The sequence below is a fragment of the Devosia ginsengisoli genome (assembly GCF_007859655.1).
Taxonomy (GTDB): Bacteria; Pseudomonadota; Alphaproteobacteria; order Rhizobiales; family Devosiaceae; genus Devosia; species Devosia ginsengisoli.
Window position 1 is genome coordinate 224,679 of sequence record NZ_CP042304.1, and the last position, 224,987, is coordinate 449,665.

General features: G+C 64.4%; 217 protein-coding genes, 2 tRNA genes and 8 pseudogenes (2 of these 227 cut by a window edge). 162 read left to right on the forward strand and 65 right to left on the reverse strand.

What is annotated here, in order from left to right:
- Positions 1–943: the 5' portion of a DnaJ C-terminal domain-containing protein gene (locus FPZ08_RS01195; RefSeq protein ID WP_146288290.1), read on the reverse strand. It extends 11 nt beyond the left edge of the window; 943 of the gene's 954 nt are visible here — the first part of the coding sequence; its start codon is at positions 941–943; its stop codon lies beyond the left edge, outside the window.
- A gap of 106 nt (positions 944–1,049) precedes the next feature.
- Here FPZ08_RS01195 and pdxH point away from each other — a divergent pair.
- The 4 genes and pseudogenes from pdxH to FPZ08_RS22950 form a co-directional block, all read left to right on the forward strand.
- Positions 1,050–1,674 (forward strand): annotated as a pseudogene (gene pdxH, locus FPZ08_RS01200) (pyridoxamine 5'-phosphate oxidase).
- A gap of 252 nt (positions 1,675–1,926) precedes the next feature.
- On the forward strand, positions 1,927–3,135 hold the full coding sequence (locus tag FPZ08_RS01205) for a DUF898 family protein (protein WP_146288291.1): 1,209 nt from the start codon (positions 1,927–1,929) through the stop codon (positions 3,133–3,135).
- Positions 3,135–4,259, forward strand: coding sequence for a M48 family metallopeptidase (locus FPZ08_RS01210; protein WP_146288292.1), 1,125 nt, complete (start codon positions 3,135–3,137; stop codon positions 4,257–4,259). Before FPZ08_RS01205 ends, FPZ08_RS01210 begins: the two co-directional genes overlap by 1 nt.
- A gap of 593 nt (positions 4,260–4,852) precedes the next feature.
- Positions 4,853–5,044: pseudogene (locus tag FPZ08_RS22950) on the forward strand (DUF1499 domain-containing protein); the annotation flags it as partial.
- Positions 5,045–5,248: 204 nt separating this feature from the next.
- Here the strand turns inward: FPZ08_RS22950 and FPZ08_RS22955 are convergent.
- Positions 5,249–6,160, reverse strand: a complete 912-nt coding sequence (locus tag FPZ08_RS22955) for an MBL fold metallo-hydrolase (protein WP_425457588.1) — start codon at positions 6,158–6,160, stop codon at positions 5,249–5,251.
- A gap of 96 nt (positions 6,161–6,256) precedes the next feature.
- Here FPZ08_RS22955 and FPZ08_RS01220 point away from each other — a divergent pair, with 96 nt between their 5' ends.
- Together FPZ08_RS01220 and FPZ08_RS01225 are read left to right on the forward strand one after the other, a co-directional pair.
- Positions 6,257–6,868 carry a biotin transporter BioY gene (locus FPZ08_RS01220; RefSeq protein ID WP_146288294.1) on the forward strand — a complete coding sequence of 204 codons (612 nt, stop codon included), beginning with the start codon at positions 6,257–6,259 and terminating at the stop codon, positions 6,866–6,868.
- A 107-nt stretch (positions 6,869–6,975) separates the two neighbouring features.
- Complete coding sequence (locus FPZ08_RS01225; RefSeq protein WP_146288295.1) at positions 6,976–7,365, forward strand: response regulator; 390 nt, start codon at positions 6,976–6,978, stop codon at positions 7,363–7,365.
- Here the strand turns inward: FPZ08_RS01225 and FPZ08_RS01230 are convergent.
- The gene (locus FPZ08_RS01230) at positions 7,362–7,727 is read right to left on the reverse strand and encodes a MarR family winged helix-turn-helix transcriptional regulator (protein ID WP_186767157.1); all 366 of its coding nucleotides are present in this window, start codon (positions 7,725–7,727) and stop codon (positions 7,362–7,364) included. The genes FPZ08_RS01225 and FPZ08_RS01230 overlap by 4 nt on opposite strands.
- A 446-nt stretch (positions 7,728–8,173) precedes the next feature.
- Between FPZ08_RS01230 and FPZ08_RS01235 the strand changes: the two genes are divergently transcribed.
- The gene (locus tag FPZ08_RS01235) at positions 8,174–9,127 is read left to right on the forward strand and encodes a nucleoside hydrolase (protein ID WP_146288297.1); all 954 of its coding nucleotides are present in this window, start codon (positions 8,174–8,176) and stop codon (positions 9,125–9,127) included.
- A 44-nt stretch (positions 9,128–9,171) separates the two neighbouring features.
- Here the strand turns inward: FPZ08_RS01235 and pcaQ are convergent, their stop codons facing one another.
- The gene (gene pcaQ / locus FPZ08_RS01240; RefSeq protein ID WP_146288298.1) at positions 9,172–10,095 is read right to left on the reverse strand and encodes a pca operon transcription factor PcaQ; all 924 of its coding nucleotides are present in this window, start codon (positions 10,093–10,095) and stop codon (positions 9,172–9,174) included.
- Between the two features lie 146 nt (positions 10,096–10,241).
- On the opposite strand from pcaQ, the gene pcaD reads away from it, so the two are divergent.
- From pcaD to FPZ08_RS01265, 5 genes are read left to right on the forward strand one after another with little or no spacing between them, the layout of a single operon-like run.
- On the forward strand, positions 10,242–11,036 hold the full coding sequence (gene pcaD, locus FPZ08_RS01245) for a 3-oxoadipate enol-lactonase (RefSeq protein ID WP_146288299.1): 795 nt from the start codon (positions 10,242–10,244) through the stop codon (positions 11,034–11,036).
- Positions 11,029–11,415, forward strand: a complete 387-nt coding sequence (pcaC, locus tag FPZ08_RS01250) for a 4-carboxymuconolactone decarboxylase (RefSeq protein WP_146288300.1) — start codon at positions 11,029–11,031, stop codon at positions 11,413–11,415. The genes pcaD and pcaC overlap by 8 nt, the downstream gene beginning before the upstream one ends.
- Positions 11,412–12,158, forward strand: a complete 747-nt coding sequence (gene pcaH / locus FPZ08_RS01255) for a protocatechuate 3,4-dioxygenase subunit beta (RefSeq protein WP_146288301.1) — start codon at positions 11,412–11,414, stop codon at positions 12,156–12,158. The genes pcaC and pcaH overlap by 4 nt, the downstream gene beginning before the upstream one ends.
- Positions 12,158–12,778 carry a protocatechuate 3,4-dioxygenase subunit alpha gene (gene pcaG, locus FPZ08_RS01260; protein WP_146288302.1) on the forward strand — a complete coding sequence of 207 codons (621 nt, stop codon included), beginning with the start codon at positions 12,158–12,160 and terminating at the stop codon, positions 12,776–12,778. The genes pcaH and pcaG overlap by 1 nt, the downstream gene beginning before the upstream one ends.
- Before the next feature lie 18 nt (positions 12,779–12,796).
- Positions 12,797–13,831: a 3-carboxy-cis,cis-muconate cycloisomerase gene (locus tag FPZ08_RS01265; protein WP_146288303.1), complete on the forward strand. Its 1,035-nt coding sequence runs from the start codon at positions 12,797–12,799 to the stop codon at positions 13,829–13,831.
- A gap of 134 nt (positions 13,832–13,965) precedes the next feature.
- Here the strand turns inward: FPZ08_RS01265 and FPZ08_RS01270 are convergent, their stop codons facing one another.
- The 3 genes from FPZ08_RS01270 to FPZ08_RS01280 all read right to left on the reverse strand — a co-directional run bounded on the left by FPZ08_RS01270 (position 13,966) and on the right by FPZ08_RS01280 (position 18,068).
- Positions 13,966–15,984: a TRAP transporter large permease gene (locus FPZ08_RS01270; RefSeq protein WP_146288304.1), complete on the reverse strand. Its 2,019-nt coding sequence runs from the start codon at positions 15,982–15,984 to the stop codon at positions 13,966–13,968.
- Between the two features lie 5 nt (positions 15,985–15,989).
- A complete protein-coding gene (locus FPZ08_RS01275) occupies positions 15,990–17,249 on the reverse strand; it encodes a type 2 periplasmic-binding domain-containing protein (protein ID WP_146288305.1) in 1,260 nt (419 codons plus the stop codon).
- 180 nt (positions 17,250–17,429) lie between these two features.
- On the reverse strand, positions 17,430–18,068 hold the full coding sequence (locus FPZ08_RS01280) for a TetR/AcrR family transcriptional regulator (protein ID WP_146288306.1): 639 nt from the start codon (positions 18,066–18,068) through the stop codon (positions 17,430–17,432).
- A gap of 85 nt (positions 18,069–18,153) precedes the next feature.
- On the opposite strand from FPZ08_RS01280, the gene FPZ08_RS01285 reads away from it, so the two are divergent.
- From FPZ08_RS01285 to FPZ08_RS01350, 15 genes are all read left to right on the forward strand, one after another.
- On the forward strand, positions 18,154–20,520 hold the full coding sequence (locus FPZ08_RS01285) for a CaiB/BaiF CoA-transferase family protein (protein ID WP_146288307.1): 2,367 nt from the start codon (positions 18,154–18,156) through the stop codon (positions 20,518–20,520).
- Between the two features lie 12 nt (positions 20,521–20,532).
- Positions 20,533–20,715, forward strand: a complete 183-nt coding sequence (locus FPZ08_RS22130) for a hypothetical protein (protein WP_210246841.1) — start codon at positions 20,533–20,535, stop codon at positions 20,713–20,715.
- Complete coding sequence (locus FPZ08_RS01290; protein WP_210246842.1) at positions 20,636–21,334, forward strand: enoyl-CoA hydratase-related protein; 699 nt, start codon at positions 20,636–20,638, stop codon at positions 21,332–21,334. The genes FPZ08_RS22130 and FPZ08_RS01290 overlap by 80 nt, the downstream gene beginning before the upstream one ends.
- Positions 21,335–21,336: 2 nt before the next feature.
- Positions 21,337–22,830 carry an acetyl-CoA acetyltransferase gene (locus FPZ08_RS01295; RefSeq protein WP_146288308.1) on the forward strand — a complete coding sequence of 498 codons (1,494 nt, stop codon included), beginning with the start codon at positions 21,337–21,339 and terminating at the stop codon, positions 22,828–22,830.
- A gap of 9 nt (positions 22,831–22,839) precedes the next feature.
- Positions 22,840–24,087, forward strand: a complete 1,248-nt coding sequence (locus tag FPZ08_RS01300; RefSeq protein ID WP_146288309.1) for a multidrug effflux MFS transporter — start codon at positions 22,840–22,842, stop codon at positions 24,085–24,087.
- 91 nt (positions 24,088–24,178) lie between these two features.
- On the forward strand, positions 24,179–25,195 hold the full coding sequence (locus FPZ08_RS01305) for an MBL fold metallo-hydrolase (protein WP_146288310.1): 1,017 nt from the start codon (positions 24,179–24,181) through the stop codon (positions 25,193–25,195).
- Positions 25,196–25,618: 423 nt separating this feature from the next.
- Positions 25,619–27,628 (forward strand): bifunctional aldolase/short-chain dehydrogenase, encoded by a 2,010-nt coding sequence (locus FPZ08_RS01310; protein ID WP_146288311.1) that lies wholly within the window; start codon positions 25,619–25,621, stop codon positions 27,626–27,628.
- A 124-nt stretch (positions 27,629–27,752) separates the two neighbouring features.
- The gene (locus FPZ08_RS01315; protein ID WP_186767158.1) at positions 27,753–28,763 is read left to right on the forward strand and encodes a Gfo/Idh/MocA family protein; all 1,011 of its coding nucleotides are present in this window, start codon (positions 27,753–27,755) and stop codon (positions 28,761–28,763) included.
- 60 nt (positions 28,764–28,823) lie between these two features.
- Positions 28,824–29,795: a TRAP transporter substrate-binding protein gene (locus FPZ08_RS01320; RefSeq protein WP_186767159.1), complete on the forward strand. Its 972-nt coding sequence runs from the start codon at positions 28,824–28,826 to the stop codon at positions 29,793–29,795.
- A gap of 64 nt (positions 29,796–29,859) precedes the next feature.
- On the forward strand, positions 29,860–30,351 hold the full coding sequence (locus FPZ08_RS01325) for a TRAP transporter small permease (protein WP_146288314.1): 492 nt from the start codon (positions 29,860–29,862) through the stop codon (positions 30,349–30,351).
- The gene (locus FPZ08_RS01330) at positions 30,348–31,634 is read left to right on the forward strand and encodes a TRAP transporter large permease (RefSeq protein WP_146288315.1); all 1,287 of its coding nucleotides are present in this window, start codon (positions 30,348–30,350) and stop codon (positions 31,632–31,634) included. The genes FPZ08_RS01325 and FPZ08_RS01330 overlap by 4 nt, the downstream gene beginning before the upstream one ends.
- A gap of 65 nt (positions 31,635–31,699) precedes the next feature.
- Positions 31,700–32,593 carry an isocitrate lyase/PEP mutase family protein gene (locus FPZ08_RS01335; RefSeq protein ID WP_186767160.1) on the forward strand — a complete coding sequence of 298 codons (894 nt, stop codon included), beginning with the start codon at positions 31,700–31,702 and terminating at the stop codon, positions 32,591–32,593.
- Positions 32,594–32,623: 30 nt separating this feature from the next.
- Entirely contained in the window at positions 32,624–33,577 is a 954-nt protein-coding gene (locus FPZ08_RS01340) for a sugar-binding transcriptional regulator (RefSeq protein ID WP_146288317.1), read from the forward strand.
- Between the two features lie 217 nt (positions 33,578–33,794).
- The gene (locus FPZ08_RS01345) at positions 33,795–34,832 is read left to right on the forward strand and encodes a 2-hydroxyacid dehydrogenase (protein WP_210246843.1); all 1,038 of its coding nucleotides are present in this window, start codon (positions 33,795–33,797) and stop codon (positions 34,830–34,832) included.
- Between the two features lie 59 nt (positions 34,833–34,891).
- On the forward strand, positions 34,892–36,466 hold the full coding sequence (locus tag FPZ08_RS01350) for an FGGY family carbohydrate kinase (protein ID WP_281285687.1): 1,575 nt from the start codon (positions 34,892–34,894) through the stop codon (positions 36,464–36,466).
- A gap of 146 nt (positions 36,467–36,612) precedes the next feature.
- Here the strand turns inward: FPZ08_RS01350 and FPZ08_RS01355 are convergent.
- Positions 36,613–36,689: transfer RNA gene (locus tag FPZ08_RS01355), tRNA-Pro, on the reverse strand.
- A gap of 174 nt (positions 36,690–36,863) precedes the next feature.
- Here FPZ08_RS01355 and FPZ08_RS01360 point away from each other — a divergent pair.
- The 4 genes from FPZ08_RS01360 to FPZ08_RS01375 all read left to right on the forward strand — a co-directional run bounded on the left by FPZ08_RS01360 (position 36,864) and on the right by FPZ08_RS01375 (position 39,351).
- Positions 36,864–36,938: transfer RNA gene (locus FPZ08_RS01360), tRNA-Gln, on the forward strand.
- Positions 36,939–37,123: 185 nt separating this feature from the next.
- Positions 37,124–37,942, forward strand: coding sequence for an SDR family oxidoreductase (locus FPZ08_RS01365; RefSeq protein WP_146288320.1), 819 nt, complete (start codon positions 37,124–37,126; stop codon positions 37,940–37,942).
- The gene (locus FPZ08_RS01370; protein ID WP_146288321.1) at positions 37,936–38,670 is read left to right on the forward strand and encodes a FadR/GntR family transcriptional regulator; all 735 of its coding nucleotides are present in this window, start codon (positions 37,936–37,938) and stop codon (positions 38,668–38,670) included. The genes FPZ08_RS01365 and FPZ08_RS01370 overlap by 7 nt, the downstream gene beginning before the upstream one ends.
- The gene (locus FPZ08_RS01375; protein ID WP_146288322.1) at positions 38,671–39,351 is read left to right on the forward strand and encodes an RraA family protein; all 681 of its coding nucleotides are present in this window, start codon (positions 38,671–38,673) and stop codon (positions 39,349–39,351) included.
- 70 nt (positions 39,352–39,421) lie between these two features.
- On the opposite strand, the gene FPZ08_RS01380 is transcribed toward FPZ08_RS01375, so the two are convergent.
- The 4 genes from FPZ08_RS01380 to FPZ08_RS01395 form a co-directional block, all read right to left on the reverse strand.
- Positions 39,422–40,219, reverse strand: a complete 798-nt coding sequence (locus tag FPZ08_RS01380) for an IclR family transcriptional regulator (RefSeq protein WP_146288323.1) — start codon at positions 40,217–40,219, stop codon at positions 39,422–39,424.
- A gap of 81 nt (positions 40,220–40,300) precedes the next feature.
- Positions 40,301–40,930, reverse strand: a complete 630-nt coding sequence (locus FPZ08_RS01385) for a DAK2 domain-containing protein (protein WP_146288324.1) — start codon at positions 40,928–40,930, stop codon at positions 40,301–40,303.
- A 3-nt stretch (positions 40,931–40,933) separates the two neighbouring features.
- On the reverse strand, positions 40,934–41,929 hold the full coding sequence (locus FPZ08_RS01390) for a dihydroxyacetone kinase subunit DhaK (protein ID WP_146288325.1): 996 nt from the start codon (positions 41,927–41,929) through the stop codon (positions 40,934–40,936).
- 63 nt (positions 41,930–41,992) lie between these two features.
- Positions 41,993–42,928, reverse strand: coding sequence for a dihydrodipicolinate synthase family protein (locus FPZ08_RS01395; RefSeq protein WP_146288326.1), 936 nt, complete (start codon positions 42,926–42,928; stop codon positions 41,993–41,995).
- Between the two features lie 302 nt (positions 42,929–43,230).
- Here FPZ08_RS01395 and FPZ08_RS01400 point away from each other — a divergent pair, with 302 nt between their 5' ends.
- From FPZ08_RS01400 to FPZ08_RS01420, 5 genes are all read left to right on the forward strand, one after another.
- Complete coding sequence (locus FPZ08_RS01400; protein ID WP_146288327.1) at positions 43,231–44,190, forward strand: Bug family tripartite tricarboxylate transporter substrate binding protein; 960 nt, start codon at positions 43,231–43,233, stop codon at positions 44,188–44,190.
- A 68-nt stretch (positions 44,191–44,258) separates the two neighbouring features.
- Positions 44,259–44,711, forward strand: a complete 453-nt coding sequence (locus FPZ08_RS01405; RefSeq protein ID WP_146288328.1) for a tripartite tricarboxylate transporter TctB family protein — start codon at positions 44,259–44,261, stop codon at positions 44,709–44,711.
- Between the two features lie 6 nt (positions 44,712–44,717).
- The gene (locus tag FPZ08_RS01410; RefSeq protein ID WP_146288329.1) at positions 44,718–46,223 is read left to right on the forward strand and encodes a tripartite tricarboxylate transporter permease; all 1,506 of its coding nucleotides are present in this window, start codon (positions 44,718–44,720) and stop codon (positions 46,221–46,223) included.
- A 114-nt stretch (positions 46,224–46,337) separates the two neighbouring features.
- Positions 46,338–47,138 (forward strand): HpcH/HpaI aldolase family protein, encoded by an 801-nt coding sequence (locus FPZ08_RS01415; protein WP_146288330.1) that lies wholly within the window; start codon positions 46,338–46,340, stop codon positions 47,136–47,138.
- On the forward strand, positions 47,128–47,589 hold the full coding sequence (locus tag FPZ08_RS01420; protein WP_146288331.1) for a nuclear transport factor 2 family protein: 462 nt from the start codon (positions 47,128–47,130) through the stop codon (positions 47,587–47,589). Before FPZ08_RS01415 ends, FPZ08_RS01420 begins: the two co-directional genes overlap by 11 nt.
- A 9-nt stretch (positions 47,590–47,598) precedes the next feature.
- Here the strand turns inward: FPZ08_RS01420 and FPZ08_RS01425 are convergent, their stop codons facing one another.
- Positions 47,599–48,528 (reverse strand): helix-turn-helix domain-containing protein, encoded by a 930-nt coding sequence (locus FPZ08_RS01425; RefSeq protein WP_146288332.1) that lies wholly within the window; start codon positions 48,526–48,528, stop codon positions 47,599–47,601.
- Between the two features lie 232 nt (positions 48,529–48,760).
- Between FPZ08_RS01425 and FPZ08_RS01430 the strand changes: the two genes are divergently transcribed.
- Complete coding sequence (locus FPZ08_RS01430) at positions 48,761–49,690, forward strand: hypothetical protein (RefSeq protein WP_146288333.1); 930 nt, start codon at positions 48,761–48,763, stop codon at positions 49,688–49,690.
- A 32-nt stretch (positions 49,691–49,722) separates the two neighbouring features.
- On the opposite strand, the gene kce is transcribed toward FPZ08_RS01430, so the two are convergent.
- Positions 49,723–50,655, reverse strand: a complete 933-nt coding sequence (gene kce, locus FPZ08_RS01435; RefSeq protein WP_146288334.1) for a 3,5-dioxohexanoate:acetyl-CoA acetone transferase — start codon at positions 50,653–50,655, stop codon at positions 49,723–49,725.
- 253 nt (positions 50,656–50,908) lie between these two features.
- On the opposite strand from kce, the gene FPZ08_RS01440 reads away from it, so the two are divergent.
- From FPZ08_RS01440 to phnN, 14 genes are all read left to right on the forward strand, one after another.
- On the forward strand, positions 50,909–51,661 hold the full coding sequence (locus FPZ08_RS01440) for an SDR family oxidoreductase (RefSeq protein WP_146288335.1): 753 nt from the start codon (positions 50,909–50,911) through the stop codon (positions 51,659–51,661).
- A gap of 245 nt (positions 51,662–51,906) precedes the next feature.
- The gene (locus tag FPZ08_RS01445; RefSeq protein ID WP_186767161.1) at positions 51,907–52,857 is read left to right on the forward strand and encodes a Bug family tripartite tricarboxylate transporter substrate binding protein; all 951 of its coding nucleotides are present in this window, start codon (positions 51,907–51,909) and stop codon (positions 52,855–52,857) included.
- 90 nt (positions 52,858–52,947) lie between these two features.
- On the forward strand, positions 52,948–53,595 hold the full coding sequence (locus FPZ08_RS01450; protein ID WP_146288337.1) for a tripartite tricarboxylate transporter TctB family protein: 648 nt from the start codon (positions 52,948–52,950) through the stop codon (positions 53,593–53,595).
- Positions 53,588–55,093: a tripartite tricarboxylate transporter permease gene (locus tag FPZ08_RS01455; RefSeq protein WP_146288338.1), complete on the forward strand. Its 1,506-nt coding sequence runs from the start codon at positions 53,588–53,590 to the stop codon at positions 55,091–55,093. Before FPZ08_RS01450 ends, FPZ08_RS01455 begins: the two co-directional genes overlap by 8 nt.
- A 93-nt stretch (positions 55,094–55,186) precedes the next feature.
- Positions 55,187–56,437 (forward strand): iron-containing alcohol dehydrogenase, encoded by a 1,251-nt coding sequence (locus FPZ08_RS01460; protein WP_146288339.1) that lies wholly within the window; start codon positions 55,187–55,189, stop codon positions 56,435–56,437.
- Between the two features lie 12 nt (positions 56,438–56,449).
- The gene (locus tag FPZ08_RS01465; RefSeq protein WP_186767162.1) at positions 56,450–57,922 is read left to right on the forward strand and encodes an NAD-dependent succinate-semialdehyde dehydrogenase; all 1,473 of its coding nucleotides are present in this window, start codon (positions 56,450–56,452) and stop codon (positions 57,920–57,922) included.
- Positions 57,923–58,009: 87 nt separating this feature from the next.
- Entirely contained in the window at positions 58,010–58,318 is a 309-nt protein-coding gene (locus FPZ08_RS01470; protein WP_146288341.1) for a hypothetical protein, read from the forward strand.
- Between the two features lie 28 nt (positions 58,319–58,346).
- Positions 58,347–60,074, forward strand: coding sequence for an ABC transporter ATP-binding protein (locus FPZ08_RS01475; RefSeq protein ID WP_146288342.1), 1,728 nt, complete (start codon positions 58,347–58,349; stop codon positions 60,072–60,074).
- Positions 60,075–60,300: 226 nt separating this feature from the next.
- Complete coding sequence (gene ugpB / locus FPZ08_RS01480) at positions 60,301–61,629, forward strand: sn-glycerol-3-phosphate ABC transporter substrate-binding protein UgpB (RefSeq protein WP_146288343.1); 1,329 nt, start codon at positions 60,301–60,303, stop codon at positions 61,627–61,629.
- 56 nt (positions 61,630–61,685) lie between these two features.
- Positions 61,686–62,570 carry a sn-glycerol-3-phosphate ABC transporter permease UgpA gene (gene ugpA, locus FPZ08_RS01485; protein ID WP_146288344.1) on the forward strand — a complete coding sequence of 295 codons (885 nt, stop codon included), beginning with the start codon at positions 61,686–61,688 and terminating at the stop codon, positions 62,568–62,570.
- 9 nt (positions 62,571–62,579) lie between these two features.
- On the forward strand, positions 62,580–63,428 hold the full coding sequence (gene ugpE / locus FPZ08_RS01490; RefSeq protein ID WP_146288345.1) for a sn-glycerol-3-phosphate ABC transporter permease UgpE: 849 nt from the start codon (positions 62,580–62,582) through the stop codon (positions 63,426–63,428).
- Between the two features lies 1 nt (position 63,429).
- Positions 63,430–64,479: a sn-glycerol-3-phosphate import ATP-binding protein UgpC gene (locus tag FPZ08_RS01495; protein ID WP_146288346.1), complete on the forward strand. Its 1,050-nt coding sequence runs from the start codon at positions 63,430–63,432 to the stop codon at positions 64,477–64,479.
- A gap of 79 nt (positions 64,480–64,558) precedes the next feature.
- Positions 64,559–65,707 (forward strand): alpha-D-ribose 1-methylphosphonate 5-triphosphate diphosphatase, encoded by a 1,149-nt coding sequence (locus tag FPZ08_RS01500; protein WP_146288347.1) that lies wholly within the window; start codon positions 64,559–64,561, stop codon positions 65,705–65,707.
- Positions 65,704–66,264: a phosphonate metabolism protein/1,5-bisphosphokinase (PRPP-forming) PhnN gene (gene phnN, locus FPZ08_RS01505; RefSeq protein WP_146288348.1), complete on the forward strand. Its 561-nt coding sequence runs from the start codon at positions 65,704–65,706 to the stop codon at positions 66,262–66,264. The genes FPZ08_RS01500 and phnN overlap by 4 nt, the downstream gene beginning before the upstream one ends.
- A gap of 150 nt (positions 66,265–66,414) precedes the next feature.
- Here the strand turns inward: phnN and phnF are convergent, their stop codons facing one another.
- Positions 66,415–67,140 carry a phosphonate metabolism transcriptional regulator PhnF gene (gene phnF / locus FPZ08_RS01510; RefSeq protein WP_146288349.1) on the reverse strand — a complete coding sequence of 242 codons (726 nt, stop codon included), beginning with the start codon at positions 67,138–67,140 and terminating at the stop codon, positions 66,415–66,417.
- A 76-nt stretch (positions 67,141–67,216) separates the two neighbouring features.
- Here phnF and phnG point away from each other — a divergent pair, with 76 nt between their 5' ends.
- The 12 genes from phnG (at position 67,217) to FPZ08_RS01570 (ending at position 78,297) form a co-directional block, all read left to right on the forward strand.
- Entirely contained in the window at positions 67,217–67,672 is a 456-nt protein-coding gene (phnG, locus tag FPZ08_RS01515) for a phosphonate C-P lyase system protein PhnG (protein ID WP_146288350.1), read from the forward strand.
- A gap of 1 nt (position 67,673) precedes the next feature.
- Positions 67,674–68,273: a phosphonate C-P lyase system protein PhnH gene (gene phnH, locus FPZ08_RS01520; protein WP_146288351.1), complete on the forward strand. Its 600-nt coding sequence runs from the start codon at positions 67,674–67,676 to the stop codon at positions 68,271–68,273.
- Between the two features lies 1 nt (position 68,274).
- A complete protein-coding gene (locus tag FPZ08_RS01525) occupies positions 68,275–69,363 on the forward strand; it encodes a carbon-phosphorus lyase complex subunit (protein WP_146288352.1) in 1,089 nt (362 codons plus the stop codon).
- The gene (locus FPZ08_RS01530; protein WP_146288353.1) at positions 69,360–70,232 is read left to right on the forward strand and encodes an alpha-D-ribose 1-methylphosphonate 5-phosphate C-P-lyase PhnJ; all 873 of its coding nucleotides are present in this window, start codon (positions 69,360–69,362) and stop codon (positions 70,230–70,232) included. Before FPZ08_RS01525 ends, FPZ08_RS01530 begins: the two co-directional genes overlap by 4 nt.
- A 160-nt stretch (positions 70,233–70,392) precedes the next feature.
- Positions 70,393–71,169, forward strand: coding sequence for a phosphonate C-P lyase system protein PhnK (gene phnK / locus FPZ08_RS01535; protein WP_146288354.1), 777 nt, complete (start codon positions 70,393–70,395; stop codon positions 71,167–71,169).
- A 169-nt stretch (positions 71,170–71,338) separates the two neighbouring features.
- Positions 71,339–72,040 (forward strand): phosphonate C-P lyase system protein PhnL, encoded by a 702-nt coding sequence (gene phnL, locus FPZ08_RS01540; RefSeq protein ID WP_146288355.1) that lies wholly within the window; start codon positions 71,339–71,341, stop codon positions 72,038–72,040.
- Positions 72,037–72,651, forward strand: a complete 615-nt coding sequence (locus FPZ08_RS01545; RefSeq protein ID WP_146288356.1) for a DapH/DapD/GlmU-related protein — start codon at positions 72,037–72,039, stop codon at positions 72,649–72,651. Before phnL ends, FPZ08_RS01545 begins: the two co-directional genes overlap by 4 nt.
- Before the next feature lie 290 nt (positions 72,652–72,941).
- A complete protein-coding gene (gene phnC, locus FPZ08_RS01550; protein ID WP_146288357.1) occupies positions 72,942–73,775 on the forward strand; it encodes a phosphonate ABC transporter ATP-binding protein in 834 nt (277 codons plus the stop codon).
- A 69-nt stretch (positions 73,776–73,844) separates the two neighbouring features.
- Entirely contained in the window at positions 73,845–74,753 is a 909-nt protein-coding gene (phnD, locus tag FPZ08_RS01555; RefSeq protein WP_146288358.1) for a phosphonate ABC transporter substrate-binding protein, read from the forward strand.
- 165 nt (positions 74,754–74,918) lie between these two features.
- Positions 74,919–75,878 (forward strand): phosphonate ABC transporter, permease protein PhnE, encoded by a 960-nt coding sequence (gene phnE / locus FPZ08_RS01560; protein ID WP_146288359.1) that lies wholly within the window; start codon positions 74,919–74,921, stop codon positions 75,876–75,878.
- A complete protein-coding gene (gene phnE / locus FPZ08_RS01565; RefSeq protein ID WP_425457565.1) occupies positions 75,878–77,194 on the forward strand; it encodes a phosphonate ABC transporter, permease protein PhnE in 1,317 nt (438 codons plus the stop codon). Before phnE (FPZ08_RS01560) ends, phnE (FPZ08_RS01565) begins: the two co-directional genes overlap by 1 nt.
- A gap of 77 nt (positions 77,195–77,271) precedes the next feature.
- Positions 77,272–78,297, forward strand: a complete 1,026-nt coding sequence (locus FPZ08_RS01570) for a LacI family DNA-binding transcriptional regulator (protein WP_146288361.1) — start codon at positions 77,272–77,274, stop codon at positions 78,295–78,297.
- Here the strand turns inward: FPZ08_RS01570 and cobM are convergent.
- From cobM to cobF, 7 genes are all read right to left on the reverse strand, one after another.
- Positions 78,281–79,039: a precorrin-4 C(11)-methyltransferase gene (gene cobM, locus FPZ08_RS01575; RefSeq protein WP_146288362.1), complete on the reverse strand. Its 759-nt coding sequence runs from the start codon at positions 79,037–79,039 to the stop codon at positions 78,281–78,283. The genes FPZ08_RS01570 and cobM overlap by 17 nt on opposite strands.
- A gap of 185 nt (positions 79,040–79,224) precedes the next feature.
- Positions 79,225–80,430, reverse strand: a complete 1,206-nt coding sequence (cbiE, locus tag FPZ08_RS01580; protein WP_146288363.1) for a precorrin-6y C5,15-methyltransferase (decarboxylating) subunit CbiE — start codon at positions 80,428–80,430, stop codon at positions 79,225–79,227.
- A gap of 160 nt (positions 80,431–80,590) precedes the next feature.
- Positions 80,591–81,346 (reverse strand): precorrin-3B C(17)-methyltransferase, encoded by a 756-nt coding sequence (locus tag FPZ08_RS01585; RefSeq protein ID WP_146288364.1) that lies wholly within the window; start codon positions 81,344–81,346, stop codon positions 80,591–80,593.
- Positions 81,343–82,065, reverse strand: coding sequence for a precorrin-2 C(20)-methyltransferase (locus tag FPZ08_RS01590; protein ID WP_146288365.1), 723 nt, complete (start codon positions 82,063–82,065; stop codon positions 81,343–81,345). Before FPZ08_RS01590 ends, FPZ08_RS01585 begins: the two co-directional genes overlap by 4 nt.
- Complete coding sequence (locus FPZ08_RS01595) at positions 82,062–82,694, reverse strand: precorrin-8X methylmutase (protein WP_146288366.1); 633 nt, start codon at positions 82,692–82,694, stop codon at positions 82,062–82,064. The genes FPZ08_RS01590 and FPZ08_RS01595 overlap by 4 nt, the downstream gene beginning before the upstream one ends.
- Before the next feature lie 2 nt (positions 82,695–82,696).
- The gene (cobG, locus tag FPZ08_RS01600; protein ID WP_146288367.1) at positions 82,697–83,851 is read right to left on the reverse strand and encodes a precorrin-3B synthase; all 1,155 of its coding nucleotides are present in this window, start codon (positions 83,849–83,851) and stop codon (positions 82,697–82,699) included.
- A 439-nt stretch (positions 83,852–84,290) separates the two neighbouring features.
- Complete coding sequence (gene cobF / locus FPZ08_RS01605; RefSeq protein WP_146288368.1) at positions 84,291–85,019, reverse strand: precorrin-6A synthase (deacetylating); 729 nt, start codon at positions 85,017–85,019, stop codon at positions 84,291–84,293.
- A gap of 92 nt (positions 85,020–85,111) precedes the next feature.
- Here cobF and FPZ08_RS01610 point away from each other — a divergent pair, with 92 nt between their 5' ends.
- Both FPZ08_RS01610 and FPZ08_RS01615 read left to right on the forward strand, forming a co-directional pair.
- Complete coding sequence (locus tag FPZ08_RS01610; RefSeq protein WP_146288369.1) at positions 85,112–85,453, forward strand: ArsR/SmtB family transcription factor; 342 nt, start codon at positions 85,112–85,114, stop codon at positions 85,451–85,453.
- Positions 85,454–85,464: 11 nt separating this feature from the next.
- Positions 85,465–85,968 (forward strand): SRPBCC domain-containing protein, encoded by a 504-nt coding sequence (locus tag FPZ08_RS01615; RefSeq protein ID WP_146288370.1) that lies wholly within the window; start codon positions 85,465–85,467, stop codon positions 85,966–85,968.
- Positions 85,969–86,094: 126 nt separating this feature from the next.
- On the opposite strand, the gene FPZ08_RS01620 is transcribed toward FPZ08_RS01615, so the two are convergent.
- Positions 86,095–86,568, reverse strand: a complete 474-nt coding sequence (locus FPZ08_RS01620) for an SRPBCC family protein (RefSeq protein ID WP_146288371.1) — start codon at positions 86,566–86,568, stop codon at positions 86,095–86,097.
- Complete coding sequence (locus tag FPZ08_RS01625; protein WP_146288372.1) at positions 86,565–86,912, reverse strand: ArsR/SmtB family transcription factor; 348 nt, start codon at positions 86,910–86,912, stop codon at positions 86,565–86,567. Before FPZ08_RS01625 ends, FPZ08_RS01620 begins: the two co-directional genes overlap by 4 nt.
- 98 nt (positions 86,913–87,010) lie before the next feature.
- Here FPZ08_RS01625 and copM point away from each other — a divergent pair, with 98 nt between their 5' ends.
- Positions 87,011–87,367: a CopM family metallochaperone gene (gene copM, locus FPZ08_RS01630; protein WP_146288373.1), complete on the forward strand. Its 357-nt coding sequence runs from the start codon at positions 87,011–87,013 to the stop codon at positions 87,365–87,367.
- Between the two features lie 281 nt (positions 87,368–87,648).
- Here the strand turns inward: copM and FPZ08_RS01635 are convergent, their stop codons facing one another.
- The 3 genes from FPZ08_RS01635 to FPZ08_RS01645 are packed head-to-tail and all read right to left on the reverse strand — an operon-like array spanning position 87,649 to position 90,508.
- Positions 87,649–87,849 carry a heavy-metal-associated domain-containing protein gene (locus FPZ08_RS01635; RefSeq protein WP_146288374.1) on the reverse strand — a complete coding sequence of 67 codons (201 nt, stop codon included), beginning with the start codon at positions 87,847–87,849 and terminating at the stop codon, positions 87,649–87,651.
- Between the two features lie 2 nt (positions 87,850–87,851).
- Entirely contained in the window at positions 87,852–88,262 is a 411-nt protein-coding gene (gene cueR, locus FPZ08_RS01640; protein WP_146288375.1) for a Cu(I)-responsive transcriptional regulator, read from the reverse strand.
- On the reverse strand, positions 88,259–90,508 hold the full coding sequence (locus FPZ08_RS01645) for a heavy metal translocating P-type ATPase (protein WP_146288376.1): 2,250 nt from the start codon (positions 90,506–90,508) through the stop codon (positions 88,259–88,261). Before FPZ08_RS01645 ends, cueR begins: the two co-directional genes overlap by 4 nt.
- A gap of 351 nt (positions 90,509–90,859) precedes the next feature.
- On the opposite strand from FPZ08_RS01645, the gene FPZ08_RS01650 reads away from it, so the two are divergent.
- A complete protein-coding gene (locus FPZ08_RS01650; RefSeq protein WP_146292858.1) occupies positions 90,860–91,579 on the forward strand; it encodes a Crp/Fnr family transcriptional regulator in 720 nt (239 codons plus the stop codon).
- Between the two features lie 143 nt (positions 91,580–91,722).
- On the opposite strand, the gene cydC is transcribed toward FPZ08_RS01650, so the two are convergent.
- Together cydC and cydD are read right to left on the reverse strand one after the other, a co-directional pair.
- On the reverse strand, positions 91,723–93,369 hold the full coding sequence (gene cydC / locus FPZ08_RS01655) for a thiol reductant ABC exporter subunit CydC (protein WP_146288377.1): 1,647 nt from the start codon (positions 93,367–93,369) through the stop codon (positions 91,723–91,725).
- Complete coding sequence (cydD, locus tag FPZ08_RS01660) at positions 93,366–95,093, reverse strand: thiol reductant ABC exporter subunit CydD (RefSeq protein WP_146288378.1); 1,728 nt, start codon at positions 95,091–95,093, stop codon at positions 93,366–93,368. The genes cydC and cydD overlap by 4 nt, the downstream gene beginning before the upstream one ends.
- A gap of 376 nt (positions 95,094–95,469) precedes the next feature.
- Here cydD and FPZ08_RS01665 point away from each other — a divergent pair, with 376 nt between their 5' ends.
- From FPZ08_RS01665 to FPZ08_RS01680, 4 genes are all read left to right on the forward strand, one after another.
- Complete coding sequence (locus tag FPZ08_RS01665) at positions 95,470–97,074, forward strand: cytochrome ubiquinol oxidase subunit I (RefSeq protein ID WP_146288379.1); 1,605 nt, start codon at positions 95,470–95,472, stop codon at positions 97,072–97,074.
- On the forward strand, positions 97,071–98,219 hold the full coding sequence (gene cydB, locus FPZ08_RS01670) for a cytochrome d ubiquinol oxidase subunit II (protein ID WP_146288380.1): 1,149 nt from the start codon (positions 97,071–97,073) through the stop codon (positions 98,217–98,219). Before FPZ08_RS01665 ends, cydB begins: the two co-directional genes overlap by 4 nt.
- 9 nt (positions 98,220–98,228) lie before the next feature.
- The gene (gene cydX / locus FPZ08_RS01675) at positions 98,229–98,354 is read left to right on the forward strand and encodes a cytochrome bd-I oxidase subunit CydX (protein ID WP_146288381.1); all 126 of its coding nucleotides are present in this window, start codon (positions 98,229–98,231) and stop codon (positions 98,352–98,354) included.
- Positions 98,355–98,622: 268 nt separating this feature from the next.
- Positions 98,623–98,769 (forward strand): DUF1127 domain-containing protein, encoded by a 147-nt coding sequence (locus FPZ08_RS01680; RefSeq protein WP_082554951.1) that lies wholly within the window; start codon positions 98,623–98,625, stop codon positions 98,767–98,769.
- A 156-nt stretch (positions 98,770–98,925) separates the two neighbouring features.
- On the opposite strand, the gene FPZ08_RS01685 is transcribed toward FPZ08_RS01680, so the two are convergent.
- From FPZ08_RS01685 to FPZ08_RS01695, 3 genes are all read right to left on the reverse strand, one after another.
- A complete protein-coding gene (locus tag FPZ08_RS01685) occupies positions 98,926–99,276 on the reverse strand; it encodes a hypothetical protein (protein ID WP_146288382.1) in 351 nt (116 codons plus the stop codon).
- A gap of 71 nt (positions 99,277–99,347) precedes the next feature.
- Positions 99,348–99,821, reverse strand: a complete 474-nt coding sequence (gene ybaK / locus FPZ08_RS01690; protein ID WP_146288383.1) for a Cys-tRNA(Pro) deacylase — start codon at positions 99,819–99,821, stop codon at positions 99,348–99,350.
- Between the two features lie 121 nt (positions 99,822–99,942).
- Positions 99,943–100,122, reverse strand: a complete 180-nt coding sequence (locus FPZ08_RS01695) for a hypothetical protein (protein WP_146288384.1) — start codon at positions 100,120–100,122, stop codon at positions 99,943–99,945.
- 118 nt (positions 100,123–100,240) lie between these two features.
- On the opposite strand from FPZ08_RS01695, the gene FPZ08_RS01700 reads away from it, so the two are divergent.
- The gene (locus FPZ08_RS01700) at positions 100,241–101,128 is read left to right on the forward strand and encodes a LysR substrate-binding domain-containing protein (protein ID WP_146288385.1); all 888 of its coding nucleotides are present in this window, start codon (positions 100,241–100,243) and stop codon (positions 101,126–101,128) included.
- On the opposite strand, the pseudogene FPZ08_RS01705 reads toward FPZ08_RS01700, so the two are convergent.
- A pseudogene (locus FPZ08_RS01705) lies at positions 101,125–102,001 on the reverse strand (LysR family transcriptional regulator). The gene FPZ08_RS01700 and the pseudogene FPZ08_RS01705 overlap by 4 nt on opposite strands.
- Positions 102,002–102,223: 222 nt before the next feature.
- On the opposite strand from FPZ08_RS01705, the pseudogene FPZ08_RS01710 reads away from it, so the two are divergent.
- Positions 102,224–103,719, forward strand: a pseudogene (locus FPZ08_RS01710) (CoA-acylating methylmalonate-semialdehyde dehydrogenase).
- A gap of 304 nt (positions 103,720–104,023) precedes the next feature.
- Here the strand turns inward: FPZ08_RS01710 and rhaI are convergent.
- Both rhaI and FPZ08_RS01720 read right to left on the reverse strand, forming a co-directional pair.
- On the reverse strand, positions 104,024–105,313 hold the full coding sequence (gene rhaI / locus FPZ08_RS01715) for an L-rhamnose catabolism isomerase (RefSeq protein WP_146288386.1): 1,290 nt from the start codon (positions 105,311–105,313) through the stop codon (positions 104,024–104,026).
- 156 nt (positions 105,314–105,469) lie between these two features.
- Positions 105,470–107,570 (reverse strand): annotated as a pseudogene (locus tag FPZ08_RS01720) (bifunctional rhamnulose-1-phosphate aldolase/short-chain dehydrogenase).
- A 319-nt stretch (positions 107,571–107,889) separates the two neighbouring features.
- Between FPZ08_RS01720 and FPZ08_RS01725 the strand changes: the two are divergent.
- The 7 genes from FPZ08_RS01725 (at position 107,890) to rhaM (ending at position 114,336) form a co-directional block, all read left to right on the forward strand.
- Complete coding sequence (locus tag FPZ08_RS01725) at positions 107,890–108,696, forward strand: DeoR/GlpR family DNA-binding transcription regulator (protein ID WP_146288387.1); 807 nt, start codon at positions 107,890–107,892, stop codon at positions 108,694–108,696.
- 44 nt (positions 108,697–108,740) lie between these two features.
- Positions 108,741–109,727, forward strand: coding sequence for a rhamnose ABC transporter substrate-binding protein (gene rhaS, locus FPZ08_RS01730; RefSeq protein ID WP_146288388.1), 987 nt, complete (start codon positions 108,741–108,743; stop codon positions 109,725–109,727).
- A 232-nt stretch (positions 109,728–109,959) separates the two neighbouring features.
- Entirely contained in the window at positions 109,960–111,465 is a 1,506-nt protein-coding gene (locus FPZ08_RS01735; protein ID WP_146288389.1) for a sugar ABC transporter ATP-binding protein, read from the forward strand.
- Positions 111,462–112,439 carry an ABC transporter permease gene (locus FPZ08_RS01740; RefSeq protein WP_146288390.1) on the forward strand — a complete coding sequence of 326 codons (978 nt, stop codon included), beginning with the start codon at positions 111,462–111,464 and terminating at the stop codon, positions 112,437–112,439. The genes FPZ08_RS01735 and FPZ08_RS01740 overlap by 4 nt, the downstream gene beginning before the upstream one ends.
- 171 nt (positions 112,440–112,610) lie before the next feature.
- Positions 112,611–113,015, forward strand: a complete 405-nt coding sequence (locus tag FPZ08_RS01745; protein ID WP_246132774.1) for an endonuclease domain-containing protein — start codon at positions 112,611–112,613, stop codon at positions 113,013–113,015.
- Complete coding sequence (locus tag FPZ08_RS01750; protein ID WP_146288391.1) at positions 113,012–114,007, forward strand: ABC transporter permease; 996 nt, start codon at positions 113,012–113,014, stop codon at positions 114,005–114,007. Before FPZ08_RS01745 ends, FPZ08_RS01750 begins: the two co-directional genes overlap by 4 nt.
- Entirely contained in the window at positions 114,004–114,336 is a 333-nt protein-coding gene (rhaM, locus tag FPZ08_RS01755; protein ID WP_146288392.1) for an L-rhamnose mutarotase, read from the forward strand. The genes FPZ08_RS01750 and rhaM overlap by 4 nt, the downstream gene beginning before the upstream one ends.
- Positions 114,337–114,340: 4 nt before the next feature.
- Here rhaM and FPZ08_RS01760 read toward each other — a convergent pair whose 3' ends face one another.
- Positions 114,341–115,600: a DUF3422 domain-containing protein gene (locus FPZ08_RS01760; protein ID WP_146288393.1), complete on the reverse strand. Its 1,260-nt coding sequence runs from the start codon at positions 115,598–115,600 to the stop codon at positions 114,341–114,343.
- Between the two features lie 103 nt (positions 115,601–115,703).
- A complete protein-coding gene (locus FPZ08_RS01765) occupies positions 115,704–116,828 on the reverse strand; it encodes a LysR family transcriptional regulator (protein ID WP_186767163.1) in 1,125 nt (374 codons plus the stop codon).
- A 103-nt stretch (positions 116,829–116,931) separates the two neighbouring features.
- On the opposite strand from FPZ08_RS01765, the gene FPZ08_RS01770 reads away from it, so the two are divergent.
- The 9 genes and pseudogenes from FPZ08_RS01770 (at position 116,932) to FPZ08_RS01810 (ending at position 128,462) form a co-directional block, all read left to right on the forward strand.
- A complete protein-coding gene (locus FPZ08_RS01770) occupies positions 116,932–118,491 on the forward strand; it encodes an aromatic amino acid lyase (protein ID WP_146288395.1) in 1,560 nt (519 codons plus the stop codon).
- A 135-nt stretch (positions 118,492–118,626) separates the two neighbouring features.
- The gene (osmF, locus tag FPZ08_RS01775) at positions 118,627–119,538 is read left to right on the forward strand and encodes a glycine betaine ABC transporter substrate-binding protein OsmF (RefSeq protein ID WP_146288396.1); all 912 of its coding nucleotides are present in this window, start codon (positions 118,627–118,629) and stop codon (positions 119,536–119,538) included.
- A gap of 182 nt (positions 119,539–119,720) precedes the next feature.
- Positions 119,721–120,914: an ABC transporter permease gene (locus tag FPZ08_RS01780; protein ID WP_146288397.1), complete on the forward strand. Its 1,194-nt coding sequence runs from the start codon at positions 119,721–119,723 to the stop codon at positions 120,912–120,914.
- A complete protein-coding gene (locus FPZ08_RS01785) occupies positions 120,911–121,846 on the forward strand; it encodes an ABC transporter ATP-binding protein (RefSeq protein WP_146288398.1) in 936 nt (311 codons plus the stop codon). The genes FPZ08_RS01780 and FPZ08_RS01785 overlap by 4 nt, the downstream gene beginning before the upstream one ends.
- The gene (locus FPZ08_RS01790; RefSeq protein WP_146288399.1) at positions 121,843–122,595 is read left to right on the forward strand and encodes an ABC transporter permease; all 753 of its coding nucleotides are present in this window, start codon (positions 121,843–121,845) and stop codon (positions 122,593–122,595) included. The genes FPZ08_RS01785 and FPZ08_RS01790 overlap by 4 nt, the downstream gene beginning before the upstream one ends.
- Before the next feature lie 164 nt (positions 122,596–122,759).
- Positions 122,760–124,118 (forward strand): dihydroorotase, encoded by a 1,359-nt coding sequence (locus FPZ08_RS01795; protein ID WP_146288400.1) that lies wholly within the window; start codon positions 122,760–122,762, stop codon positions 124,116–124,118.
- A gap of 151 nt (positions 124,119–124,269) precedes the next feature.
- On the forward strand, positions 124,270–125,523 hold the full coding sequence (locus FPZ08_RS01800; protein ID WP_146288401.1) for a Zn-dependent hydrolase: 1,254 nt from the start codon (positions 124,270–124,272) through the stop codon (positions 125,521–125,523).
- Positions 125,523–126,656, forward strand: a complete 1,134-nt coding sequence (locus FPZ08_RS01805) for a thiohydantoin desulfurase (protein ID WP_146288402.1) — start codon at positions 125,523–125,525, stop codon at positions 126,654–126,656. The genes FPZ08_RS01800 and FPZ08_RS01805 overlap by 1 nt, the downstream gene beginning before the upstream one ends.
- Positions 126,657–126,800: 144 nt before the next feature.
- Positions 126,801–128,462: pseudogene (locus FPZ08_RS01810) on the forward strand (urocanate hydratase).
- A gap of 170 nt (positions 128,463–128,632) precedes the next feature.
- Here the strand turns inward: FPZ08_RS01810 and FPZ08_RS01815 are convergent.
- The 3 genes from FPZ08_RS01815 to FPZ08_RS01825 all read right to left on the reverse strand — a co-directional run bounded on the left by FPZ08_RS01815 (position 128,633) and on the right by FPZ08_RS01825 (position 132,233).
- Positions 128,633–129,178, reverse strand: a complete 546-nt coding sequence (locus FPZ08_RS01815; RefSeq protein WP_186767164.1) for a response regulator — start codon at positions 129,176–129,178, stop codon at positions 128,633–128,635.
- Between the two features lie 277 nt (positions 129,179–129,455).
- A complete protein-coding gene (locus FPZ08_RS01820; protein WP_146288404.1) occupies positions 129,456–130,064 on the reverse strand; it encodes a superoxide dismutase in 609 nt (202 codons plus the stop codon).
- A gap of 72 nt (positions 130,065–130,136) precedes the next feature.
- A complete protein-coding gene (locus FPZ08_RS01825; protein ID WP_146288405.1) occupies positions 130,137–132,233 on the reverse strand; it encodes a S9 family peptidase in 2,097 nt (698 codons plus the stop codon).
- Between the two features lie 404 nt (positions 132,234–132,637).
- On the opposite strand from FPZ08_RS01825, the gene mbhE reads away from it, so the two are divergent.
- From mbhE to FPZ08_RS01880, 12 genes are all read left to right on the forward strand, one after another.
- Complete coding sequence (gene mbhE / locus FPZ08_RS01830) at positions 132,638–135,025, forward strand: hydrogen gas-evolving membrane-bound hydrogenase subunit E (RefSeq protein WP_146288406.1); 2,388 nt, start codon at positions 132,638–132,640, stop codon at positions 135,023–135,025.
- Positions 135,022–135,447: an MnhB domain-containing protein gene (locus FPZ08_RS01835; RefSeq protein WP_146288407.1), complete on the forward strand. Its 426-nt coding sequence runs from the start codon at positions 135,022–135,024 to the stop codon at positions 135,445–135,447. Before mbhE ends, FPZ08_RS01835 begins: the two co-directional genes overlap by 4 nt.
- Positions 135,447–135,824 carry a Na+/H+ antiporter subunit C gene (locus FPZ08_RS01840; protein WP_146288408.1) on the forward strand — a complete coding sequence of 126 codons (378 nt, stop codon included), beginning with the start codon at positions 135,447–135,449 and terminating at the stop codon, positions 135,822–135,824. Before FPZ08_RS01835 ends, FPZ08_RS01840 begins: the two co-directional genes overlap by 1 nt.
- Before the next feature lies 1 nt (position 135,825).
- Positions 135,826–136,401: a proton-conducting transporter membrane subunit gene (locus FPZ08_RS22230; protein ID WP_246132775.1), complete on the forward strand. Its 576-nt coding sequence runs from the start codon at positions 135,826–135,828 to the stop codon at positions 136,399–136,401.
- Between the two features lie 38 nt (positions 136,402–136,439).
- Positions 136,440–137,384 carry a proton-conducting transporter transmembrane domain-containing protein gene (locus tag FPZ08_RS01845; RefSeq protein WP_246132776.1) on the forward strand — a complete coding sequence of 315 codons (945 nt, stop codon included), beginning with the start codon at positions 136,440–136,442 and terminating at the stop codon, positions 137,382–137,384.
- Positions 137,381–137,860 (forward strand): Na+/H+ antiporter subunit E, encoded by a 480-nt coding sequence (locus FPZ08_RS01850; RefSeq protein ID WP_146288410.1) that lies wholly within the window; start codon positions 137,381–137,383, stop codon positions 137,858–137,860. Before FPZ08_RS01845 ends, FPZ08_RS01850 begins: the two co-directional genes overlap by 4 nt.
- Positions 137,857–138,153 (forward strand): cation:proton antiporter, encoded by a 297-nt coding sequence (locus FPZ08_RS01855; RefSeq protein WP_146288411.1) that lies wholly within the window; start codon positions 137,857–137,859, stop codon positions 138,151–138,153. The genes FPZ08_RS01850 and FPZ08_RS01855 overlap by 4 nt, the downstream gene beginning before the upstream one ends.
- Positions 138,150–138,503: a monovalent cation/H(+) antiporter subunit G gene (gene mnhG, locus FPZ08_RS01860; RefSeq protein WP_146288412.1), complete on the forward strand. Its 354-nt coding sequence runs from the start codon at positions 138,150–138,152 to the stop codon at positions 138,501–138,503. The genes FPZ08_RS01855 and mnhG overlap by 4 nt, the downstream gene beginning before the upstream one ends.
- A 129-nt stretch (positions 138,504–138,632) precedes the next feature.
- Positions 138,633–139,055 carry a Ros/MucR family transcriptional regulator gene (locus FPZ08_RS01865; protein ID WP_146288413.1) on the forward strand — a complete coding sequence of 141 codons (423 nt, stop codon included), beginning with the start codon at positions 138,633–138,635 and terminating at the stop codon, positions 139,053–139,055.
- Positions 139,056–139,225: 170 nt separating this feature from the next.
- Positions 139,226–139,600, forward strand: a complete 375-nt coding sequence (locus FPZ08_RS01870) for a helix-turn-helix domain-containing protein (RefSeq protein ID WP_246132777.1) — start codon at positions 139,226–139,228, stop codon at positions 139,598–139,600.
- Positions 139,593–140,087 carry a DUF6456 domain-containing protein gene (locus tag FPZ08_RS01875; RefSeq protein WP_146288414.1) on the forward strand — a complete coding sequence of 165 codons (495 nt, stop codon included), beginning with the start codon at positions 139,593–139,595 and terminating at the stop codon, positions 140,085–140,087. The genes FPZ08_RS01870 and FPZ08_RS01875 overlap by 8 nt, the downstream gene beginning before the upstream one ends.
- 52 nt (positions 140,088–140,139) lie before the next feature.
- Positions 140,140–141,207, forward strand: a complete 1,068-nt coding sequence (locus FPZ08_RS01880; RefSeq protein ID WP_186767166.1) for an acyltransferase family protein — start codon at positions 140,140–140,142, stop codon at positions 141,205–141,207.
- Positions 141,208–141,303: 96 nt separating this feature from the next.
- On the opposite strand, the gene FPZ08_RS01885 is transcribed toward FPZ08_RS01880, so the two are convergent.
- The 4 genes from FPZ08_RS01885 to FPZ08_RS01900 all read right to left on the reverse strand — a co-directional run bounded on the left by FPZ08_RS01885 (position 141,304) and on the right by FPZ08_RS01900 (position 143,062).
- A complete protein-coding gene (locus FPZ08_RS01885) occupies positions 141,304–141,729 on the reverse strand; it encodes a SufE family protein (protein WP_146288416.1) in 426 nt (141 codons plus the stop codon).
- A gap of 69 nt (positions 141,730–141,798) precedes the next feature.
- Positions 141,799–142,137, reverse strand: a complete 339-nt coding sequence (locus tag FPZ08_RS01890) for a hypothetical protein (protein WP_146288417.1) — start codon at positions 142,135–142,137, stop codon at positions 141,799–141,801.
- A 99-nt stretch (positions 142,138–142,236) separates the two neighbouring features.
- Positions 142,237–142,446 (reverse strand): cold-shock protein, encoded by a 210-nt coding sequence (locus FPZ08_RS01895; RefSeq protein WP_056227426.1) that lies wholly within the window; start codon positions 142,444–142,446, stop codon positions 142,237–142,239.
- 139 nt (positions 142,447–142,585) lie between these two features.
- The gene (locus FPZ08_RS01900) at positions 142,586–143,062 is read right to left on the reverse strand and encodes a hypothetical protein (RefSeq protein ID WP_146288418.1); all 477 of its coding nucleotides are present in this window, start codon (positions 143,060–143,062) and stop codon (positions 142,586–142,588) included.
- A gap of 334 nt (positions 143,063–143,396) precedes the next feature.
- On the opposite strand from FPZ08_RS01900, the gene FPZ08_RS01905 reads away from it, so the two are divergent.
- Genes FPZ08_RS01905 through FPZ08_RS01915 form a run of 3 tightly spaced genes read left to right on the forward strand, consistent with a single transcriptional unit; the run spans position 143,397 to position 146,688 of the window.
- A complete protein-coding gene (locus tag FPZ08_RS01905) occupies positions 143,397–145,214 on the forward strand; it encodes a sensor histidine kinase (RefSeq protein WP_146288419.1) in 1,818 nt (605 codons plus the stop codon).
- A complete protein-coding gene (locus tag FPZ08_RS01910) occupies positions 145,211–146,314 on the forward strand; it encodes a peptidoglycan-binding domain-containing protein (RefSeq protein ID WP_146288420.1) in 1,104 nt (367 codons plus the stop codon). The genes FPZ08_RS01905 and FPZ08_RS01910 overlap by 4 nt, the downstream gene beginning before the upstream one ends.
- Positions 146,315–146,361: 47 nt before the next feature.
- Positions 146,362–146,688: a DUF1491 family protein gene (locus FPZ08_RS01915; protein WP_186767167.1), complete on the forward strand. Its 327-nt coding sequence runs from the start codon at positions 146,362–146,364 to the stop codon at positions 146,686–146,688.
- A gap of 98 nt (positions 146,689–146,786) precedes the next feature.
- Here FPZ08_RS01915 and FPZ08_RS01920 read toward each other — a convergent pair whose 3' ends face one another.
- The gene (locus tag FPZ08_RS01920; RefSeq protein WP_186767168.1) at positions 146,787–147,938 is read right to left on the reverse strand and encodes a DUF2336 domain-containing protein; all 1,152 of its coding nucleotides are present in this window, start codon (positions 147,936–147,938) and stop codon (positions 146,787–146,789) included.
- 190 nt (positions 147,939–148,128) lie between these two features.
- Between FPZ08_RS01920 and FPZ08_RS21805 the strand changes: the two genes are divergently transcribed.
- From FPZ08_RS21805 to FPZ08_RS01945, 6 genes are all read left to right on the forward strand, one after another.
- Positions 148,129–148,299 (forward strand): hypothetical protein, encoded by a 171-nt coding sequence (locus FPZ08_RS21805; protein ID WP_186767169.1) that lies wholly within the window; start codon positions 148,129–148,131, stop codon positions 148,297–148,299.
- The gene (locus FPZ08_RS01925) at positions 148,292–149,107 is read left to right on the forward strand and encodes a hypothetical protein (protein ID WP_146288423.1); all 816 of its coding nucleotides are present in this window, start codon (positions 148,292–148,294) and stop codon (positions 149,105–149,107) included. The genes FPZ08_RS21805 and FPZ08_RS01925 overlap by 8 nt, the downstream gene beginning before the upstream one ends.
- A gap of 21 nt (positions 149,108–149,128) precedes the next feature.
- A complete protein-coding gene (chrA, locus tag FPZ08_RS01930; RefSeq protein WP_246132778.1) occupies positions 149,129–150,331 on the forward strand; it encodes a chromate efflux transporter in 1,203 nt (400 codons plus the stop codon).
- A 38-nt stretch (positions 150,332–150,369) separates the two neighbouring features.
- Positions 150,370–151,428 (forward strand): D-alanine--D-alanine ligase family protein, encoded by a 1,059-nt coding sequence (locus FPZ08_RS01935; protein WP_425457566.1) that lies wholly within the window; start codon positions 150,370–150,372, stop codon positions 151,426–151,428.
- Between the two features lie 65 nt (positions 151,429–151,493).
- Entirely contained in the window at positions 151,494–151,874 is a 381-nt protein-coding gene (locus tag FPZ08_RS01940) for a GFA family protein (protein WP_146288426.1), read from the forward strand.
- A gap of 19 nt (positions 151,875–151,893) precedes the next feature.
- Positions 151,894–152,625 carry a hypothetical protein gene (locus FPZ08_RS01945; RefSeq protein WP_146288427.1) on the forward strand — a complete coding sequence of 244 codons (732 nt, stop codon included), beginning with the start codon at positions 151,894–151,896 and terminating at the stop codon, positions 152,623–152,625.
- A gap of 236 nt (positions 152,626–152,861) precedes the next feature.
- Here FPZ08_RS01945 and FPZ08_RS01950 read toward each other — a convergent pair whose 3' ends face one another.
- The 3 genes from FPZ08_RS01950 to FPZ08_RS01960 all read right to left on the reverse strand — a co-directional run bounded on the left by FPZ08_RS01950 (position 152,862) and on the right by FPZ08_RS01960 (position 156,681).
- Entirely contained in the window at positions 152,862–153,431 is a 570-nt protein-coding gene (locus FPZ08_RS01950; RefSeq protein WP_146288428.1) for a DUF1254 domain-containing protein, read from the reverse strand.
- On the reverse strand, positions 153,422–153,994 hold the full coding sequence (locus FPZ08_RS01955; RefSeq protein WP_146288429.1) for a DUF1214 domain-containing protein: 573 nt from the start codon (positions 153,992–153,994) through the stop codon (positions 153,422–153,424). The genes FPZ08_RS01950 and FPZ08_RS01955 overlap by 10 nt, the downstream gene beginning before the upstream one ends.
- A gap of 464 nt (positions 153,995–154,458) precedes the next feature.
- Positions 154,459–156,681 (reverse strand): transglycosylase domain-containing protein, encoded by a 2,223-nt coding sequence (locus FPZ08_RS01960; RefSeq protein WP_246132779.1) that lies wholly within the window; start codon positions 156,679–156,681, stop codon positions 154,459–154,461.
- A gap of 134 nt (positions 156,682–156,815) precedes the next feature.
- Between FPZ08_RS01960 and FPZ08_RS01965 the strand changes: the two genes are divergently transcribed.
- The 11 genes from FPZ08_RS01965 to FPZ08_RS21810 all read left to right on the forward strand — a co-directional run bounded on the left by FPZ08_RS01965 (position 156,816) and on the right by FPZ08_RS21810 (position 165,874).
- On the forward strand, positions 156,816–157,271 hold the full coding sequence (locus tag FPZ08_RS01965; RefSeq protein ID WP_146288430.1) for a YcgN family cysteine cluster protein: 456 nt from the start codon (positions 156,816–156,818) through the stop codon (positions 157,269–157,271).
- 282 nt (positions 157,272–157,553) lie between these two features.
- Positions 157,554–158,216, forward strand: coding sequence for a diguanylate cyclase domain-containing protein (locus FPZ08_RS01970; RefSeq protein ID WP_186767170.1), 663 nt, complete (start codon positions 157,554–157,556; stop codon positions 158,214–158,216).
- 346 nt (positions 158,217–158,562) lie between these two features.
- Positions 158,563–159,819 carry an Hsp70 family protein gene (locus FPZ08_RS01975; protein WP_146288432.1) on the forward strand — a complete coding sequence of 419 codons (1,257 nt, stop codon included), beginning with the start codon at positions 158,563–158,565 and terminating at the stop codon, positions 159,817–159,819.
- 277 nt (positions 159,820–160,096) lie between these two features.
- Positions 160,097–160,483, forward strand: a complete 387-nt coding sequence (locus FPZ08_RS01980) for a DUF2147 domain-containing protein (RefSeq protein ID WP_146288433.1) — start codon at positions 160,097–160,099, stop codon at positions 160,481–160,483.
- Between the two features lie 277 nt (positions 160,484–160,760).
- Positions 160,761–161,189 (forward strand): hypothetical protein, encoded by a 429-nt coding sequence (locus FPZ08_RS01985; protein WP_146288434.1) that lies wholly within the window; start codon positions 160,761–160,763, stop codon positions 161,187–161,189.
- A gap of 79 nt (positions 161,190–161,268) precedes the next feature.
- A complete protein-coding gene (locus FPZ08_RS01990) occupies positions 161,269–162,456 on the forward strand; it encodes a DNA-packaging protein (protein WP_146292865.1) in 1,188 nt (395 codons plus the stop codon).
- 346 nt (positions 162,457–162,802) lie between these two features.
- A complete protein-coding gene (locus FPZ08_RS01995; protein ID WP_146288435.1) occupies positions 162,803–162,991 on the forward strand; it encodes a hypothetical protein in 189 nt (62 codons plus the stop codon).
- Between the two features lie 487 nt (positions 162,992–163,478).
- On the forward strand, positions 163,479–164,639 hold the full coding sequence (locus FPZ08_RS02000; RefSeq protein WP_146288436.1) for a phage portal protein: 1,161 nt from the start codon (positions 163,479–163,481) through the stop codon (positions 164,637–164,639).
- A gap of 3 nt (positions 164,640–164,642) precedes the next feature.
- Positions 164,643–165,053, forward strand: a complete 411-nt coding sequence (locus FPZ08_RS02005; protein ID WP_146288437.1) for a hypothetical protein — start codon at positions 164,643–164,645, stop codon at positions 165,051–165,053.
- Positions 165,053–165,700, forward strand: coding sequence for a hypothetical protein (locus tag FPZ08_RS02010; RefSeq protein ID WP_146288438.1), 648 nt, complete (start codon positions 165,053–165,055; stop codon positions 165,698–165,700). Before FPZ08_RS02005 ends, FPZ08_RS02010 begins: the two co-directional genes overlap by 1 nt.
- 6 nt (positions 165,701–165,706) lie before the next feature.
- A complete protein-coding gene (locus tag FPZ08_RS21810; protein ID WP_186767171.1) occupies positions 165,707–165,874 on the forward strand; it encodes a hypothetical protein in 168 nt (55 codons plus the stop codon).
- A gap of 177 nt (positions 165,875–166,051) precedes the next feature.
- Here FPZ08_RS21810 and FPZ08_RS02015 read toward each other — a convergent pair whose 3' ends face one another.
- Both FPZ08_RS02015 and FPZ08_RS22235 read right to left on the reverse strand, forming a co-directional pair.
- Complete coding sequence (locus FPZ08_RS02015) at positions 166,052–166,234, reverse strand: DUF2442 domain-containing protein (protein WP_246132780.1); 183 nt, start codon at positions 166,232–166,234, stop codon at positions 166,052–166,054.
- Complete coding sequence (locus FPZ08_RS22235; RefSeq protein ID WP_246132943.1) at positions 166,182–166,313, reverse strand: DUF2442 domain-containing protein; 132 nt, start codon at positions 166,311–166,313, stop codon at positions 166,182–166,184. The genes FPZ08_RS02015 and FPZ08_RS22235 overlap by 53 nt, the downstream gene beginning before the upstream one ends.
- Before the next feature lie 185 nt (positions 166,314–166,498).
- Between FPZ08_RS22235 and FPZ08_RS02020 the strand changes: the two genes are divergently transcribed.
- From FPZ08_RS02020 to FPZ08_RS02065, 11 genes are all read left to right on the forward strand, one after another.
- The gene (locus tag FPZ08_RS02020) at positions 166,499–166,687 is read left to right on the forward strand and encodes a hypothetical protein (protein ID WP_146288439.1); all 189 of its coding nucleotides are present in this window, start codon (positions 166,499–166,501) and stop codon (positions 166,685–166,687) included.
- 4 nt (positions 166,688–166,691) lie between these two features.
- A complete protein-coding gene (locus FPZ08_RS22560; RefSeq protein WP_281285659.1) occupies positions 166,692–166,820 on the forward strand; it encodes a hypothetical protein in 129 nt (42 codons plus the stop codon).
- Entirely contained in the window at positions 166,820–167,308 is a 489-nt protein-coding gene (locus FPZ08_RS02025; RefSeq protein WP_146288440.1) for an HK97 family phage prohead protease, read from the forward strand. Before FPZ08_RS22560 ends, FPZ08_RS02025 begins: the two co-directional genes overlap by 1 nt.
- An 11-nt stretch (positions 167,309–167,319) precedes the next feature.
- Positions 167,320–168,540, forward strand: a complete 1,221-nt coding sequence (locus FPZ08_RS02030) for a phage major capsid protein (RefSeq protein ID WP_146288441.1) — start codon at positions 167,320–167,322, stop codon at positions 168,538–168,540.
- Between the two features lie 174 nt (positions 168,541–168,714).
- Positions 168,715–169,281 (forward strand): head-tail connector protein, encoded by a 567-nt coding sequence (locus FPZ08_RS02035; protein ID WP_146288442.1) that lies wholly within the window; start codon positions 168,715–168,717, stop codon positions 169,279–169,281.
- Positions 169,278–169,619: a phage head closure protein gene (locus FPZ08_RS02040; RefSeq protein WP_146288443.1), complete on the forward strand. Its 342-nt coding sequence runs from the start codon at positions 169,278–169,280 to the stop codon at positions 169,617–169,619. Before FPZ08_RS02035 ends, FPZ08_RS02040 begins: the two co-directional genes overlap by 4 nt.
- A 4-nt stretch (positions 169,620–169,623) precedes the next feature.
- Positions 169,624–170,022, forward strand: a complete 399-nt coding sequence (locus tag FPZ08_RS02045) for a DUF3168 domain-containing protein (protein WP_146288444.1) — start codon at positions 169,624–169,626, stop codon at positions 170,020–170,022.
- A gap of 193 nt (positions 170,023–170,215) precedes the next feature.
- Entirely contained in the window at positions 170,216–170,629 is a 414-nt protein-coding gene (locus FPZ08_RS02050) for a phage major tail protein, TP901-1 family (protein WP_146288445.1), read from the forward strand.
- A 9-nt stretch (positions 170,630–170,638) separates the two neighbouring features.
- Positions 170,639–170,953 (forward strand): gene transfer agent family protein, encoded by a 315-nt coding sequence (locus tag FPZ08_RS02055; protein ID WP_146288446.1) that lies wholly within the window; start codon positions 170,639–170,641, stop codon positions 170,951–170,953.
- On the forward strand, positions 170,950–171,141 hold the full coding sequence (locus FPZ08_RS02060) for a rcc01693 family protein (RefSeq protein ID WP_146288447.1): 192 nt from the start codon (positions 170,950–170,952) through the stop codon (positions 171,139–171,141). The genes FPZ08_RS02055 and FPZ08_RS02060 overlap by 4 nt, the downstream gene beginning before the upstream one ends.
- Positions 171,131–171,679 carry a phage tail tape measure protein gene (locus tag FPZ08_RS02065; RefSeq protein ID WP_146288448.1) on the forward strand — a complete coding sequence of 183 codons (549 nt, stop codon included), beginning with the start codon at positions 171,131–171,133 and terminating at the stop codon, positions 171,677–171,679. Before FPZ08_RS02060 ends, FPZ08_RS02065 begins: the two co-directional genes overlap by 11 nt.
- Here FPZ08_RS02065 and FPZ08_RS02070 read toward each other — a convergent pair.
- Positions 171,676–172,092: a hypothetical protein gene (locus tag FPZ08_RS02070; RefSeq protein ID WP_146288449.1), complete on the reverse strand. Its 417-nt coding sequence runs from the start codon at positions 172,090–172,092 to the stop codon at positions 171,676–171,678. The two genes, FPZ08_RS02065 and FPZ08_RS02070, sit on opposite strands and share 4 nt — an antisense overlap.
- On the opposite strand from FPZ08_RS02070, the gene FPZ08_RS02075 reads away from it, so the two are divergent.
- The 10 genes from FPZ08_RS02075 (at position 172,076) to FPZ08_RS02120 (ending at position 183,009) form a co-directional block, all read left to right on the forward strand.
- Positions 172,076–172,696, forward strand: a complete 621-nt coding sequence (locus tag FPZ08_RS02075; protein ID WP_146288450.1) for a DUF2460 domain-containing protein — start codon at positions 172,076–172,078, stop codon at positions 172,694–172,696. The genes FPZ08_RS02070 and FPZ08_RS02075 overlap by 17 nt on opposite strands.
- Positions 172,693–173,583, forward strand: coding sequence for a DUF2163 domain-containing protein (locus tag FPZ08_RS02080; RefSeq protein WP_146288451.1), 891 nt, complete (start codon positions 172,693–172,695; stop codon positions 173,581–173,583). The genes FPZ08_RS02075 and FPZ08_RS02080 overlap by 4 nt, the downstream gene beginning before the upstream one ends.
- Positions 173,580–174,002, forward strand: coding sequence for an NlpC/P60 family protein (locus FPZ08_RS02085; RefSeq protein ID WP_146288452.1), 423 nt, complete (start codon positions 173,580–173,582; stop codon positions 174,000–174,002). The genes FPZ08_RS02080 and FPZ08_RS02085 overlap by 4 nt, the downstream gene beginning before the upstream one ends.
- 100 nt (positions 174,003–174,102) lie before the next feature.
- Positions 174,103–177,831, forward strand: coding sequence for a baseplate multidomain protein megatron (locus FPZ08_RS02090; protein WP_146288453.1), 3,729 nt, complete (start codon positions 174,103–174,105; stop codon positions 177,829–177,831).
- Positions 177,824–178,588 (forward strand): glycoside hydrolase family 108 protein, encoded by a 765-nt coding sequence (locus FPZ08_RS02095; RefSeq protein ID WP_146288454.1) that lies wholly within the window; start codon positions 177,824–177,826, stop codon positions 178,586–178,588. The genes FPZ08_RS02090 and FPZ08_RS02095 overlap by 8 nt, the downstream gene beginning before the upstream one ends.
- 39 nt (positions 178,589–178,627) lie before the next feature.
- On the forward strand, positions 178,628–178,957 hold the full coding sequence (locus tag FPZ08_RS02100; RefSeq protein ID WP_186767172.1) for a hypothetical protein: 330 nt from the start codon (positions 178,628–178,630) through the stop codon (positions 178,955–178,957).
- Positions 178,958–178,982: 25 nt separating this feature from the next.
- Positions 178,983–179,642 (forward strand): response regulator transcription factor, encoded by a 660-nt coding sequence (locus FPZ08_RS02105; RefSeq protein ID WP_146288456.1) that lies wholly within the window; start codon positions 178,983–178,985, stop codon positions 179,640–179,642.
- A gap of 146 nt (positions 179,643–179,788) precedes the next feature.
- Complete coding sequence (locus FPZ08_RS02110) at positions 179,789–181,165, forward strand: sensor histidine kinase (protein WP_146288457.1); 1,377 nt, start codon at positions 179,789–179,791, stop codon at positions 181,163–181,165.
- A gap of 60 nt (positions 181,166–181,225) precedes the next feature.
- A complete protein-coding gene (locus FPZ08_RS02115) occupies positions 181,226–181,699 on the forward strand; it encodes an RT0821/Lpp0805 family surface protein (protein WP_146288458.1) in 474 nt (157 codons plus the stop codon).
- A gap of 164 nt (positions 181,700–181,863) precedes the next feature.
- The gene (locus tag FPZ08_RS02120; protein WP_146288459.1) at positions 181,864–183,009 is read left to right on the forward strand and encodes a hypothetical protein; all 1,146 of its coding nucleotides are present in this window, start codon (positions 181,864–181,866) and stop codon (positions 183,007–183,009) included.
- 42 nt (positions 183,010–183,051) lie between these two features.
- On the opposite strand, the gene FPZ08_RS02125 is transcribed toward FPZ08_RS02120, so the two are convergent.
- Positions 183,052–185,040 (reverse strand): FAD-dependent oxidoreductase, encoded by a 1,989-nt coding sequence (locus tag FPZ08_RS02125; RefSeq protein WP_146288460.1) that lies wholly within the window; start codon positions 185,038–185,040, stop codon positions 183,052–183,054.
- Complete coding sequence (locus FPZ08_RS02130) at positions 185,037–186,101, reverse strand: hypothetical protein (RefSeq protein ID WP_186767173.1); 1,065 nt, start codon at positions 186,099–186,101, stop codon at positions 185,037–185,039. The genes FPZ08_RS02125 and FPZ08_RS02130 overlap by 4 nt, the downstream gene beginning before the upstream one ends.
- 153 nt (positions 186,102–186,254) lie before the next feature.
- Between FPZ08_RS02130 and ccmI the strand changes: the two genes are divergently transcribed.
- The 8 genes and pseudogenes from ccmI to FPZ08_RS02170 all read left to right on the forward strand — a co-directional run bounded on the left by ccmI (position 186,255) and on the right by FPZ08_RS02170 (position 197,466).
- Positions 186,255–187,340: a c-type cytochrome biogenesis protein CcmI gene (gene ccmI / locus FPZ08_RS02135; RefSeq protein ID WP_186767174.1), complete on the forward strand. Its 1,086-nt coding sequence runs from the start codon at positions 186,255–186,257 to the stop codon at positions 187,338–187,340.
- Entirely contained in the window at positions 187,337–187,810 is a 474-nt protein-coding gene (gene ccmE / locus FPZ08_RS02140) for a cytochrome c maturation protein CcmE (protein WP_146288463.1), read from the forward strand. The genes ccmI and ccmE overlap by 4 nt, the downstream gene beginning before the upstream one ends.
- A gap of 181 nt (positions 187,811–187,991) precedes the next feature.
- Positions 187,992–189,965 (forward strand): heme lyase CcmF/NrfE family subunit, encoded by a 1,974-nt coding sequence (locus FPZ08_RS02145; RefSeq protein ID WP_146288464.1) that lies wholly within the window; start codon positions 187,992–187,994, stop codon positions 189,963–189,965.
- The gene (locus FPZ08_RS02150; protein WP_146288465.1) at positions 189,962–190,402 is read left to right on the forward strand and encodes a cytochrome c-type biogenesis protein; all 441 of its coding nucleotides are present in this window, start codon (positions 189,962–189,964) and stop codon (positions 190,400–190,402) included. The genes FPZ08_RS02145 and FPZ08_RS02150 overlap by 4 nt, the downstream gene beginning before the upstream one ends.
- A gap of 282 nt (positions 190,403–190,684) precedes the next feature.
- On the forward strand, positions 190,685–192,217 hold the full coding sequence (locus tag FPZ08_RS02155; RefSeq protein ID WP_146288466.1) for a Do family serine endopeptidase: 1,533 nt from the start codon (positions 190,685–190,687) through the stop codon (positions 192,215–192,217).
- Between the two features lie 63 nt (positions 192,218–192,280).
- Positions 192,281–192,953, forward strand: a pseudogene (locus FPZ08_RS02160) (winged helix-turn-helix domain-containing protein).
- 3 nt (positions 192,954–192,956) lie between these two features.
- A complete protein-coding gene (locus FPZ08_RS02165; protein WP_146288467.1) occupies positions 192,957–194,372 on the forward strand; it encodes a sensor histidine kinase in 1,416 nt (471 codons plus the stop codon).
- 217 nt (positions 194,373–194,589) lie between these two features.
- Positions 194,590–197,466, forward strand: a complete 2,877-nt coding sequence (locus FPZ08_RS02170) for a bifunctional [glutamine synthetase] adenylyltransferase/[glutamine synthetase]-adenylyl-L-tyrosine phosphorylase (protein WP_146288468.1) — start codon at positions 194,590–194,592, stop codon at positions 197,464–197,466.
- 193 nt (positions 197,467–197,659) lie between these two features.
- Here the strand turns inward: FPZ08_RS02170 and FPZ08_RS21815 are convergent, their stop codons facing one another.
- The 3 genes from FPZ08_RS21815 to pepN all read right to left on the reverse strand — a co-directional run bounded on the left by FPZ08_RS21815 (position 197,660) and on the right by pepN (position 202,327).
- A complete protein-coding gene (locus tag FPZ08_RS21815) occupies positions 197,660–197,803 on the reverse strand; it encodes a hypothetical protein (RefSeq protein ID WP_186767338.1) in 144 nt (47 codons plus the stop codon).
- Positions 197,804–197,837: 34 nt separating this feature from the next.
- Entirely contained in the window at positions 197,838–199,397 is a 1,560-nt protein-coding gene (locus tag FPZ08_RS02175; protein WP_186767175.1) for a sensor histidine kinase, read from the reverse strand.
- Between the two features lie 290 nt (positions 199,398–199,687).
- Positions 199,688–202,327, reverse strand: coding sequence for an aminopeptidase N (pepN, locus tag FPZ08_RS02180; protein WP_146288470.1), 2,640 nt, complete (start codon positions 202,325–202,327; stop codon positions 199,688–199,690).
- Between the two features lie 307 nt (positions 202,328–202,634).
- Here pepN and FPZ08_RS02185 point away from each other — a divergent pair, with 307 nt between their 5' ends.
- Positions 202,635–204,485 (forward strand): ABC transporter ATP-binding protein, encoded by a 1,851-nt coding sequence (locus FPZ08_RS02185; protein WP_146288471.1) that lies wholly within the window; start codon positions 202,635–202,637, stop codon positions 204,483–204,485.
- 53 nt (positions 204,486–204,538) lie between these two features.
- Here the strand turns inward: FPZ08_RS02185 and FPZ08_RS02190 are convergent, their stop codons facing one another.
- The 3 genes from FPZ08_RS02190 to FPZ08_RS02200 form a co-directional block, all read right to left on the reverse strand.
- Complete coding sequence (locus tag FPZ08_RS02190) at positions 204,539–205,261, reverse strand: ArsR/SmtB family transcription factor (protein ID WP_146288472.1); 723 nt, start codon at positions 205,259–205,261, stop codon at positions 204,539–204,541.
- A gap of 76 nt (positions 205,262–205,337) precedes the next feature.
- Entirely contained in the window at positions 205,338–207,293 is a 1,956-nt protein-coding gene (locus FPZ08_RS02195; RefSeq protein WP_186767176.1) for a putative bifunctional diguanylate cyclase/phosphodiesterase, read from the reverse strand.
- 155 nt (positions 207,294–207,448) lie between these two features.
- Positions 207,449–208,012 (reverse strand): TetR/AcrR family transcriptional regulator, encoded by a 564-nt coding sequence (locus FPZ08_RS02200; RefSeq protein WP_146288474.1) that lies wholly within the window; start codon positions 208,010–208,012, stop codon positions 207,449–207,451.
- Positions 208,013–208,186: 174 nt separating this feature from the next.
- Between FPZ08_RS02200 and FPZ08_RS02205 the strand changes: the two genes are divergently transcribed.
- The 3 genes from FPZ08_RS02205 to FPZ08_RS02215 all read left to right on the forward strand — a co-directional run bounded on the left by FPZ08_RS02205 (position 208,187) and on the right by FPZ08_RS02215 (position 213,097).
- Positions 208,187–209,359 (forward strand): FAD-dependent monooxygenase, encoded by a 1,173-nt coding sequence (locus FPZ08_RS02205; protein ID WP_146288475.1) that lies wholly within the window; start codon positions 208,187–208,189, stop codon positions 209,357–209,359.
- 117 nt (positions 209,360–209,476) lie between these two features.
- A complete protein-coding gene (locus tag FPZ08_RS02210; protein ID WP_186767177.1) occupies positions 209,477–211,948 on the forward strand; it encodes a beta-mannosidase in 2,472 nt (823 codons plus the stop codon).
- 231 nt (positions 211,949–212,179) lie between these two features.
- Positions 212,180–213,097, forward strand: a complete 918-nt coding sequence (locus tag FPZ08_RS02215; protein WP_146288477.1) for a DMT family transporter — start codon at positions 212,180–212,182, stop codon at positions 213,095–213,097.
- On the opposite strand, the gene FPZ08_RS02220 is transcribed toward FPZ08_RS02215, so the two are convergent.
- From FPZ08_RS02220 to FPZ08_RS02240, 5 genes are all read right to left on the reverse strand, one after another.
- Positions 213,094–213,390: a CcdB family protein gene (locus tag FPZ08_RS02220; protein ID WP_146288478.1), complete on the reverse strand. Its 297-nt coding sequence runs from the start codon at positions 213,388–213,390 to the stop codon at positions 213,094–213,096. The two genes, FPZ08_RS02215 and FPZ08_RS02220, sit on opposite strands and share 4 nt — an antisense overlap.
- Positions 213,390–213,620, reverse strand: coding sequence for a type II toxin-antitoxin system CcdA family antitoxin (locus FPZ08_RS02225; RefSeq protein WP_146292867.1), 231 nt, complete (start codon positions 213,618–213,620; stop codon positions 213,390–213,392). Before FPZ08_RS02225 ends, FPZ08_RS02220 begins: the two co-directional genes overlap by 1 nt.
- Positions 213,621–213,672: 52 nt before the next feature.
- On the reverse strand, positions 213,673–214,956 hold the full coding sequence (locus FPZ08_RS02230; protein WP_146288479.1) for an NAD(P)/FAD-dependent oxidoreductase: 1,284 nt from the start codon (positions 214,954–214,956) through the stop codon (positions 213,673–213,675).
- A gap of 71 nt (positions 214,957–215,027) precedes the next feature.
- On the reverse strand, positions 215,028–216,386 hold the full coding sequence (locus FPZ08_RS02235; RefSeq protein ID WP_146288480.1) for an FGGY-family carbohydrate kinase: 1,359 nt from the start codon (positions 216,384–216,386) through the stop codon (positions 215,028–215,030).
- A gap of 88 nt (positions 216,387–216,474) precedes the next feature.
- Positions 216,475–216,924 (reverse strand): universal stress protein, encoded by a 450-nt coding sequence (locus FPZ08_RS02240; RefSeq protein WP_186767178.1) that lies wholly within the window; start codon positions 216,922–216,924, stop codon positions 216,475–216,477.
- Positions 216,925–217,189: 265 nt separating this feature from the next.
- Here FPZ08_RS02240 and FPZ08_RS02245 point away from each other — a divergent pair, with 265 nt between their 5' ends.
- The 3 genes and pseudogenes from FPZ08_RS02245 (at position 217,190) to FPZ08_RS02255 (ending at position 219,625) form a co-directional block, all read left to right on the forward strand.
- Positions 217,190–217,819, forward strand: a complete 630-nt coding sequence (locus tag FPZ08_RS02245; protein WP_146288482.1) for a Tim44/TimA family putative adaptor protein — start codon at positions 217,190–217,192, stop codon at positions 217,817–217,819.
- Positions 217,812–218,178 (forward strand): annotated as a pseudogene (locus FPZ08_RS02250) (DUF488 domain-containing protein). The gene FPZ08_RS02245 and the pseudogene FPZ08_RS02250 overlap by 8 nt, the downstream one beginning before the upstream one ends.
- A 1-nt stretch (position 218,179) precedes the next feature.
- Entirely contained in the window at positions 218,180–219,625 is a 1,446-nt protein-coding gene (locus tag FPZ08_RS02255) for an NAD(P)H-dependent flavin oxidoreductase (RefSeq protein ID WP_146288483.1), read from the forward strand.
- Positions 219,626–219,883: 258 nt separating this feature from the next.
- Here FPZ08_RS02255 and FPZ08_RS02260 read toward each other — a convergent pair whose 3' ends face one another.
- Entirely contained in the window at positions 219,884–220,726 is an 843-nt protein-coding gene (locus tag FPZ08_RS02260; protein WP_146288484.1) for a LysR family transcriptional regulator, read from the reverse strand.
- Positions 220,727–220,912: 186 nt separating this feature from the next.
- Between FPZ08_RS02260 and FPZ08_RS02265 the strand changes: the two genes are divergently transcribed.
- From FPZ08_RS02265 to FPZ08_RS02285, 5 genes are all read left to right on the forward strand, one after another.
- A complete protein-coding gene (locus tag FPZ08_RS02265; RefSeq protein ID WP_146288485.1) occupies positions 220,913–222,184 on the forward strand; it encodes an O-acetylhomoserine aminocarboxypropyltransferase/cysteine synthase family protein in 1,272 nt (423 codons plus the stop codon).
- 430 nt (positions 222,185–222,614) lie between these two features.
- The gene (locus FPZ08_RS02270) at positions 222,615–223,073 is read left to right on the forward strand and encodes an NUDIX hydrolase (protein ID WP_146288486.1); all 459 of its coding nucleotides are present in this window, start codon (positions 222,615–222,617) and stop codon (positions 223,071–223,073) included.
- A 287-nt stretch (positions 223,074–223,360) separates the two neighbouring features.
- Positions 223,361–223,750 (forward strand): DUF5602 domain-containing protein, encoded by a 390-nt coding sequence (locus tag FPZ08_RS02275; protein WP_146292870.1) that lies wholly within the window; start codon positions 223,361–223,363, stop codon positions 223,748–223,750.
- Positions 223,750–224,277, forward strand: a complete 528-nt coding sequence (locus FPZ08_RS02280; protein ID WP_146288487.1) for a plastocyanin/azurin family copper-binding protein — start codon at positions 223,750–223,752, stop codon at positions 224,275–224,277. Before FPZ08_RS02275 ends, FPZ08_RS02280 begins: the two co-directional genes overlap by 1 nt.
- A 13-nt stretch (positions 224,278–224,290) precedes the next feature.
- Positions 224,291–224,987 carry the 5' portion of an RNA polymerase sigma factor gene (locus tag FPZ08_RS02285; RefSeq protein WP_246132781.1) on the forward strand. It continues 20 nt past the right edge of the window, so the window shows 697 of its 717 coding nt (coding positions 1–697); it begins with the start codon at positions 224,291–224,293; the stop codon falls past the right edge of the window.

Here is a 224,987-nt window from a genome sequence, read left to right on the forward strand (position 1 = left end):
CTTTATACGGCTTCTGATCCCGCATGAATCTGGCCAGCGCTTCGAGGTCCGGGTCCCCACCCGGGGGCAGGACGACGCGGAGGTTTACGTACAGGTCGCCATCGCCATAGAGGCCCTTGCCTTTGAGGCGCAGGGCTTTTGAGGTATCGACGCCGGGGGGCAGGTTGAGTTCGACCGAACCGTCGAGCGTGGGCACGCGGACCTTGGCGCCGAGCACGGCTTCGTAGAGTGTCAGCGCGACATCGGTGCGCAGGTCGGCGCCGTCGCGGCGGAATTGCCTGGACTTTTCGAAGCGGATGGTGACGAGCGCATCGCCGGGTTCGCCGAGGCCGGGCGAACCCTGGCCCTTGAGGCGGATCTGCTGGCCTTCCTCGACCTTGGCTGGAATCTTGACCGAGAGCACCTTGCCCGAGGGCATCCGCACGTCGATCGGCTTGGCCTGGTGGGCATCTTCCAGCGAGATGGTGGCGTTGACCACGACATCCTCGCCTTTCATGCTGCGGCCACCGCCTGCCGTCGCGCCGGCAAAGGGGTCCCACTGGGCGCCGCCGGTTGGGCCACGGCCGCCGCCCATTCCTGCGCCCATGCCGCCGCGCGGCTGGCCGCCGAAGCCGCTCATGAATTCCTTGAGGATGTCCTCGGCCGAAAAGCCGCCTGCTGCGCCAGCGCCGCCACGGGCGCCGCGCGAGGCGGCGCCGGGATTGAAACCGGCAAATTTCGGATTGCCGTCGGCGTCGATTTCGCCACGGTCGAACTGGCCTCGTTTGTCCTTGTCGTTCAACAGGTCATAGGCATTCGTCGCCTCGGCAAATTTGCCGTGCGCCGCTGGATCTTCCGGGTTCTGGTCGGGGTGATACTTCTTGGCCAGCTTGCGATAGGCGGACTTGATGTCCTTCTCGCTCGCCGATCTTGGCACCCCAAGCACGGTATAGGGATCGCGCATTTGGTCCGTTCAATGTCGAGGGCGTTGCTTCGCCCAAGGTTCGAGTCCTATATGGCCATGCCCTCCCGGCTTGTAAAGTTATGCGCGACGAAGGGATGATTCCACCATGCTCCAGACGCTGACCGAGCGCCTGTTCGACGACAGCGACCGCACCGACCTCGACCCTTTCGCCCTGTTCGAGGAGTGGTTTGCTTTGGCCAAGGAGGCTGAGGCCAACGATCCGCATGCCATGGCGCTGGCCAGCGTCGATGGCGAGGGCATGCCCGATGTGCGCATGGTGCTGCTCAACAGCCGCGATTCCCAGGGGCTTCTGCTTTTTCACCAATTTTGAGAGCGAGAAGGGCAAGCAATTGCTGGCCCAACCCAAGGCGGCCATGGTGATGCACTGGAAATCCCTGCGCCGGCAGGTGCGAATGCGCGGGCCGGTGCAAGTGGTGTCGCCGGAGGAAGCCGACGCCTATTTTGCCAGCCGGCCCAAGGGCAGCCAGATCGCGTCATCGGCCTCGGAGCAATCGCGGCCGGTGGCGAGCCGGGAGGCTTTGTTGACGCGGGTGGCTGAGGTTAGTGCGGAGATCGGTGACGACGCGGTAGTGCGGCCGATGCATTGGTCGGGGTTCCGGCTGGTGCCTGACAGCATCGAGTTCTGGAAGGATGGGGAGTTCCGGCTGCATGACCGGGTGAGGTTCGTGCGGGATGGGGATGGGTGGAGCAGCGCGCGGCTTTATCCTTAGGGGGATACCCCCTCCTAGCCTCCCCCTGACAGGGGGAGGAACGGATTGGAGATGTAGCGCGGTGGGCGGATGAGGGGGGCTTCCACAGGCATCGGATGTGCGGAGAGAACCCCTCACCCGTAATTTCTTCTGGACGAAGAAATTACCCCCTCTCCCGCAAGGGGCGAGGGGTGGCTCCACTCCTGGGGCCGGCACACCTTCCCAATCCCCGCTTGCTCGCCTAAAACCCTCACCATGGCTTGAGGGTGGATCATGGTCTGGGGACAGGAGCGGCCGGTGCCGGTCAAGTTTACCGGAACGCGGGGCGAATTGGGGTTCATGCTGCTGCGCGGCTATGTGCTGCTCATTCCCACGATCGGGCTCTATCGCTTCTGGCTCACGACGTGGAAGCGGCGCTTTTACTGGTCCAATACCGAGATCGACGGCGATCCGCTGGAATATACCGGCAATGCCATCCAGTTGCTGCTCGGCTTCCTGATGGCGCTGGCGGTGTTCGTGCCGCTCTATGGCTTGTTCTTCTACCTCTCCACGCAATCGTCGGAAGCGGCCGTCATCGGCTATGCCGGCGTCGGCGTGTTGCTGTGGTTCCTCATGGGCTATGCGATCTATCGGGCGCGCGATTTTCGCCTGTCGCGCACTTTGTGGCGCGGCATTCGCTGCGACCAGGGCGGCAGTGCCTGGAATTATGCCTTCCGGCGCTTCTTCTGGTCGCTGCTGGTGCTGGTGACGGCGGGGCTGGCCTATCCCTTCATGGCGGCGAACCTGTGGAGCTACCGCTATCGCCATAGCTGGTATGGCGACCGGCAATTCGGCTTTGCCGGTGGCTGGAAGCAATTGGCCGGTCCCTTCTATCTCTCCTATATCGCCATCGTGCTGCTCGGCGCGGTTGGATTGGGCCTGGGCTGGGCCACGGGTGCCATGCCGACGGCCGGAGTGCCACGGCCAGGCGGCGTGCTGGTCACGCTCGGGGCGGCGGTGCTGATCGGGCTGGTGGTGCTGTATTACCAGTCGCGGGAGCTGAGCCGCATGTTCTCGGCCGTGCGGCTGGGGCAGGCGGCGCTGAGCGTGCATGTGCGGGCCAGGGGTCTGCTCGGGCGCTATGTGCTGTTCGGGCTGGCGCTGCTGGGGAGCTATGTGGTGCTGGCCATTGGCGGCGTCGTGGTGGTGGGCGCCCTGGCGAGCGACGCCTTTGCCGGGGGCGAATTCGATCCGGCGGTGTTCATGCAGCATTTGCAGGGCAGTTTCGCCGTGCTGGTTGCCATCATCTTTGGCTACCTGCTGTTACTGGCGGCCTTCAGCCTGATGGCCGAACTGTTCCTGGGGCTGGGCTATTGGAAACTGGTGGCGCAGGGCGCCAGCATTACCGGGCTCGAGAGCCTGGGTGACGTCAAGGCGCGCGGCGAAGACACCAGGCTCGGGGGCGAGGGCCTGGCCGATGCGCTCAATGTCGGGGCCTATTGATGAGCATTGCCGGGCGTTTCCATGACGGATTGACGGCCCAGGTTCATGCCGTGGGGCTGGACCATGAGGCCGGCACGCTGGTGATCCGCAGTGGGGACGGCGCCGAACTGGCGCGCTGGCCGACGGCGGAGCTTTTCGCCGTGCCCAGCCGCAAGCATGAATTGCGATTGGGCGCCAATGGGCAACCGTCCGGCGCGCGCGTCGTGGTGAGCGGACGCGAGGATGTGGGCCGCGTGTTGGCGACGCTGCCGGTGCTGACCGAGAAGCGGCGCCAGCAGACGGGACGGGAAATCCGGCTTGCGGTGACGGCCACGGTGGCGCTGGCCGCTGTCATCGTGGCCTATCTCTATGGCGTGCCGCTGCTGGCGGGCCGCATTGCCGGGCTGGTGCCGCCGGCCTGGGAGCAGAGCCTGGGCGAGACGGTGGCACGGCAGATGGAGGCCAGCCTGAGCGAGAGTGGCGGCCTTGCGGTGTGCGATCCCGATCCGGACAGTCTCGCCAACCGGGCCATTACGCGTTTTGCCAACGCGGCAATTGAGGGCTCGGGCTCGCCGTTCCAGCTCGATGTCAGAGTGGTCAAGTCGGACATTCCCAATGCCTTCGCACTGCCGGGCGGACAGGTCTTCTTCTTTTCGGCGCTGCTGGACCAGGCCGAGACGCCGGACGAATTTGCCGGCGTGCTGGCGCATGAAGTGGGGCATGTGGCCTATCGCCATGGCATGGAGCAGTTGATTTCGACCGCCGGAACCGGCGCGCTGATCGGTTTCATCCTGGGCGACATGACCGGCATTTCGGTGGCGGCGGGCCTGGGCGCGACCATTATCGATGCCCGTTTTTCGCGCGATGCCGAGCGGCAGGCCGATGCCTTTGCCGCCCAGGTCGCCGAGCGCATGGATTTCAACCCGGCCGGCTTGGCCGACCTGATCAATCGCGTCGGGGCGGATGATGATTTTGCCCGAGCGCTGGCTTTGCTCAGCACGCATCCGCTGACCGAGGATCGCAAGGCGGCGTTGGAAGTGCTGAGCCAGCAGCGGCCAACCGGGCTGGAGCCACCCTTTACCACGGCGGAATGGACCGCGATCCAGGCCATGTGCGGGGCGCCGGGCAAGATCAAGCGCAAATGAGCGTTGGGCGGGGAAATCTTCAAATTCGCGCAATACCTTGCGGTTAGTCTTGCGGCGCATGTGAAGGGGCGGCATTGCGCATACTGATCCGGACATCGAAATGGGCGATTGCGGCGCGCCGGCTGGGCAGCGTTGCGGTGCCGCTCGTCATCATTTCGGTGCTGCTGCATCGCTTCGGGCTGATCACCAGCGACCTGTTTCTGGTGGCGATCCTGGCGGCGGGGCTGGTGGCGCTGGTGGCTGTGCTGGCCGCGGTGATCGCGCTGGCGCGGTTGTGGCAGACCGGCGACCGGGGCTGGGACAAGGCGTTGGCCGGGCTGCTGTTCGGCACGCTGAGCCTGCTGCCCTTCGCGTGGTACGGCAATTTGATGCTGACCTATCCTGCCGTAACCGATATCGCCACGACGGACCGGGCGCTGCTGCCGCTAGTCTTCGAGCCCGGCATGCAGGCCATGCCGGCGCCGAAAATGCTGTCGGCGGAAGAGATGGCGTCGGTTTTCCCCAATGTCGAGACGCGCACCTATCCGCTGGGGCTGGTGCCGACCTTTGGGCTGGTCGAGGCGCTGGTGGCCGGCAATGGCTGGGATATCCGCATGTCGCGCGAGCCGACATCGGGGCTCGATGCCGGGCAGATCAATGCGCGGATCATGACTTTGCCCGGCTGGCGCGAAGAGGTGGTGATCAGGGTGACCGGGACGCTGACCGATTCCACGGTCGACATGCGCTCGGCCTCGCTCAACGCACTGCATGATTTTGGCGCCAACGGCACGCGGATCGAGGATTTTCTCGCGGCGCTGGATGAGGCGGTGACCAACCTGCTGCGCGACAACCCCAATGCCAACCTGCCGATGGAAGCGGGGGGCGGAAGAGACGCCGGAGACGGAATAAGCGTCGGCAGACCTCATGGTGAGCTTGTCGAACCATGGGGGCGTGGCACCTGGGCCTCCACTCACTCGACCTCGTGGTTCGACAAGCTCACCATGAGGTCTTCATGGCATCTGGATGCGCGTTCCCAGCAATCCGCGCGATACCTTGAGCAATCCCAAATCCTCCAGATATTCGACATGGGCGGTGATGGTGAGGCCGGCGGCGCGGCGCACGGGGAGGGGCTGGGCCGGATAGATGGCGGCGACGATGGCCGTGATGGTGCGGGCGCCGGCCTTGACGGACGCGATGACCTGTTCGTTGCGCATCTGGCGGTGGGCCTTGAGGGCGGTGGCATAGGCCGGGCCATCGGCGATGGGGCCGCCATGGGCGGGAATATACTGGCGGCAGGGCAGGGCGATGACCTTGTCGAGCGAGGCGAAATAATCGGCCATCGAGCCGTCGGGCACCGAGACCAGCGTCGAATTCCAGCCCATGACATGATCGCCGCTGAGCAGAATATCCCCCACGCTGAAAGCCAGGTGGTTGGCGCAATGGCCGGGCGTGGTGTGGACGGTGATCGGCAGGTCGCCGGCCATGATGGATTCGTTGTCGACCAGGGTGCGGTCGGGGACCAGGTCCCAGTTGCAGGATTTGCGGATGGGATTGCGTTCGAATCGCCGCAGCGGACGCGACAGGCGATGTCGGCCCCCGAACCAGAGTGGAACATCGAGGTCTCGTGCCAGTCGCGCAGCCGATGCGCTGTGATCGCGGTGGGTATGCGAAAGAATGATGGCTTCGAGCGGCCGCCCGCCAATGGCATCGATGAGCGCGACGAGATGGACCGGATCGTCCGGCCCCGGATCGACCAGCGCCAGCCGCTCATGGCCCAGCAGAAAGCTGTTTGTGCCGGTGAAGGTATAGGCGCTGGCATTGGGCGCGGTGATGCGGGTAATGCCATCAGCAACGGCTACGGGCTGGCCGGTCTGGGGGTCGAAGTCCCTGTCGAAGGACAGGGTGGGGGCGGGCGATGCCATTGCACTCACTTTGCCGAGAGACTAAAGAAGTCGTGATTTGAACGACAGCGCGGCCCGGGAGGGGACGCCGGTTCAGACAAGCATGGAAGGTATGAAATGGCCGTGACTTTGACCACGCCCAATACGCTGCTCGGTGTATTCCAGCCCAAGGGCGACGCCGCGCGCCTCGTGTCCAATCTCGCAACCGTCGTGCTCGGCACGCTGCTCATCACCATCTGCGCCAAGATCAACGTGCCGGTCTGGCCGGTGCCGGTGACGCTGCAGGGCTTTGCCATTGCGGCGCTCGCGGCGGCCTTCGGCCTGCGCATCGGCGTTGCCACCGTCGCGCTCTACCTGCTTGAAGGCGCGCTCGGCCTGCCGGTCTTCGCCACTGGCGGCGGTCTCGCCTATCTCGTCGGCCCCACCGGCGGCTTCCTGCTCGGGTTCCTGGTGATGGCCGCCATCATCGGCTACGCCACCGACAAGGGCGCCTCGGGCAAGCCGCTGACCCTGTTTGCCGCCATGGTCGCCGCCGATGCGGTGCTGCTGGTGCTGGGCTTTGTCTGGCTGCTGGCTTTGTCCGGCAATGCCGGCTGGATCGACCAGAACAATGTGGTCGCCTCCGCCTTTGCCGGCGCCATCCAGCCCTTCATCGTCTGGGATATTCTCAAGATGGCCTTGGCCGCGCTGACTGTTACCGGCGCGTGGAATATTCTGGCCAAGCGCTAAACCGCTGCAAAAGACTGAAAAAGGCCGGCCTTGTGCCGGCCTTTTGCTTGACATTCTACTGCTCACTGAGCAACGGATTGGGTGAAGACCGGGTTCTGGGGGAACCGATGAATAACGCGTCGACCCGAACGGTGCTGCTCGCCGATGCCAGTGCCGACAACCGCCTGCCGCTGCGGCAGGCGCTGAGCGCGGTCGGCTTCACCGTGGCCGAGGTCGGCAATGGCAAGGACGCCATCGAGGCCCTGCGCCGTGACAGGTTCGACGTGGTGGTGACCGATCTGTGGATGCCGGGCGCCGACGGGATAGAGGTGATCCAGTCGATTCGTACCGTATCGCCGCTCTCGACGATTTTCGTGGTGACCGGGGGCGGGCCGGGCCTCTCCATTGCCTCAGCCGCGGCGCTGGCTCGGGTCTGGGGCGCCCGCAAGGTCTATGTAAAGCCCTTCGAGATCAGCGAACTGATCCAGGAAATCGTGATCCTGTTTCCGCCGCTTTAGCGCAGCACCGACAGGCGCCGGACGATGAGTTCGAGCGAGCGGGCAAAGCATTCCTGCTCGGGGATACCCAGTTCGCTGATCACTTCCTCAAGCGCCAGCGTGGGATCCTGTTCGAGCATGGTGCGGCCGGCACTGGTGAGTTCGAGCAGTTCGGCACGTCCCTTGGGCTGTTCGGCGGCCTTGGCCAGCAGGCCCTTCTGCACCAGCGTGCGCACGGTGCGGCTCACCGGCCCATTGGCAAGACCCTGGAAACGCGCCAGTTCGCTAGCGGTACGCTGGCTCACCGGAGCGCGGGAAAAGTACCGCAAGGCGGCCCATTGCGCCGGAAACAGGTCCGCGGCATAGCCACGCGAATGCAACATTCGGGCCGTAAGCTCGAGTAGTTCGGCGAGCGCAGATGTCGAAAGGGACCGCAAAGCCAACTCCGCCGCAACACTTCGGCCCCGACGCGCTGGCGTCCGGGCCGATTGGATCATTTTCCTGCCCCGCATTCATACAAACCCTTTTACACGACGAACAACGCCGCGTCACAGCATCGTTAAAAATGTTATTTGCTCACTGATTCATGTGTACAAAAGTGTGGATTTCCAATGGTCAGGCGGGCGTTGCGTCGGCGCGGCGATATCGATTTCACACCGAAATTCGGCCCGTAAAATGGCAAACGGCCGGGAGGGCTGTCCCGGCATCTTGACGGCAACGATCGGCTGTGATTGCTCGCCGCCTTCGGTGGAGCAATGCGCTCCTCTTCCCCTTTCCCTCACGCGTCGGGGCCCGCAAGGCAGGGCGCGATACAGCATTGGACATTTAGATGAAGGTCATCTTCGATACCGATCCGGGCATCGACGACGCCATGGCGCTGCTCTACCTGAGCAAGCTGCCTGAAATCGAACTGCTGGGCATCACCACGGTCGTGGGCAATGCCGACATTGCCACCACGACGCGCAACGCCCTGTTCCTGCGCCAGCGCTTCGGTCTTGCCGCGCCTGTCATCCAAGGGGCCGGCGAAACGCTGGACGGCAAGGTCAAGCCGGAACCGGTGGCCGTGCATGGCCATAACGGGCTGGGCGATATCGAGATTCCCGCGCATGTGGACGAGACCGGCCTGCGGGCCGGCACGGCGGCGCAGTTCATCATCGACACGCTGCGCGCCCATCCCGGCGAGGTGACGATCATCGCCGTGGGACGCATGACCAACCTGGCGCTCGCCCTACGGCAGGACCCCGCCATTGCCGGGCTGGCCAAGCAGGTGGTGATCATGGGCGGTGCCTTCGGCTACGAGGGCCGCAGCGGCAATATCACCCCGGCGGCCGAGGCCAATATCTATGGCGATCCCGTCGCGGCCGACGAGATTTTCGCTGCCGGCTGGCCCGTCGTGGTAGTGGGGCTCGATGTGACGCATGACATCATCCTCAGCGAAGACTATCTGGCGGCGCTCTCGGCCGAGGTCGGCGAGAATGGCGAATTGCTGCGCCAGATGTCGGACCACTATGCCCGCTTCTACAAGGAAATCATGGGACTGGCCGGCGTGGTGGGGCATGACCTGCTGGCGGTGACCTATACCCTTCGCCCCGATTGGTTCGAAACGCGCTCCGGCCCGATCTGCGTGGTGCGCGACGGCATTGCCGCGGGCCAGACCATCCAGATGCCGGCCGCGCGCAAGGGCGGACACCCTGATTGGGCCAACCGCCCGGCCCAACTGGTCTGCACCGCAGTCCATGCCGATGCCGTGTTGCGGCATTACCGCGAGACGGTCGCCGGCTGAGCATGTCCTGGAAAGCCGGCGCCCGGGGGCGTCGGCTTCCGCCATCAACGCAGCCTGGCGGCGATGTCGCGGACGGCCTGTTTCAAACTGTCCGCCGCCAGGGTGGATGCGGTATCGGTTCGCATGGTGAGGCCGACAGGGCCGATGGTTTCGCTGGTATCGACCGGCAGCAAAGCCAGCCGGCCCTGCTCCAGGTCGCGGGCGACCACGCCCTCCGAAATGATCCATACCGCGTCGGTCTGGCCCAGATAGGCGCGGCCGAAGGCGTCGGAAATGGTTTCCACCTCGTCGCGCAGTTTGGTTATGCCATGGGTCAGCAGCATCCGGTCCACCAGCCGGCGGATGAGCGAATTGGGTGTGGGCATCAGCGTCTGGTAGGGCTCGATCATCGACAGGTCGAACCGGCGTTCGCTGAGCAGCGGGTGGCCGGCGCGAACCACCATGACCACGCGTTCGGAATAGAGATGCTCGAAGGACAGCCCGACCATGGCGTCGGGCTCGGCCATGCGGCCGATGACGAAATCGACATCGCCGGTGCGCAGCAGGGTCAGCAGGTGATCGTTCGGCCCGGTAATGACCCGCGTATGCACGCCCGAACCGGTGGCGGTGAAGGCCTTGACCGCATCGGGCAGCAGACGGGCGGATACGGTCGGTAGCGCCCCGACGCGGACGATAGTGGCCTCATGCGTGTCGCGGGCCGCATCCATGCCCTGCCGCAACGCCGCCAGGCTCGTTGACGCGTAGCGGTAGAACACCTCGCCGAAGGGCGTGAGGAACAGGTTGCGCTTGCTGCGGTCGAACAGGTTGCCGCCCAGCACCTGCTCGAGCTCCTGAATGGTCTTGGATGCTGCAGGCTGGCTGATATGCAGCACCTGGGCGGCGTTGACGACGCTTTTGAGCCGGGCCACCTCGATGAAACAGACGAGGTGCCGCAGCTTGATACGAGGGTCGATGAGGGGCGCGACCAACGGTTTCTCCGGTTATGAGCTGGGCCCTGTGATGCGATCTGGCGGCAAACTCGGCCCGTTTGCATAATCGTCAGGTTATCGTTTGGAGTGTCTTAGTCATTTTACTTCTGCGGCGATAGCACCTTATATCGAGGCAGGGAGGCGGGATGGACTGCGTTCGGATCAATGACGTGCTGCTGCATTACCGACTGGCCGGCTCTGCCGATGCGCCGGTGTTGGCGCTGGCCAATTCGCTGGGCACCGATGCGCGCATCTGGGACGGGGTGATCGAGGCGCTCTCTTCCCGTTACCGCGTGCTCTCCTACGACAAGCGTGGCCACGGGCTGAGCGATACGCCGCCGGGCGACTATGTGCTTGACGATCATATCAATGACCTCGCGGGCCTGCTCGACTATCTTGATGTCGAGCAACTGGCGCTGGCCGGAGTTTCCGTCGGCGGGCTGATCGCCCAGGGTTTTGCCTTGCGTGATCCGGAACGGCTGACGGCTTTGATCCTGTGCGACACGGCGCCCAAAGTGGGCGATGCTTCCGGCTGGAACGCCCGGATCGACACCGTGCGCAAAGACGGGCTTGGTGCCATTGCCGACATGGTGATGGACCGCTGGTTCAGCCCCGGTTTCCAGCAGCAGCGCCCGGACGAGCTGGCCATGTGGCGCAATCTGTTCCTGCGGAGTAATGCCGAGGGCTATGCGGCGACCTGTGCGACATTGCGCGATACCGACCTCACGGCGCAGATCGGCGCTATTGCCGTGCCGACGCTGGTCGTGGCCGGCGCGGCGGACCGTTCGACTCCGGTGGACCTTGTGCGCACCTGCGCCGAGGCCATTGCCGGTGCGCGTTTCGAGATCCTTGATGGTGTCGGACATATTCCATCCATCGAGCAGCCCGCGGCTCTGGCGGCGCTCATGGAACAATTTCTGAAGGAGAACCGCCATGGCTGAAACCACGCGTTTCGAACAGGGCATGGCGACGCGCCGCGCGGTGCTCGGCAATGCCCATGTCGACGCCGCCACGGCCCGCAAATCGGCATTCGACGACGATTTCCAGACCTTCATCACCGAGGGTGCCTGGGGCTCGGTCTGGTCACGGCCGGGGCTCAGCAAGCGCGAACGCTCCATGCTGACCATCGCATTGCTGGCCGCGCTGGGGCATGATGAAGAAGTGGCCATGCATGTGCGAGCCACCGCCAATACCGGCTGTTCGCCGGATGACATCAAGGAAGCCCTGCTGCATGTGGCGGTCTATGCCGGGGTGCCGGCGGCGAACCGGGCCTTCAGGGTGGCGAAGGAAGAGCTGGCCAAGCGGGAGGCGGGGCAATGAGCGGCATAATTCTACCGGGCGCGGACGGGGCGCTCTATCAGCGCAACCGCGACTGGCATCCGCCGGCCGATACGCCCGGCTATAAGAGCACGACGTTCCGCGCGCCAAAGCATGCGCTGCTGTCGCTGGGTGGCACGGCTTCGGAGCTGACCGGGCCGACTTTCGGTCATTCCTCCATCAACCCGCTCGATAACGACCTGATCCGCAATTACAGCCAGGATGGCAGCGAGGCCATCGGCCAGCGCATGATCGTCTATGGCCAGGTGCTCGACGAGAATGCCCGGCCGGTGCCCGATACGCTGGTGGAGTTCTGGCAGGCCAATGCCGGCGGGCGCTACCGCCACAAGAAGGAAGCCTATCTCGCCGCGCTCGACCCCAATTTCGGCGGCTGCGGCCGGACCATTACCGACGAAAACGGTTTCTACTCCTTCCGCACCATCAAGCCCGGCGCCTATCCCTGGCCCAATGGCGGCAATGACTGGCGGCCGGCCCATATCCACTTCTCGGTCTTCGGCCATGCCTTTGCGCAAAGGCTCATCACCCAGATGTATTTCGAGGGCGACCCGATGATCTGGCAATGCCCGATCGTGGGCTCCATCGCCGACAAGTCGGCCATCGACCAGCTCATCGCCCGGCTCGACCGCCACAACACCACGCCCATGGACGCGCTGGCCTATCGCTTCGATATCGTGCTGCGCGGCCGCCGCTCGACCATGTTCGAGAACAAACTGGAGGGCAATTGATGCTGCACCCGGTTCCCACGCTGAAAGAGACGCCGTCGCAGACGGCTGGTCCCTATGTCCATATCGGGCTGACGCCCAATTTCGCCGACATCAAGGGTGTCTACGAGGCCGATCCCGGTAGCACCATGCTGACACCGGACACCAAGGGCGAGCGCATCACCATTGCCGGCCGGATTTTCGATGGCGCGGGCGCGCTGGTCAACGACGCGCTGGTCGAGTTGTGGCAGGCCGATGGCGATGGTTCCTATGTGGCGCCCATGGGGCCGAATTCCAATTCGGCGCCGGCCTTTACCGGCTGGGGCCGCCAGCCCACCAATGCCGAGGGCGTTTTCACCTTCGAGACCATCAAACCCGGCCCGGTGCCGGGTCCCGATGGCAAGCCCATGGCCCCGCATGTGAATCTGTGGATCGTGGCCCGCGGCATCAATATCGGCCTGCAGACGCGGCTCTATTTCGAGGACGAGGCCGAGGCCAATGCCGGCGATTTCGTGCTCAACAAAATCATGGACCCGCGCCGCCGCCTGACCCTGATCGCCCGCAAGGAGCCCGGCGAGGTGCCGCGCTACGTGCTGGACATTCATCTGCAGGGCGACAAGGAAACGGTGTTCTTCGATATGTGAGCAGGCCATACTGGCCCCATGAACCCGCTGCTCTCCGCCCTTGCCGGCGATGCCGAAATCGAAGCGCTGCTCTCCGACGATGCGCAACTGACGTCCATGCTGGCCGTCGAGGCCGCCCTGGCCGAGGCCAGCGCCGATTGCGGCTGGATCGATGAGGATGCGGCAGACGCCATCCGTTCGGCCATCGCCACTTTCGTGCCCGACCGGCCCGGTCTCGCCGCCGGCATGGCGCAGGATGGCGTCGTGGTGCCGGCTCTGGTGCGACAATTGCGGGCCGACGTGGCCGAGCCGTATCGCGCCGCTTTGCACAAGGGCGCCACCAGCCAGGACGTGATCGACACCGCGCTGATGCTGCAGCTGGCCAAGGCCTTCGACATCTACGAGACGCGGCTGACGGCACTGCTGGACCGGCTGGAGGCATTGGCTGTGGCGGCCGGGTCTCGCCCGCTGATGGCCCATACACGCATGCAGGTGGCCCTGCCTACGACCTGGAACGCCAAGATCGGCAGCTGGAACGAGCCCCTGCAGCGCTATCTGCGGGCACTGGCCGGCATGCGCCGGACTTTGCTGGTGGTGCAACTGGGCGGGCCGGTGGGTGATCGCGGCAGTTTCGGGGCTCATGGCGACGCGATTGCCGCCGGCATGGCGCGGCGACTCGATCTCGGCATTGCCGGCCCCTGGCAGGCCACGCGCGACCCCATCGTGGCGCTGGGCAATCTGCTGGCGCTGATCAGCGGTTCGCTCGGCAAGCTTGGCGCCGACATCGCCTTGCTGGCGCAGAACGAGGTCGGGACCGTGCGGCTCGAAGGGGCAGGGGGCTCGTCGGCCATGGCGCACAAGGCCAACCCCGTCAATGCCGAGGTGCTGGTGGCGCTGGCCCGTCACAATGCCGGCCTGTCGGGCATCCTCGGCCAGTCCATAGTGCACGAATACGAACGCTCCGGCGCCGCCTGGACCCTGGAATGGCTGACCCTGCCACCCATGCTGGTCACCACAGGCGCCAGCCTGCGCCTGGCCGACAAGCTGCTGGGCCAACTGAACATAAGCAACTAGTTAGCGGCCTTTGCGGCAAGACCGGATGGCGTGAAAACCCCGACCTCGCGAGAGGCCGGGGCTGATTGGTCGAACACCTGGTCATGCTCCCGAAGCAGATTCTGAAATCTGCCACCGGGGGCCACACTGCAGGATTACCGGATCGACATCTGGTCCGGCAGCCAGGTCACGAGATCGGGGAAGAAGATCAGCAGCACGGCCACCAGGACCGCTATGGGCATGAGGTACCACACGGACGACATGACGTCGTTCAGCGTGATCTTCTGGCCGAGATTGATCTCCTTCTCCTGGCATAAGGCGTGGATCACGAAGGACAGGATGCCGACCGGCGGTGTCAGGATGGCCAGCTCGCCCATGAACACGCAGAAGACGCCGAACCACAGGAGCGACACGTCGAGTTCGCCCAGGATCGGGATCAGCAGCGGCACTGTGAGCAGCATGATCGGCAGGTTTTCCATGAAAGTGCCGAGCAGCAGGTAAACCGCCAACACGATCAGCAGGAACGTGACCCGGTCAAAGCCGGCATGGCTCACCCAATCGGCGAAGCCGTCTGCCAGGCCTGATAGTGTCAGCAGGCTGGACAGGATCTGGGCACCGATCAGCAACAGGAAGATGGCGCCCGAGGTGATGATCGTGTCGACACCGGCATCGACAATGGTTCTCCACGATGTCTTGCCCTTGACGATGATGGTCAGGATCAGCGCACCGAGTGCCCCCGCCGCTCCGGCCTCGGTTGCCGTCAGCACGCCGGCAAACATGCCGCCGAGCACGATGCCGATCAGCACGGGCATGGGCCAGATGCCGGCCAGCGATGTCCAGCGCTGCGACCAGGTGATGACCTCGCCGTCATTCTTGCTGCGACCGCCGACCAGGCTTGGCCAGATCGTCGCCGCCAGAATGAGCGCCATGCTGAAGACGAAGGCCACGAACAGGCCGGGGATGATACCGGCCATCAGTTGCGGCCCGATGGGAACCTCGGCAATACCGGCATAGATGACCAGCGCCGTGCTGGGCGGGATCAGCTGCCCCGGCAGGCCCGAAATCATGATCGAGGCGATGGCCATGCGGCGGTCATAGCCGGCCCGCAACATTTCCGGTATGCCGATCCGTCCAAGCGCATATGTGGTGGCGAGCGTGGAGCCGCTCACCGCCGCCAGGCCGGTGCCTGCAGCATTGGTGCTGACGGCGAGACCCCCGGGCAGCCATTTCAGCCAGACCCGCGCTGCCACATACATCTGGGCGGTGAGCCCCGACTTCCAGAGCAGAATGCCCATGAAGATGAACATGGGCAGCACGCTGAAGGTCCAGTTCGCGACCGCATCGAACGGCTGGTTCTCCAGCATGGTGAACACGGCACGCGGGCGAATGGCCCACAGGCCGAGCAGGCCCGGTCCGGCGAGGGAGAAGGCCACCGGCACCTTGAGGAACAACAGCACCAGCATCAGGCCGACGGCGCCCAGGGCAATGACCTGCTTGGCCTCGAAGGCGAACATGGCGACCAGGCAGATAGCGATGGCGCCGATAATTGCGGCCCGGACCAGCCAGCGCTGGCCCTTGGTGGCCTCGGCGGGCTTCGCCTCTTCCTCGGCGATGCCGAGCCTTTCCAGCTCCAGTTGCTCCTGGTCCTTCTGGATTGCCCGTCCCATGATGAGGTTGGCCATTTCCATGAGGAACAGCACGCAAAGCGAACCGAAGGCGATCGGCGGCAGGAAGGTCGTCGGCCAGACGATCACGGCGCTGGTGCCGACCACATGCCGTCCCTGCGCCATGCTGTGTAGCGCTTCCTGGAACGTGTAGTAGGCGAAAGTCCCGCATAGAGCCGCCCCGATCAGCGCGATGCCAATGGCAACCTCGCGCTGGTTTTTCTTGGGCAGCATATCGAACAGGATATTCGCGGAGATATGCCGATTGAGAACCTGCGCCGCCACGAAGCCGGGAAAGGCAATCAGCGGTAGGTACCAGAAGGCCACAATTTCATTGGTGCCGCGCAAGGGCGTGTTGAAGAAGTAGCGCCCTGCCACATTGGCCAGCGTGTGCGCCATCAGCAGCAACACGCCGAACACGGCAGCAACCTGGATGAGCGTCACGAGAGTTTCGAGATACCAGCGTCGGGAATCGACGACGGTCACCTGCGAGCTTGCTGCCGTGTTCATTGCGCTCACTCCGGTCGATTGGGCAGCAGGATTTCTTCGAACAGGCGATCGACGAACGGGTCGATGTCAACCTTGCCCGGCTCGTACCACGCGCCGAAACTGGCCCAGCCGGGGTCCAGTTCGGTGTATCCGAGCTCGGCGACGATCGCTTCCCACTTGCTGGAGGCCGTCAGAAAGCCCTCCACAACGGCGTTGGCGTCGCCGAAATACTGGAAGGACCGCATCTCCTCGAGAACCTTGTCGTTTTCGGCCACCAACCGCTCGGCGGCGTCAGGCGACAGCTCGAGCACTTCACCGCCGGCATCGGCAATGTCCTGCAACCCGACCTGGGTCTGCTTCCAGCTCGCCAGGATGGTCTGCCGGATATAGGCCTTGGACAGGTCCCACAGCAGCTGGCGCGCCTCGAGCGGAATTTCCTCCCAGAAGACAATGTCGAACGCCATGTTGGTCGTGGTCAGCCCGAAGCCGGTATTTGCCGGCGCCAGCGCATGATAGGGCGCCAGCGGAATGATGCCGGCGACCTTGGCGGTGGTAATGGAGGTGAGGGCGCAACCGATAATGCCGCGCTGCAGGCCTTCGAACATCTCGCTATAGGGCAGCGAGACGGCAGAGGCGCCCAGCGCGTCCACCTCGCGGCCGTGGATCAGTCCACCGGCGCGGGTCTGTACGCCGGCCAGCTTTGCCACATCGTTGCGAGGCTCGCTGCAAAACAGGCCGCTGGCCGTTGTGCCGCCCTGGATGAAGAGCGGCTCGACCCCGTAGTCGCGCTGCTCCTCGATGGCTTCTTCGGTGCCGGAAGCCTCCATCAGGGTGCCCCAGGTCTGCAATGCACCGGCAATCGGCGAGGAATTCGAGACGAAGCTGAGATCGACCAGACCGGCGCTGATGGGGAAGTTCGAGGGGTCGTATTGGGCGATGACGCCGCCGAAGGTGATGCGCCCATCGGCCACCGCCGGCGCGGTATTGCCGGCCAGAATGGCGTTTCCGTAGACGACCTTGCCCTGGATTTTGCCGCCGGACCACTCGGTCACGGCCGCAACATATTGTTCCGAGGCCAGGCTGTTTTCGTCACCCGGGCTGCCGGTGACCTGCATCACCAGCTCCACCGGATCCATGTCGGCCAGCGCCGCGATGAACTCTTCCTTGGCCGCCCCATAGGGCAGCCCGGCGGCATGGCTGAGCGCGGTGGTCGACAGCAAAAGGGCAAAAGAAGTCGTTATGGCGGGCAGCACATGCTGCGACCGCCGTTTGAATTCGGCAAACATTCGGGTCTCCTCCCCGGTAGGCGCGACAGGGCTATGTCCTGTTTTGACCGTCCTTCTTCGTGGCGATCTTTTACGGACGAATAGCGTCTATAATACTCCGGAGCGAGCGGATGGCAAGAGTGTGCGCCATCCGAACAGGGAAGTATCGACGAATGTCGTAATCGGGGCAGGGCAGGAAACCTAGGGCTTGGGCGGTGCGCCCGAAGCTGTCAGCAGAAACCGGGCAAGCGACTTGGCGAACTCGTCGGCATTGAAATTATCCAGTGGCATCAGGCCATTGCCGGCTCGCACGATGCGGTTCAGGACCGTGCCTGATAGCGCCATCTCCAGCATCTGCGAATCCACCCCGGCCGGCAATTCGCCGCGGTCGATTGCCCGCTGGAAAATCTTGGCCTGGCGCGAGGCCGTGACGGCGCCGAGGTTGAACGCGACTTCCCGAACCTCGGAATAACGGCGGGTATCGGCATGCAGATTGAGCACGATCCCGCCCCGGGTTCCCAGGAAGCGATCGAGCATCAGCTTGATCATCGCGATCAGGTCCGCCTCGATCGATCCCTCATCGATCAGCGCGATCGGGTCCCAGCGCAGGGCGAAGGTTTCGCGCAGCAAGTCTTCGCGAGTCGCCCATCGGCGGTAGATCGCGGCCTTGCCGACACCCGATTGTTTGGCGATTGCATCGAAATTGAATCCCGCCCAGCCGGCTTCCGAATAGATCGCGATCGCGGCATCGAAGACTTTGTCTTCGATATTGGTGTCGCGAGGGCGTCCTCGACGGCGCGGTTCATCCGATGCGCGCAATTCTTCAGATGCCTCTTGCATCAAACCTCCAACTGCGTATTTTAGACGGTAATCGTCCGTAATAAAAACCTGGACGAAACTTTACGTGAGGGATGGAGGATCCGCAATGCAGCGGACTGAGCGGCCGCTTGCCGGCCTGATCGTTGTCGACCTGATGAATGGTTCATTGGCCGCGATCGGCCGGACCCTCGCTGAGCTCGGGGCAGAGGTGGTGTTGGTGGAAACTGCCAGCTCGGCACGCCCGGGCGCTGAAGATCGCCGCCGGCAGATCGAGTTTGCAGTTGGCAATGTCGGCAAGCAGAGCGTGGTGGTGGATCTCGATACACCCCGCGGCCGCGCCAGCCTCGATGCGCTGATTGCCCGCGCCGATATCCTGATCGAGGATGCGTCTCCCGCCGCCGAGGTGCAGCTGGACCTCAATGATATCCGCGACCGCTACCAGACGCTGACGGTGCTCTCGGTCAGCGATTTCGGCAGGGACAACGTGTTCAGCGGCTACCAGGCCACCGATCCGGTGCTGCATGCCCTGTCGAGCGAACTGGCGCGCTCCGGCATCAAGGGGCGCATACCCCTGCTGCCCCCCGGCCAGCTGGCCTATGCCACGGCCGCCACGCAGGCCACTTTTGCCGTCCTGCTGGCCTACTACAACCGCCTTCGCACCGGCTGGGGCGATTGGCTCGACTTCTCGGCGCTCGATGGCGTCTCGCAGGCGCTCGATCCCGGTTTCGGTATCGGCGGCAGCGCCACGCAAGGCGGCCGGCCGAGCGATATGCCGCGTGACCGCCCACCCAGGGGACAGCTCTATCCCATCATCGACTGCGCCGACGGCAAGGTGCGCATCTGCGTCCTCTCGCCTCGCCAGTGGCAATCGCTGCACAGGCTCATGGGAAGCCCCGAAGCATTTGCCGATCCCGCCTTCGGCAACACGAAGGTGCGGCGTGAATCGGAGGCGTTGAACGAGGCTATCGCCGCCCATTTCGCCACCATGACCCGCAAGGAACTCGAGATTGCTGGCGAGACATTCGGTGTGCCGATCGGTGCGGTGCTCTCGCTGGAAGAGGCTGTCGTCACCGAGCATATGCAAGCCCGCGAGACACTGACAACGGTTGCCGACGGTTTCGGCGGTACGATCCAGCTCACCAACGGCGCGCTGGAAATCAACGGCGTGCGCATGGGGCCACCAAAGCATGTCTCAGCGCGTGGCGCCGACAGCGTCAAGATCGGTGGCAAGCCGCTCGGTGCCCATCGCCAGGGTCCAAAACCCGGCAAGCGTCCGCTGGAAGGCATTCGCGTACTCGATCTCGGCGTCATCGTCGTGGGCGCCGAGCAGGGTCGCCTGCTTGCCGACTACGGCGCCGATGTCATCAAGGTCGAGGCCAAGGCCTTCCCGGACGGCGGTCGCCAGACCCTGAATGGCGAGCCGCTGTCCATGGGCTTTGCCGCCGGCCATCGCAACAAGCGGAGCCTCGGGCTCAACCTGAAGAGCGAGGAGGGCAGAAAGCTATTCCTGCGGCTCGCCGAGAAGGCGGATGTCATTCTCTCCAACTTCAAGGCGGGAACGCTGGAATCGCTGGGCCTGGGCTATGACGTCGTCAGCCAGATCAACCCGGAAATCATCATGGTCGACAGCTCCGCCTTCGGCCCGACAGGGCCGTGGAGCCGCCGCATGGGCTATGGCCCGCTGGTCCGGGCCAATGCCGGCCTGACCGACCTCTGGCGCTACCCCGACGATCCGGAAAGCTATTCGGACTCGGTGACGATCTACCCTGATCACACCGCCGCACGGGTCGGCGTGGTTGCCATTCTCGCCATGCTGATCGCCCGTCTCGGGCATGGCAGGGGCGGGCGGGTCAGCATCGCCCAGGCCGAAATCATGCTCAACCAGATGAGCGAGCAGATCGCCCTGGTCGGCGAGGGCCTGCCGCTTGAGCCCGCCGATGCGCCCTGGGGCGTCTTTCCCTGCAAGGGCGACGACGAATGGTGCGTGATAACGGTCCGCAATGATGCCGACTGGCAGGCGCTGAATGCCGTCACAGGATGGTCCAAGGTCTTGGGCGACACGCGTCTTGCGACCCGTGAAGGGCGCCATGTCCACCGGGAGCATATCGAGGCCGCCCTGCGACAGTGGCTTGCCGACAAGACACCGCACGAGGCCATGGCCATCCTGCAGCAGGCCGGTGTGCCGGCTGCGGCGATGTTCCGGGTTCATGACCTGATGGAGCAGTTCTATTTCGGCCAGCGCTCTTTCCTGCGCAGCGAAACCCACCCCCACATCCCCGGAAGCTACCTCGTGGAACGGCATTCCATTGTCAGCCACGACCTGGCCGAACCCCCAATGGGTGCCGCGCCGCTGATGGGGCAGCACACGACCGAAGTGGTGCGCGACTGGTTGCGCCTGACCGGTGCCGAGACCGACCGATTGGTCGCTGCCGGGGTCCTTGAGCCAATTGAACAGCCGGTCGCGGCGGAATGAGAGGAGAGCAATATGTCTGAAGAAAAGCCGGCGGTGCTGGTTGAGCGCCGCGAACACGTGATGATCATCACGCTGAACCGTCCCGAAGCCCGTAATGCCATCAACAAGGCAGTCCATGTCGGCGTCGGTACGGCGCTGGAGGAGGCCGAGCACGATCTCGGAAATCCGGGCCGTCATCCTGACCGGCGCGGGTGACCGCGCTTTCTGCGCCGGCGCCGATCTGGTCGCCGTATCGCGCGGGGAAAATCTGCGGCCCGATGACCCGGCCCAGCAGGCCTGGGGCTTTGCCGGCTTCGTCTCACACCCGATCAGCAAGCCTGTCATCGCGGCCGTGAACGGCTTTGCCCTGGGCGGCGGCACCGAGATATCGCTGGCTGCCGACCTGATCGTCGCCGCCGATAGCGCCAGCTTCGGCTTGCCCGAGGTCAAGCGTGGCATCTATGCCGGTGCGGGCGGCACGTTTCGCATCGTCGAGCAACTGCCCAGGAAAGTCGGCATGGAATTGCTGCTGACCGGCGAGCCGATCACGGCCCAGCGCGCCAAGGAACTCGGCTTCGTCAACGTCGTCGTGCCGCTGCCCGAACTGCTGGATGCGGCATTGGCTCTTGCGGCGCGCATCACCGTCAACGCCCCCATCTCGGTCCAGGCCAGCAAGCGGATCGCGCTGGGCATTATCGATGGGCGCATTCCGGCCGACAACGACGCCTGGGCCCGCAGCGCCGCCGAGGCCAAGGTCGTCATGGCGTCCGAGGATGCCAAGGAAGGCCCGCGCGCCTTCGCCGAAAAACGTACGCCAGTCTGGAAGGGACGCTGATCATGACCATGGATGCAGAACATACCCCCGTCATCGTCGGGGTCGGGCAATATAATGACCGCCCCGAAAACCCCGATGACGGTCTCGACTCATTGGGCCTCATGGAGCAGGCGCTGCGTCGCGCTGACTCTGATGCCGGCGGTGGTTGGCTTGGGGATATCGACTGGCTGGGAACGGTGGACCAGATATCCTGGCCGCAACTGGGCGAAATCACCGCGCCATTGAGCGAGCGCCTCGGCGCCAACCCCAAGCACCGCACCACAACCTCGATGGCCAGCGGCGACAGCCCGATCTTCCTGCTCAACGAGGCAGCCAATGCGATTGGCGCCGGGGAGGCCAAGGTGGCCGCCGTCGTCGGCGGCGAGGCCCTGCGGACGGCGGCGCATTTTGCCAAAAAGGGGAACGGCGGCTTCAGCTCGGTTCGTGAATCATCGATGCAGCGCGCACCGAGCTTCCGCAAGCGTTATGGCCTGGCGGGTCCGGTCGACCTCTACCCGCTCTATGAGAATGCCAGCCGCGCCGCTTACGGCCAGACCCTGGCTGAAGGGCAGGACGAAAGCGCCGCCATCTGGTCGCGCTTCGCGCAGGTCGCGGCGGAGAATGACGGCGCCTGGATTCGACGCGGTGCTACGCCGGACGAGATCAAGACGCCGTCCGAGAATAATCGGCCGATTTCGCACCCCTATAACAAGCTGATGGTGGCCAACAGCTCGGTCAACCAGGGTGCCGGCTATATCGTCACCAGCCTGGCCGAGGCCCGCCGTCGTGGCGTGCCGGAAAAGAACATCGTCTATATCGGCCTCGGCGCCTCCGGCCACGAGCCGGACGATCCGCTTGGCCGCGACCGCTACGACCGCTCGCCATCCATGGCCGTATCCATCAATCGCGCGCTCGAGCTCAATCGGCTCAAGACCGAAGACCTGGACTATGTCGAGCTCTATAGCTGCTTCCCCACCGTGCCCAAAATGGCCCGTCGCATCCTGAACTGGCCGCTGGAGAAGCCGGCCACGGTGTTTGGCGGCCTCACCTTCGGGGGCGGACCGATCGGCAACTACATGGCGCATGCCGTGGTCAGCATGGTCCAGAAGCTCCGTCAGGACGGACGTTTCGGCCTGTTGTTTGCCAATGGCGGCATCGCCACGCACAACCACACGATCGCCCTGTCCACCGAGCCATTCCCGCAGGCCCGGTTCCCGCAGGACTTCCACTTCCAGGCCGAGGCCGACAGTGCTCGCGGCGCGGTGCCGCCCACCGTCGAGAGCTACCAGGGCCCGGCAACGGTCGAGACCTATACCGTACTCTACGAGCGCGACGGCTCGCCCCGTTTCGGCGTCGTGGTGGCGCGAACGCCGGGCGGCGAGCGGACCCTGGCCAAGATCCTGCCCGATGACAGCGAGGGCATCGCCTTCCTGATCAGCGGAGCGGCAGAGCCGGTCGGAACCTCCGGCACCATCGTGCCCGGTCCCGATGGCGACCAGATCTGGCAGCGCGCCTAGGGGGCATAAATGGTGGACGTCGTCGCGGCGCCACGGCCGGTCATGAGCATCGGGCGCGTCAGCTTCTTTGGCGCGCTCCTGATCGCGATCGGCCCGATCTCGATGACCCTCTATTCCCCGGCGATGACCAGCATCGTCGAGGCAATGGGGACGACGGAGGCCATGGTGAAACTCACCATGACCTCCTACTACGCCGGTTTCGCCTTCGCCCAACTGCTGGCCGGGCCAATCTCGGATGCGCTGGGCCGGCGTGGTGTCACGGCGGGTTTTATCGGCCTGTTCCTGTTCGGCACCCTCATCTGCCTGGTGGCGCCCTCAGTCGAGATACTCATCGCCGGACGGGTGCTGCAGGGCCTAGGGGCTTCGGCCGGCGCGGTCATTTCGCGGGCTGTTATCCGCGATGTGTTCGAGGGCGACGATTCCTCGCGCATCATGAACCTCATCGGCATCATCCTGGCGGTCGGCCCCGCCTTTGCCCCCACCCTTGGCGCCCTCATCCTGTCATTCTGGGGCTGGCAATCGACCTTCGTCTTCATGTTCCTGATGGGGACTGCGGTGCTTGTCGCCATGCTGGTCGGAATGCGGGAAACCGCGCCGCCCGATCGGCCCAGCTTCCGGCTCGCGCCGCTCCTCACCAATTACGGCGTGCTGATCCGCAATCGTTCCTTCCTCGCCACCACCACCGTGGTGGCCGGCGCGGTGGGCATCTTCTATGCGCAGTCCACGCTGCTGCCCTTCGTGCTCATGGGCCGGATCGGCATGTCGGCGGGTGAATTCGGCATCGGCATGCTGCTGCAATGGGGCGGTTATTTTGCCGGGGCAATCGTGGTGCGGCGGCTGATGGATCGCGTCGGCGCCATGGCTTTGGTGCTGCCCGGTCTGCTGATCGTTTCGCTGGCGAGCGTGCTGCTGCTCAATACGCTCATCTTCACGCCCTCCTATCTCACTGTCATGCTGCCGATCGCGCTGCTGACCTTCGGCAATGCCTTTGTCGGCCCCGCCATGACCACGGCCACGCTGGCCCCCTTTCCCAGGATGGCCGGCACCGCCTCCTCGCTTATGGGGTTCCTGCAGATGGCGGCCGGCCTGCTGGTCAGCACCTTTGCCAGCCTGGCATCCGATCCTGTGCTGGCTCTGGTCGCCGCCAGTGTCGGCATGTCGGCAATGTCATGCCTTGCCTTCACCTACTACCGGTTGAAATTCCGTCGCGTTGAGGTCAATCCGCCATTGATCCTGCGGTCGCCCGCGGATGACTAGCTGCGATGGATTTGCCGGGTCGGTTGACGATTGCGGACGAATGGCGTCTAGAACGTCCGTCTTTTCCAGCCTGTCTGCCTGATCATGCTCAATGATGCTGCTCCCGCCCTCAATTCCCGTTGCCCCCTCGGGGCCGGCCCGGGGCGAGGGGGAATATATCGCCATAGGCGAACATGTGCGGTGGTACCGCCTTGTTTCGCCCATGGCGCCGATGGGTGGCGTCAATATATGGGCGCTCAGGGACGGCGATGGCTGGGCTGTCGTCGATACCGGCTTTGCCGATCCGGACAGTACTGCACAATGGCAGGTGATCCTGGACGACCTCGCGCTGCCCGTGACGCGCATCATCTGCACCCACTTTCACCCCGACCATATCGGGCAGGTGGGCATGCTGCAGCAGCGCTTCGATGCCCCTCTGTTCATGACGGATGTGGAGTGGCATTTGGCCAGGCGGATCAACGCGGCCGAGAGCAGCCCCTTTACCGAGCTGCTGCGGCGTTGCGGCCTCGCCGAGGAAGCCCTGGCCGCCCTGGCCGCCGGCAGGTCGGGCCGTTTCAGTTCGGGACTTCCCGAGCACTGCGAGATATTGACGCCGGGCGAGACCATCGTCATCGGAGAATTGCGCTGGCGGATCGAAACCGGCGCCGGCCATTCACCGCGGCCCGCCATTCTCGTCAGCGACGAAGCCCGGCTGGCACTGGTGGGCGACCAGTTGCTGATGCGGATCACCCCGCATGTCGGCGTGGACGCCGAGAACCCCGAGGGCGACCCTCTTGGCGCCTATCTCGAATACCTCCATGGCGCTGCCGTGATGCCAGGTGACCTGCTCGCGCTGCCCGGGCACGGCCCGGCCTTTCGGCAGGCCGGCTTGCGCGCAACCGAGATCGCGGACCACCATCACAAGGCGCTGGACTCGATCAGCCGCGCGCTTGGCACACCAAGCCTGGCCTCCGACATCCTTGTGCCGCTGTTCGGCCGCATCCCATCGGGCATGGGCCTGGTCCTGGCCCTCACGGAAGCCCTTGCCCATCTCAACCGCCTCGTGGCCGAAGGAAGAGCCCGGCGCTTTCTCGACGAGGCCGGCCACTACCGCTTCAGCCGCGACTGAAGCGGCGGAACCCCTGTCGGTGCAAAAAGACCCCGCGAGAGGCCGGGGTGATTGGTTGCTAAAGTCACCCGATGATCTGTCGGTGGAATAGGGCCGCCACCTTTGGCATTCAGATGGATATGCGCCCATCTCCGCCGCCCAAACAACCGCTGCCGCTTCCTAAAAGCGGACCTGGGCTACCCTTCTGGCGAAACCGGTCAGCATCGGTCGTAAGCATGCAGGCTGCGGCTCGAAGGGCTGCGCCTTGCATGTATCCGCCTCAGGGCAGCGTGTGATCCAGGAACCCCCTCATGCCGGCCAGCCAGAGCTGTCGCGGGGTGACTTGCAATTAATCACAACGATGATACAAATAACATTACGGATCGCGGCTTGACCGCCGAACTGAACCGCAAGGCCTATTGAACGAAGAGCAAAGAAGTCACGATGACTGTTTCAACCTGGTCCGATGAAGAGGCAAATCGGCTTGTCGCCACCCTTCACGCGCAAGGCGTGAACCGCGACATAGCGCTCGAGATTTATGCGACCCGTCAGCTCGGCCTCGATCCTTCACTGGTGCTCCATGGCGGGGGCAATACCTCGGTCAAGACGGCCTGGACCGATATCGATGGCCGTGAGGTCGACGTGCTCTGTGTCAAAGGCAGCGGTGCCGATATGGGCACGATCGGGCTGGGCGGAATGCCGCTGATGCGGATCGCCGAGCTCGTCCGCTTGATCGATATCGCGCAACTTTCCGATGACCATCTGGTCATGCTGCAGCGGCGCATGTTGCTGGACCCGGCGGCGCCTTCGCCTTCGATCGAAGCGCTGCTGCACGGCATCATCCCACAGAAATTTGTCAACCACACGCACGCTAACGCCATCGTGTCACTAACCAATCAGCCGCGTGGCGAGGACCTCGTCCGCGAACTGTTTCCAGACGCCTTGATCGTCCCCTATGTGATGCCGGGTTTTGATCTGGCCAAGGCTACGTATTCAGCACTGGCCGGCCAGCCCGACGCCGATGGTATCATCCTGCTGAAGCACGGCATTTTCACTTTTTCGGACGACGCGCGGGACGCCTATGAGCGGATGATCGCCATGGTCGACAAGGCCGAGCGTCGGCTGTCGCAGGGGCGGTCCAAGCCGTTTGCCTCGATCACGCTGCCCCATGCACTGGCCGATGCCAGCCAGATTGCACCCATCTTGCGCGGTGCCATTGCTATTCCTGGCGAGATCGATGACGTGTCGCGTCGATTTGTCCTTGAGCATCGCGCCAGCCCGGAAATTCTCGAATTCTGCAATGCTCCGGGCTTGCAGAGCCTGGTCTCGCGCGGCAATGCGACGCCCGAACATGTTCTGCGCATAAAGCGCACGGGCGTTGCCCTGCCGGCGCCGCGTCAGGATGCACTGGATGCCTTCCGGCAGGCAGTAGAAGCGGCAGTTGCGGCCTATTCCGATGATTACCGCCAGTACTTCGGGCGCAACGCTGCGCGCGCCGCCGAACCCAAGACCATGCTCGACACCATGCCGCGGGTCTTCTACGTGCCGGGCATCGGCCTGTTTGCTGCCGGCCCGACCAAGAAGGCCGCCGCCGCAGCGGCTGATGTCGCCGAAGCGACGGTGGAAGTCATCACTCGCGCCGAGGGCATCGACAGGTTCGAGTCGCTATCGGAGGCAGACCTGTTCGACATCGAATACTGGTCCCTCGAGCAGGCCAAGCTGGCCAAGGCGCAGGTCAAGCCGCTAACCGGGCAAGTGGCCGTGATAACGGGCGGCGCCGGCAGCGTCGGTTCTGCAATTGCCACCGCTCTCAAGGCTGAAGGCGCCGAGATCGCCCTGTTCGATCTCGGCGGCCCGTCGCTTGAAAAGGAAGCCGCGCGGCTGGGCGCTCTGGGTGTCGCCTGTGACGTTACTGATGTCGGCTCCGTCGATGCCGCGGTTGCGCGCACTGCGGCGCATTTTGGCGGTGTCGATATTCTCGTATCCAATGCCGGTATCGCCAGCCAGGGGCGCGTCGCGGAGGTGTCTGACGATGTGTTCCGTCGCGACTTCGACGTGAATTTCTGGGGGCATCAGTCGGTCGCCCGTGCTGTCGTCAAGGTGATGGAACAGCAGGGCAATGGCGGGGCGCTGCTGTTTAACCTCGCCAAACAGGCCGTCCGTTCCGGCCCTTACGAGACTTCCATAGCCGCCTTGCTTGCGCTCGTGCAGCAATACGCGATCGAGCATGGCGCAAGTGGCATCACGGCCAATGCCGTCCATTCCGATGGAGTGCATGCGGGGTTGATGGCGCCGCCAATCACGGCCAACGGCCACGTGCGGAGCAACCTGATTGGCCGCGAAGTGACCACGACCGATGTGGCTGATGCCTTTGTCTATCTAGCCAAGGCGCGTGTCTGCACCGGTGTTGTTCTGTCGATCGATGGCGGCAATGTCGGCGCGATGATGCGCTGACCTGGATTTGGCAGGGCCGCATGTGCGGCCCTCCTAAGTGACGCTCTGCGAGCCGCGATTAGCGCGGCCGTATGCAAGACGAATGACGCGTAACCCGATCGGGGCGCGGTATCTGGAGGATAGAATGGTCTACAATGTAGCAGTGATCGGTGCCGGCAACTGGAGCAAGAACCACTTGCTCGGCTGGCGGGCGCAAAAGGATGCCAAGATCACCTGGGTCGTGCGTTCCAACGAGGAACGGGCCAAGGCCCGGGCCGAGGAATGGGGCGTCGCCAATTACACTGCGGACTACAAGAAGGTGTTCGCCGACCCTGACGTCCACATCGTCGATCTGGTGCTGCCGCATGATCTGCACGCCAAACTGGCTATCGAGGCGCTGGAGGCCGGCAAGCACGTCGTGCTGGAAAAGCCGCTGGCCGAGAATATCGAAGATGCCCAAAGGCTGGCCGATGCCGCTGCTGCCAGCAAGCTCAAGGTCATGGTTGCGGAAAACTGGAACTACGGCACCTTCGTTTCCAGGGCCAAAAAGCTGCTTGAGGCCGGAGCTATCGGTCGTCCCTACATGATCCGTGGCGCGCTCGATCTCGATATCCGCTACGCCTTCAAGGGTGTCGCCTGGCGCCACCAGAGCGAGCGCATGGGCGGCGGCGTGCTGATCGATGCCGGCACCCACGCCATTTCGGTAATGCGTCATCTGATGGGTGAAATCACCGAAGTCTCGGCGCAGATCGACAATTACGATTTTCCCGATCTCGGCTCGATGGAAGATACGGCGCTTGTGCTGACCCGCTTTGCCAGCGGCGCCATGGGCCTGCTCAGCGCCACGGCTGTGGCCACCAAGGTGCGCAACAGCACCAGTTTCATGATCATGGGCGAAAAGGGGGCGATCGAGTTCGACACCCATGATCGCAGCTTCTTCACCACGATCGACAAGAAGCGGTCGGAGGAATTCACCCTTGAACCCTCCCGCGGACTTGTCGAGCAGATGACCCATTTTCTTTCCGCCATCCGGGAAGACACCACGCCGCTTACTTCTCCCATGGAACAGATGGGCTCGATGCGCACGATTCTTGCCGCGTATGAGAGCGCACGCACGGGGAGGACGGTCAAGACAGAGGAAATCAGGGCCAAGTAACTGGACTGATATTTTTAAGGGAGGACTACAATGACGTTTCTTGGACGAACCGCGCGGGCAATGGCCGCGACGGCCATTATTTCCGTACTGCCTATGCTGCCGGCACACGCCCAGCAGACTTTCGACGCCACGTTGGCATCGGTGAACTCGCCGGACTTCCTCACCGTGCAGGCGATGCAGATGTTCATCGACCTGGCCCGTGAAAAGACCGAGGGTGGCGTGAACTTCAACCTGGCCGCCAACGGCCAGATGGGGAGCCAGAAGGAAACCTACGAGCAGGTAATGGGCGGCATCATCGAAGCTGCCCATGTCAGCGGCTCGGTGTTCGGCGCTTCGCTGCCCGAACTGCAGCTCCTGCAATTGCCGTTCCTCTATCGCGACAATGCCCACATGGTGCGTGTTGTGTCCGGTGAGATCGGGCAGGGCCTCTACGACAAGCTCGAGGAAGCAACCGGCGTCAAGGTGCTGATGCTGGCTCTCGCGGACGGCCCGCGTTCGGTCTGGAACAATGCCCGGCCGATCCGTACGCCGGCGGACATGAATGGTCTGACGATCCGCGTGCCGGAAAACCCCATCATGCTCGATACCTTCCAGGCGCTCGGCGCGTTGCCGACGCCGATGCCCTTTGGTGAAGTCTATATGGCGGCCAAGCAGGGCGTGATCGATGGCGGTGAATCGCCGCCTTACGCGCTGGGTGAATTCCGTGCTTGGGAAGTTGGCAAATACTTCAGCCTCGACATGCACACCTCGGGCCATGCGGTGCTCGCCATCAATGCCGACTGGTACAACTCGCTTCCCGAAAACTACCAGGCGGCCCTTGAGGAAGCGTCGGCGGAATCCGTCGCCTGGTTCAATGTCGAACTGGAGAAGGCCAACGAGCAGGCGATGACTGACGCGGCCTCCCATGGCATGGAAATCAACGAAGTGGACGACCTTGATGCCTTCCGCGAGGCCGTTGCTCCTGTCTACGCAAAGTACGCGCCAATTGTCGGCGGGGAAGCCGCTATCCAGGCTGTGATCGACACGCCCTGATGGCCTTTTCGGGAGGGGCTGGTTCGCCGGCTCCTCCCCCTTTCAAAATGGGAGGAGCCATTTCATGCTCTCGCGTTTTCTCAAACGGCTGGATGCCGTTGTCATGGCCGTCAGCATGGTGGGACTTGTCACCTTGTTCGTGGTCACCTTGCTTCAGGTTTTCATGCGCTACGTCGCGCGGGTACCCTTCGTTTGGTCCTACGAGTTCCTGAGCCTGGTTTTTCTGTTCACCAGCGCTCTCGTCGGCGCCATCGTGCTCGGTCGCAAGGAACATTTCACGGTTCCCATGATCGCCGATGCGCTCGGTCCGCGTGGCAAGCTCTGGTTTGAACTGTTCTCGATCGGTGGCTGCGCGGTGTTCTCGCTGATCATTGCCATCGATGGGTTCCGTGTCGCCTGGCGCTTGCGCAACACAACGACACCCGTGCTCGGCATCAGCGAGGCAATCCCCAATCTCATTCTGCCTGTCATGGGCGTCTACATGCTGCTCCACACGATCAACCATCTCCACCAGTCGGTCTATGCCCTAACGCGCAAGGAGGGTCAGGCCCAATGATTGCAATCATCGTCTTCGTCGCGATGGCGGTCTATCTGCTGCTCAATATACCGGTGCCCGTTGCCGTTTCGCTGTCGGCCATGACCGCCATGACCCTCAATGGCGGCATGGATCTGCAGGTCGTCGTGCAGCGCATGTTCTATGGCCTGAATAACTACATCTATCTGGCCATTCCGCTCTTCGTGCTGCTCGGTCAGATCATGATGACGGCCAAGATCACCGAGCGCCTTGTCGATTTCGCGCTTGTCCTGGTTGGTCATATGCGTGGCGGTTTGGCCCAGGTGGCCGTCGTCGCCTGTGCTGTCATGTCTTCAATCTCGGGGTCGTCCTCGGCGGACGCCGCGGCGACGGGCGCAGTGCTCGGACCGTCCATGGTCAAGCAGGGTTATTCGCCCGGCTTCGCTTCGGCAGTGATTGGAGCAGCCTCGGCTGGCGCCGCCCTCATACCCCCCTCGATCACCATGATTGTCTATGCCTCGCTGTCGAATGTCTCGATCGCGCGCCTCTTCGTGGCCGGCATCATTCCGGGCATTCTGGTCGGGGCTGCCCTGATGTTTGCGATCTGGCGCTCGGCAATCAAATACAACCTGCCGGTTGGGACGGAGCGGCCAACCGTAAAGGTCGTCGGCAAGGCTTCGGCCCGAGCCTTTCTGGTCCTGCTTGCCCCGATCATTATCATTGGCGGCGTCGTTGGCGGCGTCTTCACGCCGACCGAATCGGCGGCCGTCGCGGTGCTCTACACACTGTTCCTTGCCTTCGTCGTCTACCGCTCGCTGCGGCTGCGCGACATGATCGGCGTGCTGGAGCGGTCTTTGGTCATCACGGCTCAACTGATGCTGACGCTGGCCGCTGCGTCGATTTTCTCATGGATCATCGCACGCGCCGGCCTGCCCAATCAGGTGGCACAATTGCCGATCTTCCAGGGTGACAGCGGCTGGATCGTGCTGATGCTGGTGATCAATATCGTCGTATTCCTGCTGGGCATCTTCCTCGAAGGCAGCCCGTTGCTGGTCATTGTCACGCCGATCTTCCTGGCACCGGCCCTTGCCGCCGGCATCGATCCGACGCATCTGGGGATCGTGCTTGCCATCAATCTTGCCATTGGCGGCATCTCTCCGCCTTTCGGCATGCTGATGTTTGTCGCCTGCGCAGTAACACCGGCGACGATGGTGCAGTTCTCCAAGGCGATCGTGCCGTTCATCGTGCTGATTTGCGCGGTTGTCCTCGTCATCTCCTATGTCCCGCAAATCACCCTTTGGTTGCCCGACATACTTAACCTTTGAGACCGGGGTGGGCGTGCCGCCCGCACGCCCACCCCCTGCCTACCTTCACTTCAGGAGCGCGGATCGTGATCCCAAATCAAACCTATGTCAGTCCTACCGAACGTCGCCGCCGCTTCAGGGCACGCCTCAAGACCGGTCGCACCATCTGGGTTCCTGGTGTGTATGACGGATTGAGTGCGCGACTGGCGGAGCAGGCCGGCGCGGAAGCCATCATCCTGGCGGGATTTGCCGTTTCCGCGTCCCTGCTCGGCGAGGCGGACGCCGAAATCTACACAATGACCGAGGTTCGCTCTATCCTTCGGCACATGGTCAACGTCACCACCGTCCCCGTCATGGCCGATGGCGACAACGGCTTCGGTAACGCCCTCAGTGTGATCCGGACCGTGCAGGAATATGAGGCGGCCGGCGCGACGTCGATCACTATTGAGGATCAGGCTGCGCCCAAGCGCTGCCCGATGATCATTGCCAGGCCCGCCCTGGTGCCCTTCGCCGAGGCTGTGGGCAAGATCAAGGCGGCGGTCGACGCTCGCCGCGACCCGGAAACCGTTATCGTCGCACGCACGGATTCTCTGGACCTCAACGAAGCCATCGACCGTGCCTGTGCCTATGTCGAAGCCGGTGCCGATGTCATCAAGCCGATCTGGGACGACATCGACTCGCTTGAAAAGTCCCGCAAGCTGCTCCAAGCGTGCCAGCGGCCGCTTTCGATTTCCATCGTGGAGTACATCGAGGAGAAATTTACCATCGAACAGATGGAAGAGGTTGCCGCGATCGCTACTGTCCCGGTTGGTCCGATAACCGCTGTGGCAAAGACGCTGCAGCAGACCTTCGATACGATCCTGCAAAAGAAATATTTATCCAGGTCGGACATTGCGCGAATGCCTGTGAAAGATTTCAAGAAGGTCATAGGTTTCGAGCAGATCGAGGCGTATGAACGCCAATATCTACCCCCTGAATAGGAACGGCACACGAGTTCTAGTGGCGGTATCATGAAGAAGACCGAAGCGACCGTTGCCGGCGCCGACGACATGGAAGTCGATGCAGCGTGGCTCCACTTCGTCGAAGGGTTGACGCAGGCAGAGATTGCCGAGCGCCGTGGATTATCACGGATGAAGGTCCATCGGCTGATCCAGCTTGCGCGCGATAAGGGGCTGGTGCGTTTCTTCGTGGAGCGTGTGCCCTCCGACTGCCTCGAACTCGAGGCACGGCTGATGGAGCGCTATGGCCTGACCAGTTGCACCGTCGTCCCGGCCACCGGCAAGGACATAGATAGCTCGCTCGATGTCGTGGCCGTCGCCGGCGCGCGCTTCCTGTTCGGGTTGCTGGAGCCGACCACGCCCAGGACAATCGGCATCGGTTCGGGGCGGACTATTGCGCGGGTTGTGCATAGCCTGCCGGCGCTGGCCCGTCCTAACACCACGTTTACCTCGATCACCGGCGATTTCGCCGAGCTCAACGAGGCCAACCCGAAAGAGGTCGTCAACGCCCTGATCCGGAAAACCGGCGGGGCGGGTTATGCGTTGCCTGCGCCGCTCGTCGCCGACAGTCAGGCGGACCGCGACCTGTTCCTGCGCCAGAGGAGCGTTGCCGCGACGCTTAAGGCGGCCGCCAAGGCAGACTTCTTCCTGATCGGCATCGGCCACGTCGGCAAGAACTCGTTCTGGGACAAATGGAATCTGGTCAGCGGCGATGAACTGCTCGAATTCGAGAAACAGCGGATTGTCGCCGACATTGCGGGCCACCTCATCGACGCTGATGGCAATCTCGGCGCCGGCAATCTCGCGTCGCGGCTCGTTTCCATCGACTATGCCACCCTGTGTTCGCGGCCTGTCTATGCGGTTTGTGGCGGGGTGGAGAAGGCTCAGGCCTTGCGGGTCGTACTGAAGTCGGGCCTGCTTGCGGGCCTGGTGGTGACGTCGAACCTCGCCAAGCTGGTCCTCTGATTTGAGCGGTGCAATGCCGCACGCCATTGCTGCGATGACCATTCGCCCGGCCGTCTCGGCCTAACGCCCTACATCCCCCACCGCATATGCCGTGGCCGTTGCCTTTGCGCAACCGACGCCGCGATCTGCATTGGAAATACGCATCCTCGGCTCATTCTGCTTGAAATTAATCACCTGAATGATACAAATAACAAATCAAACCGAGGGTCGTCAGACATTGATAAAAGTAGCAATCATCGGCGACCGCTTCATGCGGGCGAGCGTGTTCGAGGCCGCGCTGCGCAAGCGTATTTCGGCAGACATAGAGGTCTCCAGCATTGAGACGGATTGGCCCGATACACCATTCTATGGTCGGAACGGCCCTGCTGGCCCGGCCATTTCCGAGTATCAGGGCGAAGAGGCCAGGGTCATAGAAATTGTCGCCGACGCGCAGGTGGCCATCACCCATCTCGCACCATTCAGCCGGAAAGTGGTGGAGAGTTGCAAGCAGTTGCGGCTGCTGGGCCTGTCGCGCGGCAGTTCGGTGAATGTCGATCTCGACGCGGCGCGCGAGCGCAACATCGTGGTGACCAACGTTCCCGGCCGGAACGCCTCGGCCGTTGCCGAATTCACCATCGCACAGATTCTCAGTCTCACTCGCAAGTTGTCCGAGGGCAATGCGTCACTGTCCGCCGGCCACTGGCAGGGCGAACTATATCGCTCCGACAGGACGGGCGAAGAGCTGTCGCAACTGGCGGTCGGCATTATCGGCTATGGCGCCATCGGCCAGAGAGTTGTGCGCCTGCTCAAACCGTTTGGTTGCCGTATTCTGGTTTATGACAAATATGCCGAGCTCAATCTTTCCGATCTTGTAGATGGTGTTGAAAAGGTCGATCTGGAATTCCTGCTCGCGAACAGTGACGTCATTAGCCTCCACGCCCGGGCAACTCCGGAAACTGAAGGTATGCTGGGGGCGCGTGAATTTTCGCTGATGCGCCACGGCGCCTATCTCATCAACAATGCGCGCGCCTCCATGGTGGTCGCATCGAGTCTTCGTGCGGCGCTCAAGTCCGGGCAGCTGGCGGGAGCAGCACTCGATACGTTCGATCCTGAGCCGCCTCTGGCCAATGATGAGATATTGGCGATGCCGAATGTGACCGTGACGCCGCATATTGCCGGCGCGTCGCGTTTCGTTACGACGTTTGCGGCGGAGCGCCTTGCCGAAGAGGTTGCCCGTTTTCTGCAGGATGGGTCCGTAAAGACCCGCGTTGCCTGACGGAGATCTGGCACGGAGGAGAATGAACGGTTGAGGGAGGGGACATGCAGCCGGTAGTGATGGCTATTGACGCGGGAACGGGGAGTTGCCGCTGTCTGTTGTTCAATCTGAAGGGCGAAGAGGTCGCGTCCGCCAGCGCCGAATGGACGCATCCCGCAGCGCCCGGCGCGGCGGGCGGATTCGACTTCGACACCAACGCCAATGGCCGCCTTCTCGACAGCGTCATAAAACGTTGCCTCGCTAGCTATGGCGGCACGCCTGGCGACATAAAGGCCATATCCTCAACGTCGATGCGCGAAGGAGTCGTGCTCTACGACAAGGCGGGTGAAGTTCTCTGGGCATGTCCCAACATCGACGCCAGGGCTTCGGTCGAGGCCGAAGCGCTGGTGCAGGAGGGACTGGCCGATTTGATCTTCGATACTGCCGGAGACTGGGTGTCCATCACCACGCCCGCGCGGCTGAAATGGCTGGAAGCACATCGCCCCGATATTCTGGAGCGGACCGTCAAATTCGGCATGATCAGCGATTGGGCTGCTACCCGGCTAACAGGCGAATATTTCACCGAACCCAGTGCGGGATCGTCCACTGCCCTTTTCGATCTGTCGTCGCGCACATGGTCCCATGACCTCTTTGGCCGCCTCGGCTTGGATATCGCTATCACCCCTACGGTTGTCGAGTCGGGCTCTCCTGTCGGCGCCGTAACCGCAGCAGCAGCGGAGCGCACCGGTCTGCTGGCCGGGACGCCGGTCATTGCCGGCGGCGGGGATACCCAACTTGGCCTTCTCGGGCTCAAGCGCGGGCGGTTTGATGCGACCTTGTTCGGCGGCAGCTTCTGGCAGATGACGACTTTGCTGGACCACCCCCTGGTCGATCCTGCGCGGGGCCCTCGTACGCTTTGTCATGCCGCGCCTGGCCTGTGGATGGTTGAGGGTATCGGGTTCTTGAGCGGGCTGTCGTTGCGCTGGTTCCGCGATGCATTCTGGCAGGCGGAGGTCAGCGCTGCCGCGAAGAGCGGCATATCTCCGTTCTCCCTGATGGAAAAGAGCGCACAGAACATCCCTCCAGGGGCGAACGGGGTTACCGCGGTCATGGCCAGCGTCATGCAATCGGATGGCTGGACTCAGGCGCCGCCGACGTTGCTCGGTTTCGACTTTAACCGTCCGGAACAGACCGGCCGGGCAGCGGCCACGCGAGCGATCATGGAGGCCGCCGCTTACGCGGCTGGTGAACACCTCAAAATGCTGGAAAGACTGAGCGGCAACATCTTCCCGCAGATCGTCTTCAGCGGAGGAGCGTCACAGGGCAGTCTGTGGCCGAAAATAGTGGCGGACGTGCTCGGTCGACCTGTGGTCATTCCCAACAATAGCGAGTCGACATCGGTGGGGTGCGCTATGCTGGCCGCTGTCGGAGCGGGGCTGTTCTCAAACCTGGATGACGCCGGCGCCATGGCAAGCGGGCCTAGGCAGCAAATTGAACCCGATCTCCGGCACACAGCGGCCTATGAGGATCTTTCGCAGAAGTGGCTCAGGCTAAATGACGCCATGATAGGGCTGGGGGAGTCGGGGTTGGCGACGCCCATGTGGCGCCCGGCAGGCGCGCGAAGGAAGAAGAGTTTGCTCGCAGCCGGACATTGATTGTCGATGCTGATTCAGCAGGAAACCGGAGGGCCTGTTCAGTCGAGATCACTTCGGACACAGGGGCAAGCCTACTTAAGCCGCTTCCCAAGTCGGTAACCCTGTCGGTGTAAAAAGCCCGACCTCGCAAGAGGCCGGGCTTTGATTGGTCGGAGTAGCGTGATTCGAACACGCGACCCCCTGCTCCCGAAGCAGGTGCGCTACCAGGCTGCGCTATACTCCGTCAAAGCGACTCGGGATGTGTTGGCGGCGGGCCGGTTCGGCGCGCGTTGCCTGTCGCGATGGGGCGGGTTATAGCTGCGCTTGCTTGCGCGTTCAAGCGTCTAGAGCAGGCTTTTTACAGCAGCTGCGGCCGTGTTGCGAAGCCCGGGCAAACCGTGTAGGAACCGCGCCAAGTTGGGGTGTCGCCAAGCGGTAAGGCACCGGTTTTTGGTACCGGCATTCCCAGGTTCGAATCCTGGCACCCCAGCCAACGTCCTCTCAAATCGCTGAAATCAACGGCATGCGGGCGCGGCCTTTGGTCGTTGTTTGCCGCATGCTTTCCCACAGCTTTCCCGCTCCTTGCCTGCTCCTTGCCTGCTCCTTGGCTGTTGGGGCTTGCTCTCGGTCATTCATCCGCTTATGACATATGACTTATGACATATGTTGGAGCGGTTGATGTCTGATCTGTTTAGCGTCGCGGGGAAGGTGATTGTCGTCACGGGTGGCCTGGGGCAACTGGGGCGCGAATTCGCGACCTCGCTGGCCAAGGCCGGCGCCAAGGTGGCGGTCTATAGCCGCCGGCCGGTGACGCAGGACAAGCTCGACGAGCTGTTCCCCGGTCTCGGCGACAGCATCAAGGTCTACGAGGCCAGCGTGACCGACAAGACGGCGCTGGAAGCCGCGACGGAAAAGCTGATCGCCGATTGGGGCGTGCCGCATGCGCTGGTCAACAATGCCGGCATCGATTCCAAGCCCGATGGCGGCGCCGAGCAGAATGCGCCCTTCGAAGTCTATCCGCAGAAATTCTGGGACGACATCATCGATGTGAACCTGACCGGCGTCATGCTGTGCAGCCAGGTGATCGGCGCCAAGATGGCCGAGCAGGGCCGCGGCAGCATCATCAATGTCGGCTCGATCTACGGCTTGGTCTCGCCCAACCAGGCGCTCTATGCCTATCGCGAGAAGCGCGACGGCGTGCCCTTTATCAAGGCGGTGTCCTATGCGGCATCCAAGTCCGGCCTCGTCAACCTCACCCGCTATGTGGCGACCTACTGGGCCGAGAAGAATGTCCGCTGCAACCTGATCTCCTTCGGCGGGGTCAAGACCGGCAGCTTCGACAAGGAATTCGTCGACAATTTCCTCGAACGCGTGCCGATGCGCCGCCAGGCCGAGAAGGGCGAATATAACGGCGTGGTCCAGTTCCTCGCCTCGGACGCTTCCTCCTACATGACCGGCTCCAATGTCGTGGTCGATGGCGGTTTCACCGCATGGTGACCCCAGCCGCGCCGGATCGCGGAAAGCTGCATGCCTCGGTGGTTTCGGCCATCGAGGCCGAAATCCTGTCCGGTGAGCTGAAGGTGGGCGAACGCCTGCCGTCGGAAGCCGACCTGGCGCGGCGCTTCGCCATCAGCACGCGCTCGGTGCGCGAGGGCCTGCAAATCCTCGAAACCAAGGGCCTGGTGCGGCGCAAGCATGGCGAGCGGGCCGAGGTGGTGCGCGATGACGTGGAGCAATTCCTCGGTTCGCTGGCCACCACGGTGCGGAGCCTCTTTGCCGAGGACCCGGCCTATCTGGTCCAGCTCATGGATGTGCGGCGCATGTTCGAGCTCGAAGTGGTGAGCCGGCTGGCGGCGGGGGAGGGGCAATTGTCTCCCGATGTTGCCGCGGCCCTCGACGAACTCTCCGGTGCCAAGGACTTTTCGCAATATGCCGAGGCCGATGCGCGGTTTCACCGGGCTTTGGTGCAGTCGCTGGGCAATGAAATCCTCTCCAGCGTCTACGGCAATCTCTATGCGCTGATCACCGACGTCATCCGCCTGACCAGCCGCGTGCCGAGCAAGACGCAGGCCGAGGGCGTGGCCGAGCATGAAGCCATTTTCGACGCTATCCGCACCGGCAAGGTCGAAGGCAGCCGCGCGCTGATGCGCGAGCATATCGACAATTCCACCGCCTATCTGCAGCAGGCGATCGACGCCGCCAACCAACAAGGAAAACCCAGCTAAATGGCCGCTTACGACTATAACCAGACCGATTGGGCCGCCATCAAGCGCCTCGCCAAGTGGTATTCCGGCGATATCCACGACGTGCTCGACGGTCGCGGGCCCTATGGCTTCCTCAAGGGCATCAGCCAGTTCGGCGTGCTGGCGCCCGGCCAGGTGGTGTGCGGGCCGGTTTCGACCGTGCGCTACGAGCCCAGCACGCGCGTGGGCCAGCCGCAGGACGTCTATCACGGCGCCATCGACGCAGTGGTCAAGGGCGGCATCCTGATGGTGGATTCCTCCTGCGCCGAAGGTTCGGGCACGGGCGAACTGATGTCGAGCGGCGCCAAGACCAAGGGCGCGGCGGCGACGGTGGTCAACGGCACGGTGCGCGACCTCGCCGAGGTGCGCAAGCTCGATTACCCGCTTTTTGCCAAGGGCATGAGCCCGGTGGGCGTGTCGGGCCGCATGGAAGCGACGCACTATCAGGTCGATCTCGATATCGACGGCGTCCGTATTCGGCCGGGTGACGTGATCTTCGCTGACGTGACCGGGGTCGTTGTCATTCCGTCCGAACTGGTCGGCGTCATCGCCGATGCGGCCGACGAGTTGGGCAAGAACGAAGTTGCTTGCCGCCAGCGCATCCTGGCCGGCGAAGACCTGCAGAAGATCTGGCCCGTCGGCAAGGCCGGCGGTCCCGTCTGACAACGAAACGGCCGGCCCAAGGGGCCGGCCAATATCCGTCACGTCACCAGAGGAGGGGGCGTTGGTTCGATTACCGCACGTAGCCCAGCCGCTGGGAAATCAGATTGGCGTGGTAGATGACGACCTTGTTGAGTTCGTCCACCTCGGCCACAGGCATCTGCCAGGCCGGGGCGCTGACGCTGATGCCGGCAAAGACGGCGCCGGCCTGGTTGCGGATCGGCGCGCCGATGCAGCGCAGGCCGGGCTGATGCTCGCCATTGTCGATGGCATAGCCGCGCTCGCGCGTCTGTTCGAGTTCGTCCGCCAGCGCCGCCGGATCGGTGATGGTGGTTTCGGTGAAGCGCTCGAGCCCGGCCGCGATGACGCGATCGACGATCTCGGGCGGCTGATGCGCCAGGATGGCCTTGCCGACGCTGGTGCAATGCACCGGCGAATTCTCCACCATCGTATTGGTGAGCATCTGTTCGGCTTCGGTGCGTTGGATGACCACGGCGCGCAAGCCGTCGAACACCGCCAGATGCACGGCGCGACTGGTCAGGCGATGCAGGGCATCAACGATGACGCGGCCCTCACGGTGCAGTTCCAGATTGGCGAGAACCGTATTGCCCAATTCGAACAGGCGCAGCCCCAATCGGTAGAAATCGCGCTCGCGATCCTGCTCGATAAAGCCGACTTCGCGCATGGCGGCCAGCAGGCGATGGGTGGTGGAGCGCGGATAGCCGGTGCGGGCACAAATCTCGGCCAGGCTCAGCGCCCGGTGCGACGTGGTGAAACAGTCCAACACGCGCGAAACCTTGGTGAGAGACTTGAGGCTCTCGTCGCTGCGGGCCGGTTTGGCTGGCACGGATACTTCGACGGAATCGGTCATTGTCTACGTTTCAGCGCCTTGATTGCTCAGTCATTTGTGACTGAAGGGGGTCGATCTCGATAGTCTAGTGCCCATACCACCTCAAGCAAGCGGGGTGGCGCCATGATCTGCGGTGACCGCGTGGATGATTTCGGCCAGGCCAAGCATGCCGGGATCGTCGAGCCCGACGCTCTTTTCGGCAAACATGCGGGCGCGGCCCATGGCGGACGGGCGCTGCCGGAACTCGGCCAGCACCTGGTGCATGGCGTGACGCGAAGCGGCGGCAATGGAGGCGGGATTGTCCTTGCCGTCCATGGCCTTGGCCAGCGCGTCGAGCCCGTCGATAATGGTCTTGGCACCCAGCTCGGCCTTGCCGCGGGCCATGGCGGCGTCGCGGATGGCGGCGATGACGTCGCCCAGCCGGCTCCAGTCCATCGTTTGCTGTCCAGCATTCAGCTTTCCGGCCGTCATCATCGCGGTGATGATGAGCGTGCCCAGGCTCGATCCCGTCGAGGCCGCACCGGCCTTGGCCAGGGCCATGAAGCCGGCGCCCAGGTTGGGCGCGCTGCGGACATCGACAGCCGCAAAGGTGCCGATGAGACGAGCCAGCATGGTGCCGGTATCGCCGTCGCCCAGCTTGGCGTCGGCGGCGTTGAGCACATCGGTCAGACCGGTCATGGCCTGGTTGGCGCGGGCAATGGCATCGGCCAGCGTGTTGACGTCGATGGCCATGGCTCAGCCCACCTTCCAGAACGGGCAATCGGCGGGGGCTGCCAGCAGGCTTTCGATCTCGTCATCGAGGAAGCAGAGGCTGATCGAGGCGCCGCCCATTTCCATCGACGTGACATAAGGGCCGATCAGCGGCCGCACGATCGTCAGCCCGGCAGCATCGAGCTGCTGCGCGGCGCGGCGATAGAGGATGAACAATTCCTCGAAGGGCGTGGAGCCCAGGCTGTTGACCAGCACGGCCACCCGGCTGGCGCCTGCTGGACGTTCGGCCAGCAGCATGGAGATCATTTCGTCGACCAGTGCGTCGGCCGGGCGGATATTGTGGCGCCAGATGCCCGGCTCGCCATGGATGCCCATGCCGAATTCGATCTCGTCATCGGCAATGGTGAAATTGGGTCCGGCCGCGCCGGGGATCTGGCACGAGGAAAGGGCGACGCCGATGGTGCGAGTGCGGTCCACGGTCTTCTGGGCAATGGCGGCGACGGCGTCGAGATTGCCGTCCGCCTCGGCCAGTGCGCCGGCGGCCTTGTAGGCGAAGATCAGGCCGGCCACGCCGCGGCGCTTATGGGCTTCCTCCGGCTTGGCGCTGGCAATGTCGTCGGTGCCCAGCACGGTGCGGGTCTCGATATTCTCCATGGCGGCGAATTCGCTGGCCATTTCGAAATTCATCCTGTCGCCGCCGTAATTGCCGAACAGGCACAGCACGCCCGCGCCGCCATTGGCCGCCGCGATGGCATCCTGGCAGGAATTGATGGTCGGGCCCTCGAAGACATTGCCGATGGCGCAGGCATCGAGCAGGCCGTGGCCAACATAGCCGGTGAACAGCGGCAGGTGGCCCGAGCCGCCGCCGGAGACGACGCCGACCTTGCCCTGCCGCATCGGCACGTCGCGGGCAATGGCGCGGCGGTCGTCGCCGACGCGAACCAGGCCCGGATGGGCCAGGCACAGCCCGTCGAGCATCTCGTCGACATAGTTGGCGGGGTCGTTGATCAGCTTCTTCAAATCGTCCTCCCGGGCGCTGTAGCGGAAGGCGGGCCGCTTATGCGGCGGCCCGCCTCTGTTCAATCAGGCGGCGGACTTTGCTCGCACGTCAACCAGTTCGAGAACCGGGCCGAGCGCGGCGTCGATGGCCTTCTTCTGTTCATCGGTCACGCGCTCCATCGGCGCGCGCGGGTGGAACATGGGCAGGCCCTGACGATGCTGGATGTATTTGACGCAGGCCGGCAGGTTGTCGTGGCGGAGGGCATTCCACAGCGCGTTGAGGCGGAAGTGGATGTCCTTGGCGGTCTTGTGGTCGCCGGCCTCGACAGCGTTGAACAGCTTCACCGTGACACCCGGAACGGCGCACGTGAGGGCGCTGATGGCGCCATGTGCGCCCAGCGCGAAGCTGGGATAGAGCAGGGCGTCGATGCCGGTCAGCACGATATTTTCGGGCTTGGAGCGCAGCATCAGGTCGGAGACGGACTTCACGTCGCCCGAGGACTGCTTCATGCCGACAACGCCCGGCACGGCGTCCATGATGGCCAGCATGTCGTCGATGGAGAGGTAGTTCCACGGAATGACGTTGTAGATCAGGATCGGCACCTGGGTGGCTTCCCAGATGGCGCGGAAATGCTCGATCGTGGCTTCGCGGCCGGGCTTGAACAGGTAGTGGACCGGCGTGACCTGCAGGGCGTCGATCTTGATGTCGCCCAGCGCCTTGACGCGGTCGATGGCCTCGCGGGTCGACTGCACGATGAGGCCGACGACGAAGGGCACGCGACCGGCATTGGCGTCGTGGGCTTCGATCATCGCTTCGGTGAATTCGGTGGACGACAGCGTGTGGCCCTCGCCGGTGGAGCCGCCAACCACGATGCCACGCACGCCCGATTCGACCATGAAATCGACCTGCGCCTTGAGCGCGCCCCGGACAAGATTGCCGTCTGCATCGAAGGGCATCGACAGGGGTGGCAGGATCCCCGTCAGCGTGTTGCGCAGCTTGAGCGCGATCTGGTTCGTCATCGAAGTCCTCCAAAGCCGGGACGGCCGCCACCGTGGCGAGCCCGGTCCGAAACGTTTTGCACCCCTGGAGCCCAATTGCGCCAGTGCGGTCATGAAATTCCACAATACGGAACATCATTCCTGCATTTGATAGGAAGGAATGTGCGATGATGTCAATCAAATTGGTGCATATGGCTATATTCTATGCATCTTGCACACGGTTCGATCACATGATAGTTCCGGAATGTGGTACAGAAGTTTGCGATACGGCAAGCGTCAACACCGATGTCGGCTAGCCCGACCCACCCTTGGGAGGACAAAGAATGACCCTGATGAAGAAACTCGCCGGCGCCCTGGCGCTGTCCGTCCTGGCCGTCGCTCCGGCAATGGCCCAGTATCCTGATCACGCCATCAACCTGATCGTGCCATGGGCCGCAGGCGGCGGCACCGACGCCACCGGCCGCATCGTCGCGACGCTGCTGGAAAAGGAACTCGGCCAGCCGGTCAACGTCATCAACCGCACCGGCGGTGGTGGTATCGTTGGGCACACGGAAATCTCGTACTCGCCGCCCGATGGCTACACGCTGGGCGTGATCACGACCGAGCTGTCCATGTATCACTGGATCGGCACGTCGCCGCTGAACTACTCGAACTACGATGCCCTGGCTTTGTTCAACGCCGATCCGGAAGCGGTCTATGTCCGCACCGACGGCCCCGATATCGACGCCCTGCTGGAAGAGATTCGAGCCAATCCCGGCTCGGTCAAGGCCTCGGGTGCCAATCTGGGCGGCATGGCCCATCTCGGCTGGGCCGGCGTGCTGACCACCAATGGCATTGATCCTTCCGCCGCGCCATGGGTGCCGTCGGAAGGCGCTTCGGCCAGCCTGCAACTGCTGGCTTCGGGCGCCATCAGCGTGGTGACCACCACCATGCCTGATGCCCAGCCGATGGTCGATGCGGGCGAGGTCAAGCCGCTGCTCGTCGCCGCCGAGGCCCGCGTCGCTTCGGCCCCCGACGTGCCCACCGCCGAGGAAGCCCTGGGCAACAAGTGGGCCGCCTATGCCTGGCGCGGTATCGGTGCGCCCAAGGGCCTGCCGGATGATGTGAAGGCTCGCCTGGTCGAAGCGCTGGACAATGTGATCAACAGCGATGAGTTCAAGGAATTCATGGCCCAGCGCAAGTTCGGCATCGACTATCGCGATGCCGCCGGCTTCGAGGCTTTCATGAAGGATGCCGACGAATCCATCGGCCAGGCGCTCCAGGCCGTCGGCCTGGCGCAGTAAGCCGGTCCTGTTAATGCCACTGACGGCCGGGGTTCGCCCCGGCCGTTCAACCAACAAAGGGGGAGCGCATGAAGCGGTCAATTCCTATGGATAGTGTGCTCGGACTGCTGTTCGCCCTGGCGGGCGCTGCAATCCTGCAGCAGGCGCTCAACATGCATCCGCTGCCGGGGATGAATGTCGGGCCGGGCCTGTTTCCTTCCATTGTCGGCGGCGCCATGGCGCTGATGGGCGTAGCGCTGACCATCCAGGGCTGGGTGGTTCGCGATGTGCCCGAAGAGGACGCACCGCCGCTGGTGACCTGGTTCGCCATCGGCATCGTGGCTGCCATCGCGGCGGTCATCTTTGTCATGCCCTATCTGGGGTTCCTCGTGGCCGGCACGATCTTCTCGGTCGTCATCGTGCTGCTCAGCCGGGGCGGGTGGCTGCCGGCGCTGATCTTCAGCCCCATCGCTACCGCCACGATCTATTATCTTTTCACCATGGCCTTGCGGGTTCCGCTGCCACGTGGGCTGCTGGGGTAGACATAAATGGAAGCATTTGCTCTCGCCGCCGGCCTCGTCTTCAATTTCGAAACGCTGCTGACCATTTTCCTCGCCGCCGTGTTCGGCCTCTTCGTCGGCGCCATTCCGGGTCTCACCGCCACCATGGCGACGGCTTTGCTGGTGCCGATCACCTTCTACATGGCGCCCATTCCTGCTATCGCGGCGATCATCTCCTGCACCGCCATGGCCATCACGGCCGGTGACCTGCCCGGCACGCTGCTGCGCATTCCCGGCACGCCGGCCTCGGCCGCCTATGTCGAGGATTCCTATCGTCTGGCCCAGAAAGGGCAAGCGGGCCTAGCCATCGGTATCGGCGTGGTGGGTTCCGTGCTGGGGGGCCTGTTCGGCTTCCTGTTCCTGCTTTTCACCGCGCCCATGCTGGCCAAGGCCGCCTTGGGTTTTTCCAGCTTTGAATATTTCTGGCTGGCCGTGCTGGGCCTGAGCTGCGCGGCACTGATCTCGTCCGGCGGCATGGTCAAGGGCGCACTGGCGCTGCTGCTGGGCCTATTCATCGCACAGGTCGGCATGGACCCGCTGACGGCGACGCCGCGCTATACGTTCGGCAATCTCGAACTCATGGGCGGCATCAGCTTCATTCCGGTCATGATCGGCATGTTCGCCGTGTCCGAAATCATGCGCTCGGGCCGCCGCGCCATGGCCGAAGTGCCGCAGATGAACCTCAAGAACCCCTTCGAGGGCACGCTCGGCGCGCTATGGAAGTATCGCAAGAACCAGGTGCGCGGCTCGATCATCGGTTCGTTGCTGGGCGCATTGCCCGGCGTGGGCGGGGACCTGGCCGCCTGGATCACCTATTCGCTGGCCAAGCGCACCTCCAAGGAACCGGAAAAGTTCGGCAAGGGCCACCCCGAGGGCCTGGTCGAGGCCGGCGCCACCAATAATGCAGCGCTGAGCGCGTCGTGGATCCCGGCCATGGTGTTCGGTATTCCCGGCGATGCGGTGACGGCGATTGCCGTGGGCGTGCTGGTCATGAAGGGGCTCGACCCTGGGCCGACCCTGATGAGCCTGCATCCGGAAAATTTCTATGCGGTGATGATCGTCTTCGCCATCGCCAATATCCTGATGCTGCCGCTGGGCTGGGTCGCCGCCAAATCGGCCCGCTGGATTTTCGAAGTGCCGCGCGCATTGCTCAATGCCGCTATCCTGCTGTTCTGCATCGTCGGCTCCTATTCGATGAACAATTCGATGTTCGGGGTTACCCTGATGCTGATTGCCGGCGTCGTCGCCTATATCCTGGAGGCGCGGATGATCGCCATCGCCCCCATCATTCTGGGCATTGTGCTGGGGCCGCTGGTGGAGACCAACTTCACCACCTCGATGATGATTTCGGACGGCAGCCTGCTCGGCTTCTTCAGCCGCCCCGTCGCCGCCGTACTGGGCATTGCCACGCTGATCATCTGGGGCTTCGCCATATTCGGCACGATCCGGCGCCTCGTGCGGGGCAGTGGCGAAGTGGGGCAGGTCCCCGGATAGCCGGGCACTGAAAACGACGCGCCGCCGGTTCGATTTTCGCGCGTCGAAACAAGGCAGAACAGGTGACGCCATCAGGCGTCACCTTGATATCGACTCCGCACAAGGAGTCGATCCATGCCGCCCACTACAGCTTCCTTTCGCCAGTTCGCCGCGCGGCTGAGAGCCGGCGCACACCTGGCCGGCACTTTCGTCAAGACACCGACCAGCCACGCCATCGAAATCCTCGGCCAGACCGGGTTCGATTTTGTCGTCATCGATATGGAGCATGCCGCGATCGGCCTGGCGGCACTGGACCAGATGCTGCTGGCCGCGCGTGGCGCCGATATCGCAGGGGTGGTTCGCGTTGCCGAAGCGGCGCCGTCGGCGATCCAGACGGCACTGGATACCGGCGCTTCTGGCGTGCTGGTGCCTCATATCTGTTCGCGGGAACGCGCCGAGGCCATCGTGGCGGCGGCCCGCTACAAGGGCGGCAGGCGCGGCTTTGCCAATACGACGCGGGCTGGGGCCTATGGCGCGGTGGGGTATGAGGCCCATAAGGCCGCACAGGATCAAGAAACCGCCTGCATCGCCATGATCGAGGATGTGGAAGCCCTCGATGTCCTCGATGACATTCTGTCCGTTGCCGGGCTCGATGCCATCTTCATCGGGCGCGGCGACCTGACGGCCGCGCTGGGCGGCGAAACAATCAACGATCCCCGGACGACGGCGGTGGTGCGCTCGATCATGGTCGCCGCCATCAGGCACGGGGTGCCGGCCATCACCATCTGCAGTGACGGCGAAGATGCCCGGACCATGGCCGCGCTGGGCGCGACGGCATTCATGATGGGTTCGGACCAGGGTTTCATGGCCAAGTCGGCGCGGGCGGCATTGGCCACTCTCGCCGAACTCGAAGGGAGAGACAAAGATGCGCATTGACGAAAACAGGTTCGAACTGACGCGCGTGCTGCACACGCTGCTGATCGACTACTGGCACGATGTCGATACGAACTGGGGCCGCAATGCCCCCGATTACTATACGCCTGACGGGCTGTTCGAAGGCCCCGCGGCCTCCTATGCGGGGCGCGAGAAAATCCGCGCCTTCTACAAATGGCGTGAGGATCGCGGCGCCCGCACCGTGGTGCATTCGGTGCAGAATTTTCAGGCGCAGTTCGATGGCGGTCCCGACAAGGCAGTCTGCCACTGGTTCATGATGCTCTATGCCGCGGACGGCAAACCCGTCCTGCCCACGCATCCCCCCATCCAGATCGCCTATATGACCGACCGCCTTGTCAACACGGAGGATGGCTGGAAGGTCACCTTCCGCAAGTTCGACATCTGGTTCGAAGGCGGCACGCCGGCCACCAATCCGATCCTGGATGATAACTGACCGGCGGAACTAGAGGTCTACCTCGTAATCCCGCTCGGCGGCTGGATCGAGATGCGGGCGGTCGCTGATGAAGGCGAGGGCGTGTTCGATATTGATCCGCGTCTCGATCAATGGCTCCAGCACCATCTGCCGCACATCCTTGCGGGGTACCGAGGCGGTGAAGAAGCTCACCGACATGACCGCCGCGACCCGCTGCTTTTCGAGTATGGGCACGCTGAACGTGGTCATGCGGGTCGGCCCGGTGCCTGGCACCCGCATGGCCAGGCCCGACTGGCGGATACGATCCAGCAGGTCGCGGAACGTGGCCTCCTCGTCGGCGCCGAATTCGGCCGGCAGCCGCTTGCGCAGGGCGCGAATATGCCGGTCGCGCTCGTCCTCGCCACAGAAGGCCATATAGGCCCTGCCCATTGCCGAGCTGAGCAGGTCGGGGCGTTTGCCCAATACGGTATTGGTGTGGACAACGGGGCTGATCGTGCCGGTCCAGTATCGGATCTCGATGGCGTCGCCATCGATCTCGCCCAGCCCGATCGGCCACTTGATCTGCCGGGTCAGCCCGATGGCGAGCGGGCGGGCGATCTCGATCACCCGCGATATGCCGCTATAGCCCGCCGAGAGCTCCGCCACCTTGCCCGTGACGCGGTAGCCGCCGCACATATTGTCGCGAACGACATAGCCCTCATGCATCAGCGTTTCGAGCATGCGCACGATCGTCGGTCGCGGAATGCCGGTCTCGGCATGCAGCGAATTCACCGTCGCGATGGATTTCTGGTTGGCAACCTTGAGGATTTGCAGGGCGCGACGCACCGAGTTGACGGGCGGGTAGGAGCGATCCTGCGGGTCGGTCGAGCCCCGCCGGGAATTGGTTCGGCGATGCACGCTGGTCTGCGCGGGGGCGGCAACGCCCTCCTCGCGGTCCTGGTCGTGAACAGCTATTTCCATCTTCCCCCCGATCTGCCGCACAGGCGGCACTAGAGCTGCCAACTCTAGGGGTTGCGGTGTTCTCAACGAAATCACAGCGACTTCGATTTCACAAGGTGAAACCCGGAAGCCGGAATTTTCATCGCTCGAAATCCTGCAGGCGCGGCCCGTCCCTCGCCGGGCCTTGCCACATACTGGCCCGATCTAGATCGGCGCCCGGATTGGTTTGGCCGCCGCGCAAGGAGAATGAACAATGAGCGAACTCTCACGCCGGCAGGCGTCCCGGTCGGTCTTTTCCGAACAGGAACCCCAGCAGATCGGCAAAGACGGCCTGTCGCGGACCTGGATCACGCGGGGCGGCAATATGGCCGTCTGCGTCTCGGAGGTCGAAGCCGGTGCGGTGCTGACCTGGCAGGACAATCCCGAGGAGCACATGCTCATCATTCCGCCGCGCGGCGCGGCAATGGAAGTGGAAACCGGCGGCGAATCCATGCTGGCCGAACCTGACTCGCTCACCATCCTGCCACCCGGCTCGGGCCGGCTCATTGCCCGCGATACCGGCAGGATTGCGCGGATATTCTCAAAGGCGGCGACCGACGTCATGGCGCTTGCCATCAACAGCGATGCCTATGCCGATGGTGCGCCGGAACTGGCGCCGGTCGATCTCTGGCCCGAGCCGATCGGTGGCTTCAGGATCCGCCACTATCCGCTGGCGCAATATATCGACCCCCAGGGCGACCGCATCCAGCCGCGCTGCTTCCGGTCCACCAATATGATGGTGAACCTTTTCGGCCATTTCTTCACCCGTCGCGGCACGACGGAGCTAAGCCCGCACTGGCATGACGATTTCGAGCAGGCCTCGCTATGCCTGGACGGCGCCTGGATCCACCACATCCGCTACAACTGGGGCGCCGACCTGAACACCTGGCTTCCCGACGACCATTCGGTGACACCGACGCCATCGGTCATGGTCATTCCCGCCCGCGCCATTCATACCAGCCGGGATGTCGGCGCGGACGGACCGGAGAGTTCGCTCTACGACATCTTCTGCCCGCCACGCATGGACTTCGCCTCCAAGCCCGGATTTGTCCGCAACGAGGATGAGTATCCCCTGCCGGCAAGAGGCAATGACGGGGAGCCGAAGACCGGCGGCACGCTGCTCAGTTGGCAGAAGTCCGGCTGATGAGGACTGGCCGGAGCCGCCCTGGCTCCGGCCTAGAAATTCACGCGATCGCCGCCCTTCAATGCCAGCATGTCGCGGGCTTCGTTGGGCGTCGCTACGGCAAAGCCGAGCGCCTCGACCATCTGGCGCGCCAGCCGGACCTGCTCGGCATTGGATTCCGCCAGTCGGCCCGGCCCGGCCCATAGCGAGTCCTCGAGCCCGACTCGCAGATGGCCGCCCATAAGCATGGATTGCATGGCGATGGCCATCTGGCTGCGGCCGGCGCCCAGCACCGACCAGCGATAGTCGTCGCCGAACAACCGGTCGGCCGTGCGCTTCATATGCATCACGTCTTCATTATGCGTGCCGATACCGCCCAGAATGCCGAAGACGCTCTGGATGAAGACCGGCGCCTTGAGCAGTCCGCGCTCGAAGAAATGGGCGCAGGTATAGAGATGGCCGATATCGTAGCACTCGATCTCGAACCGCGTGCCGTTCTCGGCGCAGGTCGTCAGGATTTTCTCGATATCGGCAAAGGTGTTGCGGAACACCCGATCGCGCGAGCCTTCGAGATAGGGACGCTCCCATTCATGCTTGAAGTTGCCGTAGCGCGACAGCATGGGATAGAGGCCGAAATTCATCGATCCCATGTTGAGCGAGGCCACTTCGGGCTTGAATTCCGCCACCGGCCGCAGGCGTTCGTCGATGCTCATGGTCGGGGAACCGCCCGTGGTGATGTTGAGCACGCAATCGGTGCGCTGCTTTATCGCCGGAAGAAGGGCGCCAAACTGCTCGATCGACTGATCGGGCTGCCCGGTCACCGGGTTGCGCGCATGCAGGTGAATGATGGCGGCTCCGGCCTCGGCGGCTCCTATGGCTGCATCGATGATCTCGGCGGGCGTGACGGGCAGGTGCGGCGACATCGATGGCGTATGGATAGCGCCGGTGACGGCGCAGGTTATGATGATCTTGCGTTGTTTGGTCATGTTGGCGCTCCACTTCTGGCCGGCATCAGTAGCGAAACAACCGCCGCATACCCCGGCCAAAACCGCAGATTTCGAGGGCTGAAAGAAACGCGGCTCGGCGCTTCGATGGCGGCCGGCGGTCCGCGAATGCTTTCGGCAAATGAAAATCACGCAGAAAAGGATTCTCGGGGCAGGGGGTGTCGCCTAACCTTGGCACTCGTTCACGGGCGGCAGGTTCCCCGTGTCTATCGTCATATGCAGATGCGGAGGTCTCATGGGAGACGTTGTTATTGTAACGGGTGCCAGCAGCGGCATCGGCGCGGCCACGGCCCGCCTGCTCGGGGCCGCCGGCGCCAGCGTGGTGGTGAACTACAAGAGTTCGCGCGACCTGGCCGAAGGCGTCGTCGCCGAGGTCGAGAAGGCCGGCGGCAAGGCGATCGCCATCCGCGCCGATATGGGCAAGGAAGCCGATATCCTGGACCTGTTCGCCCAGACCGACAAAGCCTTCGGTCCGCTGACCGGCCTCGTCAACAATGCCGGCGTCAACGGCCCGCAGCACCGCTCAGCCGATAATTACGACTTCCAGGAGGCCATGGACATTTTCGCGGTCAATACGGTCGGCGTGCTCATCGCCTGCCGCGAAGCCATCAAGCGGATGTCGACCAAGCATGGTGGGGCCGGTGGCAGCATCGTCAATATTTCCTCGATCGGCGCCCTGACAGGCTCGCCCGGCCGGTTCATCCATTATGCCGGCTCCAAGGCGGCCGTCGATATCATCACCAAGGGCCTGGCGGTCGAAGTCGCGCGCGATGGCGTGCGCCTCAATGCCATCCGCCCCGGCATGATCGATACCCCGATCCATGCCAAGGCCGGCCAGGCGGATCGGGTGAAGGAATTCGCTGCCAAGAACCCGCTGGGCCGGGCCGGCCAGCCCGAGGAAGTGGCGGAGGCCATTGCCTGGCTGCTGTCGAGCAAGGCCTCGCTGGTCACCGGCGCCGTGCTCGATGTGATGGGGGCGCAGCGCTAGGAGCGCGCGCGACAAAGCGGGCGGTTTTCATTGCTCGAAACAATATGCGCGCGATCTGGCCCGGTTCGAAATCTGCCATAGCATCCCGATGCTGGCGCCGCGCGGCGTCTTGCGGCGGACCGCGCCGACTACGTTTGCGACCATGTACAGATGGCGTTACCACGCCACACCAGGGAGGAATATCGATGAATAGGTTTGTTTCAGGGCCCCGGAATACGGGCCGGACAATGCGGCACCGGCTGGCAATGACGGCCCTTGTCGTGGCCACGGTCCTCGGCCTCGCGCCCGCAGGCGTCATGGCCCAGGATTATCCCAACCAGCCCATCACCGCGATCGTGCCATTCGGCGCCGGCGGCGGGGCTGATACCCAGACCCGTATCTGGGGCGAGGCGATCGCGCCGCTGATCAAGCAGCGCATCATCGTGGAAAATGTGGCCGGTTCGGCCGGCGTGGCCGGCACCAAGCAGGGCATCGGCGCCGAACCGGATGGCTACAGCGTGATCCTGGGCGCCGCTTCGACCATCGCCATCAACCCCGTCACCAATACCGCTGCCGACTATGATCCGCTCACCGACATGCGCCCTGTCGCCCTGATCGGCTACACGCCCTACGTCATGGTCGTGGCCAACAATCTCGACGTGAAGACGCTGGGCGAGTTGATCGAATACGGTAAAGCCCATGAAGGGGAACTGACCTATGCGGGATGGACCGCGGTCGGCGAGTTCGCCCGCAAGGGCCTTGAAAACCGGACGGGCCTGGCAATGACCCCGGTGCCCTATAAGGGCGTGACGGAAGCCATGACCGATGTCATCGCGGGGCGCGTCTCGGCGAGCATCCTCGATATCTCGACCGCCCTGCCATTCATCCGCTCGGGCAGCGTCACCCCGATCGTGATGACCGGCCCCGACAAGTCGCCGGCTTTGCCCGACGTGCAGACCATCGATGAGGCGGGCGTCAGCGACTATCTCATCGATTCCTGGATCGGCCTGTTCGTTCCCAAGGATACCCCGGACGAGATCGTCGAATTCCTCAACGCCAAGACGCTCGAAGCGCTGCAGGGCCAGATGGCCACCGACCGCTATGCCGACCTCGAGATCGAGCGGCGCGACTACAATGTCGCTGAAACCTATGACTTCATGGAGCGGCAGGTCAGCGGCTGGAAAGCCCTGATCGAGGAAGTCGGCCCGGCCGAGTGACGAAATGGGCAATTGGCGGCCGGGCAAGGGTCCGGTCGCCGATTGCCGGGCTGCGCTGCGCCATGGCGAGCCGACAGGAGGACTTCGAACATGACATCTGAACCCGTGGCCATGACGCCGCCATCGCCGGTCCCCTATCACAGTCGTATCGACGTGATCGGCGGCGCGACGATCATCTTCATCGCCGGTCTCATCTGGTATGGAGCGATCGAACTCACCGTTGGCCAGATGGCCAATTTCGCCTCCGGCGCCCTGCCCAAGGCCATATCCATCATCCTGTTCGCCGCCGGCGGCTGGGTGTTCCTGCATGGGCTGATGCAGCGCGGTGAGGAGGCCGAGCGCTTCGAATTTGCCTTCCGGCCCACGGCCACCGTCGTCCTGGCCATCGTGCTGTTCGGCCTGTTCATCCGGGGTGGCGACTTCGGGCTGATATCCACCCCGCAACTGGGGCTCATGGTGGTCGGGCCGCTGACCGTCTTCATCGCCGGCAGTGCCACGCCGCAAATGCAGGTCAGGCAGTTGCTGATCCTGTCATTCGGGCTGACCGCGGCGATGTTGCTGCTGTTTCCCGACCTGCTGCGGGCGCCGATCCCGGTCTTTCCGAAATTCATCCAGGGCGCCATCCCGCCCTCATTCGGGATCGATGCCGCGGTGAGAGTGCTCTACGCGGCCTACGCCGCCCTGGCAGCGGCGCTCTATGTCGTCTTCTACAGAATGGCGGAGACGCAGCGTGACTGATCTCGCCCACCACCTGCTGCTCGGCTTCTCCGTCGTCCTGTCGGTGGAAAACCTCATGCTCTGCCTCATCGGCTGCCTGGTCGGCACGCTGATCGGCGTCCTGCCCGGCATCGGGCCGCTGGCGACCATCGCCATCCTGATGCCTCTGACTTACAATTCCGAGCCGGCCGGGGCGATCATCATGCTCGCCGGCATCTATTACGGCTCCCAATATGGCGGCTCGACCACAGCCATCCTGGTGAACATGCCCGGAGAATCCTCGTCCGTGGTGACGGCGCTGGATGGCCATGCCATGGCCCGGCAGGGCAAAGCCGGCAAGGCACTCGGCATAGCCGCAATCGGCTCGTTCATCGCCGGCACCTTCGCCACGCTGGTGCTGGCGGGTATCGCCATTCCGCTGTCCAAGCTGGCCCTCAGCCTGACCGCCGGCAATTACTTTGCCCTGATGGTGCTTGGCCTGACCCTGGCCATTGTCGTTGGCGGCGGCTCGCTGCTCAAGGCATTCTGCGCGCTGCTCATCGGCGTCGTCATGGCGCTGGTCGGTGCCGACCAGATTACCGGGGAACCGCGGCTCACCTTCGGGACGCAGGTGCTCTATGACGGCTTCGACATTGCCGTGGTCGCGATGGGGCTGTTCGGCATTGCCGAAATCCTGCGAAACCTCGAAACACCGGAAAGCCGGCCATTCGTGGGCGATGTGGTCGGCGGATTGCTTCCCAACAAGCAGGACATGAAAGCCTCGGCCGGGGCCATTGCGCGCGGCTCGATCCTCGGCAGCCTTGTCGGCATCGTGCCCGGAAACGGGGCCACGCTCTCCTCCTTCGCTTCCTATGCGCTGGAAAAGCGGGTGGCGCGCCACCCCGAAGAATTCGGCAAGGGCGCCATCCAGGGCGTTGCCGGTCCGGAATCGGCCAACAATGCCGCGGCCCAGACGACATTCGTTCCGCTGCTCACGCTGGGCCTGCCCTCAACCGCCACCATGGCGCTGATCGGCGGGGCGATGACGCTGCATGGTGTCGTGCCGGGGCCGCAACTGATCCAGATGCATCCCGACCTGTTCTGGGGTGTCGTTACCTCGATGTGGCTGGGCAATCTGATGCTTGTCGTCATCAACCTGCCGCTGATCGGCATCTGGGTGCGGCTGCTGAAAGTGCCCTATCACCTGCTGTTCCCCGCCATCGTGCTGATCTGCTGCATCGGCATCTATTCGGTGAATTCCCGCCCCACCGATATTCTCATGGTCGCCGCCTTCGGGGCCATCGGCTACCTGTTCTACAAGCTGAAATTCGAGCCGGCGCCCCTGCTGCTCGGCCTCGTCCTGGGGGGAATGCTCGAGGATTCGCTGCATCGCGGCCTGATCCTGAGCCGGGGCAACCTCTGGGGCTTCCTGGCCGACCCGATGACCCTCGTGCTGCTGCTGATTTCGGTGATCGTCGTCGTCTCGGCGCTTTCGCCATCGATCAGCCGACGCCGGCATGTCCTGGCCGAGGAGGGGTAGACACCCCAGGCCGCCACCAACCAACCACGACCGACGCGAGCCGGGAACACCCGTGTCCGCGCCCCCTGAGTCATGCCTTCAAGGAGAAGAGCCTTGTCATTGTTCGGAAGCCTGCGCATGCCGCGCAACCTGATCTTCGGCGCCGGCCAGCGGCGCTCGCTTGCCGGCTACGCCGCCGCATTGGGCCATCGCGCCCTCATCGTCACCGACGAACGGCTCGGCGCCGATCGCGCGCTTGCCGGTCTGGTGGATAGTCTGCGCCAGGCCGGGGTTGACGCGCATATCTTCGATGGCGTGATTGCTGAGCTCCCGACCAGTTGCATCGCCAGGGCGGTGGAAATGGGCAAGGCCGCTGCTGTCGATCTCGTCATCGGCATTGGCGGCGGCAGTTGCCTCGACGCGGCAAAGGTCACCGCTTTGTTGCTGACCCATGGCGGCAAGGCTTCGGACTATTACGGGGAATTCAAGGTGCCGGGCCCCGTGCTCCCCCTGATCTCGATCCCTACCACTTCGGGTACCGGATCTGAGGTCACGCCGGTCGCGGTGGTGACCGATCCCGACCGGGAATTGAAGGTGGGTATAGCCAGCCCTCACCTGATCAGCCATACCGCGATCTGCGACCCCGAGCTGACCTATTCCTGCCCGCCAGGGCTGACCGCCGTCTCCGGCGCCGATGCCCTGACCCATGCGATCGAAGCCTTCACCACGATGCGGCGCGAGGCTACTCCGACGATCACACACGAACACGTGTTTCTTGGAAAGAATGCGCTCACCGATCATTATGCCCTGATGGCCATTTCGCACATCGCCTCGGGTCTCAAGCGCGCTTATGACGACGGTGCCGACAGCGAAGCCCGCGCCCGGCTGATGCTGGGTGCGACGGCGGCGGGGCTGGCTTTCGGCACGGCCGGCACCGCGGCCGCCCATGCCGTGCAATATCCGGTCGGCGCCATGACCCATACGCCACACGGGGCCGGCGTCGCGGTGATGATGCCCTATGTCATGGAATTCAACCGCAAGTGGTGCGAGCCCGAACTGGCCGAGATCGGCCAGGCAATGGGGCTCGAACTGTCCGGGCGGCCGATATCAGAACAGGCGGGCGCCACCATCGATGCCGTCGCGCAGCTTTTCGCATCGATCGGCATCCCCCGCACGATTGCCGATCTGGGCGTCAGCGGCGCACAATTGCCGCGTGTCGCCGAGCAGGCAATGGGGATCACCCGCCTCATCAAGAACAATCCGCGTCCCATAGACCATAGCTCCATGGCCAGTCTGGTCGATGCCGCCTTCAGCGGCGATCGGGCCCGGCTGCGTGGAGCCAATAGCGAACCAAAGGCCAGTTGAGCTATGACCACAATGCACAAGACTACCCCGCAGACCGGCTTCGATCTGGCCGCCGTGCCGACCGGCCTGTTCATCGGTGGGACATGGCGGCCGGGCTCGACCGGCCAGCGGATCGACGTCATCGATCCCTCCACCGGCGCCGCCATCGCGGCGGTTGCCGATGCCAGCGTCGAGGACGCCATGGTGGCCGTGCAGGCGGCAACCGATGCCGGCACTGGCTGGGCCGCGACAGCACCGCGCAAGCGTTCGGAAATCCTGCGGCGCTGCTTCGAGCTGATGGTGGAGCGCAAGGACATGCTGGCCCAGCTCATCAGCCTGGAAAACGGCAAGGCCCTGAGCGATGCGCAGGGCGAAGTCGCCTATGCCGCCGAATTCTTCCGCTGGTTCGCCGAGGAAGCGGTGCGGCTCAATGGCGAAATCTCCACTGCGCCTTCGGGCGCCAACAAGATCATCGTCCAGCACCAGCCGATCGGCGTGGCCGTGCTGGTGACGCCGTGGAACTTCCCCGCCGCCATGGCGACACGCAAGATCGCGCCGGCACTGGCCGCCGGGTGTACCTGCGTGCTCAAGCCGGCGACCGAAACGCCGCTCACCGCCTATGCCCTGGCGGCATTGTTCGCCGAGGCGGGCGTGCCCGACGGCGTCGTCAACGTGATCACGACAGGCCGATCCGGCCCGGTGGTCAGCGCCATGCTGCACGATCCCCGCGTGCGCAAGCTGTCCTTCACCGGCTCGACGGAAGTGGGCCGGCGCTTGCTGCATGAAGCCGCCGACACGGTGATTTCATGCTCCATGGAACTCGGCGGCAATGCGCCGTTTATCGTCTTCGACGATGCCGACCTGGATGCCGCTATCGAAGGCGCCATGATCGCCAAGATGCGCAATGGCGGCGAGGCCTGCACGGCGGCCAACCGCTTCTATGTGCAGGGCGGCATTGCCGAGGCATTTTCGCAGCGTCTGGCCGAGCGCATGGGGGCGATGCAGGTCGGCCCCGGATATGAGGCGGCAACGCAATGCGGCCCGCTGATCAATCAGGGCGCGGTCGATCGCATTGCCGGCCTGATCGACGATGCGTCGAGCCGCGGCGCCAAAGTGCTTACCGGCGGCCGGCCGCTCGACCGGCAGGGCTTCTATTTCCCGCCCACAGTGATTGCCGGCGTTGCTGGCGATGCCACGATCATGCAGGAGGAGATTTTCGGGCCGGTCGCCGCAATCGCCACCTTCGCGAGCGAGGATGAGGTCATCGCTGCCGCCAACGCTACGGAATATGGCCTTATCGCCTATGTCTATACGCGCGACCTCGCCCGCGGGCTGCGCGTGTCCGAGCGGCTGGAAAGCGGCATGGTCGGCCTCAATCGCGGCATCGTCTCCGATCCGGCGGCGCCGTTTGGCGGCGTCAAGCAGAGTGGCCTCGGCCGCGAAGGAGCGCATCACGGCATTCTCGAATTCTGCGAGACCAAGTATATCGCCGTTTCCTGGGGCTGACGGCTCGCCGCCAGCCGGGCTTGCATATTAACATGATTATGTTACTCCACTTAAGGTCCGCCGAACGGCCCTGAGTGGAGTAACGCCATGTCCTACGACCGCACCGCTACCTTTACCGCCGTGCGCGCCGCATTGATGGCGTCTTATTCCGGCGCACTGGCCACGACCCGCTTGTCGCCGCTCGAGGCGCTCGAATGCATGGCCGCGGCGCTGGGGTCGCTCTATCGCGAAGTTGCCGATGCTCATATCGATCCGCAGGGCTGTCATTGCGGCTGGCAGCCGCATGCCGTGCTCGACATGGTTGCGCTGGAGCAGGCAATGGCGGCAAATGGCGCGCGTGACGAAGACGAGGACATGTTCGACCTGCGCTCGATAGCGCCGGCCGGTCATGGCTGACCACCAAAACCCCTGTTAGACCCATTTCATGATCAAGCGTTTCTTTTCCTATTATGCCCCTTACAAGGGCCTGTTCGCTCTCGACTTCGGCAGCGCCGTGGTTGCTGGCCTGCTCGAACTCGCCTTCCCGCTGGCCGTGGCCTATTTCATCGATACGCTGCTGCCGCAGAATGATTTCGGCCTCATTCTCATCACCAGCATTGTCCTGCTGCTCATCTATTGCCTCACCGCGGTTCTGCGCGGCGTGGTCAACTATTTCGGCCATATGCTCGGCATCCATATCGAGACCGACATGCGCCGCCAGGTCTTTTCCCATTTGCAGAAGCTCAGCTTCCGCTTCTTCGACAATCATAAGACCGGCCAGCTCATCACCCATGTCACCAAGGGCCTGGAGGATATCGGCGAAGTCGCCCACCATGGCCCCGAGGACCTGTTCCTCGCGGTCATGACCTTCCTGGGCGCCTTCGCGCTGATGTTCATGACCAATTGGCAACTGGCTGCCATCACCGTCGTCCTGGTGCCGGTTATGACCTGGCTCGTCAGCACCTATGGCGCGCGCATGAACAGCAACTGGCGCGAGCTTTACGGCCGGGTCGGGGACTTCAATACGCGCGTCGAGGATTCCATCGGCGGCGTGCGCGTCGTGAAGGCCTTTGCCAATGAAGGGCATGAGGAAAAGCTCTTTGCCGGCAACAACGAGGCCTACCGCACGACCAAGCTGCAGGCCTATGCGCTGATGACCGCCAGCAATGTCGTCACCTTCCTCAGCACCCGCCTCATCCAGCTCGCCGTCATGATCTTCGGCGCCTGGATGGTGACGCGCGGCGAGCTTTCCTATGGCGGTTTCGTCAGCTTCTTGCTGCTGGTCAATGTCTTCATGCGCCCGATCGACCAGATCACGCAGGTGCTCGAAATGTACCCCAAGGGCATTGCGGGTTTCACCCGCTTCACCCAGTTGATCGATACCGAACCCGACATTGCCGACCGCCCCGGCGCCAAGGTCGTCAACCACCTGCGCGGCGACATCTCGTTCCGCAATGTCAGCTTTTCCTACGAGCATTCCGGCCGCAGGATCATCGACAATCTCAGCCTTGATGTCTCGGCCGGCGAAACCCTCGCCATTGTCGGCCCGTCCGGCGCCGGAAAGACCACGCTCTGCGCCCTGCTGCCGCGCTTCTACGAAATCGAGGAAGGCGCGATCACCGTCGACGGAACCGATATCCGCGACATGACGCAGGCCAGCCTGCGCAGCCAGATCGGCATCGTGCAGCAGGATGTCTTCCTGTTCGGCGGCACTTTGCGCGAAAACATCGCCTATGGCCGGCTCGATGCCAGCGATGGGGATATCATCAAGGCCGTGCACAGCGCCCGTCTGGAATCGGTCATCAAGCGCCTGCCTGATGGTCTCGACACGCTCGTCGGCGAGCGCGGGGTGAAGCTGTCGGGTGGGCAGAAGCAGCGCGTGGCCATTGCCCGCATCTTCCTCAAGAACCCGCCGATCCTGATTCTCGACGAGGCGACCTCCGCGCTCGATACGGCAACGGAAGTGGCCATCCAGCGCTCGCTGGCCGAGCTGTCCGAGGGGCGGACGACGCTGGTCATTGCCCATCGGCTGGCCACTATCCAGCATGCCGACCGCATCGTGGTGATCGATGAGACCGGAATTGTCGAGGAGGGGAGTCACGAGGTGCTGTTGGCCAGGGATGGCGCCTATGCAGTGCTGCACAAGGCGCAGTTCGGGTATCTCGCGGGATAGGGAGTTTTTGTTGAGTACCCCTCCTAACCTCCCCCTGATAGGGGGGAGGAATCCGGCTGGTGGGTTTGGCTGGATCACGCCAAAACCCTATGTCGGGGGACTGTCACCCCAGTGACTTGGAACCGTCACCCAACTGTCAATCGCCATTGTTAGGCACGCCGGGCTCGCGATCAGACGGGCCGGCAGGAGCCCTCCTGCTGATATTCCGACAGCCAGGAGAGACCCGATGGTTCGCCATTCATTCGCAGCCGGCCTTGCCGCCCTGACCGTAGCCCTATCCTCCAGCATCGCGCTGGCCCAGACCGAAGTCACCTGGTGGCATGCCATGGGTGGCGAGCTGGGCACCAAGCTCGAAGAAATCGCCGCCGGCTTCAATGCCAGCCAGTCCGACTATGTCGTGACCCCGGTGTTCAAGGGCTCCTATGCCGAGACCCTGACCGCCGCCATCGCCGCCTTCCGCGCCAATGAACAGCCTGCCATCGTGCAGGTCTTCGAAGTGGGCACCGGCACCATGATGGCCGCCAAGGGCGCCGTCTACCCGGTCTACCAGCTCATGGCCGACAACAACCAGCCCTGGGACCCGGCGGGCTTCCTCGCCCCAGTGACCGGTTATTATTCGGACACCGATGGCAACATCCTGTCGATGCCGTTCAATTCCTCGACCCCGATCATGTACTACAACAAGGACGTGTTCGAAGCCGCTGGTCTTGACCGCGAAGTCGCGCCCAAGACCTGGGCCGAAGTCGAGGAATTCTCCAAGAAGATCGTCGAGTCCGGCGCTGCCTCCTGCGGCTTCACCAGCGGCTGGGTGAGCTGGATCCAGACCGAAAACCTCTCGGCCATTCATGACCTGCCCTATGGCACGCTGCAGAACGGCTTCGGCGGCCTTGCCACCGAATTCACCTTCAACGGCGAAACCCAGGCCCGTCACTGGGACAACCTGGCCAAGTGGAGCAAGGAAGGCCTGTTCCGCTATGGTGGCCCGGCCGGTGGCGCCGATGCTCCGCCGCTGTTCTACACCGGCGACTGCGCCATCTACATGAACTCGTCGGCCTCGCGCGCCGGCGTCATCGCCAACGCCGCCGGCTTCGAAGTCGGTTTTGCTCCGCTGCCCTATTATGACGACGTGATCGCCGAGCCGAAGAACTCGATCATCGGTGGCGCGACCCTGTGGGTGCTGAACGGCAAGTCGGCTGAAGAATATGCCGGTGCCGCGGCCTTCTTCACCTATCTCAGCCAGCCCCAGGTCCAGGCCGACTGGCACCAGTTCACCGGCTACCTGCCGATCACCAATGCGGCTTTCGAACTGGGCCAGAGCCAGGGCTATTACGAGGCCAATCCGGGTTCGGACATTGCCATCGAGCAGATTACCCGCGGCACGCCTTCGGACAATTCCAAGGGCATCCGCTTCGGCAACTTGACCCAGGCGCGTGACGTCATCGACCAGGAATTCGAAGCCGTGCTGGCTGGCAGCAAGACCGGCCAGGAAGGCGTGGACGCCGCCGTTGCCCGTGGCAACGAAATCCTGCGCGAATTCGAAGCTGCCAACCAGTAAGCGCGACTAGCTGGGCCCGGACACCAGTCCGGGCCCCATTCCATCTGCGAGGCTCCATGCAGACCAAGCGCACGATCTTTCCGAACATGTGGCTGCCCTATGGGTTGCTGGCGCCGCAACTGGCCATCACGCTGGTGTTTTTCATCTGGCCGGCTCTGCAGGCCGTCAAATCCTCGTTCGAACGCGAGGACCCGTTCGGTTTCAAGACGACCTTCATCTGGTTTGCCAACTATTCCAAGCTGCTGGCCGACCCGATGTATCTCAATGCGCTGTGGCGCACGCTGATCTTCGCGGTTCTGGTGACCGTGATCGCCATGGGCGTGTCGCTGGTCCTTGCCGTCGCGGTCAACCGCCTGCTGCGCTCGGGCCGGGTCTATACGACGCTGCTGGTGTGGCCCTATGCCGTGGCACCTGTCGTGGCCGGCATTCTCTGGTGGTTCATGTTCAATCCCTCCATCGGCATTCTCAGCTATGTGCTGGGGCAGATGGGCGTGACCTGGAACCACCGCGTCAATGCCGACCAGGCCATGATCCTGATCGTGCTGGCCGCAAGCTGGAAGCAGATTTCCTACAATTTCCTGTTCTTCGTCGCCGGGCTGCAATCGGTGCCCGCCTCGCTGTCGGAAGCGGCGGCGATCGACGGGGCAGGACCCTTCAAGCGGTTCTGGACCATCGTCGTGCCGCTGCTGTCGCCGACGACCTTCTTCCTGCTGATCGTCAATATCAACTACGCCATGTTCGACACATTCGGCGTCGTTGATGCCACCACGTCGGGCGGCCCGGCGCAGTCGACCAATATCCTGGTCTACAAGGTTTATGCCGACGGCTTCCTCGGCCTCAACATCGGCTCATCGGCAGCCCAATCGGTGCTGCTCATGCTCATCGTCATCGTCCTGACCGTGGTCCAGTTCCGCTTCGTCGAGCGGCGCGTGCAGTATTAGGAGCGCCCCATGGTCGAAAACCGCCCCTGGCTGAACGTCCTCACCCATCTGGTGCTGGTCGTCGGCGTCATCATCATTGCCTTCCCGGTCTATCTGGCCGTCATCGCCTCGACCCATGGTCCCGGCGCATTCCTGAGCAATGTCGTGCCGCTGCTGCCCGGTCCCTACCTGCTCGACAATTACGGGCAGATGCTGAGCCAGGGCATGTCCACCTCAGGCGCGCCACCTCTGACGCTGATGCTGGCCAATTCGCTGGTCATGGCTATCATCATCGCCGTGGCCAAGATCGCCATCTCGATCATCTCGGCCTATGCCATCGTCTATTTCCGCTTTCCGCTGCGGACGCTGGCCTTCTGGATCATCTTCATCACGCTGATGCTTCCGGTCGAAGTGCGCATCATCCCGACCTTCAAGGTCGTGTCCGACCTGGGGCTGCTCAATTCCTATGCCGGCCTGACCATCCCGCTGATCGCCTCGGCTACGGCGACTTTCCTGTTCCGGCAATTCTTCCTCACCGTGCCGGATGAATTGATGGAGGCGGCGCGGGTCGATGGGGCGGGGCCGATGAAATTCTTCCGCGATATCCTGCTGCCGCTGAGCCGTACCAATATGGCCGCGCTCTTCGTGATCCTCTTCATCTACGGCTGGATGCAGTATCTGTGGCCGCTGCTGGTGACCACCGACCCCAAATTCTATACCGTCGTCATGGGCATCAAGCGCATGGCCGCTGTTGCCGACGCCGATCCGCAATGGAACCTGGTCATGGCTGCCGTGGTGCTGGCCATGCTGCCGCCGGTTCTTATCGTCATCTTCATGCAGCGCCTGTTCGTCAAAGGCCTGGTGGAAACGGAGAAATAACATGGCCGCCATCGAACTCGCAGGCGTCAAGAAGACCTATCCCGGCGGCGCCCAGGTGATCCACGGCATCGACCTGGCTATCGGCGATGGCGAACTGGTGGTGCTGGTCGGTCCCTCTGGCTGCGGCAAGTCCACCCTGCTGCGCATGATCGCCGGGCTCGAAACCATCAGCGATGGCACGATTTCCATCGGCGGCGCGGTGGTCAATACCAAGGAGCCGGCCGAGCGCGACATCGCCATGGTGTTCCAGAATTACGCGCTCTATCCGCATATGACCGTACGGGGAAACCTCGAATATGGCCTTAGGAATCGCGGCACGCCGCGGGCCGAGATCGATGCCCGTGTCGAAGCGGCGGCGCGGACGCTGGAGATCGAGCCTTTCCTCGACCGCAAGCCGCGCCAGTTGTCCGGCGGGCAGCGCCAGCGCGTCGCCATGGGCCGGGCCATCGTGCGCCAGCCCAAAGCCTTCCTGTTCGATGAGCCGCTGAGCAATCTCGACGCCAAGCTGCGCGGGCAGATGCGTATCGAAATCCGCCGCCTGCAGCGCAGCCTGCGCACCACCAGCGTCTATGTGACCCACGACCAGCTCGAGGCCATGACCCTGGCCGACCGGCTGGTGGTGATGAATGGCGGCCATATCGAACAGGTGGGCAAGCCCACCGAACTCTACGACCGGCCCGCTTCGCTGTTCGTCGCCGGCTTTATCGGCTCGCCACCGATGAACCTGCTCGATGTCGCAGCCCTTGAGGCGCTGCCCGGCGTGACAATGCCCGCGGCGCTGCCGGATGGAACCGACATTGTCGGCATCCGTCCCGACGCCATTATACTGGGGGCTGCGGCATCGGGGGATATCTTGTTGTCGGGGACGGTCGAGCTGATCGAACCGGTGGGCGGGGAGAGCCATCTCTATGTGCGCGTGGTCGGGCTGGAACAGGCCATGATCATCGTCGCGCAGGGCCGTTCGGAGCTGGCGGAAGCGGCCAGTCTGGACTTCGTTCTGCCGGCCGAGGCGCTGCATCCGTTCAACCGCGCCACGGGAAAACGGCTGTAACAGGCACCGCCATGTCGTTGAACCGTCATAATATTCGGCTAGCGCAGCCAGTGTTACGCCACTGCAGGATCGGTCAGTCATGAACTCTGTCACCCTTGGAGAACTGGTTCTCACCAATGCAAGGATCGTGCTGGCCAACGAAGTGCTGGAAGGCTCGCTGCGGGTCGATGGCGGGGTCATCACCGATATCGGCGCGCCGAGCCGGACCGGGCTCGATCTCGACGGGGATTACTTGATCCCGGGCCTGGTGGAACTGCATACCGACCACCTCGAAACGCACTATGCGCCGCGCCCGCGCGTGCGCTGGAATCCGGTGGCCGCGGTGCAGGCGCATGATGCGCAGATCGCCGCCTCGGGCATCACCACCGTGCTCGACGCTATCCGCATCGGGCTCGATGAGGATACCGATGTCAGCGCCGAGGAAATGCGTATTCTGGCCGGGGCGATCCGTGCCGGGATGGATGCCGGGCGGCTGCGGGCCGAGCACTATATCCACCTGCGCTGCGAGGTTTCGGCGCCCGATTGCCTCGATAGTTTCCTCGCCATCAAGGACGATCCGCTGGTGCGGCTGGCCTCGCTGATGGACCATGCGCCGGGCCAGCGCCAGTTCGCCAGCCTCGACGCCTACAAGGTGTATTACCAGGGCAAGACCAAGATGAGCGATGCCGAGCTCGATGCCTTCACGGCCCGGCGTAACGCTCAGTCGCTGGCCCATTCCGGCAAGCATCGCCGCATGATTTCCCAGATGTGCCACGACCAGGGCATCGTGCTGGCCAGCCATGACGACGCCACCCGCGCCCATGTGGAAGAGGCGGTGGATCTGGGCCTGCATATCGCCGAGTTCCCCACCACGCTGGAGGCCGCACGCGCCTCGCGCCAGGCGGGGCTGTCCATTCTCATGGGCGGGCCGAACGTGGTGCGCGGCGGCTCGCATTCCGGCAATGTATCGGCGCGGGCGCTGGCCGAGGCCGACCTGCTCGATATCCTGTCCTCGGATTATATCCCCTTTTCCATGCTGCAATCGGCCTTCTCGCTTGCCGACGGCGTGGAGGGAATCAGCCTGTCCAAGGCGATCCAGCTGGTGACCAAACGGCCGGCGGAAGCGGCCGGATTCCACGATCGCGGCGAGATCGCCGTGGGCAAGCGGGCCGACTTCGTGCATCTGCGCATTGAGGACGGCATTCCCATCGTGCTGACGGTGTGGCGGCAGGGCCAGCGGGTGATATGAGCGGAACCTTCGTCGCGGTCGTCGGCCCCAGCGGCGTGGGCAAGGACAGCCTGATCGGCTTTGCCCGCGAACGGCTGGAAGCCGGTGGCCGCGTGCGCTTCGTGCGCCGCGTGGTGACGCGCCCCGCCGATGGCGGCAGCGAAGACCATGACAGCATGGATGAAACCGCCTTTGCCGCGGCTGAGGCGGCCGGAGAATTTGCCCTGAGCTGGGGCGCGCATGGCCTGTGCTACGGGCTGCCGGTGGCGCTGGAAGACGATCTGGCTGCCGGGCGCGTGGTGGTGGCCAACCTGTCGCGCGGGATGATTCCAGCATTGGTGGCGCGTTATCCCGATGCGCTGGTGGTGGCGGTGACGGCCGACCGGGCGGTGCTTGCGGAACGGCTGGCGAGCCGGGGGCGGGAGACCGCGGAATCCATAAGGCAGCGGCTGGATCGCAATGCGGGCGATGGCCTGCCGGCGAGCACGGTGCGGATCGATAATTCCGGGGCGCTTGAGGTGGCGGGGATGCAGTTTACCCGGCTGTTGCAGGATGTGGCTGGGGTTGTGCGGGCTTGAAGGCTGCTGTGGCACTATCGTTGCCTACCTACCGGCGCCTCCCGCGGACTTGATCCGCGGGTCATTCTCACCACGGCACAAGCGGCGGAAGACCCCCGGATCAAGTCCGGGGGAGGCGCCAGTGGGTGGGAGAGATCAGCGCCAATACCATCAAACCACCAATTCCATCCGCTCTGCCGGAAACCGGCTTAGCGCGTAGGATATTGGAATTGCTGCCGAATCCACGTCGACCGCCTCGGACACCAGCAGGATGGCGCCCGGTGCCAGGCCCAGCAGCTTGGTCTCTTCGACATCGGCATGGCGGGCGGAGATGCGGGTCGAAGCGCGGGCATAATCGTCTATGCCGTAGCTGGCAAAGACCGCTGTGGTCGATTGCAACTGGGCGATGCGCTCGGCGAAATCGGGGAATAGCCGATAGGGCAGCCAGGTGGTGGAGCGCGAGATCGGCCGTCCATCGGCGATGGACAGGCCTTCCGTGCGCACCACCTTGGCGCCCGGCTTGAGGCCCAGAGCGGCGGCTACGGCGGCTGTGGCATTCTCGATGCGGTGGCTGAGGCTTTGCGAGACGAGGCTGGCGGCCTGGCCCCTGAGACCTTCGCGAAATCGCGTGCGCCGGCCGATGGGGTAGGAGAGGCGGCGGGCGCTGCGGACGAAGGTGCCGCGGCCCTGTTCGGCGCCCACCACGCCCTCCTCGGCGAGCACGGCGAGGGCACGGCGCACCGTATGCCGATTGGCGGAAAAGCGTTCGGCCAGAAGGGCTTCGGTGGGCAGGCGATCGCCGCTGGCGAGCTTGCCACCGACAATGTCGAGGCGGATGGCATCGGCAATGCGCCGCCACAGAGCCACCCCACCGGAAACGTCTTTGGAAACTGTCATTGCATTTTCACACGAGAAGCGTAGGACCGGATTCAGGACATTAGTTGTCTAGTGTATTAGACAAATCGAGGCAAGCATGCAGACGCAACCCTCCATCGATAATAGCGCGCGCAAGGCGGCGCTGGATGTACTGGCCGCCGCCCCGGCGCGGGCTTTGGCCGCGCTGTGGGAAAGCTGGCCCGACAAGCCCGTGCATAAGTTCGTGCGCGGACCCGAAGTCGGGCTGGTCATGGTGCGCGGCCGCGCCGGGGGCGGGGGAGCGCCGTTCAACCTGGGCGAGGCCAGCGTGAGCCGCGCCAGCGTGCGCATTGTAAGCGGGGAAGTGGGGCACGGGTATTGCCTGGGCCGCGACCTCGCCAAGGCCGAGGCTATCGCCGTGATCGACGCGCTGTGGCAGCGCGATGCTGGGGCGGTGGAAGCGGAAATTATCGAGCCGCTGCGGGTACTTGCGGCGGAAGCCGACGGCAAACGTCGCGACGAGGCCGCGGCGACGCGGGTCGACTTTTTCACCATGGTGCGCGGGGATAACTGAAATGGATATCGGTCTCGACGGCGGATTTTCCGAGCCGGTGCGGCAGGCGCAGAGCAGTTTTCGGGCCATTATGGACGCTTTGGCCAATCCCGGAACGGTGCAAAAATTCGCGGATCCGGCGCCCGCACACGGTCCCCTCAGCGGCGAATTGGTTAGCACACTGTTAACGTTGAGCGACCAGGACACGTCAATCTGGGTGAGCGAAACCTTGCGGCAGACGGCCGGCGTGGAAGGCTTTGTGGCGTTTCATACCGGCGCGCCGATCGTGAACGAAACCGGGCATGCGGTATTCGCTTTTGCCGGGGCGGCGCGCGAATTGCCCAGCCTCGATGCGTTCAATCTCGGCACGCAGGAATACCCCGACCGGTCGACCACCATCGTGCTCGGCGTGACTGCTTTTGCGGGTGGCGACGAGATGGTTATTCGCGGGCCGGGGATCAAGGACCAGCGCAAGATTAGTCCCGTTGGGCTGCCCACGGATTTCGTCGCGCAATGGGCGGCCAATCGCGAGCTGTTCCCGCGCGGCGTGGACCTGCTGCTGGTGGGCGATGGCGCGGTGATGGGCCTGCCGCGCTCGACGCGGATTGCGGAAGGACATTGAAATGTATGTAGCCGTCAAGGGCGGGGAAGCCGCCATTGCCAATGCCCATGCCTTGCTGGCCGATCGCCGGCGCGGCGACCGCGCGGTGCCGGCCCTGCGGCTGGACCAGATCATGGAGCAGTTGGGGCTCGCGGTGGATAGGGCCATGGGCGAGGGCTCGCTCTATGACCGGGAACTGGCGGCTCTGGCGCTGGTGCAGGCGCGGGGCGACCTGATCGAGGCGATATTCCTGGTGAGGGCCTATCGTACGACGTTGCCGCGGTTTGGCTATTCGCAGCCGGTCGCTACCGGGGCGATGTTGATCGAAAGACGCATTTCGGCAACCTTCAAGGACCTGCCCGGCGGGCAGATGCTGGGGCCGACGTTTGACTATACCCACCGCCTGCTGGACCCGGCGATTGTTACCGGCGACGTGCCGGCCCCGGTGACGCGCGAGGCCGAGGCGGCGCAGGCGCCGCGGGTGACCGACCTACTGGGGCGGCAGGGGCTGATGGAGCCCGATGGCGAGACCGACCCCGAAGGCGATGTCGGCGACCTGACGCGCGAGCCGCTGGATTTTCCGCTCGACCGCGATCTGCGGCTGCAGGCCCTGGCGCGGGGCGACGAGGGTTTTCTGCTGGCGCTCGGCTATTCGACGCAGCGCGGCTATGGCCGCACCCATCCTTTCGTCGGCGAAATCCGCATCGGCGAGGTCGATGTGGAATTCGACGTGCCCGAATTGGGCTTTGCCGTGAATCTGGGACGCATAAGGGTGACCGAGTGCCAGATGGTCAACCAGTTCAAGGGCTCGGCGAAAGTGCCGCCGCAATTCACCCGCGGCTATGGGCTGGTGTTCGGGCAGGCCGAGCGCAAGGCCATGGCCATGTCGCTGGTGGATCGTGCCTTGCGCGCGAAGGAGTTCGGCGAGGACGTGGTGGCGCCGGCGCAGGACGAGGAATTCGTGATTTCCCACTCGGACAATGTGCAGGCGACGGGCTTCGTCGAGCATCTGAAACTGCCGCATTACGTGGATTTCCAGGCCGAGCTGGACCTGATCCGGCGCATGCGGGCCGAGCATGAAGCGGCCGAACTGAAGGAGGCCGCGGAATGAACGCCGTCGCCCAATACAACTTTGCCTATCTCGACGAGCAGACCAAAAGGATGATCCGGCGGGCCATTCTTAAGGCCATCGCCATTCCCGGCTATCAGGTGCCGTTCTCCAGCCGCGAAATGCCCATGCCCTATGGCTGGGGCACGGGCGGGGTGCAGGTGACGGCGTCGATTATCGGGCCGGATGACGTGCTCAAGGTCATCGATCAGGGGGCGGACGATACGACCAATGCGGTCTCGATCCGCGCCTTCTTTGCCAAGGTGGCGCAGGTGGCGACGACGACGCATACAGGCGAGGCGACCATCATCCAGACGCGGCATCGTATTCCCGAGCGGACGCTGGGGCAGGGGCAGATCCTGGTCTATCAGGTGCCGATCCCCGAGCCCTTGCGGTTCCTGGAACCGCGCGAGACCGAGACGCGCAAGATGCATGCGCTGGAAGAATACGGGCTGATGCATGTGAAGCTCTACGAGGATATCGCCCGGCATGGGCGGATCGCCACGACCTACGCCTATCCGGTCAAGGTCGAGGGGCGCTACGTGATGGACCCGTCGCCGACGCCGAAATTCGACAATCCCAAGATGCATATGAGCGAAGCGCTGCAACTGTTCGGAGCCGGGCGCGAGCACCGGATTTATGCGGTGCCGCCGCATACCGAGGTGGTGAGCCTCGATTTCGAGGATCATCCCTTTGCCATCCAGCATTTCGAGGAACCCTGCGCGCTGTGTGGCGCGGAACAGGTCTATCTGGACGAGGTGATCCTCGATGACCGGGGCGGGCATATGTATGTCTGCTCGGACACCGATAATTGCGAGGAACGGCGCGCGGCAGGGCATGTCGGGGCGCTGGGTGTGGAGGCGGCGGAATGAGCAAAGAGACTTTCCCAGTAGACCTCATCCTGAGCTTGTCGAAGGACGAGGTCGTGGCAGGATTGGCGTGCCCGCCCTCGTGGTTCGACAAGCTCACCATGAGGGCTTTGAGGACGCAGGAGTATTGCCATGAGGGGTTTGGAAATTTCGGAGAACCCCAATGACTGACCAACCCCTTCTCCGCGTCGAGAACCTGACCAAGTTTTACGGCTCCCGCCTGGGCTGCGCCGATGTGAGTTTCGAGTTGTGGCCGGGCGAAGTGCTGGCCATTGTGGGGGAATCGGGATCGGGCAAGACGACTTTGCTCAATTCGCTGTCGGCCACGCTGGAGCCGAGCGCGGGCCGCACGCTCTATCGCATGCGCGACGGGGAATGGCGCAATATCTATGAATTGAGCGAGGCCGAGCGGCGGTTCCTGGTGCGGACGGACTGGGGCTTCGTGCATCAGAACCCGGCGGACGGGCTGCGCATGACGGTGTCGGCGGGCGCCAATGTCGGCGAGCGGCTGATGGCGGTGGGCGACCGGCATTATGGGCATATTCGCGAGACGGCGCTTGATTGGCTCGGGCGGGTGGAGATTGCGGCGGACCGGATCGATGACCAGCCGCGCAGCTTTTCCGGCGGCATGCGGCAGCGGCTGCAGATTGCGCGGAATTTGGTGACTGGGCCGCGGCTGGTGTTCATGGACGAGCCGACGGGTGGGCTCGACGTGTCTGTGCAGGCGCGGCTGCTCGACCTGTTGCGCGGGCTGGTGGGGGAATTGGGGCTGGCGGCTGTCGTCGTGACCCATGATCTCGCCGTGGCGCGGCTGCTGAGCCATCGCATGATGGTGATGAAGGATGGGCATGTGATCGAGGCGGGACTGACGGATCGGGTGCTGGATGATCCGCGCGAGCCTTATACGCAGTTGCTGGTCAGCTCGATTTTGCAGGTGTGAGGATGATGGCCAATCATACCCCCACCCTCATTCCCTCCCCACAAGGGGGAGGGAAGCCCCGCCGGTGCGATGACGAGATTGTGCCACTTAACGTAGCTCCATCGTCTCCCTCCCCCTTGTGGGGAGGGATCAAGGGTGGGGGTTACTTCCGCATACATGGAGCCATCCAATGACCGCCCTGTCCGTCCGCAGCCTCGCCAAGACCTTCACCATGCATCTGCGCGATGGGGTGGTTCTGCCGGTGGTGGAGAATGTGAATTTCGAAGTCCAGCCGGGCGAATGCGTGGTGCTGGGCGGGCCGTCGGGGGCGGGGAAGTCTTCGATCCTCAAGATGGTCTATGGCAATTACGGCGTCGATGCCGGGGCGATTGTCATCCGGCATCATGGCGAGGCGGTGAACCTGGCGACGGCCGATCCGCGGACGGTGCTGACGCTGCGGCGGGATAGTATCGGCTATGTCAGCCAGTTCCTGCGCACGGTGCCGCGCGTCTCGGCGCTGGATGTGGTGGCGGAGCCGCTGGTGATCCGCGGCGTGGAGCGAGAGGAGGCGCAGGCGCGGGCCAGGGCGTTGCTGGCGCGGCTCAACCTACCGGAGCGGCTGTGGAGCTTGCCGCCGGCGACGTTTTCGGGCGGCGAGCAGCAGCGGGTGAATATCGCGCGCGGTTTCATCACCGATCATCCCGTGCTGCTGCTGGACGAGCCGACGGCGTCGCTCGATGCGACCAATCGGGCCGTGGTGGTGGCGATGATCGCCGAGAAGAAGGCCGCCGGCGTGGCCTTGCTGGGCATTTTCCATGACGAGGATGTGCGGGTGCAGGTGGCCGACCGCGTGGTCGATGTGACGGCGTTTGCGCCAAAGGTGGCGGCATGACCTGGTTGAGCGAGACGCCCTCTATCCATCCTACGGCGCAGGTCAGCGGCTCGACGCTGGGGCGCTATACCGAGGTTGGGGCGGGCAGCCATGTGTCGCGCTCGACGCTCGGGGACTATTCCTATTGCGTCGAGAATACGCAGATCGCCTATGCCGAGATCGGCAAGTTTGCCAATATCGCCAGCCATGTGCGGATTTATGCCTCGATGCACCCGATGGAGCGGGCCTCGTTGCACCATTTCACCTATCGCTCGAGCTGGTATTTCGAGGGCGAGGCGGACGATCAGGATTTCTTCGACTGGCGGGCGGGGCAGGGGATCACCATCGGGCACGATACCTGGATCGGGCATGGCGCGGTGGTGATGCCGGGCGTGCGGATCGGCAATGGGGCGATCATCGGGTCGAACGCTGTGGTGACGAAGGATGTGGCGGATTTCGCCATTGCCGTGGGTGTGCCGGCGCGGGTGATCCGGCAGCGGTTCAGCGATGATGTGGCGGGGCGGCTGGATGCGATGAAGTGGTGGGACTGGAGCCACGAGAAGCTGCATGCGGCGCTACCGGATTTTCGCAAGCTCGGGGTGGAGGGGTTTCTGGAGAAGTATGAGGGGTAGGGGCAGCGTCTCTACCCTCTCCCCTTGAGGGAGAGGGATGTTCTTCCGCGTTCAGCGGAAGAACCGGGTGAGGGGTTCTGCGCCATCCCATGCTTCAATGTTCTTGGATAGCGCAGGACCCTCATCCGCCCTTCGGGCACCTTCTCCCTCAAGGGGAGAAGGGGAGAAGTGCCCCCGCGACACCCCGCCACAGCGGCCTTGTGCATAGTCACGCAACCGTCATTCAACCGTTATCCCAGCTTCACGTCTCCGCCCTAGGTCTGCCGCAGTTCAACGGCGGGGCGACCCTGATGCTGAAGATTTCCAACGTATCGCGTCGGTTCGGTGACAAGGTCGCCGTCAGCGGCGTGAACCTCGAAATCCCGCAAGGGCAGATGGTCGGCGTGATCGGCCGCTCGGGCGCGGGCAAATCGACTTTGCTGCGCATGATCAACCGCCTGGCCGACGTGTCGTCGGGCTCCATCGACTATGGCGACCTGCGCGTCTCGGAGCTGCGCGGGCAGGCGTTGCGGAACTGGCAGCGCGACTGCGCCATGATTTTCCAGCAATTCAACCTGGTGCCGCGGCTCGACGTGATCACCAATGTCATGCTGGGGCGGCTCAATGGCCGCAATCCGGTGCTGAACCTGCTGCAGGTGTTTTCGCCGGGCGAACAGCTCGAGGCGCTCAAGGCGCTGGAGCGGCTCGATATCGCGGCGACGGCGATGCAATGGGCGCAGACGCTGTCTGGTGGCCAGCAGCAGCGCGTGGCGATTGCCCGGGCGCTGATGCAGGGGCCGAAAATGATCCTGGCGGACGAGCCGATTGCCTCGCTCGATCCGCGCAATGCGCAGATCGTCATGGACAGCCTGCGCGACATCAATGCCGAGGGCATCACCGTCATCACCAACCTGCATACGCTCGATACGGCGCGCGCCTATTGCGAGCGCATTATCGGCATGGCCGCGGGCAAGGTGGTGTTCGACGGCACGCCGGACGAGCTGACCACCGATGTGGCCCGCACCATCTATGGCGCCGACGGGCTCAAGGAAGCCTTTTCGGAGGCGATGACCTCGACGTCGATTGCGCCTGTCGCGCCCCTTCGCCTGCCGCGCACGCCGACCAACGCGCAGCAGGCTCCCTGATTTTACCGAAGTTCCGCGGCCCGAATTTCGGGCCTGCCGACAAACCCGCGTCACCAAAGGAAGATATCCATGACCGCGATCCGCACGATCCTGCTGGCCTCCGTGGCCCTGACCATGTCCACCGTTGCCTTCGCCCAGGACGTCAATGTCCTGCGCATCGGCCTCGATGGCGGCGAGAACGAGAGCGACCAGCTCCGCCGTTCCGAATGCGTCGTCGACAGCCTCAAGGCCGCCACCGGCGTTGCCGAAGTGCAGTTCTTCCCCTCGCCGGACTATAACGGCGTCATCCAGGGCCTGCTCGGCGGCACGATCGACATCGCCATCATGGGCGCCTCGTCCTATGCCTCGATCTACCTGAGCGACCCCGAAGCGGTTGACCCGATCCTGACCACCAAGCAGCAGGACGGCTCGACCGGTTATGTGTCGATCATGGTCGCCCGTGCCGATAGCGGCATCACCGACCTGGCCTCGACCAAGGGCAAGAAGCTCGGCTTTGCCGACCCGGATTCGACCTCGGGCTACCTGGTGCCGAACGTGTCGCTGCCGGCCGATCTCGGCATGCCGATCGCTGAATTCTACAGCGAAACCGGCTTTGGCGGCGGCCATGAAAACCTGGTTCTCGGCGTGCTCGACGGCACCTGGGACGTGGGCACCACTTTCGGTTCGGGCCAGGGCGCCTGGAGCGAAGGTTACACCACCGGCAACCTGCGCATCATGGTCGACAAAGGCCTGCTCGACATGGACGACCTGGTGGAAGTCTGGCAGTCGCCGATCATCCCGAACGGCCCGCTGATGGTGTCGAACAACCTTTCCGACGAGATGAAGGAAAAGGTGAAGGCCTATTTCGTGGGCCTGCCGGCAGCCGATTTCGACTGCTTCGACAGCTTCACCGGCGGCGGCTATGTCGATTTCGCCCCGGCCGACCAGCAGTTCTACCAGACCATCATCGACGCCCGTAAGTCGGTGATCGGGGGCTAACCCGCTCTCTCCCCACATTCGCCGAACGAGCTTCCCTCCCCCTTGTGGGGAGGGAATGAGGGTGGGGGAGTCACACGCTCCGAACGTGGGGAAAGAACCCCCACCCTTGATCCCTCCCCACAAGGGGGAGGGAGACGACTGAACCTTCAGCGGAAGCAGTTGCCCATGACCGATGTCCCGCTTTCCCCCGCCAACGAAACCCTGCTGCGGCATTATCGCGGCCAGGTTCTCACCCGGCGGGTCTATTCGGTGATCGGGGTGGCGCTGGTGGTGGTCGCGCTGTTGGCGGCGATGAACTATGCCAATGCGGCGAACTCGGGAAAGTTCTTCGACCGGCTGCCGTATCTGTTTGATTTCCTGAAGAATTTCGTGCCGAACGACCCGCTCGAAATCTTCCGGGCCATGTTCGATATCGAGTCGCCCTATTACGATGGCTCGCTGAAATTCGACTATACCTCGGACCGGCACTACCTGACCGAGAGCCTCTACATTCCCAACTTCGTCTACCAGCTGATCATCACGGTCAATATCGCCATTGTCTCGACCATTATCGGCGGCTCGATTGCCTTCTGCCTGTGCTTCTTCGCAGCCACCAACCTGGTCGGCGCGGGCGCGGTGCGTTGGGTGGTGCGGCGCATCATGGAAGTTTTGCGCGCCTTTCCCGAAATCGTCATTGCGGGGCTGCTGACGGCGGTGCTGTCCATCGGGCCGATCGCGGCCATCGCGGCGGTGTCGCTGCATACGATCGGTGCGCTGGGCAAGCTGTTCTTCGAAGTGGTCGAAAATGCCGACATGAAGCCCGAGGAAGGGCTGCGCTCGGTGGGGGCGACCTGGCTGGAGCGGGTGCGCTTCGCCATCCTGCCGCAGGTTTTGCCCAATTTCGTCAGCTACACCTTGCTGCGTACCGAAATCAATGTGCGCGCCTCGACCATTATCGGCGCGGTGGGCGGCGGCGGCATCGGCGAGGTGTTTCGCCTGTCGATTGGCCGCGACCATGCGGCCAAGACCTATGCCATCGTGATCCTGTTGCTGGTGACGATTGTCTGCATCGACCAGTTTTCGGGCTGGCTGCGGCGCCGGCTGGTCGGCAACCAATCCTTCGCTATGGGCCGGGGAGCGGCATGATGAGCACGATCAGCATCGCCGAGCGCAGCCGGCTCGAAAAGAAATATCCTGAAGTCTTCCGCCAGAGTTTCATGCGCCGCTGGGGGCTGTTGGTCGGCATCGGGCTGACGCTGCTCTATCTGGTGTTCTGCTGGTTCTTCTTCAGCGTCGGGCCGGCGCTGCAGAACGGCAAATGGGACCGGGCGGGTATCTATATCCAGGACTGGTATAGCTGGCGGGCGCAACCGCGCCTGCGCTTCGAGGATGGCGCGGTGGTGCCGCAATGGTCGAGCCGCGGGCAATATGCCGAGGGCGCCGAGATCGACTGGCTGACCCCGCATGACGACGGCAGCATGACCGCCACGTTCGGCGGTGCGGATGACCGGCTGGAGATTTCCACCAGCCAGGTGGACGTCTATGTCGATGGCGTGGCGTGGCCGGTGACCATTACCGCTGATGGTGCCATTGCGCCGGCGGATGCGCCTGCTGCCATCGAGCAGGATGGCAAGAAGGTGCTGGTGCATTACGGCTTTGCCGGGCAGGCGGAAATCCGCGACAACCAGGTGGCGGTGCAGCGCCGGTTCCTGGGCTGGGCCAATTTCCTCTACGATCCGCGCTCGCCGCTGTGGGGCAATGACCTGTTCGATACGGTGGGGCTGGTGTTCACCGGCCACGGTCAGCAGGTGCTGAGCGAATGGCTGGGCAACCGGGCCTGGCAGCATGCCGATATTCTTGCCAAACTGATGCAGACGCTGGTCATGGCCTTTGTCGGCACGCTGTTTGCGACGCTAGTGGCTTTCCCGCTGGCCTTCGTGGCGGCGCGGACCATTACGCCGAACCGGGCGGCCAACTGGCTGATGAAGCGCGGCTTCGATTTCCTGCGCTCCATCGACATGCTGATCTGGGCCCTGTTCTTCACCCGGGGCTTCGGACCGGGACCCATCCCCGGCATCGCGGCGATTTTCTTCACCGATACCGGGGCGCTGGGCAAGGTCTATGCCGAGGCGCTGGAAAATGTCGACGACAAGCAGCGCGAGGGCGTGAAATCGGTCGGGGCCAGCCCGGCCTCGGTCAACCGCTTCGGCGTGGTGCCGCAGGTGCTGCCGGTGTTCATTTCCCAGTCGCTGTATTTCTGGGAGAGCAATACGCGCTCGGCCACCATTATCGGCGCGGTGGGGGCGGGGGGTATCGGGCTCAAGCTGCTCGAGGCCATGGGCACCAATTCGGACTGGGACAAGGTGGCCTATATGGTACTGCTGATCCTGGGCGTGGTGTTCCTGTTCGACAATGTGTCCAATGCCATCCGCTCGCGGCTGATCGGGCCGGCGGCGCATTAGGGCGCGCCCGGGCTTCGGCTTGGTAATGGCAAACCGAAATGCTAGGGAGGCTGTTCGCGCTCATACAAGGGACGAGCATGGGCAGACCGATCGTTCGCCTGAAGGATATCGCCGACCAGACCGGATTTTCGGTGAATACCGTGTCGCTGGCTTTGCGCGACAGTCCGCGCATTCCCCAGGAGACGCGGGCGACGATCCGCCAGGCGGCCGAGGCGCTGAACTACCTGCCCAACCACATCGCCAAATCGCTGGTGAGCCGCGAGACGCGGACCATCGGGCTGGTGCTGACCTCGATCACCAATCCCATCCTGACGCTGGTGGCGCAGGAAATCGAATTGCGGCTGGCTGAGCGGGGCTATTCGACCCTGTTCGCCACCTCCAATGGCGATCACCACGAGGAAAAGAAGGTGATCGAGATGTTCCGTTCGCGACAGGTGGACGGCATGCTGATCTATCCGCGCGCCCATCGCGACCTCGATCATATCCGCCGCCTGCGCCAGGCGGGGCAACCGCTGGTGCTGCTGGTGGGCGACATGGATGCGGGCGTTGATGTGGTGGCCATGGACACGCGGCGGGGCAGCCACAAGGCGATGCGCCACCTGCTGGAGCAGGGACACAGGCAGATCGGGCTGATCGATGGCGGCGGCGAGCGGGGCAATTTCGAAAAGCTCGATGGCTATCGGCAGGCACTGGACGAGGCGGGCATTGCGGTGGACGAGGGGCTGCTGGTGGTGCCGCAGACCCATTCGGTGGCGGGCGGTTATGCGGCCATGGCGGAACTGGCGGCGCGGGGTGGCGGCATGACGGCTGTGCTGGCGGCGACCGACCTGCTGGCGCTGGGCGCGCTGCGCTGGACGCAGGAAAACGGGCGTCGCGTGCCCGACGACATGGCGATTGTCGGCTTCGACAATATCGAATTCGCTCAATATGCCGCGACGCCGATCAGCAGCGTGGACTATGCCGTGGGGCAGGTGACCGAACTGGCGGTGGAGCGGCTGCTCGGGCTGATCCAGGCAGAGGCCTTGCCGGAGCCGGAGATGACGTTGATCGAGCCGGACCTGGTGGTGCGGGCGAGCAGTGGAGCGCCTATTTCCGGTCCTTGAACCGCCGCTGATAGTCCGGGTCGTAGAGCGAACTTTCGCGGAAATCGGCTTCGTCCAGGCCGCGGCCGACGAAGATGATGGCGGTGCGCTCCACCGGATCGGCGGCAAAGCGCGCTTCGATATCGGCAAGCGTGCCGCTTATGATCTTTTCGTCGGGCCAGGAGGCGTGGAAGACCACGGCGACGGGGCAATCAGCGCCATAGAGCGGGGTGAGCTCGGCCACGACGCGGTCGAGGGCGTGGATGGCGAGGTGAATCGCCAGGGTTGCGCCGGTCGCGCCGAAGGCGGCCAGGGTTTCTCCTGATGGCATGGGCGAGGCGCGGCCGGAAACGCGGGTGAGGACCAGGCTCTGCGCGGCGGCGGGGATGGTGAGTTCGCGGCCGAGCGCGGCGGCGGCGGCGGCGAAGGCGGGAACGCCGGGGGTGAGCGTATAGGCAATGCCGAGGCGGTCGAGCCGGCGCATCTGTTCGGCCACGGCGCTCCAGACGGAGAGATCGCCGGAATGGAGGCGGGCAACATCCTGCCCGGCTGCGTGGGCGCGGATATATTCGGCCTCGATCTCGTCGAGGGACAGGGGCGCGGTGTCGACGAGGCGGGTATCGGGTCCGCACCAGGCCAGCATGTCTGGCGGCACGATGGAGCCGGCATAGAGGCAGACCGGGCAGGTGCGCAGGAGATTCATGCCGCGCACGGTGATGAGATCGGCCGCGCCGGGGCCGGCGCCGATGAAGTGGATGGTCATGGGGTGGGCCTCGGCGCAAGCGGAGGCAACCCCTCACCCGATTTTTCCGGCTGAACGCCGCAAAAATCACCCTCTCCCGCAAGGGGCGAGGGGTGGCTCCACTCGTTTGGCTGGCTGCGGTGCCCCCCCTTCTCCCCTTGCGGGAGAAGGTGCCCGAAGGGCGGATGAGGGGTTTCTTGCGATGGTCATGGCTTCGCCCACACCCATTGCACGATCGGCCGTGCCGGTTTCCAGCCGGTCATGCTGCCGATGGCTTCGGCGCGTTCAATTGAGAACCGGGTGAGAGTGCCGCCCAGTTCGGCGTGCCGGGCGAGGAGCAGGGCCTCCATTTCCAGCGTCACGGCATTGGCGACGAGGCGCCCGCCGGGGCGGAGGGCTGTGATGGCGGTGTCGAGCACGCCGGGATCGGAGCCGCCACCGCCTATAAAAACTGCATGAGGTTCTTCAAGTCCTGCAAGAGCTTCGGGGGCATGGCCTTGAATCAATTTGAGAGAGGGGACGCCCAGCCCATTGGCATTGCGCGATATTCTTGTCGCACGCACCGGATCGGCTTCCACCGCGATGGCGGATAGGCTCGGATCGGCCAGCATCCATTCGATGGCTACGGAGCCTGAGCCGGCGCCGATATCCCAGAGGAGTTCGCCGCGCCTTGGGGCGAGGGCAGAAAGGGTGAGGGCGCGGATTTCGCGTTTGGTGATCTGGCCGTCATGCTCGAAGAGGGCATCGTCGAGGCCGGGTGTCAGCGGCAGGATGCGGGCCCCGGGCAGGGCGACGACGCTGATGGCGCAGATATTGAGCGGGTTGATATCGGTGAGGGCGAAATTCATGGCGACATTGGTGCGCACGGTTTCATCGGGGCCGCCCAGGGCTTCCAGCACGGTGACGATGGAAATGCCGAAGCCGGATTCGGTGAGCAGTTTCGCCAGCGCGGCGGGGCCGTTTTCGTCCGAGGTGAGGGCGAGGATGCGCGCGCCGGGATGGAGATGGGGGCGGATGAGATCGAGCGGGCGACCGTGGAGGGAGAGGGTCAGCACATCCTGCAGCGGCCAGCCGAGGCGGGCGGCGGCGAGGCTGAAGGATGAGGGATGCGGGAAAACCTGCATCTGGCTGGCATCGATATGGCGGGCGAGGGTGGCGCCGACGCCGTGATGGAACGGATCGCCCGAGGCGAGGACGCAGACCTTGCGGTTGCGCAGGGCGATGATGGGGTCGATGGAAAAGGGCGTGGGCCAGGGATGCGCCTCGCCAGATATGGCTGACGCGGCCAGCTCGAGATGGCGGGTGCCGCCGAAGACCACTTCGGCATCGGCAATGGCGGCTTTTGCGGCGGTGCCGAGGCCGGAAAGGCCGTCTTCGCCTATGCCGACGATGGAGAGCCAGGGGGTGGTCATGGGGCACGCCCAGCGTGGTGGATGGCGCAGCACCCCCACCCTTGATCCCTCCCCACAAGGGGGAGGGAGACGATGAACACTGACCTCAGAGCTAGCGCCTCCCTCCCCTTGATGGGGAGGGATTGAGGGTGGGGTGGGGCCGCGCAAGCAGGATTATCCGTCATGCTTTGACCCCGCGCGGGGAATAGATCAGCGGGGGCAGGCCTTCGCGCTCTATGATGCGGGTTTCGGGGGAGCCGATGATGACGCAGGTGGCCATGTCGGCCTTGGTCGCGTCGGCCTCGGCTAGCGTCACAATGGTCATGGCTTCGTCGGGGCGGCCGGCGGCGCGGCCGAAGATGACCGGCGTGGTCCAGGGCAGGACTTCGCGCAGGATGGCGAAGGCGGTGCCGAGCTGCCAGGGGCGGGCCTTGGAAATGGGATTGTAGAGCGCAATGACCAGCCCGGCAGAGGCCACGGCGCGCAGGCGGGCTTCGATGACGGTCCACGGCTTGAGATTGTCGGATAGCGATATGGCGCAGAAATCGTGGCCCAGGGGCGCGCCGGCCCGGGCGGCGACGGCTAGCATGGCAGTGACGCCGGGGACGATGGCCAGATCGACGGCGCGCCAGGCGGGCGGGCCGGCTTCGATGGCTTCGCAAATGGCGGCTGCCATGGCGAAGACGCCCGGATCGCCGCCCGAGACGACGCAGACCTGTTCGCCCGAGGCGGCAGTGTGGAGAGCATCCTTGGCGCGGGCCAGTTCCTCTCTGTTATCGGAGGCGACGCGGCGCTGGTCGGGGCGGAGCGTGAGGCGGTCAAGATAGGGACCGTAGCCGAAGAAGACATGGGCGGCGGCAATGGCGGCCGTGGCTTCGGGCGTGGTTTGATCGGGGTTGCCGGGGCCGGTGCCGACGACTGTCAGTTTGCCACTCATGGGCGCGTGCTCCAGCCGGGGACCAGCACGATGGCGAAATAGGGGGCGACATCGTCGGTCTTGTCGGCGAGGCGGATGGCGTGGCCATTGGCCATGGTGCCGCGCTCGACATAAACGGCGGTATCGAGCCGGCCGGCGGCTTCGATGGCGCGGCGGATCTTGGGCAGGTTGCGGCCAACCTTCATGATGACGGCGCCATCACTATTGTTGAGGCGGGTGCTGAGATCGACTTCGTCCAGCGTGCCGGGAAGGACGGAGAGGATATCGTCGCCCTGCACCAGCGGTAGCCCGGCCTGCGACCAGCAGCCGGACATGGCGGTAATGCCGGGGATGACCTCGGTGTCGTAAATGTGGGCGAGGCGCACATGGAGATGCATGTAGCTGCCGTAGAAGAGCGGGTCGCCTTCGCTGAGCACGGCGACAGAACGGCCGGCATCGAGATGGGCGGCGACGCGGGCGGCGGCTTCCGCGTAGAAGGCCGAGGTGGCGGCCTTGTATGCGTCGTGGCGGCGATCGATTTCGGTGGTGACCGGATAACCCAGATGCTCCTCGATCTGGGTGGTGATGCGGTCAGCCACGATGGCGCGGGCATTGCTGGCATTGCCCTGCTTGGCGAACCAGGCGATCACGTCGGCGCTTTCGATGGCGCGCACGGCCTTCAGGGTGAGCAGGTCCGGGTCGCCCGGACCCGTGCCGACGCCAATAAGCTTGCCCCTCATATGCCCGGCCTCGCCACGGCATTGAGCGCGGCGGCCGTCATGGCCGAGCCACCGAGGCGGCCGCGGACGATGGCATAGGGGACGCCGTAGGAGTCTTCGGCGAGGGCGGCCTTGGATTCGGCGGCGCCGACAAAACCGACCGGCATGCCGAGGATGGCGGCGGGTTTTGGGGCGCCGTCGCGGAGCAGTTCGAGCAGGAAGAACAAAGCGGTGGGCGCATTGCCGATGGCGACGACGGAGCCGGCGAGGCGTGGCAGCCAGAGACGGAGCGCGGCGGCGGAGCGGGTATTGCCGATCTCGGCAGCGATGGTTGGCGTGGCCGGATCGCGCAGGGTGCAGATGACTTCGTTATGGGCCGGCAGGCGGGCGGCGGTGACGCCGCGGGCGACCATTTCGGCATCGCAGAAAATGGGCGCGCCGGAGGCCAAGGCGGCGCGGGCGGCGGTAACGAAGCCCGGGCCGAACTCGAAATGCTGCGCCGCCTCGACCGAGCCGGCGGCGTGGATCATGCGGATGGCGAGTTCGGCTTCATCCGCCGAAAAGGCCGAAAGATCGGCCTCGGCGCGGATGATGGCGAAGGACTGGCGATAAATCGCGTCGCCATCCCTGATGTAGTCATAGTGGTGCATCGTCATCCCTGGCGGTGCGCAAGGGCGGACTCGAGCTGGTCCGCATGCAATAGCGCCTGTGGCGTATCGCCCGCCATGCCCGCGATGACAAGGCCATAGCCGTCCGCACTGCCCACCAGCGTCACATCGGCGCGGCGCGGATGGGCGCAGCCCTTGACGCAGCCGGAGACGTGGAGGGTCGTATCGGGGGCGAGATGGGGCGCCAATTGCGCGGCCACGGCGCGGGCGGGAATGTGGCCGGAGGCGCAGCCATCCGAGCCGATGCAGGCGCTGATGCGGGTGCGGTTATCGTCGGGGGCAGTGACGAAGCCGAGGGCGGCGGCTTCTGCTACGAAAGCCGGCGGCGCGCCTATGGCGAGCAAAGCGTGATGCGGGGCGAGGCGGAATTCGGTGATGCCGTGGCGCGTGGCGGCTTCGGCCAGGGCGGCGAGCGCAGCATGGTCGCTGCTGCCGAAGGGCAGGGCGATGCCGGTCGCGGTCTGGTCGCGGAGAGCGAGGGTGCCGATGGGCGAGATGGATTGGGCGCGGTGGGGCTTGGCGGCGGCGCCGGGCAGGTCGGTGGCGCGGGCGGCGAGGCCCAGATCGGCAATCTGGCGCAGGTGGCGCAGCGTGATCATCAGCGCGTCATTGCGCAGGATCACGTCGCTCCGCCCGCCGACCGAACAGGCCCATTGGCCCGAGCCGATGGCGGCGAGGCGAATATCGGCCTTGAGCGGGGAGAGGTTCAGCTTGCCATTGCCATCGACGATGACAGTGACCTTGGGGCCGAGCCGGGCCGAGAGCAGCGTGGCCGCAGCGCGGATGGAGGCGGCGAGGGGACGCGGGTCGTCGATCTCGGTGGGGTCGTCGCCGGCCAAAGGCGGGGTTTCGACGACGAGGCCGCGTTCGATGGTGACGACAGCCTCGATGGCGCGGGCAAAGGGGGCGGCGGAGGCGGGGGTGAGGCCGCGGACCTGGAGATTGCCGCGGGCGGTGATTTCGACCAGGCCATTGCCGTGTTCGGCAGCGAGGGCGGCGATGCGGGTGAGTTGGGCGGGGGTGAGGCGACCGCCTCTGATGCGCAGGCGGGCGAGCAGGCCATCGCCGGTCTGCATCGGCGCGTCGAGCGACGGACAGGCGCCGCGGCGGCTTGCTGCGATGGGGAGGATGAGGGCCATTGGGTGGTTCTAGCGGATTGGGACGAGTGGGGAAATGGGGAGTCACAGATCTCACCCTCCCCCTTGAGGGGAGGGTAGCGACGCCTGGCCCGCAGGGCCTTGGCAGAGCTAGGGAGGGGGTGTCGGCGGGTGGCGCCGGCATTGAGTTCGTGGAGGGTTCGGCACCCCCTTCCTGCTCGATTCAACGGACTTAGCTGAAGCTAAGTCCTATCTCGCTTCCCTCCCCTCAAGGGGGAGGGTGGGGCCGGTGTGTAGGGCGATATGGTGCCCACCCAACAAATCACCCTTCTCCCCTTGCGGGAGAAGGTGCCCGAAGGGCGGATGAGGGGTTGGTTCCACAAGCCGTGAAGCATGGGATGGCGCAGGACCCCTCACCCGCAATTTCTTCTGGACGAAGAAATTGCACCCTCTCCCGCAAGGGGCGAGGGGGGCTCCACTCCTAGTCTCGTTTGCGCAGCAGGTAGGTGTCCATGATCCAGCCGTGCTGTTCCCGTGCGGCTTTGCGGGTGGCGACGATCTTGTCGCGCACATCGCCCAGGCGGCCGGCGACGGTGATTTCGTCGGGGGTGCCGAGATAGGCGCCCCAGAAGATGTCGAGGTTGGGATCGGCATTGAGGAAGGCGGTCTGGCCGTCGAGCATGACGATTGTGTCGTCGGTCACGGCGCCCAGCTTGCGGCCGGTGGTGATGTGGACGGGTTCGCCAATGCGGTTCAGCGCGATGCCGTGGGCCGCGGTGAGGGCCTGGATGGCCGATATGCCGGGGATGATTTCGACGGCGTGGTCGGCGCGCAGGCGCTCGACGATGCGGATGGTGGAATCGTAAAGGCCTGGATCGCCCCAGACCAGGAAAGCGCCGGCGCCATTGTCGGGGACTTCGGCGAGCAGGCTACGGAAAATCTCGGCGAGCGCGGCGTGCCAGGCATCGACGCCGGCGCCGTAATCGGGATTGGCGGCGTCGCGGCGGGGCACGCTGTAGGGCACCATGCGGCTCGCCCGATTGGTGACGTAGCGGGCAACGATATCGCGGCGCAGCGCGGCCAGGTCGGCTTTATCAGCGCCCTTGTCGGGGATGAACAGCACATCGGCGCGGTTGAGCGCGTTGATGGCCTGCATGGTCAGATGCTCGGGATTGCCGCTGCCGATGCCCACGATGAGGATGGTTTTCATATCCGCTTCCTTGCCCTGAGGCAGGGGGTGTTGACAAGCGGAGTGATCGGCAGTATTCAACCAATTAGTATTATACAAAACGGTTGAATGAAATGACCGACCCACTGAGCACCACGCTCGCTGCCCTTGCCGACCCGACCCGACGCGCCATTCTGGCCCGGCTGGCGCTGGGAGAGGCAAGCGTCAACGAACTGGCCGAACCCTTCGACATGACGCTGGCCGCCGTTTCCAAGCATATCAAGGTGCTGGAAGGGGCGGGGCTCGTCAGCCGTGGCAGGCAGGCGCAATGGCGCCCCTGCAAACTGGAGGCGGCACCGATGCGCGATGTCGCCGGCCTGGTCGAGTTCTATCGCAAGTTCTGGGAACAGAACCTCGATCAGCTCGATGCCTATCTCAAGAAACTGCAAACCCCTGAAACCGACAGCAAGAACTGAGGAGATTTCCCATGAACGCCCAGACTTTCCCCAACCCGTTCAAGACCGAACTGCCTGCCACCGAACCTCTCATCATCATGTCGCGCACGTTCGACGCGCCGCTGGCGCTGGTCTGGAAGGTGTGGACCGAAAAGGAGCATGTGGCCTATTGGTTCGGGCCGCGTGAGGACAATGCGGTCGTCGAATATGACGTGCGGACCGGCGGCAAGTGGCGGGTGATCTCGACCATGAGCGACGGCTCGGAAATCGTGTTTTTCGGCACCTATCTGGCGGTCGAGCCGAAGACGCTGATCCGCAACACTTTCGTGGTGGAAGGCCAGTTCGAGGAAGATCAGCAATTCTACGAGGAGCACCGCTTCGAGGAGCGCGACGGCAAGACCTATTACCGCTCGGTCAGCAATGTGGACTCTATCGAGTCGCGTGATGCCATCGTGGCGACCGGGATGGAATGGGGCGCCAATGCGAGCATGGTGAAGTTTGATGAGATATTGGCGCGGCTGAAGGCTGTAAAGTAAGGGGATACCCCCTCCTAGCCTCCCCCTGATAGGGGGAGGAATCCGACCGGTGGGTTTGGCTAGATAGTGCCACAAGCTCGATCTGTTCCTCCCCCTATCAGGGGGAGATTGGGAGGGGGTATCCCCTCAATTCGCGCCTTCGCGGTCCAGAAACCGGCCCAGATTGTCGAGCAAGATGGCGGTGCCTTCCTTGCGGATGGCGTTGCCGTCTTCGAAGCCGTCGAGATAGGCGCCCATTTCGGTCAGCTTGAGCAGCGTGTGGTCGCCATCGGGGACCAGCTCGAACGTGGCGAGCGACACCGAGATGCGCGTATCGTCCAGGTGCATGTCATAGGTGTAGACGATGCGTTCATCGGGCACGATGTCCTGATAGATCGCCTTGAAACTGTGCACCGCACCGCCGACCGGACCGCCGACGCTGGTCTCGATGCCGCCGATGCGGAAATCCATGGCGTGAACATCCTTGTTCCAGGCCTCGGGCGGGGTGAACCATTTCTGCTTGGTGGCCGGATCGGACAATGCCCGGTAGACGCGGGCCGGCGTGGCCTTGTAGCGGCGCTCCAGGGTGAAGCTGGCGTGAGTGACGGTGCGCTGGGTCATGAACGGGGCTCGGGCTCATCTGCGGTTTCGGCGAGGAAGTCGCCAAGGCGGTCGAGCCGCCGCGACCAGGCGGTGCGGCGGTCGTTGATCCATTGTTCGGCCAGGCTGAGGGTATCGGGCTGGATCTGCACGGTGCGGACGCGGCCGACCTTCTGCGAGGTGACCAGGCCCGAATTTTCCAGCGCCTGCAAATGCTGCACCACTGCGGGCAGCGACATGGCGAAGGGCTTGGCCAGTTCGCTGACCGAAGCCGGGCCGCGGCTGAGGCGATCGATCATGGCGCGGCGCGTCGGATCGGCCAGCGCCTGGAACATGAGATCAAGATTGGGCTGTTGGTTAAGCATGATATTAAGTAACAACTGTGGGGCTTTGGTGTCAATGCGCTTGACCTTCCCATTGGGCAATCCGGCAGGGAGGGGCATCGAACCAGAGGAGACGAGTGATGAAAGTTCTGATGATTGCCGCGGTCGTGATTGCCGGCCTGGCGACGCCTGCCCTGGCGCAGGACCATTCCGGCCACGGCGCCATGGCGGCAGCGGCCGACAGCGCCGCGACCACGGCCTATAAGGAAGCCAATAGCCGCATGCATGCCGACATGGACATTGCCTATACCGGCGACGCGGATGTGGATTTCATCCTCGGCATGATCCCGCACCACCAGGGCGCCGTGGACATGGCGCGCGTGGTGCTGGAGCACGGTACCGATCCGGAAGTGAAGGCGCTGGCCGAGGGGGTTATTGCTGCGCAGGAAGAAGAGATCGCCTGGATGAAGGAATGGTTGGCGAAGAAGGGGTATTGAGCAGGGCTTTCAGTCGACCTTCCCTCCCCCTTGTGGGGAGGGATCGAGGGTGGGGGTGTCGCGCTATCCGCACACATCTCGTTCGCGGATAGCTCGACACCCCCACCCTGCTCGATTCAACGGACTTAGCTGACGCTAAGTCCTATCTCGCTTCCAGCCATTCGGGCGTAGCCCTCATGGCCTTCTCACCTCAAATCGCTCCACCGGAGCGATTTGCCCTACGGGACGGCTCGAAGCCCCACAAGGGGGAGGGTGGGGCTGGTGGACGTGGGGAGAAGGACCTACGCTGCTTCCGGCGTATACCCCGCTTCGCGGATGGCGGCTTCGCCGGTGGCGCGGTCGCCGGTGAATTCCACCTTGTGGGTGGTCAGGTCGACCGAGATATCGGCGCCGGGCAGGGCGTCTTGCAGGGCCTTGCGCACGGTGCCGACGCAGTGGCCGCAGGTCATGTCGTTGACGGTGAGAATGGTCTTGTCGCTCATATTCAGTGTCCTTTGGTTGTAGGATGCTCGCCGGCAAGGTCGTCGAGTATGGGGCAGTCGGGGCGGTTGTCGCCGCCGCAGCAATGGGCCAGGTGCTTGAGGGTTTTGACCATCCCCTGCAGTTCGGCAATCTTGGTTTCGAGCGCCGTGATGTGGCTGGTCGCCACATCCTTGACCTCGGCGCTTGCGCGGGTCTTGTCCTGCCAGAGGCCGAGCAGGGTGGAGGTTTCCTCGACCGAGAAGCCCAAAGTCCGGGCGCGCTTGACGAAGCGGAGGACGTGGACCTCATCCTCGCCATAGACGCGATAGTTGCTGCCGGTGCGCAGGGGCGCGCGGATCAGGCCGATGGATTCGTAGTAGCGGATCATCTTGGCCGAGACCCCGGTAGCGCTGGAGGCTTCGCCGATATTCATGCATTCACTCCTTTCACCATACGCAGGCGTTGCGCATTGCCCACCACGAAGACCGAGCTGAGCGCCATGGCGCCGGCGCCGATCATCGGGTTGAGCAGGATGCCGAAGGCCGGGAACAGCACGCCTGCCGCCACCGGGATCAGCAGCACATTGTAGCCGAAGGCCCAGAACAGGTTTTCCCAGATGTTCTTCATCGTGGCGCGGCTCACCGTGAGCGCGTTGAGCACGCCCTTGAGGTCGCCACCCAAGAGGACCACGTCGGCGCTTTCGATGGCCGCATCGGTGCCGGTGCCGACGGCAATGCCGATATCGGCTTCGGCGAGGGCCGGGGCGTCGTTGATGCCGTCGCCGACATAGGCGACCGGGCCGAACTGGCGCAGCGCCTTGAGCGTGGCCACCTTGTCGGCCGGCAGCACTTCGGCGCGGACTTCGTCTATGCCGAGCCGGCGGGCAATGGCCTGGGCCGTGCGCTGGTTGTCGCCGGAGATCATTGCCGTCTTGAGGCCTATGGCATGCAAGGCATCGATGACCGCCTTGCTGGACGGCTTGATCGTGTCGGCGACGACGATCGCGGCGGCCAGCTTGCCGTCAATGGCGGCAAAGACCGGGGTCTTGCCCTCATTGGCGAGCCGGTCGATATCAGCGGCAAAGCCGGAGAAATCGAGCTGGCCGAGATGGCGCTGCGAGCCGATCGAGACCGAGCGCCCATCGACGCTGGCGGAGACGCCATTGCCGGCATGGGACTGGAAGTCGGTAACCGCGCCGAGGCTGAGGCCGGCTTGTTCGGCCGCTGCGACGATGGCCGACGCGATCGGGTGTTCGGACTTTGCTTCCACCGCAGCCACCAGAGCCAGCACGTCGTCATGCGCGAAGCCATCGGCCAGCACGAGGTCGGTGAGGGCCGGCTTGCCTTCAGTCAGCGTGCCCGTCTTGTCGAAGGCCACGACCTTGGCGTCGCGCAACTGCTGCAGGGCTTCGCTCTTGCGGAACAGCACGCCCAGCTCGGCGGCGCGGCCGGTGCCGACCATGATCGAGGTCGGTACGGCCAGGCCCATGGCACAGGGGCAGGCGATGATCAGCACGGCCACGGCATTGACCATGCCGAATATGGACGCCGGCTCCGGCCCCCAGATGGCCCAGACCGCAAAAGTGGCAATGGCCAGAGCGATGACAGCCGGCACGAACCACAGTGTGATCCTGTCGACCACGCCCTGGATCGGCAGCTTGCCGCCCTGGGCTTCCTCGACCATGCGGATGATCTGCGCCAGCATCGTGTCGCCGCCCACCTTGGTGGCGCGGAAGCTGAAGCTGCCCGACGTGTTGAGCGTGCCGCCGATGACGGAGGCTCCGACAGTCTTGGAGACGGGCAGGGGTTCGCCCGAGATCATGGATTCATCGATATGGCTGGCGCCCTCGGTGATTTCGCCATCGACGGCGATCTTCTCGCCGGGGCGGACCAGGATGATATCGCCGGCCACGACCTGTTCGATGGGCAGTTCCACCGCCTTGCCGTCGCGCTGCACGCGGGCCGTCTTGGCCTGCTCGCGCACCAGCCGCTGGATGGCCTCGCCAGTACGGCCCTTGGCCAGGGCCTCGAGCCAGCGGCCGACCAGGATCAGCGTGACGATGACGGCGGCGGCTTCATAATAGATATAGCGCGTGCCCTCGGGCAGCAGTTGCGGCGCGAAGGTGGCGACGACGGAATAGAGATAGGCCGCGCCCGAGCCGAGGGCGACGAGCGAATTCATCTCCGGCGCACCGCGCAGCAGGGCCGGAATGCCGATCTTGAAGAAGCGCCAGCCGGGCACGAACAGCACGATGGTGGCGGCGATGAAATAGGCCACCCACAGCACATCCATCGACACGACGGACATGATCCACATGTGGAAGGGCATGTAGAGATGGCCGCCCATTTCGAGCACAAAAAGCGGCAGGGTGAGAATGCCTGCGATCAGCACGTCGCGGCGCAGCACGGCGGCGTCCTCGTCGTGGTGCTGGTGGCCGGAATGGTCGTGATGGTGCATTTCGGGCGTCTCGCTGCCCTTGTAGCCGGCCTTTTCGACCGCCTTGAGCACGGCTTCGCTATCGCCGCCATGCACGGTGGCGCGTTCGGTGGCCAGGTTGACTGACGCCGATGTGACGCCGGGCACCTTGAGCAATGACTTCTCGACCCGCGCCACGCAGGAGGCGCAGGTCATGCCGGTAATGTCGATGGAAAGTGGCTTGGTATGGACGTGTTCGTTCATGATGTTTCACCTCGTCCTCAGCTATATAAAGGTTCCAATCATGGGAAGGTCAAGGGGCCGTTTGGGTGATTGTTTTGGCTTCGATGCCGCAGTCGTCTCCCTCCCCCTTGTGGGGAGGGATCGAGGGTGGGGGTGAGCCGCGCACACAGGGTTTGCGGAAGGAGCCCCCACCCGACCCCTTCGGGGCCACCCTCCCCACAAGGGGGAGGGAGAGGATCGCGTATGCGGCGCGGCCAGAGACCTGAAATCGAGCAATTTTGACGCATGCGGCAGGTTGGCGCTGCGACCTTGGCGCAGCTTAAAGCCCTGGCGGGGCAGGCCTATATCGGGGCGGTCAGGAGACGACATGCCATGCAGCCCGTCCGTAACGACATCCACAATTCCGATCTTCCCGTGCTCTGCCAGAGCTGCGAATCCCGCCATCAGGGGATTTGCGGTGCGCTGACATCTGAGCAATTGCTGGCTTTGGCGCGGCATACGCGGCGCGTGCACCATGCGGCCGGCCAGGAATTGCTGGCCGATGCCGAGCCGATCATCAGCTACGGCAATGTGCTGAGCGGGGTGGTGAAGCTGTCCAAGGTGCTGGAGGATGGGCGGCAGCAGGTGGTGGGGCTGCAATTTGCGCCGGACCTGCTCGGGCGCCTGTTTGCCAGCGAAAGCCGGGTCACGGCGGAGGCGGCTTCGGATGTGGAATTGTGCATGGTGCCCAAGCCGGCGCTGGAGGCGCTGGTGCGCGAAAACCCGGCGCTGGAGCATCGCATCATGCTGCAGACCCTGCGTGAGCTCGATGAGGCGCGCGACTGGATGGTGACTTTGGGCCGCAAGACCGCCGCCGAGAAAGTGGCGAGTTTTCTCTATCTGATCGCGAGTCATATCGACCCAACGCAGGAAGAGGTGACCAGTTTCGACCTGCCGCTGAGTCGCGCCGATATCGGGGACTTCCTCGGGCTGACCATCGAGACGGTGAGCCGGCAGATCAGCAAGCTCAAGGCCGATGGGGTGATCGAGATCGAGAATTATCGGCATGTCTCGGTGCCGGACGTGGCGCGGTTACGGGTAAGGTGCGGGTAGGGGCTGCAAGCTCCCCCATACTCCGGCCGTCACCCTCGGGCTTGACCCGAGGGCTCTATACTTGCCGAGCGTTCAGTAAGTGCAGAGCCCTCGGGTCAAGCCCGAGGGTGACGTGCGGTGGGTGTGGTGGCGCTGCTGTGGAGCTAAGCCAGCATCCCATTCCGCAGCGTCAGCACGCGGTTCACGGTGCCATCAGGAATGGTGGCGTGGGTGACGACGATCACTGTCCGGCCCTGCGCGGCCTGATGCAGGGTTTCGAAAAAGGCCACTTCCGCCGGGCGATCCAGCGCTGCGGTGGGCTCGTCCAGCAGCAGGATTTGGGCTGATGACAGCAGCACGCGGGCGAGGCAAAGGCGGCGGGCCTGGCCGACCGAGACGGTGCGGCCGCCTTCACCCACCATCGTGTCGAGGCCGGCGGGCAAAGCGCGGACGAAGTCGGCAATGCCGGCATCGGCAAGGGCCGCCCATAGGGCATCGTCATCGGCATCCCGGGCGACGCACAGGTTGGCGCGGATCGTGTCGTTGAACAGCGGGCTGTGCTGGCTGAGTAGGGCCACGCGGGCATGGATATCGGCCTGCAGCAGGGCGGGCAGGGCGGTGCCGCCCAGGGTGATGCGGCCGGCTTGCGGATCGGCGAGGCGCAGCAGCAGGGTCAGCAGGCTGGATTTGCCGCTGCCGCTGGGGCCGGTAATGGCGATGTGCTCGCCGGGGGTGACGGTGAGGTCGAGACTATCAAGCACGGGCGGGCCGCCATAGCCGAAGGTGACGTCGGCGAGGACGATGGTGGTATCGGCCGGAACGGGAGCGGGTACGGCTGGGTCGAGGACGGCAGGTGGGGCTTCGGCGATGGTGGTGAGGCGTTCGGCGGCGGCCATGGCTGTCGTGAGCTTGCCGACGCTGCGGACGATTGTGCTGGTGGCCTCGAAACTGCCTGCCATGGCCAGCAGCAGGCCGGCGAGCACTGGGCCTTCCACCGCGCCAGCGGCAAAGGCGGTCAGGCCGAGCCAGAGCGAACCGGCCAGCGCCAGCGCCGCGAGGGCCTGCACGGCGAAGCCGGCAAGCGCGGTCAGGGTCGAGAGGCGCCCCCGGGCAGCGGCAAGATGCTGGCTGGTCGTGGCAAAGCCGGCCTGGGCCGTGCCGAGCACGCCGAAGACGGTGAGATCGTCATGGCCCTCGATGCCGTCGAGCACGGCGGCGCGGGCATCGGCGGCGCGGCGGACCACGGCATTGCCGGCGGCGCGGCTGAGGAGGGTCAGCCCTGACGGAACCACCAGCACGGCGGCGCCGAAGCAGAAGCCGTAGAGCCATGCGGCACCGGGCAGCAGCCAGGCGAGCACGGCGGTCAAGGCCGCGCCGATGACGAGGGCGGCTGCTATAGGGCCGATGGCGACGAGGAAGGCGGTATCGAGCGCATCGACATCCGAGGTGAGGCGGCTGACCAGATCGCCATGGCGCAGGCTGCGATCGGCCAGCGGCAGGCGCGGGAACAGGCGGGCAAACAGCCATCCGCGCAGGCCGGACAGCAGGCGGAGCGTCGCGTCATGGCCGCTCAGGCGTTCGCCATAACGCGCGAGGATGCGGATGAAGGAAAAGCCGCGCACCAGCGACGAAGGCACGAACAGGTTGAAGGCGAGGCCCGCCGTGGTGAGGGCGGCCGAGGTGATGAACCAGCCGGACGTGCCGAGCAGGGCGATACCTGCGGCTAGCGTCACCAGCGAGAGCAGCAGCGCCAGGGTGAAGCCTTTGGCCTGGCTCAGGAACAGGCTGCGGAAGGCGAGAAGCGCTTTCATGCGACGCCCTTTCCCTTGCGGGCGAGCAGGGGCGTCGGCAGCAGCGCCTCGCCGGCAATGCGCCAGGCCCGGTCCATCCGGGCAGCGACATCAAGCGAATGGGTGGCGATGATGAGAGTGCGGCCGCGAGCATAGGATTTGAGGTCGTCGAGGACGGCCTGCTCCAGTCCGGCATCGAGATGGGCGGTGGGCTCATCGAGCAGGATGAGGCCGGCGTCGCGCAGATAGATGCGGGCCAGGGCGATGCGCTGCGCCTGCCCGCCGGAGAGGCCGAGGCCGCCTTCGCCCAGAATCGTATCGAGACCATCGGGCAGGGCATCGGCAAAGGGGGCGATATGGGCGCGTTCGGCGGCATGCCTGACATCGCCGGCCGAGGCGCCGGGGCGGGCCAGGGCGATATTGTGGGCGATGGAGCCGGCAAAGATGCGCGGCTTCTGGCCCAGCATGGTGACGCGGGCCCGCAATTCCGCCTCCGGCCAATCGGCAAGGGGGCGGTGATCCAGTGCGATTCCGCCTTCGTGGAGCCTGAGCCGGGCCACGGCCTCGAGCAGGGTGGATTTGCCGATGCCGCTGGGGCCGAGCAGGGCGATGTGTTCGCCGGGCGTGATGGTGAGATCGGCATCGGCGAGGATGACGCGGGCGGCGTCGGGCGTGCGCAGGGTGAGGCCGGTGGCGGTGAGGCCGGCGGGGCCGGTGCTCGGCGTGGGCTTTATGTCGGCGAGGGGGGCGGGCGCTGCGGGCAGCGTGCCGAGCTGGGCCTCGATTTCGCCAATGGCGGATTTGGCGGCGGCGCGGTCGTGGTAATGCGCGGCGAGCAGGCGCAGGGGATTGTAGACCTCGGGCGCCATCAGCAGCAGGAAGAGACCGAGTTGCAGCGTCAGCGGGCTGGAGCGCAACTGCAGGTAGTCGATGAAGGTGAGGCCGACATAGAGCGCGATGCCGGCGACGCCGAGCGCGGCGAAGAATTCGAGCACGGCGGAAGAGAGGAAGGCGATGCGCAGCACGCGCAGGGTGCGGCGGCGCAGTTCGTCACTGGCGGCGACGATGCCTGCCGTTTCTGCCTCGGCGCGGTCGAACAGCTTGAGCGTAACGATGCCGCGCAGCCGGTCGGCGAAGCGGCCGGTGAGCAGGCTGAGGGCGCGAGCCTGCCTGTCGGTGGCGATCTGCGCGCCCCAGCCGGCCAAAGCCATGAAGACCGGGATCAATGGTGCGGTGATGAGAAACAGCAGGCCGGCCAACCAGTCGAGCGGCAGGATGATGGCGCCGAAGGCAATGGGCAGGATGGCGGCCTGGATCATGGCCGGCAGGTAATGCGCGAAAAAGCCGTCCAGCGCTTCCACCTGATCGACAATGGCGGCCGAGGCGGCGCCCGATTGCGGCTGTTCGGCAGCGCGGGGTGAGCGAGCCAGCAGGTGGGAGAAGAGCGTGGCGCGGAGCTGGGCCTTGATGGCCTCTGATGCCGCCGTGCCGGCCCGGTCGCCAATGGCGGCGAGGGCGGCGCGGGCGAGCAGCAGCGCGAGGATGAGCAGGATGCCCGGCGTGAGCGTATCCACGGCGATACCGGTTTCGATGGCGCCGCCGAGGAGTGCGGCGAGTGTCCAGGCCTGCCAGACGAGGAGGGCGCCGGCCAGGAGGGGGGCGGCGATGGCGAGGATGAGCCAGGGGCCGCCGTGATGGCGGAGGCTGGAGAGGGTCCTGGCGTTGTGGCGGTCGGTCTCGGTCACGACATCTCCCTCGCGGCCATGTGCGAGATATCGGGGCCAAACCACCCACACCCTTGATCCCTCCCCACAAGGGGGAGGGAGACGATGAACACCGGTGGCTCAGCCTGCGTCTCCCTCCCCTCGATGGGGAGGGATTGAGGGTGGGGTGAAGTCACACGCGTCGATGCGGCGGTGGGAACTGCGATGGTCACTATGGGCAATCCAGTGGCACGACCTCGTGGTTCGACGGGCTCACCATGAGGTCTACTGCGGCAATCTATATCAAGCCCGCCCGAGACCCTTGATCTGAATCAAGGCATGGGCAAGTCTGGTGGGGCATAGAGTGCGCAGTGACGGCGGCGACTCGGGCGCTGCCAAGCATAGAGGCAGTACCGCCATGATCGACATGACTGTTGTCGAACTCTCGCGGTGGCAATTCGCGGCCACCGCCATGTATCATTTCATCTTCGTGCCGCTGACCATTGGCCTGTCCGTGATGATGGCCATCATGGAAAGCGTCTATGTGATGACCGGTCGCGATGTGTGGCGCAAGGCGACCCTGTTCTGGGGCACCTTGTTCGGCGTCAACTTCGCCATGGGCGTGGCCACCGGCGTGGTCATGGAATTCCAGTTCGGCATGAACTGGAGCTATTACAGCCATTATGTGGGCGACGTGTTCGGCGCGCCGCTGGCCATCGAGGGGCTGATGGCCTTCTTCCTCGAAGCCAGCTTTATCGGGCTGTTCTTCTTTGGCTGGGACCGGCTGAGCAAGGTGGGTCACCTGGCCGTGACCTGGCTGGTGGCGCTTGGAGCCAATTTCTCGGCTTTGTGGATCCTGATTGCCAATGGCTGGATGCAGAATCCGGTCGGCTCGAAATTCAACCCCGACACGATGCGCATGGAAGTCACCGACTTCGTGGCGGTGCTGTTCAATCCGGTGGCCCAGGCCAAGTTCGTGCATACGGTCAGCGCCGGCTATGTCTGCGGCGCGGTGTTCATCTTCGCCATTTCCTGCCTGTTCCTGGTGCGTGGCAAGCATGTGGAACTGGCCAAGCGCTCCATGGTGGTCGCCGCCAGTTTCGGGCTGGCCTCGGCTTTGTCGGTGGTCGTGCTGGGCGACGAGAGCGGTTATATCGCAACCGAGCACCAGAAGATGAAGATTGCGGCCATGGAGGCCAGCTATCACACCGAGCCGGCCCCGGCGCCGTGGACCATCTTCGCCATTCCCGGACCCGATGGTGGCGCGCCGAGCTTTTCCATCCAGGTGCCCTGGGTGGGCGGCCTGATCACCACCCGCTCGCTCAATGAGGAGCTGCCGGGCATCGATGAACTGGTCGAGCATGCGCAGACGCGCATTCGCTCGGGCATGGTCGCCTATGATGCGCTGCAGGACATCCGCGCCGATGGCAGCAATGCCGAGGCCCGTGCCGCGTTCGATGAACACTGGGCCGACCTGGGCTATGGCCTGCTGCTCAAGCGCTATCGCGAGGATGTCGGCAATGCGACCGACGCCGAGATCGCGCAGGCGGCGGCCGATACGGTGCCCGGCGTGTGGCCGTTGTTCTGGACCTTCCGCATCATGATGGGGCTGGGTTTCTTCTTCATCGGCTTCTTCGCGCTGTGGTTCTATCGCGCCTCGCGCGGATGGCTCGAGACCAACAAGCCACTGCTGTGGTTCAGCGTGTTCCTGCTGCCTTTGCCGTGGATCGCCATCGAAAGCGGCTGGTTCATCGCCGAATTCGGGCGGCAACCTTGGGTGGTGGAGGGCGTGCTGCCCACCTTCTACGCGGCATCGGGCCTTAGCTTCTGGGACCTGGTCATCTCGCTGAGCTTTTTCGTGACGCTTTACTCGGTCCTGCTGGTCATCATGATCATGCTGATGGTCAAGATCATCAAGGCGGGGCCGCAGGACAAGCTGTTCGCCGAGGACGAGGGCGATGACGCGGACTTCGTCGTCGCCGCTCTGCCCGCCACGCCTGCCAACAAGGAGCTCGGATCATGAGCACCATTCCGCTGGACTATGAAACGCTGCGCCTCATCTGGTGGTTGTTGCTGGGCGTGTTGCTGATCGGCTTTGCCATCATGGGCGGGCGCGATCTCGGCGTGGGGACGCTGCTGCCCTTCGCCGCCCGTACCGATGCGGAACGGCGTGTGCTGCTGAACGTGGTCGGACCCACCTGGGAGGGCAACCAGGTGTGGCTGATCGTGGGGGGCGGGGTGATCTTCGCAGCCTTCCCGCCGCTTTATGCGGTGAGTTTTTCCGGCTTCTACCTCGCCATGATCGTGATTCTGCTGGCGCTGATCCTGCGGCCGGTCGGCTTCAAATACCGCAGCAAGATCAAGGATGACCGTTGGCGCGCCACCTGGGACACGGTGCTGTTCATCGGCGGCTTCGTGCCCTCGCTGATCTTCGGGGTGGCGGTGGGCAATGTGCTGCTCGGCGCACCCTTTCATGTCGATGGCACGATGCGCGCCTTCTATACCGGCAACTTCTTCATGCTGCTGACGCCCTTCGCGCTGCTGTGCGGACTGGTGAGCCTGGGCATGATCGGGACGCAGGGCGCCGCTGTCATTGCCGGCCGCACCACGGGGCCATTGGCCGAACGGGCGCGCACCTATGGTTCGCTGGCCGGTATCGTGACCATCCTGCTCTTCGCGCTGGCCGGCGTGTGGATCGCCTTCGGCATCGACGGCTATGCCATTACCAGCACGGTCGACGGCAATGCGGCCATCAATCCGCTGGGCAAGAGCGTAGAACTGACCCGCGGCGGGTGGCTCGCCAATTACGGGCTCTATCCATGGATGATTGCCGGGCCGGTGCTGGGTTTTGCCGGGTTGGCCGGGGCGGTGATCGGGCTGCAGGCGCGGTTGCGGCTGGCGAGCTTGCTGGCGTCGAGCGTGGCCATAACGGGCATTGTCGCCACGGCGGGCCTGTCGCTGTTCCCGTTCCTGCTGCCATCCTCGACGGTGCCGGAGGCGAGCCTGACCCTGTGGGATGCCTCGTCGAGCCACCTGACGCTGTTCATCATGCTGCTGGTGACCGTGTTCTTCCTGCCGATCATCCTGCTCTACACCGCCTTCGTGTTCCGCGTGATGCGCGGCACGGTGAGCACCCAGTCGCTCGAAAAGAACCCCAACGCCTATTAGGAGACGCCTATGTGGTATTTTTCTTGGATTCTCGGCCTGGGGCTGGCCTGTTCCTTCGCCATTCTCAACGCCATGTGGTTCGAACTGCGCGAGGACCGGCGCGTCGCCGAGGAGGCGGAACCGGGTCGGCGCTAGGACTGGCACCCGTTTGGCGCATGGCGATGACCGGATGGTCAAAAATCGGTTAAGGTCGCCGCAGTGGCGACCTTTTCCGTTTTTCCTATTGAAATCAGGGTGTTGTGGTATGAGGTGGCCGATGTTGGCGTCTTGCTGGCTGAAGCGTGCCTAAACGGTTTGCCTCTTTAACGTGCACGTAGTGCATAACGGATGTGCAAAGAGTCCATCTTCTAATCACGACCAGACGACTATAGATATTGGTCATCAAAACGAAGGGGAACCGAAAATGAACATCCGCCAGAAAATCGCACAGTTTGCTCAGTATCAGCGCACCATGCGCGAACTCAGCGCCCTCGATCAGCGTCAGCTGAACGACCTCGGCATCACCAAGGGCGACATCAAGAACATCGCTCGCGGCGCACTGGCCCGCTAATACCGGTCCAGGCCGATCCAAGACTTGAGATGAAGGCGTCCAATCGGGCGCCTTTTGTCTGTTTGGGATTCGGTTCCTGATACCTTCCCCAACACAGATCGTCACCCTCGGGTCAGGCCCTGACGTGACGGCTGGTGGGGGAGATGCTTCCGGGTCTCAATCCGTGATGGTGAAGCGCGTCACGCTGCCGGCGCTCAGGGTCATGCGCTCGTAAGCCTCGCCACCGCCGAATTCGCCGCCGCCGACATCCCAGCAGCCGGCTGAGAGGGTGAAGCTGCGGGCACCGCCGGGCGGGATCGAGTCGCTGTCGGACAGGCGGTTGAAGCCGTAGGTGAAGTTGTTGCAGTCGGAAATGACGATGGCGTCGAGATAGCCATAGCTGCCGTTGACGATGATGAGGGTAGCTGTCGGTTCGCCGGGCCGGATCAGGTCGCCGCCGGTTACGCTGCAGCCGGCCAGCATTGCGGCCATCGCGGCCGACAGGCCGGCGGCAAGAAGCTTGTTCATGAAAATGTCCCTCCAAGGATGGAGGGACCTTAGGACCTGTGGGGGTGGGCGCTATCCCCGAACAGGGGGGATCAGCGGATGAGGTCGGCCGCCTTGCCGCCCAAAGCCGCAACCAGGTCGTCCGGCTTCATGCGGATCTGCAGGCCCCGCTGGCCGCCATTGAGGAAGATTTCGTCTTCCAGCGTCGCCAGTTCCTCGACGGCGGTCGGTATCGGCTTTTTCTGGCCGAACGGGCTGATGCCGCCAACCTTGTAGCCGGTCAGCCGCTCGGCATCTGCTGGTTTCATCATATGGGCCGACTTGCCGCCGAAGGCCGCGGCGAGCTTTTTCATGTTCACCTCCTCGTCGGAGGGCACGACGACGCAGACCGGCTTGCCATCGACCTCGGCCATCAGCGTCTTGAGCACGATGGACGGCGAAACCCCCATCGCCTCGGCCGCCTGCAACCCGACCCGGTCGGCATCGGGGTCGTAGTCATAGGTGGCGGTGGCAAAGGCGATGCCGGCTTTGGTGAGGGCGAGCGTGGCGGGCGTGGTCTTGGACATGCCGATTCTGCAGCGTGAGGTTGACCCGAAACCTAGCACGGCGTCGTTCCCGCGAAAGCGGGAATCCATGCTTCACAGAGGCAGATGGATTCCCGCTTTCGCGGGAATGACGTGGTGCGGGTTACCGCTGCCGTTTGCCGTCATGCCCCTCGCTGACCCCGATATCGCGCAGCAGATGTGGCGAGGCATGGATCAGGTCGATCGTGGTCTGGCGGCGACGATGGGCGGTGCCGAAAAGGCGCGGCATGCTCCAGCGGGGCAGGTGGAAGGCGGCAATCAGCGGTCTGGCAATGGCGTTCATGGCTATAAACAGCCTTATGGGGCTGCCTTCTGCTTTGTGTTCCATGCCGCTAAAATGGCTGGCAACAGGCCAAAATTCCAACTAAAGCTCGATAATGAGGCATAAGGAGATTTGATCCATGTCCAGTCTGCCGCCGCTGGCCGCCATTCGCGCCTTCGAGGCTGTGGCGCGACATCTGAGCTTTACCAAAGCCGCTGATGAGCTGGGCATGACGCAGGCGGCGGTGAGTTATCAGATCAAGATATTGGAGGAGCGCGTGGGGGCGCCGCTGTTCCTGCGCAAGCCGCGGCAGATCGCGCTGAGCGAGACCGGCGCGCGGCTGGCGCCCGATGTGAACACGGCCTTCGAGACCCTGCGCGACGCCTTCGCCGCCTCACGCGGGCGGGTGGAGGGGCTGCTGAGCCTGAGCTCGGTGCCGACCTTTGCCAGCCACTGGCTGGCCGCCAATATCGGCCTGTTCCAACTGGCCAACCCTGACATCGCGGTGCGGGTCGAGAGTTCGGCGCATCTGGTGGATTTTTCCGGCGAGGAATTCGATGCCGGCATCAGGGCGGCCACCAAGCTATCGCCCGGACTGGCCGGGCATCTGCTGCTCAAGGCGGAATTCGCGCCGATGCTGAGCCCGCGCCTGGTGGAGGAATACCAGGTCCGCGAACCGGCCGACCTGCTGCGCGTGCCGCAGATCACGCCTGACGATCCCTGGCTCTGTGCCTGGCTGGAACTGGCCGGCGTCGCCATGCCCCTGCGGCCCAGCCGGCCTTTCAGCCGGCTCGGGTCGCAGACGCTGGAGGTCGCGGCGGCCATTGCCGGGCGTGGCATGGCCATGGTGACGCCGGCCTTTTATGGCGACGAAGTGGCCAGCGGCCGGCTGGTGCAGCCCTTCGACATTCTGGGCTGGGACGGCCACGGCTATTATTTCGTCTATCCCGAAGCGCGACGCAACTCGCCCAAGATCAAGGCCTTTCGCGACTGGATCGTGCCGGCCACGGAGTCGCTGCGGGCCTAGAATATCGCCTTGTCCCGCGCCACGATCTCGGCCAGGAAATCGGCCACCAGCGCCACGCGGCTGATGCTGCGCAGGTCTTCATGCATGACGGTCCAGTAGCTGCGGGTCAGCATGTGGGCGGGCAGGACGGGCACGAGGCCGGTGTCGCGGCCGGCCATGAAGGCGTGGAGAATGCCGATGCCGGCGCCGGCGCGCACCGCCTCGGTCTGGCCCATGGCTGACGACACGGCCAGCGAGGAATGCCAGCCCTTGAGGAATTCGGCGGTGTAGTCGAGCGAAGCCGCATAGAGCAGGTCTTCGACATAGCCGACGAGGCGGTGGGCGGCGAGATCAGGGAGGCTCGCGGGGGGTGCCGTTGCGGTCGAGATAGGGCTGGGACGCATAGAGGCCGAGGCGATAGTCGGTGAGCTTGCGGGCGACCAGCCGGCCTTCGCGTGGGCGCTCGAGGGTGACGGCAATATCGGCCTCGCGGCGGGAGAGCGAGAAGGCGCGGGGGACGGGGACCAGTTCCACGCGCAAGCCCTTGTGGCGCTCGGTGAGTTCGCCCAGGCGCGGGGCGAGGAAGGCGACGCCGAAGCCATCAGGGGCCCCGACCCGGACCGTGCCGTCGATGCGACTATCGGCGCCGGCGGATTCGCTGGCCGCCAGCATGGCGCTTTCCATGGCCTCGGCATGGACGAGGAAGCGCTCGCCGCTGGGTGACAGGTCGGAGCCATTGGTGCGGCGGGTGAACAGCGTGCTGCCCAGGGCGGTTTCGAGTGCGGTGAGGCGCCGGGCGACAGTGGCGTGGTTGAGGTTCAGGCTGCGGGCGGCGCCGAGAATCTGGCCGCTGCGGGCTACGGCGAGGAAAATGCGGACGTCGTCCCAGTTCATTGGAATCTCTTGGGTTTTAGGGGATTACCCCCTCCTGGCCTCCCCTGATAGGGGGAGGAACAGATCGAGCTTGTGGCACGATATTGCCCGACCACCGCGCGGCTCCAGGGGGAGGTTGGGAGGGATTATACGGCTATAATTTTCGCACAACAGATACGAAATCTATCGTGTTGAACATCACAATTTATAGCGCGATGAGGATATCCCAACAAGGAGAGCCTCATGCGCACCATTGGCCATTTTATCGACGGCGTCGAAACGACCGGTTCCAGCACGCAGTTTCAGGATGTGTTCAACCCCGCCACCGGCGAGGTGCAGGCGCGCGTGGCACTGGCGAGCACGGCCGATCTCGATGCGGCTGTCGCTTCGGCGGCCGCGGCGCAGCCAGCATGGGCGGCGACCAATCCCCAAAGACGCGCAAGAGTGTTCTTCAACTATGTGGCTTTGCTCAACCAGCACATGGATGAACTGGCCGAACTGCTGAGTGCCGAGCATGGCAAGACCTTCGATGATGCCAAGGGTGACGTGTTGCGCGGGTTGGAAGTGGCCGAATTCGTGGCCGGCGCCCCCATCTGCTGAAGGGAGCTTACACCGAGGGCGCCGGGCCGGGGATAGATATGTATTCCATGCGCCAGCCCGTGGGCATTGGCGCGGGGATAACCCCGTTCAACTTCCCGGCCATGATCCCGCTCTGGATGCTGTCGCCGGCCATCGCTTCAGGCAATGCGTTCATCCTCAAGCCCTCGGAACGCGACCCCTCCGTGCCGGTGCGTCTGGCGCAACTGGCCATTGAGGCCGGGCTGCCCAAGGGTGTGCTCAATGTGGTGCAGGGCGGCAAGGAGACGGTGGACGGCATATTGCAGCACGAGGCGATCTCGGCGGTGAGCTTTGTCGGCTCGACCCCGATCGCGCGCTATGTCTACGCCACGGCAGCGGCAAATGGTAAGCGGGTTCAGGCCTTTGGTGGCGCCAAGAACCACATGATCATCATGCCCGATGCCGATATGGACAAGGCTGCCGATGCGCTGATGGGCTCGGGCTATGGCGCGGCGGGCGAGCGCTGCATGGCGGTCTCGGTGGCCGTGCCGGTGGGCGATGCGACGGCCGACAAGATTATCGCGGCTTTGCGTCCGCGCATCGAAAAGCTCAAGGTGGGACCGGCGACGGATCGGGCTTCGGAAATGGGACCGCTGATCACCGCGGCGGCCAAGAGCCGTGTGCTCGGGCTGGTGGATAAAGGCGTGGAGCAGGGCGCCACGCTGGTGGTCGATGGGCGGGATTTCTCTCTGCAGGGCTATGAGAATGGCTTCTTTGTCGGGCCGTGCCTGTTCGACCATGTGACGACGGATATGGACATCTACAGGGAAGAAATCTTCGGGCCGGTGCTGTCGGTGGTGCGCGCGAAGAACTATGAGGAAGCCCTTGAGTTGCCGTCGAAAAATCCATACGGCAACGGCGTGGCCATCTTCACCCGCGACGGCGATGCGGCGCGTGATTTCGCCTCGCGGGTCAATGTCGGCATGGTGGGGGTGAACGTGCCGGTTCCGGTGCCGGTCGCCTATCACAGCTTTGGCGGCTGGAAGGCGAGTTCGTTCGGGGATTTGAACCAGTATGGCACGGATTCCATGCAGTTCTGGACCAAGGTGAAGACGGTGACGACGCGCTGGCCGAGCGGCATCAAGGATGGCGCGGAGTTCCAGTTTCCGACGATGAAATAGCGTTAGCAGAGGGCCGCTAATGTTAGCGGACTGTTAGCGTTGAGCGGTGGCGGTTGTGTTTCCCTTCTCCCCTTGCGGGAGAAGGTGCCCGAAGGGCGGATGAGGGGTTGGTCCCACGGGCATTGAAGCATGGGCGAGCGCAGCACCCTCACCCGCTAATTTCTTCTGGACGAAGAAATTAGCCCCCTCTCCGCAAGGGGCGAGGGGTGACGACTGCGGGTGTTGCGATCAAACAAAACGAAAGGCCCGGTGATTGCTCACCGGGCCTCTTTATTTCCAGCGCGGGGAGGTGCGTCGGAAATTCCTAGACGATGCCGCTCGACCCGGCCGCGACCTCGGGGCGGACTTCGGCGACCTTGGCGCGGTAGCCGGAGGCGCGGTAGGTGGCCAGGGGATCGATGGCGCCGCCCTGTTCCATGCGGGCGGTGGCCAGGATGGGTTCGACATCGGTGCGATAGGCCAGGCGCAAGGCCTGGGTGGCGGCGAGGGCGTCATTGTCCTGCTGCGCGGCCTTGAGCTCGGTGCGGTCGACCAACAGGGCCTGGGCATAGGCGCGCTGTACATCGGCGGCCGATAGCATCAGGGACTCGATGGGGTCGGTGACATTGTGCGACTGGTCGAGCATGTGGGCGGGGTGGAAATCCTTATCGCGACTCTCGGCATCCACCAGCTCGTTGAAAACGAGGAACAGGCGGAACGGATCGATCGAGCCGGCGTCGAGATCGTCGTCGCCATATTTGCTGTCGTTGAAGTGGAAACCGCCGAGCTTGCCGAACTGGGCGAGGCGGGCGACGATCATCTCGATATTGACGTTGGGCGCGTGGTGGCCGAGATCGACCAGGCAATAGGCCTTGTCGCCCAGCTCCTTGGCGATGAGGTAATTGGTGCCCCAATCCTGCACGACGGTGGAGTAGAAGGCCGGCTCGTACATCTTGTGTTCGGTATAGATGCGCCAGTCATCGGGCAGGGCGGCATAGATGGATTTCATCGAGTCGAGATAATGTTCGAACTGGCGGGTGAAATTGACCTGGCCGGGGAAGTTGGAGCCGTCGCCGATCCAGACCGTGAGGGCTTTTGAGCCGATGGTCTGGCCGATCTCGATACATTCCAGATTATGCTCGATGGCCTGATTGCGCGTGGCGGCGTCGGCGGCCGAGAGCGAGCCGAACTTGTAGCTCTGGAGCTGGCCGGCTGCGTCGGCGAAGGTGTTGGAATTCATGGCGTCGAAGCCGAGGTTGAAGCGGCTGGCGGCCTGCTTCAGGCGGTTCGGATCGGCCTTGTCCCACGGGATATGCAGGGAGACGGTGCGGGTGGCCTGGGTGAGCTGGGCGATGACGGCGCAATCCTCGATCTTGTCGAAAATGTCGCGCGGCTCGCCCTTGCCTGGGAAGCGGGCAAAACGGGTGCCGCCGGTGCCGACGCCCCAGGAGGGGACGGCGACGGAGAAGGCGGCAACGCGCGCCTTGATGGCATCGATATCGACGCCGCGGCGGTCGAGACGTTCGCCGAGGGTGTCGTAGTCGACGTTGAGGTCAGCCACGCGCTTGGCGTTTTCGGCTTCGATGGTGGATTTGTCGATGATTGTTTCGGTCATTGGTGAGGCTCCTCCCGAGATCGTGGCTCCCACCCCCACCCCGACCCTCCCCACAAGGGGGAGGGAGGTCGACTGCCAGCTTGGTGCTAGCGGTTCCTGCGCATCCCTCCCCCTTGTGGGGAGGGAATGAGGGTGGGGGTGGGTTAGGCACTGAACTTACCGCGTAAACGACTGCGCGTTGCCCGCGTCGACGTTAATGATGTTGCCGGTGGATTTGGCCGAGGCGTCCGAGGCGAAGAAATAGATGGCTTCGGCAATGTCCTCTGGGAAGACCGAGCGCTTGAGCATGGAGCGCTGGCGATACATTTCCTCCAAGCCATCCTTGTCGGTCTTGTAGGTCGAGGCGCGCTGCTCGAGCCATTCACCGGCCCAGATCTTGGAGCCGCGCAACACAGCGTCGGGATTGACGACGTTGACGCGGATCTGCGCTTCGGCGCCTTCGAGGGCGAGGCACCGGGCGAGATGGATTTCGGCGGCCTTGGCGGTGCAATAGGCGGCGGCATTGGGTGAGGCGGCGAGGCCATTCTTGGAAGCGACGAAGACGACATTGCCGCCGATCTTCTGCTGGCGGAACAGGCGGAAGGCTTCGCGGGAGACGAGGAAATAGCCGGTGGACAGGATGTCCATATTCTTGTTCCAGAGTTCCAGCGTCGTGTCCTCAATGGGCGCGGAGGAGGCGAGGCCGGCGTTTGACACGAGGATGTCGAGGCCGCCGAACTCGACTACGGCATGGGCGAAGCCGGCGATGACGGCGGTTTCGCTGGTCACGTTGATATTGACCGGGCGGACGAAGTCGGCTCCGAAAGCCTGGCTCAGTTCGGCATTGGCCGCGGCCAGGGCGGTCTCATCGATATCGGCGAGAACGACGCAGGCGCCTTCGCGCAGCAGGCGGACGGCGGTGGCCTTGCCGATGCCGCCGGCACCGCCGGTGACCAGCGCAATCTGGCCGGCGAGGGATTTCGGCTTGGGCATGCGCTGCAGCTTGGCCTCTTCGAGCAGCCAGTATTCGATGTCGAAGGCTTCCTGCTCGGGCAGGCCGACATAGGTGGACACGGTCGAGGCGCCGCGCATCACGTTGATGGCGTTGACGTAGAACTCGCCGGAAATGCGGGCCGTGGCCTTGTCCTTGGCGAAGGTGAACATGCCGACGCCGGGCATGAGATAGACGACGGCATTGGGGTCGCGCACGGCAGGGGAATTGTCGTGTTTACAGCGGTCGTAATAGGCCTGGTAGTCGACGCGGTAGGCGGCGATCTGGTCGGCGAGACCGGAGATGACGGCGTCCACGTCAGGGTTGGCGGGATCGAAGTCGATGACCAGCGGGCGGATCTTGGTGCGCAGGAAATGGTCGGGGCACGAGGTTCCCAACGCAGCAAGAGGCCGAAGATTGTTGGAATTGACGAATTCCAGCACGGCGGCGCTGTCGTCGAAATGGCCCAGCTTGTGGCTGTCTTCCGAGATGAAGCCGCGAATGCGCGGCATCAGGCGCGCGGCGATGGCGCGGCGTTGGTCGGATGGCAGGGACTGGACGGCTTCGCCGCCGAAAATGGTCTTGCCCTCAGTCTGCTGCTCGAACCATTCGATGGCCTGGTTGATGATGCCGATAGTGGTTTCGTAGCATTCCTTGGGCGTGTCGCCCCAGGTGAAGAGGCCATGGGACCTCGAGGATCAGGCCCTTGGCATTGGGGTTTTCCTCGCAGAACTTGCCCAGCCACAGGCCCAGCTCGAATCCCGGCTTTTTCCAGGGCAGCCAGCCGATCGTGTCGCCGAAGATTTGCTGCGTCAGTTCCTTGCTGTTCTTCGAGGCGGCGATGGCGATGATGGCGTCGGGATGCATGTGATCGACGAAGGGGCGGTTCACATAGGCATGCAGCGGGGTATCGATGGAGGCGGCGCGCGGGTTGAGGTTGAAGGTGGCATGGGGCAGGTAGCCCACCATCTCGTCCTCGAATTCGACGCCGCGATAGAGACCCTTCAGGGCGCGCAGCTTGTCCATGTAGAGGGTCGAGAAGCCATCGAGCTTTATGGAAGCGCTGTCGCCGCCCGAACCCTTGACCCAGAGCACTTCGACCTCCTGGCCGGTCAGCGGGTCCTTCTGCATGATCTTGGAGGAGGTGTTGCCGCCGCCGTAATTGGTGACGCGCTTGTCCGAGCCGAGCAGGTTGGAGCGATAGACGAGCCGCTCTGGCTCGCTCATGGCGGCCGCCTTGGCGTCGTCCCAGAGGTTCGCGAGGCGCTTGGGCGCTGATGTGGACATGAGACTCCTCCAGATATCGTGTTTCGGCAGTTGGTCGCCAATGCCGCCCACCCACCGTGTCATCCCGGCCTGGAGCCGGGATCCATCTTGAGATCTCAGGATGGGCCCCGGCTCAAGGCCGGGGTGACAATCGAGTTCTGGGCGAGATCAGCGGTCCAACGGAATTCATATTTCGCCCGGACATGGCCATAGCGCATGCAAGCTGTCAATCAGAAACGATCAGAAATGATCATGAGCCAGCCGATATGATCGTTCGTGGCGTTTTGGTGATTGACACTGACCGGAATTGATGGAAGCAAATGAGGCAGGGAGAAGTCATTTGCACGAAACCGAACGTCATCGCGTCATATTGGCCGCCGTGCAGTCGCGGCCCGTCGCGACCGTCGCCGACCTCTGCGAAGTCACCGGCTCGTCGGAAGCGACGATCCGCCGGGATATCGCGGCTTTGCATGTGCAGGGCCAGTTGCGGCGGGTGCGCGGCGGCGCCGAGGCGCTGACCCCGCCGGCGCAGGGCGGGCTGATGGGCCGGCCCTTCTCGGTGAATGAAACGCTCAACATTGCGCAGAAGCGGGCCATCGCCCGCATGGCGGCCGAGATGTGCAATGACGGCGAGCCAGTCATCATCAATGGCGGCACCACGACCTACCAGATGGTGCATCACCTGACGGGCAAGCGGCTGAGTGTCTTCACCAACAGCTTCGGCATTGCCGAATTCCTGATCCACAATTCGCGCAATTCGGTCGTCATTCCCGGCGGCACGATCTATCGCGAGCAGAATGTCATCCTGTCGCCCTTTGGCGGCGTGGTGGCGAGCCATTTCTACGCCAAGCGCATGTTCATCGGCTGCCAGGGCATCGGCGCCCATGGGCTGATGGAAGCCGACCCGATGGTCGTGCAGTCCGAACTGGCCCTGATCGGGCAGGCGGATGAGCTGATCGTGCTGGCGGATTCATCGAAGTTTTCGGGGAGATCGAGCCTGATCCTGTGCGGGCTCGACCGAATTGCCACTGTCATATCGGACAGCGGCATCCGCGACGAAGACCGCCAAATGCTGGAAACGGCAGGCGTGCGGCTCATCGTGGCGGACATGACGGCTCAGAGCGACCGGCAAGCAACGGTGGCCTGAGCGACAAGGCTTAAGACCAAACCATCCCAGGGAGGGATTTTCGCATGAAACTCTTGAAGATACTGGCTGCAACGACAGCCGTCGCAGTTCTGCTCGCCGCGCCCGCCTATGCCCAGACGCGCATCGCGCTGGTGGTGAAGTCGCTCGGCAACGGCTTCTTCGACGCTGCCAACAAGGGCGCCCAGGAAGCTGCCGCCGAACTCGGCGACGTGGAAGTGATCTATACCGGTCCGACCGCCGCCACGGCCGAAGCCCAGATCGAAGTGGTCAATGCGCTGATCGCCCAGCAGGTCGACGCCATTGCCATTTCGGCCAATGACCCCGACGCGCTGGTGCCGGCTCTGCAGCGCGCCATGGAACGCGGCATCAAGGTGATTTCCTGGGATTCGGGCGTGGCGCCCGAAGGTCGCCAGCTTCACCTCAACCCGTCCGATATCGGGCTGATCGGCGAAACCATCATCAAGCTGGCCGCCGACTACCTGCCCGAGGGCGGCGACGTGGCCATTCTCTCGGCTGCGTCGACAGCGACCAACCAGAATGCCTGGATCGAGGCCGCCAAGGCCGCCATTCCGGAAAAGTTCCCCAATATCAATCTCGTCTCGGTGGTCTATGGCGACGATGACTCGGTGAAGTCCACCGAAGAGGCCAAGGGCCTGATCGCCTCCTATCCCGATCTCAAGGCCATCATTGCCCCGACCACGGTCGGCGTCGTTGCCGCCGCTCAGGTGGTGACCGACCAGGGCCTGATCGGCAAGGTCAACGTGACCGGCCTGGCCCTGCCGAGCGAGTTCAAGCAGTTCATCGACAATGGTGCTTCGCAGGCCGTGGCCCTATGGAACCCGATCGACCTGGGCTATGCGGCCGTGATGCTGGCCAATGACCTGGTCGAAGGCGGGGAAGCCGCGCCCGGCGCATCGCTCTCGATGGGCCGCATGGGCGAGCTGACGCTGGATGACACCAATGCGGGCGCCATGGCGCCTCCGTTTACCTTCGATGCTAGCAATATCGAAGAGTTTTCGAAGATCTATTGATCTGATTCTGACCCGGCGCTTCGGCGCCGGGTCTACCCCTCCCTAGCTACGCTATGGCCTGCGGCCAAGCTGCGCTACCCTCCCCTCAAGGGGAGGGTGAAGCCCGCGTACCTGGCAGGGCTGTGCCGCAGCCCCTGACCTCACCCTCCCCCTTGAGGGGAGGGTAGCGGAGATAGGGCCGATAGGCCCGTAGCGCAGCTAGGGAGGGGGTAATTCCCCCACGAGACATCCAATGACCGACCCCATCCTCACGCTATCAGGCATATCCAAGAGCTTTCCCGGTGTGCGGGCGCTGCATGATGTGGCGCTGGAGCTTTATGCCGGCGAGGTGACGGCGCTGATCGGGGAGAACGGGGCGGGCAAGTCGACCCTGGTCAAGGTGATGACCGGGATTTACCAGCCTGACGCCGGGGAAATTTCGGTGGCCGGGCAGGTGGTGAGCCTGCCGACGGCGCATTCTGCTTCGGCGGTGGGGATTACCGCCATCCATCAGGAAACGGTGCTGTTCGACGAGCTGACGGTGGCCGAGAATATCTATCTGGGCCATGCGCCGCGCACGCTTCTGGGGCTGATCGACTGGCGCAAGATGCGCGCCGAGGCGCAGGAAACGCTGGATTCCATGGCGGCTGGCATCGATGCCGGCATCAAGCTCAAGGAATTGGGCATCGCCAAGAAGCATCTGGTGGCGGTGGCGCGGGCGCTGAGCATCGACGCGCAGGTCGTGATCATGGACGAGCCGACCGCGGCGCTGAGCCAGAAGGAAATCGAGGAGCTTTACGTGCTCATCGACCTGCTCAAGCAGGATGGCAAGGCGATCCTGTTCATCTCCCACAAATTCGATGAGATCTACCGCATTGCCGACCGCTACACCGTGTTCCGCGATGGCGAGCAGGTGGGTAAGGGGCTGATCCGGGAGACCAGCCAGAGCGAGATCGTGCGGCTGATGGTGGGCCGCTCGGTGGAGCAGATTTTCCCGGCACGGCAGGCCGCTATCGGGGCGGTAGTGCTGGAGGCCAGGGGGCTGAGCCATCCGACCGAGTTCGATGACGTGTCCTTTGCAGTGCGCAAGGGCGAGATATTGGGTTTTTATGGGCTTGTCGGCGCAGGCCGCTCGGAAGTGATGCAGGCGGTGTTTGGGCTGACGCCGACCTCCGCTGGTACCCTGACGCTGGAGGGCGCGGCGATTGCGCCGAAATCGCCGGCCGATGCGGTGGAGGCCGGCATCGTCTATGTGCCCGAGGAACGGGGCAAGCAGGGGGTGATTACCGGCGAGCCGATTTTCAAGAATGTGTCGCTGCCCTCGCTGGGCAAGACCAGCAAATCCGGCTTTTTGCGCATGGCCGAGGAATTCGCGCTGGCGCGGACCTATACCGAGCGGCTGGACCTGCGCGCCTCGTCGCTGAGCCAGAACGTGTCGACCCTGTCGGGCGGCAATCAGCAGAAGGTGGTGATCGCCAAGTGGCTGGCAACACTACCAAAAGTGATCATTCTCGATGAGCCGACCAAGGGCATCGATATCGGGTCCAAGGCCGCCGTGCATGAATTCATGGGGGAACTGGTGGCGCAGGGGCTGAGCGTGATCATGGTCTCGTCCGAATTGCCCGAAGTGCTAGGCATGAGCGACCGCATCGTGGTGATGCGCGAGGGCAGGGTGGTCGATACGCTCGAGAATGCCGAGCTCAAGCCGGAAACGCTGGTGCGGCTGGCGGCGGGTATTGCCGAGGAGCATGCGGCATGAACCGGCTGCTGAAGCATCGGGAAATCTTCCTGTTTCTTGCTATTTTGCTCGTGCTTGTCCTGGTGACGGCGCGCTTCCCGCGCTTTGCCCAGCCGGGGAACCTGCTGACCATTTTCAATGACACATCCATCCTGATGATGCTGGCTCTGGGGCAGATGGCTGTCATCCTGACGCGGTCGATCGACCTGTCCATGGCGTCGAACCTGGCACTGACGGGCATGGTGGTCGCCATGACCAATGCGGCTTTTCCGGGCATACCGATCCCGCTGCTGATTGCGGGCTGCGTGGTGGTTGGCGCGGCGCTTGGGGCGTTCAATGGCATTCTGGTGTGGAAGCTCGATATTCCGCCCATCGTGGTGACCTTGGGCACGCTGACCATTTTTCGCGGGCTGGTCTTCGTGATTTCGGGTGGTGCCTGGGTCAATGCGGCGCAGATGAGCCCTGACTTCATCGGGCTGCAACGCGCGGTGTTGCTCGGCCTGCCGCTGCTGAGCTGGTTTGCCATCGTGGTGGCCGCGCTGTTCTGGGTGCTGATGACGCGGACGCCGCTGGGGCGGGCGCTCTATGCGGTCGGCGTCAACCCGACGGCCTCGGTCTATACCGGCATCGATGTGGGCAAGACCAAGTTCTATGCTTTCGTCATCGCCGGGGCGGTGGCGGGACTGTGCGGGTATCTGTGGATCTCGCGCTATGTGATCGCCTCGGTGGAAGTGGCCGGCGGGTATGAGCTGACCATCATCGCGGCCTGCGTGATCGGGGGCGTGTCGATTGCCGGGGGCATCGGCAGCGTGGCGGGCGTGCTGCTGGGGGCGATCTTCCTCGGCGTCATCAACAATGCGCTGCCGGTGATCAATATTTCCCCGTTCTGGCAGATGGCGATTTCGGGCACAGCGATTTTGCTGGCCGTGGTGCTCAATGCGCGCGGCGAGCGGCGCAGGGGGCGGGTGATTTTGAAGACGGCGGAGGGGGTGTGATGCTGACGATGGCGCCATACCCCCACCCTCATTCCCTCCCCACAAGGGGGGAGGGAAGCCTGCTCACCGGCTCTCTTTGTTCAGAGCAAATCCTGTGCTTCAGTGAGGCAGAGAAGGCGCAGCCTGCGTCTCCCTCCCCCTTGTGGGGAGGGATCAAGGGTGGGGGGTGGTTTGGGCATTGAGCGGGCAAGGGAATTGCGCAAGCGGATGCCGGCGCCGGAAGCTAGGCTCTGGAACGCATTGCGCGAACTACGCCCACTTGGCTTTCATTTTCGCCGGCAGGTTCCCCTGGGGCGGTATTATGCCGACTTCGCCTGCCATGCGCGCCGGCTGGTGGTTGAGGTCGATGGCGATACGCATGGGACTGACGCGGCGGTGAGCCATGATGCCCACCGCGACCGATTCATTGCTTCGCAGGGCTATCGCGTCATTCGCATCGGCAATGGCGACGTCATGGGCAATCTCGATGGCGTCCTGACAACAATTCTTTCAGCGCTCAACCAACCCCCACCCTCATTCCCTCCCCACAAGGGGGAGGGAAGCCTGGCCGGTGGGTCGGAAGATATTACGTCATGACCGACACCTCCCTCCACCGCAGTCTCCCCGACCGGCTCGACAAGCCGCTAAAATCGGCCGTCCTGAGCTGGGAGAGCCTGCTTGTGCTGGTGGCATTGGGGATTTTCATTCTCAATTCCTTCGCTTCGCCCTATTTCCTCAATGCCTGGAGCCTCTCCGATCTCACCTTCAACTTCACCGAGAAGGCACTGATCGCGCTGGCCATGGCGCTGCTGATCATTTCGGGGGAGATCGACCTGTCGGTGGCGGCGATCATCGCGCTGGCGTCCACAATGATGGGGTTGGCGCTGCAATATGGGGCGGATACGCCGGTGCTGGTGGCGGTGGGCGTAGGCGTGGGTATTGCCTGCGGGGCGTTCAACGGGTTCCTGGTGACGGGGCTGAAGCTGCCATCCATCGTGGTGACTATCGGCACGATGAGCCTGTTTCGCGGCATTGCCTTCATCATCCTGGGGGACCAGAGCTTCAAGGGCTATCCCAAGAGCTTTTCCTGGTTCGGGCAGGGTTATGTCTGGTGGGTGATCTCGTTCGAGCTGGTGCTGTTTCTGGTCTGCGCCGTGATCTATTGGGTGCTGCTGCACCGCACTAATTTCGGGCGGCGCATCTTCGCTATCGGGAATAACGATGTGGCGGCGCGGTTTTCCGGGGTGCGGGTGGAGCGGATCAAGTTCATCCTGTTCTGCCTGACCGGGCTGATGAGCGGCATGGCCGCCGTGCTGCTGACGGCGCGGTTGGGGTCGACGCGGCCGTCGATTGCCGAGGGGTTCGAACTGGAGGCCATTACCATGGTGGTGCTGGGCGGGGTGTCGATCCTGGGCGGGGCAGGGTCCATTCTCGGCGTGGTGCTGGCGGCCCTGATCGTCGGGCTGGTGACGTTCGGGCTGGGGCTGCTCAATGTGCCGGGGATCGTGATGACCATTTTCACCGGCTCGCTGCTGATCGTGGTGATCGCGCTGCCGATCCTGTTCCGCATGTGGAGGCAAAGGGCATGATCGAGGATGGCGGCTACGAGAAACACGCCTTCAAGATGCAGCTCAATCCCGGCATGGCGGAAGAATATCGCAAGCGCCATGACGCGATTTTCCCCGAACTGGTGGACCTGCTGCATGAAGCGGGGGTGAAGGACTATTCGATCCATCTGGACGAAGAGACGGGCATTCTGTTCGGCGTGCTGTGGCGGCGCAAGGACCACACGATGGACGATCTGCCCAACACCGAGGTCATGCAGCGCTGGTGGGCGCATATGGCCGATGTGATGGCGACCAACGCGAAGAACGAGCCGGTCTCCACGGACCTCGTGCCGATGTTCTGGATGAAGTGACGGTTCAGCTCTTGGTAGGGAAATGCGCGTTGCGGATGTAGCGCACCATCAGCCACACGCCGAGCAGCACGAAGGGTACCGCGGCGGACAGGGTCAGCGTCTTGGGCAGGTGCAGTTCCTCAAGCGGGCCGGCGAGGAAATAGCTCAGTATGCCCAGCAGGTAATAGCTGATGGCGATGGTCGAGAGGCCCTCGACCGTGCGCTGCAGGCGGAACTGGCTGACCGCCGTCTGGGCGATCGTGTCGAGTACGGTCGAATTCTGCACCTGCATGTCGAGGCTGATGCGGACATTGAGCATGGCGGTGGCGCGCTCGATCTTCTGGGCCAGCACGTTGAGGCGCTTTTCCATGGCCGAGCAGGTGGCCAGGCCCGGATCGACGCGGTTGCCGACGCCGTGGCTGAGGCTGGAGCCCAGCCCGGTGGGCGTCTCGCGCAGGCCGGCGAGCCGGGCGCGCAGGATGTCGCCATAGGCATGGCTCGCCGCGAAGCGATAGCCCAGCCGCTCGGAAAACTGCCCGGAGCGGACCGATAGGGCATGGAGGGTCGCCAGGGCGGCTTTGACCGCTTCGAGGCTCTCGGCATCGGAGAGGGATTCGACCAGTTCCCCCAATTCGATTTCGGCGGCGCGCAGAGCCGGCGACAGCTCGCGGGCCAAGGGTAGGCCGAGCAGGGCCATGATGCGGTAGGTTTCCACCTCCAGCAGGCGCCTCGTCAGGATGGAGCGGCGCAGGGCGCTGAGCTGGCCCCCGGCGAATTCGTAGCGGATGAACTTGTCCGCATCGGGCACGAAATCGGTCATCACCTGGGCGGTGCCATTGTCGATATTGGTCAGGCACAGGCTGGCCTGCGAAAATCCGGCCAAGAGGCGTTCGGGCAGCGTGTCGTCGCCGGTGACGTCGATGCGCACGGCGCCGATAAGGAAGCTGTCCGCCAGGATATCGATGCCGATGCCATCGGGGAAATTGGTCTTGTCGGTCAGGGCGCTGCGCCAGGTGACGGTGACGAATTCGGTATGGAATTCCCAGGTGATGTGGCGGCTGCCGATATCGAAACTGTGCTGGCGGTCGGACGGCACGGCGACGCCGGCCGCAGCGCAGAACGCGGTGAAGTTCTCGAACACCCGGGTCATGGCGCCGGCTTCGGACGGCATGACGAAGATCAGGCGGCGGATGCGCGCCGGCCCGTCCACGATTTCCACCGGCCTGGCATGGACTTCATCCATGATCGCGCGGCGATAGGGATGGTCGATAAGAGCTTCGGTCACGGATAGTCCTGAATCTGGTATCGCCAATCAGCGCGCAAAGCCGGCCGGTCGGCAATGCGACATTCGGCCAGACCGGGCCGATAGGGCAGTTATGTCGCAGGGCTCAGCGCTCCATCGCGGCAATCAGGCTTCGGCCCAGCGCTTCGCCGCTGCCCCTCGGCCAGCAGAGCCAGAAATTCATGTCGTAGCGCGGCCCGAGCGGCAGTTGCCGCAGGTCACCGCGGATGCGGGCGACCGAGGCTTGTGGCAGGACCGAGACGAAGCCGTGATGCAGGACCAGATTGAGGATGACCGGGATTGAGTCGATCTCGATCAGCCGGATAGCGCTGCGTTCGGCCTCGCCGAGATGATCGTCGAGAATGGTATTGATGCGCTGGCGCAGGCCGCTGCGGGCGCTGGGCACAGCCAGCGGCGCAGCGAGCAGGGCATCGGCAATGCCGTCGCGGCCCTCGGGCACGCCGACCACCGCCAGAGGTGTGCGGCCGACCACCTCGCCATCGAGATCGGCCGGCAGGTGCTCGGTATCGAGAAAGGCGACGTCGAACAGGCCCGACTTGAGGCCGGCCATGAGATCCTCGGCGGTGGTGGAGCTGAGGAAGAGCGGCGCGCGCGGGCGCTCGGCCAGCCAGCGGGCGGTCAGATTGGCGAGGAGACGCGCGATCTCGCTTTCATAGCCTAGAGGAATCACCGAGCCGAGCCGGGCCGTGGCGGCGCTCTTGCGGAAACGGTCTTCCGAAGCGCGGGAGAGGCGATGCCAGGCGGCGAGCAGGCGTTCGGCCGCGGCGGCGATGCGGGCGCCCTCTGATGTGACGATGGAGCCGCCACTGCCGCGTTGCAGCAGGGGCGCGCCCAGGGCGGCTTCGAGCTGGGCGATCTGGCGGGTGAGCTGGGGCTGGCCGAGATTGAGGCTGCGGGCGGCGCGGCGGATGCTGCCCTGACTGGCCACCTGGATGAAGCGGCTGAGCGCTTCGAGCTTGGTGGCGTGGCGGGGCGAAATGCTGCGGGCCAGATCGGCCGCCGCCGCGATATCGGGTTCGAGCCTGATCGCTTCGAGGCTGACGACGAGCCCGGACCCGGCGCGTTCGACCAGCCGAACCGAGACTTCCGCCTCGAACCGCGCTATAGATGCGGCAATGGTAGAGGCGGGGCGGCCCAGGGCGCGGGCAGTGGCGCGGATGCTGCGGGTGTGCAGCACGCTATGCATGGCGATGAGGCTAGCCGTATCCATTGCCCACCATTGCAGCAGGCCGGATGGATGCACAGAAAAACCGCATAGCCTGTTCAGTATTTGGGATATCCCATGTTTCAAATCTATCCAATAGCGTGAGGGCATGAACCAACAGGCTCCCACCTTGCATGCAGCGCCCATTACCCTCGACGGCAAGCCGCTGAGCTTTGCCGACATGGTGCGGATCGGCTCGCGGCGCGTGCCGCTGGCCGCCGACGAGGGCGCGATGCGCCGGGTGGCCGAGGCGCGCAAGGTGGTGGAACAGACCATTGCCAACCACCAGCCGGTCTATGGCTCGACCACCGGCGTGGGCGCCATGAAGGATGTGGAGTGGACGGACGACCAGCTCGACGCCTTCAATATGGGGCTGGTGCGGGCGCACCATTTCGGCACCGGCGAGGCCTTTTCCAGCGAGACCGTGCGCGTGGCCATGGCCATCAGGGTCAATATGGCGCTGACCGGGCGGGTGGGCTGCACCACGGACCTGGTGGAGGCCTATCTGTCGCTGCTGTCGGCCGATGTGGTGCCGGTGGTGCGGCGCACCGGCTCGATCGGCTGCGCCGATATCGGGCTGATGGGGCAGATTGGCGCCGTGTTGACCGGGGCCGGCGAAGCCATGTTCGACAGCCGCCGCCTGCCGGCCGGCGATGCATTGGCCGCAGCGGGGCTGAAGCCCTTCCGGCTGGCGCCGCGCGATAGCCTGGCCTCGATTTCGACCAATGCGGTGGGCTATGCCGCCGCCGCCAATGCCATCCGCGAGGCGGCCGGCACGGTGCGCGTCATGCTGGCGACGGGGCTGACCACGGCCGGAGCGCTGGGCGCCTCGCGCGATCCGTGGAAGGCGGTGGCCCATGTGGGCACCGAGCGCGAAGCCGGCGTCGGCGCCTGGCTCTATTTCAACGCCATGGGCTGGGACTGGCCCGACGCGACGCATATCCAGGATCCGCTGAGCCTGCGCATGATGAGCCAGGTGTTCGCCACCGGTTTCGAGACGCTGGTGGCGGCGGGCAAGATATTGCTGGCGGCGACCGGGCGGACCGACGACAATCCCGTGGTTGCCGGCGGGCAGGTACTGACCTCGGGCGGTTCGCTGCCGCTCGATGTCACGGTGTTTTTGCAGACGGCGCAACTGGGGCTGGCCCATATCGCGCGCAATTCGTTCAATCGCTGCGTGCTGCTGGGCAATGGCGGGCGGCGGGGACTGCCGGTCAATCTCGTGCCGCCAGGGGCGATTGCCACCGGCTTCGGACCGATCATCAAGCTGGCCGGGGAGCTGTTTGCCCGCGTGCTGACCATGACCAATGCCATCTCGCCCATGTCCATGGTGGTGGCCGGGGGCATCGAGGACGAGGCGGCTTTCCTGCCGCTGGTGGTGGAGCGGCTGGAGCGCCAGGTGCTGGCTTTGCGGCGCCTGGCGGCGCTTGAGGGGATCCTCGCGGCGCAGGCCATGGACATATCGGGCGATGCCCCCGGCAATGTGCCCGGCATCATCTATGCGCTGGTGCGGCGCCATGCTGACACATACTGGCAGGACCGCCCGCTATCGGCGGAAGTGGAAGCTGTCGAACAGGCTCTCGCCTCCGATGGCCTGATGAACGAACTAATTTCCCATTCAACGATTATGGAGTTGGACGAGTTTTTCGCGCTAGGCCCGGTTGCCTAGCATCTGGAGCCTCGCCCAATTTCGCCAAAGGGTTACGTTAGGGGCATGATCCGGAAAAGGGACTACCGGTTTTCCGACCAGATCATGCCAGACAGGGACAGCCGGGTTTGGAGCCCGGAGAAAACGGAGAAACCAATGCGCCTCACTTCCACGCTGCTGACCGCCGTTGCTGCGCTCGCCATTTCGATGACCGCTGCGAACGCTCAGGTGGTCGTCTCCTCCAAGATCGACACCGAGGGTGGTGTTCTCGGCAACATCATCAAACAGGTGCTTGAATCCAACGACATTCCGGTCGAGGACCGCATCCAGCTGGGCGGCACGCCCATCGTGCGCGAAGCCATCACCGCGGGCGAAATCGACATCTATCCGGAATATACCGGCAATGCCGCCTTCTTCTTCGAGAAGGCCGATGACCCGCTGTGGAACAATGCTGAATCGGCCTATGCCGAAGCGGCCAAGCTGGACTTCGAGGCCAACAAGATCGTCTGGCTGACCCCGTCGCCGGCCAACAATACCTGGGCCGTCGCTATCCGCAACGACGTGGCCGAGGCCAACAGCCTCAATACGTTCAGCGAATTCGGCGCCTGGGTTGCCGGTGGTGGCGAGGTGAAGCTCGCGGCTTCGGCCGAGTTCGTGAACTCGCCGGCGGCTTTGCCCAAGTTCCAGGAAGTCTATGGCTTCACGCTCTCGCCCGACCAGCTCGTGACCCTCAGTGGTGGCGATACGGCCGCGACGATTGCCGCGGCGGCCCAGCAGACCAACGGCGTCAACGCCGCCATGGTCTATGGCACCGATGGCGGTATCGCGCCTTCAGGCCTCAAGGTGCTCGAGGACGACAAGGGCGTGCAGCCGGTCTACCAGCCCGCGCCCATCATCCGCGAGGAAGTGCTGGCGGAATATCCGCAGATCGAGGAACTGCTGAAGCCGGTGTTTGAAGGTCTGACGCTGGAAGTGCTGCAGGAACTCAATGGCCGGGTGCAGGTGGGTGGCGAAGCCGCGGCTGCCGTGGCGACGGACTATCTGACCCAGGGTGGGTTTCTGGAGTAGGTGAATGGGGTGGGGGGCTCCATACCCCCACCCCCTCCCCTCCCCACAAGGGGGAGGGAAGCCTGTCCGGCGCGCTTGAGGACATTGTGCCCATTGCGCGTCGCCCCATCGTCTCCCTCCCCCTTGTGGGGAGGGATCAAGGGTGGGGGTGAGCCTCCGCAAACGCGAAGCCCGGAGCCAGCATGAGCATCGCCGACACCACAACCATCACATCCCGACCAGCCTGGCTGGCGCTCGACAAGCTGGGCGTGCTGATTGCGCTCATCGCGGCGGCGGGGGCGGCTTTGCCCTTTGCGCTGTTTCGCGCCAATCGCATCGTGCCGGGCGAGGCGCGGAGCCTGCTCGATGCACTGCCGAGTTTTCCGTCGGGCTTTCTTATCGGTGTGCTGCTGGTGGGTTTCGCCGTGGCTTTGCTGCGCTTTCCCGCTATCGCCAAGCTGGTGACCGGCTTTGTCGTGCTGGGCTTGCTGTTCGTTTTCATCGGCTGGTCGGCGACATACCTGACGCCGGAGGGGGACACCTTTGCCCGCGTGTCGCCGGGGGCCGGTTTCTGGCTGCTGGTGTTTGCCTTTGCGCTGCTGGTGACCGACGCGCTGACGCGGCTGAAACTCAAGCCGCTGGTGCGGATCGGCATCCTGCTGGTGGTGGCGATTGCCGCGGCCGCCCTGTTGTGGAGCGGGGCGTGGAACGACCTCTCCATTCTCAAGGAATATGCCAATCGCGCGGCGGCTTTCTGGGCCGAGGCGCGGACGCATCTGGCGCTGGCCTTTGGCTCGGTGGCCATTGCGACCGTGGTCGGCATTCCCGTGGGCATCCTCTGCTACAAGGTCAAGCCGCTGCGGGCCGGCGTGCTCAATGTGCTCAATATCGTCCAGACCATTCCGTCGATTGCCCTGTTCGGCCTGCTCATCGCGCCGCTGGCCTGGGTGGCGGCCAATGTGCCCGGCGCGTCGGCCATCGGCATTTCCGGCATTGGCGTAGCGCCGGCCATGGTGGCCCTGTTCGCCTATTCGCTGCTGCCCATTGTGTCCAACACGGTGGTTGGGCTGCTCAGCGTGTCTCCATCTGCCGTAGATGCCGCCAAGGGCATGGGCATGACCGGCACGCAGCGCATGACCGGCGTGGAGCTGCCACTCGCCTTTCCGGTCATCCTCACCGGCATCCGCATCGTGCTGGTGCAGAATATCGGGCTGGCCACCATTGCCGCGCTGATCGGCGGCGGCGGCTTCGGCGTCTTCGTGTTCCAGGGGATCGGGCAGACGGCCATGGACCTGGTGCTGCTCGGCGCGGTGCCGACGGTGGCCTTGGCTTTCGCCGCCGCCGTGGTGCTGGACGCCGCGGTGGAAATGACATCGCGCGGGGGGCGCAGCGCATGATCGAGATCGACGACATCACCAAGAGCTATTCCGGCACGGTCGTGGTGGACCATGTGACCCTGACCATCGAGCCGCGCTCCATCTGCGTCATCGTCGGCACGTCGGGCTCGGGCAAGACCACTTTGCTGCGGATGATCAACAAGCTGGTGGAGCCGACATCGGGCCATATTCGCATCGATGGCGAGGATATATCAGGCATTCCGGCTTATGAGCTGCGGCGGCGGATTGGCTATGCCATCCAGGGGCATGGCCTGTTTCCGCATCGCAGTGTGGGGCAGAATGTGGCGACGGTGCCCAAGCTGCTTGGCTGGGACAGGAAGAAGATCGCCGAGCGGGTCGATGAACTGCTGAGCCTGTTCCAACTCGACCCCGGCGAATTCCGTGACCGGCTGCCGCATGAGCTTTCCGGCGGCCAGCAGCAGCGCGTCGGCGTGGCGCGGGCGCTGGCGGCTTCACCCAACATCCTGCTGATGGACGAGCCCTATGGCGCGCTCGACCCTGTCATCCGCGCCAAGGCGCAGGAGGACCTGCTGTCCATCCAGCGCAAGATGGGCACGACCGTCGTGCTGGTGACGCATGACATGGAAGAGGCGATCCATCTCGGCGACACCATCGCCGTGATGGACAAGGGCAAGCTGCTGCAATGCGCCAGGCCCGCAGAGATCATCGCCAATCCGGCGACGCCGTTTGTGGCCGAGCTGATCGGCACCAGCGAACGACCGTTCCGGCTGCTGTCGCTGGCGAAAGTAGCCGATCATATCGAGGCGGGCGAGGGGGCGGGTGAGCCGATCGAGGCCGGTGCTTCGCTGCGTGACGCCTATGCCGAATTGCTGTGGTCGGGCCGGCCGGCTTTGCCGGTGCGGCGGGATGGGCAGATTGTCGGGCAGGTGACGCTGGCCGCGCTGTCGCGGCTGGCGGCGAGGCCGCAATGAAGATTGGCAATGTCATCAGACTGGCGGCGCTGGTCGTGCTGGTCTTGTTGCTGGTGCGGCCGGAGCTGTTCTCGGGCTTTTTCGGGCTATTCACCAAGAACAACCAGCCGGCGATCTACAACCAGGGCAATCTGCTCGATATCACGCTGAACCATCTGGCCATCGTGCTGGCGGCGACGGTGGCGTCCACTGTCATCGCGGTGGGGCTGGCCATTATCGTGACGCGGCCGTTTGGCGCCGAATTCCTGCCGCTGTCGCGCTCGCTCGCCAATATCGGGCAGACCTTTCCGCCGGTGGCGGTGCTGGCGCTGGCCGTGCCCATGCTGGGCTTCGGCACGGCGCCGACTTTGGTGGCCCTGTTCCTCTATGGGCTGCTGCCGATTTTCGAGAACACGCTGACCGGACTGACCAACCTGCCGCCGGCGGTGACTGACGCCGCCAAGGGCGTGGGCATGACGGGATGGCAGCGACTGCTCAAGGTGGAACTGCCGCTGGCTTTGCCTGTGATCCTGGCCGGGATACGGCTCTCGGTGGTGATTTCGCTGGCCACCGCGACCATTGGGTCGACCGTGGCGGCGCGGACGCTGGGCGAGGTGATCATCGCCGGGCTGCTGTCGAGCAATACGGCGTTTGTGCTGCAGGGCGGGCTGATCGTCGGCGTGCTGGCGGTGCTGATCTATGACGCGCTGTCGGCGCTGGAACGGTGGCTGATGGCGCGGACCGGGCAATTGGGGAGGACGGCGGCTTGACTATTGAGTACCCGACCTCGTGGTTCGAGGCTCGTGAAGAACTCGCACCTCACCATGAGGTCTCCCGGAATACCGCGCTCGCAGTAGCCCTCATGGTGAGGCGCGAGCGCAGCGACCCTCGAACCACGAGGGCGTGGCAGGACAGTCGTCGGGGGAACTGAAAAATGTCCGATTTCGATCTCGTCCTGTCCGGCACCGTGGTGCTGCCCGATCTGGTGGTGGAGAACGGCTATGTGGCCGTGCGCGATGGCAAGGTCGTGCATGTGGGGGAGGGCATTGCGCCCCATGCGCATGAGCGGCATGAACTGGGCAATGCGCTGATCCTGCCGGGGGCCATCGATGCGCAGACCCATTCGCTGAGCCAGAAGGACCAGGAGGATTTCATCTGGTCGACGCGCTCGGCGGCGGCCGGCGGCGTCACCACCATTGTCGACATGCCTTATGATGAGGGGAATCTGGTGTGTTCCGCCGAGGCGGTGCGCAAGAAAGTGGCGCATGCCGAGCCGCAAGCGCGGGTGGATTTCGCGCTTTATGGCACGATCAACCCTGAAGAGGGCGCCAGCCGGATTGCCGAGCAGGACGAGGCGGGTGTCGCGGCGTTCAAGTTTTCCACTTTTGGAACGGACCCGGTGCGCTTTCCGCGCATTCCGCCGGCTCTGCTGGAGGAATGCTTTGCCGCCGTGGCCAAGACCGGGCTGACGGCCGGCGTGCATAACGAGGACGACGAAATGGTCCGTGCCGCCATGGCCAAGGTGAAGGCGGCTGGCATTACCGACTATCGGGCGCATGCGCTGAGCCGGCCGCCGCTGACCGAATTGCTGGCCTCGTTGCAGATTTATGAGACCGGGGCGCAGACGGGGTGCCCGGCGCATGTGGTGCATTGTTCGCTGGGGCGCGGCTACGAGATCGCGCTGAGCTATCGCGAGCAGGGCTATGCCGCCACCATCGAGGCCTGCATTCACTACCTCACGTTGGACGAGGAGAACGACGTCGCGCGGCTGGGCGGCAAGGCCAAGATCAATCCGCCGATCCGGCCGCGGGCCGAGGTGGAAAAGCTGTGGGAGCATGTGCGGGCGGGCAATGTGTCGCTGGTTTCGACCGACCATGTGAGTTGGTCGGAAAACCGCAAGACCAATCCCGACATGCTGGCCAATGCGTCCGGCGTGCCGGGGCTGGAAGTCATGGTGCCGCTTTTCGTCATGGGGGCGTTGAAGCGGGGAATTTCGCTGACCTGGGCGGCCAAGCTGATGGCGGAAAATCCGGCGCGGCATTTCCGGCTCGACCATGCCAAGGGCGCGCTGACGCCGGGGCGGGACGCCGATATCGCGGTGTTGTTTCCCCGGTCCATGCGCTACGACGCGGCGGCGAGCGGGCACAATGTGGTGGGCTGGTCGCCGTATAACGGGATCGAACTGCCCTGGACTGTGGGGTTGACCTATCTGCGTGGGCGGCAGGTGTTCGACGGGACCAATGTGGCGCAGCCGGGGACGGGGCGGTTTGTGCGGCCGGGGGTGAAGCACTGATGCTTGGTGCCCAAAATACCCCCACCCTCATTCCCTCCCCACAAGGGGGAGGGAAGCCCGGCCGGTGCGATGCTGACATTGTGCCACGGAGCGATCCCCCATCGTCTCCCTCCCCCTTGTGGGGAGGGATCAAGGGTGGGGGTATCTCGCCATGATCCCCAATTCCCCCATAAGCACCAATCGGATCTCGTCCGATATCGATGCGCTGGCCCTTATCACTGAGCCGGGGCGGCCTTACACGCGGCGGGCGTTTACGCCGTTGTTTCTCGAAGGCCGCAAGTGGCTGGAACAGGCCATGCGCGAGGCCGGGGCGGTGACACGGGTGGATGCGGCGGGGAACCTGGTGGGGACCATTCCGGGCAAAAGGCCGGAGCTGGGCACGATCATGCTGGGCTCGCATTCCGATACCGTGCCCGATGGCGGGCGGTTCGATGGCATTGCCGGAGTGGTGGTGGCGCTGGAAGTAGCGCGGGCTTTGCGCGACCAGGGCGTGGTGCTGGAGCATACGCTCGAAGTGGTGGATTTCCTGGCCGAGGAAGTGTCCATTTTCGGCGTGTCCTGCATCGGTAGCCGCGGCATGAGCGGTACGCGGCCGGCCGAATGGCTGGCGCGGGAAAGCGATGGGCTAACGCTGGAGCAGGGGATTGCGCAGGTGGGCGGCGACGTGCGCCTGCCGGCGCAGCGCGACGACATCAAGGCGTTTCTTGAACTGCATATCGAGCAGGGGCCGGTGCTGCAGGATCAGCAACTCGATGTGGGCGTGGTGACGGCAATAGCCGGGATCACGCGGATCGAGATTATCGTGGACGGACGGGCCGACCATGCGGGGACGACGCCGATGGGGTCGCGCAAGGATGCGCTGACCACGGCGGCGTGGATTGCGCTGGGCGTCGAGGAATTGGGCAAGGCCCTGGCCAGTGGCGCGGCGCATTTTGCCGCCACTGTGGGCGAATTCGAGATGTCGCCCAATGCGGCCAATGTGGTGCCGGCGCGGGTGCGCATGCTGATCGATGCGCGGGCGGAACTGCGCGACGACATGGAGCGGTTCGTCGACGAACTCGACAAGGGCGTGGCCGCGATTGCCGAGAAGACCGGCGTGACCGTGTCGGAGCCGCGCATTGTGTCTGACAATCCACCGACGCCCTGCGATGCCGGGCTGCTCGATGTGCTTGATGCGGCCTGCGACAGCGCGGGCGCAAGGCATCGGCGCATGGCGTCGGGGGCGGGGCATGACACGGCGTGGATGGCACGGATTACCAGGGCGGCGATGATCTTCGTGCCCTGCAAGGATGGGCGTAGCCATTCGGCGGATGAATTCGCCACGACGGAAGATATCGCGCTGGGCGCGGCTGTGCTGCTGGACGCCGTGCGGGCGCTGGATGTGAAATTGCAGGAGACTGGATAATGGGGCGCATTCTCACCGAAAAGGATGTGGAGGCGGCTGTGCGCGGCGGCTCTGTCTATGCGGCGGGCGGTGGCGGCTGGGCCGACCATGGCCGCATGCTGGGCACGGCGGCGGTGCGCATCGGCCAGCCGGAACTGGTTGATATAGAGGAACTGGACGCGGATGACTGGGTGGCGACGGCGGCCGCCATCGGCGCCCCGGCTTCGACCACGCCCTGGGAAATGCGCGGGGTGGATTACATCAAGGCCGTGCAATTGTTGCAGGACGCGCTGGGCGAGAAGCTGAGCGGGCTGATGATCGGGCAGAATGGCAAGTCATCGACGCTGAATGGCTGGCTGCCGGCGGCCGCTTTGGGGCTCAAGGTGGTGGATGCGGTGGGCGATATTCGCGCGCATCCGACGGGCGATATGGGGTCCATCGGCATGGCTGGGTCGCCCGAGCAGATGATCCAGACGGCGGTGGGCGGCAATCGGGAAGAGAACCGCTATATCGAACTGGTGACGCGCGGGGCGACGGCGAAGGTGTCGCCCATTTTGCGCACGGCGGCGGATATGTCGGGCGGGTTTATTGCCTCGTGCCGCAATCCGCTGCGGGCGAGCTATGTGAAGCAGCATGCGGCTCTGGGCGGAATTTCGCTGGCGCTGAAGCTCGGCGAGGCGATGATCGCGGCCGAGGGCAAGGGGCCGGGCAAGATGATCGACGCCATCGTGGAGACGACGGGCGGGGTGATCCTGACCAAGGGCTACATCACGGATATCGACGTGACCTATACCAAGGAGGCGTTCGATATCGGCCGCATCACCGTGGGCGAGGGCGATAATGCGACCACGCTGCATGTGATGAACGAATATATGGCGGTGGAGGATGCCGGCGGCACAAGGCTGGCGACTTTTCCCGATGTGCTGACCACGCTGGATGCGGCGGGGCAGGCGCTGTCGGTGGGGCAACTGGGGCGTGGCATGTATGTGTTTGTGCTGCATGTTCCCAAGACGGGGATTCCCCTGAGTTCGAGTGTGCTGGATCCGGCGGTTTATCCATTTGTCGAGGAGCGGATGGGGATTGAGCTGGCGAAATATGCGCTGGAGAGCGTGACGCAAGAAGCTGGCCCATCCACGGTGTCACCCCGGCCTTGAGCCGGGGCCTATCCTGAGATCGACCCGCGGCCGCAAGGTCGATCAGTCAAACACCTTGCGGCAAAACAGAAATCTCAAGATGGATCCCGGCTCAAGGCCGGGATGACATCGAGTGTTTTGTGCCTCCGGAGAAGGAGCCTAAAAATGCCCACACCCAATCCCCGCCACCCCAACTTCCCCCATCCCCGGCGGGCCCGAGCTCCGCGCGAAAGGCTGGCGGCAGGAGGCGCTTTGCGGCTGCTGGAGAATGTGCTGGCGGTGGGGGAGAATCCGGACGAGCTGGTAGTCTATGCGGCGCTGGGCAAGGCGGCACGGAACTGGGCGGCGCATAAGGGGATCGTGGAAGCGCTGTTGGATATGGATGAGGACCAGACGTTGGTGATCCAGTCGGGTAAGCCGATCGGGCTGCTGAAGACGCATGCCAAGGCGCCGCTGGTGATCATGGCCAATTGCAACATTGTCGGGCAATGGGCGAAGGCCGAGGTGTTTTATGAGCTGGAGAAAAAGGGGCTGATCTGTTGGGGCGGGCTGACGGCCGGGGCGTGGCAGTATATCGGCTCACAGGGGGTCATTCAGGGTACGTATGAGATTTTCATGCGCATTGCCGAGAACCGCTTCGGTGGCTCGCTGGCGGGGCGGTTCATCCTGACGGCGGGGCTGGGCGGCATGGGCGGGGCGCAGCCGCTGGCCGGGCGCATGGCGGGGGCGGCGATATTGTGTGTCGACATCGATGCCGAACGCGCAAGAAAGCGGCAGGATGTGGGGTATCTGGAGGAGATTGCGCCGGACCTCGATACGGCTTTAGCGATGATCGACAAGGCAGTGGCGGAGAAGCGGGCGACGTCCATCGGGCTGGTGGGCAATGCGGCGGAGATTTATCCCGAGATTGCTAGGCGCGGCATCGTGCCCGACATTGTGACCGACCAGACTTCGGCGCATGATCTTGTTTATGGCTATGTGCCCAAGGGGATGAGCCTCGATGAGGTGAAGCGCCTGCGGGTCGAGGGGCCGGGGCAGTTGATGGCGGCGAGCCGGGCATCGATCGTCGATCATGTGCGGGCCATGCTGGCTTTCCAGCAGGCGGGCAGCGAGGTGTTCGACAATGGCAATCTGATCCGCACCCATGCCAAGGCGGGTGGGGTGGAGAATGCCTTCGATATCAAGATTTTCACCGAGGCGTATCTGCGGCCGCTGTTTGCGCGGGCGATCGGGCCGTTCCGCTGGATGGCGCTGTCGGGCGACCCTGAGGATATCAGGAAGATCGACGACAAATTGCTGGAGATGTTTCCGGACAACCGGATCGTCACCAACTGGATTTCCCTGGCGCGGCAGCATGTGCCGTTTGAGGGGCTGCCGGCTCGGATTGCCTGGCTGGGGCATGGCGAGCGGTCGGCTTTGGCGCGGGCGGTGAATGCTATGGTGGCCGATGGGACCCTGGCCGGGCCGGTGGCGTTCAGCCGCGACCATCTCGATGCCGGGGCCATGGCGCATCCCAATATCATGACCGAGCGGATGAAGGACGGGTCGGACGCCATTGCCGATTGGCCGATCCTCGATGCGATGCTGCTGTGCTCGTCCATGGCAGACCTGGTGGTGGTCCATTCGGGCGGCGGGGGCTATGCGGGCTATATGACGTCAGCGGGGGTGACGGTGGTGGCCGACGGCACGCCGGGGGGCGATGAGCGGCTGGAGCATGCGCTGACCAATGACACGGCGCTGGGCGTGATGCGTTATGCCGATGCGGGGTATGACGAGAGTTTCGAGGAGATTGCGGCCAAGGGGATTGGGCATATCGCGGTGGGGTGAGGGGTTCAGTGCTTGTGGCTTACCCCCACCCTCACTCCCTCCCCACAAGGGGGAGGGAAGCCTGCTCCGTGGCTAAACCATCATTGGAACACTGACGCGGCCCATGCGCCTCCCTCCCCTTGATGGGGAGGGATTGAGGGTGGGGTGGGGCCATAGGCGCTATTCTGCGATTAGCCCTCGAGCCCCGGATGCCTTGGTTTGCGGCGGTCGGGAAACAGCGGGATGACGTTGTCGGTCGCCCGTCTTGTTGGCACGGGATACGGCTTGGGCAGGGGCGCGCGGTTGCGGCGGTCGGGGCCGCGATAGCCTCCGAGGACGCCGACGACGCTGCGGGTGCGCAGGCGGGCCTGGATGCGCTGCAGCAGGTGGCGCGGCGACATCGGCTTGATGATGACTTCGTCGATCCCGGCACTAATGGCCTGGTGGCGCATGGGCGGGGTGATGGTGCGGGTGAGCGCGATGACCGGCACGTCCTGGCTGATCAGGTCATTGTTGAGACGGATCGATTCGACCATTTCATAGGCCGGGCGGCCGTCGCGATCGAAATCGCAGACCAGCATATCGAGCGGGGCGATGCGCATATAGGCGATGAGCTCGATATCGCTTTCGAACTGGCGCACCTTGAGGTGCGAGTCGCCGGCCACCACCATCGCCAGGAGCGACGACAGCGCAGTATTGGCCGCAATAATGGCAACGACCTTGGTCGGCTCTGACACTGACATCCCCCGGATAGTAAATGAAGCGTTACCATGGGGAAATGTCGGGAAGAAGAGGCCGGTTCCCGAAATGGATAATGGCTGGGGGAAAATACCGATGCGGGTATGAAAAAGCCCGCCGGAGGGCGGGCTTGGATGGAGTCCTTGTGGGTACCCCCTCCTAGCCTCCCCCTGATAGGGGGAGGAACAGATCGGGGATTTGGCACTATGTTGCCCCACCCACTGCGCAGCTCCTCCCCCTATCAGGGGGAGGTTGGGAGGGGATATCCGCCAGAAACTAAGCCGTGGCTTCGTCGAACATCAGCTCGACATGGTCCCAGTTCACCAGGTTGTCGAACCAGGCTTCGAGATATTTCGGGCGGGCATTGCGGTAGTCGATGTAATAGGAGTGCTCCCACACATCGACGCCCAGGATCGGGTGGCCGCCATGGACCAGCGGCGACTCGCCGTTCGGGGTCTTGGTGACTTCGAGCTTGCCGTTCTTGACGGACAGCCAGGCCCAGCCGGAACCGAACTGGGTTGTGCCGGCATTGATGAAATCGGCGCGGAACTTGTCGAAGCCGCCCAGGTCGGAGTCGATGGCTGCAGCCAGCTTGCCGGGCAGCTTGTTGCCGCCGCCATTGGGCTTCATCCAGTTCCAGAAGTGCACGTGGTTGTAGTGCTGGCCGGCATTGTTGAAGAGGCCGGCATTCTTGCCGTAGCTCTCCTTGACGATGTCCTCGAGCGGCAGGATTTCCAGCCCCGAGCCTTCCAGCAGCTTTTCGCCATTGGTCACGTAAGCCTGGTGGTGCTTGTCGTGATGGAATTCGAGCGTTTCCTTGGACATGTAGGGGCCAAGCGCATCATAGGCGTAGGGCAGGGGCGGCAGGGTGAACTTCGTGGACATTATGGCCTCCGATTTTGGGATAGACGCTGAGGATAGCGGCCTTGGTATAGGCCGTTTCGATAGTGGCAACAATCAGTTGGAACCGAACGTTCCTTCCAATCCGACCGCATTGAGCGCAAAGGCATAACACTCGGCGGTTTCCTTGAGGCGGTCGAACCGCCCCGAGGCGCCGCCATGGCCGGCCCCCATATTGGTCTTGAGGTATAATGGTGCATTGCCGGTCTTGGTTGCGCGCAGCTTTGCCACCCATTTGGCCGGTTCCCAATAGGTGACGCGCGGATCGGTCAGCCCGGCCAGCGCGAAGATGGGCGGATAGGCTTGTGGCCCGACCTGCTCATAGGGCGCGTAGGCGGCGATGCGGGCATAATCCTCGGCCGAGGCGAGGGGATTGCCCCATTCGGGCCATTCGGGCGGGGTGAGCGGCAGGGTCTCGTCGAGCATGGTGTTGAGCACGTCGACGAAGGGCACTTGGGCGATGATGCCGCCCCAGAGATCGGGGCGCAGATTGGCGATGGCGCCCATCAGCATGCCGCCGGCCGAACCGCCCTGCGCCACGATGCGGCCCTTTGATGTGTAGCCCTTGTCGATCAGCATTTCGGCCGCGGCGATGAAATCGGTGAAGGTATTGGTCTTGTGCTCGCGGCGGCCCTCTACATACCAGCGATAGCCTTTCTCCATACCGCCGCGAATATGGGCGGTGGCATGGACGAAGCCGCGATCGACCAGTGAGAGGGCGGAGATGGAGAAGGCCGAGGGCATGGACATGCCATAGGCACCGTAGCCGTAGAGCAGGGCGGGCGCGGAGCCATCGAGTTTGGTGCCCTTGCGGTAGAGCACGGTGACGGGGACCTGCTCGCCGTCAGGGGCGGTGGCGAAGAGGCGGCGGGTCTCGTAATCATCGGGGTTGTGACCGGAGGGCACTTCCTGCTCCTTGAGCAGGGTGCGGATGCCGGTTTCGAGATCCATGTCATAGGTGCGCGACGGGGTGGTCGGCGAGGAATAGGTGAGGCGGAACACCGAGGTGTCGAATTCGTAGCCGACCGACATGCCGAGGGAATAGGCTTCCTCGTCGAACCTGACGGTTTCTTCCTTGCCGCTGCGCAGGTCGCGCACGACGATGCGCGGCAGGCCCTCGAAGCGTTCCAGCCGCAGCAGGTGGTTGCGGATGACAATCGTGTCGAGGATCAGCACGCCCTGCTGGTGCGGGATGAGGTCGGTCCAGTTCTCGGCGCCGGAATTGTCCACCGGGGCGGTGACGAGCTTGAAGTCCTCGGCGCCATCGGCATTGGTGCGGATGTAGAGGACGCCGTCGCGCTCATCGATATCGTATTCGCGGTCGGTAAGGCGCGGGGCGACGAGGCGGGGGGTGCCGCCGAGTTCGGCATCAATCAGCCAGCATTCCGAGGTCTGGTGATCGTGGGCATCGATGACGATGAACTTGTCGGAAAGGGTGCGGCCGACGCCGACGAAGAAGCCGGGGTCTTTCTCTTCGAAGATGATGGGATCGCTGGCCTGATCCGTGCCGATAGTGTGCAGGCGGATGCGGTAGGGCCGGTGGTTGTCGTCATATTCGGTGTAGTAGATCGCCTTGGAATCGTTGCTCCAGACATAGGAGCCGGCGGTTTGCTCGATGACTTCGGCACTGTCCTTGCCGGTATCGAGGTCGCGGATGACGATGTCATAATATTCCGAGCCGGCGCGGTCGGCGGCCCAGGCGAGATAGCGGTGGCTGCGATCGTGCTCGGCCCCGGCAAAGCCGAAATAGGCGTCGCCGGCTTCCACGTTGCAATCGAGCAGAATGGTTTCGGGGCCGCCATCGCGGGCGGTGCGGACGATGAGGGGATACTGCTTGCCCTCGAGCATGCGCGAATTATAGGCGAAGGGGCCGTCGGGCGAGGCGATGCCGCTATCGTCCTCTTTGATGCGGCCGCGGATTTCCTTGTAGATCGTGTCCTGCAGCGCCTTGGTGCGCGTGCCGAATTCGGCCTCGTAGAAGGCGTTTTCGGCTTCGAGATAGGCGCGGATATCGGGGGCCAGCGTCTCGGGCTTCTGCATCACCTCCTGCCAATTGTCCGCGCGCAGCCAGTGATAGGGATCGTCGCGCTGGATATTGTGGAAGGTCACTTTATGCGACTTCCTGGCGGCGACGGGGGCGGTGGGCTTGGTCATGGCAGGTTCCGTAGAGGCGGGGCTATTCACATAGGACTGTGGGGCGGGGATGGGAAGGGGGGCGTGTTCTCGGCGTTGCTTCTGCTTCCGTGGCTCCCGTCACCCCACCCTCGGTCCCTCCCCATCGAGGGGAGGGAGGCGCATGGGCGATGTCAGTGGTCCAAGTATTGTCTCACGCGCTGCACGGCTTCCCTCCCCCTTGTGGGGAGGGATTGAGGGTGGGGGTAAGCCACGAGCTCAAACTCAAGGCCTTTGCGTAGGAATGGGTATGGCCTGCGTCCTTCGTTGGACAACTGCCTGCGCGGGGCCGTTTTGACTTGTCGCGGGGGGATCATTCGATATGGTCTTGCCGCAAGCCGGCCCACAGAGTCGGTTCCCGGGAGTATTGGCGGTTGGGGCTGGGTATGGATGCAAGCATAGCGCTGGTGGCGATAGCGCCATTTGTCGCCGCTTTGCTGGCGCCACTCGTTCACCGGGTCGCCAAACCTTTCGCCGGCTGGGTGCTGGCACTGGTGCCGGGCGGAATATTCCTGTTTCTGCTGATGCTGATCGAAAAGGTGGTATCCGGCGGGGCCATATCGGTGCGCATTGGCTGGGTGCCGGCCTATGATCTCGACCTGTCCTTCCTGGTCGACGGGCTGAGCCTCACCTTCGCGCTGACCATTTCGGGCATCGGCACGCTGATCGTGCTCTATTCCGGCGCCTATCTGAAAGGCCATCCGCATCTCGGGCGGTTCCTTGGCTTCCTGCTGGCCTTTATGGGGGCGATGCTGGGGCTGGTGCTGGCCGATAGCATGCTGGCCTTGTTCATGTTCTGGGAGCTGACTTCGGTCACCTCCTTCCTGCTGATCGGCTTCGATCATACGCGGCAGGCGGCGCGCCGGGGCGCTATCCAGGCATTGGTCATTACCAATATCGGCGGCATGGCGCTGCTGATCGGCGCGATTCTGGTGCATTGGCTCACCGGCCATTGGGAGATGAGCGCGCTGGGCGACGAGGTGCGCAACAGCGGGCTTTACGGGCTGGTGCTGACGGCTTTCATCGCGGCTGCCTTCACCAAATCGGCGCAGGTGCCACTGCATTTCTGGCTGCCCAATGCGATGGAAGCGCCGACGCCGGTTTCGGCATTCCTGCATTCGGCGACCATGGTGCAGGGCGGCGTGTATCTTTTGGCGCGCACCACGCCCTGGCTCGGCGGCACCGAGGCCTGGACGCTGATCCTGGTCTGCTTCGGCGGCGCGACCCTGCTCTGGGGTGGGCTGGGCGCGCTCAGACAGACCGACCTCAAGCAGATGCTGGCGCAGACGACACTGGCTTCGCTGGGGCTGTCGGTGCTGCTGATCGGGCTGGGGACGGAAGCGGCCATTGCGGCCATGGTGCTCTATTTCGTGGCGCATGCCTTCTACAAGGCGGGGCTGTTCATGGTGGTCGGCGCCGTGGACCATGAGGCGGGCACGCGCGACATCACCATTCTGGGCGGGCTGGCCGACCGCATGCCGCTGACCTTTATCGGCGCGGCCCTGGCGAGCCTGGCCATGATCGGCCTGCCGCTGACCCTGGGCTATTTCGCCAAGGAAGAAATGTATCTCGGCCTGTTGAGCGGGCAATGGCGCGACATCGCGGTGCTGGTCGTGCTGCTGGCGGGCAATGGCCTGCTGGCGGGCGTGGCCATGCTGGTGCTGGTGCGGCCTTTCCTCGGGCCGGTGCTGCCGACGCCGAAACTGGCGCATGAGGCGCCCATTGCCATGCTGGCCGGCCCGCTGGTGCTGGGCGCTGCCAGCATCGTTGCCGCTGTGAGCACCGACTGGCTGGGGCGGACCCTGCTCGAGCCGGGCGCGGGCGCCATTCTCGGGAAGGCGGTGACCAGCCACCTGACGCTCGCCATCAATCCGGCCAGCCCCATTTTCTGGCTGTCCATCGCCACCTGGGCTTTGGGCTATCTGGTCTATCGGCAGGCCGCCACGCTGCGCACGCTGCTGCGGCGCTTCGAGGCCGGGCTGGGCTGGACCGCCGATACCGTGTTCGACGCCGTCATGTTCGGGCTGATCCGTTTTTCGGGTGCGCTGACCCGGCTGCTGCATCACGGCCGGCTGGAAATCTACCTGGTGACGGTGTTTGCCGGGCTGGCGCTGGCGCTGATCGTGCCGCTGGTGGCGCTCAATGGTTATGACGTGCTGCTGCCGACCGCCGAGCTGGGCAATTGGGCGGCCAAGCTGAGCTGGCCGCAATTGCAGCCCTATGAATGGGGCGTGATCGCGCTGGCGCTGGTCGGGCTGGGCGCCGTGCTGATGGCGAATAACCGGCTGGTGGCCATTCTGGCGCTGGGCATACAGGGCACGTCGGTGGCGCTGATCTTCCTGCTGTTCGGTGCGCCGGACCTGGCCTTCACCCAGTTTATGGTGGAAGTGCTGTCGGTGGTGATCCTGGCGCTGGTGATGACGCGGCTGCGGCTGGACGAGCGCGACCAGCGGCCGTTCGAGGACCTAGCGCGCGACGGCACGCTGGCGCTGGTCTGCGGCGTCGGGGTGAGCCTGCTGCTGATGGTGGTGCTGTCGGGCGTGCTCGATACGCGGCTGTCGGACCTGTTTACCGCTACCAGCGTGCCGATCGCCCACGGGCACAATATCGTCAACGTCATCCTCGTCGACTATCGCGGCTTTGATACGCTGGGCGAGATTTCCGTGGTCATGGCGGCCGGCATCGCCATCATGGCTTTGCTGCGCAGCCGGGCGAAGCCGGCGGTGCCAAAACCCAAGCCGGCGCCACGTCGGCGCAGGAAGGCGGCGGCATGAACACGATCATCTTCCGCACTATCGCGCCGCTGATCGTGGCGATCATGCTGATCTTTTCGGTCTATGTCTGCCTGCGCGGCCATAACGAGCCGGGCGGCGGCTTTATCGGCGGGCTGATTGCCGCCTCTTCCATCGCCATTCTCGGCATGGCCAATGGCGCGGCGGAGACGCGGCGGGCCCTGCGCATCGATCCGCTGGCCATTGCCGGCTTCGGCGTGTTCATTGCCGGGTTTTCGGGCCTGCTGTCGCTGTTCACCGGCTCGCCCTTCATGACCAGCATCTGGCTCTATCTCGAACTGGGGCAGACCACGGTGCCGCTTTCGACGCCGATGGTGTTCGATATCGGGGTCTATTTCGTGGTCTTCGGCACGATCGCAGCCGTGGCGTTGGCGCTCGAAGGCGACGGCGAGGAGGAGCGCTGATGGATTATGTGCTCGCCGCGCTGGTCGGATGTTTCGTGGCGCTCGGCGTCTATCTGCTGCTGTCGCGCTCGGTGATCCGCATGCTGCTGGGCATGACCATTTTCGGCAATGGCGTGAACCTGCTGATCTTCACCGCCGGGCGGCTGACGCGCGAAGTCGCGCCCATCGTGCCGGCGGGGCTCGAGCAGCCGGCCGGTCCCATTGCCAATCCGCTGCCGCAGGCGCTGATCCTCACCGCCATCGTCATCGGCTTTGCCATGTTCAGCTTTCTGCTGGTGCTGGCCTTCCGCGCCTATCAGAGCCTCGATGCCGACAATACCGACACGATGCGCGTGGCCGAGCCGGTCAACGAGCCCAACCCGCCGCTGAGTTACTGACATGGTGGAAATGGTGCTGCCCGCAGCAATGATCGAGACCATGACATCAGCTGCCGACTGGGTGGTGGTGCTGCCGCTGGTGCTGTGCCTGATGGGCGCTGCCGCGACGCTGATGCTGCGCCGGTCGGGTGCCCTGACCTTCGTTTTCACCCTGCTGATCCTGGTCGCCGTCATCGCCTGCGAGGTGACGCTGCTGCTGCGCGTGCTCGATAGCGGCCCGTTGAGCATGACAATGGGCAAATGGCTGCCGCCCTTCGGCATCAGCTTTGCCGCCGACATTTTCGGCGCCGGTTTTGCGCTGACTTCGGCGGTGGTGACGCTGATCGTGCTTATTCATGCGCAGGGCGAACGTGGCGCCGAGGACGGTCGCGACGGCTTCCACTCCATGGTGCTGTTACTGTTGGCCGGCGTCACCGGCTCCTTCCTCACCGGCGACCTGTTCAACCTCTATGTGTGGTTCGAGGTGATGCTGATCGCCTCGTTCGGCCTGCTCGTGCTAGGCGGGCGGCCGGCGCAGCTCGATGGCGCGGTGAAGTATGGCTTCATCAATTTCCTCGCCACCACGTTTTCCTGCTAGCGCTGGGCCTGCTCTATGGCCTGCTCGGCACGCTCAACATGGCCGACATCATGCGGGTGGCGCCTGAGGCCAATCCGGCAGCCATGGCGGGCGTGGCGGCCTTGCTGCTGCTGGCTTTCGGCATGAAGGCGGCGGCTTTTCCCGTCAATGCCTGGCTGCCGGCTTCGTATCATACGCCGCCGGCCGTGGTGTCGGCGCTGTTTGGCGGGCTGCTGACCAAGGTGGGTATCTACGCCATGTTGCGGGCGCTGGTGGTGCTGCTGCCTGCCAGCCGCGATCTGCTCGAGCCGGTGTTGGTGGTGATCGCGGTGGCAACGCTGCTAATCGCACCGCTGGGCGCCATTGCCGAAACCAACCTGCGCCGCGCCATCGGCTTCTTCGTCATCGGGGGCGTTGGCTCGGTGCTGGTCGGCATTGCCCTGCCATCGCTGGCCGGGGTGAGCGGGGCAGGGCTCTATGTGTTCCACGCCATCCTGACCATGACGGCCTTTTATCTGGTCGCCGGGCTGGTCGAGCGGCGGACGGGGCAGAGTGATACACGGCGCATGGGCGGGCTTTATGCCACGACGGCGCCGGTTTCGATCCTGTTCTTCGTGCTGGTGCTGGCGACGGCCGGTGTGCCGCCCTTCCTCGGCTTCTGGCCTAAGCTGCTGCTGCTGCAGGCGGGGCTGGGTGAAGGCAGTTGGCTGGGCGGGCTGGTGGCGATCGCGCTGCTGGTCAATGCGGTGCTGACGCTGATTGCCGGCTCGCGGCTTTGGGCGCATATTTTCTGGCGGCCGGCACCAGAGGGCGCAGCCACGCCAGCATCGGCCTCGGTTGCGACCTGGCTCCGCGTCGGCACGGCCGGCGTATTGGTGGGTATCGTGGTTGCGGTGGGCCTGTGGCCCAACGCCATGTTCGAGGTCTTGCGCCTCGGCGCGCCGGATATGCTCGACCCGTCCCGCTATGTCGCCGCCATCGGTCTTGCAGGAGGCACGCCATGAATCCGGCCATGACTGTCGTCGTGCTGGCTCTCGTCTGGGCCGCCATTACCGGCACGTTCAGCGGGCTCAACCTGCTGCTGGGTGGCGCCATCGGCAGTGTCGCCGTGCTGCTGCTGCGCAACAGTCTCGGCCCGGCGCGCCGTTTCCGGCAGTTGCGCAATGCGGCGTCGCTGGCCGTGCTGTTTCTCTATGAACTTGGGGCGAGCGCGGTGCGGGTGGCCATCGTAGTGCTGACGCCGGACATGAAAGCGGCCATCAAGCCGGCCATCATCGCCTTTCCGCTGAGCGTGAAATCGGATGCCGAGATTACCCTATTGGCCAATCTCATCACCCTGACGCCGGGCACGCTGAGCGTCGATGTGAGCGAGGATCGCAGCCTGCTCTATGTGCATGCGCTGAATTTCGGCACCCGCGAGGCGCTGATCGCCGATATTGCCGGCGGCTTCGAGGCCAAGGTGCGGGAGGTCTATTCATGAGCCCGGCCGATGTGCTGTCCGTCGTCACACTGATCGCCCTGGTGATGCTGGGGCTGGCTTTGCTCATCTCGGTGGTCCGCATCATCATCGGCCCCACCCTGGGCGACCGGGTGCTGGCACTGGACCTGATGACGGTCATCGCCATGGGCTTTGTCGGCACCATCGCCATCCGCACCGGACTGATGCTGTACCTCGATATCGCCATCGCCCTGGCGCTGCTGGGCTTTCTCGCCACGGTGGCCTTCGCGCGCTACATCCTGTCCCGCGCGGCTAGCAGGGGGGATGCGCCATGATCGAGGCCATCGCCATTTATGCCGGCTGCGTGCTGCTGTTGCTGGGGGCGCTGTTCAGCCTGATCGCTGCCATCGGCGTGGTCCGGCTGCCCGATCTCTATACTCGCATGCACGCCGCTTCCAAGGCCGGAGCGGTGGGTGGCGGGCTCGTCCTGCTGGCGGTGGCTTTACTGTGTTTCGATGTCGGCGTGGGTGTGCGGGCAATAATCGGCTTTGTATTCCTTTTGCTCACCACGCCTGTCTCGGCCCATCTCCTAGCAAGAGCAAGTTATAGAACCACTGATCAATTACATATGAAAATGGTAGTTGATGAGCTCAAGTCTAAAAGTGGCCCCAATTCTGCCGCATGAGCGGCCCTATTTGTAACATGTTGATTATGGTATATCGGGTTGCGGCCGACAATAAACAGTCATAGGAATGAATCATGGCTGTGACTGCCCCTCGTCGTGGCCTAACAATAATAAATGGAAGGTTGAAATATGAGTGACACCGCCGGCGCGGCGACCGGTTACGAGCACGACCTGATCGAGCTCAGTACCGATATCGTCTCAGCCTATGTGAGCCACAACTCCGTCAACGTGACTGATCTGCCCAAGCTGATCACTGACGTCCATGGGGCCCTGCGTGCTCTGCAGACTAACGAGGTCCAGGTTCCTGTCGAGGAACTCAAGCCTGCCGTGCCTGTTCGCAAGTCCGTTGCTGCCGACTACATCATCTGCCTCGAAGACGGCAAGAAGTTCAAGTCGCTGAAGCGTCACCTGCGCACCCATTACAATCTCTCGCCGGAAGAATACCGCGAGAAATGGGGCCTGCCCGCCGACTACCCGATGGTTGCCCCCAGCTATTCGGCAACGCGTTCCAAGCTGGCCAAGGATAATGGCCTGGGTCGCAAGGCCGCCTGACGCAAATCCCCCCGCTAAGAGACGTCGCGTCCATCCGGACCCCGGCGACAACGACGTTCAAACGGTCGCCCCACGGGGCGGCCGTTTGAATTTGTACGGGACTTATCCCCGTAGGCTTTACTCGTTGCAGTATGTAGGAATAAATTCCTTGTTTGCGATGAGGCCTACCGATGTACGACTCTCTCTCACCCATGCATACCACGGTTTCCGGCGCCTGGCGGAGCAGGGCGCAATGTGGCTGTGATGCGGTGATAACTTTGGTGGCGCGGCGGAAAAACGTGCCGATCCGCCTGCTTACTCACAAAAGCCGCAGCCGCCTGCCGGTCGCGCGGGCGCGGCAGTTGGCCATGTATCTCTCTCATATCGTGCTCGGGCGCAGCCTGCTGGAAATCGCCGAAGCCTTCGGGCGCGATAGGACAACGGTCTCATATGCCTGCGCCGTCATCGAGGACATGCGCGACGATCCGCGTTTTGATGAGGAGGTGACCGCGCTCGAGCAGCAGATCGAGGCCGATATGGCCGGGGAGGCCGTGCATCATGGCTAAGACCCGCGATGACGACGTGCTGGCGCGGCTGGCCGCGCGTGACGCTGCCGGCTCGGCCTTTCTCGCCCCGCATCAACTGGCGGCGGCCGAGCGGCTCGAGCAGTTGATCCGCCGCGCCCAGCTCGCCCCGCGCGTGACCATGTCCTACAACCCGGCCAGTGTTGGCGGGGCACGGGCGGGCAATAGCGTGGAAACCGCCTCGCAGGGCGCAGCCGATGCGCGGCTGCGGCTCAGCCGGCTGGCCGGCATGCTGCCCACCGATTGCTGGGGCGTGCTGTTCGATATCTGCGGGCTGGGCAAGGGCCTGCAACTGATCGAAACCGAGCGGCGCTGGCCCCGGCGCAGCGCCAAGCTGGTACTGCGCATCGGCCTCGACCAGCTAGCGCAGCAATTCGGCCTGTCGGCCCATGCGACCGGCACGGGGCGTGGCACTGTCGATGGCTGGCTGGAGGCGCGCCTGCCGCTGATTGCTGAGGCGGAGTCTTAACTACATCTTGAACGGTAATAACCGGCCGGGCCGCGGCATGGTAGAAATGGGCATGCGGCAAAAGTTCGTCACCATCCAATACCTGCGCGGGTTCGCGGCCATGCTGGTGCTGGCCTCGCACGCGCTGCTCTATCCCCTGGTGGACGAGCATCTCGGCTATAGCCGGCTGGGCTGGCTCGGGGTCATCCTGTTCTTCGTGATATCAGGCTTTATCATGGTCGCGGTGACCGGAGAGGGGCGGTTTTCAGCTTCCGCTTTCCTGCGCCGCCGCTTCATCCGGGTCGTGCCGATGTATTGGGGCGCCACCCTGCTGGCCGCGGCGCTGGCTTTGCTGGCGCCGCAGGTCTTCAAGACCACGGTCTACGATACCGGCCAGCTCGTGCTGTCGCTGCTCTTCGTGCCCTTCTACAATCCGGTGAGCCACGGCATTCATCCGCTCTATAAGCTGGGATGGACGCTGAATTACGAAGTCTTCTTCTATGTCTGCTTCGCGCTGCTGGCTTTTCTGGGCGCGCAGTCGCGTGTCGTCTGGCTGACCATCGCCTTTACCGTCCTGGCTGTGCTGGGTGCATTGTTGCAGCCCGGACCGGCCATTGCCCAATTCTATACCAGCTTCATGCCGCTGGCCTTCTGCGCCGGCGCCTGGCTGGGGCTGGCGACTTTGCGCGGACGGCTGGGCACATTATCGCGCTGGGTGATCGGCCTGGCGCTGGTGCTGGGACTGGCGGGGCTGGTGGAGGGGTTCGTCTTCGACCAGGGCATCATGGAAGACGGCTTCGCCTTTATCGGCTTCGTCACCTTCGCCTCAGCGCTGGTGCTGCTGGCCGTGCATTTCGAGCCGCGCCTGCCGCGCGTGGCCCTGTTCGAGCATATCGGGGACGCGTCCTACTCGATCTATCTCGTGCATATCTATGAAGTGGCCATTCTGGCCGGGCTCGCCTTCCGGCTGCTGGACCCCGCCGACCTGTGGGCGGACTATTTCGTCGCTGGTGTGTCGATCATCGGCGGCACGCTGGCCGGCATATTGCTCTGTCGCTACGTCGAACAGCCGGTCCTGCGCTTCTGCAGCGGCCTGTTCAGCGGCAGCCGGCCCAAAGTGGCGCCTGCACCGGCCGAATAGATCGTTCAGTCATCCTGAGCATGTCGAAGGACGAGGTCGTGGCACCGTCTCGCCACGCCCTCGTGGTTCGACAGGCTCACCATGAGGGCTGCTGAATTAGCTCAGCGCCTTGCCTTCGGCCCGGATGCGATTGACCATGGCTACCAGGCCATTGGAGCGTTGCATGCCCAGATGCTCGCTCAGACCGACCTTCCTGAACCAGTCGATGGCATCGGTTTCAGCGATCTCGGCGGCCGGTCGGCCCGAATAGAGCGCGATGAGGACGGCCACCAGACCCTTGGTGATGATGGCATCGGACTGGCCACGGAAGGTCATGATGGCAGATCCGCCCGAACGGTCGACGCTGGACACCAGCCAGACATTGGACACACAGCCCTTGACCTTGTTTTCGGCAGTCTTGTCGGTCTCGGGCATGTCAGGCAGCGCCTGGCCGAGCTCGATGACGTAATTCAGCCGATCCTCCCAGTCGTCGAGGAAGGAGAGGTTTTCGGCAATGTCCTGGAAGGCTTGGGGCTCGCTCATGGTCGAGTATCTAGTCAAAGCCGCGCGGCATTACCAGAGCCGCCTTGTCGGCGGCTCCGGTGGGAATTGTCAGGCCATGACGGCCTGGCGCCCGGCCGCGGCGTAGGCTGGCGTAGGGCTGTTGCCGTGATAGCGGCGCGGGCGGCGGGTCCGGTCCCGCTTGCTGTCGCGCTTGCGCGGCAGGGGAAAGGCGGGGCTGTGGTAAAGGGCGACGAGGTCATCGCGCGTGAAAGTCGCGCCGCCAACCTCGAGCATGGCGCCATGCAGGCTCACCGGCGCAGCCTCTTCGAGCGCGAAACGGATGGCCTGGGCGGCAGTGGCAAAAGTGCGGCTACCCTGCGCCATGGCAGTGTGCCGGTCGCTGCCGAGATAAAGCTCGGCGCGAGCGTGGTAGTCTTGAAATGTCATTATTGTCTCTATGGCCCGGGCCAAGCCGCAGGGCCTTGTCTATGCCTCGGCAATGCCGGAGGCGGCATCCGAGCCCCCGGTGGGGGGCTCGGAGCAGTCTTACTTTACGAGCGTCAGGTTCGTCGCCGAAATCTTGCCGTCACGGCCATTTTCGAGCTCATAGGTGACCTTGTCACCTTCATAGAGCCCGGCAAGGCCGGAACGTTCGACGGCCGACACATGGACGAAAGCGTCCTTGCTGCCGTCTTCGGGCGAGATGAAGCCGAAGCCCTTGGTGGAATTGAAGAATTTTACGGTGCCGGTAATCATGGCTTTATCTTTCAGGTCGTGCCCCGGCCATAGGCCAGACAGCATCATTGCTGCCCGACACATGCCGGGCAGGTCTAAACGCTCTCAAAAACAGGGGGTGTGACCAAACCGGCGAGCCGGGATCAGATAGCCATGTAGCTCAAACGTATGGGCAACATATAGGCGCACATGGTGCCGATAGCAAGGCAATGGTGTTTGGCAGGAAAAAGCCCCAAGCACGGGGCAGCGTGCTTGGGGCCAAGGCCAGGGTTCGCTGGAGTGCGTCGCTTGGGGAAGTGACGCGAGCCCTGGGGTCTACTGTCGGGGGCTTGCGGCTCCCCGTTATCCCGCCCAGTCCGGCCGGGGCCGAGGTATGGGGGGCCAGAACAGCTGTCGGCGACTCATGCATGGGTGAACCGACGGACGGGGGAGACTGCAGCGCCGCGGCAATGACGGCCTTGCCGCCGGCGCACTGGAAACTGTCGCATTCGATAGCCTGGATCTGTTCGGCAATGACCTGCTGGCCCGCCGCCATGGCCTGTGCGGACATGGCCTGGGCATCGACGAAATCGACGCCGGGCTTGATCACCATATAGGCGACAGTCAGCCAGAAAACGGAACGAACGAGCAGAAACATTGCTTCTTTCCAGGGCTTTGGCAGGGCCTTCGCGGCCTGCATCACAAACACTAGAACGGCCGTCTTAAGCGCCGCTGGGACATTTCGATAAAATTTTAGACAAATGCGTCCCATCGTTTTGCTGGAGGGCAACGCCTTGTTTACGCTAACCCGAGAAAGGACCGCGCCGGAGCACTTGGACGTCTCTGCGGGCGGCAGGATTTAAGCTCGCCTTTAGCTCTTGGCCGGCAGGGTAGCGGCAACGAGACCTGAGCCATTCAGGCGTAACCGGTGCCTCCGGAAAACCTGTGGTTTCCAAGGGCATCCATGACTGCTGGCGTCGTGATAGTGAGTAATGCGTATGCGTAGCCTGTTCTCTTTCGGCGCAAGCGAAGAGATGTCCCTGGCCGTTGCCGGCACCGGCCACCGCCCGGAAATGCTGCGCCGCAAGACGCTGGCCAACAATGCCCGCATTCTGATTCTGCTGAGCGCCCTGGCCATGCCGTTCGCGGTCTATGGCCTGGTGACCGGCACCGCTTTTCCCTTTGCCGTCGCCGTGCTCGGCCTGGCCGGCGGCATGATCACGCTGGCGCTGCATCAGCGCCGGCTGTTCGAGGAAGCCGCGGCCGGGCAGGTCTGCATTCTGCTGGCGCTTGGCTGCATGCTGACCCTGGCCGATCCGCGCCTGGGCGATGCGGGTCTCGCCATTGCGGCCATCGCGCCGATTCTGGCTTCGCTGGTGGGGCGTGGCCAGTTGCGGCGCCAGAGCTGGGTGCTGCTGGTGGGCGTGGTCGGGCTGGCCGGGATCAGTGCTGCCTTCGCGGTGCCGGCGATTCCGGTGGGAGCGGGGGCGCTGATGGCCACGGCCATCGTGGCCTTCGTGACCAGTGTCGGAATTGTTGCGCATACCGCCAACCGCATCAACGCGGCCTATGAAGTCTATGACAAGGCGCAGATGACCGCCTATCGCCACCTGATCGAGCATGTGCAGGATGGCGTGATGCGCTTTTCCAGCGATGGCGAAATCCTGCTGGCGTCGCGCTCGTCCGAGCAGCTGTTCGGCTGCCGCCGCTATGAATTGTCGGGCGGGGGCTTGGGCGAGCGCCTGCATGTGCTCGATCGCCCCGCCTATCTGACCGCCTTTGCCGATGCCAACCAGGGCGGCAAGTCGCGGGTGATCGAGGTGCGGATGCGCCAGGACGATCCGCGCGCCATGAGCAGCGTGCCGCGCTTCATCTGGGTCGAGATCAGCTTTTCGCCGGTGCAGGACGCCGACAATGCCGGCCTGCGGCATGAAGTCGTGGCTTTGTTCCGCGACATTACCAGCCGCAAGGACAATGAACTGGCCATGGCCGAAGCGCGCCGCACGGCCGAGGAAGCCTCGGAGGCCAAGTCGCGCTTCCTGGCGACGATCGGGCACGAATTGCGCACGCCGCTCAATGCGGTGGTCGGGTTCTCCGAAATGATGAGCAGCGGCATCGGGGGCGAGCTGTCGACCACCCATCGTGAATATGCCGGCCTGATCCACCAGAGCGGCAAGCACCTGCTCGAAGTGGTGCGCATGCTGCTCGACATGTCCAAGATCGAGGCCGGCAAGTTCGAATTGCAGACCGAGCCCTTCGTGGTCGAGGACATGATCGAGCCTTGCCTCAGCATGGTCGAAGCTATGGCGACCAAGCAGCAGGTGACGCTGGTGACCGATATCGCCAGCCCGCTGCCGGCTTTGGTCGCCGACGAGCGCGCCTGCCGGCAGATCCTGCTGAACCTGTTGTCCAACGCCATCAAGTTCAGCCATCCCGGCGGGCAGGTGACGATCAGCCTCAAGCGGCAGGGCCAGAGCCTCAATCTTTCGGTCAGCGACCACGGCGTCGGCATGGCCCCTGAATCACTGACCCGAATCGGGGAACCCTTCTTCCAGGTGCAGGACGGATTGTCGCGCCGCTATGAGGGGACGGGCCTTGGCCTGTCCATCGTCAAGGGCCTGGTCGACCTGCATGAGGGCACTTTGCGGGCTATGTCCGAAATTGGGTCAGGGACAACGGTAACTGTTTTGCTGCCTATAAACGGTCCGGCAATAAAGACCGACGAAACTGCCGTCGTCACTCCTCTCCGCAAAGAGCCAGCCGCCGCTCCTGTTCATCCATGGCAAGACGAAAAAAGAAAAGCGCAATGACGGCAACCACTTTCACTCGCCTGCCTCTGCTGGCGGGCTCCGCTGTTGCAACCTCGCTGGGCCGGGCCGGCCTGTGGACCATGTCGCGCTATATGCGCGCACCGCTGGCCTCGACGGGCATGCTGGCGCTGGTCACCATGACCGCCCTGGCAGCGAGCAACGCCCTCTATTTCCAGACTGCGCGGCACCCCGCGCCGCTTTTCGCGCCGGCCATGGATGTGCCGGTGCCAGAACCGGTCGCGGCCCCCGAGCCCATGCCCGCGCCAGCGCGCGAGACGGCGGTCGTCACCGCGCCGGTGACGCAGGAAACCACCGGCAGCGTCGCGGCGCCCGCGCCGGTGATTCCCAATGCGCCTGTCGGCAATAGCGATGCCTTTGCCGTGCAGAAGAAGCTGACCGAACTCGGCCTGTTCAATGGCACGGTCGATGGCTTCTACGGGCCGATGACGGCCACGGCGATTCGCGCCTTCGAGCAGCGCAACGGCATGACGCCGACCGGCGCGATGACGCCTGCGGTGATCGACGCGATTCTTCGTGCCGATGCGGCGGGCAGGGTGCCCGTGGCCCAGGTTGCACCAGTGGTGCAGCAGGCGGCTATCGTGCAGCCCGCGCCGCAGGTGGTCCAGCCGCAGCCAGTGGCGCAGCCCGACCGGGTCGTGGCGCGCCTGCCGGACCTGTCGCCGGTCGACCAGGCGGTCGATACGATCGGCAATGCCGCGGCGCAGACCATCGATTCCATCGTGGCCGCCATCGACGATGGCCGCACCACGCCGGCCGCTCCGGCGGTAAAGCCCATTCCGGCCCTGCCGCTGGCGGCGGTATCCCAGCCCCAGCAGATGCCGGCGCCGGTCCAGGTGGCTTCGCTTGAAGCCATGGCCCCACCCGCAGCGGTGGCACCGGCCAATAATGTGCAGCTGGTCAGCCAGATCCAGACGGGGCTGGCGAGCCTGGGCTTCTATCATGGCTCGATCGATGGCCATCCTGGCGACGCCACGGCCAAGGCCATCCGCGAATTCGAGAATTTTCACAGCTACCGGGTGACCGGGCAGGTCAATCCTGATCTGGTTGGCCTGTTGCGGCAGGCCGGGGCGGCGATCTAAGCTCCTGCCATGAACAGCACGACCTTACCGGCCCGCGCATGAGGGCCTTGCGCAGCGATTTGTGGTGCGGCGTTTTCGTTCGCCGCCACAACGATCTCGGCAATATGTGCGTGGTGTCGCGCCGCGGCGACCCCATTGCCGGACAGGTGTTCATCGAGGTCGATCACCTCGATGGCACGCGCTCGCTGTTCACGCCGGCCCCGATGGCCAGCCGCCAGGACGATGCCAGCCTGGTGTTCCAGCGCCGCTTCAACCGGGTCGAGCCGCCCAGGGTGACCGAGCGCATCGACCAGGAGGTCAACTTCGACCCGGACCTGTGGGTGTTGAGCCTGGATTTGCGCGGGGATGATGTGGGGATCGAGGTGATTCAGTAGTCCTCATGGTGAGCCGGTCGAACCATGAGGGCGTGGCACGATAGCTCCACTCGCTCGACCTCGTGGTTCGACAGGCTCACCATGAGGTCTTTGTCGGCTCAACTCGCGCGGCGGGCGCCGATGCGGGCCAGGGCTTCGATGGCCTGGTCGACCACCGGATTGTGGGCCGGGGCCAGCGTATTGGCCGGAGCACGGCGCGGGGCCGCTTCCACGAAGGGCTTGTATTCGGGCTTGTTGAGCTCGAGCAGGTTCACCTCGCCGCGCCAGGCGCTCATCAGGTAAGCCATTGATTCCGGGGTCACATTGCCGAACAAAGTGGCGAAATCAGCCAGCGCGCGGGAGCGCTCGCTGTCATGGCTGGTGGCGTGGATCAGCACCTTGAGCCCGTCATAGGCGGTGCAGCCGAAGGCGCGCAGGATGACGAAGAGCGAGGCGCCGGTGACGTCATGCGCGATCTGGCCGCAACGAACTTCGTCGAGCCCGCTGATCTGGGACAGCAAGCGCGTGACTTCGGGGCGGCGATTTTCGGAGAAGAGCTTCATCAGCGCCTTGGTCAATTCGGCATTGGCGACGGTGAGCTGTTCGATGGTCTTGCTGATCGGCGCCTTGGGCGTTTCGCGATGGGCAAAGGCCTGGATGACCTTGACCCGGTCGATATCGGAAAGATCGAAGAAAGCCGGGGCCAGCAGGGCGGCGTCGAAGTCGCTGCGCTTGGCCAGCGACTCGGCGACCATGTGGTCCATCTGCGCCGAGCGGGCCAGGGCGCTGAGATAGGCGCCGCGCGGCACGATCGCCGTATTGGCGGCGAGGGCCCGGTAAACCTTGCGCGAATTCATCTGGAACAGCTTGGCCAGCACGACATTGGTGAGGTCGGCGCGGGCGGCAATGGTGGCGGCGCCCGGCACGTCATAGCGGGCGATAATGTCGAGCATGGTGGGCTCGGAAAGCTCGACGGCGCCGGACAGGAACTGGTTGAGGTCTTCCCCGATATTGTCGACCACGAGCTGCTCGAGGGCAGGGGACAGCATTTCGGCACGACCCAGTATGGCAGCGCCCTTGGCGCGGGCCTGCGGACCGGCAATGGGGAAGAGCCGGCCGGCCAGCGCTTCGAACTGTTCCATTTCGGGAGCGGTCGGCTTGCCGCGCCGCGCATAGGCATCGCAGGCTGCGATCAGCAAGGTATTCGTACGATCGACGCCACCCGTCTCGATGAGCAGTTGAAACGTCTCGTAGGGCTGAAAACCAAGCATATCTGGGGGACCGTCTATCCGGAATCGCATCACATTCGATGCGCATTCACTCTTGCCGCGAATTCGTTAGCAGACTGTTAACCTTGACGATCTCTTAATGACCCTACGCGAGGGGCGTCGCGCGACTGATTTGCAACGCGAAACCGTGGCCTCCATTGGGAATGGGGGAGCGAGGGAACTGGAGGCAGGCTTGGGAAAGCTCGTCAAATTCGATCAGCGGGCGAAAGCCGCAAAGGCTGGGGCAACCACGCCCGGCAACGCCCAGATCCTGATTTTCACCGGGGTACGTTATGAGCGCGGGATTTCGCAGCCGCCAAACACCAGGCTCGATCCTACGCGGCCCAAGCGCAAGCGTGGATAATTTCTTTCGCCTGGCCGGCGCTCTGGCCCTGGTGGCCGTGCTGGCCGGCTGCGTGGCGCGCCCCGTCGGCGATTTCGGTCGCGCCGCGCCGAGCTGGACCCATGACACGGCCATGCCCGCCGCCGGCAACTTCATCGCTGGCAATCGCGGCGAGCCGGTTTCGAGCTTCAACAAGACCGACCAGGAAGACGAGATGCATGACCGCGTCTGGCGCTTCCTGGTGGCTGTTCATGCCAAGGACTGGCAATTTGACGGCGCCGTGGAACTGCAGCGCACGCGCATCGTGCGGCCGCGCGACGAGCGCTTCACCATCGAGCGCTATTACAACTGGCTCAAGACCACGCAGTATCAATCCTCGCGCACGCGCTATGCCACGGTGGGGCGGCATGTAACGGCTGATATCGACACGCTGCCCACGACCTTCACCGCCATCTGCAAGGTGATCGAGATCGACCGGCAGCGCGCCATTGCCTATGGCGGGCTGGGCCACGACCTGCCGCCGCGGCTGGCCGAGGAAGTGGCGGCGCGGAAATATGAGAATGACGCTTTTATCGACTGGTTCGTGCGGGCGCTGAACTATCGCTATTCGAGCTATGACTATGCGCTCGATAACCTCTTGGTCGAAACCCCGCATGAGCAATCGCTGGCGGTGGACGAGGCGCTGCGGCGCATGGCGGTGTTCTTGAACCGCGCCAATCGCCGCGATTTCTGTGCGTCACCGGGCGGGCATCCGGGTGGGGGCGGTGGTGTCGTCATACCGTCACGCTTCCAGAATATCGGCGACACCGAGATTGTGCTGCCGAAATAGGGCGGTGACTTGGGGGTGGGCGTGGAGAGAACAGCGAGAACCGGCGCGGCCGGCGAAGTGTTTCTCGCTTTCCTCAAGCTGGGCCTGACCTCGTTCGGCGGGCCGATTGCCCATCTCGGTTATTTCCGCGACGAGATCGTGGTGCGGCGGCGCTGGCTGGGCGAGGCCGAATATGCCGACCTCGTGGCTTTGTGCCAGTTTCTGCCCGGACCGGCTTCGAGCCAGGTCGGCTTTGCGCTGGGGCTGTATCGGGCCGGGCCGCTGGGAGCTCTGGCGGCCTGGGCGGCATTCACCTTGCCATCGGCTGCCCTGCTGGTGATTTTCGCGCTGGGCGCGGGCCTGCTGGATGGGCCGGTGGCGCAGGGCGTGCTGCATGGCTTGAAGCTGGTGGCCGTGGCAGTAGTGGCGCAGGCCGTGTGGGGCATGGCGCGCAGCCTGACGCCGGACCGGCAAAGGGCGACGATTGCCGTGGCAGCGGTGGCCGTGACGATCCTGTTGGCTGGATCGCTGGGGCAGGTATCGGCCATAGTGCTCGGGGGACTGGCCGGGCTGGTCTTTTGCCAGGATGGGGCGGCATTGGCCGCGCCGGTGACGCGCTTTCCGGTGAGCCGGGCGGCTGGCGTGGCGTGCCTGGTGCTGTTTGCCGTGCTGCTGGTTGGCCTGCCGGTGCTGGCCGCGGCGGTGAATGCGCATGGGCTGGACCTGTTCGATGCCTTCTATCGCGCCGGTGCGCTGGTGTTTGGCGGCGGACATGTGGTGCTGCCGCTGCTCGATGCCGGGACGGTGGTCAGCGGCTGGGTGAGCAAGGATGCGTTTCTCGCCGGCTATGGCGCGGCGCAGGCGGTGCCGGGACCGCTCTTCACCTTTGCCGCCTATCTGGGCGCGGCAGGCGGCCCGGCGCCGAATGGGGTGCTCGGCGCGGCTATTGCGCTGGTGGCGATCTTCCTGCCCGGCATACTGCTGCTGGTGGGGGCGCTGCCCTTCTGGGACGGGCTGCGGGCACTGCCGCTGGCACAGGCTGGCATGCGCGGGGCCAATGCGGCGGTGGTGGGGATACTCGGGGCGGCGCTTTATGATCCGGTTTGGATCAGCGCCGTGCTGGACCCGCTGGATTTTGCGCTGGCGCTGACCGGATTCGTGGCCCTTGTGGCGTGGAAGGCGCCGCCCTGGACGGTCGTGCTGCTGCTGGCGCTGGCCGGCGGGGTGACCGGCGCGCTCGGATAGGCCACAAGACTGCATGGCGAGTCGGTCAGGAGATGGTCATGGGTGAACGGGTGCGGATCGCGGTGCTGTTTGGCGGACGGTCGGCCGAACACGATGTTTCGGTACTGTCGGCCACCAATGTGCTGGCTGCGCTGGACCCCGCCCGTTACGACGCCGTGTCTGTTTTCGTGACGCGCGAGGGGCAGTGGTTGCTCAGCAGTTTTGAAAACGGTGTGCCGGCCCAGCCGGAGAGGGGCACGGAAATCTGCCTTGTGCCGGGTGGACGCGGGCGCGTGCTGGCGGTTCCGGCCGATGGCGCGGCTTATGCCTTGCCCGATATCGACATCATCTTTCCCGTGCTGCATGGGCTGTGGGGCGAGGATGGCTCGGTGCAGGGGCTGGCCGCGGTGGCGCGCGTGCCGCTGGTGGGCTGTGGCATTGCCGGATCGGCCAATGCGCTCGACAAGGACCTTGCCAAGAGGCTGCTGAAAGAGGCGGGCACGCCCGTCGCTGCCTCGGTGACTATTGTGCCGGATGCGGCGCCTGATTTCGTCGCCCTGCAGGATGCGCTGGGCCTGCCGATCTTCATCAAGCCGGCGCGGCAGGGCTCGTCGGTGGGGGTCAGCAAGGTGACGTCGGAAGCCGATTACCAGGCCGCGCTGGCGGAAGGCTTCAAGCATGACAGCAAGCTGCTGGCCGAGGCCTTCATTGCCGGCCGCGAAGTGGAATGCGCCGTGCTGGAGGACAGGCATGCGGGCCTGTTCGTGTCGCGAATGGGCGAGATCGTACCGGCGGCAAGCCATGGTTTTTACACCTATGAGGCCAAGTATATCGACGCCGACGGCGCGGTTTTGCTGGTGCCGGCCAGCCTGCCCGAAGCGGTGGAAGCCGACATGCAGGCCGCGGCAGCCAGGGCGTTCCGCGCGCTGGGCTGCGATGGCATGGCGCGAGTGGATTTCTTCGTGACCGAGGACCTGACCTTCCTGGTCAACGAGATCAACACCATTCCCGGCTTCACCGATATCAGCATGTATTCCAAGGTGATGGAGGCCAGCGGCGTCGGCTATGCGCAGGTGATCGACCGGCTGGTGGAGCATGGACTGGCGCGGGGCGGCTGAGCGGCGGCAGGATTGCACGCTGCCGGTGGGGCGCTATTCTGCGTCGGTTGGCCGGAGGGGATGACATGCATAAGGGGTCTTGCCTGTGCGGCGCGGTGACCTTCACCGTCGAGGGTGACCTGGCGGCGCCGACAGCCTGCCATTGCACGAAATGCCGCAAGCATACCGGGCATTATGAGGCCGGGACGGATGTGAAGCGCAGCGCGCTCACCGTGTCCGGCGAGGAGAATGTGACCTGGTTCTGGTCGTCGGAAAAGGTGCGGCGCGGCTTCTGCGCCACCTGTGGCTCGTCGCTGTTCTTCGATCCGCCGCAGCGGGACTGGATCGGCATCTATATGGGCGCCTTCGACACGCCGACGCATGTGAAGCTGGCCATGCATATCTTCGTGGCCGACAAGGGCGACTATTACGACATTGCGGACGGGTTGCCGCAGAACCAGCAATGATGGTTGGAGATCGGTTTTGATGGACACGCCTGTGCTGACCGCCACGGTGCACGATCCGGTGGGGCGGCTTGCGCCGGCCACGCGACGGCTGGCTGGGTCGTTGCGCGGGGTTTTTCCGCATATCGCGCTGAATGTGTCGGATGCGACCAGGCCCGAAGTGCGGGCGGAGCTCGAGGCGCTGGGCGCAGACATCATGACCCATGCGGCGGGCGAGGCCATTATCGGCAAGGCGCGGCGCGATGCGGTGGCCATGGCGGCGGGGCGGCCGGCGCTTTATGCCGATTTCGACCATATGCTGCGCTGGATCGAGTGCGATCCGGAAGACCTGAGCCATGTGCTGGCCGAGCAGCCTGATGTCGACATGCTGGTGGTGGGGCGTTCGCCCGAGGCGCTGGCGCAGGGGCCGCAGCGCCTGCAGCAGAGCGAGCGGCTGGTCAACCATGTCCATGCCCTGCTGACCGGGGAGAACTGGGACCTGATGTTTGCCATTCGCCGCCTGTCGCCAGCGGCAGCCGCGCTGATCGTGCGGGAGAGCCGCGTCGATACGCTGGCCAATGATGTCGACTGGCCCCTGCTGGTGCGCGGAGCGGGGATGGTGCTGGGCTATGCCGAGTCCCATGCGCTGTTCTACCGGACGGTGGAGGAATTCGGCGACGCGGCAGACAGCGGCGACGGCGATCCGCTGCAATGGATCAGGCGGCTGGAATTCGCCGCGCAGCACGCCTCGGCGATGCGGCCTTATCTGCGATAGGGGACGCTGCAGTCTCTCTTCAAGGGATTGTTTTACTGAACTCATGCGCCGGCTAACCCTCTCCCCTTGTGGGAGAGGGTGGAAACCCGCGTCCAGCGGATTTCCGGGTGAGGGGCTGCGCTCGCCATGCTTCAATGCGGGCGGATAGCTCCAGCCCCCTCATCCGCCCTTCGGGCACCTTCTCCCACGAGGGGAGAAGGGGAAGGAGGCATTGACGCCCAAGGGCAGCACCTATTTCAAGGGGAGGTTGGGGCGCTACCCCTTGTGCCGCATTCGACTTCGGACAGTTCCTGCTCGAAGCGATGGCGCATGGCCTGGTGGGGTGGGGCGAGGCGAACCAGGATGAGGAGCTGGTCGCTGGTGGATTCGACGACGAGCAGGCCCTCGGCAATGTCGAGCTGCTGCTGGGCCAGGAGGCGCGTCTGGGCCGCGTTGAAAATGCCCAGCTCCAGCGTCTTGCCGATGCCGTCGCGATTGGTGGTCGAATAGGTGACGATGCCCGATGGATTGAACAAAGCCACCGACCAGAAGGCCTCGGGCAGCACGCCGCTGACATAGGCGGGGCCATTGCCTAGGTCGACGCGGCAGAGGCCATAGGCCAGGGCTGGATCGAGGCCCAGCGGATTGGGTTCGCCGGCCACGACGCGGGGCAGGATGACCATGCGGTTATCGGCATCGAGATCGGCCACGCGGCTCCACACCGACTGCTCGGCCAGAGCGGGGAGGGTGAGGATGACCACGATATGGATGATGCCGCCCAGCACCACGCCGCCCAGCAGCCAGAGCAGGAAGCGGATCATACGCATGCCCCCCTTATGATCGAGGGCATGGAGGCATCGCTGGAAAAGCCGGAAAAGGCGGCGGTGTCGTAGAGGGTCAGCACCAGCTTGAACGGGCCTTCGCCTGATAGTTCCAGCCAGTTGAGCGGCAGCAGGTCTGTGCCGACATTGATGATGATGGAGCCATCTTCGGCGCGGGCAATGGCGCTGCTGCGGATGGCGGCGGCAACATCGGGCGCGGCGATATTGAGGCCGGCTTCGTCCTGCGCCACCAGGGTCCAGAAGGTGGCGAGCGGGGTCTTGCCAAGAATGCGATAGCTGCAGTCGCGGGTAAGCGGCTGGCCGTCGCTATCCGACGTGGCGGTGAATTGCAGGCCCTCGGACTGGCCCAGTTCGAAGGCTGCGGTGCGCGCGAGATGGCCGCGCGTATAGGGATTGGGCGCATTGGCGCCGACATCGGGCCAGGCGGCCCATGGCCCGACTTGGGCCACGCCGAAGAGGCGACCATCGGTGAGGGCGTAATAGCTGAGGCCGAAACCGACCCCCAGCGCCACCGCGATCATCAACAGGAGATAGAAAACGAAGCGCACGGTTCAGCGGCTCGAAAATGCTGGAATCGGCATGGGCGGCGGAACCTGCGCGAAAGGACTGGACCGGTTGTAGCAAGGGGGGGCGGGGAGGCGGAAGGGCGAAGTGGCTTGCGGCCGACGCCTTGCCCATGAGATGAATGTGACGTCGATCCGGGAGTGATAATGTCTCCAGCAAAGGCCGAGCAAGTGAAGCTGACGGCCGGGTTATTGAACTCTTTGTCGTCCGGAACCATTTTAGCTGCGATAGTGGCTCCCTATATCGGCATGGGAATGGGGACGCTTAATCCCCAAAGCGACTTGCTAAATCTGACGGCACTCTCTGGATTGGGATTTGTCATCGGAATTGTGCTACACTTGGTAGCCAGGCGAAGCCTGCTCGACTTGGAGGACTGACATGACCAGTCTGATATTTTGGCTCTGGGGCCCCAGCCTTTTGCTCGCTGTTGCCGGCCTGGGGCTTTACCTCAACCGTCGAAACCGGATGCATCCCGGCGAGTAGTCCTGTCCTGATCAAACCAGAGCGTCGGTACTACATCCCCTGCGCTCGCACCGGCACGCTCGCCTGATGCCCTTCCGGCACCGCGGTTTCCAGCGTGGCGGCAAAGCGCCCGGCCAGGTCGACGAGTTTGCGGGCGGCGGCGGGGGTGAGGCTGGGGGGGGCGTTCGATGATTTCTTCTTCGAGCGCATTGGGGTCGGCTTCGGCGACCAGGGGCGGTTCGGGCACGAAATCGACGCCGAAAACCGGCAGGATCTCGATATTGGTATGGGCATAGGCCATGAATTTCTGCCAGGCCATGGCCGGCAGGCTGCCGCCGGTAAGGTTGCGGGTGGCATGATAGTCGTCATTGCCCATCCACACGGCGGCGACGTAATTGCCGGTAAAGCCGCAGAACCAGGCATCGCGATAGGATGAGGTGGTGCCGGATTTGCCGAGCACGGGCACGCCCTCGATGCGAGCGCGGGTGCCGGTGCCGCCGGTGATGACGCCGCGCAGCATGGAATTCATGTTGGCCACGGTGGTCTCGCTGAGCACGCGCTCGCGCGGGGCATCGGGATCGGCCTCATAGACCAATTCGCCATTGAGCGTGGTCATGCGGGTAATACCATAGCCCGGGGTCTTGTAGCCGTGATTGGCAAGCACGGCATAGGACGAGGTCATGTCCAGCACCGACACTGAGGCGACGCCGAGCGCCAGCGAGCGGGTGACAGGATAATCGGCCTGCAGGCCCATGCGGTGGCTGAGCGCGGCAATGGGCTCGCGGCCGGTCTTGATCGAGAGGGTGACGGGGACCGTGTTGAGCGACTGCGCGAAGGCGCTGGCCAGGGTGACCGTGCCTTTGTAGTTGCGGCCATAATTGACCGGGCACCAATCCCCGATGCAGACCGGGCGGTCGGTGATGAGATCGGCCGGAGTCAGGCCCAACTGCTCGAAGGCCTCGGAATAGACGAAGATCTTGTAGGCCGAGCCGGGCTGGCGGGTGGAGACGATGGCGCGATTGAACTGGCTCTTGGCATAGTCGGTGCCGCCGACCATGGCGCGGATGGCGCCCTGGGTATCGGTGACCACCATGGCGGCCTGGCTGACATCGTATTGCGCGCCCTGTTCGAGAATGGTCGAGACCACCGCTTCTTCGGCATATTTCTGCAACGTCGTGTCGATCGTGGTGCGGACCACGAAATTGTTGGTGGCGTGGTGATGCGTCTCGATCAGGTCCTTGGATTGCTCGAAGGCCCAATCGAGGAAGTAATTGGGGGAATTGGCATCGTCGGCCCGGCTGATCGGGGTGGCCGGGTGGCGCCGCGCCGCGGTGACCTGGCCCTCGGTGAGGAAGCCGGCGGCCACCATGTTGGACAGCACCAGATTGGCGCGCCCGCGTGCGGCGGCGAGATCGACATGCGGCGCATAGCGGGTCGGGGCCTTGAACAGGCCGGACAGCATGGCGGCCTCGGCCAGGTTGATGTCCTGCACCTTCTTGCCGAAGTAATAATCGGAGGCGGCCACGACGCCGAAATTGCCGCCGCCCATATAGGCGCGGTCGAAATAGAGCTTGAGGATCTGGTCCTTGGAATAGTGCCATTCCAGCCAGACGGCGAGGAAGGCCTCGATGATCTTGCGCTCCAGCGTGCGCTCGGAGGAGAGGAAGAGGTTCTTGGCGAGCTGCTGGGTGATGGACGAGCCGCCCTGGGTGGAATTGTCGCCCGCCGCATTGCTCATCAGCGCGCGCAATGTGCCGACTACGTCGATGCCGAAATGCTCGTAGAAGCGCCGGTCCTCGGTGGCCAGCGTCGCCTTGAGCAGGTAATCGGGCATGTCGTCGAGGGCGACGGAATCGTCGGAACGGATGCCGCGGCGGCCGATTTCGGTGCCAAAACGATCCTGGAACAGGACCGAATAATCCTCGGCCTTGTTGAATTCACCCGATGCGGTGGCATCGAAGGCGGGCAGGGCCAGGGCGGCCATCAGCACGCAGCCGATGGCGAAGAAGGAAAAACCGTCGCTGAGCACTTCCACGAAGGCGCGGCGGATGCCGGCGACATGGAAGATCGACATGAAATCCTGGAAGCGGGTATAGCCGCGGCCCAGCGCCTGCCAGAATTCGTAGAGCGAGGAATCCAGCCACGCATCGGCGGCGAGCATGCCGCCCGATTTCTTGCGCTTTTCCTTGGTATAGAACGGATCCTGCACCAAATGTCCCCGGAGCTGGTTTCACGGACTGTTGTCCGCAAGCGGCGATCAACGCAATGCAATCGCTGGAATATGATTGCCTTGCGACGCCGACAAGGGCAAACCGACAACAAGCTTAGCAGCACTGAGTTAAGATGGCCTTCTGGGAAGAAAAAACGCTGGACGAAATGACCGACGCGGAGTGGGAAGCGCTCTGCGACGGCTGCGGCCGCTGTTGCCTCATCAAGCTCGAGGACGAGGATTCGGGGCTGTTGATTACCTCGGACGTGCGCTGCCAGCTGCTCGACGGCGATAGCTGCACCTGCACCGACTATCCCAACCGGCAGGCCAAGGTGCCCGACTGCATCAAGCTGACGCCGCAGAATGTACGGGAAATTCCCTGGATTCCCACGACTTGCGCCTATCGCCGCATTGCCGAAGGCAAGGGCCTGGCCTGGTGGCACCCGCTGGTCTCGGGCGATCCGCAGACGGTGGTGGATGTCGGCGTCTCGGCGCGGGGCCGGACTTTTGCGGAACAGGACGTGGCGCCCGGCGAATGGGAAGAGCACGCGGTGGACTGGCCGGAATGGGAGCCACCGGAGCAGCTTTAGCGTGCATTGATTTTCGCGTGATGGCGATGCTTCCGGTGCACGCTCCGCTCCGGTTCTCGAAACCCGCTATTTTCGACTCGCCTAGCGCGAAGCTCAACACACGCTGCATGAGCTGGAAACCAGGCCATGGCCTGGTGAGCGGGCACGAAAAACCAGGCTGTAGCCTGTAGGTGCTGACAGGAGATGGCGTGTCCCTGTCCTTTCTCCCCTAAGTATTTACACGTCGTTAACCATTCCTGTGGCCTGATCCCGCCGAGCGCGAGCCTAGGATGGGCGATGACCATGACCGACACCGCGATTATCAAAGAGCAGAGCGAGCCGTTCTGGACCCGGGTCCGGGCGGCTTTGGCGCTGTTGCGGCCTGTGCCGCAGGAGCGGGTGCCGGCCTATGGGCAGGCGGCCATTGCGCGGTCCATCGGCATGAAGCCCAAGCTGGGCGAGCGGATCGAGGGCGAACTGGTGCGCGGCTGGAATCACGCGGCGGCGCGGCATGTGTCGCTGAGCCTGCTGGTGATCGAGATCGACCGTTTCGCCGACTATTTTACCGCCTATGGCAAGGCCGACGCGGATCGGTGCCTGCTGACCGTGATGCGGGCCATTGCCGACGTGCTGCCGCGGGAAGGCGATAGCTGCCTGCGCATGGGCAATGCCGGCTTTGTCATCGTGCTGCCCGACATGCCGGCGCTGATGGCGCGGGCGACGGCCGGCAAGATTGCCGAAGCGGTGCGGCAACTGGCCATGCCACACAAGGAAAGCCATGCCGGTGTGGTGACGCTGGGGATGGGACTGGCCGTGAGCAATCCGCGCGGCGGTTATGACAAGAAATTCTTCGAGGCCGGTGCCGAGGCGCTGAAGAAGGCTCGTCGCCGGGGCATGGGACGCATCGAGGGTGTGGATTTGCGGCCGGCGCAGGAGCGCAAAAGGAAACCGGCACGCGCTGCGTGATCGCGATTCCGCGCAGAACCGCGTGGCTAATTTTCCTTCTTGGGAGAAGGCTCCCCGAAGGGGCTATCCATAAGCATTGAAGCATGGGCGAGCGCAGACCCCTCACCCGTAATTTCCTCTGAACGAGGAAATTACCCCCTCTCCGCAAGGGGCGAGGGGTGGCTCCACTCTGGTCTATGTGGCTCCATTTCTGCTGATAGTGCTGGTCCGGCTTGCCAGCTCTCGCGTGAGCCACTAAGAAGCCCGTCCCAATTCTTGCCTGTCGCGTTTTTCGAACCGGAAAGTGGTGTCCACTTTTCGGGAGGCGCTTTCGCGCCGGCGGGCGCATTCCCTCTGGATGGTAGCCATGACCCTCGTTTGCGGCCTCGACTTCGGCACGTCCAATTCGACCATTGCGCGGCGCGATAGCGGCGGCGTGCCGCAATTGCTCAAGCTCGAGGATGGCCGCGAGACCATTCCCAGCGTGATCTTCTTCGGCTTCGAGGATGACAGAATGCATTTCGGCCGGCAGGCGGTGGCCGAATATGTCAGCGGCGCCGAAGGACGGCTGATGCGTTCGCTCAAGAGCGTGCTGGGCACCAGCCTGATCGGGGACACGACACGGGTCAAGGCGCGCAGCTATGGCTTTATCGAGATATTGGGTATTTTCATCGGCGAACTGAAACGACGGGCCGAGGCGGAGCTGGGGGGCGCGGTTGCTACGGTGGTCTGCGGGCGGCCGGTGCATTTCGTCGATGACGATCCGGTGGCCGATGCGGCGGCGCAGAGCCAGCTCGAAAGCGCGGTGCGGGCGCAGGGCTTCCGGCAGGTCGATTTCCAGTTTGAGCCGATTGCGGCAGCGCTGGATTATGAGCGGCAGGTGACGGCGGAGCGGCTGGCGCTGATTGTCGACCTGGGTGGCGGCACATCGGACTTTTCGGTGGTGCGGGTATCGCCGGAGCGGGCGCGGGCGGCGGAGCGGGGTGACGATATTCTGTCGACCGCCGGTGTGCATGTCGGCGGCACGGATTTCGACCGGCTGCTGTCCATGGGCAAGGTGATGCCCGAGCTGGGGCTGGGCACACGGACGCTTGACGGTAAGCGGCACCTGCCGGTGGCGCCCTATCATGACCTTTCTACCTGGCACCGGATCAACCGGCTCTATACGGCGCAGACCCTGCGCGACCTGCGCGGCACGCGGCGCGAGGCGCGGGTGCCCGAGCGGGTGGAGATGATGATCGAGCTGATCGAGGACCGGCTGGGGCACCGGCTGGTCGGCGCGGTGGAGGCGGCCAAGATCGCGCTATCGGATGCAGCCACGACGGATTTCGCCTTTCCGGTGCGCGACAGGCGGATCGAGACCACGATTGAGATCAGTGACTTGACCACGGCGCTGCACAATTCGGTGGAGCGCATTGAATCAACGATTGAAGAAGCGTTGCGGCGGGCAGGGGCGGCGGCAGGGGCGATCGATAGCCTGATCCTGACGGGGGGGTCGACGCAGGTGCCTGTCATTGCCGGGCGGTTGCGGGCGCTGTTTCCCGAGGCGGAACTGGTGCGCACGGATGTGTTGGGGAGCGTGGGGCTGGGCCTGGCGCTGGATGCGGCACGGAAGTTCGGGTGAGAGCGTACCCGCGCAACATACGCGATCGTCATCCTCGGGCTTGACCCGAGGACACTTCACTTGCTGGGTGCGCTGCAAAGTACAGAGCCCTCGGGTCAGGCCCGAGGGTGACGCCCGGTGGATGGGGCGCCGGCGCAGGTCATGCACATGAACCCAAACTAAACGCCCGGTTCGCGGCGGGTTCAGTGCAGTCGTGGCATTGGCACGGTCAACCAAACCCATTCACGCCGTGGCGCCCTTGCGGGCCGGCCTTCGGCGTGCCGTCGAGGAGACGACCATGACTGTTGCAAAGACCATTGCCGCCGCCGTTCTGGCCCTTTGTGCCGCGGCCCCCGCTTTCGCCCAGGACCCGACGCCAGTCGGCACCTGGCAGACCACGACCGGTGAGTCGCGCTATGCCGTGAGCTATTGCGGCGATGGCACCGCGCTCTGCGCCAAGCTGACCTGGCTGCGCAAGGATGCCCAGACCCCGGAAAACCTGGCGCTGCTCAACGAATATGTGGTGCAGGGCGCCCGGGCCACCGCCGAGAACAAGTGGCGCGGCACGGTGAAATACGAGGGCCATACCGTGTCCGGCTCGGTGACACTGGTGGGTACCGACCAGATGAGCCTTTCCGGCTGCCAACTGATCGCCTGCCGCAAAGTGGATTTCGTGCGGATCTGATTTTCGGCGGAATGCCGGAAATTTTGGGCCCCGTTGCGCTGCAGCGGGGCTTTGTTTTTTCCGAGGTTCAGCCGACCTTCCCTCCCCTTGTGGGGAGGGATCGAGGGTGGGGGTGCCATGCGTGCCGGACTCGTGGAGAGAACCCCCACCCGACCCCTTCGGGCCTCCCTCCCCACAAGGGGGAGGGAGGGCGCCGGTGGTGGGTTCCTGCATCCGGGTCTCGGCTGGAACTTATCCATCTTATCCCCGCGTCACGGTGGTCCTGTATAGTTCAGGCATGGTCACGAAATTGGGTCACGAGGCGGAGCCGGGGGCTCCGATCCGCTGGGATATCGTCCGGGCGGAATATGAGGGCCGCCACTTCCTGCCCGCCGTCATCTGCGAGCGCCACGGCATCACGCTGGCGCAATTGCGCTATCGGCGGGAGGTCGAGGGGTGGCCCAGCATAAGGGCACGCGTGGTGCGCCAGGAAGACCTGGTGGCGCGGATGCTCAAGGTTCTCGACAAACAGATAAGACGACTGGAGGCGGCGGTGGACGAACCGATCGACAAGCAGGCCAATGTGCTGAGCATACAGGCCAAGACACTCGACAAGCTGATCGAGATGGGCGCGGCGCAACCCAATGTGGAGCCGCCGACCAAGAAGGACATGACCGACCTGCGCAACAAGCTGGCCAAGCGCATTGAGCAATATCGCAACCGCTAGCCCGCCGGAGCGCCTGTTCGTCGATCAGCCGAAGCTGACCCCGCAGGAGTTTGCCGATCGCGTAGCCGATGCGGAGGCAATGTATTTCGACTGGAACTCGTGGGCGCTGGACAAGCAGCGCCCGCCGGAGGGCGACTGGACCACCTGGCTGCTGCTGGGTGGGCGCGGCTCGGGTAAGACACGGGCCGGTGCCGAATGGGTGCGCAGCCTGGTGGCGCAGAAAATCGGGCCGATTGCCCTGGTGGGCGAAACCATGGCCGAAGCCATTTCCATCATGGTGCGCGGGGAGAGCGGTATATTGAATGTGTGCTCCGAAAAGGAGCGACCGACGCTGCGGGGGCAGCGGCTGATCTGGCCCAATGGGGTCGAGGCTGCGGTGATGTCGGCATCGGACCCGGACCGGTTCCGCGGGCCGCAATTTGCGGCAGCCTGGTGTGACGAGGTTGCGAAATGGCCGCATGGCGAAGACGCCTGGGACCAGTTGCAATTCGGCCTGCGCCTGGGCGACCGGCCGCGGCAGATGGCGACGACGACACCGCGCCCGACGCGGCTGCTCAAGCGGCTGCTGGGGGACAAGCATACTGTGGTGACGCATATGGCGACGGCGGAGAACGGGGCGCAACTGGCGCCGCAATTTCTCGATGCGGTGGTGGCGCGCTACCAGGGCACGGTACTCGGGCGGCAGGAACTCGATGGCGAATTGATCGAGGACCTGCCCGGCGCATTGTGGCAGCGCGGCATGTTCCGGGCCTTTGCGGGCGGGAATATCGAGCGCATCGTGGTGGCGGTGGACCCGCCGGTGACGGGGAATGCGAGCTCGGATGCCTGCGGCATCGTGGTGGCCGGACGGGTGGGCGAGGGCGTGGCAGTGCTGGAAGATTGCACGCTGAAACAGGTGCGACCGCTCGACTGGGCGCGGCGGGCCGTGGCGGCCTATGTGGCGCATGATGCCGATGCCATCGTGGTGGAGGTGAACCAGGGCGGCGACATGGTGCCTGGTGTCATCGCGCAGGTCGATGCTCAAGTGCCGGTGCGGACGGTGCGGGCCAGCCGCGGCAAATGGAGCCGGGCCGAGCCGGTGGCGGCGCTCTATGCCCGCGGGCTGGTGAGCCATGCTGCGGGACTGACCGCGCTGGAAGACGAGATGTGCAGCTTCGGCGTGGGTGGATTGAGCGACGGCCACTCGCCGGATCGCGTGGATGCGCTGGTCTGGGCGGTGACGGAATTGCTGTTGAATGAGACGAGGCCGCAGGTGCGGGGGCTTTAGATGATGAGCGGTTTCAACGTTCAAAATGCCTGATGTGGAAATAGCGATGACGCACACGAAAGCGTCGCCCAGCTTGGACAAACACTCTTGGCTTAGCCCTCCGGTTCCCGTACGGTCCATTATCCTGTCAAGGATGAGGGGGAGATCATGCAATGGCGCATGCCAGATGTGGCTTTTTGATCATAGAAATGCCTGAAACCCTGTGTTAGGCAATTCTTACGATCAAGACCGAGCGTTCAGCCCTGGTTAACCCTGCAGCCCTGATACTTCTGGAACACATGGCCGTGCGTGGCGTTGAATGCATGCGCGCGAGGACCATATCTCCTTTGAAAGGAGGGCAGTCATTATGAGTAGCATGAAAAAGACCGCCGCCGCTGAAAACAACCACGGTCGTAAGTTCCCTGCTGAAGCTTACGAATGGAACGATGACGTGACCAAGGACGCCGTTGACAAGGTGCGTGAGGATGCGCGCCGGTACCTTGATAAGGGCGATTGGGAAGTCATCGATGGCTTCGGACGTAACTCCACCCGCTGAATGGTTCAAGCGCCCTCCAGCGGCGCTTGACATCGTAACCTGTCGCTACCCTGAAACGCAGCCCGAGCCTGGTGGACCGAAACTCCGCCCGGCTCTTGTTTTGAGCGTGTTGCGAGACAGAAACATGGGCATGATCGCTTTGCGCATCGCCTATGGTACAACCATCTCAAACTTATGCAGCGTTCTGAAAGTGACCTCATCGTGCAGAACGCTGAGGACATGCGTATCATCGGTCTTCCCCGGGCAACCCGGTTCGACCTCGAAGAATTGGTCATTCTTCCCTGGTGCCCGCCCCATTTTGATTGTTGGGAGGGGTATGAGACGCCGAAAATTGGTCAGTTGACCGAGCCATACGCCAAGGACTTGGCGTGGCTTATGCTCAAACGAGATCAGCGCGGCTAAAGTCGGACAGCCGTAGCGCCCAATTCCTTTCCAGCAAAAGACCTCGGCCAGTCCGGGGTTTTTGCTTTGCGTCAAGGACAGAGACATGAACTGGATCAGCCGCCTGCTGGGCGGGCAGACGAACACGCCTGATGAACGGAAGTCGTTCGGCGGGCATACGCTGCTGAGCCTCAACCAGCTCGGGGCAGCGAACTGGAGCCAACGGGGTTTTGCCAGCCTGGTGAACCAGGGCTTTGCGCGCAACCCGGTGGTGTATCGCTGCGTGCGATTGATCGCCGAGGCAGCCAATCGGGTGCCGTTGGTGGTGAGCGAGGGCGGCCAAAGGGTGGATGAGCATCCGCTGGCGACGCTTTTGGCGCGGCCCAATGGGCGGCAATCGGGCGGGGAAATGCTCGAGGCGGTCTATGCCTATCTGCAGACGGCGGGGAATGCCTATCTGCAGGCGGGGGTGGTCGATGGCGAGGTGAAGGGGCTGTTCTGCCTGCGGCCGGACCGCATGAAGGTGGTGGCCGGGGCCGATGGCTGGCCACAAGCCTATGACTATACGGCCGGTGGGCGGACCATGCGGCTGCGCCAGGATGGCGGGCCGGTGCCATCAGTGCTGCATATGGCGCTGTTTCATCCGATGGACGACCATTACGGCATGGCGCCGCTGGAGGCGGCGCAGACCAGCCTCGACATCCACAATGCCGCTGGGCAGTGGAACAAGGCTTTGCTCGACAATGCGGCGCGGCCTTCGGGTGCGCTGGTCTATTCGGCGGGCGGGCAGAGCCTGCGGGCCGACCAGTTCGAGCGGCTCAAGGCGGAGCTGGAGCAGAACTTTTCCGGCGCGGGCAATGCCGGGCGGCCGATGCTGCTCGAGGGCGGGCTCGACTGGAAGACCATCGCGCTCAGTCCGCGCGACATGGATTTCATCGAGGCCAAGCATGCCGCGGCGCGCGACATCGCGCTGGCCTTCGGTGTGCCGCCCATGCTGCTCGGCATTCCCGGCGACAATACCTATGCCAACCTGGCCGAGGCCAATCGCGCTTTGTGGCGGCAGACGCTGATCCCGCTGGTGGTGCGGGTGGCCGACGAGTTGAGCAACTGGCTATCGCCGGCTTTCGGCGGCGCGGTGGTGAGCCCCGATTTCGACGGCGTGGAAGCGCTGGCCGAGGACCGGGCAGCCCTGTGGAGCCGGGTGGGCGGCGCGGATTTCCTCACCGACGCGGAGAAGCGGGCGATGTTGGGGATCGGGGAGCGCTGACCAATGACGCGGCCCATACGTTCAATACTGCGGGCGATTGCTGCCGTTCGGTTTGCGACCCTGGAGATCAAATTCGATCTGCTGCTTCGAGCATTGGAGCGGCGCTATCGACCCGACCAGCCGAGAGCGCCGAAAGGCACGCCGGATGGCGGGCAGTGGATCGACGACCTGTTCAGCGCCAGCCAACAGGCACTGGCGGCGACAGAACGTGTTCGGGTGGCGGCCGGACCAAAGTGTGACGGGTTTTCCAGTGGCTGTCAGCTTGGCGGCAGTTTTGGTACAACCGGAATGTACCGTATTTTTGGCAAGACGCTGTGTCGGAGTTGCGCTCTTAAGATACTGGGGATTGAGAACCTGCCCCACATTGAGCAGCAAGAGACTCTGGGCCGCTTCGACTCGATGGGACAGAAATGATGTCTAGGCAACAGGCACTTTCAGCTATCGCTGTTGGGGACTTGATTTATGGCATTCGGGAGGATGGCCGGCCCGACTTATTGCTGGTTTACAGCGCCGACATCACCGGGTTTCTGGCTCGGAACGTGCCCAACCAAACGACGTTCAGGTTTGGGCGCGACGGCGAAGGACGCCGGATTGAAGACGGTCGGGGTTGCACGATCGTCTCCACCGCCAAGTTGCCCCCTGATCTGCAAGAGGTTGCGATTGGTTTGGACCGACGGATGGGATCCAACCCTGAATATCCCGACTCCAGAGTCACAGAAGACGAAATCCGCCTGGTATTGACCCACGACGAGTTTTTCGAGGCGCGCTTGCTGCCAGGAATGGAGGGTCTTGTGCGCAGAGCTCAGAAGCTGCGCGGGGTCGAGAAAATCCTGATGGTGGACTGGGACCCCGCCCATGCGCGGGATAACCCACCCTTTCCGAACCAATACCACGATAGCATACCGGCATTGGTGGACCTACTGGGGAAGGCACCTTCGCAGAACGATGTGGCGCGATTTCTGGCCGACCTTGCGTCCCAGCATCTAAGGTCGGCCAATGTGATCGAGCGAACCGATGCCGCCGCCGCCAGCCTGTTGCGGCTTCGTGAAACCTGGCCCTGACAAAGGATGTTGCGCATCACCAACATCTCCATATCAGATCGTGCCGCCGAAGTGGTGGACCGGCTGTGGGTGACGTTTCGGCCGCAGGAGCCGGGCGATGTGTTCGCGCTGGCATATATGTCGAGCTTTACGGAAGCCGACGGATCGACCGTGGATGGATTCACGCCCGGATAGACAGCTTATTCCCTGGCACCGGATGGCCTGGCCAGTGTGTGGCTCATTGCACAGCCGGCCGGGGCGCCCCAGTTCTACTTCATGCCGAAGTTCGATTGGAGCTGATGAGCACTATCGCGTAGACCTGGCCAGCGAGGCGTTTGAGACGTTTTCGATAGGGCCGGCAAAGGCTGACGTTTAGGCGGCGCGGGTCTGGCGATGGCCTGCGAGCAGGCCGCGTACCGAAATGTCTTCGTCGATGGCGGGCCAGTTTATGCCTTCGCCGCGACCGATCAGGCGCCAGTTGGAGCGGTCAGTATCCGATGCGTCACGCAGGCGGGGGGAACCATTCGACGGGCACCGAGAGTTGGCGGCCGTCATCAAGGATGACGCGCAAGACCGTGGCCGTGACGGCGACGTCAACGGCAAGCGGTTCAGTCTGCAGCGTCAAAGTGGTCATGACGCCATCAGAGCGCATTTGTCTGGGGGACAAAGGGTCTTCCACAACCACCGCACGTCATCCTCGGGCTTGACCCGAGGACGTTGCACTCACCGAACGTTCCGCAAGTTCAATTCCCTCGGGTCAGGCCCGAGGGTGACGATTGGGGTTGGGTGGACTGCAGCGGTTTCAAAGGAGAATCCACCATGGACGACTTAACCAGAACCGTCATCGAGCGGGGCGATCTCGCGCACCTTGCGCTGTTCCTGTGGGCGAGCGGCGCGAGTGCGCTGCTGGTGTGGAGCCTGCGCGAGATGGCCAAGGTGAATCAACACTTCAACGACTTCGTGCAGGAGATCGCGAGTTTGAATCGGCTTTTCAGGAAGGATGACTAAGCCCATGGCCAATAAGCAGAATCGGGAGAATGCGCAGCAGACCTTCCGGCAATTTGCCTGGAACCTGGCGGGGACGCTGGCCGGCGCCAAGGCGGGGACACGACCAGCGCAGGCCAAGCCGGGAAAGCGCTGATGCAGAAACTTTCCGAGTCCATTCCCATCGACGGCGAGGGGCGGTTTTCGGGCTATGCCAGCATTTTCAACCGGCTCGACAGCGGCGGCGATATCGTCATGCCGGGGGCGTTCAGCAAGAGCCTCGGCAAACGGCGCGATCGCATCAGGCTGCTGTTTCAGCATGACCCCAAGGAGCCCGTCGGCACCTGGGACACGATTGGGGAAGATGCCCATGGGCTGTTCGTCGCCGGGCGGCTGGTGCCTGATGTGCCGCGGGCCGATGCGCTGCGGCGGCTGATCAGAAACGGGGCGCTGGACGGGCTTTCCATCGGCTTTCGCACCGTGCGGGCCACCCGCGAGGGTGGCCACCGCAAGCTGTGGCAGGTGGACCTGTTCGAAATCTCGATCGTGACCTTTCCGATGATGGAGGACGCGCGGATCGCGCCCTCCTTCTATTCGACCGGCGCCGCCATCGTGGCCGCCACCAACACTATCCGCAACCGATAAGGACAGATTGCATGGACATGACCAGTGACGGCCTTGAAACCAAGGCCGGCGCAGGGAGCGACGTTGGCGCGCTCTTTGCCGAATTTTCGCGCGCCTTCGAGGAATTCAAGGCCACCAACGACCAGCGGCTCAAGGATATCGAGAAGCGTGGTTCGGCCGATGGGCTGATCGAGGGCAAGATCGAGCGGCTCAACGCCGTGCTCGACGGGCAGAAGGCGGCCATGGACCGCGTGCTGGTGGAGCGCGCCCGTCCGCTGCTGGACGGCAAGGCCGCCCATGACGACGGCGAATACAAGCACGCCTTTTCCGCCTATGTGAAGCGCGGCGAGGAAAAGGCGCTGTCGGTCGGCGTCAATGCCGATGGCGGCTATGTGGTGCCGGGGGAGACCGAGACGGAAATCACGCGGCTGATGACGGCCGTGTCGCCCATTCGCGCCATTGCGGGCGTGCGGCAGGTTTCGGGTTCGGTCTACAAGCGGCCGATTTCGGTGACGGGACCGGCCACGGGCTGGGTGGGTGAGACGGCTTCGCGGCCGACGACCAATAGCCAGACGCTGGCGGAACTGAGCTACCCGACCACCGAACTCTATGCCATGCCAGCGGCCACTTCGGCCTTTCTCGACGATGCGGCGGTGGATGTGGGCCAGTGGATCGCCGACGAGGTCAACGCCGCCTTCGCGGCGCAGGAAACCACGGCTTTCGTCACCGGCAACGGCACCAACAAGCCGACCGGGTTCCTCGCGGCGCCCACGGTGGCGGAGGGCAGTTGGGAATGGGGCAAGCTGGGCTATGTCGCTACCGGCACGGCCGGGGCATTGCCATCCAGCAATGCCAGCGACGTGCTGATCGACCTGGTCTATGCGCTCAAGGCCGGCTATCGCCAGAATGCGAGCTGGGTGATGAACCGCAAGGTGCAGGGCGCCCTGCGCAAGCTCAAGGATTCCGACGGCAACTATATGTGGCAGCCGGCGCAGACGGCGGATGGCAGGGCACGCTTCATGGGTTTCGACCTAGTCGAGGCCGAGGACATGCCCAACATTGGGGCGAACTCGCTGTCGGTGGCGTTTGGCGACTTCCGCCGCGGCTATCTGATCGTAGATCGCCAGGGCGTCAGCGTGCTGCGTGACCCGTTCAGCAGCAAGCCTTATGTGCTGTTCTATACGACCAAGCGTGTGGGCGGCGGGGTTGCGGACTATGATGCGATCAAGCTGCTGAAATTCGCGGCCTCGTAAGGACCGGCGAGGTGTAAGCCCCTCCCCCTTGAGGGGAGGGGTTGGGGTGGGGGTGTCGGCGGTTCAACGCATATCGAGCTTGTGAAAGCCCCGACACCCCCACCCTTGATCCCTCCCCTCAAGGGGGAGGGAGACGACTGCCGGCACGGCGAACAAACCAAAAAGGCAAAAACAATGATTTCCTACCTTCTCGCGGGGCCCGCGGAGGAGCCGGTTTCGCTTGCCGAGGCCAGGGCGTTCCTCAGGGTCGACGACACGGCCGAGGACGGGCTGATCACGACGCTGATCGGGGCGGCGCGGCTGCATGTCGAGGGCGTGACGGGGCGGGCGCTGCTGGCGCAGAGCTGGCGGGTGGTGCTCGATGACTGGCCTGATGACCGGCAGGTGAAATTGCCGGTGACGCCGTTTATGGCGGTGACGGAGATCACCGCCTATGACGCCGATGGTGCGGCGCATGAGGTGCCGCTGGCGCAGTTTTTGAGCGAGCCGGACCGGTTGCTGCTGCCGCAGAGCGTGGCGGGCATGCCGGCTTTGCGGGAGCGGCAGGGGATCGAGGTCGATTATGTGGCCGGGTTCGGCAGCGCGCCCGAGGATGTGCCGGCGGATCTGCGCCAGGGGCTGTTGCTGCTGGTCGGCTACTGGTTCGAGCATCGCGATGCGGTGATCGTGGCCGGATCGGGCGCGGTGGTGCCGTCGGGCTTCGAGCGTGTGGTTTCCGGCTACAAGCGGGTGCGGCTGTGAGCGAGCGTGTGCCCCCCATCGGCACGCTGACCGATCGCGTGCAGCTCAAGCGCCGGGAAATGACCAGCGAGGACGAGGGCGGGCATGTCGCGCTGTTCGTGCCGGTGACGAGCCTGTGGGCGCGGGTGCGGAGCCTGACCGGGCGGCAGGGCACCAGTGCCGATGGGCGCGCGGTGGAGATTTCCCATTCGGTGGTCGTGCGGTTTCGCCATGACGTGAAGCCGGGCGACCGCATGGTCTATCGCGGGCGGAACCTCGATGTGGTGAGCGCCGCCGATCTCAATGGGCGGCGGGCCTATCTGAGCTGCGCCTGCAGCGAAACCAGTTTCACGGGGTAGGGCGATGCATCCGATCAGCCAATTGCAGGGGGCGCTGGTGGCGGCGCTGCAGGGTGACGCGGCGCTGGTGGCTATCGTGGGGGCGGATGGCGTGTTCGACGCCGCGCCCAATGGGCGACCGGCGCCTTACGTGGTGATCGCGCGGCACGACATGATCCAGCGCGATGGCGACGCTGCGCCGGGGCAGGAGCATCGGCTGCTGCTGCATTGCTGGGGCGACCAGCCGAGCCGCAAGCGGGCGCTGGATATGGCCGAACGCGTGGTTGAAGTGGCGGTAGGACTGAGCGCGGCGGAGATCGTGGTGACGCATGGCGAGCATGTGCGGACCGAGACAGTGATCGACAAGGATACCGGGCACGCGCGGGCGGCGGTGGGACTGCGGTTTTTCAGCGAGGGCTTTTAGCCCCTCCCCCTTGAGGGGAGGGTGGTGTCGGACGTCCCGCCACCCGGTGCCCGCGGAGACCTCGGCACCCCCTCCCTGCTCGATTCAACGGACTTAGCAAGGGCTAAGTCCTATCTCGCTTCCCTCCCCTCAAGGGGGGAGGGTGGTCTCCACTCATGGGCCTGTTCGGTGCCCAACTTGAAAGGCGAAACACATGGCCGCTCAGAGCGGGAAGAATATGCTGCTCAAGCTCGACCAGACCGGGTCGGGGAGCTTTCTCACGGTGGCGGGTTTGCGCACGCGGGCATTGGCTTTCAATGCCGCCACTGTGGATACGACCGACCAGGAAAGCGCCGGGCGCTGGCGGGAATTGCTGGCCGGCGGGGGCGTGAAACGCGCCTCGGTGACCGGGGCGGGCGTGTTCAAGGACACGACGTCGGATGCGCAGGTGCGCAGCCTGTTCTTTGCCGGGACCATTCGCAACTGGCAGTTGATCATTCCCGATTTCGGCACGGTGGCGGGGCCGTTCCAGATCGTGGCGCTGGAATTTTCGGCCGACCATGCCGGGGAAGTGACCTTCGACCTGGCGCTGGAAAGCGCCGGGGAAGTGACGTTTGCGGCGATTTAGGAGAGGACCATGGCCATCATCCAACGCGGTGAAATCGAGGCCGTCATTGGCGGCGAGAGGCGCGTGCTGTGCCTGACGCTGGGGGCGCTGGCGGAGCTGGAGGCGCGGTTGCAGGCGGGGGACCTGGTGGGACTGGCCGAGCGGTTTTCCAGCGGGCGGGTTTCGGCGCGGGACCTGACGGCAATCCTGGGGGCGGGTTTGCGCGGCGGGGGCAATGCTGTCAGCGACGACGACCTGGCGCGGCTCAGCATCGAGGGCGGGCTGAAGGGGGCGGCCGAGATCGCCGCGCGGCTGCTCAAGGCGACGTTTGGAGAAGCGGCATGACGCCGTTTCCCTGGGAGGCGGCAATGGCGTTCGGGCTGGGCGTGCTGCGGCTGCCGCCAACGGAGTTCTGGCGCATGACGCCGCGCGAACTGGCCGCCGCCTGGGGCGCCATCATGGGCGATCGGGCGGGGCCGTTGGGGCGCGATGAATTCAATGGATTGATGGAGCGTTTTCCCGATGGCCGATGATCTCTTTCCCGACAACTTCAATCGCGAACTGGGCGATGTGGAACTGGAGCTGAACCGTATCGGCGACTTGGCCGATGGGGTGGCACGTTCGATCAGTGCCGGGTTCCGCGGGGCGCTGCTCGACGGGAAATCGCTCAAATCCGTGCTGGGGGATATTGCCCGCAGCTTTGCCGATATCGCGCTCAAGGCGGCGATCAAGCCGCTGGGCATGCTGGCTAACGGACTAATCGAAAACCTGTTTGCCGGAACCAATCCGGCGCTCGGCGCCGTGACACCCTTCGCCAAGGGCGGGGTGATCGCAAGGCCGAGCTACTTTCCGCTGGGCTCCGGCCTCGGCCTGGCGGGGGAAGCGGGGCCGGAGGCAATCATGCCTCTGGCCCGCGGCCCCGACGGCAGCCTGGGCGTGGCCGGCGGGGGCGGCGCGGTGCAGGTGACGTTCAATGTCACCGCGAGTGATGCGCGGAGTTTTGCGGCGAGCGAAGCGGAGATTAGCGCCATGCTGTTAAGGGCGGTGAAGCGGGGGACGCGGGGAAGTTAGGTATTCCCCGCAAACGTTCGTTCAAGGTCGCGGCGCTCTGCAGCTGTAAGGCGGCGCCCTGTGAGTGAACTGCCGGCATGCCGTGAGGGCGGCTTGGCGTGGATAATCTCCAGTTCGCCGAGCCTTGTGTGCAGGATGCGCCGGAACCGGCTTGCATTGCGGTTTCCCCAGACACCAAGGAACTTGTTGGAACTGACCAGCCGTCCGAAGGTCATGTGGCCACCAAAATAGTGGCTGAGGGCGGCAACGCTTCCGAATGCCTGGATGACATGCTCGCCGGCCGCCGCAATGCTGACCGCTCCCTGCCAGTTCCGAAACACATAAACCTTGGGCGGCCCCTCGGCCTGCCTTAGCGCATGGATTCCCGCGGGAATTTTCCCAAGGAAGAGAGGCGATATGACATTCCATCCCATTCGTTTCCCCCTCGACATTTCGCTCGGTGCCCGCGGCGGCCCGGAGCGCAAGACCGATGTCATCACATTGGCGTCCGGCCGCGAGCAGCGCAATGGGCGGTGGCAGCATTCGCGGCGGCGCTACAATGCCGGTTATGGCGTGAAGTCGCGGGCGGACATGGCTGCGGTGCTGGCGTTTTTCGAGGAGAGGCGCGGGCGGCTGCATGGGTTTTTGTGGCGGGACGGGCTGGATTTTTCCAGCGGTGGCGCGGTGCCTGATGCGCTGGACCAGGAGATTGGCACCGGTGATGGGGCACGGACCACGTTCCAGTTGAGCAAGCGCTATGGGGCGGGTTTTGACCCCTATCTGCGGCCGATCACGCGGCCTGTGGTGGGGAGCGTCAAAGTTGCGGTGGCTGGGGTCGAGCTGGGGAGCGGCTGGGCCGTGGACCTGGCGACGGGCGTGGTGACGTTCAGCGTGGCGCCCGGTGATGGGGCTGATGTGACGGCGGGGTTTCTGTTCGACGTGCCGGTGCGATTCGATACCGACCGGTTGGATGTGGAACTGACCAGTTTCGACGGGGCCGAAGCGCCCTCCATTCCGCTGGTGGAGATATTGCCGTGAGGACACTGGATATCGGGCTCGCGGCGCATCTGGCGCAGGGCGAGACGACGCTGGCGACCTGCTGGAAACTGGTGCGCGGCGATGGCGTGGTGCTGGGCTTTACCGACCATGACCGGACGCTGCGTTTCGGCGGCACGGATTTCGTGCCGGCGCATGGGCTGGATGGCGGCGAAGTGCCGGCGCGGCTGGGGGCGCAGGTGGAGACATCGGAGGTGCTGGGCGTGCTCAGCGCCGACGATATTACCGAGGATGACATTCTGCTCGGGCGCTATGACGGGGCACTGGTGGAGACCTGGCGGGTCAACTGGGCCGATGTGAGCCAGCGGGTGAAGCTGCGCAGCGATACGATTGGCGAAATCACGCGTGAAGACAATGTGTTTCGGGCGGAACTTCGCTCGGCGCAGCAGGGGCTGAACGCCACGCGCGGGCGGATCTATCAGGGGCTGTGCGATGCGGTGGTGGGCGATGCCAGATGTGGGGTGAACCTGGCGTCGCCGGCCTTGCGTGGCTTTGCCACGGTGACTGGCATCGTGGATGACCACCGCGTGGTGGTGGCGGGGCTTGATGGCTTCGCGGCGGGCTGGTTCGGTTTCGGCCGGGCCGAATGGACCAATGGCGCGCGGAGCGGCTTGCGCGATGGCGTGGTGACGCATCGGCGCGGGGCCGAGGGTGATGTGCTGGGCTTGGGCGTGGTCGTGGGTGCGTGGGTTGCGGTGGGCGACACGCTTGAGGTCACGGCCGGCTGCGACCGGCGCTTTGCCACCTGCAAAAGCAAGTTTGGCAATGCCGTCAATTTCCGTGGCTTTCCGCATATTCCGGGCAGCGACTTCGTGCTGCGCCATCCGCGCAATGGTGATGCGCTGGATGGGCGGGCGGTGGTGAAATGAGCGGGGATGCGGTGGTTGCGGCGGCGCGGAGCTTTCTCGGCACGCCCTATCGGCATCAGGCCTCGCTGCCGGGGGCGGGGTGCGACTGCCTGGGGCTGCTGCGCGGGGTGTGGCGGGCGCTGTATGGCGCCGAGCCGATGGCTATGCCGGCCTATCGCGCCGATATGCGCGATCCGACCAATGCGGGGGCGTTGCGGCTGGCGGCGGAACGGTTGCTGGTGGCGGAGGACGGGCCGCTGGGGGCGGGGCAGGTGGTGCTGTTTCGGCTCGGCGGCATGGCTGAGGCCAAGCATTGCGGGATTTTGGTGGGGCCTGAGCGGTTCATCCATGCGCAGGAGCGGCTGGGCGTGGTCGAGGCGAATTTAACCGAAGCCTGGGCGCGAAGGGTGAGTGCAAGGTTCCGGTTTCCGGGCACCTAAGAACCCCCTCATCCGCCCTTCGGGCACCTTCTCCCACGAGGGGAGAAGGGGATTCCGCGTTGTGGCGGCCACAACACTTTCTCTCTTCAGGGGCAAAAAAATGGCCACTCTGGCGCTTTCACTGGCTGGGCAGTTTGTCGGCGGCATGGTTGGCGGGCCGTTTGGCGCGACCATTGGGCGGGCGCTCGGCGCGCTGGCCGGGAGCGCGGTGGATGGGATGCTGTTCGGGGAGCAGCGCGCGCCGGCGACGGGCAGCGATATCCGGCTGCAGGGTTCGAGCGAGGGCGGGGCGGTGCCGCGGCTTTATGGCTGGAGCCGGCTGTCGGGGAATATCATCTGGGCTCGGGAGCTGGAAATGCTCTCGGCGGAAAATGCCGGGGCCAAGGGCTTCGGGCAGGAGCAACAGGAAGACGTGGTGGGCGCGAGCTTTGCCGTGGCCTTCTGCGAGGGCGAGGTGAACCGGCTGGGGCGCATCTGGGCCGATGGGCAATTGCTCGACACATCCGGACTGACGCTGCGCTTCTATCGCGGCACTGAAGACCAACTGCCCGACGGGCTGATCGAGGCGACGCAGGGCGTGGCGCCGGCCTATCGGGGGCTCTGCTATCTGGTGGTCGAGCAATTGCCGCTCAACCGGTTCGGGAACCGTATTCCGCAGCTATCGGTGGAATTGTGCCGCGTGGTGGGGGACCTGGAGCGCGATATTCGCGCCGTGACCGTCATCCCCGGGGCGACGGAATTCGGCTACGACCCGACCCCGCGCGTGCGGATCGCCGGGCCGGGGCGGACGGTGGGCGAGAATACCCACCTGGCAGCCAATGTCAGCGACTGGACGGCCTCTATCGACGAGCTGGTGGCGCTTTGCCCCAATCTCGAGCATGTGGCGCTGGTCGTGACCTGGTTCGGTAATGACCTGCGCTGCGGCAATTGCAGCATCGGGCCGCGTGTCGAGGCGGCGAGCCGGGATGTGCAGGGCACGAGCTGGAGTGTGGCGGGGCTGGGGCGCGGGGCCGTGCCTGTTGTATCGAGCCATGATGGTGGAGCGGCTTATGGCGGCACGCCTTCGGATGCGTCGGTACGGGCGGCGATTGTCGACCTCAAGGCGCGCGGGCTGAAGGTGACGCTTTATCCCATGGTGATGATGGACATCGCCGTGGGCAACAGTCTGCCCAACCCCTATGGCGGGACGGGGCAGGCGGCCTATCCCTGGCGGGGACGGATTACCTGCCATCCGGCGCCGGGGCGGGCGGGTTCGCCGGACAAGTCGGCTGCGGCGGCGGTGCAGGTGGCGACATTTGCTGCCGAATATCGGCAGATGGTGCTGCATTATGCCGGGCTGGCCGCGGCGGCAGGCGGCGTCAACACGCTGATCATCGGCTCGGAAATGGTTGGGCTGAGTACGGTGCGCGGGGCGGGCAACAGCTTTCCCTTCGTCTCGGCGCTGGTGACGCTGGCGGCGGATGTACGCGCCATTGTGGGCGGCGCGACGACGCTGACCTATGCGGCGGATTGGAGCGAATATTCGGGCTATCAGCCGGGCGGGGGCGAAAAATTCTTTCACCTCGATCCGCTCTGGGCCTCGGTCAATATCGATGCGGTCGGCATCGACAATTACATGCCGCTGGCGGACTGGCGGGACGGGCAGGGGCATGCGGATGCGGCGGTCTCGGCCTCGACCTATGACCTCGATTATCTCATGGGCAATATTGCCGGCGGCGAGGGCTTTGACTGGTATTATGCCAGTGATGCCGACCGGCAGGCGCAGGTGCGCACGCCGATCACCGATGGCGCGCATGGCGAGCCGTGGGTGTGGCGGTACAAGGATATCCGCAACTGGTGGAGCCGGGCGCATCACGACCGGCCGGGCGGGGTGCGCAAGGCGAGCGCGACGGCATGGGTGCCGGGTTCGAAGCCAGTGATCTTTACCGAGCTGGGCTGCGGCGCAGTGGACAAGGGGGCGAACCAGCCGAATATTTTTGGCGATCCCAAAAGCGCCGAGAGCGGGCTGCCGTATTTTTCGACGGGTACGCCCGATCCACTGATCCAGCGGCAGGTCTTGCGGGCGCATCAGGATTATTGGCGCGATCCCGGCAATAATCCGGCGGGCATGGTCGATGTGGAACGCATCTATCACTGGACCTGGGATGCGCGGCCTTATCCGGCCTTTCCGGCGCTGACCGATGTGTGGGCCGATGGGCCGAACCATCGCAACGGTCACTGGCTGACCGGGCGGCTGGGCGGCATGGCGAGCGACGAACTGGCCACGGCCATCGCCGCCGACCATGGCGTGGCGCTGAGCGCCGAGCCGGCCGCGCCCATGGTGGGCGGGCTGGTGCTGGGCAATGCAGCCACGGCGCGCGAAGCGCTGGAACCGCTGCTGGATGCGACGGGACTGAGCCTGCGCAATGCGGTGGATGGGTTGCATCTGGGCCTGGCGCGGCGGGGTGCGGCGGTAGGGCTCGATGCGGACGAGCTGGCGCAAGGCGAGGGCGCGACGCTGTCCCGCAAGCGCGGCGATCCGGCCGAGGCGCCGGGGCGGCTGGCGCTGACTTATCTCGATCGCGAACGGGATTACCTGACCGGCACGGTGACGGCGCTGACCGATGGCGTCGGCCCGTTGGTGGGCGAGGTCACGGCGCTGACGCTCGATGGTTCGGGTGCAAGGCTGGCTGCCGAGCGGATGCTCGACGGGCGGAGCGGACAGCGCGAGACGCTGGATTTCAACCTGCCGCCATCGGCCTTGGTGCTGGAGCCGGGCGATCTGGTGGAGATCGATGGTCTGGCCGAGGGGCCTTTCGAGATCGGCGAAATCCGCGACGGACTGATGCGACGAGTGACGGCGCGGACGCTGCCATCGGGCACGGCCGTGGCGACCGGGATTGGCCGGCCAATGGCCGGTGGCGCGGGGCCGGTGGTGCGATCGTTGCCGCTGGTGGCGGTTGCGCATCTGCCGCCCTTGCCGGGTGATCCGGGCCGGTCGCGGCTGGTGGCTGCTGCCTATGCGCAGCCCTGGCCGGGGAGTGTGCAACTGGTCGATGACGCGACAGGCGCACTGGCGGTGAACCTGTCGCGGCGTGGACTGCTGGGGACGCTCGAAACGCCATTGGCGTCGGGACCGACCGGGGTCTGGGACCGCGGCAATGTCATAGAGGTGACGCTGCTGGCGGGGCATCTGGCCTCGGTGGACCTGCTGGCGGCTTTGTCGGGCAGCAATCGGCTGGCCATCGAAACAGTCGGCGGCTGGGAAGTGATCGGCTTTGCCGAGGCCGAGCTGGTTTCGGCGGGGCGGTATCGATTGAGCCGGCTGCTGCGCGGGCTCGAGGGCACGACGGCTGGGGCTGCTGCAATGGGCGCGCGCGTGATGATGCTGGACTCGCGGGTGGTGACGTTGCCGGTGGAGCCGGGACTGCTGGGCGAAATGCGGGCGTTCCGCGTCTATGCCGGGGCAAGCGATGTCGAGGGCACGAGCCTGTCGATCGAGACCGGGCTGGGGCCGGCTTTGCCGCTGGCGCCAGTGCATCTGCGGGCGCGGCGCGCTGGCGGCGGGGATATCGGCCTGAGCTGGGTGCGGCGGAGCCGGGCCGATGGCGATGGCTGGGGCGTGGCCGACAGTCCGCTGGAGCACGTGCCCGAGCGCTATCGGGTGACGATCCTCAATGGCGGGACGGCGGTGCGGGTGCTGGAGAACAGTACGCCTGCGGTCGGCTATGCCAACGCCGCGCAGGTGGCGGATTTCGGCGCGCTGCCGGCGGCGTTCGATTTCACGGTTGAGCAACTGAGCCCGGTTCTGGGCGCGGGGCATGCGGCGCAGGGGGAATTTTATGGCTAGAAGCCGGTTCGATATCTGCCTCGACGAGGTGCTGCGGCAGGAGGGCGGTTATGTCGACCATCCGTCCGATCCCGGCGGCGCCACCAATATGGGCATCACCCACAAGACGCTGGCGCGCTGGCGCATGGTCTCGCCGTGGTGGAACCTGCCCAAGAGCGCAGTGATGGAGTTGCAGCGCCCCGAGGCGGCGAAGATCTATCGCGCCAGCTACTGGGATCGCTGCAATGCTGGGCAGTTCCCCGTCGGGCTCGACCTGGCGCTGTTCGACTTTGCCGTCAATTCCGGGCCTGATCGCGCCATCCGAACCTTGCAGGCCGAACTCGATGTGGCGGCTGATGGGCAGGTGGGGCCGCTGACGCTGGGCGCGGTGGAGAGCTATGCGCGGCGCAAGGGGCTGGGCACGCTGATCGGTGCGCTCTGCGACCGGCGGCTGGCCTTCCTCAATCGCCTGCCGACCTTCGCCACTTTCGGTCGCGGCTGGACCAACCGCGTCGCCGCGGTGCGGGCCGCGGCGCTGGCTGCTGCCGGCACGACGGCGCCGACCGACACGATCACACTCTGGAGAACGATTATGGACATTTTCAACGGCTACAAGACCTATATCGTCGCCACCTTCATGCTGCTGGCGGGCCTAGCACAACTGCTGGGCGTGGACCTGCCGGCGCTGGACGGCAGCTCGGCAGGACATCTCATCATGGAAGCGCTGGCCGTGCTGTTCCTGCGCAAGGGGCTGAAGGGGGATATCGGGAAGGCTTGAGGCTCAAATTTGGCTAAAGGCTTGCGTTCCGCCTCATTCATGTCCCATTCAGCAACGTCGCCCTATCTTGCCGGCATGAAAACCAAGACCATGAAATTCCTTGCTTCGATTGGCGTCGCGCTGGCGGTGGGACTGGCTGCGGCCGGGCCTGCGCAGGCGCAGGCTTGCCTCGACAAGCGCCAGATCCAGGATGCGGTGTCGTCTGGCCAGATCATGTCACTCGATGCGGTGCTGGCTTCGGCGGGCGTCGGCGGCAGCGCGGAAATCCTTTCCGTTCAGGTATGTGACGAAGGCGGCAGGCTCGTCTATATTATCGGCGTACTGACGCCCGAGGGGGAAGCGCAGAACCTGGTTCTGAGCGCGCAGTAACGCATAGACGTAGCGGGGGCCTGCAATGCGTATTCTCGTTGTCGAAGACGATACCAATCTCAACCGGCAGCTCAAGGAAGCCCTGACCGAGGCCGGTTATGCGGTCGACGTGGCTTTCGACGGCGAGGAAGGCCACTTCCTCGGCGATACCGAACCCTATGACGCCATCGTGCTGGATATCGGCCTGCCGCAGATGGATGGGCTTTCCGTGCTAGAGGAATGGCGCCGCGCCGGCAAGACCACGCCGGTGCTGCTGCTGACGGCGCGCGACCGCTGGAGCGACAAGGTGCAGGGGATCGACGCGGGTGCCGACGACTATGTCGCCAAGCCCTTCCATATGGAGGAAGTGCTGGCCCGTATCCGCGCTCTGGTGCGGCGTGCGGCGGGGCTGGCCTCCAACGAGATCGTGGCCGGCGCCGTGCGGCTCGATGCACGCTCGGGCAAGGTGACGGTCGATGGCCAGTCGGTGAAGCTGACCAGCCACGAATTGCGGCTGCTGAGCTATCTAATGCATCACAAGGGCAAGGTCATTTCGCGGACCGAACTGACCGAGCACCTCTACGACCAGGATTTCGACCGCGACAGCAACACGATCGAAGTGTTCGTCGGTCGCCTGCGCAAGAAGCTGCCCGAAGATTGCATCCAGACGGTCAGGGGCCTCGGCTACCAGATCGCCGAGGACTGAGAGGGTCTGGTTTGGCACAATTGCCCATTAGACCTCATGGTGAGCTTGTCGAACCACGAGGTCGTGCGTTCGGGTCTCCACTCTCGCGCCCTCGTGGTTCGACAGGCTCACCATGAGGGCTCTTTCATTGCTCCGTCTGGATCGCCATGCGTAAGGGGTCTATCGCGGCGTCATTGTTCTGGTTGTCGGCGGGCTGGCTGGTGCTGGCGCTGGTGGCGACCGGGTTCCTGCTGACCGATCTCTATTCGCGGGCGCTCGATGCCTCGCTCTCGGAAACGCTGGAATTTCACGTCGAAAGCCTGGCCGGCGCGCTGCTGGAAGAGGGCGATCCATCCAGCGCCGACATTGCCCTCAGCGATCCCCGCTTCGACCGGCCGCGCTCGGGATGGTACTGGGTCATCCGCGACGCCGACGGGGCGCTCTACAATCTCTCCACATCGGTGGTGGGCATCGACCTGCCCGACATGACCGGCCCCAGCGATACGCGCGGGCGGCGCTCGGCCATCATGGACGACGTGTTCGGCACGCGCATGCGCGTGGTGGAGCGTGCCGTGACACTGGCGCCCACCACCTACCAGATCGTGGTCACCGGCAATCTGAGCGAAATTCTCGAACTGGTGGAAGGCTTCCGCGGCCAGGCCTTCATCGTGCTCGGGGCCGTGGGAGTGATGCTGGCCATCATGAGCGCCATCGTGGCGCGCTTCGCCCTGCGCCCCATCGACCGGCTGAGCGCCGCCATCGAAAGTGTGCGCGAGGGCGAGAGCGTCGCCGTAACCGGCACCTATCCCCGCGAAATCGCGCCGCTGGCCGAAGAGGTCAACGAATTGCTGCGCTCTAATGCGCAGATCATCGAGCGGGCGCGCAACCAGGTGGGCAACCTGGCCCATGGGCTCAAGACTCCCATTGCCGTGCTGCGCAACGAGGCCGCGGCCCGCAAGGGAGCGCTGGCCGATGTCGTGGTGACCGAGAGCGAGAAGATGAGCACGATGGTGGCCACCTATCTCGAGCGCGCGCGGCTGGCGGCCCGCACCTCGGTGGTGGGCAAGAAGGCCGACCCGACCATGATCATGCTGCGGCTGACGCGCGTCATGCGCAAAATTCACCCCGATTGCACCATCGCCTTTCAGCGCCCCGATGCGTCCCTGCCATGGTTCAGGGGCGACGAGGCCGATCTGGAGGAAATGGCGGGCAACCTGCTGGACAATGCCTGCAAGTGGTCCAATGGGCAGGTCGGGGTGCGGCTCGATGCCGAGCGCAGCGAGACGGGCACGATGCTGCTGATCCGCATCGACGACAATGGCCCCGGCCTTTCCGAGGAAGATGCGCAGAAAGCGTTGCGCCGCGGTGTCAGGCTGGACGAAAAAACGCCGGGCAGTGGCCTGGGACTCGATATCATCAAGGAACTGGTGGATGTCTATGGGGGCAGCCTGGCCCTCAAACGCTCGGCTTTGGGCGGGTTGCTGGCGGAATTGCGCCTGCCCACCGCACGCCTGGGCGCCATGGCCAGACCAAATGCAACCTGACGCACTTTCGCCGCATTACGACAACAAGAGCCTCTCTAACGACCACGAGATAGTCACATCATGAACCGTATCGCCCTCATCGCCGCGCCGTTGCTTGCTTTGACCCTGGCCGGTTGCGCCAGCACTGGCCCGACCCAGGTGGCGCAGGCCCCGGTGGTCATGGCGCCGGTAACCCCGCAGCCGCTGGTGGCGAGCCCGGCCCAGACGACGCAGCAGGCCTTGCTGACCACCAGCGTCGCCAATGGCTTCGTCGATCCGGCCGCACTGGCCGTCATGACGGCCAAGGATTCGGCTGAGGCCAATAGCGCCCAGTTCTACGCGCTGCAATTCGGCCGCCCGGGCGCCCCGCGCCAGTGGGCCGGCGACAAGGGCACGACCGGCACGGTGGCCGTCGGCCCCTATGTCCGCGTCAACAATCTTGATTGCCGCGACTTCACCCACACGGTCAAAGCCAATGGCCAGGACTATGTGAAGAAGGGCACCGCCTGCCGCGAGCAGAACGGCAACTGGGCCGTGGTGCAGGGCGCGGCTTGATAGACCGCGTCGATAAAGGTCGCGTGCTTCCCGGATAAGGATTGTTTACCAACGCGCTATAGGGTTTGGGGACGAATTCGTTTTCCAGACCCGCTGCGTTGATGTCCCAAGCCGCCAATCAGAGTGAAATGCCGGCCTCCGCCGCGCCCCGCCGGGCTGGGCGCATGGCCGCGCGTCCCTTTGCCGGCCTCATCGATGCGATCCTGGTGCAGGACCCGGTGTCGTTTCCCTTTGCCGGATCGGTGACGCGCGCCCATGCCGAAGCCGGCTGGGTCTGGGTGCATCGCGATCTCTGCCCCGACCTGATCTCGGCCGATGGCGTGGCCAATGGCAATTTCTCGGCCAGTGACCTCGAAGCCATCATGCCCGATGTGCTGGCGCGCATGAAGGATGCGCTGGCCGCCATCGCCAAGGACCCCGAAAAGGACCGCCGCCTGCGCGCTGCTCTGGGCAGCACCGAGGCCCGCGACGCCCTGCCTGTTATCATGATGGCCTTGCGCAGCCGCGCGCTGCTGGTCAAGGCCAAGGCCTTTGGCAAGGCGGTCAACGCCATCACCGAGGACGGGGCGCTGGGCGTGGCCCTGCAATCCATGCCCCTGCAGGACCCTGCGCTCGCCTCGCTGCTGTTTCATGCCGCACTGGGCCAGATTGCCAATCCGACGCGGCTGGTCACCACCATCATCAAGCTTTCGGGCAATGCCACCGAGGCGGCGGTGATCCGCATGGGCTTCAGCCCGGTCATCGACGCCATCCTGGCGCATGCGCAGAACCAGATCCATATCCTGCAGCCGATGGGCGCCTTTGCCGATATCGACCTGGTCTGCCGCAGCCTCGAGCGCTTCCACCGGCTGGTACGCTCGCTGAGCGGTTATATCGAATTCGCGCGCGGTAGCCGCTGGGCCATGGTGCTTTCGGCCATCACCAAGCAGGTGTCGGATCGCATCGAACCGCGCCTGCGCGACGTGGTTTCCGACATCAACCAGGCCATGCGCCGCGGCCGCGAAGGCAGCGACCGGCTGGATAATGACCGGATCCTCGCCGCCATCAACGGCGTCTATCTGCTGGCGACCATCCGCGAATGCCGCGACTCGCTGGCGCTCAATGCCCTGTTTGACCAGGCCTGGAGCCAGACCGGCCAGGCGCTGGAAGTCCATCTGCAGCGCAATCTCGACCTGATCCGGCAAAATCCGGCCGACCCGGTCATCAGTGCGCGGCTCGATGCCGGCATCAAGATGGCCGAAGTCCGCTTCAATCCGGAATATGCCGACACGCTGAAGCGCGCCCGCGCTGCCGCGGAACGCCGGAGCTAACTACCTTCAAGACCTCGTGGTTCGACAAGCTCACCACGAGGGCTACTGGCGATAGGGCTCCACCAGCCTGATACTGACGGCGCGGCCCGGCTCGCGTACCCATGCCGCCTGTCCCGCGCGGCCAGCAATCAGCGCAATGGCCTTGCCATCCACGATCCGCAGCACGACGCCGATAGCCTTGAGCGGGTTGGTTTCGTCGGCATTGGCATGGATCAACGCGCCCACATCGAGCAGGCGCTTGTCGTTGGGCGCGACCAGCCAGGGCAGCGCGCCCTCGTAGCGGCCGGCGAGATAGGCGGGCGGCAGGGGCAGGGGGCCGGCGGAGGGGCCGATGTCGTCCTCGCCGCTTTCAACCGCCACCATGGCGACGCGCTCCTGCGCCACGATGCCGGCGCTGGCGGCCGGAATGGCGCCAAGCTGCACGCCGGCCGCGATATCGGCGATATCGAGCGGCTGCGGCGTATCGGCCAGCGACCAGCCGGCAGGTTTGGGCGCGAAGGGTAGCCAGCCCGGCCAGCGCGACTCCACCTTGCGCGGCCGCTCGATATGGCGCCAGCCGCCATCGAGAAAAACCGGTTGCGCCGCTTCGTCCGGCTCATCGCCGATTGGGGCCGGCGCATCGGGCGTTTCGTAGATCGGGTCGATCAGGCGGTCCTCGACCAGCCGGCGCTGGCGGCCGAGCAGCACATCGACCGCATCGCTGCCGCTGGCGAGGCACGCACTGCGGCTGAACCAGCCGGCGGCGCTGCCGGCCAGCACGATGCCATCGGGTCCATTATGCGGTTCGAGCCTCGCACTGGACCCATTCCAGGCGCTTTCCCCGCCCGCCATATGCCAGAGCGTGAGATCGGGCTGCCAGCCGCCGCTGACCACCAGCCGGTCGACGGGCAATTCCGGCTCGGGCCGCGAAAATCCCTCCATCGACAATCGTGGCATGGCGACGAGCCCGTTGCCCTTGGGCGCGGACGAAGCCGAGGCGACCAGGGTGCCGGCTGCCAGCGTGATGCCATAGGCTTTGGAGAATTCGATGAAGCGCGATTGCGGGCGGGGGCGGGAATCCACGATGCGCGGCACGGTAATGCCGGCATCGGTCGCCAGCATGGCGAGACGATAGGCCGGGCTGCTGCTGGTCGCCACAAGGGCCGATGCCCCCGGCCAGACGCCATGCAACTGCGCCAGCTCGAACGCTTCCAGCGTACCCACGACACCGGGCAGCCGATTGCCGGGAAATAGCGGCAGCCGCTCCAATGCGCCGGTGGCGAGGATGATATGGCGCGCACGAATATCGATGACCCGTCCACCCGGCGTGCCGTCGAGCATTTCGACCTGATGCAGCCGCACCACGCCGGGGCGCAGGGCAAAGGCCTCGGCACTGGTCAGCACGGTGATGGCGTCGGATTTGGCGACGGCGGCACTGAGCCGCGCAATGGCCTGGTCGGGCGTTTCCTCGCCCTCCTGCGTGCCGAACAGGCGTGACTTGCCGCCCAGCAAGGGCGAGGCTTCGGCCAGCACGACGCGCAAGCCGCGCTTGGCCGCGGCCAGTGCGGCCGAGAGACCCGCAACCCCGCCGCCGACCACGACGAGATCGGCTTCGGGACCCGGAGCGGCTGGGGTGCCGAGCCAGGGCCGCGCCAGCGCGTCGGGGCGGTCGATATCAATGGCGAGCGAACGCCCATAGCGCCGCAGCAGGCGGGTAACGGGGTTGCCCTTGGTCTTCCGTGCGGTGGTGAGATAGTCGGCGCCGTCGGTGGCGAGCGTGCGCTCCATCGGCAAGGCGCGCTGGTGATCGCCGGCCAAAGCGGCAAAGCTGATGGAGGGGGCGTGGCGGGACGACAGGGCCAGCAAGGCGCCATCGCGTCGCCCCACCGCGTCGATTCCCGAAGCCAGCGCGGCGCTGAGCACCGTATCGCCGGCAAAGCCCGAGATCACGCGGCCATCCAGCCGGAAGTGCAGCGGCTTGCTGCGGTCAATGGCGCTGCCGTGGAAATGGTGCTGCCGGCCGGTGCCGAGGCGGTTGGGCTGGCCCTTCATGCCACGCCCCCGAATTCGGCCACCGGCGAGGCGGCCACCGAGCGATCCACCAGCCGCGCGCCGAGCCAGGCATTCTCGGCCGGCCCTGCCACGCCGCAGATCCAGCGCGCAATGGCCGGCGCGAGAAAGGCGCCGGTAGGCCCGAGACCCGCCAGCACATCCGGCCCGCTGCCGCTCAACCGGCCCACGGCCGGGGCGGCATCGACAGTCACCACCGCTTCATAGCTCGATTGTCCGGCCTGGCGGAATTCCCGCTCGCGGCCCAGCAGCACGCCCAATGCGGCGGCGAAAGGGTCGATGGCGCCGGGACCGATGGCCGCTATGCCGCGTTCGGCCTGTTGCATCAGCGTCAGCCCGGTATCGAGTCGGTGCATCAGCGCCGCCGCCATGGGTCGCGTCGGCTCGGTGGCGATGGTGCTGTGAACCCGGCGGGTCAGCAAAGCCGGCCACAGCCCCGGCGGCGTATGGGCGAGAATGGCCGCATCGTCCGCCAGCACGGCCTGGCCGATCTCGACCCGGTCGTCGCCCGAAACCAGTTCCGCACTGCCATCGGCATGCACGGTCAATGCATCGCCCTCGAGCAGGCGGCGCACCTTGTGCTGCTCCAGCCAGCGATCGAGCCCCGCTTCCAGCGTAGGCCGATGCAGCAGCACGGCATCGCGCAGCAACAGTCCATCGCGGCCCACGCCGATGGCGCTCGACGGCACCAGCTCGGCCGCATGGCCGAAGGCTAGCGCCATATGGCGGATATGGGCCAACGCCTCCTTGCCGCCAGGCATTTCGCTGAAGAAGATCGGATCGATACGCGACCACGCGCGACGCCCGCCGATGCGCGAAATCAGCTTCAGCGCTTCGGGCAGGCTGGCCTTGAGCAGGGCCCAGGTCTCGGGGCGGGTGATCGGTGCGACCGAAAGGTCCACGGCGCGCGGCAGGCGATAACCCGATTGGCTTTCGCCGGAAAACACCACGCTCTTGCCATGCACCGACGCCAGCAGGCCAGCAACCAGCCGGGCTGTTGGCGTCGAGCCGATAATGACAAAATCCGCGCGGGCCTCACTCATGCCGCGGTGCTTGCCATCGGCAAAGCATCCGCGGCAATGCGCGCCTGTGGCAATGCGTCCGCCCCACGATCACGTGTTTTGGTGGTTTTTCGCCGCATTGGGCTTATAGATGACCCCATCTTGCCGCGTGCCGGCGTCAAGCATTTAGGCTCCATGCTTTTCTGGTTCATCGCCATCGCTGTTACCGCCATTGCCTGCGCCGCACTTTTTTACGCGGCGGGGTCGCGTGCGGTCAACGCGGGTCGTCCCGAATTGGACGATGCCAACAGCCATTTTCGCCTTGTGCTAGCGGGCATCGACACCGATCTGGCTGCCGGCAAGCTGGGCGATGCCGAAGCCACGGCTGCGCGCGGCGAACTGGCGCGCGAAATCCTGCGCCTCAAGGGTGAGACAGGCCGAGTCGCGGGCGCCGGACCGGCCTTTGGTCGTGCCGCCCTGCTGGTGGGGCTTGGCGGGGTCGCCGTGCTGGCTTTGGGGCTCTATGGACTGCTAGGCAGCCCTGATCTGCCCAGCCAGCCCTTGGCCGGCCGCAGCGATGTCGCCGCGCAGCAGATCGATATCGACGCGGCCATTGCCCGCATCGAAACCCAGCTTACCGCCAATCCCGACGACCTGCGCGGCTGGACAGTCATTGCCCCGGCCTATCTCGAAATGGGCCGCTATGCCGATGCCGCGCGCGCCTATCGCCGCATCATGGAACTGGGCGAGCCGACGCCGGACCTGCAGACCAATCTCGCCGAGGCCCTGTTGCTCGGTGCCGGCGATACGGGCTCGGACGAGGCCATTGCCCTGCTGCGTGCCGCCGCCGATGCCGACCCGTCCCATGCCATGTCGCGGCTCTACCTGGCTTCTGTTCTGACGGGAGAGGGGCAGTATGACGAGGCGATCCCGTTGTGGAACGCCGCCCTCGCTCTGTCCAAGGGCGACGAGCCCTGGTTGCCGGCGGCACAGCAGGGGCTCGCCGTGGCACAGAATGGCGGCGTTGCGCCGGCCAATGCGCAGGAAGCCGAAATGATCGGCCAGATGGTCAGCGGCCTCGCCACCCGGCTGGCTGCCGAGGGCGGCAGCGTCGAGGAATGGACCCAGCTTGTGCGGGCCTATCTCGTACTGGGTGATACCGGGCGCGCCCAGGCCGCCTATGACGATGCCGTCTCCGCCTGGCCGCAGGCCTTCGACCGGGGCGAACTCGATACGCTGGCGCTCGGCGCCGGCCTGACCCTCAATGGAGATCAGCTATGACCATGCCCTCCACCGTTCGCAAGCAGGGCTGGTCGCGCAAGCAGAAGCGGCTGGCCGTTATTGCCGGCCTCGCCGTGGTCGTGGCGCTGGCCACCACGCTGGTGCTGGTAGCCCTGCGCGACCAGATCGTCTTCTTCTATTCCCCGTCCGATGTGGCAGCGCGCGAAATCGCGGCCGGCACGCCGATGCGCCTGGGTGGCCTGGTCAAGGACGGCAGTTGGACCCGTACCGGGCAGGACAACAGCTTCGTCGTGACCGACGGCGCGCAGGATGTCGCTGCCCGCTATACAGGCATATTGCCCGACCTGTTTCGCGAAGGGCAGGGCGTTGTGGCCGAGGGGAGCCTTGGACCGGACGGGACCTTCATGGCCACCAATGTACTGGCCAAGCACGATGAAAACTACATTCCCAAAGAGGTCGTCGACGCGCTGAAAGCCAGCGGCGAATGGCGGCCGGAGGGCGGGCAGTGATGGTCGAGACTTTGTGCCTGGCATACCCCCACCCTCACTCCCTCCCCACAAGGGGGAGGGAAGCCTGCTCCGTGATCGGAGACGCACTGCGCCAGGCGCCATCGTCTCCCTCCCCCTTGTGGGGAGGGATCAAGGGTGGGGGTGATGCCGCCATATTCGCGAATGCCGAGGCTCCCCAAATATGAGCATCGAACTCGGCCACTTCGCTCTCATCCTAGCCTTTGCCATATCAGCGGTCTCGGCCGTGGGCGGCTTTGCCTTCTGGCGCTCCGGCCAGCGGATCGCGCTGGCACTGAGCCAGGGCGCGGTGCTGCAATTCATTCTCGTGGCCGTGGCCTTCGCCGCGCTGATCCAGGCTTTCGTCACCTCCGATTTCAGCCTGTTGCTGGCGGCGAACAATTCCCATTCGCTGAAACCCCTGATCTTCAAGATTTCCGGCGTCTGGGGCAATCATGAAGGCTCGATGGTCCTGTGGATCCTCATCCTCGTCGCCTTCGGCGCCATGGTGGCCGCCTTCGGTCGCCGGCTGCCCAGTGACCTGCTGGCGCTGGTGCTGGCGACGCAAAGCCTGCTCACCGCGGCATTTGCCGGCTTCACCATCTTCACTTCCAACCCCTTCGCCCGGCTCATCCCCGCACCCCTCGAGGGCAATGATCTCAATCCGGTGCTGCAGGATATCGGCCTCGCCATCCATCCGCCGCTGCTTTACGCCGGCTATGTCGGCTTCTCGATCTGCTTCTCCTTCGCCATCGCAGCTTTGATCTCCGGCCGCATCGATCAGGCCTGGGCGCGCTGGGTGCGGCCCTGGACCATGCTGAGCTGGACCTTCCTGACCCTGGGCATCGCCATGGGCTCCTACTGGGCCTATTACGAACTCGGCTGGGGCGGCTGGTGGTTCTGGGACCCGGTGGAAAATGCCAGCTTCATGCCCTGGCTCGCGGGCACGGCTCTGCTCCATTCCGCGCTGGTGATGGAAAAGCGTAACGCGCTGAAGATCTGGACGATCTTCCTCTCCATCATCACCTTCTCCCTGTCGCTGCTCGGCACGTTCCTCGTGCGCTCGGGCATCCTCACCTCGGTCCATACCTTTGCCAGCGATCCTACGCGCGGGCTGGTCATCCTGACGCTGCTGGCGCTGGTCATTGGCGGCGCTTTCGCGCTCTTCGCCTTCCGCGCCTCGACGCTGCGGCAGGGCGGCCTCTTCGCCCCGGTCAGTCGCGAAGGCGCGCTGATCCTCAACAACCTGTTTCTCGCCACCGCTGTCGGCGCCGTGCTGGTCGGCACGCTCTATCCTTTGCTGCTCGATGCCCTGGCCGGCACCACCATTTCGGTCGGCGCGCCCTTCTTCGATCTCACCTTCGGCTCCCTGATGGCGCCACTGCTGCTGGTGCTGCCTTTCGGGCCGCTGCTGGCCTGGAAGCGCGCCGACATCGTCGGGGCCGCCCAGCGGCTGATCGGCGCGGCGGCCCTGGCCATCTTCGCCACCATCCTGATCTCGGCACTGGGCGGCGTCAGCATATCCCTCGCCCCGCTCGGCCTGTTGCTCGGCTTCTGGGTCGCCTTCGGCGCCATTGCCGAACTGGTCGATCGCAGCAAGCTCGGCCGCATTCCGCTGGGCGAAAGCGCCCGCCGCCTGTTCGGCCTGCCGCGCTCGGCCTGGTCCACCGCCATAGCCCATTTCGGGATCGGCATCACCGTGCTCGGCATCGTCGCCACCACGGCCTGGGAGACCGAGCGGGTCACCACGCTCAATCCGGGCGAAAGCACCGAACTGTCGGGCTACCTCATCGCCTTCGACAGCTTCGCCCAGGTTCCGGGGCCGAACTATATCTCCGACGAGGGCCGCTTCACCATCACCGCGCCCGGTGGTGACAAGCGGCAGATGCTGGCCGACCGCCGCACTTATGTCGCCTCCGGTATGCCCACGACAGAAGCGGCCATCGAGACCTACGGCTTCTCCCAGCTCTATCTCCAGCTCGGCGAACCGCTGGACGATACCCATGTGGTCCGCATCTGGCACAAGCCCTATATCACGCTGATCTGGCTGGGTGCCCTGCTCATGGCCGGGGCCGGATTTCTCTCGCTCACCGACCGCAAACTGCGCGTCGGCGCCCCGCGCCGGGCGGCCAGGCAAACGCCACAGGCCGCCGAATGACCTGGCTCCGCGCGCTCCTGCTGGCTCTGTGCCTCGCCACTCCGGTTGTGGCGCTGAGCCCCGACGAAGTCCTCGATGATCCGGTGCTGGAGCAGCGTGCCCGCGACATTTCGGCCGGCCTGCGGTGCCTGGTCTGCCAGAACCAGTCCATCGACGACAGCGATGCGGACCTGGCGAAAGACCTGCGAGTGCTGGTGCGCGAGCGACTGGTCGCCGGCGATAGCGACGAGGATGTGCGGCAATATCTCGTCGATCGCTACGGCGAATATGTGCTGCTCAATCCGCGCGTGAACAGCCACACCATCCTGCTCTGGATCGCCGCGCCGGCCCTGCTGCTGGTGGGCCTGGGGACCCTGGTCGTGGTCGGACGCCGGAGGCGGGCGGTCGAGGCTGGCTTGAGCGCTGAGGAGCAGGCGGCTCTGGACGAGTTGAAGTAGCAAGCGCCCGCGAGGGGGCATTGCCCGAAAACCCTCATGGTGAGCCTGTCGAACCACGAGGGTGGGCACGCCGATCTTGCCACGCCCTCGTGGTTCGACAAGCTCACCATGAGGGCTACTAAGAGCATCTATCCCGGCCAGGCGATGCCCCGCCATAATCTCCGCCCCATTCCCGCCGCCAACATTGCCAAGGTTTAATGTTGGCGCAACCTCGCAGAAAGATCGCCCGTTCCATATCTACGCCCACAAGCTGTTGAGGGCTTGCCGAAGGAGAATGATTACATGCGCTCGACCATTCTGAAGCGTACCAGCCGCTGGCTCGGGGCCTCTGCCCTGGCGCTGCTGGTTGGTATTGGCGGTGTTTCCACCGCTTTCGTTATGACCGGTCAGGCCGCCACTGCCCAGGTGCAGAACGCCGCCCAGATCATCGTTCCCGAAGCGACGCAGCCGCATGCCGGCTTTGCCGACCTGGTGGAAGCAGTCAAGCCGGCCGTGGTGTCCATCCTCGTCGAAGCCGAGGAAAGCCCGCGCAACGTGCAGCGGCGCGGCGGCGAGTTCAATTTCAACTTCCCCGATCTGCCCCCCGATCACCCCTTCCACGATTTCTTCGACCAGTTTGGCGATCAGTTCGGCCGCCAGGGTCCGCGTGGCGAGCAGGCGCCCCGCCATTTCATGGCCGCCGGCTCGGGCTTCGTGATTTCGGCTGATGGCTATATCGTCACCAACAACCACGTGGTCGAGAATGCAACCAAGGTCACCGTGGTCTTCGACGATGGCACCGAACAGGTTGCCGAAATCGTCGGCACCGACGAGCGGACCGACCTGGCCGTGGTCAAGATCGACGGCACCGACCTGCCTTTCGTCAATTTCGAGACCGAAGCCAGCCGCGTCGGCGACTGGGTGGTTGCCGTGGGTAACCCGTTCGGCCTTGGCGGCACCGTGACCGTTGGTGTCATCTCCGGTTCGGGCCGTAATATCGGCGGCTCCAACTACGGCGATTTCCTGCAGATCGACGCGGCCGTGAATACCGGCAATTCGGGCGGTCCGGCCTTCAATACCAAGGGTGAAGTGGTCGGCGTCAATACCGCCATCTATTCGCCCAATGGCGGCAATGTCGGCATCGCCTTCGCCATTCCGGCAGCCACCGTCAAGGGCATCGTCGCCCAGCTGATCGACAGCGGCACCGTGACCCGCGGCTATCTTGGCGTCGGCATCCAGGATGTGACCCGTGACATTGCCGATGGTGTCGGCCTGGCCGAAGCCAAGGGCGCCATTGTCAGCAATGTGGCCGAGGACGGCCCTGCCGGTCCGGCCGGCGTCAAGTCGGGCGATATCATCACCGCAGTCGATGGCGATGCGATCGATGACGCGCTCGATCTCAGCCGCACCATTGCCGGCAAGTCGCCCGAATCCACCGTCGAGCTGACCGTCTGGCGCGATGGCGCCGAGACCAAGCTGTCGGTGCAGCTCGGCACGTTGAACGAAGAGCAGGTGGCCGAGGCCGATCAGGGCCAGAGCCCGGTTCCGCCGGCCCCGCTGCCGGCCGAAACCAGCGTCGGCCTGACCCTGGTGCCGAACTCTGACGGCTCGGGTGGTCTCTTGATCCAGAACGTCGAGCCGGATTCGGCTGCTGCCGAAAAGGGCCTGGCGGTTGGCGATGCCATCCTCGAAGTCAACAACACGCCGGTCAGCAGCCTCGATGAATTCGAGGCGGCCCTTGACGCGGTCAAGGCCCAGGGGCGCAATACCGCCCTGATCAAGGCCAGCCGCGACGGCAACGACCGCTTCATCGGCCTGCTGCTGGCTGCCGAGTAATACTCCTGCGGCTCCGGGGCTTCCCCGGGGCCGCGCCCCCGCCAACCACCACGGAGCGTCGCGGTGAAAATCCTGCTGATCGAAGATGATCGGGAAGCCGCGAGCTATCTCATCCAGGCGCTCGACGAAGCCGGCCATATCACCCATCACGCCGCCGACGGCGAAACGGGTTATGCCATGGCCTCGGGCATGGATTACGAAGTCCTCATCGTCGATCGCATGCTGCCCCGCCGCGATGGCCTCTCCATTGTCGAGATCGCTACGCGCCGAAGGCGACAAGACACCCGTCCTCATTCTCTCCGCACTCGGCGAGGTCGATGATCGGGTGACCGGCCTGCGCGCCGGCGGCGACGACTACCTCACCAAGCCCTATGCCTTTACCGAGCTGCTGGCCCGCGTCGAAGTGCTGGCGCGCCGCTCCAGCCCTTCCGAAGCCGCCACCAGCTATCAGGTCGCCGGCCTCAGCCTCGATCGGCTCTCCCGCAAGGTCGAGCGCGATGGCGAAACCGTACTGCTGCAGCCGCGCGAATTCCGCCTGCTCGAATATCTGATGAAGAATGCCGGCAAGGTAGTGACCCGCACCATGCTGCTCGAAAATGTCTGGGACTATCATTTCGATCCCCAGACTAATGTCATCGACGTGCATATGTCGCGCCTGCGCTCCAAGATCGACAAGGGCCACGCGACCCCGCTGCTGCACACCGTGCGCGGGGCCGGCTACATGATCCGCGAGTAGATCTTGACCCGCTTCGCCCAGATCTGGCGCACATCCACGGTTAGGCTGACGGCGACGTTCATCCTGATCTTTTCACTTTTCGCCATCCTGCTGCTGGCCTTCATCACCTGGCAATCCAGCGTGCAGATCCAGCGCCAGCAGGCCAATGACATCGACCGCGAGGTGCGGGTGCTGCAGCGCATCGACGCGGTGCAGGGCATCCGCGCCCTGGCCTTTGCCCTCGAACGCATTTCCCGCGCGCCGGGGCCGGGCGTCTATTATCTCGGCGACGCCACCGGCCAGTACCTGCTCGGCAATGTCACCGATGTGCCGCCCGATGTGCTGATCGAACCGGGCATCTACAGCTTCGACTACGAGCGGGCCAATCCCTTCATCGATCCGCCTGATGGCGCCGATACACCGCCCCGTCGCATCCGCACCGGCTTTGCCGTGGTGCGCTCGGTCGAGCTGACCAATGGCATGCGGCTGGTCGTCGGCCGCGACGTGGTGGAGCGCCAGGGCTTTTCGGCCATCATCGTGCAGAGCTTCCTGTTCGGCGTGCTCGGCATCATCCTGTTCTCGCTGGTAGCCGGCGGCATCACCGCCCGCCGCGTGCTGCGCCGCATCGACACGATCCGCGATACCTCGACCAAGATCATGTCGGGCAACCTGTCCGAGCGTGTCCCGGTCACGCGCCGCAATGATGAATTCGATGGCCTCGCCACCAATCTCAACGCCATGCTCGACCGCATCGAGCAATTGCTGCAGGGCCTCAAGGAGGTCACCGACAATGTCGCGCATGACCTCAAGACGCCGCTGACCCGCCTGCGCAACCAGGCCGAAACCGCCTTGCGCGACGGCGCCAGCGACGAAGTCCGCCAGCAGGCGCTGGAAACCACCATTGCCGAGAGCGACCGCCTCATCCAGACCTTCAATGCCCTCCTGATGATCGCCCGTGCCGAGGCCGGCGCCCCCTCGGGGGCGCTTGCCGACGTCGATGTCAGCGCCGTCGTGAGCGACATGGCCGAGCTCTATGGCCCGGTGGCCGAGGACGAGGGCATCGTCGTCGAAACATCGATTGCCGAGGGCCTGCATCTGCGCGGCAATCGCGAACTGATCGGGCAGGCCATGGTCAATCTGCTCGAAAACGCCGTGAAATACGCCAAGCCGGTCGGGGAAGGGCAGGGCCGCATCACCGTCGGCCTGCGCCAGCAGGATGGTCGCGCGCTCATCGAAGTCGCCGACAACGGCCCCGGCATCCCCGAAGCCGACCGCAAGCGCGTGCTGGAACGCTTTGTCCGGCTCGAGAAAAGCCGCTCCGAACCGGGCTCGGGTCTTGGTCTGTCGCTGGTTGATGCCGTGGCAAGGTTGCATGGCGGAACCTTCCGCATCGAGGACAATGCGCCGGGGGTACGCGCGGTGATCGATCTGCCAGCCTGACCTTCTTCCCCTCTTCCCTTGAGGGAGAGGGCGGTTTTCCGCGTCCAGCGGAAAACCGGGTGAGGGGTCCTGCGCCCTCCCATGCTTCAATGCTTCTGGATAGCGCGATACCCCTCATCCGCCCTTCGGGCACCTTCTCCCTCAAGGGGAGAAGGGAAGAGGCGCCTGAGCAAGTCCCCACCTTGCTCCCAACCCGCCGCCAAGCTATCCCTCGCTCATGGCCATCAAGCTCTCCGCCCTGCCGCCCATCGCCACGCCGCTTGTCCACGCCTGGCTCGCCGAGCTTCCGGCCGACCAGCGCGCCGCGCTCGCCGCTGCCACCCCTTCCATCGGACCATTGCTCGAATCCGCGCCCTACCTGCTGGCGCTGGCGCAGGACAATGCCGACTGGCTGGTCGTCACCCTTGCTGACAGTGCCGACGGCGCCTTTACCGACATCATCGACACCGTCGAGGGCGCCACCGCCGCCACCGAGGAAGAGCTAGCTCCCATCCTCCGCATCGCCAAGGGCCGCACGGCTTTGCTCGCCGCCATCGCCGAAACCGGCGGTGCCTGGACCACGGCGCAGGCAACAGCCGCCTTGTCGGACCTCGCCGATGCCGCGCTCGACGCCGCGCTGAACCTGCTGATGCGCCGCGCCGCCGAAAAGGGCGTGCTGGCCATCCCTGCCGAGCAGGCCACAGCAGCCAATTCGGGGCTCGCCATCTTCGCCCTGGGCAAACATGGCGGGCAGGAGCTGAACTACTCCTCCGATATCGACATCGTCGCCTTCTACGACCCCGAAAAGGCCGTATTGGCCGATCCCGGCGAAGCCACGAAAATCTATTCTCGCATGATCCAGAAGCTGGTCACCCTGATGGAGGACCGCCAGGCCCATGGCTATGTGTTCCGCACCGACCTGCGCCTGCGCCCCGATCCGGGTTCCACCCCCGTCGCCATCTCCTTCGACGCGGCGCTCGCCTATTACGAGAGCCGCGGCCAGAACTGGGAGCGCGCCGCCTGGATCAAGGCCCGCGCCTGTGCCGGCGACCGCCAGGTGGGCGAGGCCTTCCTGCGCGAGCTCGCCCCCTATGTCTGGCGCAAGCATCTCGACTTCGCCACCATTGCCGATATCCAGGCGATGAAGCGCCAGATCAACATCGCCAAGAATGTCGGCGATATCCGCGTGGAGGGCCACAATGTGAAGCTCGGCCGCGGCGGCATCCGCGAGATCGAATTCTTCACCCAGACCCAGCAGCTCATTGCCGGCGGCCGCGACAAGACCCTGCGCGTCAAGCCGACGGCCCATGCGCTGGCGGCCCTGGCCGATGCCAACTGGATCACGCCCAAGGCCGCCACCGAGCTGACCCAGACCTATTGGTATCTGCGCGGTGTCGAAAACCGACTGCAGATGCTGCGCGATGAGCAGACCCACACCATGCCTGCCTCGGCCGAAGAAGTGGCCGTCATCGGAAGGCTGATGGGCGAGCCCGACCTGCGCGCCTTCGAAACCACCTACCGCGCCGCTTTGGAACGCGTGGTCGGCTACTATTCCGAGCTTTTCACCGAAGGCGAAACGCTGGGCAGCGGCGAAGGCAATCTCGTCTTCACCGGCAGCGACGACGATCCGGGCACCGTGGAAACCCTCTCTGCCATGGGTTTCGCCAATCCCTCCAAGGCCATCGAAATGGTGCGCAAGTGGCACTATGGCAGCTATGCCGCCACCCGCGCCGCCGCCGCCCGCGCCCACCTCACCGAATTGCTGCCCGCTTTGCTGGCTACGCTCGGCGAGGCGGGCAATGCCGACGATGCCCTGCTGCGCTTCGACGATTTCCTGTCACGGCTGCCGGCCGGCGTACCGCTCTTCTCGCTGCTGCGCACCCATCCGGACCTGCGCCGGCTGCTGGTTCAGCTCATGGCCTCGGCCCCCCGCATGTCCGAGGCCGTCATCCACCGCGCCCATGTGATGGACGGACTGATCGATCCGGCCTTCGCCAATGACGTGACGCATCGCGACGTACTGATCGCCAAGGTCGATGCGTTCCTGGCCGAGTCCCGCTCCTATGAGGAAGTTATCGATCGGGCCCGCATTATCGGGCAGGAGCAGAAATTCCTCATCGCCGCTGGCCTCCTGTCCGGTACGGTCAGCGCAACTGGGGCAGGGGAGCAGTTCACCGCTCTGGCCGAGACGCTGGTCAATCGCCTGTTCGGCAGCGTCCGCACCGAATTCGAGCGCCGCCATGGCCGGCTGGCCGGCGGCCGCGTCGCGCTGCTCGCTTTCGGCAAGATGGCCAGCCGCGAAATGACGGTCACCTCAGACCTCGATTTTATCCTGCTCTACGATGCGCCCGACGCCGAATCCGACGGCGATAAACCGCTGACCACCAACCACTACTACACGCGCCTCACCCAGCGCCTCGTCGCAGCAGTCACCTCGCCCACCGGCGAAGGCGTGCTCTACGAGGCCGACATGCGCCTGCGGCCCTCGGGCAATGCCGGCCCCCTGGCCACCAGCATTGGCGGCTTCCGCGCCTATCACCGCGACAATGCCTGGACCTGGGAACACCTCGCCCTCAGCCGCGCCCGCGTCATCGCCGCCGACAATGCCTTCGGCGCCGAGGTCGATGCCGCCATTGCCGAGGTGATGAGCCGCTCCCGCGACGTTGCCAAGACCATTGACGACGTCGTCTCCATGCGCGCGCTGATGGCCAAGGAACGGCCCGCCCGCCATCCCTTCGACCTCAAGCTGGCCGAAGGCGGCCTGGTCGATCTCGAATTCATCGCCCAGTCGGCGCAACTGGTCGCCGGCAAGACGATCGGCCTGCCCCAGGCCCTCACCGCCCGCGTCCTCGCCCGGCTGGCCGAAACCGGCCTCGTGCCTGAGGGCGCGCGTCTGGCCGAAATCCACCTCACCTATTCGACGGTTCTGCAGGTGATGAGCTCGGCGCTGGTCAGTCCCTTCAAGGACGAAGCCTGGACCGACGCCTTCAAGGAATTGCTGGCCGGCCTGACGCACTATCCCGATTTCGGCCGGCTGGAACTGGACCTGCTCCAGATGCGCGGCGAAGTGAGCGCTGCGGTGGCGAAATGGTATGAGACGGCCTGGGGGCTTTAACCCTCCGCGGTGGCTCCCCTCACCCCACCCTCAATCCCTCCCCATCAAGGGGAGGGAGGCGCATGGGCAATGTCAGTGGTCCAATATTCCCTCATCCACCGGACAGGCTTCCCTCCCCTTGATGGGGAGGGATTGAGGGTGGGGTGGGGTTGAGTCACATGCACCGGCCTTGAGATAGGGAAAGTAAGAAACTCTATTCCACCCGCCGCGGCGGCACCGGCGTGCCCCGCTGCTCCAGCGCGCGCTTGACGCTTTCAGGGATATCCCGGCAACCGCATTGTTCGGCATGTTCGATATGCCATTCAATGCGCTGCTCGATATTGGCATTCTTGGGCATGCGGTGCGTTTCGTGCCAGTCCCGGTTGATCATCTCACGCCGCCTGCAAGGCGTTCGCCACCGGCAGGGGCAGCGAAATCGCCACCGTCGTGCCCAGCGACGGGCTGGAATCGATGGCGAGGTTCCCCCCGCTCAATTCGGCAATGGCCCGCGCGATGGAAATGCCCAGTCCCGGCCCGACGCCCTCGCGGGTAAAGGTGGAATCGCCCAGCGCGAAGGGCTGCGACAGGCTGGCCAGCCGCTCCTCGCTCATGCCCAGCCCGGTATCGGTGATCTCCACCACTACGCCATCGCGCGCCGGAAAGGCATTGAGTGCCACCTTGCCGCCCGCAGGCGTGAAGCGCAGCGCGTTTTCGACGATATTGCTGACCATGCGCGACAGGCCCAGCCGGTCGCCGCGCACCACCGCGCCGCTGGCCTCGCCCAGCACGAACACGATGCCGGCCCGCGAGGCCTGCGCCCGGAAACGCTGGATGACGCCGTCGAGCAGTTCGTCAATGGCCACCGGCTCGCTGCGCAGCGCCTTCTGCCCGCTTTCGAGCTCGGCCAGGTCGAGAATGGTGGCGAAGGATGCGAGCAGGTGTTCGCCCGATGTCTTGATGGACTGCACATAGTCCGAATAGCGCGCATCGCCCAGCGGCCCATAGGTCTGGTGCCGCATCAGCTCGGCAAAGCCGATAATGTGGTTGAGCGGGGTGCGGATATCGTGGCTGAGATGGGCGAGGAAATTGGTCTTGCTGCGGCTGGCCGCCTCGGCCTTGAGCTTTTCCTCGTGATAGCGCCGGGCCAGCAGCCGTTGTTCCTGCCTGATGGCATGGAGCATGGTGTCGGTCTTCTTGGCCTCGGTCACGTCGCTGATCAGCGTCATCAGGGCGCCGTCGCCCAACGGCCGCTCGTCGATCAGCAGGCACGAGCCGTCTTCGCGATGCAGCTCCAGCACCTTGTTGCCGTCGTCCTCGTTCACCAGCTTGATATAGCCGCCGATGGTCAGGCGCTTGACGGCATCCTGATAGCTCATGCTGAAACTGTTGAGGTCGAGCCGGCTGCGATATTGCTCGTTGCAGACGATGAGCTTGCCGCTCTTGCTCCAGCAGGCCACGCCCATGGGAATGGCGGCGGCCAGCGTGCGGTAATTGTCGCGCTGCACCATGTCGGGCATGTCGTCGCGTCGCCGCCGCGCCACCAGCAGCACGATCAGCCCCGCCAGCCCGAAGGCAGCCGCCCCGCGCTGGCCGATGCCGGTCCAATGGCTCGCCTGGGCGCTTTCGAGCGACAGCATGCCATGCGGTCCCGCAGGCACGGTCAGCTCGTCGCCCGACGCTGCAGGCGACGTCACCAGGCTTGCCTGGGCGATCGCGCCGAAGCGCTGGCCCGACGCGCCGATTGCTTCACTGGCGGCCTCGGCGCTCATGCCGGAAATTTCCGATGCCAGCACCGCGCCGATGATGGACAGGTCGCGGCGGGCATCATCGAAAGTGCGGGCGGCGTCATAGGCCACGAACAGCGTTGCCGCCAGCAGCGATGTCAGCGCCACCGCTAGGGTGATGGGAGACAGGGAAATGCGAAATGGCCGCGAGACGGACGCAGTGTCCACGACGCTCACCGGGCGGCGGGAAGCCGCCTGACCTCTGCCAGCACCGAATCCGGTAACGCTGGCGCCGGATGCCTCCGCCGACCGCATGTAATTCTCCCGATCTGTAAGGCTGTATTAGCCCGCCCGATTTGCCCTTTAACAAACAATGAATCACACCGACTCGCGTGTCCAGACCCCCTCCGGCGCGCCGGAGGGGTGTTCTGCAAAATCGCGAGTCGCCAGAATCACTTAGCGGTGAAGAAAAATTCTTCCAAGAATGGCCGGGGTTTAGGGCGCCGGGCGGGGCAGCCTTACCCCGCCAGCATGCGCGTCAGGATGTCAGCGGTATTCCGGCTCAGCGTGCCCCCGGCGGAGAGGCCCGTCAGCGCGGCCTTGGCGGCCTCGCGGCGTGTGCTTTCCAGCATCGGCCAGATGCGGAACCCGGTCAGCACGCGCGCCGCCACCTGCGGATTGACCTTGTCGACCTCGGTGACGAAATCGGCCACGAAGCGGAAGCCGGCGCCATCGGCCCGGGCGAACTGCGTCGGGTTGCTCATGGCAAACGTGCCCACCAGCGAGCGCAGCCGATTGGGGTTGGTCCTGGGGAAGGCTGGGTCGGCCAGGATGGTCTTCATGTCCTCGATCACCCCGTCGCGCGGTGCGGCCGCCGTCACGGTGAGCCACTTGTCGAGCACCAGCGGATCGCCGCCGAAGCGGGTGCGGAAATCGGCCAGCATGGTCGGCGCTTCCGGCGTGCCCGCCATGGCCGCAGTCGACAAAGCCGCCAGCCGGTCGGTCATGTTGGTCGCCGCGTCATATTGCTGGGCCACCAGCAGGGAGGTGCCGGGCGCATCGCTGCCAACGAGCAGGCTCAGCATGCGATTGCGCAGCGCGCGCCGCCCCGTACTGGCCGGATCGGGGGCATAGGGCGCCGTGCTGGCCAGCGCGTTGTAGGTCGCCAGCATCTGCCGCGACAGCGGTCCGAACACCGCCCGCAGCAACTGCTTGCGCACGTCATGGATGGCGCCGGGGTCGATATCCTTGCCGATCGTGCGGCCGATCAACTGCTCGTCGGGCAGGGTCAGTGCCAGCGCCTTGAAGGCGTCATCCAGTGTATCGCTGCCCAGCGTATCACCCATGGCCTGGCTCAGCGCCGCCACGGCCGCATCGCTCCATGGCTTGCCCTGCACGGCATCGACGGCCAGCGCCATGCCCACATCCTGCAAGGCCTGCCAGCGGTTGAACGGGTCGCTGTCATGCCGCGCCAGGAACAACTGATCCTCCTGGCTCGCCCCGGTCTCCATGATGACCGGCGCCGAGAAACCGCGCAGCAGCGAGGGCACCGGCCGGCTGGGAATGCCGGTAAAGACAACCTCGGCGCTGCCATCCCTGAGCACAATCATGTCGTCGCGCACTTCGGCGCCGCTCACCCCGCTCCAGCCCATCGGGCTGCCATTGGGCCCGATCAGTCCGAACTTGATCGGTAGCACCAGCGGTGCCTTGGTCGGCTGGCCCGGCGTCGGCAGCGTCTCCTGCTTGAGCTTGAGCGTATAGGTCTGCTTGTCGGCATCGTAATGCTCGGCCACCGTCAATCGCGGCGTGCCGGCCTGCAGGTACCAGGTCTTGAACTGCTCGAGCTCGATCCCATTGGCATCTGCAAACACTTGCAGGAACGCCTCGATCGTCGTGGCTTCCCCGTCATGCCGCTCGAAATAAAGGTCCATGCCCTTGCGGAAGCCGGCTTCGCCGAGCAGCGTCGCCAGCATGCGCACGATTTCGGCGCCCTTCTCGTAGACCGTGGTCGTATAGAAGTTGTTGATCTCACGATACTGGTCCGGCCGCGGCGGATGGGCCAGCGGCCCGCCATCCTCGGGGAACTGCGCGCTGCGCAAAGTCACCACATCCGAAATACGCTTCACCGCGCGAGACCGCTCGTCGCTGGTGAATTCCTGGTCGCGATAGACCGTCAGCCCCTCCTTGAGGCAGAGCTGGAACCAGTCGCGGCAGGTAATGCGGTTGCCGGTCCAGTTGTGGAAATATTCATGCGCGATGACCCGCTCGATGCCATCGTAATTGGCGTCGGTCGCCGTCTCGGGCTGCGCGAAGACCAGCCGGTCGTTGAAGATGTTGAGCCCCTTGTTCTCCATCGCGCCGAAGTTGAAATCGCTGACGGCAACGATGTTGAACACGTCCAGATCATATTCCCGCCCGAACCGGCGCTCGTCCCACGCCATCGATCGCTTGAGGCTGTCCATGGCCCAGAGGCACTGATCCTCCTTGCCATGGCTGCAATAGATGGCCAGGTCCACCTTGCGACCCGAAGCGGTGGTGAAGCTGTCGGTGATGGAACCCAGATCACCCGCCACCAGCGCGAACAGATAAGCCGGCTTGGGGAAGGGGTCTTCCCACACGGCATAATGCATGCCGTCGCCGGCATCGCCCTTGTCGATCAGATTGCCATTGGCCAGCAGCACCGGCGCCACGTCGCGCGGCGCCGTCATCCGTACCTTGAACACCGCCAGATTGTCCGGCCGGTCGAGATAATAGGTGATGCGCCGGAAGCCCTCCGGCTCGCATTGCGTGCACCAGGTGCCACTGGAGCGATAAAGCCCCATCAGCTTGGTATTGCCCTCCGGCTGGATGGTGACCTCGGTTTCCAGCACGAAGCGGCGCAACGGCGGCTCGACCACGGTCAGCCCATTGGCATCGGCCGCATAGGCCGACAGCGCCAGCGGCAGCCCGTCGATGGCGATGGAGCCCAGGCTCAGCTCATCCCCGTCAAGCACCAGCGGCGTGCCCGGCGCTGTGCCTTCGCGCGGCTCGACCGTCAATTGAGCGCGCACCCTTGTATTGTCGATACCGATCCTGAAATCCATGTCTACTGACACGATCCGGTACGGGCTCGGTGTGTAGTCCTTCAGGAAGATGGTGTGTTCGGTTTCGGTGCGCATGGATATATTCCGCAAAAATCGTCGGTCTGAAATGTGTCTGCGCCGCAACAGTAGATTCGGCGCATTCGTGTATCCTGATCGGCCAGCGACCGCTTCGGTCCACTCTTCTACGCCAATTGGGACGGCATTGGGGAGGGGGCTCCTGCCGGTTGTGGCACGCTGCTCCTCTGCGCCGTCCATGGGCGTATCGAGCACGGTATCCAAAATTTCCGGTCGGCATCGCATCGGCTCGTTCGTCCTGGTTCCATCGGCTGGAACCGGAGACGCCGTCTTCGCGATGCGGCCCTGCAATCACTGGTGAACAATAATGCTGCGTTGGTTCGAACGACGTCTTGATCCCTATCCCGGCGGTGATCCGGTAGAGCCCCCCAAGGGCCTGCTGGCTTTCTGTCTCTACTACAGCCATGGCGCCAAGAAATGGCTGGCGCTGATGGCCTTTGCCGCGGCCGCCGTGGCCATCGGCGAAATCGTCATCTTCGGCTTTATCGGCGATGTGGTGAACTGGCTCGCGGGCGCGGACCCCAACACGTTCCTGCAGACCGATGGGTGGAAGCTCGCTTTGATGGGCGCGATGATCGTGTTCATTCTGCCGGCTTTCGCGCTGGTCTCGACGCTCACCATGCACCAGACGCTGCTCGGCAATTTCCCGCAGCGCATCCGCTGGATGAGCCATCGCTACCTCATCCGCCAGTCGATGAGCTACTTCCAGGATGAGTTTGCCGGCCGCATCGGCGCCAAGCTGATGCAGACCTCGCTCGCCGTGCGCGAAGTGGTGATGAAGCTGCTCGACATGCTGGTTTATGTCGTCGTCTACTTCACCGGCGCGGTGATCCTGGCGGCCTCGGCCGATTGGCGCCTGGCCATTCCGTTCCTGGTCTGGCTCGCGGCCTATGTGTCGATGATGTTCTATTTCATCCCGCGCATGGGCAAGATTTCCCAGGCGCAGGCCGATGCCCGCTCCATGATGACGGGCCGCATCGTCGACAGCTACACCAACATCGCCACGGTGAAGCTCTTCAGCCACTCCAATCGCGAAGAGACTTACGCCAAGGAGGCGATGGACGAGTTTCTCGACACCGTCTACCGCCAGATGCGCCTGTTCACGCTGCTCAACATGCTGGTCCTGTGGTCCAATGCCCTGCTGCTGGCTTCGGTCGGCGCCACGGGCATCTGGCTGTGGATGCAGGGCGTGATGACCCCCGGCGCGCTCGCGGTGTCGCTGGGCCTCGTCATGCGCTTCCAGGGCATGAGCCAGTGGGTCATGTGGGAAATGTCGTCGCTGTTCGAGAATATCGGCACGGTTAAGGACGGCATCTCGTCCTTCTCGCTGCCGCGTGTCGTCTCCGACGCCCCGGCAGCCGAACCGATCGGCGCGGTCAATGGCGATATCAAGTTCGAGAATGTCTCGTTCCACTACGGCAAGAAAACCGGCGTGATCGACGATCTCAACCTGCATATCCGCCCCGGCGAGAAGATCGGCCTGGTCGGCCGTTCCGGCGCCGGCAAATCGACCATCGTCAACCTGCTGCTGCGCTTTTACGACCGCGCCGATGGCCATATCCTGGTCGATGGGCACGATATCGCCAAGGTCACGCAGGACAGTTTGCGCGCCAATATCGGCGTGGTGACGCAGGATACCTCCCTGCTGCACCGCTCGGTGCGCGACAACATCCTCTATGGCCGCCCCGATGCGACCGAGGAGATGATGCGCGAAGCGGCCGACCTGGCTGAGGCAACCGACTTCATCCTGGGGCTCGGCGATGCCTCCGGCCGCAAGGGCTTCGATGCCCATGTCGGCGAGCGGGGCGTTAAGCTGTCAGGCGGCCAGCGCCAGCGCATCGCCATCGCCCGCGTCCTGCTCAAGAACGCGCCGATCCTGGTGCTGGACGAAGCCACCTCCGCCCTCGATTCCGAGGTCGAAGCGGCCATCCAGGGCCAGTTGCAACTGCTGATGAAAGGTAAGACCGTGATCGCCATCGCCCACCGCCTCTCCACCATCGCCATGATGGACCGGCTGGTGGTGCTGGACAAAGGCCGCGTCGTCGAGACCGGCACCCATGCCCAGCTCGTCGATACCGGCGGCATCTACAGCCAGCTCTGGCACCGCCAGTCCGGCGGCTTCATCGACGCCGACCAGCCCGAGGAAGCGGCGCAGTAAACTGCCTCCTGGGGGAGGGGAGTGCGCCCGGCCAATGCGCCGGGCGCGTTCCCTTACATGCCGCTCGACGCCATCGGCTTGCCGGTTTCCAGCAGCGTCTTGAGACCGGCAAGGATGAGCGGCCAGCCCTCTTCGACACCGGCCTTGGCGGCCGCCGCATCGAAATGGGTGAGAGTGAGCTTGCACATCTCGCCCATCGGCTCGATTTCGTACATTACCCGGGTCTCCTTGCCCTCCGGCGCCCACGCCGCCTTGAAGGTGGTGACGAGCTTTTTGGTCGGCTCGATCTCGATGATCTCGCCATCGAGATTCACCTTCCCCTCCGGATCGAGGTAGTGGAACCGGCCGCCGACCCTGAGATCGGGTTGCACCCGGCTGCCATAGTAATACTGGCGGGTCATCTCCGGATTGACGATGGCCTCCCAGAGCGCGGTCGGCGTAGTGCGGATATAGGTGACGACGATGAAATCTGGCGTGGCGGCCATGGGCGTGGGCTCCTCTAGCTGTCGTTTCAAATCCACCGCATACCGCGCCAGCGGCTTGGCATAGGGCGCGATCCAGCGGTCCGCCAGCTCCTGGATCGGAGCGGCGTTGAGATAATGATGCTTGAACCGGCCGACCTTGCGGGTCACCACGAGATTGGCATCTTCAAGCACGCCGAGATGCTTCATGACGCCGAAGCGCGTCATGCCCATCCCGGCTTCGAGATCGGTCAGTGTCTGTCCATCCTGCCGGCGCAGCGCATCGAGCAGCGCCCGCCGGGTTGGATCGCTCAAGGCCTTGAAGATTGCGTCCACGGTCTGGACAATAGGTGACTAAATGGTCACCTGTCAGGCCGCCGTAGTGGCGCCCTCAGCTCGCCGCGCCGAATATCCGGCGGCGATGCCGCTGCCAGCCCTGGTTTTCGTCGGCAATATGCTCGAGCACCTTGTCCGCGCTCATCGGGCGGCCGAACAGGTAGCCCTGCATCACCGTGCCGCCGAGCCCGAGCAGGGCGTCGAGCTGTTCCTCGGTCTCGATGCCCTCGAACACGCAGGAAATGCCCAGGTTGCGGCACAGGTCGACCGTCGTCTTGATGATGGCCCGGCTGGTCGGGTCGCTGGTGACCTCGTTGACGAAGCTGCGATCCACCTTGATGCGGTCGAGCGGCAGCTTCTGCACATGCGTCAGGCTCGAATGGCCCGTGCCGAAATCGTCGAGCGCGATGCGCGAACCCAGTGCCAGGAGCGCCAGCAGGCCTTCATTGGCCTGGCCGATATCACGCATCACCGCAGTCTCGGTGATTTCGAAATCCACGCGGCATGGCCTGCCGGCCTGTTCCACCAGCGTGGCAATGGCTTCCATGGCGGTGGTCGAACCCAGGTCATGCGCCGACAGGTTTACCGATAGGCGCAGCGGCCGGGGCAGGGTCTCCGTCATGGCCAGCGCCTTGCGCAACACGGTCTGGGTGATCTTGGAAATCATCCCGGTCCGCTCGGCCAGCGGAATGAACTCGCCCGGCGAAACCTCGCCCAGGGTCGGGCTGCGCCAGCGCGCCAGCACTTCATAGCCGGTGGTCCGGTTCAGCGCGATGTCGAATTGCGGCTGGAACAGGATGTAGATTTCCTGCTCGAGATCGGCCGTATGCAGCGCATGCTCCATCCGCCGCACCCGGCTCAATTCGTCCGCATGCCGCTCGGAAAACACCAGCGCGTGCCCCCGCGCTTCCCGCTTGGCCACCCCGGTCGCATAATCGGCCCGGTCGAACAGCGTATCGGCCGTATCGCCGGGCTGCGACGCGGCAAAGCCTGCCGAGGCCGACAGATGCACGGTGCCAACCTTGAAGGCAAATGCCGGCCGCATGGCCTCGGTCAGCACATCGCCGCAGGCCTGCAACGCCGCCTCGTCATCAATCTCCGTCAGGATCAGCGCAAAGCTGTTCGAGCCCAGCCGCGCCACGAAGGTCGATGGCCGGCGCAGCGCATTGATGCGCTTGGTGACCTCCACCAGCACGCGGTCGCCGGTGACCTGGCCGAATATGTCATTGACCGATTTGAAGCCGTCGAGATCCAGCCGCGCCACGGCAATCCGCGCCTGCTGCGCCTCGGCCTGATCGAGCGCTTCCTGCAGGTGTCGCTCGAACGAACGGCCGTTCGGCAGCCCGGTCAGGCTGTCCACATTGGCCAGTCGGTGGTTTTCGTCCGACAGGCGCTGGGTTTCGGCCTGTTTGCGCTCCATTTCGGCGCGCGACGCCACCAGCGCGGCAAAATCCCGATAATTGCCAAGCAGCACGACCATCAGCGCGCCGACCACCAGCACCAGGTTGACCGCTAGGGCGCTGAACACCAGATTGCCGCTGATCAGGAAGAACGCGACGAACGGCGTGATCACGCTGAGCGCCACCATGGTCGCCGCCCCGCGCAGATGCATCAGGCAATAGACACAGCCAATGCTGGTAATGCCCATGAAGAAGGCGATATGGGCCTGCTGATACGGCCCGCCATAGGGATAAAGGCTCAGCGCCCAGCTCGAAAAGCCGATGCCGAGCAACGCCGATACCCATAGCGTGCTGCGCAGCAGCCGGCGGGCCTTGACATAGGTGATGCTGCTCCCGCGTGACCGCCACCACACCGCGACACGGGCCCCGCAGAACAGCGTCAGCAGGCCCGGAACATAGAGCCGCAGCAGGTCTGGAGCGCCGGCATGGGTCAGGGCAAGGGCCAGCGAATTGACCAGCAGGATGCCATACATCAGCGGCACCTGCCGGCTGAAGGCAAGGGCTTGTGCCTGCACCAGCTCCGGGTCCTCAGGAACGGCAAAGTACTGCACTAGCCTCTCTATAGCCGACATGGCCCGCCCGAGCTCCTTGCTCACCGGCCGAAATTAGCGGGGCAAACCCTAATACATTTGTAAACGCGCCGGCATGATTCAGGCATTTGCCGCGGAATCCGAACATAACAACGATGCAACCGGCGTCAGCGGCGCTATTCTCCCGGCAGCGCGTCCAGTGACCGGCCGATATATCGCAGGCCGTCGACGATCTCGTCGACCGTGGGTGCCCGGTCGGGGTCGGCCAGATGCTGTGCCGCCAGCCCGGATAGCAATGCCAGCAGCAAAGAACTCACCGCCCTGAACCTCTTGCCCTCCAAATCGGGTGTGGGCGTCAGGAAGTCCAGCGCCATCTCTCCGCGCAATTGCTCGTAGGCTCCGGCCAGCATCGCCTTGAGGTCCGGCAATCGCTGGATTTGCGCGAATATCTCAAAGCTCGCGATCAGCAATTGCGGGTCGGCGGCGAACTGCTCGATCAGTCGCTGCCAGGCCCCCGAGAAGCGCCGCAGCGAGGACATTTCCACATCGCGCATGCTGGGCGGCGAGAACCGGTCCCCCCAATCGCCCATCAGTTCCATCATCGCGGCCGCCATCAGGGCGTCCTTCGAGCCGAAATGATAGCCGATCGAAGCCAGATTGGTTCCCGAGGCGGCAACGATGTCGCGCGCTGTGGTGCGCGCATAACCCAGCTCCAGCAGGCACGTCTTCGCCCCTCTCATCAGGTCTTCCCGGTGTCCCACGCTTCCATTTCTCCATTCATTTGAGGCTTGCCGGCCCGATGCCCGACTCCTCCATAGCACCCGGCGCAGAAATTTACACGTTTGTATGAATTTGATCTATACAGATGTATTATACAAATGTATAAATTGCACCATGCAACGAGGAGAATTTCGATGGACACCGACAATTCCGTTCTGATTTCCGGCGCCGGCATTGCAGGCCCAGCTCTGGCATTCTGGCTTGCCCGGCGTGGTTTCGTACCCACCGTGGTCGAGCGGTCACAAGCCCCGCGCATCGCCGGCCATGCCGTGGATTTTCGCGGCGTTTCGCGTGAGGTTTTGCGGCGCATGGACCTGCTGCCGGAGATCGAGCGACAGGCGACGCATCAGGGCGACATGCATTATGTCGATGCGCGCGATCGCAGCCGGGCCGTCATGCCGGCCAACTTTGCCAGTGGCGAGGTGGAGATCATGCGCGGTGACCTGGTCCACATTCTCCACGAGGCGACGCGCGACCGCGTCGAATATCGCTTCGGCGACGCCATTGCGGCCCTGGATCAGGAGGCGGACGGCGTTGCTGTCCAGTTTGAGAGTGGCGAAAGTCGCCGCTTTGGTCTGGTGATTGGTGCGGACGGGCAGCATTCGGGAGTCCGGCGCCTGGCGTTCGGGCCCGAGCAGCAGTTCCTGCATCATCTTGGGCTCTATCTGGCCGTGGCGCGCATTCCCAACCTGCTGGGCCTCCACTATTCGGGCAAGATGTTCAATGCCCCGGGCACCATCCTGTCGGTCTATCCCGCCCGGCAGAACAGCGAGGCGCGCGCCCTGTTCTTCTTCCACGCCGATCCGCTCGACTATGACTATCGGGATGTCGAGGCCCAGAAGCGCATTGTGGCGGATCATTATGAGGGGCAGGGCTGGGCCGTGCCGCGCATCCTGCCGGAAATGCTGGCCTCGGAAGAATTCTACTTCGACAGTGTCAGCCAGGTGCGCATGGATGGCTGGTCGGAGGGCAGGGTGGCGCTGTTGGGCGACGCGGCCTTTTGCGCCACGCCACTGTCCGGCATGGGGTCGGGCATGGCGGTAACGGGTGCCTATGTGCTGGCTCAGGAACTTGAACGGGCCGCTGGCGATCACGGGGCAGCCTTTGCCCGCTACGAGGCACGCATGCGTCCTTTCGTCGGCAAGAGCCAGAAACTGGCGCAGATGGCGACGCATGGCTATGTGCCGACGTCCCGCCTCGGCATCGGCTTCATGCATCTGATGAACCGGCTCGTGGCGCGCCTGCCGGGCGACATGATCCTCAAGCCTGCCATCGAAGCCGCCAATTCGGTGTCGCTGGAAGATTGACGGTGCGTAACCCAGCTTCGCGCCCGATTTTTGTCGTGCGCCGGAGAAAGCCATTGGCACTTTCCCGGCGAGCGACTATCACCTGCAATCGATTGCAGACCCGCAAGGAGATCGATGGTGGCTGGTTTGGTTTATTCTGAAATCTCTTTGGCGGGTGACTTCGCCCTGTCCTCGCCGTCAAACGACATTGCGGCGCCCATCACCCTGCCGGGCGATGTCCACACCGCGCTGCTGGCCGCCAACATCATCCCCGATCCCTATTTCGGCGAAAACGAAAAGACGGTGATGTGGGTCAATGAAACCGCCTGGTCGGTCGAGCGCAGCTTCACCGCCAGCGCCGCCGATATCCAGGGCTACCTGACCCTGACCCTCAGCGAAGTGGATTGCATCGCCACCATCCTGCTCAATGGCGAAGTCGTCGCCAACACGCAGAACAGCTTCCTCCGCAACGACATCGACGTCACAGGCAAGGTGCGCGAAGGCGACAACACGCTGCGCATCGAATTCGCCATCGCCCCTGACGTCGCCAAGGCCCGCGCCGACGCGCATCCCTTCCCGATCCCCTTCACCTACAATTACCTGACCAACGGGCTGAAGGGCATCCATATGAACTTCATCCGCAAGGCGGCCTGCCATGCCGGCTGGGACTGGGGCATCTGCCTCATGCCGATAGGCGTCTATGGCACGATGAGCCTGCGCAAGTCGCGCCTGACCCGGCAGGAAAGCGTGCAGGTCGATCAGGCCCATGGCAACAAGTCCGTCGAACTGTCGATAAAGACTCGTCTTTTCGCCTTCGCTCACGGCACGGTTGAACTCGAACACACCATTGATGGCCAGGTGATAGCGGACAAGGTCTCGGTGCAGCCGGGCGATAACGTCTTCACCCACAATATCACCATCCACGATCCCCAGCTGTGGTGGCCGGCGGGGCAGGGTGCCCAGCCGCTCTACCAACTCACGACCAATCTCGAAGGCGAAAAGACTACGCGCCAGATCGGCCTGCGCAAGCTCGAATGGGTCGTCGAGCCCGACGAAATCGACCACACCTTCAAATGCCGCATCAATGGCCGCGACATCACGATGATGGGCGCCAACTGGATTCCGGCCGACGCCATTCCCTCGCGTATCACGCCCGCAGTCATCCGCGACTTGCTCGACAGCGCCAAGGCCGCCAATATGAACATGCTCCGCATCTGGGGCGGCGGCCAATACGAGCCGGACTATTTCTACGAACTCTGCGACGAGCTCGGCATCCTGCTCTGGCACGATTTCATGTTCGCCTGCATGAGCTATCCGTCCGACCGGCCCTTCCTCGACAATGTCCGCACCGAGATCACCCAGCAGGTGCGCCGCCTCAGCCACCACGCCTCCATTGCCCTGTGGTGCGGCGACAACGAGGTGATCGGCTCGCTGAGCTGGTATCCCGAAACCAAGGCGGCCCCCGAGCGCTATGTCGCCAATTACGACCGCCTCAATTCCATGCTCGGCAATATCGTCGAGGACGAAGACCCCGCCCGCCGTTTCTGGCCGTCCTCGCCCTCCATGGGCTATCTCGATTTCTCCGACGGCTGGCACGCCGATACGCGCGGCGACACCCATTATTGGGACGTCTGGCATTCGGCCAAGAGCTTCGACGCCTATCGCAGCGTCAATCCGCGTTTCGCCTCCGAATTCGGCTTCCAGTCCTTCACCTCGATGAATGTCATCGAGACCTTCGCCGAGGAAAAGGACCGCAACCCGTCCTCCCCGGTCATGGAAAACCACCAGCGCAACAATGGCGGCAATGCCCGCATCCTCGAGACCATGACGCGCTATTTCCGCTTCCCGCGCGATTTCGACCAGATGGTGTTCCTCAGCCAGATCCAGCAGGGCCTCGCCATCAAGACCGCCATCGAATACTGGCGCTCCACCAAGCCGCGCTGCATGGGCACATTGTTCTGGCAGATCAACGACATCTGGCCGGTGGCAAGCTGGTCCAGCCTCGACTACGGCGGGCAGTGGAAGCTGCTGCAATATATGGCGAAGCGCTTCTTCCTGCCGGTCAATGTCGTCGCCGTACCGAGCAAGGACAATGCCGAAATCACCCTCCGCGGCATCAACGACACCGGCAAGCCGGTAACCGTCGCCCTCGAAGTCCGCGCCGTGAAAGTCGGCGGTGGCGACCGCAAGGTTTTCGCCGGCAACACCGCCATCGGCCCCGACGCCGCTCTCGGCATCACCACGCTGCAGACCGCCGACCTGGCCGAAGACGAATTCCTGTTCTTCTCCTGGCGAGATTCCGCCGGCAAGCTGCTGGGCGAAAACGACTATTTCCCCAAGCCCTACAAGGCCTATGAACTGGTCGAGCCCAAGGTCCGCGCCGCCTGGTCCGATGTCGACGGCAATTTCGTGCTGACCCTCACCAGCGACAAGCCGGCTCTGTTCGTCACCGCCACCGTCGATATGCCGGGCTATTTCTCCGACAATGCCGTGACCCTCCTGCCGGGCCGCCAGACCGACCTCACCTTCACCCCCCGCCACGGCGCCACCCCATCCCCGGCCGAACTGGTGCAATCCCTGAAAGTCCGCAACCTGCGCGATACGTTCTAGGGGGAGTACAGGCTCAGCGGTGGCCTACGAGACCTCATGGTGAGCTTGTCGAACCACGAGGTCGCGCGAGTGGAGGCCGGTGTGCCACGCCCTCGTTGTTCGACGGGCTCACCATGAGGGCTGCTGAATGGTCGTCCAGCTTCCATACAAGTTTCCATTGACACCACGCGCGCCATCCCGCAACGCTAGCGCAAATGCCGCGCCCTTCCGCGCGGTCCCTTCGGAATTGCCATGTCGACCATCACAGCGCCGCCAGGCGACCGTCGCCTGTTGGGCATTGGGCTCGCGCTCGCCGCTTATTTCACCTTCACCTGCATAGACAGCTCGGCCAAATGGCTGGCTCTGGGCGGCATTCCGGTCCTGCAGATCGTCTTCCTGCGCTATGCCCTGCATCTGGTCCTGGTGCTCGGCATCAACCTGCCCAAACACGGCACCGGTCTCGTCCGCACTGCCAGCTTCAAAATGCAGGCTCTGCGCGCCGCCATGCTGCTCGGCGCCACCACCGGCAATTTCATGGCCGTGCGCTACCTCCCGCTCACCGTGACCGGCGCCATCTCCTTCACCATGCCGCTCTTCCTCTGCGCCCTGTCGGTGCCGCTGCTGGGCGAGCAGGTTGGCTGGCGCCGCTGGACCGCCATCGGCATCGGCTTCATCGGCATCCTGGTCATCGTCCGGCCAGGCACCGAAGCCTTCCATCCGGCAGCCCTGCTATGCCTCGCCGCCGCGGTGTTCTCCGCCTTCTATTTCCTGCTGACCCGCCGCATGGCCGCACACGATTCCGCCGCCACCCAGCAATTCTACGTCGGCTTCTTCGCCACGGTTCTCCTCGCACCGGTCGCCATCCCCTTCTGGGTCTGGCCGTCAGAACCCTCGGTCTGGATCGCCTTCTTCACTGTCGGCATTTTCGGTTTCATCGGCCACCAGCTCATCACCGTCGCCCACGGCTTCGCCCCCGCCTCGGTGCTGGCGCCGTTTTCCTATCTCCAGATCATCTTCATGGCCGCCTCGAGCTGGGTCATCTTCAACCAGCCCCCCGACATCTGGCTCTATCTCGGCGCCCCCATCGTCATCGCCAGCGGCCTCTACATCTGGCTCCGCGAACGCGCCCTGCACAAGGCCGCCACCTCGGTGGAAGCCGCGGAGCGCTAATAGCCCTTCAGCAGCATATCGAGCGCGAGGCTTATTCTGTCTTGTTCGTGAGCTACCGAACCGACAACAGGCCCAAGTGTGGAGGCCCGCACGGCAGCCAGATATTGGGTCACCAGCGATAACGGTACATCGGCCACCCTGATTATCGGATTGAGCCGCCCGGCCGGCACCGGCGCGACATCGAGCGACATCAGGGGAATGACGACCCGCGTGTTGAGCTGGTCCAATATATCAGCCTGCACCTCGACATAGAGATAGCCATCGGCGCTGCTTCGCACATCATACCGCGCCATCAGAACGGCCGATATTTTTCCAGGGGCAGCCCGTTCTTCTCCACCCAGTCATTGGAGCTCTGGATGGCCTCGGCATTCTCTTCCAGCCACCGCCGCTCACGCTCCTTGCGTATGGCCGCTTCAAGGCCGTTCTCCGCCGCCCGCGATACATTGATGTTGAGTGCGCGCGCCTCGGAGACCAGCTCTGAATCAAGCGTCAGGTTCGTCGGCTTTCGTGCTGTGGCTCTCATGTCAATCATCCCGGTTTCCGAGCAGTTTATGCGCATAAACATGCGCATGCAACTAGAGCTTCTCACTCTCCCGGACCGGTGCCTTCTCCGCGTCACCCTGCGTGATCAGTCGCGCGCTGCGCTGGCCGCTGAGATAGATCCACAGCCAGCTCAGTGCCACGGCCAGCCGGTTCTTGGTGTCGATCAGGAAGTAGATATGCGCCAGCCCCCAGGCCCACCAGGCGATCCAGCCCTTGAGCTGGATCCAGCCAAAGTCGATTACCGCCGCCCGCTTGCCGATCGTGGCCAGGTCGCCCGCATGCTTGTAGCGGAACGGCTTGCCCGCCGTATCACCCGCCAGCCGCGCCCGGATCACCCGTGCCGCATGCTTGCCGCCCTGCTTGGCTCCATCGCCCACGCCGGGCACCGGCTTGCCGTCAGGCATGGTGATCGTCGCCGTGTCGCCGACCACGAAAATATCGGGATGCCCGGGCACCGTCAGGTCCGCCTCGACCTTGACGCGTCCCGCCCGGTCCGGCTTCACACCCAGCCATTTCGCCGCCGGCGAGGCCTGCACGCCCGCCGCCCAGATGACGGTCGCCGCATCCAGCCTTTTGCCGCCATAGACCACGCCCGCGTCGTCCACCGCACTGACCGCCTCGCCCAGTTCCACCGTTACGCCGAGATCGCGCAGGGCCTTGAGCGCATAATCCGATAGGTCCGGCTTGAAATTGGCCAGCACGCGTTGCCCGCCCTCGATCAGCACCACCTGTGCTTCGCCTGGCAGGATACTGCGGAACTCGCCCTTGAGCGTCTCCCGCGCCAGCTCGATGATGGCGCCGGCCAGTTCGACCCCGGTCGGTCCCGCCCCGATGATGACGAAAGTCAGCAGCGCCCGCCTTCTGTCCGGATCGCTCTCGCGCTCCGCCGCCTCGAAGGCCAGCAGCAGCTTGCGGCGAATGGTCGTCGCGTCTTCCAGCGTCTTGAGGCCCGGCGCGAATTTCTCCCAGTCGTCATGCCCGAAATAGGCATGCCGCGCCCCGGTCGCGAGGATCAGGCTGTCGTATGGAACCCTGGTGCCGTCCTCCAGCACCACCGCCTTGCCATCAGTATCCACGACGGTCACCGTCGCCAGCAGGGTCGTGACTTCGCCCCGCTTGCGCAGGATATGGCGGATGGGCCAGGCGATTTCCGATGTGCTGAGCGAGGCGGTCGCCACCTGATAGAGCAGGGGCTGGAACAGGTGGTGGTTGCGCCGGTCGATCAGCGTCACATCCACATCGGCTCCCTCGAGCGCCTGCGCTGCCGCCAGCCCGCCAAACCCGCTGCCGACGATGACCACCCGATGCCGTGCCATGTCAAACCTCCTTGCTGCCCTCTATATGGGCGCCGAAAGCCTGGCCCGCATCCTCCATCGGTGCAAGGCTGCTAGGCGCTGGCCTGCCGCCAGCGCTCCGCATAGCCGTCGAAGCCGGGCACATCGAGCGGCGCGCATTCTATCCCGCCAGTTGCCTGCGCTTTGCCTGCGCCAAACAGCATGCTTGCACCCATGCTGGTTCCGGTTGCATCGCCCGATGCCCGCACTGTTACGCCCGTCAGCCTGGCAAGCGCCTGCCCGAACAGTTGGTTGCGCGCCAAAGGCCCCTCGATGATGATTTCGCGCCCCAGCCCGCAGAGGTCGAGACAGGTTCGCGTCATCAGCGCCAGGTAAAGCGAAGCCGCCGCCGTCCGCTCCGCTGCCGTGGCCGGCTCCCGCGTCCAGCGACCAACACCGGCAGGGAAGGGTCCCACGCCGGGCATGAAGCTCGGCTGCACCCGAATATCATCGGCAATCACCCGCGCGACATCATCCGCTTCGGGCGCGACGATGTCAGGCACCAGCAGGTCGAATTCCCGCCCGCCCATGAACCGCGCCGTCGGCACCGCCCGCCCGAAGGCATCGACATTGGCCAGGCTATCCCGCGCCGGGTCGAGCCGCCCGGTATCGCCGCCCACAGTCATGGCAATGGCCCAGGTGCCGGTCGACAGAATGGTGAAAGGCGCCGCATGCGCTCCCAGATGCGGCAGCAGCGACGCATTGGAATCGTGAATGCCGCAAGTCACCGGCGTCTCGGCCCCAAGCCCGGTCGCCGCCGCCACGGCGGGCAGAATGTTCCCCAGCACCGAAGCCGCCGGCCGCATCGCCGGAAACAATCCCGCCCAGCCCTGCGCCGCCACCATGCCGGAAAAATCGCCCCGCCCGGGCGCCCACAAATCGGTATGGCAACCCAGCGACGTCACCTCGCTCGCCATCACCCCGCTCAGCCGCCACGCCCAATATTGCGGATAGGTCAGGATCGCCGTGACGCGTGAAAATTCCGCCGCATGCGCCTGCGACTGCCAATAAACCTGCGCCCCCAGATTGAGCCCATTGGGCAGGCGCGGCGACAGGCTCTCGGCAAAATCCGGCCGCACGCCGGCATAGGCCGCCGCCGTCTCCTCCGGCCCACCATGCTCATAGTCGAGCACCGGCATGGCCAGGTCATCATCAGCCAGCAGCGCCGCCGTCGCCCCATGCGTGGTGATGGAAATCCCGTCCACCCCATGCGCCGCCTGCAATGCCCGCAGGCTCTCGATGATGAAGCCCCACAGCATGTCGACATCGGCATGCGGATAGGGCCCGTCGCGCCGCACCACATTGGCTATGCTGCGCACCGCCACCTGCTGCCGCGTCGTGCCGTCTATCAGCACCACCTTGGCATTGGTCTTGCCGATATCGATGACGGCAATGGAGCGGGGCAGGGGCATGGCTTGCACTCGATGATCTCGCGTTGCAAAGCCACTACTGGAAATCACGCCATCCCGCCACCGCTAACATGTTAGCGCCGAAGCTGGCCTACTTCACCACCAGCACCGGAATGGTGGCCCGCGCCAGCACTTCGGCGGCCTGGCTGCCCAGCAGCAGCCGCCCCAGCCCGCGCCGCCCATGCGACCCCATCACGATCATGTCGGCGCCCTGCTTGTCGGCCATCCCGAGAATGGCATCGGCCGCAATAGTCGATGGCAGATGCGTCTTTTCCAGCTTGACGCCCTCGGCCTTCGCCAGTGCATCGGCTTCATCAAGCGTTTCCTGGGCCGAACTGGCCTTGGCCTTTTCCAGCTCCTCAATGATCTCGCCGGTATTGATCGACATCATTTCCGCGCCAGGCGCGATGAGCACGGGCGGCTCGGTCGCGGTCACCGCAAACAGCCTTGCCTTGTTTTCCCTGGCCAGCGCCAGTGCGTGGCGCAGCGCCTTGGTAGCCAGTTCCGATCCGTCAATGCCGACAACGATGCGTGTGTACATGTCATGTCCTTTCGCTCTCTCGCCCAGACTACGCCCCTGGTCCGGCCCGTCATTGATCCAGATCATGCAGTCTCGCCGATACAATGCCCGGCCGAAACCTCCGTTCCCTGCAAATAAATGCAAAATTTGTTATGCAAACGGCGAATAATATTCGTTGGACTGACTTGTCCCGCAGCGTTAGCCTGGTGATGGGCATCGAGACGCTCACTCCTCTGCTGGACGCGGCGCCTCTTGTGGCTGCGTCGCCGGAGCAAGGAAGTTCCAGATGAACGAACTGAGCATTCTCGACTATCTGCTGATCGCATTCTCCATCGCCGTGTCCTGGCGCGTCTATACCAATGTCCACCCGCCGGCCGCCGAAGCCGATCCGCTGGCGCCCCAGCCCGCGCCGTCCTCCGGCGCCAGCCCGGCGGTCCATACGCCAGGCCCCGATGGCGACACCCCGCTTGCCGTCATCCTCAAACGCATCGCCACCGCCTGTCGCTATGACAGCATCGACACTTTCCTCGATGGCGCCCGCCGCGCCTATGAAATGATCGTCGGCGCCTTCGCCGCCGGCAATATGGAGCCCTGCGCCGACCTGCTGTCTCCGGCCCTGCGCGAGAGTTTCGCCAATACGCTTGCCGAGCGCGCCGCGCGGGGCGAAACTGCCGAAACCATGTTCATCGGCTTTCGCAGCGTGACCATAGAAAATGCCGGGCGCGATCAGGGCTATGCCTGGATCGACGTGCGCTTTGTCGCCGAACTGGTCTCCGTCACCCGCGACCGGGAGGGCAGGGTCATATCCGGCAGCCCCGACCGGGTGGCCGTCACGTCCGAAGTCTGGACCTTCGAGCGCGACTTGAAAGCCGGCCAGCCCGGCTGGCTCCTGGTGGCGACCGACGACGATGCGTGACGCCCCGCCGCATTTTGCCGTCAAGCGGATCTACGAGCCCCCGGCCGCCGATGACGGCAAGCGCGTGCTGGTCGACCGGCTCTGGCCCCGCGGCGTGAGCAAGGACGAAGCCGAGCTCGATCTGTGGCTCAAGGCGGTGGCGCCCAGCCCGGCTCTGCGCAAATGGTTCGGCCACGATCCCGCCAATTGGGACGAATTCACCCATCGCTATCGCACCGAACTCTCCGGTAATACCGAGGCGGTGGATCGAGCTGCGCCACATGCATGGCAAGGTGACGCTGCTCTACGCCGCCCATGACGAGCAGCACAATCACGCTCTGGTGCTGCTCGATTTCCTGCAGTCGTCGCGAAAGGCCTGACATGACGCTGCCCGACAGCTCGGCCTGCCACCTGCTGGGGAGCAAGCTCCCCCTCGTTCTGGCAGGCATGGGCGGCGTCGCCCGTTCCGACCTGGTCGCCGCCGTCACCGCATCAGGCGGCTTCGGCTTTCTCGGCATGGTGCGCGAGCCGCCGGAACTGATCGAACGCGAAGTCACCCGCCTGCGCGCACTGGGTCACAGCCGCTTCGGCGTGAACATCATTCCCGCCTCCACCGACCCGGCCTTGCTGGAGCGCCAGGTGTCCACCCTTATCGCGCTGGCCGTACCCGTGGTCTGCACCTTCTGGACCCTCGACCAGCAGGTGACGAGGCGCCTGCGCGATGCCGGCATCATGGTGGTGCATCAGGTCGGCTCGGTCGACGAAGCCATCGAGGCGGCGCGTTCAGGCGTCGAGATCGTCATCGCCCAGGGCCGCGAGGCCGGCGGCCACGTCCGCGGCACCCGCGCCATCCGCGACCTGCTCCCGGAAGTAGCCGACGCGGTCAAAATTCCGGTCCTCGCCGCTGGCGGCATGGCCACGGGGGCAGACCTCGTCACCGCCATGGCGCTCGGCGCGTCGGGCATCGTGCTGGGCACCGCCCTTATGGCCACCGAGGAATCCTTCGCCCACGCCTATCACAAGCAACGCCTGCTGGCGGCCGAGGCCGACGATACGGTGCTGACCAGCAGCTTCCATATCAACTGGCCGCCCAATGCCCCCACCCGCGTGCTCAAGAGCGCCGTCACCAGCGGCGCCCGCGGCGATCCCCATGCCTCCGAACGCCTGGTCATCGGCGACGAAGAGGGCCGCCCGATCTACCTCTTCAGCACCGATTCACCCCTCCGCTCCATGACCGGCGATTTCGGATCCATGGCCCTCTATGCCGGCACCGGCATCGGCTATATCACCGCGATCACCAGCGCCGCCGACCGGCTGGCGCAGATCGTCGCCGAGGCCGAAACCCTGCTGGCCATCGCGCCCGGAACGGCCGAGACCGAACCGGTCGAGCTCGCCTCGTCCGTCTGCTATGCCGGCGAAATGAGCGGCGCCTATATGGGCGAGGCCGACCTGGCCGACGATCTGTCCCTGCTCGCCGCCCAGATGCGAGCCGCCTTGCGCGCCGCCCTGGCCCAGGGCATGGATCCGTCCGCCTCCAGCCAGCCGCCCTTTGCCGCAAAAGCCGCGACACTGGCCAGCTGGGCCCTGCAGATGCGCCGCCTCGCGACCAATGAAAGCCAGGGCGCAGCCCTACCGCCGCATCCCGTCGTATCGGCCAGGCTCCCCGCCCAGGCGCTCATCCTGCAGTCCCTCGGTAGCCTGATCCCCAGCATTTCCCGCCCCGCTCTGCGCGACCAACTGGTGCAACTGCGCCTGTTCCTCGAAGGGCAGGGGCCTGCACCTTCTTCTCTAGCCAGCAGCAGGGGCTCAGCTCACCCTCCCCCTTGAGGGGAGGGTAGCGCCGCTCGGCCCGAAGGGCCGTAAGCAGAGCTAGGGAGGGGGGTGTCGGCGCTTCAGCAAAATTCGTGGAAGCCTCGACACCCCCACCCTCATTCCCTCCCCACAAGGGGGAGGGAAGCCCGTCCAGTGCAAGGGCAATATTGGATCACTGACCTCGCCCATGCGTCTCCCTCCCCCTTGTGGGGAGGGATCAAGGGTGGGGGTGGGCCATACGCATCGGGCTATCGGGGAAAGGTCGGCCAGCGATTACACCGCGCTCGACCGAAACCCTCGCCGCATCCGATCGATCAGCCCCGTCTCGGCGCGGCTCGAATAGACCATATGCACCGAATAGGAAAATTCAGGCGCATCCGCCACCCGATGCAGTCGCCCGCTTTCGAGAAAAGGCTGCACCGCGCTCAGCCGGAAATAGCCCGCGCCACCCACCCGCGTCAGGTAGAGCAGGGCCAGCGGACCATGCGAGATCAGCACGCCGGGGCTGGAGATTTCCGGGAAAGCCGCTTGGTGGCTGGCCTGGAACGACGCCCCCCAATCGATCTGCACATAATCCTCTGGCGGCCCGCGCTCGCCATCGGCGCTGGTGGTCACCATGACCAGCTTTTCCTCGGTCAGTAGCTCCACCACGCTATTGCCGCCCTGCGGCGGCGGATCATACAGCACCGCCATGTCCAGCGCCCCGCTATGTACCGCCTCCAGCAATCGCGACGGCGTATCCACCTCGGCCCGCAGCGCGATATCGGGCGCTTCATGCTTCATCCACACCAGCCAGTCGGCCAGGATCGGGTTCCACAGGCTGATTTCCGCGCCGACACTGGCAATGTCGACCCGCCCCTGTGGCAGCCCCACCTGTTGCCGCGCCCGGTCCCACACCTGCACCAGCGTCGTCGCATGGCGCACGAAGCGCTCGCCGGCCGGCGTCAGCCGCGCGCCGGATTTGTTGCGGATGAAAAGCCGTCGCCCAAGCTGGTCTTCCAGCGCATGAACCCGCGCACTGACCGCGGTTTGCGTTACGTTCAAACGCCCCGCCGCCGCAACAAAACTGCCCGTCTCGGCAATTTCGAGAAACGTCTTTGCTAAAGCGATGTCCATCCTAGATAAACCAGCTTTTTTGTTTTCATCAGACAATATCATTCATTTGACTGCTATAATTCCGGCTGTCAACACTCCGGTCGAATCCCGGAACCCTGCGACGGTCGCGCGCTTGGCCTGCGGCCGATAGTGGGTATTGTGCATTGCAGTTGGGGCCGGTCACCGGTCCGACAGAGGAGAATATTTATGAAGCTCGAAACGCTGGCGCTGCATCACGGCTATACGCCGGACCCGACGACCAAGTCGGCGGCAGTGCCGATCTACCAGACCACCTCGTTCACCTTCGATGATACCCAGCATGGCGCCGACCTGTTCAATCTGGCGGTCCCCGGCAACATCTATACCCGCATCATGAACCCCACCACCGACGTGCTGGAAAAGCGCGTGGCGGAAATGGAAGGCGGCATTGGCGGGCTGGCGGTGGCTTCGGGCATGTCGGCCATCACCTATGCCATCCAGGCCATAACCGGTGCAGGGGAGAACATCGTCGCCACCAGCCAGCTCTATGGCGGCACCTATAACCTGTTCATGCACAGCTTCCCCCGCCAGGGCATCGAAGTGCGCATGGCCGCCGGCGACGATTTCGCCGCCATCGAGGCCGCCATCGACGACAAGACCCGCGCGGTCTTCTGCGAATCCATCGGCAATCCGGCCGGCAATGTGGTCGATATCGAGCGCCTGGCGCAGATCGCCCACAAGCATGGCGTGCCGCTGATCGTCGATAACACCGTGGCGACGCCCTATCTCTGCCGCCCCTTCGATTTCGGCGCCGATATCGTCGTGCATGCCCTGACCAAATATATCGGCGGTCACGGCAATTCCATCGGCGGCATCATCATCGATAGCGGCAAGTTCGACTGGAAGGCCAACAAGGATCGCTTCGCGGTGCTCAACGAGCCCGATCCGTCCTATCACGGCGTCGTCTATACCGAGGCTCTGGGGCCGGCCGCCTATATCGGCCGTTGCCGCGTCGTGCCCCTGCGCAATACCGGCGCGGCCCTCTCGCCGCACAGTGCCTTCCTGTTCCTCATGGGCCTCGAAACCCTGGGCCTGCGCATGGACCGCCATTGCGAAAATTCGCTCAAGGTGGCTGAATTCCTTTCGAACCATCCCAAGGTGAGCTGGGTCAATTACGGGGCTCTGCCCGGTAACAAATACAATGCCGTCGCCAAAAAGATCACCAAGGGCAAGGCCTCCGGCATTGTCAGCTTCGGTATCAAGGGCGGGCAGGAAGCCGGCGGCAAGTTCATCGATGCCCTCAACATGATCCTGCGGCTGGTCAATATCGGCGACGCCAAGTCGCTGGCCTGCCATCCGGCCTCCACCACCCACCGCCAGCTCAATGCCGAGGAACTGGCCCGCGCCGGCGTCTCCGAAGATCTGGTGCGCCTCTCCATCGGCATCGAGCATATCGACGACATCATCGCCGATCTCGAACAGGCCCTCGCCAAGGCCTGACCCATAAGGAAAGGCGGCTCGTGCGGGCCGCCTTTCGCCTCGACATCTGGGACCTGGTTTGACTTCCAGTGCCCCACGGGCATAATGCGCCCATGCAATCTCTTCTGCGCCTTTGCAGCCATAGTTTCCGGGCGAGCTTCATCGCAAGCCGCTAGCCTGGTCTGGTTACCTGCCACCGGCAAGAACCAGCCCAGGGCCCTATCACCTTTCCCCAAGACCTGACGTGCCCCGCCTGCGCTTGCCGCCGGCTGACGCCACGCGCCCGGCTTTGCCGCGCGTGCCGCGATGGGCCGTCGCACGATAAGGCAACACACATGGCCAAGCGTAATGGCAATCGCGAAATGAAAAAACCCAAGCAGATCAAGGACAAATCGTCAGCCGTCAATTCGGTGTCCGAGCTCGCCGGCAAGCGGGCGCCAGCGGGCCGAAAATGACCACTCGGCACCAGGCCGAACCGACCACCGCCGCCGAAACCTCGGCGCGGCAGGTCGCGGCCCTGGTCTGGCGGCAGGCCGGCAGCGGCATCGAAGTCCTGCTGGTCACCTCGCGCATCAGCGGCCATTGGCTGTTGCCGAAAGGCTGGCATATCGAGGGCAAGACGCCGGCTGACTCGGCCTTGCAGGAGGCATTCGAGGAAGCCGGCGTCCAGGGCGAATCCGGCACCGAGCCGATCGGCGCCTTCGATTATCGCAAGATCCGCAAGCAGGGCGACGCCCTCGATTGCACGGTCGACGTCTTCGCCGTCCGGCTGCGCCGCCTGCTGGGCGACTGGCCCGAAAAGCCCCAGCGCCGCCGCGCCTGGTTCACCCTCGCCGAAGCTGCCGCCCGCGTAACCGAACCCGACCTCGGCCGCTTCCTGCAGCAATGCTCGCTCGCGGGCCTGTCCTGACGCCGGCCCCCCTCTCCCCTCGTGGAGAGGGGGGAAATCCGCGTCCAGCGGATTTCCGGGTGAGGGGGCTGCGCTCACCCATGCTTCACGGCCAGCGGATAGCTCGCCCCCTCATCCGCCCTTCGGGCACCTTCTCCCACGAGGGGAGAAGGTGAAAGCCCCGGCGACAGCACCACCCGGGAACCTTTCCCGCCCCACACCATCCAATGGTTCAGAACAGCGGCACAGGCCGCCGTCGAACCAGGAGATGCCAAGTGAAAGTCCTCGCCCTTGCCACTGCTGCCCTCATGCTGGGCGCGCTGCCGGCGCTGGCCCATGATGTGCCGGCCGATATCGCCAAGGCCCCGCCCGCGGGCAGTTTCGCCGCCGTCAGTGGCCTGGTCCCGCTGCCCGATTTCCTGCCCGGCATGGGCCAGCTCTTCGTCGATCCGGCCACCCTGCCGGCCGGCCCGTTCCTGGCCTATGACCACGATGGCGCCCTGGTCAGCACCATCTACATGCTGCCCATGAAGGACCTCAATCCCGACAACCGCTTCGAAGACCTCGCGGCGCCCGGCGGCAATGTCGACCACGTCGATGTCTACTACAATGCCGGCCATCCCGGCGTCGAAGAGCCCCATATCCATGTCGTGCTCTGGCATGTGCCGGTCGCCGACGAAGCCCGGGTGGCGCAGTGATGCTCACGCGTCGCAACATCTTGCAGGTCGGCGGGGTCACCCTCGCCGCCTTTGCCGTCCGCCCTCTCGTCGCGCTGGGCGCCGATACCATCGATCTGGCCATGACCGGCCGGCCCGACGGCTCCGATGTCTGGTTCGACCCCATCGGCATCCATATCCAGCCCGGCCAGACCATTCGCTGGACCAATCAGGATGCGGGCAATGCCCATACCGCGACCGCCTATCACCCGTCGATCTTCGACCGCCCGCAACGCATCCCCGATGGCGCCGAACCTTGGGATTCGGACTATCTCCTGCCCGGCGAGACGTTCTCGGTGACGCTGATCGTGCCGGGGGTCTATGATTATTACTGCCTGCCGCATGAGCATGCGGGCATGGTCGGCCGCATCGTGGTGGGCGACGCGCCAGCGGCGGATTATCCCGCTACGGTGACGGATGCCGCCCTCACCGCTCTGCCGGATGTCGCCCTGGCCAATTTCCCCGCCATTGCCGATATCCTGGCTGGTGGCACGATACGGCACGAATGAGGTTATGGGCGTCATGGATATGATCGCGACCGAACAGGCCACGGCCGAAAGCGAAACCGCCCTTGTCGCGCAGGCGCGGCAGGGCAGCGAAACCGCCATCCGCCGCCTCATCAAGGCCAATAACCAGCGCCTGTTCCGCGTGGCGCGCGGCGTGTTGCGCAATGATGCCGAAGCCGAGGATGTGGTCCAGGCCACCTATGTGAAGGCCTTCACCCATCTCGATACCTTCCGCGAAGAGGCCCGCTTCACCACCTGGCTCACCCGCATCGCCCTCAACGATGCCCTGGGCCGCATGCGCAAGCGCCGCACCACCACGGACCTCACGGCGCTCGACGCCGCCGCCCAGACCGATACCGGCCTTGCCGCCCTGTTTCCGATCTCCCTTGTGCCCCTTCCCGCCGATAGCGAGGCTGACCGAACCGAAATGCGCAAATTGCTCGAACACGCCATTGACGAGCTACCCGAAGCCTTCCGGCTCGTCTTCATCCTCCGCGATATCGAAGGCCTGTCGGCCGCCGAGGCCGCCAGCCAACTCGCCATCAAGCCGGAAACGGTCAAGACCCGCCTGCATCGGGCTCGCCAATTGCTGCGCGCCACCATCGAACAGCGCATTGCCGGCTCCTTCGCCGACGTCTTCCCCTTCGACGGCGCTCGTTGCGACAACATGGCCGACCGCGTCATCGCAACCCTGTCATCCCGTGGCGGCCTTG

Bases quoted from the DNA above. Each gene is read 5' to 3' on its own strand.
- FPZ08_RS01530 (WP_146288353.1), top strand. From the start codon at position 69,360: ATGAACGCCGTCGCCCAATACAACTTTGCCTATCTCGACGAGCAGACC.
- FPZ08_RS01905 (WP_146288419.1), top strand. From the start codon at position 143,397: ATGCGTATGCGTAGCCTGTTCTCTTTCGGCGCAAGCGAAGAGATGTCC.
- ybaK (WP_146288383.1), bottom strand. From the start codon at position 99,821: ATGTCCAAGACCACGCCCGCCACGCTCGCCCTCACCAAAGCCGGCATC.
- rhaM (WP_146288392.1), top strand. From the start codon at position 114,004: ATGATCGAGGATGGCGGCTACGAGAAACACGCCTTCAAGATGCAGCTC.
- FPZ08_RS01285 (WP_146288307.1), top strand. From the start codon at position 18,154: ATGCAGCGGACTGAGCGGCCGCTTGCCGGCCTGATCGTTGTCGACCTG.
- phnN (WP_146288348.1), top strand. From the start codon at position 65,704: ATGAGCGGAACCTTCGTCGCGGTCGTCGGCCCCAGCGGCGTGGGCAAG.
- FPZ08_RS01400 (WP_146288327.1), top strand. From the start codon at position 43,231: ATGACCCTGATGAAGAAACTCGCCGGCGCCCTGGCGCTGTCCGTCCTG.
- FPZ08_RS01425 (WP_146288332.1), bottom strand. From the start codon at position 48,528: ATGGAAATAGCTGTTCACGACCAGGACCGCGAGGAGGGCGTTGCCGCC.
- FPZ08_RS01445 (WP_186767161.1), top strand. From the start codon at position 51,907: ATGACGGCCCTTGTCGTGGCCACGGTCCTCGGCCTCGCGCCCGCAGGC.
- FPZ08_RS01980 (WP_146288433.1), top strand. From the start codon at position 160,097: ATGACTGTTGCAAAGACCATTGCCGCCGCCGTTCTGGCCCTTTGTGCC.
- FPZ08_RS01500 (WP_146288347.1), top strand. From the start codon at position 64,559: ATGAACTCTGTCACCCTTGGAGAACTGGTTCTCACCAATGCAAGGATC.
- pcaH (WP_146288301.1), top strand. From the start codon at position 11,412: ATGAGCGGCATAATTCTACCGGGCGCGGACGGGGCGCTCTATCAGCGC.
- FPZ08_RS01740 (WP_146288390.1), top strand. From the start codon at position 111,462: ATGAACCGGCTGCTGAAGCATCGGGAAATCTTCCTGTTTCTTGCTATT.
- FPZ08_RS02065 (WP_146288448.1), top strand. From the start codon at position 171,131: ATGGCCGATGATCTCTTTCCCGACAACTTCAATCGCGAACTGGGCGAT.
- FPZ08_RS01310 (WP_146288311.1), top strand. From the start codon at position 25,619: ATGACTGTTTCAACCTGGTCCGATGAAGAGGCAAATCGGCTTGTCGCC.
- FPZ08_RS01235 (WP_146288297.1), top strand. From the start codon at position 8,174: ATGAAGGTCATCTTCGATACCGATCCGGGCATCGACGACGCCATGGCG.
- FPZ08_RS01330 (WP_146288315.1), top strand. From the start codon at position 30,348: ATGATTGCAATCATCGTCTTCGTCGCGATGGCGGTCTATCTGCTGCTC.
- FPZ08_RS02100 (WP_186767172.1), top strand. From the start codon at position 178,628: ATGTCCCATTCAGCAACGTCGCCCTATCTTGCCGGCATGAAAACCAAG.
- FPZ08_RS01965 (WP_146288430.1), top strand. From the start codon at position 156,816: ATGGCCTTCTGGGAAGAAAAAACGCTGGACGAAATGACCGACGCGGAG.
- phnL (WP_146288355.1), top strand. From the start codon at position 71,339: ATGACCGCCCTGTCCGTCCGCAGCCTCGCCAAGACCTTCACCATGCAT.
- FPZ08_RS01970 (WP_186767170.1), top strand. From the start codon at position 157,554: ATGACCGACACCGCGATTATCAAAGAGCAGAGCGAGCCGTTCTGGACC.
- FPZ08_RS01780 (WP_146288397.1), top strand. From the start codon at position 119,721: ATGAGCATCGCCGACACCACAACCATCACATCCCGACCAGCCTGGCTG.
- FPZ08_RS02260 (WP_146288484.1), bottom strand. From the start codon at position 220,726: ATGGACATCGCTTTAGCAAAGACGTTTCTCGAAATTGCCGAGACGGGC.
- FPZ08_RS02270 (WP_146288486.1), top strand. From the start codon at position 222,615: ATGACCACTCGGCACCAGGCCGAACCGACCACCGCCGCCGAAACCTCG.
- FPZ08_RS01350 (WP_281285687.1), top strand. From the start codon at position 34,892: ATGGCTATTGACGCGGGAACGGGGAGTTGCCGCTGTCTGTTGTTCAAT.
- FPZ08_RS21815 (WP_186767338.1), bottom strand. From the start codon at position 197,803: ATGCCCAAGAATGCCAATATCGAGCAGCGCATTGAATGGCATATCGAA.
- FPZ08_RS01465 (WP_186767162.1), top strand. From the start codon at position 56,450: ATGCACAAGACTACCCCGCAGACCGGCTTCGATCTGGCCGCCGTGCCG.
- FPZ08_RS02110 (WP_146288457.1), top strand. From the start codon at position 179,789: ATGCGTAAGGGGTCTATCGCGGCGTCATTGTTCTGGTTGTCGGCGGGC.
- FPZ08_RS01365 (WP_146288320.1), top strand. From the start codon at position 37,124: ATGTCTGATCTGTTTAGCGTCGCGGGGAAGGTGATTGTCGTCACGGGT.
- FPZ08_RS01275 (WP_146288305.1), bottom strand. From the start codon at position 17,249: ATGTTTGCCGAATTCAAACGGCGGTCGCAGCATGTGCTGCCCGCCATA.
- FPZ08_RS02045 (WP_146288444.1), top strand. From the start codon at position 169,624: ATGCATCCGATCAGCCAATTGCAGGGGGCGCTGGTGGCGGCGCTGCAG.
- osmF (WP_146288396.1), top strand. From the start codon at position 118,627: ATGCGCCTCACTTCCACGCTGCTGACCGCCGTTGCTGCGCTCGCCATT.
- FPZ08_RS01770 (WP_146288395.1), top strand. From the start codon at position 116,932: ATGAACCAACAGGCTCCCACCTTGCATGCAGCGCCCATTACCCTCGAC.
- FPZ08_RS02125 (WP_146288460.1), bottom strand. From the start codon at position 185,040: ATGAAGGGCCAGCCCAACCGCCTCGGCACCGGCCGGCAGCACCATTTC.
- FPZ08_RS01870 (WP_246132777.1), top strand. From the start codon at position 139,226: ATGTACGACTCTCTCTCACCCATGCATACCACGGTTTCCGGCGCCTGG.
- cobM (WP_146288362.1), bottom strand. From the start codon at position 79,039: ATGACCATCCACTTCATCGGCGCCGGCCCCGGCGCGGCCGATCTCATC.
- phnC (WP_146288357.1), top strand. From the start codon at position 72,942: ATGCTGAAGATTTCCAACGTATCGCGTCGGTTCGGTGACAAGGTCGCC.
- phnE (WP_146288359.1), top strand. From the start codon at position 74,919: ATGACCGATGTCCCGCTTTCCCCCGCCAACGAAACCCTGCTGCGGCAT.
- FPZ08_RS02055 (WP_146288446.1), top strand. From the start codon at position 170,639: ATGGCCATCATCCAACGCGGTGAAATCGAGGCCGTCATTGGCGGCGAG.
- FPZ08_RS02010 (WP_146288438.1), top strand. From the start codon at position 165,053: ATGTCTAGGCAACAGGCACTTTCAGCTATCGCTGTTGGGGACTTGATT.
- FPZ08_RS02185 (WP_146288471.1), top strand. From the start codon at position 202,635: ATGCTGCGTTGGTTCGAACGACGTCTTGATCCCTATCCCGGCGGTGAT.
- FPZ08_RS01735 (WP_146288389.1), top strand. From the start codon at position 109,960: ATGACCGACCCCATCCTCACGCTATCAGGCATATCCAAGAGCTTTCCC.
- phnG (WP_146288350.1), top strand. From the start codon at position 67,217: ATGCAGACGCAACCCTCCATCGATAATAGCGCGCGCAAGGCGGCGCTG.
- FPZ08_RS01610 (WP_146288369.1), top strand. From the start codon at position 85,112: ATGACCGACCCACTGAGCACCACGCTCGCTGCCCTTGCCGACCCGACC.
- FPZ08_RS01835 (WP_146288407.1), top strand. From the start codon at position 135,022: ATGAACACGATCATCTTCCGCACTATCGCGCCGCTGATCGTGGCGATC.
- FPZ08_RS01385 (WP_146288324.1), bottom strand. From the start codon at position 40,930: ATGGCCATCGACGTCAACACGCTGGCCGATGCCATTGCCCGCGCCAAC.
- FPZ08_RS01475 (WP_146288342.1), top strand. From the start codon at position 58,347: ATGATCAAGCGTTTCTTTTCCTATTATGCCCCTTACAAGGGCCTGTTC.
- FPZ08_RS01700 (WP_146288385.1), top strand. From the start codon at position 100,241: ATGTCCAGTCTGCCGCCGCTGGCCGCCATTCGCGCCTTCGAGGCTGTG.
- FPZ08_RS01695 (WP_146288384.1), bottom strand. From the start codon at position 100,122: ATGAACGCCATTGCCAGACCGCTGATTGCCGCCTTCCACCTGCCCCGC.
- FPZ08_RS02000 (WP_146288436.1), top strand. From the start codon at position 163,479: ATGAACTGGATCAGCCGCCTGCTGGGCGGGCAGACGAACACGCCTGAT.
- FPZ08_RS01845 (WP_246132776.1), top strand. From the start codon at position 136,440: ATGGCCGACATCATGCGGGTGGCGCCTGAGGCCAATCCGGCAGCCATG.
- kce (WP_146288334.1), bottom strand. From the start codon at position 50,655: ATGACCAAACAACGCAAGATCATCATAACCTGCGCCGTCACCGGCGCT.
- FPZ08_RS02240 (WP_186767178.1), bottom strand. From the start codon at position 216,924: ATGTACACACGCATCGTTGTCGGCATTGACGGATCGGAACTGGCTACC.
- FPZ08_RS01790 (WP_146288399.1), top strand. From the start codon at position 121,843: ATGAAGATTGGCAATGTCATCAGACTGGCGGCGCTGGTCGTGCTGGTC.
- FPZ08_RS01585 (WP_146288364.1), bottom strand. From the start codon at position 81,346: ATGAGTGGCAAACTGACAGTCGTCGGCACCGGCCCCGGCAACCCCGAT.
- FPZ08_RS02150 (WP_146288465.1), top strand. From the start codon at position 189,962: ATGACCTGGCTCCGCGCGCTCCTGCTGGCTCTGTGCCTCGCCACTCCG.
- FPZ08_RS01900 (WP_146288418.1), bottom strand. From the start codon at position 143,062: ATGTTTCTGCTCGTTCGTTCCGTTTTCTGGCTGACTGTCGCCTATATG.
- FPZ08_RS01270 (WP_146288304.1), bottom strand. From the start codon at position 15,984: ATGAACACGGCAGCAAGCTCGCAGGTGACCGTCGTCGATTCCCGACGC.
- FPZ08_RS01650 (WP_146292858.1), top strand. From the start codon at position 90,860: ATGCAGCCCGTCCGTAACGACATCCACAATTCCGATCTTCCCGTGCTC.
- FPZ08_RS02205 (WP_146288475.1), top strand. From the start codon at position 208,187: ATGGACACCGACAATTCCGTTCTGATTTCCGGCGCCGGCATTGCAGGC.
- FPZ08_RS01440 (WP_146288335.1), top strand. From the start codon at position 50,909: ATGGGAGACGTTGTTATTGTAACGGGTGCCAGCAGCGGCATCGGCGCG.
- FPZ08_RS01615 (WP_146288370.1), top strand. From the start codon at position 85,465: ATGAACGCCCAGACTTTCCCCAACCCGTTCAAGACCGAACTGCCTGCC.
- FPZ08_RS01370 (WP_146288321.1), top strand. From the start codon at position 37,936: ATGGTGACCCCAGCCGCGCCGGATCGCGGAAAGCTGCATGCCTCGGTG.
- ugpA (WP_146288344.1), top strand. From the start codon at position 61,686: ATGCAGACCAAGCGCACGATCTTTCCGAACATGTGGCTGCCCTATGGG.
- FPZ08_RS02085 (WP_146288452.1), top strand. From the start codon at position 173,580: ATGAGCGGGGATGCGGTGGTTGCGGCGGCGCGGAGCTTTCTCGGCACG.
- FPZ08_RS01875 (WP_146288414.1), top strand. From the start codon at position 139,593: ATGGCTAAGACCCGCGATGACGACGTGCTGGCGCGGCTGGCCGCGCGT.
- FPZ08_RS02070 (WP_146288449.1), bottom strand. From the start codon at position 172,092: ATGGGATGGAATGTCATATCGCCTCTCTTCCTTGGGAAAATTCCCGCG.
- pcaC (WP_146288300.1), top strand. From the start codon at position 11,029: ATGGCTGAAACCACGCGTTTCGAACAGGGCATGGCGACGCGCCGCGCG.
- rhaI (WP_146288386.1), bottom strand. From the start codon at position 105,313: ATGACCGAAACAATCATCGACAAATCCACCATCGAAGCCGAAAACGCC.
- FPZ08_RS02230 (WP_146288479.1), bottom strand. From the start codon at position 214,956: ATGGCACGGCATCGGGTGGTCATCGTCGGCAGCGGGTTTGGCGGGCTG.
- cobF (WP_146288368.1), bottom strand. From the start codon at position 85,019: ATGAAAACCATCCTCATCGTGGGCATCGGCAGCGGCAATCCCGAGCAT.
- FPZ08_RS21810 (WP_186767171.1), top strand. From the start codon at position 165,707: ATGTTGCGCATCACCAACATCTCCATATCAGATCGTGCCGCCGAAGTG.
- ugpE (WP_146288345.1), top strand. From the start codon at position 62,580: ATGGTCGAAAACCGCCCCTGGCTGAACGTCCTCACCCATCTGGTGCTG.
- FPZ08_RS01840 (WP_146288408.1), top strand. From the start codon at position 135,447: ATGGATTATGTGCTCGCCGCGCTGGTCGGATGTTTCGTGGCGCTCGGC.
- FPZ08_RS01375 (WP_146288322.1), top strand. From the start codon at position 38,671: ATGGCCGCTTACGACTATAACCAGACCGATTGGGCCGCCATCAAGCGC.
- cbiE (WP_146288363.1), bottom strand. From the start codon at position 80,430: ATGACCACCCCCTGGCTCTCCATCGTCGGCATAGGCGAAGACGGCCTT.
- FPZ08_RS02215 (WP_146288477.1), top strand. From the start codon at position 212,180: ATGTCGACCATCACAGCGCCGCCAGGCGACCGTCGCCTGTTGGGCATT.
- cydX (WP_146288381.1), top strand. From the start codon at position 98,229: ATGTGGTATTTTTCTTGGATTCTCGGCCTGGGGCTGGCCTGTTCCTTC.
- FPZ08_RS02095 (WP_146288454.1), top strand. From the start codon at position 177,824: ATGGCTAGAAGCCGGTTCGATATCTGCCTCGACGAGGTGCTGCGGCAG.
- FPZ08_RS01820 (WP_146288404.1), bottom strand. From the start codon at position 130,064: ATGTCCACGAAGTTCACCCTGCCGCCCCTGCCCTACGCCTATGATGCG.
- FPZ08_RS01750 (WP_146288391.1), top strand. From the start codon at position 113,012: ATGACCGACACCTCCCTCCACCGCAGTCTCCCCGACCGGCTCGACAAG.
- ugpB (WP_146288343.1), top strand. From the start codon at position 60,301: ATGGTTCGCCATTCATTCGCAGCCGGCCTTGCCGCCCTGACCGTAGCC.
- FPZ08_RS01280 (WP_146288306.1), bottom strand. From the start codon at position 18,068: ATGCAAGAGGCATCTGAAGAATTGCGCGCATCGGATGAACCGCGCCGT.
- FPZ08_RS01525 (WP_146288352.1), top strand. From the start codon at position 68,275: ATGTATGTAGCCGTCAAGGGCGGGGAAGCCGCCATTGCCAATGCCCAT.
- FPZ08_RS02200 (WP_146288474.1), bottom strand. From the start codon at position 208,012: ATGAGAGGGGCGAAGACGTGCCTGCTGGAGCTGGGTTATGCGCGCACC.
- FPZ08_RS01340 (WP_146288317.1), top strand. From the start codon at position 32,624: ATGAAGAAGACCGAAGCGACCGTTGCCGGCGCCGACGACATGGAAGTC.
- FPZ08_RS01220 (WP_146288294.1), top strand. From the start codon at position 6,257: ATGGCCGTGACTTTGACCACGCCCAATACGCTGCTCGGTGTATTCCAG.
- mnhG (WP_146288412.1), top strand. From the start codon at position 138,150: ATGATCGAGGCCATCGCCATTTATGCCGGCTGCGTGCTGCTGTTGCTG.
- cobG (WP_146288367.1), bottom strand. From the start codon at position 83,851: ATGGCCCTCATCCTCCCCATCGCAGCAAGCCGCCGCGGCGCCTGTCCG.
- copM (WP_146288373.1), top strand. From the start codon at position 87,011: ATGAAAGTTCTGATGATTGCCGCGGTCGTGATTGCCGGCCTGGCGACG.
- FPZ08_RS01450 (WP_146288337.1), top strand. From the start codon at position 52,948: ATGACATCTGAACCCGTGGCCATGACGCCGCCATCGCCGGTCCCCTAT.
- FPZ08_RS02255 (WP_146288483.1), top strand. From the start codon at position 218,180: ATGACGCTGCCCGACAGCTCGGCCTGCCACCTGCTGGGGAGCAAGCTC.
- ccmE (WP_146288463.1), top strand. From the start codon at position 187,337: ATGACCATGCCCTCCACCGTTCGCAAGCAGGGCTGGTCGCGCAAGCAG.
- FPZ08_RS01325 (WP_146288314.1), top strand. From the start codon at position 29,860: ATGCTCTCGCGTTTTCTCAAACGGCTGGATGCCGTTGTCATGGCCGTC.
- FPZ08_RS01495 (WP_146288346.1), top strand. From the start codon at position 63,430: ATGGCCGCCATCGAACTCGCAGGCGTCAAGAAGACCTATCCCGGCGGC.
- FPZ08_RS22230 (WP_246132775.1), top strand. From the start codon at position 135,826: ATGGTGGAAATGGTGCTGCCCGCAGCAATGATCGAGACCATGACATCA.
- FPZ08_RS01680 (WP_082554951.1), top strand. From the start codon at position 98,623: ATGAACATCCGCCAGAAAATCGCACAGTTTGCTCAGTATCAGCGCACC.
- FPZ08_RS01205 (WP_146288291.1), top strand. From the start codon at position 1,927: ATGGTCTGGGGACAGGAGCGGCCGGTGCCGGTCAAGTTTACCGGAACG.
- FPZ08_RS01940 (WP_146288426.1), top strand. From the start codon at position 151,494: ATGCATAAGGGGTCTTGCCTGTGCGGCGCGGTGACCTTCACCGTCGAG.
- phnK (WP_146288354.1), top strand. From the start codon at position 70,393: ATGACTGACCAACCCCTTCTCCGCGTCGAGAACCTGACCAAGTTTTAC.
- FPZ08_RS01570 (WP_146288361.1), top strand. From the start codon at position 77,272: ATGGGCAGACCGATCGTTCGCCTGAAGGATATCGCCGACCAGACCGGA.
- FPZ08_RS01300 (WP_146288309.1), top strand. From the start codon at position 22,840: ATGGTGGACGTCGTCGCGGCGCCACGGCCGGTCATGAGCATCGGGCGC.
- FPZ08_RS22560 (WP_281285659.1), top strand. From the start codon at position 166,692: ATGGCCAATAAGCAGAATCGGGAGAATGCGCAGCAGACCTTCCGGCAA.
- FPZ08_RS01890 (WP_146288417.1), bottom strand. From the start codon at position 142,137: ATGACATTTCAAGACTACCACGCTCGCGCCGAGCTTTATCTCGGCAGC.
- pcaG (WP_146288302.1), top strand. From the start codon at position 12,158: ATGCTGCACCCGGTTCCCACGCTGAAAGAGACGCCGTCGCAGACGGCT.
- FPZ08_RS02105 (WP_146288456.1), top strand. From the start codon at position 178,983: ATGCGTATTCTCGTTGTCGAAGACGATACCAATCTCAACCGGCAGCTC.
- FPZ08_RS02060 (WP_146288447.1), top strand. From the start codon at position 170,950: ATGACGCCGTTTCCCTGGGAGGCGGCAATGGCGTTCGGGCTGGGCGTG.
- FPZ08_RS01985 (WP_146288434.1), top strand. From the start codon at position 160,761: ATGGTCACGAAATTGGGTCACGAGGCGGAGCCGGGGGCTCCGATCCGC.
- FPZ08_RS02020 (WP_146288439.1), top strand. From the start codon at position 166,499: ATGGACGACTTAACCAGAACCGTCATCGAGCGGGGCGATCTCGCGCAC.
- FPZ08_RS01625 (WP_146288372.1), bottom strand. From the start codon at position 86,912: ATGCTTAACCAACAGCCCAATCTTGATCTCATGTTCCAGGCGCTGGCC.
- FPZ08_RS02030 (WP_146288441.1), top strand. From the start codon at position 167,320: ATGGACATGACCAGTGACGGCCTTGAAACCAAGGCCGGCGCAGGGAGC.
- FPZ08_RS02035 (WP_146288442.1), top strand. From the start codon at position 168,715: ATGATTTCCTACCTTCTCGCGGGGCCCGCGGAGGAGCCGGTTTCGCTT.
- FPZ08_RS01230 (WP_186767157.1), bottom strand. From the start codon at position 7,727: ATGTTGCATTCGCGTGGCTATGCCGCGGACCTGTTTCCGGCGCAATGG.
- phnD (WP_146288358.1), top strand. From the start codon at position 73,845: ATGACCGCGATCCGCACGATCCTGCTGGCCTCCGTGGCCCTGACCATG.
- rhaS (WP_146288388.1), top strand. From the start codon at position 108,741: ATGAAACTCTTGAAGATACTGGCTGCAACGACAGCCGTCGCAGTTCTG.
- phnF (WP_146288349.1), bottom strand. From the start codon at position 67,140: ATGACAGTTTCCAAAGACGTTTCCGGTGGGGTGGCTCTGTGGCGGCGC.
- FPZ08_RS02090 (WP_146288453.1), top strand. From the start codon at position 174,103: ATGGCCACTCTGGCGCTTTCACTGGCTGGGCAGTTTGTCGGCGGCATG.
- FPZ08_RS01825 (WP_146288405.1), bottom strand. From the start codon at position 132,233: ATGACCAAGCCCACCGCCCCCGTCGCCGCCAGGAAGTCGCATAAAGTG.
- FPZ08_RS02225 (WP_146292867.1), bottom strand. From the start codon at position 213,620: ATGAGAGCCACAGCACGAAAGCCGACGAACCTGACGCTTGATTCAGAG.
- FPZ08_RS02025 (WP_146288440.1), top strand. From the start codon at position 166,820: ATGCAGAAACTTTCCGAGTCCATTCCCATCGACGGCGAGGGGCGGTTT.
- FPZ08_RS01990 (WP_146292865.1), top strand. From the start codon at position 161,269: ATGTATTTCGACTGGAACTCGTGGGCGCTGGACAAGCAGCGCCCGCCG.
- FPZ08_RS22130 (WP_210246841.1), top strand. From the start codon at position 20,533: ATGTCTGAAGAAAAGCCGGCGGTGCTGGTTGAGCGCCGCGAACACGTG.
- cueR (WP_146288375.1), bottom strand. From the start codon at position 88,262: ATGAATATCGGCGAAGCCTCCAGCGCTACCGGGGTCTCGGCCAAGATG.
- FPZ08_RS01635 (WP_146288374.1), bottom strand. From the start codon at position 87,849: ATGAGCGACAAGACCATTCTCACCGTCAACGACATGACCTGCGGCCAC.
- FPZ08_RS01290 (WP_210246842.1), top strand. From the start codon at position 20,636: ATGTCGGCGTCGGTACGGCGCTGGAGGAGGCCGAGCACGATCTCGGAA.
- FPZ08_RS01805 (WP_146288402.1), top strand. From the start codon at position 125,523: ATGGGGCGCATTCTCACCGAAAAGGATGTGGAGGCGGCTGTGCGCGGC.
- FPZ08_RS01380 (WP_146288323.1), bottom strand. From the start codon at position 40,219: ATGACCGATTCCGTCGAAGTATCCGTGCCAGCCAAACCGGCCCGCAGC.
- FPZ08_RS02155 (WP_146288466.1), top strand. From the start codon at position 190,685: ATGCGCTCGACCATTCTGAAGCGTACCAGCCGCTGGCTCGGGGCCTCT.
- FPZ08_RS01595 (WP_146288366.1), bottom strand. From the start codon at position 82,694: ATGCACCACTATGACTACATCAGGGATGGCGACGCGATTTATCGCCAG.
- FPZ08_RS02115 (WP_146288458.1), top strand. From the start codon at position 181,226: ATGAACCGTATCGCCCTCATCGCCGCGCCGTTGCTTGCTTTGACCCTG.
- FPZ08_RS02015 (WP_246132780.1), bottom strand. From the start codon at position 166,234: ATGACGGCCGCCAACTCTCGGTGCCCGTCGAATGGTTCCCCCCGCCTG.
- FPZ08_RS01470 (WP_146288341.1), top strand. From the start codon at position 58,010: ATGTCCTACGACCGCACCGCTACCTTTACCGCCGTGCGCGCCGCATTG.
- FPZ08_RS01855 (WP_146288411.1), top strand. From the start codon at position 137,857: ATGAGCCCGGCCGATGTGCTGTCCGTCGTCACACTGATCGCCCTGGTG.
- FPZ08_RS02050 (WP_146288445.1), top strand. From the start codon at position 170,216: ATGGCCGCTCAGAGCGGGAAGAATATGCTGCTCAAGCTCGACCAGACC.
- FPZ08_RS02120 (WP_146288459.1), top strand. From the start codon at position 181,864: ATGGCCGCGCGTCCCTTTGCCGGCCTCATCGATGCGATCCTGGTGCAG.
- FPZ08_RS02075 (WP_146288450.1), top strand. From the start codon at position 172,076: ATGACATTCCATCCCATTCGTTTCCCCCTCGACATTTCGCTCGGTGCC.
- FPZ08_RS01295 (WP_146288308.1), top strand. From the start codon at position 21,337: ATGACCATGGATGCAGAACATACCCCCGTCATCGTCGGGGTCGGGCAA.
- FPZ08_RS01395 (WP_146288326.1), bottom strand. From the start codon at position 42,928: ATGACGAACCAGATCGCGCTCAAGCTGCGCAACACGCTGACGGGGATC.
- FPZ08_RS01645 (WP_146288376.1), bottom strand. From the start codon at position 90,508: ATGAACGAACACGTCCATACCAAGCCACTTTCCATCGACATTACCGGC.
- FPZ08_RS01415 (WP_146288330.1), top strand. From the start codon at position 46,338: ATGCCGCCCACTACAGCTTCCTTTCGCCAGTTCGCCGCGCGGCTGAGA.
- FPZ08_RS01665 (WP_146288379.1), top strand. From the start codon at position 95,470: ATGATCGACATGACTGTTGTCGAACTCTCGCGGTGGCAATTCGCGGCC.
- FPZ08_RS01795 (WP_146288400.1), top strand. From the start codon at position 122,760: ATGTCCGATTTCGATCTCGTCCTGTCCGGCACCGTGGTGCTGCCCGAT.
- FPZ08_RS01865 (WP_146288413.1), top strand. From the start codon at position 138,633: ATGAGTGACACCGCCGGCGCGGCGACCGGTTACGAGCACGACCTGATC.
- phnE (WP_425457565.1), top strand. From the start codon at position 75,878: ATGAGCACGATCAGCATCGCCGAGCGCAGCCGGCTCGAAAAGAAATAT.
- FPZ08_RS02145 (WP_146288464.1), top strand. From the start codon at position 187,992: ATGAGCATCGAACTCGGCCACTTCGCTCTCATCCTAGCCTTTGCCATA.
- FPZ08_RS02280 (WP_146288487.1), top strand. From the start codon at position 223,750: ATGCTCACGCGTCGCAACATCTTGCAGGTCGGCGGGGTCACCCTCGCC.
- FPZ08_RS01910 (WP_146288420.1), top strand. From the start codon at position 145,211: ATGACGGCAACCACTTTCACTCGCCTGCCTCTGCTGGCGGGCTCCGCT.
- FPZ08_RS02265 (WP_146288485.1), top strand. From the start codon at position 220,913: ATGAAGCTCGAAACGCTGGCGCTGCATCACGGCTATACGCCGGACCCG.
- FPZ08_RS01305 (WP_146288310.1), top strand. From the start codon at position 24,179: ATGATGCTGCTCCCGCCCTCAATTCCCGTTGCCCCCTCGGGGCCGGCC.
- FPZ08_RS01420 (WP_146288331.1), top strand. From the start codon at position 47,128: ATGCGCATTGACGAAAACAGGTTCGAACTGACGCGCGTGCTGCACACG.
- phnH (WP_146288351.1), top strand. From the start codon at position 67,674: ATGGATATCGGTCTCGACGGCGGATTTTCCGAGCCGGTGCGGCAGGCG.
- ccmI (WP_186767174.1), top strand. From the start codon at position 186,255: ATGCTTTTCTGGTTCATCGCCATCGCTGTTACCGCCATTGCCTGCGCC.
- FPZ08_RS01315 (WP_186767158.1), top strand. From the start codon at position 27,753: ATGGTCTACAATGTAGCAGTGATCGGTGCCGGCAACTGGAGCAAGAAC.
- FPZ08_RS01210 (WP_146288292.1), top strand. From the start codon at position 3,135: ATGAGCATTGCCGGGCGTTTCCATGACGGATTGACGGCCCAGGTTCAT.
- pepN (WP_146288470.1), bottom strand. From the start codon at position 202,327: ATGCGCACCGAAACCGAACACACCATCTTCCTGAAGGACTACACACCG.
- FPZ08_RS01410 (WP_146288329.1), top strand. From the start codon at position 44,718: ATGGAAGCATTTGCTCTCGCCGCCGGCCTCGTCTTCAATTTCGAAACG.
- FPZ08_RS01880 (WP_186767166.1), top strand. From the start codon at position 140,140: ATGCGGCAAAAGTTCGTCACCATCCAATACCTGCGCGGGTTCGCGGCC.
- FPZ08_RS01785 (WP_146288398.1), top strand. From the start codon at position 120,911: ATGATCGAGATCGACGACATCACCAAGAGCTATTCCGGCACGGTCGTG.
- FPZ08_RS01430 (WP_146288333.1), top strand. From the start codon at position 48,761: ATGAGCGAACTCTCACGCCGGCAGGCGTCCCGGTCGGTCTTTTCCGAA.
- FPZ08_RS01850 (WP_146288410.1), top strand. From the start codon at position 137,381: ATGAATCCGGCCATGACTGTCGTCGTGCTGGCTCTCGTCTGGGCCGCC.
- FPZ08_RS02170 (WP_146288468.1), top strand. From the start codon at position 194,590: ATGGCCATCAAGCTCTCCGCCCTGCCGCCCATCGCCACGCCGCTTGTC.
- FPZ08_RS01995 (WP_146288435.1), top strand. From the start codon at position 162,803: ATGAGTAGCATGAAAAAGACCGCCGCCGCTGAAAACAACCACGGTCGT.
- FPZ08_RS02005 (WP_146288437.1), top strand. From the start codon at position 164,643: ATGACGCGGCCCATACGTTCAATACTGCGGGCGATTGCTGCCGTTCGG.
- FPZ08_RS01975 (WP_146288432.1), top strand. From the start codon at position 158,563: ATGACCCTCGTTTGCGGCCTCGACTTCGGCACGTCCAATTCGACCATT.
- FPZ08_RS02275 (WP_146292870.1), top strand. From the start codon at position 223,361: ATGCTGGGCGCGCTGCCGGCGCTGGCCCATGATGTGCCGGCCGATATC.
- mbhE (WP_146288406.1), top strand. From the start codon at position 132,638: ATGGATGCAAGCATAGCGCTGGTGGCGATAGCGCCATTTGTCGCCGCT.
- pcaD (WP_146288299.1), top strand. From the start codon at position 10,242: ATGGACTGCGTTCGGATCAATGACGTGCTGCTGCATTACCGACTGGCC.
- FPZ08_RS02220 (WP_146288478.1), bottom strand. From the start codon at position 213,390: ATGGCGCGGTATGATGTGCGAAGCAGCGCCGATGGCTATCTCTATGTC.
- FPZ08_RS01945 (WP_146288427.1), top strand. From the start codon at position 151,894: ATGGACACGCCTGTGCTGACCGCCACGGTGCACGATCCGGTGGGGCGG.
- FPZ08_RS01545 (WP_146288356.1), top strand. From the start codon at position 72,037: ATGACCTGGTTGAGCGAGACGCCCTCTATCCATCCTACGGCGCAGGTC.
- FPZ08_RS01765 (WP_186767163.1), bottom strand. From the start codon at position 116,828: ATGGATACGGCTAGCCTCATCGCCATGCATAGCGTGCTGCACACCCGC.
- FPZ08_RS01590 (WP_146288365.1), bottom strand. From the start codon at position 82,065: ATGAGGGGCAAGCTTATTGGCGTCGGCACGGGTCCGGGCGACCCGGAC.
- FPZ08_RS22235 (WP_246132943.1), bottom strand. From the start codon at position 166,313: ATGACCACTTTGACGCTGCAGACTGAACCGCTTGCCGTTGACGTCGCC.
- FPZ08_RS02130 (WP_186767173.1), bottom strand. From the start codon at position 186,101: ATGAGTGAGGCCCGCGCGGATTTTGTCATTATCGGCTCGACGCCAACA.
- FPZ08_RS01935 (WP_425457566.1), top strand. From the start codon at position 150,370: ATGGGTGAACGGGTGCGGATCGCGGTGCTGTTTGGCGGACGGTCGGCC.
- FPZ08_RS01685 (WP_146288382.1), bottom strand. From the start codon at position 99,276: ATGAACAAGCTTCTTGCCGCCGGCCTGTCGGCCGCGATGGCCGCAATG.
- FPZ08_RS01895 (WP_056227426.1), bottom strand. From the start codon at position 142,446: ATGATTACCGGCACCGTAAAATTCTTCAATTCCACCAAGGGCTTCGGC.
- FPZ08_RS01620 (WP_146288371.1), bottom strand. From the start codon at position 86,568: ATGACCCAGCGCACCGTCACTCACGCCAGCTTCACCCTGGAGCGCCGC.
- FPZ08_RS02245 (WP_146288482.1), top strand. From the start codon at position 217,190: ATGAACGAACTGAGCATTCTCGACTATCTGCTGATCGCATTCTCCATC.
- cydB (WP_146288380.1), top strand. From the start codon at position 97,071: ATGAGCACCATTCCGCTGGACTATGAAACGCTGCGCCTCATCTGGTGG.
- FPZ08_RS01405 (WP_146288328.1), top strand. From the start codon at position 44,259: ATGAAGCGGTCAATTCCTATGGATAGTGTGCTCGGACTGCTGTTCGCC.
- FPZ08_RS01265 (WP_146288303.1), top strand. From the start codon at position 12,797: ATGAACCCGCTGCTCTCCGCCCTTGCCGGCGATGCCGAAATCGAAGCG.
- FPZ08_RS01320 (WP_186767159.1), top strand. From the start codon at position 28,824: ATGGCCGCGACGGCCATTATTTCCGTACTGCCTATGCTGCCGGCACAC.
- FPZ08_RS01885 (WP_146288416.1), bottom strand. From the start codon at position 141,729: ATGAGCGAGCCCCAAGCCTTCCAGGACATTGCCGAAAACCTCTCCTTC.
- FPZ08_RS01800 (WP_146288401.1), top strand. From the start codon at position 124,270: ATGATCCCCAATTCCCCCATAAGCACCAATCGGATCTCGTCCGATATC.
- cydC (WP_146288377.1), bottom strand. From the start codon at position 93,369: ATGAAAGCGCTTCTCGCCTTCCGCAGCCTGTTCCTGAGCCAGGCCAAA.
- FPZ08_RS22955 (WP_425457588.1), bottom strand. From the start codon at position 6,160: ATGGCATCGCCCGCCCCCACCCTGTCCTTCGACAGGGACTTCGACCCC.
- FPZ08_RS01950 (WP_146288428.1), bottom strand. From the start codon at position 153,431: ATGCGTATGATCCGCTTCCTGCTCTGGCTGCTGGGCGGCGTGGTGCTG.
- FPZ08_RS01920 (WP_186767168.1), bottom strand. From the start codon at position 147,938: ATGCTTGGTTTTCAGCCCTACGAGACGTTTCAACTGCTCATCGAGACG.
- FPZ08_RS01225 (WP_146288295.1), top strand. From the start codon at position 6,976: ATGAATAACGCGTCGACCCGAACGGTGCTGCTCGCCGATGCCAGTGCC.
- FPZ08_RS02235 (WP_146288480.1), bottom strand. From the start codon at position 216,386: ATGCCCCTGCCCCGCTCCATTGCCGTCATCGATATCGGCAAGACCAAT.